The sequence below is a fragment of the Halobacillus dabanensis genome (assembly GCF_900114165.1).
In the GTDB taxonomy this organism is placed as follows: Bacteria; Bacillota; Bacilli; order Bacillales; family Halobacillaceae; genus Halobacillus; species Halobacillus dabanensis.
Genome location: NZ_FOSB01000001.1, coordinates 1 through 230,686 on the forward strand (window position 1 = coordinate 1; position 230,686 = coordinate 230,686).

Here is a 230,686-nt window from a genome sequence, read left to right on the forward strand (position 1 = left end):
CCTGTTCCCATGCCGAACACAGCAGTTAAGCTCTTCAGCGCCGATGGTAGTCGGGTTTACCCCCGTGAGAGTAGGACGCCGCCACGTCAATCGTTAACCCTTCAGGGATTGTTCCTGAAGGGTTTTTCTATGATTATTTATTCTGGCGTATGATGTGGTAAAATGTAGGGGATACATATCAAAAAAGTTTCTTTATTTCCTTATTCAAAAGGGGATGAATGGGGTCATTCTAAGCGATTGATTCTGTCGTAAATAGGTATGGAAAAATATTGGGAAACAGATTTAATAGCGTATTAAAATGAAGGGTGGTTCTATGACTAAATTAGAAAGAAAGAGAAATACATTTTGGAATTGGAAATATGCAATAATGTTTTTATTAATCCCAATTGGCTTTTATTTAGCTTCATTGAAAGAAGAAATAACTCCGTTGCAACATATCTTTTTTGTAATAATCATTATATGGTTAGCTATCGTTGGGATTTTCGGGGTGACAAACCCTTATGAACGATTGAAAGTGTATGGATTTTTATATCTTTCTAGCAGTTTAGTATTCGTGTATATGGCTCTTGCATTAATATGGTAAATAGTTGAGTTTGATAGTTGTCTCCGGTATACTAAAAGGGAGAATACATGTTCGGAGTGTTTGCTATTCACCTTGTAAGATGGAGTTATTCACGTAGAAAAATGGTCAGAGGTTATTTTGATAAGTTTCCTAACTCAATTGTTTATTTCCGAAGGATACGGTGGTTCTATATCGTTTATATGGTTGATTGGAACGACGAGGATCCAGTTGTTTCTCAAGATGATCTAGAAACAATGCAACAGATGATAAATAAAGAACTCGGAAAAGAAAAAGAATACAAACAAAGAAAGTCGAGAAAGGGATGAACCTTTCTCGACTTTCTGTTCTTCCAGGAAAGTTTAGTTATTCCACGTTAATTGATCGATTCCCATGCGGCATGCATACCAGCAACTCTGCCAGTAACCATTGCTGAAGTGATATTGTATCCACCAGTATATCCATGAATATCTAAAATTTCTCCGCAAAAATATAATCTTTCCATCAACTTAGATTGCATGGTATTTGGTACTATTTCTTTGATTGAAACTCCGCCACCTGTCACAAAAGCTTTTTCGATTGGTTGTGAGTCATAGATGTTCACTTGGAATTTTTTAAGTAAATGGGTAAAGTTTCTTAATTGCTCATTGGAGATGTTAGCAGATTTTTCATCTCGGGAGATATCAACTTCTTCTAAAACAAAGTCGAGTAGACGCTCGGGAACCATTCCTTTAACCACATTTCGGAACGTCTTTTTAGACTGATCCTTTATTTCTTTTTGCAGTTTTTCAAATAAAACAGCTTCTTTTTCATCGGGTAAGGCGTCAATTTCTATAGTAACAGGACGGTGCCCTTTCATAAATTCTTTCACTACGTATTGCGAGCATCTCAAAATAGCAGGGCCGGATAACCCGAAGTGTGTAAACAACATATCCATACGATGGGTCACAATATTGCGCCCTTTAGGATTTAACACGGAAACATTTACGTCCCGTAAAGAAAGTCCTTGCAATGTTTTATTTTTAATAAATGAATCTTTTGATAGGAGGGGAACTTCTGTTGGGAAAAGCTCAGTAATCGTATGTCCAGCTTTTTTTGCCCAGGAATACCCATCCCCCGTCGATCCTGTATGTGGGACAGCCTTCCCTCCCACAGCAAGAATCAGCGAACGAGTCGGAATCTTTTCTTTTGATTTTAAAATGACTTGGTGATGATCTTCCCCATATTGGATTGCCTCCACAGGCGTTTCTGTGCGTATCTCGACGCCCAATTCACTCATCCGGTTTAAAAGCGCCTGAACTACGTCTTTCGCTTTGTTGCTGACAGGAAACATACGTCCATGGTCTTCTTCTTTCAGTTCTACGCCTAGATTTTCGAAAAAATCGATGATGTCATAATTGTTGAATACTGAAAAGGGACTGTAAAGGAATTTTCCATTACCTGGTATGTGTTTGATTACTTCTTCTTCTGGCAAGCGGTTGGTCACATTACAACGTCCCCCGCCAGATATGGCTAGTTTTGTGCCTAGTTTCTTTCCTTTGTCAATTAGAAGAGTCTTTCCTCCTTGCTCGGCTGCAGCTATGGCAGCCATAAGTCCAGACGGACCTCCACCAATGACAGTTACTTGGTAAGTCATGATTGTCTTCCTTTCTAGTCATTCGTTCCTTGTTCTTCCTTTATCTATGATAAAATAGATGAGGTCGATTCTACAATAAAATTGAAGGTGAAAAGCAAATTATGTCAAAGATTCTTAAAGGTACGATGTTATTGACAGCAGGAACATTTTTATCAAAATTCCTGGGAATGATTTATACGGTTCCGTTTGAAAATATGGTAGGTACAGAAGGGACAGACTTGTTTTCTATTGCTTATGTTCCCTATAGCATCCTTTTAAGCTTATCAAGTATGGGTGTACCTGTGGCGGTTTCAAAGTTCGTTTCGAAATATAATTCGCTGGGTGATTATGAAACCGGACGCAGGATGCTAAAAGCAGGGATGACTTTAATGTCCATCAGTGGCGTTATAGCATTCTTGATATTGTTTTTTTCAGCTGAACAGGTAGCTGCCTGGACGATTGGTGCAGGATCTGATCGGTTGGGACGTGCGACAATGGTCATCCAAATGGTCAGCTTTGCTTTACTGGTAATTCCTCCTATGAGTATAACGAGAGGTTTTTTCCAAGGACATGAATCGATGGCGCCAACGGCCGTATCACAAGTTGTCGAGCAGATTGTCCGTATCGCATTTTTGCTTACATCCGTATTTATTATTGTCCAACTTTTAGGAGGGCCAACCCCTAGAGCAGTAGGTTTTGCTACATTTGCGGCATTTATTGGTGGCCTAGCTTCTTGTATTGTTCTCTACATTTACTGGAGAAAACGCAAACCATTTTTGGACAGACAGTTACAAGAACAAGAATATACCTATGGTTTAACAAATAAAGACATGTTCAAAGAACTGTTTGCGTATGCAGGTCCCTTTATTTTAGTTGGAATTGCGACACCCCTTTATCAGCTTGTGGACCAATTCACTTTAGAAAAAGCCATCAAAGCTTCAGGTTTAGAGTATAACAATGCTTTTTCAATCATTAACTTTTTAAGCCATAAGCTTATCATGATTCCTGTAACATTAGGGCTTGGCCTCTCATTAGCTTTGTTACCAGCCATTACACAGGCATTTACAAAAAATGAATTAAAAAGGTTGAATTATCAAATCAATCAAGCATTGCAAATTGTAGCTCTATTGATTATCCCGGCGGTTGTCGGATTGTCTGTGGTGGCGTATGAAGCATATGCAACATTTTATGGTGTGGAAGAAATAGCTTATCGTGGAGATCTTTTACGTTGGTACGCGCCTGTTGGGTTGTTCCTTGCTTTATATACCGTGACTTCATCAATCCTGCAAGGAATCAACAAACAAAATTTCGCTGTCATCAGCTTAGGTTCCGGTATTTTAATAAAAGTTTGTCTAAACTGGTGGTTGATCCAACTATTTGGTGCAAAAGGAGCAATTATAGCTACAGGCTTAGGGGTAGCAACTGCAGTTACCCTGAACTTCTGGCGGATCTTCACTTCTATTAAAATTGTGTACAAACCATTGCTCAAAAAAACCTTGCTCGTATTAATACTTACGGTTATGATGGCCCTTGCTGTCTTTTTGATAAAATGGATACTAGGCTTTATGCTGGACCCGCAGGAAAACCGACTTCATGCCCTAATCGTTTTATTTTTCAGTATAGGAATTGGTGGTATGGTTTATTTATACCTTGCTTACCAAACGACTTTATTGGAACGTGTTTTAGGTGGGCGCGTGAAATTCTTAGATAAGTTTATGAAACGAGGATAAGGAGGGACGAGTCATTGCGTATTGATAAATTATTAGCCAATATGGGATATGGAACTAGAAAAGAAGTGAAAACTCTTTTGAAGGGTGGAAATGTCCGAATTAATGGTAATCCCGAAAAGAGTGCAAAGACCCATGTGAATCCAGAAGAAGATCAAGTAACAGTGATGGGAGAGGAAGTAGAGTATAAGAAATATATTTACTTGATGATGAATAAACCCGGAGATCTGATTTCTGCAACAGAAGATGCCAATGATATGACTGTCATTGATATATTACAGCCTGAAGATCAAGTTTTTGACCCTTTTCCCGTCGGTCGTCTTGATAAAGATACAGAAGGTCTGCTATTGATTACTAATGACGGTCAACTTAATCATCGCTTAACCTCACCAAATAAAGGGGTGGGCAAAACATATTTTGCAGAAATCGATGGGAAAGTGGTAGAGGATGACGTGAAAGAATTCGCTTCCGGTGTAACTCTTGACGATGGATATAAAACGAAGCCAGGAGAGCTTATCATTCTTAAATCTGATGATGTATCAGAAATAGAATTGACTATATCAGAAGGGAAGTTCCATCAAGTAAAGCGTATGTTTGAAGCGGTAGGTAAATCTGTGACATATCTGAAGCGAATAAAGGTCGGAACTCTTGAACTGGATGAAGATCTTGAGCTCGGAGAGTATAGAGAACTGACAGATGATGAAATAGGCTACTTGAGAGGAATAACAAACCTTGAATCGGAGTAGATAAACCAATTATTTCAGAAACAAAGGCAAGGAAAGTCCGGATAAACACGAAACGCTTAAGCACAACAAACGATCCCCGAGTGAGTGGCTTCCTTGCGTGATGTGACAAAATTGGCTTATCAGGTAGACTATTACGCTATATCTTTCAATAAAAACACCCGGAACTTGTTCCGGGTGTCCTCTATATTCCTTGTCATATAAATTAGGATATTTTGACTTTCTTTTCAGTGATCGTCCACTTGCCACGGTGCGGGCTCGAAACAAGCCCGTTGTATTCCAAAATGCTTAAATCCCTTTGCATAGTACGATCAGTGATACCGAATTCATCTGCTAACTCATTAGTCGTAACTGTTCCCCTGTCTCTGATATAGAGGTAAACAGCCTTGATGCGATTGAGCATACGGGATGATGGATGATTCAAAAAACCACTCCTTAATCGTCATTATATGGAACTTGTGTGCTTGTGAATCTCTGAAGTTGGTTTCATTCTACAATATTCATACGTAAGGTGCTACTATAATCATTTCAATTTACAGATTATTCACCTAATTTACAAAATATTAATGACAGGAGGTAAATCAATGATTTTTTTCAGAAAACTATTTTTACAAATGGTGAAAGTGAATAATGCTGTCCTTTTCATAACCAGTGCGTTATTGATTATTCTATCCACTATTTTAATCGTACTAGTGGAAAAAGATACGTTTCCGACTTTATTTGATGGATTCTGGTGGGTAATGACTACCGTGACAACAGTGGGATATGGTGATTTTTATCCTGTTTCGGTCGCCGGCCGTTCCATAGCCATAGTATTATATGTTTTAGGAATCGGACTTATTGGTGTGGTCATAGGAAAAATTATTGATGGCTTGGCCGTATTTCGTAAAAAACGGTTGGAGGGTGATATTGTGTATAAGGAAAACGGACATTTCATTATTATTGGATGGTCTCAGAAATCCCACTTCGCAATTAAAGAAATATTAGAAACAAATAAAGAATGTGAAATTGTCATTATCGATCAAATGAAAGAAGCACCTATGTTGTCTGAGAACATTCATTACATAAGAGGAGACGCTTCCGATGTGGAGACATTAGAAAAGTCTAATATTTCGCAAGCACGAGCGGTGCTCATATTTGCAAACGACCGATTGGAAAGTGAACAAATGATCGATGGTCAGACGTTGCTGATAGCGTCTTCCATTGAAACAGTCGCGCCAAATGTGCATACGATTGCTGAAGTGATGGAAGAAAAACATATTAAGAACTTTAAACATGCACAAATTGATGAATTCATTGTATCTAACGAGACTATTTCTTCATTAGCTGTTCGTTCTGCTTTTCGGAAAGGGGTGTCTGGTATATACAGCCAGTTACTTAAGCGGTCAGTGGGAGAAGATTTATTTTATATCCCGACTAGACCAGACTGGAAGACCTATCGTGATGCCTTCCAGTCTCTACTTGATGAAGGAGCCACTTTAATAGCGGACCGAAATGATCTTGCCATCAACCGTAAACTTAGTGAACCTATAGATGATGATAGTGAACTTTATGCTGTTTGTGATCGAGATACGTATGAGAAGATCGTCAATAAAGGAGAATGAAGATGGATTTTATGTCATTAAGCCGAATTTACGAGGGAGAATTTTTGGATAAAGTGAGTCAATTGTTAAGGATTCCTAGTGTTTATGAGGAAGATGCAACATTTCCTTATGGAAAGCCGGTGGGAGAGGCATTGGAGAAAATGTTGGACATAGCCCATCAAGATGGATTTCATATTAAAAACGTCGATGGACATGGCGGGCATATCGAGTTCGGTCATGGAAATGATTTGATAGGAATCCTGGGCCATTTGGATGTTGTTCCGGCTGGGTCTGGTTGGTCGATGCCGCCCTTTGAACCAACTGTCAGGGATGGGAAATTGTATGCAAGAGGGGCTCAGGATGATAAAGGGCCGGTCATGGCTGCCTATATTGCAATGAAACTCTTGAAAGATCAAGGCTTCAAACCAAAGAAAAAAATAAGGTTAATTCTAGGAACAGATGAAGAACGAGATTGGAAAGGAATAGAATATTATTTTAAACATGAACAGATGCCGTCTGTCGGTTTCACACCTGATGCATCTTTCCCGGTCATCCACGCGGAAAAAGGTTTGTTGGACAGCTATATCACCTACCCTTCTCCACAAGGGACTGGAGAGGTTGATATCCTGGAAGTCCGGGGCGGTGACCGGTTGAATATGGTTCCAGACCAGGCAGTAGCTCGCGTGAAAACAGAAAGAAATATAACAAGTAACTTCGAAAAATATAGCAAAGACTTTGGGGTAGATGGCTCCATAGAACAACAAGGGAGCGAATATACGATTACCGTAAAGGGGAAAGCTGTACACGCTAGTAAACCTGAAGGAGGAATAAATGCAATCACAATCCTTCTTGGCTTCTTACAAGAGCTGCCGCTGGCCGAGAGTCCAAAGATATTTACAAGGGAAATTTATAAAGCATTCGATACGACGGATGGAGAAGGTTTAGGTGTTAAACAATCAGATGAAGCATCAGGATCTCTTACATGTAATTTAGGTTTTATAGAGTGGAAAGATGATACATGTAAAATAGGTTTTAACCTCCGATACCCTGTGACAGGGGAATATGACTCGATCCTTCAGGTGCTAAGGTCTTTTGCAAAGAGAAAAGAAGGGAAATTAAAAGTATATGATCATCTTCCTGCAATTCATCTAGAGAAAAATCACCCATTTGTATCTACCTTACTCTCCGTATATAACCGTGTCACCGGGAAAGAGTCTTCTGCTCAATCAATGGGAGGAGCAACCTATGCAAGGTCCCTGGATGCAGGGGTGGCTTTCGGAGCCCTATTTCCTGATAGTCCTGATACTGCACATCAAAGTGACGAGCATGTAAGGATTTCAGATATGGTCAAAGCTATTGAAATTTACGCAGAAAGTATTTATGAGCTTACAAAGTAAAGGAAGAGGAATTTATCTAGTGTTCCAATTTCCGGGTCTTTGTTGCTAGCGAATAATTATTTCGGTACATTCATTTTGGCAATGGGAGGCACACTCTCTGGTATAGGGAGTTTATTTCTGGCAGCTAGCTCTTAAGAAATGGTTATTCGACTGGTGGATATGAATTAGGCAGTGAGTGTTTCACCATCCATCCTAGAAGAAATGAGCATGGACATGGGTGACGCACCTTTCATTTTGGGGGACTTCCTCTAATGATTCTTATCGGAACCATAATCGTGATTTTTGTAAGAAGATGGGGGCAACCTGAATTAAAGGAGAGTATCGTATGAACAGTCATTATTTTATTGGAGTTAAGATTAGTGAAGAAATCAAGCAAGAATTGGTTAAGTGGCAGACGATTTTGAAAGAGCATATGGATTATAAAATCTGGGTCCATGAGGAAGACTTTCATATTACATTAAAATTCCTGGGTGGTTGTTCCGATGATATCATTGACGAATACATTGCACGCTTAAGGAAAGGAAATTGGCCTGATCCATTTCCTTTAACCATTGGTCCGGCAGGTACGTTCGGAAATAAGAAACAACCCCGTGTTTTCCATGCAGGGGTTGAACGCAAGGCTTCGTTATTAGAAATGAAAAATGATATTGAGGATGTCGGAGAAAAGCTAGGGTTTAAAAAAAGAAGAAAGGAAATTCCATCCCCATGTGACAATCGCAAAAAAACAAGCAGGAGGAAATTCTCCACTTTTACATTCATCAGAGACCTCTTTGTTTAATAAGCAGTACGAGATGACCGCGGGAGAATTCTCAATCTTTAGAATCCACCCACAGGAGACACCTAAATATGAGTCTGTTTCTGTTTTTAATATAGGGGAAAAGGAGTAAGTATGGCTCAACTGATTAAATTGAAAGATTATATATCAAGATATGAAGTGAATATTTTTCAATATCCAACCCAATATATACGTTTGAAAAATGATAATTGGAAAAAGATGGGAAATCGTTTTGAAAAAGGCATGATGGAAGACCAAGAAGAGTTTCATTCACAAGAAATTCGAACGGCGGAAGAAGACACTGGATGGAGAAAGTTTTTTAAGAGGAAAAAAGAGGAATTAGAACATAAGCCTGAAAAACAAGAGGATCTCGTGCCCGTCCCCACATCCATCGGAGAATTGAAGCAGTATTATTTGGATGGTTTATTACCTTTTCAGATGAAATGGGCGACGACTACGTTAAAAGAAAAATCATTTATCGATAATGTATACCAAGAAGACCCTTACTTGAAATACTTCCTTCAGCGTTTTCCAGATACGTATCTGCTGATGTATGAACCAGTGGCCCTTATGAAAAAAGCAGAGGTCGAAATTGATCATCTTCTCATCGGGCCATTCGGTATTGATATAATCACTTCTCTCTCTCACCCGAGTGGAACAATCCTTTATCCGACCACCGAACATAGTTGGCACATTGAGGGGGGAGATGGGCAACAAAAAATAAGGAACCCGATGCTATCCCTTCGAAGAACAGAGACGTTTATCAAGAGTATCCTTTCTGAGTATCAATTAGATTTTCCGTATCGTAAAGTGATTCTTGCTCCAGACCTTGAATTTGGACCAGGGCAAGAGCCATACCAAACGGCATTCATAGGAAAGCATAGGTATCAACAATGGTTCAATGAAAAAAGGAATACTAAATCACCACTAAAACATGATCAACTGAAAGTAGCAGAAGCTTTATTAAAACATTGTAGAACGGTCGCTGTCAGAAGACCTGAATGGGATATGGAAGAGGACTTCATGGAAAAATGAGCTCCTTTTCTGGATACGGTTTCGGCTTCCCGATGAAATATCCCTGGCCATAATCGACACCTAACTTCCTTAGCCAGTCCCACTCTTCTTTTGTTTCAATACCTTCGGCAAGTACTTGAATACCAATTTGGCCGGCCCGCTCCATCACTTGATATAAAAATGTTTGATTTTTTATGTTTTTATGACACCCCTCTACATAGGAGCGATCGATTTTTAAATAGTCCGGTTGGAGCAAACTCAACATATCTAATGTACTGTATCCGGTTCCGACATCGTCTAGAGCGACCTTCATTCCAGAAGATTTATATGTATCCAGGATAGATCTTAAATGAGCGACATCGGTAATCTTCTCTGTTTCGACGACTTCAAAGACTAAATCAGAAGGATCGAGGTCGAATTCTTTAACTACTTGGAAAGTGTGCTTCAAACAGAACTCTGGTACGTAAATCGTCGATGGTAAAAAATTAATAAATATTTTCTGACCTTCAAGTAAATGTTCAGACTTTGCTTTAACGGCGGTTTTTCTTGCTTTTTGATCGAGCATAGATTGCAGCCCTGAGCGATTAGCATAAGAAAACAGCTCCCCTGGAGAAACTGACAGATTATTCGACCGAAGTAATGATTCGTAACCGTGGATCTGATTATTTTTCATATCTACAATTGGTTGTAGATGGGCATCAAAACTACCTTCGTGGATAAGTTCTGCCATTTCGGGATGGCAAAGTCTTTCATAAAGATGCTGTATAGAAATTGGAAAGGAACGGGAAGTTTCTGTGTTGATGATATGCGACCAATATCTTGGTGTAGCACCTTCAAAAAGGATGGGAAGGGAAGACTTTAATTCCTCTTTACTTTTGTATTCGTACACCTGAACATCACTACTTTTATGATTTAGCGGTAACGGTAGAATCATTCCTTCTTCTTTAGTATCTTTAGGATTAAAGACGATTGCACCACTTTCAGGGATATATACAGATGTTCCACAATATTGACAATCTTTAGCCAAGACATATTCCCCCTTTTTAACTAGTAGTATAATAGAATAATGGTATAAATGATAATGATATGAATTTAGATCTAGGAGAATTGTCTTATGTATATTGTGATTGTCAATCCTGAAGCTGGTAATGGAAAAGCACAGGTCCTATTCCGTAAAATCCAAAAAGATCCATTATATAATAAAGCTAATTGCCGATCCTTTTTCACTGAAGGAGAAGGGCATGCAGAAAAGCTTGCCCGCCAAGTTGTTGAAATCCATAAAGAGACAATTACTGCAGTCGTCGTAATTGGTGGGGATGGCACTCTTCATGAAGTGGTGAATGGAATAATAAACTATCCGAGGATTCCCATCTCCCTCATTCCTGCAGGCTCAGGAAATGATTTTGCACGTGGAATACGCTTGAAAGAACGAGGCATCAAGCTTTTTCAAAAATATATTAAAAGACCAGAGCAATTCTCTGTCCGGTTAGGTCGATATTTACCCCGTCAGCAATCGAAAAACCGACAACGAGCTTTCCTGAATAGCATTGGATTCGGTCTTGATGGACTAGTAGTAGAAACAGCTAATAATCAAAAAAACAGATACTGGGCTCGGAAGTTACGTATCTCTAAACTGACATACTCCTTAGCACTATTTCGTACAATCCGAAGGGCGAGACCATTTCAATTTGAACTTATCCTTGATGGGAAACTCTATCCTGTGCAGGAAGCGATGATGGTGACCATAACCAATCATCCATATTACGGTGGTGGGATGAAAATAGCACCAAAAGCAAATATAAAAAACCCCGCTTTTTACATTATGCTTGTCGAACCAATAAAAAAGAAAAAGCTGTTGGCTTTGTTTTTCAGTGTTTTTCTTGGTCAGCATATTCGCATGAAAGAGGTCCGGCAAGTGAAAGCGAGCCGTGTGTCCATCCGTTCATTTGAACGGATACCATATCAAGTCGATGGCCAAAGTGGAAAGTGTTACGATTGTAAAATTGAAAAAGCGGGAATATCGACAACATTCTACGTGGATTGATAGATATCTCTTGAAAGTTGACAGATCAATGGGTTAATCTAAAATAAGGTGACTGTAGAATCGAGCTCGGGAAAGTTTTGGATCATTACCAAAGTACGATATAATTGAACGACAAACAAAGACGTGATTGAATCACAAGAGGATTTGAGGAATTGAAGGTGAATTGGTTGGAACATATACTTGGTAGTAATTGGACGATAACACCAGCAGGCGGTTCGACAGGAGAAGCGTACTATGCTCATACCGAAGGAAAGCGTTTATTCTTGAAGCGTAATTCTTCCCCTTTTCTAGCTGTCTTATCTGCTGAAGGTATTGTACCCAAGCTTGTTTGGACCAAACGGCTGGAAAATGGAGATGTAATAACAGCCCAGGAGTGGTTAGAGGGAAGAGAGCTTAAGCCCGAAGAGATGAAACACAGGCGTGTTGCAGGGCTTCTAAGCAAGATTCACCATTCCACAGAACTTTTAGATATGCTGATGCGACTCGGCAAACATCCTTTGACCCCTGATGATGTTTTGGGAGACATCATAGAAAACCAAAAAATCTTGGACCAAGTAGATCCCCGGATAGAAATTCATCAATCCATCAAGTTTCTTGAGAAGCGTGTCGATCAAGTCCAACATGATGTTCATGTGGTTTGTCATTGTGACACTAATCATAATAATTGGTTGCTATCTTCAAAAGACCATCTCTATTTAATTGATTGGGATAACGCTATGGTTGCGGATCCGGCTCTTGATTTAGGTATGCTTTTATATAATTATATTCCTGAAGATCACTGGGAAACATGGTTGAAGGAATATGGAATCTCCCCAGATTATCACATGTTTGACCGAATGAGATGGTATTCTATTTCTCAGGCTTTATCCTTCATCCAATGGCATCAGATGAGAGGCGAATATGATGAAGCGTCGATACGTACGGAGAAGTTGAAAAAAATCATGCAGAAGCATGAAATAATATAGAAAAAAGAAGTTGGGTGCTCCCAACTTCTTTTTTTATGCACATTTCCGAACTGTCTTTAAATGTCTATTATTCAACTATCTGGCAGTATTCCGGAAGACTCGGTTTCGAGACTCTAGTGGGAGGTTAGGGGCTACGGGAAAAGGTTCGCTTTCCGTGGGGCGGGCGGTTAGCCTCCTCGAGCTATGCGGGGTCTCACCTGTCCCGCAGCTCCCACAGGAGTCTCACCGTTTCCCTCCGCCCCTCAGCCGTATAATGTGACTCGAAATCATTCTGCATGGTATCCACCGTTGCATATGAAAATTCCATGAAAATACCTGTTGTAGAGCCTTCCCATCCCCCATTCGTACTTTCCCAGATGTCTCGAAACTGAGTCTTACAGAATAGGGAGCTTTACTGGAAGAGATGAGGAAATAAAAAAACCGCTGATTAGGCAGCGGTTTTTTCTGTAGCAGGAGTATATTTAAGTTTCTTTTCTTTAACTTCTGCGCTCATCATTTCAGTCATTTTTTCAAAAGGATATATAAAAAGTGCGTAACCTGCGAATAGTACGGAGAAAAAGGCTAATACAGTCAGCTCGATCATTTTAGTCATAAGATTCATAATTTTAATCATCACTCCTGTTTTATTTGTTTTTCCACGATTTCTATACTAAAGCAGTAAGCGCTTACAACCCAACCCCATAATTGTAGAATAATTCCACTCTTCTTCGCATGTTTCATGGTGAAGAGCGTATAGCTCACTCATTATCCTATATAAGGGAGATACATCGTTTATGCCTCCTTTACCGTCCAAATAGAAAAAATTTTATATTTTTGTGGCTTCGTGGTAACATTTTAACGATAAGAAGGAGGAATTCCACATATGCGTTTGAGAAATAAACCATGGGCAGACGATTTCCTAAGAGAGCAGGATGGTATCGTTGTCCAGTATCCGTTTGAAATGAAAGGGAAATGGAAGGAGCTGTTCCGAAACACAGAACAGCCACTTCATCTAGAGATAGGCTCAGGTAAAGGTCAGTTTATTGCGGGTATGGGCCGTCAGCACCCGGAAGTCAACTTTATTGGACTGGAATTTGTAAAAAGTGTCATTGTCGGTGCTGTAAAAAAAGTAATAGAAGCAGATACAGAAAATGTACGAATGGTCAATGAAAACGCTAAAGACTTGAGAGAGTTATTCGAGGATGACGAAGTAGATCATATTTACTTGAACTTTTCGGATCCTTGGCCTAAGAATAAACATGAAAAGCGACGGTTGACGTACCGAACTTTTCTTGAACAATATGAAGCGGTGTTGAAGTCCGGAGGACAGGTGACATTGAAGACAGATAACAAAGGGCTATTTGAATATTCCCTAGTGAGTTTTTCTAATTATGGTATGGTTTTGGAAGACGTTTCTGTAGATCTTCACGCAGACGAAGACCCATTGAACGTAACGACAGAATACGAAGAGAAATTTTCTGCAAAGGGTCAGCCTATTTATCGATGTACGGCACGGTTCTCCCCTTGACAACGCTTACATCAGCTCTAGTTTATATGGTAAACTAGAGCTATCTTTGTATAAAAGGGGATGTTTCCGTGGAACAGATGAAGGTCGGACGTGCTACATTGACGTGGTTAGATGGTGGAGTTACACATATGGACGGAGGCGCAATGTTCGGTGTGGTCCCAAAACCGCTTTGGAGCAAAAAATATCCTGTGAACGATCGAAACCAGATAGAATTAAGGACAGACCCTATTTTAGTTGAGGTGGACGGGAAACGGATGTTGATTGATTCTGGGATCGGTAATGATAAATTGAGTGATAAACAGAAACGGAATTTTGGGGTTTTAGAAGAGTCATCGATTACCCGTTGTTTGAGGGACTTGAATCTTACAGCAGAAGATATCGATGCTTTGCTGATGACTCATCTTCATTTCGATCATGCGTCAGGGTTAACTCGGTGGGAAGACGATGAACTTGTACCTTCCTTTCCGAATGCGGTTATTTATACGAGTGAAAAAGAATGGAGCGAGATGCGCCATCCAAATATCCGTTCTAAGAATACGTACTGGGAATCTAATTGGAAGGCTGTTGAAGGGCTTGTACATACCTATGAAGAAAGTCTTGAAATAGTCCCAGGGCTTAAAATGATTCATACAAGTGGGCATAGTGATGGACACTCGATAATTGTTTTTGAAGATGGAGAAGCGGATTGTTTTATTCATATGGCAGATCTAATGCCGACTCATGCTCACCAAAATGTTCTGTGGGCGCTAGCTTACGATGATTATCCAGTCACATCGGTACATGAAAAGCAGAATTGGATGGATTATGGATATTTCAGAAAAGCATGGTATGTATTTTATCATGACGCTATTTTCAGGGCGTTAAGGTTTGATGAAAATGGTGAAGTTATCGGTCAATTGAAACAAAAGAAACACTCGTACACATAATAAAAAGTACCCTCGAATATTCGAGGGTACTTTTTGATTGGTTACTGAATGATAAGATTCAGTAACTTGTGTGAATTATGGCGATCAAAAACCGCGAGCATTGCTCCTAGCCACTCGCATCATACGCTATCCGTCACAGGAGAGTCCTTCTCCAGCCGTTTTGTTTATGATTTTCGTGTCTTTTCAGTGTGCCCTGGTCTTTGCGCTAAATTATGCAGTTGTTTCAGCTACATCTACAATTGTGCCAGTTTCGGTATCGATGTAGAATTCAAATTGAGATGTTTCACCGTCCTGGTTTTTAGAAATGCCTCCACGGTATACATCATAATTAATTCCATTCTTGTTGAGTTCTTCAGGTTTCATGTAAATCCATGAGCCACTGATCGGCCCTTGCTTTTTAAAAGCTTCTTTGGCAATCTTCAAAGCTTTTTCAGGAGTAACTCCCTGACCATTGCTTAACTGTTCTTTGACAACATAGCCTGCCAATGCTCCTACACCAGCGGCTAGTGCGACTTTTTTCCAGTTCATTACCAATCACCTCACAACTAATTTCTAATCTTCAGTATACTAAATGTTCCCCTTAAAAGGAAATCAAAACATATTAACATGACTGATTTGTAGAAACGTTTTCAAAATTCCGTTAAACTATATGGAAGAAGGATAAAAAGGAGATGTACATATGAATCAAGAGACGAAGCACCTTTTCAAAACTTTGACTGAACTCCCAGGCGCGCCTGGTAACGAACATCTAGTGCGTCAGTTTATGAGAGAAGAATTAGAAAAGTATGCAGATGAAGTCATTCAGGACCGTCTTGGTGGGGTTTTCGGTATCAAGAATGGAAAAGGCCCGAGGGTCATGGTAGCAGGACATATGGATGAAGTCGGATTTATGGTTACTCAAGTTACGGAAAATGGAATGCTCCGCTTTCAAACACTTGGTGGATGGTGGAACCAAGTTATGCTGGCTCAACGTGTGCAGATAATGACAGAAAACGGCCCTGTAGTCGGAGTTATTGGTTCCATTCCACCTCATAATTTGACGCCTGAACAGAGAAAGAAGCCGATGGAAATCAAAAATATGCTTATAGATATCGGCGCTGACGATAGGGAAGATGCAAAGAGTATTGGAATTAAGCCGGGACAACCTATTGTTCCGATTTGTCCGTTCACGCCAATGGCTAATGAAAAAAAAGTATTAGCTAAAGCTTGGGATAACCGTTATGGATGTGGACTTTCCATTGAGTTATTAAAAGAACTGCAAGGAGAGCAACTCCCTAATAAACTTTATTCGGGGGCTACCGTCCAGGAAGAAGTAGGGTTAAGGGGGGCACAAGTGGCAGCAAACATGATTGACCCTGATATCTTTTATGCCCTGGATGCTTCTCCAGCTAACGATATGAGTGGCGACAATAAAGAGTTTGGCCAACTAGGAAAAGGAGCTCTTTTACGTATCCTTGACCGTTCGATGGTCACCCACCGTGGTATAAGGGAATTTATTTTAGATACAGCAGAAACGCATGATATCCCATATCAATATTTCGTATCTCAGGGAGGTACGGATGCAGGTAGGGTTCATATGTCTAATGATGGAGTACCATCTGCTGTGGTGGGTGTTTGCTCCCGTTACATTCATACTTCCTCTTCCATTATTCATGTGGACGATTATGCAGCCGCCAAAGAATTACTTGTTAAACTAGTAAAATCTACAGATGAAAATGCTGTGGAGCAAATCAGAAAAAATGTTTAATTTTACCAAAGTCACGCAAGCTGATGCCAGCAAGCGTGACTTTGTGCTAGAATGGTTAGACATCATCCTTGTGGGTGATTCATATGTAGTATTAGAAATTGAATGATAGAAATATTGGTAATATAAGGATGAGAAGGAGAAAGGTGCACGCTATGCTGAAAATATACGTGGGATCCCAAAACCCTACAAAAGTTGAATCCGTAAAACATGTATTTCCTGATATGGAAGTGGTCGGAATGGAAGTAGAATCCAAAGTTGCTGCCCAGCCTTTTTCTGATGAGGAAACATTAGAGGGGGCTATTAACCGTGCCAGAGAATGTGCTTCGCAAAGTAAAGCCCATATAGGAGTAGGGTTAGAGGGCGGAGTAATGGAAATTGGAGATGAGCTTTACCTATGCAATTGGGGTGCTCTTGTAGATAAGAAAGAAAATGTTTACACGGCCAGTGGAGCCCGAATCCTTCTACCAGATGAAGTTAAAAGCGGTCTTGAAAAGGGGAAAGAGCTCGGGGACGTCATGGATGTTTATGCAGATAAACATGAAGTAAGAAAGAATGAGGGTGCCATAGGAATATTCACTAATGGCCTTGTTCAACGCGAAGAGATGTTCACCCATGTAGTGAAATTACTTAAGGGCCAATGGGAATATGACCAATAATAAAGGGTTGCGTTTAATATTAGATTAGACGCAACCCTTTTTAATAGGAAAATAATTTTTAATTTTTAAAAGGCAACCAAGTAAAGTATAGACAAATCACTCTCCTGCTCCGATCCAGTCTCGACAAGTTCCCCCATTCTGCATGAGGAATAATCTCACTCACTGGTAGTGACTGGTAGTTGTTGCACATGGATATCGTGTCTATTAAGTGCTAGGTTACGCCTTCATTCAATTATTGATATAAATAGCTGAGAACATCGAGAGCTTGTTCTATCGTTTCTACTGTCACATCCGCCTGGTTCGATAGTTCTTTTAATGGGTGGACAAGGGACTCTGGCCTTATAAGGATTAAGGGCTTCCCCCCCCTGGATAGCAGCTCCGGCATCCAAGGCAGTATTCCACTGTTTATACGATTCACCGAAGAAGGCAATGACAGCATCCGATTTTTGTAGAAGGACTCGGGTTCTGAAATTGTTTATGCTTGACGCTGCATCATCACGGTACATTTTGTTTGGTTGTTCACCAAGGATCTTTTCACCTATGTCATCAGAAAGTTCGTGGTTTTCTTGAGGACTGACGAAGTGGAGCGGTAGATTTTTCTCATCTGCTTTTTTCCTTACTTCATGACGCCAATCGTCGTGAATTTGACCTGCTAAATAGACGGTTAATTCCATTCTATAAACCTCCTAAAGTTCCCTTTGCTATCAGTATGAAAGATTAAAAAATGGAAGTCCAGCAAAGTATCTTGAACCAGACTTTCCTCAAACTAAATATCCCCTTCTTCCATAAAAGCTCTCTATTCTGTGAGACTCAGTTTCGAGACTTTAGGGGCTAAGGGAAAAGGTTCGACCAGTTGCTATAACACGCTTTATTATCTTAAGATAGGGGTAATGTAGAAGACGTTCCTTCTTAGACGCGAGTGTCTGGACTATGGAGCTAGACGTGTTGCTTCCCAATCCCCATCTTCATTCGACAACGGATTCCAGCGATCTAATTCAAGTCTTCAAGAAAGCCATATTATGAATAACTTTCTTATAATATTAAATTGATTAGGAAGAGAGTTCCTCTTCCCTATTTTGGGTACTTTTCTTCTCATCCATTTCCATGACTTCATGTGGATCTAATTGGTGATGAGCATTTTTAAATTCTTCATCAAGTCCGTTATTTGGTTGACGGTCTTCTTTTTCTGTTTCTACGATAGCTTCTTGTATATGGAACTGACTAATTTCAGCTGAAAGCTCCTGGGATAACCCTTGAAGATCTGTTGCGGAATGATGGACTTTTTCAATGGAAGATAATTGATTTTCACTAGAGGCTGCTACTTCCTCTGCTGTAGCCACGGCTTCTTCGGATATGACACTAACACTTTGGAGTCTTTCTTTTACTTCATCATTAACCTTGTCGACATCTTTCACCGCTTTATTTACCTCATCAATTTGTATATTCATAGATTTAACATAAGATGAAATTCTGTCAAACGCGTCTTTTGTATGGTTGACGGCTGTGTTCTGGGAGTTTTGGTATTGCTGGAACTTCTCAGCTTCATCTGAAAGGGAAGTCATTTGTTCAGACATGACTGAAACCATCTTTTGGATACTACCTGCCTCTTGTTTGGAACGCTCGGCCAATTTTCTTACTTCATCTGCTACGACCGCAAACCCTTTACCTGCTTCTCCAGCACGTGCTGATTCGATGGCTGCATTCAATGCTAGTAAATTCGTGCTATCAGCGATGTCTTCAATAGTTGCTACCACTTTATTTACTTCTCCTGACTTATTCGATGCTATTTGAACTTCTTTTGTCATATGAGAAGCAAGTCTAATGAATGAGTTTGAGGTATGTTCTAACTCGGTTACGGTTCTGAGACCGAGTTCTCCTTCTGATTTAGCTTCTGTCAATTTTGTTTCAATTTTATCTGTAGCATTTTTCGTATTAGCTATGGCAGCAGAGACCTCATCTATAAAGTGATTGGTTTCATCAATTTTTTGTGCTTGGTCTTGCGATCCAGCTGCAACTTGGTTGATCGCTTCATTAACTTCCTGTGCTTGATCTGACGTCTGGTCTGAAATCATCGCTAATTGTTCGGAAGATGTATTCAATACACTGGTAGCTTCAAGAACTTTACTTACCGATTGTTCCATGCGTTCAGCCATATGATTAAATTGTAATCCGACCTCTGCCATTTCATCTTTGGAGTTCAAATCTACACGGTGAGAAAGATTGCCATCACCGATTATCGTGGCACTTTCTTTAAGACTTTGGATGGATTTTCTTATAGAACGGATTAAGAAGAAACCTGTGAGAAAGGTAATAATTAATATGATAGCTCCGATAGCAATAATTAATGTGGTCATCCATTGTTGCTGCTCTTGTTGCTCTTGGGCCATTTTTTGATTTATTTCCTCGGCTGTAGTCATTACCTGGTCAACTTGTGCGTTTACATCATTTGCAATACTTTCGAAAGAAGAGCGGATGTTATTCGCTTGTGTAAATGTGTTATTCATAGAATTAACGGATTGCTCATATTTCAATAAACTAGAATTCAACGTGGAAGTTTGTTCTTCTGTCAATTCCATGGATGTAGTGATATTTTTGAACTCTTGTGAGCTTGTTTTAAACGAAGAAAGATTTTGTTCTGTAGGATTACTAATGTAATTACGCTCGTTTATTTTCATAGAAAGCAATGCATTCTTCAATTCTTCATTATTGGTTTCATCGAGAACCCCATTTAACTCTCCGTAAGCCGTTTGTATGGAATGGTGAAGTCCTTCATCCTCCGAATAACCAACTAGTTTGAACATATTCACTAAAGGACCGAGCTCTTCTGAGTAAAGATTCGCTTTTTTTTGAATGGCTGTGAATTGTTCACTGATTGCTGGGTAACCTTCGTATTTCTCTGCATAACTTCCCGTGCTTTTTTCTACAAGGGAAATAGCATTTTCTGTGGCTTCCCCTTGTTCTGCACTCGGCTCATTGAAAAATTCTTGTTGCTCGATAAGTGTTGCAGTCATTAAATTTTTGATTTCTTCACTGTCAGCAAGCGATTGTTGTATTTCTTCTGTACGTTCTGACATGGAAGTTTGCTCCTGGAAAAAATATGTAGAAAAACCAATGACTACAAGTAACCCAATTAATGAAACAATAAGTATAAAGCGGACACGACCTCTAATCGACTTCATTCGACTCCTCCTTTTAAAAATTCGCAAATTTCTATATATACTGATTTATTATAGATCTTTTTATCTAGTAAAACAATAGGGGTTATGTATAGCTGTATGGGCAATTGGACCTAAAATGAATTTCTAGATGTATTTACACCTGTTTAAAATAGGTGTATTATTGTGTTTGTTTAGTATGGGAGGTTGAGAGATGCGAGATTTTTTAAAGAGAAAAGGGGTACAACTCTCCTTTCAGGCGTACTTTGTAACAGCGTTGAGTTCTATGGCTCTTGGTATTTTTTCATCATTAATTATAGGTTTGATTATTAAGACGATTGGAGAACAAACCAATATTTTGGTTCTATCAGAATCTTTCATTGAAATGGGTTCCATAGCGATGGACACTAAAATATGGGGAGGAGCGATTGGTGCTGCAATTGCTTATGGATTAAAGGCTCCTCCACTCGTCATTTTTGCTTCCCTCTTCAGTGGCGCTGCTGGTGCAGAACTTGGAGGTCCAGCTGGTAGTTATATAGCCGCATTGGTAGCTACAGAATTTGGAAAAATCGTAAGTAAAGAAACAAAGATTGATATTATTCTAACGCCCTTTGCTACGATTTTAGTCGGGTATGCGATAGGGGCAATAATAGGTGCTCCCCTAGGGCGATTTATGACAGCCATCGGTGAGGTGATCAACTGGGCCACACAACAACAACCTTTCATAATGGGGATACTCGTTGCTGTACTGATGGGAATAGCGTTGACAGCGCCTATTTCCAGCCTTGCAATAGCCCTTATGCTGTCCCTCGAAGGGTTAGCAGCAGGGGCGGCTACAATAGGTTGTGCGGCCCAAATGGTCGGATTTGCTACAATTAGCTATAGAGATAATGGATTCGGAGGAGCGTTAGCACAAGGAATAGGCACTTCGATGTTACAAATCGCTAATGTGGTTAAAAAACCGATTATTATTCTTCCCCCTACGATGGCAGGGGCAGTTCTTGCCCCTATAGCTACCATGTGGTTAAAAGTAGAGAACAATGCAGCTGGTGCAGGGATGGGGACCAGTGGGTTCGTTGGTCAAATAATGACATTTGAATCGATGGGTTTTTCTTGGAGCGTGCTTTTCCTTATCGTAAGTTTCCATTTTATCGGACCAGCTTTGATTAGCTTCTTTATTTATAGTTGGTTTAGAAAAAAGGGTTGGATTCAACCGGGAGACATGACTATTGAATACGATTGAACCTATGCTAGAATGATTTGGGAGGTGTCGTAAGTGATTAATTTAGAGTCAGATCTACAGATGAAAAATCTTATTGCTCAAGAGTCCGTTATATTTTTATTTTCAGCTGATTGGTGTCCTGATTGCCGTGTCATCGAACCTTTCCTTCCAGAGTTGGAAGAAAAGTATGACGGGTGGACATTCGTTTATGTCGATCGTGATAAATTCATTCATATTTGCGCTGAAAATGATGTGTTTGGCATACCAAGTTTCCTTGCATTCAAAAATGGAGAGGAAATTGGAAGGTTCGTGAGTAAAAATAGGAAGACACAAGAGCAAATTGAAGAGTTTATTACTAGTTTGAATCAGTAAAAACGACAAGCTGTGCCTAAGTGCACAGCTTGTTTGCTTTTTCTGGCATAGAGAAGTGTGTATAATAGAATACGATGTGGTTTGAAGAAACGAAAGCAGATAACGAGTTCTTTCTTCCATGAATAAAGGAGGAAATAATATGAAAATGACAAGTATTAAATTAAAGCGAAAATTAGAGGAACGACTCAAGAACGATCAGTGGAAAACAACGTTCAATAGAGATAAAGATACGTTCAGAATTGAATGGATTGAATCTGGGAAAGGCATCACCATTACTTTACCTAATGTAATAGCCAAGTATGAGGCCAGAGGAGAAGAAGCACTCGATGAACTTGAGGATCATGTGCAAGAAGCTCTTAGGGTGATGAATGAATCCCACCAGCTTACAGGTAAAGAGCAGCAAATCTATCCTGTGATTCGAGCAGCGTCATTCCCTACAGAAACAGAACAAGGCAAAAAGCTTATTTATGCAGAGCACACAGCTGAAACTCGAATTTATTACGCTCTAGATTTAGGGAAATCTTATCAGTTGATTGACCAACAAATGCTTGAAAAAGAAGGATGGACTTTGGACAGAATCAAAGAAGTAGCTGGATTCAATGTGCGTTCTCTTCCAGTAGAGATGAAAAAAGACACCGTATATGGCAATGATTTTTATTTCCATTCAGCGAGAGATGGGTATGATGCTAGCCGTATCCTGAATGAAGTGCTGTTGGAGAAGCTTAAAGCGGAATGTAAGGGAGAGCTCGCGATCAGTATTCCTCATCAGGATGTAATCATCTTTGCGGACGTCCAAAATTCAGAAGGGTATGATATATTAGCACAGATGGCTATGAAGTTCTTTGCCGAGGGGACGGTTCCTGTAACCTCTTTATCTTTCTTATATGAAGAAAAACAATTAGAACCGATTTTCATTTTAGCCCAAAAGAAACCAAGAAAAGATCGAAAGGAAGAGTAGGATATGCATGTATTTTATAATCGTCAAGGAATCGGTGATGTACTAATCATTCCGATCAAAGAAGGAGATCGCGACACTTTTAAACAAGAGGCCTATGGTGATGTGGTTAAAATCACAGATCGCAATGACGGTTCATTACTGGGGTACAATATATTTAATGCTTCTAATTATTTCAATATTGATGGACAAGGGAAGTTGCCTCTCACGGAAGAGATGCTTTCTCCTATCAAAGATTTATTTACCAGAAATCAATTGAATGACGTGCTCGATTTTGATTTAAGCCCTAAGTTTGTGGTTGGCTACGTTAAGGAAAAAGGCCCCCATGAGAATGCTGATAAATTAAGCGTATGCCAAGTAGACGTAGGAGATGAAACTCTTCAAATCGTATGTGGTGCTCCAAATGTTGACCAGGGGCAAAAAGTAGTGGTAGCGAAAGTCGGTGCCGTTATGCCCAGTGGGATGAAGATCAAGGACGCCAAGTTACGGGGAGTTCCTTCTTCGGGAATGATTTGCTCTGCTAAAGAACTCGATTTACCAGACGCGCCAAAAGAAAAAGGAATTTTGGTGCTTGAGGATCATTACGAAATTGGCCAATCGTTCGATATTTAATTGAATATATTTTAAAGGTTCTCCAGAAAAAAGGCCTTTCGACAAGTAAATAAAAATGATTAAGCAAAGTAGCCCAGCTGCTTTGCTTTTTTGATTCGAAAGTCATTTTTAAAGGTATTGTAAACCAATACTTACTAGAAACCTGTTAAAATAGGAGTAATCATGGATATGATTCAAAATTTGAAAGAGAGTGAACGCAATGTGGAAAGACTTAAAAGATAAAATGAAGCGCTGGTTTGATTCTGAAGAGAAAACGGATCATCAACCGGTACATACAAAAGAAGAACGCCACGAAATAAACGCTAAGACAAAAATGACGTACCGCTATCCAAAACAAGGAGAGTTTCGTTTCCCTGTTATACCGGACCAACCAGACCAAGCGGATCAGACGACTACCACATATCAACGAACTCGGAAAAGAAATCAGGCGACAGAAGAAAGCCAGACTCAAGAAAGAGTGTCGCAATGGGAAAGGCGACCGAGGAAGAAAGAAACATCGGAGCAACTTCCAGAAACCTCTTCGATTCCTTTTACGCCCACGGATGTACCTTCACCAATTTACGGTTATCAAGCGAGGCAATTGACTAAAGGATTGCAGAAACTTGAATATGCGGTAGAGGAGCAAAAAACAAAGCCTGACTTTTTCACCGATTCTATGGAAGAAAAGCAATGGGAAGAATTAAGAAAACGTATGAGAGCTCGTGTTGATGGTGTCGATGATAGACCACCAAAAACAAATTCTAGTGTTAAGGAGCTAGCTGATTCTGAAATTTCCAAAGAAGAAGAGCGGCGAGAAGAAGCGGCGACCACTGAAGAAGCATCTCTAATAGGTGAGCCATCTTTGGATAGGGAGAGACCATCAGAGGAAAAGAACGCCGTTTATTTAGATGAGCAAGAAGAAGTACGGCATATGGAGGATGAGCATCAGCAGGAAATTAGCGATGAGGATATGAATGGTGATAAATCTGAGGAAGAGCCTTATCAAAATCATCAAGCATCATTTACAGATGTCACTAACCTATCATTTGCTGAACAAGAAAATGAGAAAAAAGAGGTCCAGGAGACCGTAGAAGAAGTGGTCAATGAGGAGATGAACTTACCAGAGGAGGGGAGTGATGGTCAATCACTCCCTACTCCGCCCCCATTCGTTGAGGAAGAATTGATTGAGAAAGAAAACAATGTGGAAAACAATCAAGCAGATGAAGAAAATGATTTACGAGAAGACCCTGACACGGCAGGGGAGCAAATGTATCAACAAGAGCAAGTGGAAAACCCTAATAAGGAAGAGCCTTACAGAAAAGAGCAATCCACTCAAGAAGGAAAACTTCCAGATCGAAAGGAACAAACACTAGATCGAAAGGAACAAACAATAGAAACGAAAGATAAGAAGAGGACAGTCCCTTTTAATGTTTTGATGACTCCAAGGGATAAAAGAACACGGGATCAAAAAAAGAAGAACGCGCACGTAAAAGAAAAGCCCATGTCAGAGAAAGAGAAAAAAACAGACTCAAATACAGACTCTAATCTGACTAAATCGGAAGCAAGGGTTGAATATCAAACCCCTTTACATTTACTGGAAGATCCTATTCGCCCAAATTCAGACGATGATAGTTGGATTACAGAACAAATGGAACTTTTGGAAACGACACTACGACACTTCCACGTACGTGCCAAAGTTGTGAATGCAATGAAGGGTCCTTCGGTTACGAGGTTCGAGGTTCAGCCAGAGCCCGGTGTGAAGGTAAGTAAGATTACGAATCTCTCAGATGATATTAAATTGAGTATGGCAGCTAAAGATATTCGGATTGAAGCACCTATTCCTGGTAAGCAGGCGGTTGGTATTGAAATCCCTAATCGACAATCCCAGCTGGTTGGATTACAGGAGATTTTTGAATCTGATGCTTTTCAAAAAGATGAGTCTCCTTTATCTGTAGGTTTAGGTCTGGATATCGGTGGAGAATCGATTGTCACCAATTTGAAAAAAATGCCTCACGGCTTGATAGCCGGAGCTACTGGTTCTGGGAAAAGTGTTTGTATCAACACGATTTTAGTAAGCTTACTGTATAAAGCACACCATGAAGATGTTAAATTTCTTTTAATTGACCCTAAAATGGTCGAACTAGCACCATACAACGAACTTCCTCACCTGGTATCACCCGTTATTACTGATGTGAAAGCGGCTACTACAGCATTGAAATGGGCTGTCAAAGAAATGGAAGAGCGTTACGAGAAGTTCGTTGAAGAAGGCGTAAGAGACGTGGAGAGGTACAATGATAAAATGATCAAACAAAATCGGGCCGCTGAAAAACTTCCTTATTTGGTCATTGTCATCGATGAACTTGCTGACTTGATGATGGTATCTCCGCAAGATGTAGAAGATGCGATTTGTAGGATTGCTCAAAAAGCAAGGGCTTGTGGAATTCATCTTCTATTAGCTACACAACGTCCTTCTGTTGACGTCATCACTGGTTTGATTAAAGCCAACATTCCAACGAGGATTGCATTCAGTGTATCTTCACAAGTAGATTCAAGAACGATCATTGATTCCGGAGGAGCAGAGAAACTTCTAGGGAAGGGAGATATGCTATTCGTGGAGAATGGTTCAGGACAACCTGTCCGCATTCAAGGAGCTTTCTTATCAGATGATGAGATTGAACGTGTAACGAACTATGTAAAAAAGATAGCCCCGCCTCAATACTTGTTTCATCAAGAAGAGCTGCTTAAGCAGGTATCAACAGAAGAGGAAACAGATGATTTGTTTGATGAAGCGGTAGACTTCGTGATTAACCAGAACGGAGCAAGTGCTTCCCTTATCCAACGACGATTCAAAGTAGGTTATAACCGGGCGGCTCGTTTAGTCGACCAGATGGAATCCTATGGAATTATTTCTGAACAAAAAGGAAGTAAACCCAGGGACGTCCTGCTGACCAAGCAGCAAATTGATGAAATGAGGGATTGATTCGACTCCATATTTGTCGTAAGGCTTGTACAAAAGTCCTCAGTTTTATATGATTGTTTATGAATGAAATTAATTTACAACGACCTCTATGTTTAAGGAGTTAAGCCATGAAGGAAATAGCATTAAAATTGAATGGTGATATCAAACGATTGACAAATAAAACGTTCAAATTTGATGAACGGGTAGCAGAGGGTTGGTTTTCAGCCGTCTACTTTTTAAAAACGCGTGATATTGTTAAGAATCATTTACCGGAAAATATAGTGACAATGCAATTTTTCCAAAAAGAAAATGCTGTGCTATGCGGAACAGACGAAGTAATAGCTTTAGTTCATACTTTTGCTGATCACCCAGAGGAATTGGAGATTCATTCTTTGAAAGATGGGGATAAGATCAGCCCCTATGAAACCGTGTTAACAATCAAAGGGCCATATCAGTATTTTGGTTTTCTGGAAGGAATCATTGATGGGATTCTCGCTCGAAGAACTTCGGTTGCAACGAACGTGTATAATGTTGTAAAAGCAGCTCGTACCTCTGGGAAACAGAAACCCATTATTTTTATGGGCGATCGTGATGATCATTTCACCCAACAATCTGGTGATGGTTATTCAGCGTTCATCGGAGGGTCAACAGCACAAGCGACTCACGCCATGAATGAATGGTGGGGGAAAGAAGGGATGGGGACGATGCCCCATGCCTTAATTCAAATGTTCAAAGGTGATGTTGTAGCCGCTACCAAGGCCTATCATGAACAGTTTCCAAATGACCAATTAATGGCTTTAGTTGACTATAATAATGATGTTATTACCGATTCTTTAAAAGTTGCTCGTGAGTTTGGTGAGGAATTAAAAGGGGTAAGGCTAGATACTTCCCGGAATTTAGTCGATAAGTATTTTCTAAGAAATCAGCACTTGATGGGTACATTCGATCCCAGAGGGGTCAATCCTGAGTTGATTTTTGCTCTTCGCCGCGCATTGGATCAAGAAGGCTTCAAGCAAGTAAAGATTGTCGTTAGTGGAGGTTTCACGAAAGAGAGGATCCGCGCTTTTGAGGAGAAAAAAGTACCAGTCGATATGTATGGTGTCGGAGGAAGTTTATTGAAAATCAATATTGGGTTTACTGGAGATAACGTCTTGATTGATGGTGAACCGGAAGCAAAAGAAGGAAGAAGATACAAACACAACCCGCGCTTAGAGTATGTAGAGTATACGCAGGCGGAAGGATAATTTGAAAAAGGCACGGACGTCGTTTCGTTGGTGCCTTTTCAATGGACTATACTTCTTTTTTTGCGTAAAATTCCGTGATATGATTAGGAAATGCGAACACTAGCTTGGCTCGTCCTTGAAGTTTATATCGCATATCCATGAATATTACATATACTATACTTAAAGTGACCCACTTTATTTTGGAGGTTCTTGTTTATGACAACTTACCATTTCATTGGTATCAAAGGAACAGGAATGAGTTCGCTTGCCCAGATTCTTCATGATTCTGGTGAGAAAGTTCAAGGATCAGATGTTGATAAACGTTTTTTTACCCAAGATGTTTTAGAAGCTAAAAATATAAAAATTTTGCCTTTTTCCAAGGAAAACATTACAGAAGGTTTGACGATTATCGCAGGAAATGCTTTCAGTGATGACCATGAGGAAATCAAAGAAGCTAAAGAGAAGGGACTTCCCTATTATCGTTATCATGAATTTCTTGGCGAATGGTTGCAAAAATACACAAGTATTGCAGTCACAGGTGCTCATGGTAAGACCTCGACTACAGGATTGTTAGCACATGTTCTTTCAGAAAATTATCCAACATCATACTTAATAGGTGATGGCACAGGTAAAGGACATGAGGAAAGTCAATACTTTGCTTTTGAAGCTTGTGAGTACCGTCGCCATTTTCTTTCTTATGAACCTGATTATGCGATTATGACCAATATCGACTTTGATCATCCTGATTACTTTAGTAGCATTGATGACGTCTTTCAGGCATTTCAACAAATGGCGAAGCAAGTTAAAAAAGGGATTATCGCCTGTGGGGATGACGAACATTTACAGCATATTCAAGCAAATGTCCCTGTCTTATATTATGGGCTGTCTGATACGAATGATTTTCAGGCACAAAACATACAAGAAACAAACGAAGGAACTACCTTTGATGTGTTCGTCCGTAATAATTATTATGATTCGTTCATGATTCCTCAATTCGGAAACCATACGGTATTGAACGCTTTAAGTGTTATTGCTCTTTGCCACTATGAAAATATGCAACCGGAAGAGATTAAGAAGCTTTCCACATTCAAAGGTGTCAAACGCAGGTTCACGGAAAAACATTGGAAAGATCAAGTTTTAGTCGATGATTATGCCCATCATCCAATTGAGATCACTGCAACAATTGATACCGCACGTAAGAAGTATAGCGACCGGCCGGTTATAGCAATTTTCCAGCCTCATACATTTACGAGAACTAAAACGTTCCTGCATGAATTCGCTGAGAGTTTGAAAGAGGCAGATGAGGTTTACCTTTGTGACATTTTCGGTTCAGCACGAGAAAATGAAGGGAAATTAACAATTGACCACCTTCAAGAATTAATCCCTGATTCAAAGGTATTGCAACTGGAGGATACACAACAACTGGATTCTCATGAGAATGGTGTTCTTTTATTTATGGGAGCAGGAGATATCCAAAAGTTTCAGGAGGCATATGAAAAACATAGCCTTTAAAGGAAACATGCGGCTTTTATAATGGGAAGCCGCATGTTTTATTATTTGGCTACAGAAATTAGTCAGATGAAAAAGGGTTTTAAGGATTGAATGGCGAATAAGTCCATTTATAGTAACCTTCATGTTTAGAAAGGGATAAATTAGGGTATAAACTAAACTGTGTTGATTACATACGAAGGAGTGTGCAGGGGGAATGATTATTATTCTGTACATTGCTGCATTAATCGCAGCAGTGGCTTTTGCTGTTCTCGTCATTTTCTTGGCTAGAACACTGACGGCTGTACGCCGTACTATGAACAATGTTGCTGACACACTTGAAGGTGTTGAAAAGCAGATGGAAGGAATCACATTAGAAACAACGGAACTCTTGAATAAAACAAATAAACTTGCCGAAGATGTCGGTCAAAAATCAGAGAAGCTTAACACTCTAGTTGATGGAGTGAAAGGCATTGGCGACACTGTTCAAGAGTTCAATCAATCCATCCGTTCCGTATCAAGAGGATTGACTCAATCAGCTAATGATAATACTGATACGGCGGCACAAGCCATGAAGTGGGGCCAAGTGGCCATCAATTTATGGAAAAGGGCTAAAAAAGAAGATATTAAATCTTAAGGAGGAATTTTTTTATGAGTCAACAAACCAATGGACAAAACAATGGAAATGGAAAAGATTTCGTATTAGGTTCCTTGATCGGTGGCCTGGTCGGGGCAGCTGTAGCTTTATTGTTCGCTCCAAAATCTGGACGAGAGCTACGAGAGAACATCAACACAAGCTCAAGCGAATGGAGAGAGCGTGCTGGTGAATGGAAAGACGTGGCTTATGAAAAGAGTGGAGAGTGGAAGAATCGTGCTGTTGAATCCTCCTCTCAACTTTCTAAGAATGTTTCAGAGAAGTCACAAGAGCTTAGTGGAAGAGTGAAGGATAAAGTGAAGAACTTCCGCACAAGTGATGAGGATGAAGCTGAAAAGGCTGCACAAGAGGTAGCAGAAGCTATTGAAGAGGCTGCCCAGGAGCTTGAAAAGCAACAGGATTCAACGACATCATCTAATCTATAATTATTGAAGATGGAGGTTGTTCTCAGCCTCCATCTTTTTGTTCTTGTCTTTAACTTGTCAGGGGTGACCAAGGCGCTTGTGCTTTTATTATATTCCAGCTCCAGCGCCTCCCCCCTCGAGGTCTTAAGTCAATCCTCACTGTGACAAAGGGCGTCACGACGAGTCTTGTCTTAAGCTTGTCGGGGGTGACCAAGGCGCATGCGCTTTTATTATTATCCAGCTCCAGCGCCTCCCCCCTCGAGGTCTTAAGTCAATTCTCTCTGTGACAAAGGGCGTCACGACGAGTCTTGTCTTAAGCTTGTCGGGGGTGACCAAGGCGCATGCGCTTTTTTATTATCCAGCTACAGCCCCCCAGCCACTCGCGACATAAGCATTCCATCTTACGAAAGGGAGGATCACCTTTCGCCAGCCGTTTTGCATATGTGAGTCGTGTCTCCCAGGGGGCTGGCATTTTTATTATTAGGAGGGTCTGTTTTGAAACCAGAACTAATTAAAACGGAAGAAGAGTTTATTCAAATAATAGAGACACATAAAGAATTCTTTTTGTTAAAACATAGTTTGACATGCCCGATAAGTGCATCAGCTTTACAACAATATAATCATTTCGTGGAGCAAACAGAACTTCCTTGTTTCGTTCTCAATGTTCAGGAGGCAAGAGGTGTATCCAACCAAATTGCAGAACAAACAGGTATCCGTCATGAATCACCACAAGTAATACAATTTGTAGAGGGAGAGGCCATTTGGCATGACAGCCATAGTGCGATTACAGCTGATCGTTTGAAAAGTTTGTGAAAGGCAATCGGGACTTGCTCACTTGGGCAAGTCTCTTTAACTATCCGGAAAGAAATAATCGTAGCTAACGGAGGGATTATTATATCCCACTTCTTCTTTAAGAGGGGAGAATTTTTAAAAATTTCATGAAATCCTTTTCTAGGGGTGACAACATTCGAAATATTAGCTATAATTGTCCCTAATTATCTATATAATTTTATCTAATTCATCAAAATTCTTTGCAGGGGGACGAATAAATGAGTAATCAAAAGCTTGACCAGTTGCGTAGCCAATTAGATGATGTTAATTTACAGCTTTTAAGTTTAATCAATGAACGCGGTGATCTGGTAAAGGAAATTGGACAAATCAAAGAACAACAAGGGATGAATCGTTTTGATCCTGTACGAGAAAGAGCGATGTTAGACCAGTTGTCTCAACATAATGACGGACCATTTGAGGACTCTACAGTCGTTCACTTATTCAAAGAAATTTTCAAAGCAGCTCTGGAGCTCCAAGAAGACGATCATAGAAAAGCTCTGCTTGTATCCAGAAAGAAAAAACCTCAAGATACAGTGGTTGAAATCAAAGGAGAAAGAGTCGGTGAGGGGAAACCTTCGTTTGTTATGGGGCCATGTTCCGTTGAAAGTTACGAACAGGTTTCTACTGTTGCAAAAGCAGTAAAAGATCAGGGAATCAAGCTTCTTCGCGGAGGCGCGTTCAAACCAAGAACTTCCCCCTATGATTTCCAAGGATTAGGGATTGAAGGACTGAAAATGCTTAGACAAGCTGCAGATGAACAAGACCTTGCTGTAGTAAGTGAAATTGTTAACCCTGCGGATTTAGAAGAGGCATTGGAATACCTTGATGTCATCCAAATTGGCGCACGTAACATGCAGAACTTTGAACTTCTAAAAGCAGTCGGTTCTGTTAATAAACCTGTATTATTGAAACGTGGGATGTCTGCTACTATAGCTGAGTTCATTAATGCAGCAGAATATATTATCTCCAGAGGTAATGAGAACATCATCCTTTGTGAACGTGGTATTCGCACATATGAAAAAGCGACAAGAAACACATTAGATATCTCAGCTGTTCCTATCCTTAAGCAAGAAACTCACTTGCCGGTCATGGTGGATGTTACTCACTCTACAGGACGACGTGATTTGCTATTACCAGCTGCAAAAGCGGCACTCGCCATTGGGGCAGACGGCGTTATGGCCGAAGTGCATCCAGACCCTGCTGTTGCATTATCAGACTCTGCTCAGCAAATGGATATTCCGACTTTCCATTCATTCATGGAGGAACTAAATAAATAAAGCATTGGAAGTTAGGTTAGTTTTCTAGCCTAACTTTTTTTTTGAGGTTATGCTATCTTTCCTATAAGCCAAAAAGAATTGCTTCACCTTTTTGGTTTAGGTATGTTGTTGGAAGTTTGCCCTTTTCCCCTAAAGGAAAGTTACAATAGGGAGATCCTGTATATTCTACTCGCACTCTAATGTGACATTATTTATTTCTGGTTTCTTTGAATAAAGTCTCGAAGTGGTTTTAGCGTAGAAAATTAAATTGTCAGGAGAAAAAAAGAATGGTTTTATATAAATGTGATTATTGAGGAAAACTATGTTTATCCTTTTGCAGGGAAAGAGCTTTCCGTTATAATGGTTAGGGTGTAACGAAAAAATAGAAATAGGACGATTTATTGCGCAGGAGAGCGATGTATCGTATGATTATTCTATTGAAATAAATTGTGCGATTGATTCGATGAAGGAGGATATAAAATGAATGTAACAATATATGATGTGGCTAGAGAAGCCAATGTGTCAATGGCTACGGTTTCACGTGTGGTCAATGGCAACCCGAACGTTAAACCAGCTACACGTAAAAAGGTGCACGATGCTATTGAACGATTGGGATATCGCCCAAATGCAGTCGCTCGCGGATTGGCCAGTAAAAAAACCACCACAGTAGGAGTCATCATCCCTGATATCTCCAGTATTTTCTTTGCTGAACTGGCTCGGGGAATTGAAGATATTGCTACTATGTATAATTACAATATTATTTTAAGTAACTCAGATCAGAATAAAGATAAAGAACTTCACTTGATTAATGCCATGCTAGGAAAACAGGTGGATGGTTTGATTTTCATGGGAGGTAATATCACGGAAGATCACATTCGTGAATTTAAGACTTCTTCTGTACCGATAGCTCTGGCAGCTACTGTAGATGAAACAAAAGAAACGCCTTCAGTGAATATCAATTATGAAGAAGCTGCGTATGATGCAACCAAATTGCTCTTAGAGAATAATCAAAACCTTGCATTTGTGTCAGGTCCGGAAGACACTATCATTAACACAGAGAAGCTTAACGGGTATAAAAGAGCGATGGAAGAACAAGGGAAAGATTCTCCAGAGCAATGGATTGTCACAGGAGATTACTCCTATGATTCAGGCTTAGAAGCTCTTGATCAGATTCTAGAAATGGAAGAACAGCCGACAGCTATTTTCGTTTCTTCTGATGAAATGGCCTTAGGAGTCATCCATGGTGCCCAGGACCGAGGAATTCGCGTTCCAGAAGACCTGGAAGTATTCGGTTTTGACAATACTCGCCTTGCTACAATGGTCCGCCCTACCCTATCCACTGTCGTACAACCGATGTATGATATTGGAGCTGTTGCCATGCGTCTATTAACTAAGTTCATGAACAAAGAGGAAGTGGAAGAGCCAAACGTGATTCTCCCCCACAGAATTATTGAAAGAAACTCAACTCAGCAAAAATAGTACCGATATATGTACTATAAGGTACTTGTAAGAAACTGAGGAGAGAGTAGAATGACCAAAAAAGATTTATTGACCCCTATCGGAATAACCATAGGTTTTGCCATGGTCATGTTTGGTATTATGGCAAATGCAGGGTTTGGAGGCTTTACGTCCTTCATTCAGGTTTCTTCGATTTTCATTGTTCTCGGAGGCCTTGTTGCAGCTTTATTAGTCAACTTTAATTTTAGTGAGGTAAAGCTGACATTTCGGGTTACAAAAGAAGCATTCAAGACAAATGATTTGAATTTGAGTGAATTGATTGCTCTTTTTGTTAAACTTTCAGAAAGGGCTAGAAGAGAAGGGCTCTTAGCTCTAGAAGCGGAACTTGATGAAGTAGAGGACCCTTTTATCAAAAAGGGAATACTTCTAGCAGTGGATGGAATTGAACCTGAGGTTATCAATGACATAATGAAAGCGGAAATCGTTGCTATAGAAGAACGGCATCAGAGGGGACGAGCCATCATTGAAAAGGCGGGAGAGTACGCACCTGCCTGGGGAATGATTGGTACTCTTATCGGCCTCGTGCTCATGCTTCAAAGTTTATCCAATCCGGAGACCTTAGGCCCTCAAATGGCAGTAGCATTATTGACAACTTTCTACGGTACTTTATTAGCAAACCTGGTTTTTATCCCAATGGCAGGAAAACTTGAGAATAAGACCTATCATGAAATTTTTATTAAACAAGTGATTATAGAAGGTGTCATTGGTGTTCAATCTGGTCAAAACCCTAGAATTCTAGAAGAAAAACTAGGGGCTTTCTTGTCAGACAATGATAAGATGGCCGATGAGGAAGAGCAGGAGGATTCATTAGGAGAAGCGGCTAATGAAGCTTAGACCTAGGAAAAAAAGTCAAAAAGGTGCTCCTAAATGGATGACTACCTATGCCGATATGATTACATTGGTACTGGTGTTTTTTATCCTATTATTTTCTATGTCCCAAATTAATCTCGTTAAATTCGAAGCAATTGCAGAATCATTTCGAAATCGGATGATTTTTGATTTTTATCCTTCTGCCGTTGAAAGTGATTATCCAACAGAGCAAACTAAGATCCAGGAAAATGGGGAGAAGAATAATGAGTTTGAAACACCCACAGATAATCCGGACAATATTGCTACGAATGAAGAGCTGAAGGAAAAAGAAGAAGATCTTGAAAAGCTTAAAGAGGAAATTGATAATTACTTAGAGGAAAACGAACTGAGTGATATTATTTCTGCAACTCAATCGGACCGAGGGGTTGTCCTGGTGCTTGAAGAGCAATTGTTATTTGAGACGAGTCGCGCAGAAATTTTAGACGGTGCGAAGCCTTTCTTATCTAAAGTTGGGACATTGCTAGAAAATATTCCGAACTTTGTTAAGGTAGAAGGACATACAGATAACAGGCAAATCTCTACATATCGATATCCTTCAAATTGGGAATTATCAGGTGCAAGGGCCAGTAGTGTTATCCGCTATTTGACCGATAATACCGATGGTTTGGATCCAAAACGATTTACGGCTGTCGCCTATGGGGAAACAAGGCCTGTCGCTCCTAACGACTCGGAAGAAAATTGGAGTAAGAATCGGAGAGTTGAGATTGTTATATTAGACCCAGAGTATGAAGGGACTCCATCATAAAAGCCACTACGCTATGTAGTGGCTTTTTAATTTCTAAAAGTATGGGGAACATTTATCATATTCATTTTTTGAAGTAGGTAAACATGACGAGCAAAAGAATTGTAAGTGTTACAGAGAATTAAACTTTTTCTGATTATAAATCAATTGCAAAGACTTATCCAAAAGTTTCTTATTTTTTTCTGTGATCTCTGCTCTGCGTGGAATAGGTTTGCAGGCATTTGCTGGGTCATGCCAAGTGGTCGATAATGGAACAGGTGAGTTCTTTTGCCATTTTTGGATCCATTCTACAGGCAAATCCCCTTTAAATGGTATATTTTCGTTCATAATTTTCCATATTTGAGCCCACGCTCGAGGAACGACTCGCCATATGTCGTAACCTCCGCCGCCTAAGGCGATCCACTTGCCATCACAATATTGGTGAGCTAGCTCATGGGCCAACTTAGGTATTTCCTCATAAATTTTCATTGTTGAACACAAATGTGTAAGTGGATCTAGAAAATGAGCGTCTGCCCCGTTTTGTGTAATGATGACATCCGGGCGAAAGAAATCTACAATCTCTCTGAAAGCGGATTCATAAACCTCTAAAAAAGAATCATCTTCCGTAAAAGCATCAATAGGTAAGTTGAAGGAGTATCCATATCCTTCTTTTAAACCACGCTCATTTACATTACCTGTGCCTGGGAACAAGTATCTACCTGTTTCATGTATAGAGAATGTGCATACATTGGGGTCGTCATAAAATGCCCATTGTACCCCATCTCCATGGTGAGCGTCTGTGTCGACATAAAGTACTTTGTAATCATACTTCTTCCTGATGTATTTAATACCGACAGCTCCATCATTGTATATGCAGAAACCAGAGGCTTTCCTTTCAAAGCCATGATGAAGTCCGCCTCCAATGTTTAATGCATGCTTGACTCGTCCTTCTAATACCGAATCAATTGCAGATAGAGTACCGCCTACTAACAGCTGAGAAGCCTCGTGCATCCCTTGGAACATTGGCGTATCCTCTGTTCCAATACCATACTCAAGCCCTTGCTCCTCGCTCAATTCACCTTTCCCGGCTTTTTTTACAGCGTTAATATAGGAAATGCTATGTGCCAATGACAATTCTTCTTCTGTAGCTAAACGAGGAGAAATGAGTTCTTTGTCTGATAGCTTTCCTGTCGCCTCAAGTAATTCCTTTGTCATTACAACCCTCATTTGGTTGAAAGGGTGGTCTTCCCGGAATCGATAATTTGTAAAATCATTGGAATACACAAAACCTGAATGGCAATTCATGATAGTATCCCTGGCATCTTTGGCCATAATACTTCATAGCCTTCTGATTTTAAATCTTCGATGGTTGGAATCGGGTTCATGGTTTGAATGCGTACAACAATGACTTTATATTTTGGATCCGGCTTATAGGGGTAGATGAGCACAGAGCTTATATTGACTTTTCTTTTACCAAATACTTGGGTGACTTGAGGGAGAATACCAGGGCGGTTGATAACTTTCACTTCTATTTGAGAGCTTTGGACATGTGTTCCTGTGAGCTGTATTAATGTATACAACATGTCTTTTTCCGTAATGATACCTACTAATTTTTCGTCTCTTGTAACAGGGACACATGCAAATTCTTGCTCATAAAAAATGGAGGCAACTTCCTCAACAAAATCCAAGGGATGAACCGTAGTTACAGGGGTTGTCATGATGGATTTAATAGGATTCTTCAGTTCCTTTCGCTCTGTATCTTTTTCAAATACAGATGGGCTTGCATCTCTGACATCACGATCGGAAACTATGCCGATCACCTGGTTGCTATCATTAATAATAGGAATGTGGCGAATATGATGCTCCTGAAGGAGTTTAAGTGCTGTTTCGATTGTATCTACAGGAGAGAGTGTGATGACTCTTTCTTTCATAATCTCTTCCACTAACATATCAACTACCTCCTTGTTTGACGGTATTGGTACCTTGTCAAAAACCTCAGTTTATCAAACTGTTCAACAGATAATTCTGAAACATTCTTTCCTATTTTCACCATAAGGCAATTGGCAGGGTGAGAGATAATTTCAGGATCGTCAGTGGGGGAGGGGGTCAGCCCACCTGCTGCCATCATTTTTTCCATGACTTTACGGTAATCCCATATGTTTAAGCCCGTTCCTTTTAAATCCCAGTGCCAATAGTATTCGGTAGAAATGATGATATAGTTTTCCATATATTCATCCATCATTGATACTTGTAATAGTTGGGATCCGATCCGGTATCCGCGAAACTTTGGGATTACTTCAATTGCTCCTAGTTCAATCAATTCCTCCATATTTCCCTCAGACCAACGCTCTAAGGGATCTGGGTGAAGGTATGTAACATACCCTACAATTTCGTCATTGTTTCTGGCAACGATGATTCGTCCTTCTTCGAAATCTGCAATCCCTTTTATCGCTTCGAACTGTTTCTCTGGAGGGCGGAAAGCTGTCAACCCTTCATTGAAAGTGTATTTAGACAGATCATCTGAAGATAATGGGCCTTCGACGATGACCGGTCCATGTTCCGTGTCGAAAGCTTCAAAGTGATAAGTTTTTTCATGATTCATTCAGTCACCACCTCATATAGATTAGTAGAATTATTAAATTATTTTCTTTCATTATACATGAAATGAGTAGTAATTTTGTAATTCACACATATAATAAGAAAAAATCCGATCGGATGAACCGATCGGATTTAGTAAGGATAGGCTATTATTCCATTTCATAGTCCTATTCGTTTCCGTTACCAGAGTCATTACCGGAATTATCACTTTCTGAATTGTCATTACCGGAGTCGTTTTCAGAATCTGAGTCACCGTTATCCGAGTCTCCACTTCCATCCCCGGCATTGTCAGACTCAGTACCGGATTCTCCATCATCAGCTTCTTCTTCTGATTCATTATTGCTTTCAGATCCAGATTCGCCCTCGTTCGATTCTTCATTGCTGTCATTTTGATTGGAATTACTATTGGAAGAACCATTTCCTGTAGTGGATTCTCCACTGGAACTACCATCAGAATTACTTTCATCCGTTGGTTCAGGATCAGGCGCACCAGGATTACCTACAGTTGTAGTGTTGGATAAACCAGATGACTCTCCAAAGTAATCGACTGCTCGGACGGCATAAACTCCTTCAGATCCAGAGAAACTATAGGAATTACCAGAAGTACTCCCAATAAGGGAGAATGTCCCCCCCGGTGTAGCTGCACGATAAATTCGGTAGCCAACAACGTCACTGCTCGGAGATGACGACCAGGATATGGACGAGCTGCCTGCTGATGCAGAGCTTGGTGCAGCTGGTGCTTGACCATCGTTGTCTATGGACGAAGCTGTCGAGCCAATGGAACTTGTAGAAGGAAGCGCTACATTTGACCAGGCAGAGGAACTTGGCAATAATTCTCTTAACACTTCGCGACTTGTATATCCGTTTTCTTCAAGAAACTCAGGACTAAGTGTCACTCCACCACCATCAATGATAAATTCACCTGGTGTATTAGGTCCGGCTTCGACAAGCTGATCCTTCACTCTTACAAAATCACCATTGATTAAGCTATCATCTACCTTAGTCGGAGCATAATCTGCATCATAAATATCACTCTTGGCAAGTCCTACAGAGGAACATAAATCTGATGCCAGAAGACCGGAGGTTGCACAATAAGAGCGTGTAACCAATCCGCCAGGACTTTCAAAATCTTTTTCTGGAACCATCAGTCCAGGGCGGATGTCAGACACAGCGTTGACCACATCAGCCCAAAGGCCTTGAGTTCGTTGGTTATAGTTCAAGTGCTGCATATTTCCTTCTGCGAAACCAGTCCACATTCCGACGGTCACATTAGGGTTTGTTGCTACAAACCAGGAGTCTTTTGTAGATTGGGAAGTACCAGTTTTACCTGCCCAATCCACGCCACGATTATAAAGTAACCCGCGGACTCTCTGACCTGTACCATATTCAAGGACATCACGCATGACATCGATGGTCAGGTAAGCAGCTTGTGGGCTGAATACTTCTGTTTCCTCAGCCTCGTGTTCGAAGACGACTTCCCCATCTTTTGTTTCGATTTTTTCAATCATATAAGCGTCCACGAATTTACCCATATTGCCGAAAGTAGCATAGGCGTTTATATTATTTTCAACTTTAACCCCGTATTTCAGCCCCCCTAATGCCATCGATTCACTAGAGTAATCTTGTTTGACAAGGTCTTCTCCCATACCCATCTTCTCTAGATAGTTTTTTACTGGATTTTGGTCGAAAATTTCGTGATATTGTTTAACTGCAGGAACATTATATGAGTTTGCCAATGCATACCTTGCTGATACAAATCCACGGTGATTCCTTGAGAAGTTACGGACTTCTTTACCACCGCTGTTGTAGTAATAAGGGACATCTGCAATAACGGAGCCTGGTTGAGCAGCCCCCAAATCGAAGCTTGGTCCATAAACAAGAAGTGGTTTCATCGTACTTCCATTAGAACGACGTGCTTGAGTGGCATGGTTCATATTTTCTTCTTCAAAATCATAACCACCGATAAACCCATAAATTTTTCCTGTGGAGTTTTCAATGATCATACTACCCAGCTGGAGAGGGGTGTCTACTTTTACTTCCTCCCCTTCATTGTTAATGACTGTCTTTTGTCCCCAAGGCCAGTTGTTCTCCGTATACGAATCTCTCACTTTTTGCATAGCATCATAGACTTCTTGATCCAGTGTGGTATGAATTTTATATCCGCCGGAAGATAGTTCACGCTCAGCCAATGTCTGGTATTCATCATCAAGCGTATCATCTTCAGCGAGGTCTTCTTCTGTGTGACCATTTTGTTCCATCAGATATTCCTTGATGCGTTCTTTAGCCCTACTTTTCACTTCTTGATTGATGGCAGGGTAAGTGCTCAAGGCAGTAGCTTTTGGTTCGGCCAGTGTTTCTTCATTTATTTCGAAACTCATCGCTTCATCATACTCTGACTGTGTAATATATTCGGCCTCTAGCATCCGTTCGAGAACTTCGTGCATACGATCAATCCCAGGCTCCAAATTCTCCGCTTCTTTAATCGATCCATCATTATAAAAAGGGGTATAGGCAAACGGGGATTGTGGCATACCTGCAATATAAGCAGATTGTGCTAAGTTTAATTCACTAGCATCTATTCCGAATATGCCCTGTGCAGCAGTTTGAACACCTGCCACATTCTGTCCATTGGCATTTCTTCCGAATGGAACAATATTCAGATAAGCTTCTAATATATCATCTTTATCTAGAAAGCGTTCGACTCTTAAAGCGAGGAGCATTTCTTTTGCTTTTCGCTCAAAAGAAACTTCATTCGTCAAAATCTGGTTTTTGACAATCTGTTGCGTTAATGTACTACCTCCAGTTTTGACTGATGAATTCATCACTTCTTGCATTACTGCACGCATGACAGCTTTCGGAACAACACCCTTATGTTCGCCGAAGTATTCATCTTCTGTCGCAATAACCGCATTTTTTACGTGGCCGCTCACATTAGACAGTTGAACTTCTTCCCGATAGATGTCCGATTGGATGTCGCCGATTTCGGTCTCTTCGTCATTGAAATACATGGTTGAAGTCTCCGCATAGTTATAAATGGTCTCTTTCATTTCTTCTTTACTTCTGACTTCTTCATCTTTGACAAGAGAAGCGAAATAGCCGGCTCCGACCCCGCCAGCAAAAAATAGCCCGACGACCCCAATGATTATAAAAAATAAGATGACGTTCCAGACGACATCATAAGTAATCCGACTATTCTTCTGTATATTTTCGTTTCGCCATAATGATCGGAAGTCCAGCTTATTTCTACCTTTCTTTTGGTTATTAGACATGATAATACCTCCTAAAAAATCCATACACATTATAACACACCGGCTAAAAATAGGACATGCTTCCACACGATGAATTTGTTGCTTTTTTTCGGTGGGTATGATAAATATAGTACATAGTTGAATATGCGTGCGTTGAAGGACTGGAGTAGAAATCAAATCCCTGTTGCAGAGAGCTGGCGGTGGTGAAAGCTAGTACATATTTGATTTCGAATTACGACCTGGAGCATTCTTCTGGTATGAATCAGAAGACGGTGAAATCCGATATCTATAGAAGTGGCACATTCATTGTGCAACAAGGGTGGTACCGCGAAAAGACCTCGTCCCTTTTACCAGGGGATGGGGTCTTTTGTTTTTATAGAAAATTCCTCTCCACGTCCCGAACAACCATACCATAGCCCAACCAATATAGTAGAAACAGAAATATAGGAGTGATCAAATGGATATAATAAAAGACTTACAAGAACGCGGGCTCATTAATCAAATGACAGATGAAGAAGGTTTGAAAAAGCACCTGGCGAATGAACAGGTAACTCTTTACTGTGGTTTTGACCCGACAGCAGACAGTTTGCATATCGGTCATTTACTTCCCGTATTGATGTTGAAAAGATTTCAGATCGCTGGCCACCGCCCAATCGCGCTAGTTGGTGGTGGAACAGGAATGATTGGTGACCCGAGTGGTCGTTCAACAGAACGACAATTGAACAGTGCAGACGTGGTAAAAGGGTACAGTGAACGTATTAAAGAACAGCTTGCAAAAATCCTTAACTTTGATGAAGGAGAAAATGCAGCTGTTGCCCGAAATAATCATGAATGGCTCTCCCAAATGACCATCATCGATTTCCTGCGAGATACAGGGAAACACTTTGGGATAAATTACATGCTGGCAAAAGACTCTGTCGAATCAAGAATAGAACAAGGGATCAGTTTTACAGAATTCACTTACATGATCCTTCAATCTCTTGATTTCCAAAAATTATATGAAAAAGAGAATTGCACTTTGCAGATAGGCGGAAGTGATCAGTGGGGGAATATTACTGCTGGTCTAGAATTGCTTAGACGCTCTGCTGCAGGTGAATCAGAAGTGGAAGCTTACGGGCTGACAGTTCCGTTAATTACGAAGGCCGATGGTTCTAAATTCGGTAAAACTGCAGGAGGAGCTATTTGGCTTGATCCAGAAAAGACATCCCCTTACGAGTTTTACCAGTTTTGGATCAATGCCGATGACCGTGATGTCATCCGATTTATGAAATATTTCACATTCTTGAGTCTGGATGAAATCGCAGAATTAGAGAAAGAAGTGGAGACACAACCGGAGAAACGTGTGGCCCAGCGCCGTCTAGCTGAAGAAATGACGAAAATAGTTCACGATGAACAAGCTTTAAAGCAGGCAGAGCGCATTTCTGCCGCATTGTTCAGTGGAGATATTAAGGCTTTGTCTGGTACGGAAATAGAACAAGGGTTCAAAGATGTACCGACATATCATTCAGAAGCAAAAGAACCTCAATTATTGGACTTGCTTGTAGAAGCTGGCATTTCTTCCTCTAAGAGACAAGCTAGAGAAGATATTGGGAATGGAGCTGTTTATATTAATGGTGAACGAAACCAGGATGTGAAACACACTATTAATGAAGCGGACCGTATAGAAGATCAATTTACAATTATCCGTCGTGGTAAAAAGAAATATTTCCTTATTCGTTTTCAATAGGGATGAAAACTAGCATCTTTTAAAAGGTGCTAGTTTTTTTATTATTTGTTCATAAAAAAACCCGCCGAAAAGTCGACGGGTTTTTGAAATCTGTTATTAACGGGAGTAGAATTCAACGATAAGAGCTTCATTGATTTCAGATGGAAGCTCAGAACGCTCAGGGAAACGAGTGTACGTACCTTCACGCTTGTCTTCGTCGAAAGTAAGGTATTCAGGTACGAAGTTGTTCACTTCGATAGCCTCTTCTACGACGTTAAGTTTTTGAGATTTTTCACGAAGGCTGATCACTTGACCAGGTGCTACGCGGTAAGATGGGATGTCTACGCGTCCACCATCTACGGTTACGTGACCGTGTGTAACTAGCTGACGAGCCTGGTTGCGCGTACGAGCTAGACCTAGACGGTAAACTAGGTTATCCAAACGGGATTCAAGAAGGATCATGAAGTTTTCACCGTGGATCCCTTTCATGTTACCCGCTTCTTCAAACAAACGACGGAATTGACGCTCAGTCAAACCGTACATGAAACGAAGCTTTTGCTTCTCTTGTAGTTGAAGACCGAATTCGGATAGTTTTTTACGTTGGTTTGGACCATGTTGTCCAGGTGCGTAAGGGCGCTTTTCTAGCTCCTTACCAGTTCCGCTTAAAGAAATACCATAACGACGTGATTTTTTCCAGGTTGGACCTGTATATCGTGCCATAGGAATTTCCTCCTTTTTATTTTATTTTGCATAAAATAAAAACAGTGTGTCCCTTTGTTCACTGCTCATTATGTTTTCATGCACCTTCGCCCCAGCAGCAGAGAGTTACGCGATGCACCTCATCTTAGAGGAACAAAATGATAACAATGACGGTTCACATAGGCTGCCATTTATTTTACACAAAGACCATTATAATTTTATTCCTCCAGTAAGTCAAGGTGTTTCTTGTCTTTCTCTGAAACTTAATATATTTATATTTCTATGGAATTCATAGAGAGGTATAACCTCTACTATAAGGTATTTATTTAACAATCGTACAAAGCTCTTAATAAAGCCAAGGGGAATGAAAACTCCCGCCCCAAGTTTTGGAGCGGGAGTTTTACTCTTCTTTAAATATAATGTTGGATAATTTCCACAAATTCTGCCAGCTTTTCTTCGTCCATTTTGTCAAATCTGCCTTTTGATGGGCTGTCGATATCCAGCACACCGTATATTTCTCCATCTTTGAAGATAGGTACTACAATCTCAGATTGACTAGCAGCATCACAAGCGATATGTCCGGGGAACTTATGGACATCCTCTATTCGCTGGACACTTCTCTCCGACACAGCTGTGCCGCACACACCTTTTCCTGATGGTATTCTTACACATGCCGGTAAACCTTGAAATGGTCCTAGAATAAGCTGGTTTTCTTTCCAGAGATAAAAGCCGACCCAGTTAACATCGTCTAGGAATTGGTTCAGTAAAGAGGATGCATTCGATAAATTAGCGATGACATCTGGTTCATCTTCAATGAGGGCTTTCAATTGTTTATTCAACAAATCATAATTTTCTGTTTTAGTACCCGTATAAGAAGCGGATTGGAACATAGGAATACCTCCAAGTTTTAGAGTTTTTCGGCAAAAGTAAGTTTTATGTCGTTATTTGGTGGACGATTGGCAGCAGGAAATACAACAATAATAGCGAATCTCCCTTATGAGGGGGAAAAAATATGAATCGACCGAATCCAACGCGTGATAAAGTGTTAGATGTAGCCTGCCGCCTTTTCTACAGTCAAGGATTTAATGGAACATCTGTAAGAGACATTGCTAATGCAGCGGGTGTTAATGTCTCTCTAATCCATTATTACTTTAAAAGTAAGCAAGGTCTTTTTGAATCGCTAGCTATCAGCTATTTTGAACCTTATTTGGAAATGTTGGAAAGCGAGCTGCCCTCGGATGGTGAAAACCATTTTGATACTTTAGTGAGAAAAATTCTACATTATAAACAATCGAATTATCAACTATCTTGCTTGCTGAATAGAGAATTATCTTTAAACACTATATTTGCCAGAGAAATGCTAGTTACTTACTTGGCAAAGGAAAACCATTTATTCGCGCGTATCCTTTTTCATAAAAAATCTCATGTAGATATTACCTTCAAGGAAAAACTTTGTTTGTTGCAATTTAAAGGACTGTTAAATGCTCCTTTTATGATGCCACATGAATTTAAAGATCCTTTCATTACAGATGCATCCCTCAACCATTTCGTAGACACATATAGTCGCCTGATGCATGATCACACATCGGTGCAATTGCTTGCCGCTAAGGTTTGAGAAGGGTCTTTTCGATTTCTTCCAAGCCTTGTCCCAAAGCAGAAGCGGCATGAGCATCCGAACCATAGATGAGTGGAATACCCATTTCATAGGCTTGTCTCGCCAAACCAAGGGGAGGATAGGCCTCTTTGCAATGGCTTTTTTTGATGCCTGCACCGTTATAGTCCAAGGTGTAATCATTTTCTTTAACGACTTCGAGAAACTCTATGGCATAGGCAGTCCAATGATCTGGATAAGGAAAAAGGTTTTGAAATTTTTTCACGAGGGTCATATGCCCAATACGGATGGGTTTGTATTTCCCCAAATCACTGTGTATCGATTTGATTAACGTCTTGTAATATGCCTCGTAAAGCTTTTGAGTTCCACCCAAATCCCTTAAGGCTGCTTCATACATGTCCGGACTATAGTCAATGCAATACCACCCATTGTCTCCTTTCTGAAAATGAACAGAGAGAATACTATCATCCAACGAGGGTCCGTAAGTATCCAGGAAGCTTTTTGTCTCTTTTTCATACCCTTCTATAAAATCGATTTCAAACCCTTTTAAAATTTCGATGTCATGCTTGTAAATCTCTTTTAATTTTTCTATTTCTTTCAAATAGGTCTCCACTTCAGATAAAGCCATCCCACTGTCCTTTTGTGGTACTGGGTCAGAAAAAGATGGTGGGAGAGGAGCGTGTTCTGTGAATGTCATACTTTGGTATCCTAATTGGATTCCTTGCTCAATATACTCCTTTAGAGAGTCTGTAGTCCCGTGAGGGCAATAAGGAGAGTGAATATGACCGTCTCTCATTTTGCCGGTCTCCTTTCTGATTGAATTTTTTGTCAATATGATAATAAATTTGAAATATTTTAGCCAAAAGGATGATTTACATGGTATCATTATAAACAACTAAATCATAATTCGGAACGTAATACATCCGTATGACACGTTTAATGTAAGGAGGCTATTTATGAAGTTCGTCATAGGGGCTATTTTACTACTCATCGCATTGTTCATCATCGGGCTTATTTGGCGGAAAAAGGTCTATGATGAAGTGGATCGCCTGGAAGGTTGGAAAATGGATATCATGAACCGGCACGTTACGGAAGAGTTATCCAAAGTGAAAAGCTTAAATCTTTCAGGGGAGACTCAAGAGAAGTTCGAAGCGTGGAGGGAGCGTTGGGATCGAATTCTAACGAAAGACTTACCAGAACTTGAAGAGGATCTATTCGATGCGGAAGAAGCAGCCGATCGTTACCGCATAAAGCGAGTCAAAGCCGTCTTAGCAAACACAGAAAAGAAATTGGTAGCTATCGAAGATGAGATTAAAAAGATGTTTCAAGAATTGGAAGATCTTTTGGACTCAGAGAAGCAAAGCCGTATTGAAATTGAGACGTTGGAACCAGAACTGAAGGACTTGACCAAAACTTTGATTCAAAACCGTCATCAGTATGGTAATGCTGTTCGGTTCTTTGAGCAACGAGTGGAAGGTTTAAAGGAGAGGCTTGTTGAATTTGAGCAATTGACAGAACAGGGGGATTATATAGAGGCGAATGCCCTTGTTCATACGATTCGTGAAGAGACTTCACAGCTTACAGAGGATGTAAACAATTTCCCTGAACGGTATAAACAAGTTAGATCTGATTTGCCTGACCAGTTACGAGAGCTGAAAAATGGTGTCGAGGAAATGAAAGCAGAGGGTTATAGAATCGCCCATTTTGATTTTTTACCTGAGATACATACTTACGAGCGATCTCTCGGTGAAATGGTCAAACAACTAGATACGGGTGATCAAACTGGAGTTAATGAAACTATTGAGGAAATAAAGACACGAATTCAAGAAATGTATCAACTTCTTGAAAGTGAAGCAGTTGCACACCACTATGTAGAGAAGCAATTAGCGCCTTTGAAACACCAATTGGATGAGTTGGAATTTGTCCTGGCTGATACTGAACAGGAATTGCATGAAATACAACAGACTTATCAAGTAGAAGAAGGAGATTTGGAGTCACATCATAGATTAAAGAATTGGTTTAATCAAATGAGAAAACGCGTGACAAGTATCGACTTTAAGCGGGAAGATGGAGAGACTTCCTACGCTGGAATCCGTGAAGATTTGGAAGACGTCCAAAAGCAGTTAAAAGAATTGCAGGAGAAACATGAATATTTCCAGGAGCGTGTCCAGAATCTTAGAAAAGATGAACGGGAAGCAAAACAAAAGTTGACAAATATGGATGGTCTCCTGATGGATACCCACCGACGCCTGAAAAGGAGTAACATCCCTGGCATACCAACAACTGTTTATGAAGATATGAAAGAAGCGAGTAGCAAAATCGATGAAGTTTTTCAAACTCTTGAAAAACAGCCGTTGGATATGGGAATCGTTAATGAAAAGCTCGATGATGCGATTATAATGACTGAAAAATTGAGCGAAGATGCAGAAAAAGTTATGGAGGAAGCACAATTAGCTGAGCGGGTCATTCAGTATGGAAATCGCTATCGAAGTAAATATCCAATCCTTGCAGCCAAGCTATTAGAGGCAGAAGATCAATTCAGGACTTACCATTATGAGGAAGCACTCAAACTTGCTACTGATGCACTAAGAGAAGTGGATCCAAACGCTCTTTCTAAAATTGATCAGGAAGAAGAAGTTCTCGTTTAGGGAGTGTTTGTTATGAAACGACGTATATTATTTGGTTTAATTGCAGGCGCTGCCCTTGTTTGGACAAGTGTACTGATTACTTTTCTCGCCCTTCCTACTGAGGGGGATTTCCCTGTTGAACACCATGCTCTCTCTATCGGAGAAACGGTCGGTGAGAAACAAATGACCTCTCAAATGGCTAGTGCTTTTCTAGACAAGCAGCCTGCCCCTATTGGTGAACCTCCTACTATTTTAGGAGGCGTGAAAATCACTAAGACCTGGGAGGAAGATGTGAAAGAAGATGGTAAGCTCAGCATAGATACTATTCTTGAAACATTAGAACTTCCTAGTAAAGTAGACAATGGTTGACCCAAGCACTCACGTAATCCCGTGGGTGTTTTTTATGGATTTAAAAAATCATCTAGCTTAAATTATGGGAAATAGTCCCCTGAATTGTTTCCCTTTCCTATACCGCCTGACCTTAGTGATACATGGATGTTTCTTTTATTAAAGTGTTATGATAAAATAATGGACTGCAATTTGAAAAAAGGAGTCAAAGCTCATGATCTATTTAGATAATAGTGCCACAACCCATCCCCGTCCTGAAGTGTTGGACAGCTTTCAGAAAGTCGCTGCCCGATATTTCGCAAATCCTTCTTCTGTCCATAGCTTTGGTAGTGATGCTGAAAGGTTGCTGAATCGCTCACGAAAGCAGGCTGCTGAATTGCTACATGTGGAGCCACACGAAGTTATTTTTACTTCTGGTGGAACAGAAGGCAATAATATGGCAGTCAAAGGTATTGCTTTCCAACACCAGTCACGAGGGAAACATTTAATTACTACAACTGTTGAACACCCTTCGGTCATAGAAGCATTCCGGGCGTTGGAAACACTGGGCTTTGAAGTCACTTATATAAATGTCGATCGGAACGGGGAAGTTAATCCTGGAGATATTGAGAGGGCCTTGAGAGATGACACTATTCTTGTCAGTGTTATGAGTGTAAATAACGAATTAGGAACAATCCAGCCTATTAGAGAAATCGGTCGTATTTTAAGGAACTATCCAAAAGTGTTTTTTCATGTGGATCATGTACAAGGGATAGGGAAAATCGACTTTTCGATTAAAGAATGGAACATCGATCTTTGTACCATTTCAGGACACAAAATACACGGTTTGAAAGGGACAGGAGCTATGATTGTCCAGAAGCATGTGTCCTTGTTTCCACTTTTGCATGGTGGAAGCCAAGAGTCGGAAGTTAGGGCTGGTACAGAAAACCTTCCTGGAACAGTAGCTTTTGTAAAGGCACTTCGACTTTTGTATGAAAATCGGAATAAGAAAAATGAACATTTGACGAAGATGAGAAGTCAGTTATGGAAGGGGATTGGAAAGCATGAAGCTTGCATACTCAACTCTCCATCCGATGGGGCTCCTCATATAATCAATTTTTCCATACCGGGCTTTAAACCTGAAGTAGTGATCCATGCTTTAGGGGACAAGGATATTTTTATATCCACAAAGTCGGCTTGTTCCTCCAAGCAACCGGATGTTAGTTCCGTACTAAAGGCTTGTAACTTGGATTATGAAAGAACCACTTCCGCCTTAAGGGTAAGCCTTTCTACTGAGAACAATAGCGATGAGATAAGTGTGTTTCTTGAAGTATTAGACAAAACGATTGAAAATTTAAAAGCAACGATGAGGTGAGCATGAATGGATTTTGATCGAATTATGATTCGCTATGGTGAAATGGCTTTGAAAGGGAAGAATAGAAGGTCTTTCGAGCAGAAGCTGCAAAGTAACATAGCCATTAAGTTGAAGAGTTTCCCGGACACAACGATACAAAAGACTCAAGGGCGCATGTATGTCTTATTAAATGGGGAAGACCCCCACGAAGTAATGAAGGAATGTCAGGAAGTTTTCGGGATTCACAGTCTAAGCTTTGCTGTAAAAGTTGAGAAAGAAGAAGAACAGATGAAAGAAGCAGCGCTACTAGCTTTCCGTGATGCTAGAGGGGCTGGGTCTTTTAAGATTTCTTCGAAGCGTACGGACAAGTCGTTCCCGATCCCTTCGCAAGAGATCAACCCATTGCTTGGCGGTTTTATTTTAAGAAACACAGAGGGAGTGAAGGTGGATGTCCACCAACCTGATGTAGAGATTAAAGTAGAAGTGCGTCATGAAGGGTGTTACGTGACGGCCCAAGATTACCGGGGGGCAGGAGGACTTCCTGTAGGCACAACAGGGAAAAGCATGCTGATGCTCTCAGGCGGAATTGATAGCCCTGTAGCTGGCTATTTGACAATGAAACGTGGAGTAGAAATCGAAGCAATTCACTTCCATTCCCCGCCATATACAAGTGAGCGCGCGAAACAAAAAGTCCTCGATCTCGCTAAAGAACTTGCAAAATACGGAACGAGAATTAAAGTACATGTTATACCGTTCACAGCAGTTCAACAAAAGATTTATCGTGAGATGCCTGAAGGTTACAGTATGACAATCATGAGGCGTATGATGATGAGAATTAGTGAACGTGTTGCTGCTAATAATGAGGTGCTTTCGATTACGACTGGTGAGAGTTTAGGACAAGTAGCTAGTCAGACAATGGAGAGTATGAACACGATTAATGAAGTGACTAATTATCCGGTAATTCGTCCACTAGTGGCTATGGATAAAATAGAGATTATCGATATCTCTAGAAGGATAGGAACATATGACATTTCAATTCGACCGTTTGAAGATTGCTGTACAGTGTTCGTTCCGAAAGCTCCTAAAACAAAACCAACTCGTAAAAATGCCAACTATTATGAATCGAACGTGGACTTTACGGAAGATATAGAAAAAGCTATAGAAGACTCTTATGTTATTGAAGCGACTGCTGAGCATAGCACGGATCATACGGAAGAAGAGTTTGAAGATCTTTTATAACTTGAACCCGCCTTGTAAAAAAGGCGGGGTTTTTTAAGTGCTTCAATTTTCTTTTCAACCGATATATGGTATAGATAGAACTATGATATAGAAGGGGAGTGCAGTTATGAAACTCTGGTACGGTGGTAAGATTTATACCATGGAAAAGGAAGGCGAATGGGTGGAAGCGATTGTTACTTCTGACGGAAGGATTACAGCGGTTGGAGACACTCAACAATTGTACGCCACTTATAAAGAAGACATAGATGAAGAATATGACTTGAAAGGGGCAGTGATGTATCCGGGCTTTACAGATAGTCATCTCCATATCATTGGTCATGGCGAACGATTGATGAGACTCGACTTATCATTTATGAAGTCAGCGGAAGAGGTGAAACAAGCTTTACAATTGCACGCAGAGCAGTTGCCACCAGGAGAATGGATTATCGGAGACGGGTGGAACGAAAATCAATGGGAAGATAAGAGGATAATACATAAAGAGGAGTTAGATGATATTTCTTCGGAGCATCCGATGATGTTGACACGCATTTGTCGCCATGCTTTACTAGCTAACTCGCATGCAATGGACCTTGCAGGGGTAAATACTGATACTCCTGATCCACAAGGGGGAGTGATCGTAAGAGATGAGAAGCGTGAAGCTACTGGTTACTTTCATGATCAAGCCCAAGAGTTGATTAAAAAAGCTATGCCAGAAGTAACATCAGACTATTTACGAAAGGCAACGGATCTAGCTGTCAAAGACATGCATTCGTATGGATTAGTCGGCGGGCATAGTGAAGACTTAAACTACTATGGTGGATTCAAAAAAACGTATCAGTCATTCCTTGATGTGATAGACGGACAACAAACAAAATTCCGTGCCCATCTCTTGATCCATCACGGGGTGATAGAACAAGTGGATCAAGAGGTGTTAGGTTTTAAACAAGGTACAGATTTTGTTGAATTAGGGGCATTGAAAATATTTTCAGATGGAGCTTTAGGTGGAAGAACAGCATTGCTGAAAGATCCTTACGCTGATGATCCAGAGAATCATGGAGTAGCCATTCATACAGAAGAAGGTTTAGATCAGTTGTTGAAAGAAGCTAGAAAACGAAATATGCCTGTGGCGGTTCACGCTATAGGAGATGGAGCTGTCGAAGCAGTTGCAAATGCTATAGCATCCAATCCACTTCATAACGATGAACGAGACAGGATTATCCATGCTCAAATTTTAAGTCCAGACTTGATCCAGAAGTTACAAAAATTGAATATTGTTCTTGATATACAACCAACGTTCGTTGCTTCCGACTTTCCTTGGGTCATCGAACGATTGGGGAACTTGCGATTGAAAAATTCATATTCCTGGAAGACCTTGTTAGATGCAGGGATAAAGTGTGCAGGAGGATCTGATGCACCAATAGAGGAAATAAATCCTTTACTTGGGATTCGGGCAGCTGTAGACAGACGGGCTAACTATGACAATGAAGTCTATCAGGCGGAAGAAAAGCTTTCTGTTTTTGAAGCCATCTCTCTTTATACAAAGGGTAGTGCTCAAGCTATTAATAAAGAGGATGAACAAGGAATGATTCAAGAAGGTTATTTAGCAGACTTCACTGTCTTAGACAGAGATTTATTTGCTTTGAAGTCGCATGAGTTGGCCGATGCAACGGTTACAATGACCGTTGTGGATGAGGATATCGTATATCAACGATCCTAGGAATTAACGCTGTACCAATAAGATAAAAGCCTAAAAACCCCGAAGCGAAAGTCCATACGCTTCGGGGTTTTCTATAAGGGTGTTCAATCATATGAAAAGGTATTGGGAAATTCAATTAAAAGTTTAGAGGAATGTTCTTTTTACGCGATCCCAGTACGTATTGTTTTTAAGTTTAACCGTTTTGACGACACTTTCACTAAGTTTGATGGTAACATCATGGATGTTTCGTATAGAGAAGGCTTCATTATCCATTCCGATAAGAGGGTAATCGTTTCCATCTTGACGGACGTTGAGTTTCAGTGTCCTCTCTCCGCTCAATATAAAAGAAGAACCTAAGGTACGGTAACGATTATTATTCAAAGAAGCGAGTTCACTAATTTGGAAACAAGGTAATTTTGGATCTACAACTGCTCCGTTTATAGATTTATTGTAAGCGGTACTCCCCGTAGGGGTTGCAATGATTAAACCATCGCCTCGGAATGTTTCAAAATGAAGTTCATCAATATAAACATCAATGACAATTGATTTGATTAAAGTGGAACGAACGCTACATTCGTTTAAGCACGAAAATGTCGATTCATTATTGATCGTTGTTTCAATTACAGGGAATCTGCGTACTTCCACTTCTGAGTTTTTCATTGCATCGATCATTTCGTCATGATCATCGATATCGAAGTCACAATATAATCCTGCTTCATTTTCACTTCTTATCCCTACATAGAGGCAATCCTGACGAAAACCTGTTTTGCGGACAGCTTGAAGGAATGTGCCATCTCCTCCCACAGCAATGATAATATTGGCATCGCTGGAATTATCGACAATATGAAAATCATTTTCTCTAGCTAGTTGGAAGAGAGACTCTAATTTATCATTTAGGTCTGTTGTTGGTTGGTAGAAAAAGTATAGGTTTCTTCGTTGATCACTCATGTAACATCCTCCTCATAGGTATAGCTTGTAGTACATTTTATCATTTCAATATTGAAACCGCACCCAATTTTCAAATAAATCGGGAAAGTTTATCATTGTTGAATTGCGAACAGGATTTCGATATGGTTGATATAGATAAATGTTATAGGAACGTTAAAGATGGCGCATGATGTTGATAGAACAACTGCGTCAATTTCTTTGGACTTCAAATGAAGGAGAATGATTATGAAGCAGGAACAAGTGGAGAGACTATTTCAATGGGTCGATGACACGGCTACGCTCATTTCAGAAGAGGTGAACATCACTTATCTTGAAGCGATTGCGGAAACGATGGATGTACTCTTTAATGGGAAACCATTTGATGATATGAGTGATTCGTTACAGACATATTTGACGAATGAGCTCCTGAAAGTGAATAAAGAGGAATTTGAAAAAGAAGAAATACGGAAAGCTGTGCAACTTGCGATTTTGAAAGGGATGAAAGGAGCAACTCAACAACAGCACTTGATCACCCCTGATTCGGTCGCCATGTTCATGGGCTACTTAGCTTCAAAACTTTTTGAAGGAACAGAAGAATTAAAAATGTTTGATCCCGCATCAGGAAGTGGTAACTTGATCACTTCAGTCATGAATCAATTGGACATGTCCTTGACGTCTTATGCCAGTGAAGTGGATCCGACTTTAATACAACTTGCCGTAGCAAACGCCAACTTGCAGAAAAATAAAATCGAATTTTTCCACCAGGATAGTTTAGCCCCATTTTTAATGGAACCTGTCGATTTTGTATTAGCTGACCTTCCAGTGGGATACTATCCTGACGACGTGCAAGCGGCAAGGTATGAGTTAAAAGCAGAAGAAGGACTTTCATATGCTCATCACCTATTTATTGAACAGGGGCTGAAATATACAAAAGACGGTGGATACTTGATGTTTATCGTCCCTAACTTCCTTTTTGATAGCGATCAATCCAAAGCGTTGAACGCCTACCTGCGTGAACACGCCCATATTGTTGGCATGCTTCAACTTTCAGATTCTATGTTCAAGGATGAAAAACATGGGAAGAGTATCTTAATCCTTCAAAAGAAAGGTGCAGAAACGAAGGCACCGAAGCAAGCATTGCTTGCTAAATTGCCTTCCTTCAAAAACCCGAACGGGATGGCTGATATCCTAGCTCAGATGAATGATTGGTTCGACGAATATAAAAGAACGCAATTGTGAGAAAATAACGAATATAAGAAGTAAACGTTATCATGGTCCAACTACCTTGAAATCAATTTGGACGGGTGATTAAATAGTAATGGTAGAAAATTACGAACCTAAATTTAAGGGGATGAGCAACATTGAGTAATAAAATTCTTGCTATTAATGCAGGTAGTTCATCACTGAAATTCCAACTGATTGAAATGCCTGAAGAAACAGTTATCACTAAAGGGTTAGTTGAGCGTATTGGTCTTAATGATGCTGTATTTACAATCGAAGTGAACGATGATAAAGATGAAACAGTAACAGATATTCCTGATCATGGAGAAGCAGTTAGGCTGCTTCTTAATAAATTAACGGAGAACGGAATTATCGAATCTCTTGATGAAATCAATGGTGTCGGACACCGTGTCGTCCACGGTGGCGAGCGTTTCAGTGAATCTGTTTTGATTACTGATGAAGTGATTCAAGAAATCGAGGAAGTTTCCGACCTTGCTCCCTTGCATAACCCGGCTAACTTAACAGGTATCAATGCTTTCCGTGAAGTGCTTCCGAACGTCCCGCACGTAGCGGTTTTTGACACAGCGTTCCACCAATCTATGCCGGAACAGTCTTATCTTTACAGTTTGCCTTATGAGTATTATGAAGAATATGGCATCCGTAAATACGGTTTCCATGGTACCTCTCATAAATATGTCTCTGAGCGTGCAGCTGAGATGCTGGGACGACCTGTAGAGGAACTTCGTCTCCTATCATGTCACCTTGGAAACGGTGCGAGTATTGCTGCCATCGAAGGTGGGAAATCAATCGATACTTCGATGGGCTTCACCCCACTTGCTGGTGTGACGATGGGAACTCGCTCCGGTAATATCGACCCTGCCTTGATTCCGTTTATTATGGAAAAAACAGGTAAGACGGCTAACGAAGTGATGAATGTATTGAACAAAGAGAGTGGTATGCTGGCGCTTTCCGGTTTCTCTAGTGACTTGAGAGATATCGAACAGCGGGCAGAAGAAGGAGATGAGCGTGCCGAACTTGCTCTGGAAGTATTTGCCGCTCGAATCCACAAGTATATCGGTTCCTATGCTGCACGAATGCACGGCATTGATGGCATCATTTTCACTGCTGGTGTTGGTGAAAACAGTATAACTATGCGTGAACGTGTTTTGAAAGGCCTGGAATTCATGGGTGTCTATTGGGATCCAGCTCTTAATAAAGTTCGTGGAAAAGAAACATTCGTCAACTATCCGCATTCCCCTGTTAAAGTAATGGTCATTCCTACCAATGAAGAGGTTATGATCGCAAGGGATACAATTGAAAAAGGACTATAATACCCAAAAGCAATCGCAACTCAAAATGAGGTGTGATTGCTTTTTTTTTGGCTTTAAGTCTACAATAAATGGTAAGGAACAAAGACGAGGGGGGAGCACTTTGTCACACCAACGGATAGAGTCAGAATTGAAAAATTGGTTAGAACAGTATCTGAAGTATCAGCCGAATGACTTTGAAATGGTTTATGATCACTGGATTCAACAAAGTTTTCTTCAGATGGAACCTCGAGTGAAAAAGGCATTTTTTTCAAAACTAGACACATGGTTTTTTCATACACATGCATTTTTGCAAGGAACCTCTTATCAATACGAAGCAAGAGAGCGAATTTTAACGGTAGGAAGAATTTTCTCCAGTCGAATTGAGCGAATGGAAGATATGAAAAAAGAGTTGACCGTCGAGCAGTTGACCTATATAGCAGAACAACAAATGGCGAGAGGAAGAATTTATTCATTTGCACAAGGAGGTTTGACAGGAGCGGGGGGATGGCTTTTTCTAGGTATTGATTATCCTCTGATGATGTTGATGAATATTAGGGCTATTCAACTGATTGGTCTCACATTCGGACATGAAATGAACCATCCTTATGAAATGATGATCTCCCTCAAGGTTTTCCATGCCGCAACTTTACCCAAACGTCTAAAAGCAGCAGCTTGGAGGGAACTGGTAGAGGAAGTAAAGGATAAAGAACACCCATACATTTTTGCTGGGGATGATCAATTAACAGATGAGGGTTGGCTTGAACAACCGATGAAACAAGGTTTCAAGTCTTTGTTCATCTTAATGTTCCGAAAGAAACTCGTTCAGGGGCTCCCATTCATCAGTATTGCAATTGGAGCATATTCTAATTATCATCTCACTAAACAAGTGACAGAATTTGCGATGAAGTTTTATCAGTATCGTCATCTTATGGAGAAAAAAGGGGAATAATAATCGAGTAGGTTATTCAAATACAAAAAGAGTATGACAGGTTAAAGTGTCATACTCTTTTACTTATTTTAGAATTAACAGATCAAGAGGGGAACACTTGATTGAAAGGTACCTTTTATTTAGTCCTGACTTTCACCTTCCGAGTCAGGTCTTACGACGAGGACGTCACAAGAGGCGTAGCGGGTAATGTGTTCGGATACACTACCGATAAAAAAACGTTCCATTGCATTCAGGCCGGTGGCACCACAAATAATCAAGTCGGCTTTGTATTTAGGAGCGACATCTTTAGCAATTTTCACTTTTGGTGAACCATATTCAATATCTACGACAACATTGGTGACACCGGCTTTTTCAGCTTTTTCTTGATAATTGTTCAAAAGGTCTGTTGCATACTGCTCAGCGCGTATAGCAAGTGAGCGATCATAAGCCTCTACTGTCGCAAAAGCTCTCGTATCTACGACGTGGGCTAAAATCAATTTTGCATCGTTTCGATTTGCGATATCAATGGCTTTATTAAAAGCAACTTCAGCGGTGCTCGACCCATCAACAGCGACAACGATATCTTTATATTCAAAAGTCATGCAGGATGCCTCCTTTCACTTGTTACTTTTATTATATCATGTCATTTCTTTGGTTAGACACATCTTTCCATACATAATAAAGGGAATTTTGTGAATTTTAATAATGAGGTGAGGATATGAAGAATCCAAAAAATCCACTTGAGAAAGAAAAGGAAATGGAACAGCGAATGAACCAATCTTTGAATGAAAGCTACCAGTCCGGTAGCCAGAAGAAAAATAGAAGGTAATAAAAGCCCCCGACAGGAACGCCTGTTGGGGTTAATTGTGCCATAGGGTCTATTTTCCAAAAGAACAGTACAAAGCAACAATGGATAGAATATAATCAACCGTTGGAAGGATTCTGCTATCCTGTATAGAAATTTTCCTTTATACATACTGGGACAGGATCGTACCTACATCTTCTGAAGTCTCTACTTTTAAGCATCCTCAGTGAAGTCCTCTGATTGTTTGTAGTAAAGTATATATATAAAATGGAGTTTTTAACGGTTGAAAGAAGTGAATTGGTAAGATGGACTTGGCTTTTTGGACCGCACCAAAACTTATGGTGGCCAGTTTTACCATTAATAAAGGAAGCTTCTCCTCAGGGAGTATACATAAATCCAGAACTTAGCGGAATAACAAAGCTTTATAAAAAGGAGGAATGAGTATTGAGACATGCCATCATAACAGCAGGAACCAAAGGTTTGGGGAAAAAAGTTACGGAACACCTGTTGAGAAAAGATTACTCTGTCACTGTGACCTATAAGAGTGATGAGAAGAGAGCTTTTTCATTATTAGAAGAGTTTCCGGAATATAAAACTAATATCCAATTGGTTCAAGCGGATGTGACAGTGAAAGAGGATATGGAAAGGCTTGTGGAAACATGTATTCAACGCTTTGGTCGTGTCGACTTTCTAATTAACAATGCAGGGCCTTACATTTTTGAGAGGAAGAAATTGATCGACTATACAGAAAAAGAATGGAGTGACATGATCCGTGGTAACTTGGATGCCGTATTTTATTTGTTGAAATTGACGATTCCTTTAATGAGAAAGCAGGGATTTGGGAGAATTATCAATTATGGCTTCCAAGGTGCTCAGTCTGCATCAGGATGGATTTATCGCTCAGCATTTGCTGCAGCTAAGGTTGGTCTTGTTTCATTGACAAAAACCATTGCCTATGAAGAAGCAGAACATGGTATTACTTCTAATATGATTTGCCCGGGAAATATTGTGGGAGAATGGAAAGAAGCATCTATTCATGAGAGTAGGGGAATAGTAGATGAAGAAACCCCTATTGGTAGACCGGGAACGGGAGAGGATATAGCAAGAACCATCGTTTTTCTATGTGAAGAGAATTCCGATATGATTACAGGAACCATTTATGAAGTGACCGGAGGTTTAGATGTAATTCATAGGCACAGATAGATAATTGAAATTCTTAAGTTATTGGAAAGACTATGGCTTTTTGACTGAATTTGTTACAATGAAAAGGCTTTCATAATATTTTGCTCACCATTGAGATATCAGGATATAGTGCTTGGTGAATTCTATAAGAATTATGGAATGGGAGGTTGGCTCATCGTGAAAATCGGAGTACCAAAAGAAATAAAAAACAATGAAAATCGTATTGCCATGACGCCTGCAGGAGTAGTTAGTTTGACGAATGCTGGACACGAGGTGTTCGTAGAAACCAACGCAGGACTAGGTTCTAGTTTTACAAATGAACAATATAAAGAAGCGGGTGCTACCATTGTCCAATCGGCAGCAGAAGCCTGGAGTCAGGAGATGGTTATGAAAGTGAAAGAACCCCTGCCTGAAGAGTATGGCTACTTTTATGAAGGACTCATATTATTTACTTATTTACATCTGGCACCAGAACCTGAATTGACAAAAGCTTTAGTTGATAAAAAAGTTATTTCCATCGCTTATGAGACGGTTCAATTACCGAACGGCTCATTGCCTTTACTGACACCTATGAGTGAGGTAGCAGGAAGAATGGCTTCTCAAATCGGTGCTCAGTTCCTTGAGAAATCAAGAGGTGGAAAAGGTATCCTTCTGGGAGGAATTCCAGGAGTGCGCCGCGGCCGTGTAACTGTCATAGGTGGTGGCGTAGTGGGCACAAACGCCGCTAAGATTGCGATGGGTCTTGGTGCTGATGTGACTATTATCGATGTTAATCCAGAGCGGTTACGCCAGCTTGATGATATTTTCGGTTCAGACATCAATACGCTAATGTCAAATCCTTTGAACCTTCAGGAAGCACTGGAAGAATCCGATCTTGTCATTGGTGCTGTGCTCATCCCAGGTGCGAAAGCTCCGAATTTAGTGACAGAAGATATGGTCAAATCCATGAAGGAGGGTTCTGTGATTGTTGACGTAGCAATCGATCAAGGTGGAATTTTTGAGACAACAGATCGTATTACAACGCATGATGACCCTACCTATGAAAAACATGGGGTTTTGCACTATGCGGTAGCGAATATGCCTGGAGCGGTTCCAAGAACATCGACCATTGGCTTAACGAACGTAACAGTTCCTTATGCGTTACAATTGGCGAATAAAGGATATTTGAAAGCTTGTCAGGATAATGAAGCTCTTTATAAAGGAATCAATACTCTCGAAGGATATGTGACTTATAAAGCAGTGGCGGAAGCGCAAGGTTTACAATATGCTGATGCTAAAGAAGTGCTTAACAAGTAAAAGAACACCACAAACGAAGGCTCAATGCCTTCGTTTTTTCTTGGAAGATGTTCAAGATAAGCGAAGGAAGCCTCACTAGCCACTGGGCACTGGAGCTGGAGAGCTCATATAGCTTATGAACTCCATTTGAATATAGCCTCCATCAGGTGTGAAACCGCGAAAGGATAGGCTTGCCGTCTTCCCTGCGGAAAGCGACTCATCCCCCACCTCCTAATTCGAAATAAAAGTCTTGGAAGCAAGTCTTCAAGAATACTGCCATGTTGTTGAATAACTTTCTTTATGAAAAAGCAGCAGAAATGTTGTGGATACCTATTATTTATGAATGGCGAGGGAAAAATGTTAAGATAGGGATGGAAGCTGAGAAGTTTGAGAAAAATGTTATAGACCCGTAAAAAATTTAAATGAAAAATGAAACCTTTGGGTTCGGTCAGACGTACATACAGGTACACAGGGTCAAAGTTGAAGGAGAGGTGAAGATTTGGGATTCTTTTCTAGATTGTTTTCTAAGAATGATAAACAGACAACAGAAGTAAAAGAACGCACACCCCTGAATATCCAAGTCGGTGACATTGTTACATTCGATCTTGTGGATTACGAAGTTGTAGGTAAAATCACTTATCGTGATGGTGGTTATGAATGGTTTTCCTACCAGCTGTTAGAAGGTGATAAAACAAAGTGGTTAGCGGCTGAGATGGATGACGAACTGGAATTGGGCATTTATGAAACAGTTAAAATGTCAGTTAGTATGCCTTTTCCTAATAAACTTGAATACGAAGGGCAAACCTTTTATAAGGATGAAGAAGGGGAAGCTCGTGTGACTGGCGAAGGGAGAAGTAAGAACATCAATGGACGTACTTCCCGCTATGCGGAGTATATTTCAGAAGACGAGGAGACATACCTTAGCATGGAGTCTTGGGGAAGTGAAGTGGAAGTCAGTGTCGGTCATGACATTGAATCTTATGAAATTAAAATAATTGCAGGTTCAAAATAACGAGGAGGCCAATACATGTTCAAATTTTTCAAACGTGTAAAAACTGTAGTAGGTTCAGAATTGAATTCCATGTTGGACAAAGCAGAAGATCCGGTGAAAATGTTGGATCAATTTATGCGGGATATGGAAAATGATATCCGTGAAGCAGAAAGTGCTGTTGCAAAACAAATTGCTAACGAAAAGATGTTGAAGCGTAAGTATGATGATTCACAAGCGCTGGTCGATAAGCGGATGCAGCAAGCGGAAAAAGCTATTGAAGCAGGTAATGAAGATTTAGCTCGCCGTGCTTTAGAAGATAAGAAAAATCATCAAGATCAAGCTGAGCAATTGAAAGCTTCCTGGGAGCGGGCACAGCAGGATGCTGACAACCTCCGGCAAAAGCTTGATGAAATGAAAAAAGAATATCAGGAAATGAAACTGAAAAAAGATTCCTTGAAAGCTCGTGCGGAATCCGCTAAAACTCGCACGAAGATGAACCGTACGATGTCTAGTATCGGTGGAGACGAATCACGCCAAGGGTTTGAACGAATGGAAGAGAAAGTCATGCACTACGAAGCGGAAGCGGACACAAGTGAAGACATGTCTTCAGAAAGCCGCTCTCTGGATGATGAGTTTGAAGAGCTCGATAACAAAGACAGTGTGGACAGTGAATTAGAAGCATTGAAAAAGAAAATGAATAAAGAGTAACTATTGGTTATTAGCTCGTGCCTAGCCTATGGTTAGGCACGTCTATTTTTTGTGGAAGGAGGATGTGTTTTGAAAGATTATGCTGGTATCATAGTCGTTGGAATCATCGCCTTTTTCTTGTTATTTAATGTATTTGGCGGGGATGATGAACGAGGGATGTCCGGGTCATTTACAGAAGATACATATGGTGAACTGCCTTCTGAGCCCAGTCGTTCCGAAATATTGAACACGATCGAGAGTTCTGACGCACAAGATATCGAATCTTTGATTCAGGAAAGTTTCCCTCTTCTTGATACAGTGAGGTCTGACCAGGGGATATCCAAGATTTATATCACGAGAGAATTGTCCCTAACAGAAGTCACAGACTCCCTTTCAGAATCGATCAAACCTGAAGAGATAAGTGAAAGGCAGGAAAATAAGCAAGTCCTCATTTATCCAGACGACTTTGTTATCGTCCAAGAGAGTACAGAAGAGCCAGGCGTAATTACGATAGAGCTCGCTACAGATGAATTTGTAAGAAATAACTATTCACCTGGATTCTTCAATGGATTGTTCGCAGGTTATTTGTTGAATCAAATGCTGGGATCTAACGATTGGTATGATCGAAGGAGGTCCAGATGTCAACAGTCAGGTAACTGCTATGGGGGCTACGGAATGTATGGAAACTACAATTCAGGAGGTACAAGTTCAATGAGAGGATCTACCAACCGCGGTGGAGGACCTGGGACAGGAAAATAAAGGAGGTATAATGATATGGAACCATTTTTAGCTACTTTAGGTTATTTCGTTTTGGCGGTCATCATTGTAGTGATCGGATTGGCTATTTTTGAATGGTTGACGAGACAGTATAAAGATTGGGATGAAGTGAAACGAGGGAATCAAGCGATAGCAATGTCGATCGCTGGTAAAATCATCGGCATTTGTATTGTTCTTTCCTTTGCTATTTATCATAGCTTTACCGTTTGGGATACCTTAATTTGGGGGGCTTATGGTGTAGTCCTTCAAATGATTGCTTATCTTCTATTTGAATTATTCACTCGTAAATTCTCTGTAGAAACACAGTTGAAGGAAAACAACACAGCTGTTGGGATCATTACGATGGGTGTATCAATAGGCTTAGCGTTTGTCATTGGTGCGTCGATTACTTAAGGGCGTTGGGATGTCATTCAAAAGCCACTATGTCAGTCATAGTGGCTTTTTCAATACATATTAAAGTGGAGTGAAAGATGTGGAAACAAATCTAAGAAAAAGTCATTTCATCTATTGGGCATCAGGTATTGTTTCCATTTGCGGTATCATATTTGAAGTGCTATTCGGTGCTTTGGGCTCCTACATTTTAGGTGATGGTGTGAAACAGTACACGTTGACCATCAGTCTATTTCTTACAGGAATGGGAATAGGGGCAAGCTTAAGTGAGCGAGTGATGAAAAAACTGATCGTTACCTTTATATGGATCGAATATATGGTCGCTTTGATCGGAGGGTTTTCGAGTTTTACCATGTTCGGGATGACAGCCTTTGCTCCATCCGGTACGGACGCTCTTTTTCTTTATCTTGTTACCTTTACAATTGGTGCTTTGACAGGTTTAGAGTTACCGATACTTATCAGAAAAGCCAATGAAATCGGTGTGGAGTTAAGTCGAAGTACTGCACGAGTGTTATTTTCAGACTATGCTGGTGGATTGATCGGAGGCTTATTGTTCGCTTTCTATTTGAGGCCGCAAATGGGGATGGTAAAGAGTGCATTCTTTGTCGCATGTATTAATCTGGGGGTAGCGGTTACAGTTTTATACTTATTCCGCTCCGAAATCAAAACCTTTTCTCTTCACCTATCATGTGGGATTGTCATTGCTGTACTCCTTATCGGTGGTTTGTTTTTTGGCGAAGAGATGGCCTTCTCCTTCGAGCAAAAACTGTATAAAGACCCCATTATCCATATGGAAGAGAGTGCTTACCAAAAAATTGTGTTGACGAAAGAACAAGGGGATACGCGTTTATTTTTGAACGGTTCTTTACAGTTCAGTGCTACAGATGAATACCGATACCATGAAACACTTGTCCATCCTCCTGTTGCCTATGCAGAAAAGGCTGAAAATGTATTAGTTCTTGGTGGTGGTGATGGAATTGCTGTCAAGGAGCTACTAGAGTATGAGGAGATCCAAAAGATCACCCTGGTGGATTTAGATCCTGCAGTTACAGAGCTTGCGAGGAACAATTACCATCTCTTGCAGTTAAATGAGGATTCATTAGAAAATTCTAGAGTGACGGTGTTGAATCAGGATGCTTTTAAATTTCTTGAAAGCTCGGAGGAGTTCTATGACGTCATTATAGTAGATTTACCTGATCCAAATAATGAAAGCTTGAATAAATTGTACACGAAAGAATTTTATTCGTTATTAAGAAATCACCTCTCACCAGATGGAGCAGCAATGGTTCAAGCAACAAGCCCTCTATTTGCAACAGAAGTGTACTGGACGATTGATGAGACTATCGCATCTACAGGCATGTACACCGAAAATTTCCATGTGGATGTTCCAAGTTTTGGAAATTGGGGATTCGTAATGGCGAGCCGCAAACCTATAGATGTAAAAGAAATACAACTTTCTGCTGAAACAAAATTTCTGACAGAAGAAGTTCTTTCCTCTATGAGTGTGTTTGGAAAAGATGAAGATAGGGAAATCCTCAACAATGAAGGTCAGGTCTTATCATTAGAACCGAATACATTAATTGATCCTCATTTGATACAAAAATATGAAAAGGCTTGGCAAAACTATTGAAGAGAAAATCTAATCACGAGGAGTGTTATGATGAAAGTTTCTTACCATGGCCATGCAGTAGTGAAAGTGGAAACGAATGGAAAGACAATTCTTTTCGATCCGTTTATTTCTGAAAATGGCAACACTGACTTAGTAGCTGATCAAGTGGAGGCAGATGTCATTTTATTGACTCACGGTCATAATGATCACGTCGGGGATACTATGGAGATTGCTAAGAAGAATGACGCTCAAGTAATTGCACCATTCGAGTTGGCGACATACTTGGGTAATAAAGGTTTAGATACTCATCCAATGCACATTGGCGGCGGCCATGATTTCGATTTCGGTCACGTTAAGTTCACTCAGGCTTTTCACGGGTCTGCTTATACCGAAGAGGATGGTACAATCGTTTATACTGGAATGCCTACAGGGATCTTATTGACTATTGATGGAAAAACGATTTTTCACGCAGGAGATACTGGTCTTTTCTCAGACATGAAGTTAATTGGAGAAAGAAATGACATTGACCTCGCTTTCTTGCCGATCGGTGATAATTTTACAATGGGGCCAGATGATGCTCTTGTCGCAGCAGAATGGATTCAAGCGAAACAGGTAGTTCCTGTCCATTACAACACCTTTGATTTAATAAAACAGGATGGAGAAGCGTTCGCCTCTGATGTAACACCTGGAAAGGGGATTGCACTAAATCCAGGAGAATCCATCGAACTGTAATTTGTACAAGAAAACTCTAAATTCTATAATGTAGAAATGCAGCATATTGTTCTCTTTCTAGCTTCAGTTCTTTCCCCTCCTGGAAGGTGCTGAAGCTTTTTATCGTCTTGGGATATAAAGTTTATTAAATCTGGAACACCTTTTTCAGTGGAATTCATTCCACTCCATAGTTCCTGATACATGGAGAATAAGCTTCCCTTTTTGTAGGACCGAAATGAGTTTGCATGCGATTTTTTTCCTTCATTTAAGATGAAATTGCGTAGGAACTGTATCAACTGTATAATAACAATTAGAAGGGTAATGATTAGTACAGTTAGAAAGATTGGTGGGCATATGGCAACGAAGCATGAACAGATACTTGAACATATCGAATCGCTTTCGGTGGGAAGTAAAATATCCGTCCGGCGAATCGCCAAGGCATTGAATGTCAGTGAAGGAACGGCCTACCGAGCGATTAAGGAAGCTGAAAACCAAGATTTAGTTAGTACAATGGAACGTGTTGGAACCATTAGAATTGAAAAAAAGAAAAAAGAGAATATTGAAAAACTGACATTTGCTGAAATAGTTAATGTAGTGGACGGGCAAGTGCTTGGTGGTCGTGAAGGTTTGTATAAGACACTGAGTAAATTTGTTATCGGTGCAATGAAGCTTGAAGCAATGATGCGTTATACCGCTGCAGGCTCTTTACTAATTGTCGGAAACCGAACAAATGCTCATGAACTTGCTGTTAAAGAGGGAGCTGCTGTCTTAATTACTGGGGGTTTCGACACAAGTGAAACTGTCAAAAAATTAGCAGACGAGAAAAAATTGCCAGTTATATCTACTAGTTATGATACTTTTACTGTAGCTACCATGATCAACCGTGCTATTTATGACCAATTGATAAAAAAAGAAATTGTGCTTGTGGATGATATCTATACGCCTTATGAGGATTCAAAGTTTATCCATGCAACAGATCTGGTTACCCATTGGCATGAAGCGAATAATGAGACGGGCCATAGTCGTTACCCTGTCATTGATCATCAGGATAGAGTAGTAGGAATTGTAACTTCCAGAGATGTGATTGGGAAAGATAAAGATATGAGAATTGATAAGGTGATGACTCGGAATCCAATGACTGTCCACGCTAAAACGTCACTAGCGAATGCAGCACATGTCATGGTATGGGAAGGGATAGAACTGATGCCTGTTGTCGACCCATCTCATAAATTGAGAGGCATCATTTCCAGGCAGGATGTGTTGAAGGCTTTACAACAAATTCAACGTCAACCTCAAGTAGGTGAAACGATTGATGATTTGGCAACAAGTCGTATGGAGGTCGTAGAGGCGGAAAATGATGTTACTGTTTGGAAGACTACAGTGACACCGCAAATGACAAACCAGTTAGGAACAATGTCTTATGGGGTGTTTACTTCTTTAATAACTGAAGCGTCAAGTCGGTTACTTAGAAAATACAAAAAAGGTGATCTGGTTGTCGAGAATATTTCTGTTTACTTTATCAAACCCGTGCAGATTGAGAGCGAAATAGAAGTACGGCCTCAAATTTTGGAGGTGGGACGTAAGTTCGCTAAAGTGGATATTGAAGTCCATTATGCTAAATCAATTGTGGGTAAAGCGTTGCTTATGGCTCAACTAATTGACCGATAAAAAAAGCCGCTGAATTCACAGCGACTTTTCCTCGGGACTATGCATGAGTACCCTAAGGGAATTATTTAACTACATTGTGGAGTTGCTCATGGTCTTATGCTCTTCCTGTAAAAAAAACAATGGCTTTTCACTTTACTGATGTTTTTGAGGTAAGGTACCTTGAGACTTACTTCAAACCAGTCAAGATTGTGGGCGAGTCTGATGCTTTTGATATTCAGCTCGGTAATGTTGGCTCGCTTTCCATCCTAAGTGAGCTTGAAAAACGCCAATGAGTACAAATACTATTCCTACAAATAAAGAAAGTTTTGTTTGGTAGAATACATATTGATTGATACCAAAAAAGAAGATGAAACTGCCGAGAAATATCTTTGATTTACTATTTAAATAGTCTTGAGTAAGGGGATCACCAGAACGAAAAATCATCACTTTATAATAGATATAAAGTACTAGAGATACTAATATAAGCACTGGAAATATTATCATGAAAAATCGACTCCTGAAATTGAATTTTCTTTAATTGTAGCTTGTTTTGATTGAAAAGGCTACCTGTGTATATAATTCTATGGTTAAATGACAAGGAAAGTTAAGTAGAGGAGGTCTGCTATAATGACTAAACGAAAGATAGTAGAAGCGATAGAGAGGTACGATACGATTATCATCCATAGGCACGTCCGACCTGACCCAGATGCTTATGGATCTCAAGCAGGACTGGCTGAAATCATTCGAGCTACTTTTCCGAAGAAACAAGTATTTCTGACAGGTGAGGGCGACCCTTCACTGGAATTTCTCGTGAAGATGGATGAAGTACCTGATGAAGTGTTCCAGAGAGCATTAAATATTGTTTGCGACACAGCGAACCAGGATCGAATTGATGATCAGAGGTATGATAAAGGAGATGCATTGGTAAAGATTGACCATCACCCTGAGGTGGATACATATGGGGATATCCAATGGGTAGATACTTCTGCAAGTTCCACTTCAGAAATGATTTACCAGCTATACGAAGAGTACAAAAGTGAAGGCTTTAAATTGAATAATGCCGCAGCACGGCTTCTCTATGCTGGTATTGTAGGGGATACAGGTCGTTTTCTTTTTCCGAGTACGACAAGAAAGACGCTGGCTTATGCAGCCGAGTTAGTCAGTTATGATTTCGATCGGCCATTCTTGTATAATGAAATGTACAAGACACCCATTCATGTCGCTAAATTAAAAGGCTTTGTGTTACAAAATTTTACCGTAAACGAAGAAGGGTGTTCGACGATCCGTCTTGACAAAACTACCTTGGAGAAATATCAAGTAACCCCTGCAGAAACCAGTAAGTTTGTTGGTTTATTAGGCGATATTGATGGGGTTATAGCCTGGGCGTTTTTTATAGAAGAAGAAGATACCATTCGTGTCCGTCTACGTTCCAAAGGTCCTGTTATCAATAGCATAGCCGCTAACCATAATGGCGGAGGCCACCCGATGGCATCTGGCGCAACCGCCTATACGTGGGAAGAAACTGAAGAGATTGCAAAAGAGTTGAAAGCTGTATGTGCAGAATACAAAGCGGAGCAGGCCTGATTAAGCCTGCTCTGTCCATGTTTAACGCACTAATTTTATTTCAAGGTGCATAGTAATCACCTCGGAAACAATCATGCGAGTAATTTTTAATTCATAAGTGAAATCATCGACCACATAATTTTTATTTTCTATTGCTGATATAATCAAATCCACCTGGTCTTTAACAACATCAATTTCCTTTCCGGGTATGGATTTCACCTGGTCTTTCACTAATGTGGTAAGCTGGTGCTGGGTCAAAAGGTCGATTTCCAGTTTTTTAGCATTGGTATAAGCTATCTCAATGTCTTTAATACTCAGAGGCTTTTCCCCTGTACCTTGTTCCTGATTATTGAGGAGTGCCTCATATTTTGATTCCCATTCATTTATCTTGGCTGTCATTTCAATATGTTCTTCGGTGTATTTTTGCTGCAATTGTCCATGGATGAATAAAAAGAAAGCATAACCGAGAATGGCTCCGAGTATAATGCCCGCAAACAATCGTCTCCATTCTTTATTTTTGTGATAAGCTGGAAAATGCATCAGGTCACCTCATCACCTAATAGCCATACAAAAAGCAGAAGTGCGGCTTTGACGCCACCCATTGCAGCTACTATAATCATCACTTGCTTAAAAATGTCAAATGTAGAACCATCGAATATTCCTTTCTCAAAATTACTGATAGCATCGAATGTTCCACCAATCGCAGCAACTATGGCCCAAATCCTCAACCCCTTAGCGATACGGAACATGGAAGTGAGCGCGGCTTCTCCAGTCAGAAAACTTCCGATGCTTCCTATAATCGTTCCTCCGACAATAACCCCAAAAGCGATAAAGAAGCATTGGATCATAGATATGACTAAACGGTCTTCCATCTTGTCCCTCTTTTCGCTAATAAAAAATAGTCTCTTACCTTAACAATTATTCTCTTTCTCTTCCAAATATGCAGAAGGCTTTCATCCTAAGCGTAGACTAGCTATAATTTATGTGAAAGAAGGTGTGCGAAAATGACTTTTACCCACTTGAACGTTCAAAGTGGCTACAGCTTGATGAATAGTACGATAAAAATTCCTTCACTGGTAGAAACGGCTAAGCAATCTGGTTTTAAGGCTATCGCTCTTACTGATGAAGGATCTTTGAGTGGTACAATTTTGTTCTATCAAGAATGCAAGAGAAGTGGAATAAAACCGATTATCGGCTTGAAGACAACAATCGTTGATCGCTCCCTGCCCTTTCCTGTGATATTGATTGCCAAGTCCAATGTGGGGTATGAAAACCTTATTAAAATCAGTACGTTCACTCAGAAAAATGGGGAGAACATGACACTGGAAATGATGAAAGAACACAAAGAAGGTTTAATTTTTATTCTACTGACCTCTTCCTCACCATGGGCGGATTCGATTGCTAACCGGATGTTCGATAAAATAGAAGATACTCGTAAGCGTTGGCTAGAAGCTCTGGGAGAAGAGGATTTTTATTTAAGTATTCAGGATCAAGACCTTCATTCAGAACGGCAATTACATACGCCCATGAAGGATTGGGTTCAACACAATAAAATGAAAGTTGTAGCAGTGGGGGATGTTCGCTATCTTCATAGAGAAGATGAAGTGGCCTATCAATGTTTAAGAGCGATTGATGAGGGGACGCGCTATCATTCTGAGCGTAATAAGGGGCACTATTATTTAAAGACTATGAAAGAAATGGAGAGCTTCTTTAGTGAATGGTGGCCAGAAGTTCTTACGGCAACAGAAACAATTGTTGATGCTTGTCATGTCGAGATGAAACTGGATCGCCAGTTATTGCCATCGTATCCGACTCCCAACCATGAAAAGCCCGATGGATACCTGAGAGAATTGTGCGAAGCTTCCCTTTATAGGAAATATAGGCAGGAAGAAAGAAATAAGGCTTCGGAAAGACTTGAACATGAACTTTCTGTAATTACCCGTATGGGATTTAGTGATTACTTTCTTATTGTATGGGATTTTATCAGTTATGCAAGGGGCAAGGGGATACATGCAGGACCTGGACGTGGTTCTGCAGCAGGTTCTATTGTTGCCTTTTTGTTGGACATTACTCAAGTCGACCCTCTGGAATATGACTTGTTGTTTGAGCGGTTTCTAAACCCTGAAAGAATCAATATGCCGGATATTGATATTGATTTCCCTGATCATCGGAGAGATGAAGTAATCGCTTATGTAGTTGAAAAGTATGGAAGCGATCATGTAGCGCAAATATGTACTTTCGGTACATTTGCTGCCAGAAGTGTTTTGAGAGAGTTATTCAAGGTCCTTGGCATTGAAGATAGTGATGCCTCCTTCATTCTTAATCAAGTCCCCAAAGTGACGACATCATCGTTGGTTAATATTGTGAAGCAGTCAACGGAACTAAAAGATTATGTTCGCAATTCTGAACGATTGAAGATGTTATTTAGAGTGGCTGCAAAACTAGAGGGACTGCCAAGGCATGTGTCTACACATGCGGCGGGGGTCGTTTTAAGTGAGGAGCCCCTTATTCAATACACAGCTCTTATGAAAGGACAAGGAGAGGTCCCTTTAACCCAATTAGCGATGGGGGATTTGGAAAAGGTGGGACTTTTGAAGATAGACTTTCTCGGTCTAAGAAATCTATCGTTTATTGAAAGAATGGAAAGCAAAGTAAAACGTTATCGTGACGAGGAGTTTTCCGTTAATCAAATTCCATTGAACGATCCACTCACTTTCGAGCTTTTAAAGAGAGGAAAGACGAATGGGGTTTTTCAATTAGAATCCCAAGGGATGAAAAGTGTACTTATGCGGCTTAAACCAAATCACTTTGAAGACGTTGTGGCGGTTAATGCTCTTTACCGTCCAGGACCTATGGAATATATTCCGACATATATTGAAAGGAAAAACGGCGGGAAGGACGTTCCTTTTCCACATCCTGATTTAAAACCGATATTAGCTCCTACGTTTGGTGTGTTAGTATATCAAGAACAAATCATGCAAGTTGCCCAACTTGTTGCGGGGTATTCTTTAGGAGAGGCCGATATCTTACGAAGAGCTGTCAGTAAGAAACAAGCGGATGTGTTAGAAAATGAACGGATGAAATTCATTACCGGATGTGAAAAAAGAGGATATGAAGAGAGTGTAGCTCATCAATTATTTGATTGGATCGTAAAATTTTCCAATTATGGATTCAATAGAAGTCATGCTGTCGCTTACAGTCTTATATCTTATCAATTAGCTTATATGAAGGCACATTTCCCTTCATATTTCATAGCTGAATTAATGAACGCACATCTTGGAGATCGTGAGAAACTGACCGTATACATTCGTGAAGCCAGGGATATGGAGGTTGAGGTAAGAGCTCCTTCCATAAACCGAAGCCAAAGCTTGACTCAAGATGAGAACGGGGAAATAAGACTTGGACTGACAGCGGTTAAAGGAGTAGGATATCAAGCAGCACAAGCGATCATCCAGGAAAGAATGAATGGTGCTTTTCGAAATTTGAATGACTTTTGTTTGCGGGTGGATGGGAAAATAGTATCTAGGAAAGTAATAGAGTCTTTAGTTCTTGCTGGTTGTTTTGATGCTTTACATCAAAACAGGGCAAGTGTATTAGCTAGTATCGATCAGGCTTTGGAACAAGGAGAGCTATTTAAAGAATTTCAAGATCAGCCTGGCTTTTTCGGAAGTGAATTGGAAATGGAAATGGTACATGTCGATCCTTTCCCTCCTTTGAAACGTTTGTTGATGGAAAAAGAAGTTCTCGGGACTTATCTATCTCAACACCCTCTCGGCCAGCAACGAAGAAGTTTACGAGAAAAAGGGATCATCCCCCTTCAACAAGCGAATGGGTTGGATTCAAAAAGAAAGGTTAAGGTTGCTTCATCGATCGAAAACCTTCGGGAAATTCGTACGAAACGAGGAGATCCAATGGCTTTTGTTACACTCAGTGATGAGACCTCTGAAATGGACGCTGTCCTTTTTCCGGAGACATATCGTGATGTAAAGGTTTGGCTTAAGGAGCAAATGCTCGTTTTGTTAGAAGGAAGACTGGAGGAACGGAGCAATAGAAAACAATTGATCATTGATCGAGTAGCTGCTTTTAATCCGGAAAATTTAAAGGCGTCGCCTGAGCAACGTCTTTTTATAAAAGTGACGGAAAAGAATGAGTATCAATCGATAGAGAAGTTGAAAGAAGTGGCAGAATATTTCCCAGGTAATACACCAGTCTTCATTTTTCGATCAGAGGATAGAGTTACATACCGATTAGATGAAAGTTACTGTCTGACGGTGTCGAGAGAGTCTTTAAATAATTTGAATGACTTTTTTGGGGAAACATCTGTAGCATTAAGGTCGGTAAATAAGGAAACAGGAGATTGAAAAACTTAGACCGTAGTTTTGAAATTCTTTACACTCTATATTCATCTGTTATAATTAAGAGGTTAATGGTGGTCAGACCACCTTTGTCGGTTTATATCACAGTTTAAAGGAGAGAGTCGTTGTGTCAAACTTGCGAGATGAAGCGCTGCATGTACACCGTGTGAATAAAGGGAAGTTGGAAACCCATTCTAAGGTACCTGTCCGTAATGCCAAAGATTTGAGTCTAGCTTATTCGCCAGGGGTGGCGGAGCCTTGTAAAGAAATCTATGATCATAAAGAAACGGTTTATGATTATACGATGAAAGGAAATATGGTAGCTGTCGTTAGCGATGGCTCAGCAGTTCTTGGTCTAGGGAATATTGGACCGGAAGCCTCTTTACCTGTCATGGAAGGGAAAGCTGCTTTATTCAAAAGCTTTGCTGGGGTAGATGCATTCCCTATCTGTTTGAATACTAGAGATGTTGACCAGATTGTCCAGACAGTCAAGTTAATGGAACCAACGTTTGGAGGAGTAAACCTCGAAGATATTGCAGCCCCAAATTGTTTCATCATTGAAGACCGTTTGAAAAAGGAAACCAATATTCCTATTTTCCATGATGACCAACATGGTACAGCAATCGTAACCGTAGCCGGCCTTATGAATGCCCTGAAGATTACGGGCAAATCTTTCTCTGAAATTAAAGTCGTTGCAAATGGTGCCGGAGCCGCAGGAATCGCAATCATTAAGTTACTTTATCATTTCGGCGTCCGTGACATAATCATGTGTGATTCTAAAGGCGCGATTTACGAAGGGCGCGAATTTGGTATGAATGATGTGAAAGATGAAATAGCTAAAATAACCAATAAAGACCGTACCGAAGGAAAATTGGAAGAAGTTATGGAAGGAGCCGACGTATTTATCGGGGTATCTGTCGGTGGGTTACTCTCTAAAGAGACAGTTTCTCGCATGAACGACGACTCTATCATTTTCGCCATGGCGAACCCTGAGCCGGAAATCATGCCTGAGGATGCGAAAGAAGCAGGAGCCCGTGTTATTGGAACAGGTCGTTCTGACTTTCCTAACCAGGTGAACAATGTGTTAGCATTTCCGGGCATTTTCCGTGGTGCTTTGGATGTACGCGCAACAAGAATAAATGAGAAAATGAAGATTGCAGCAGCAGAAGCGATCGCTTCCTTAGTGAGTGATGACGAGCTGAGTGAAGATTACGTAATCCCTGCACCATTCGATCCACGTGTTGCCCCTGCCGTAGCAGCTAGTGTTGCAAAAGCAGCTATGGAATCCGGAGTAGCTCGTCACCATGTGGATCCTGAGGAAGTTGCAGAGAAAACAAGACAACTGACTTTGATTGATGAAGGTTGATATAAAACAGGAGAAAAACGTTAATTTTTCTCCTGTTACATAAATAGTACATGGAGCCGTTATGAAAAGAGGTGTCCGTCTGACGTGTCCCAAGAACATCAAGGCAAAGTCTACGAAGGAGTCCTTCATCAACTGAAATCATATATTGAAGAAAACCAATTGAAACCGGGGGATAAGTTACCTTCTGAAAGAGAATTGAGTGAACAGCTCCACGTAGGGAGGTCCTCTATAAGAGAGGCTTTTCGAGCTATGGAACTCTTGGGTCTGATTGAGACACGAAGGGGAGAAGGTACGTACATGAGAGCTTATCGGCCTTACCATATGGTAGAGTTGCTCTCGAATTTCCTTCTCAATGAAACAAGGACAAAAGCAGAACTACTGACGGCTAAACAAATGATCGAGAAAGAAGTTCTGTTATTGTTAAAGGAAAAACTTTCTAAAACAGATATTGTAAATGTTAAAAAGCTTATCTCAGAACATACAGCAGAAGAACGCCATCAAACTGTATTCGAGTATTTTTTCCATCTTTGTGATCAACCTTTACTCTTATCGATGTGGCAATTCATCTCCGGATTCACGCAGACCGTCCATGATGTAACGTATGCGGATGATTGGTATAAGGAAATGATAGATACGATGGAACATGGAGATGTGCTCGATGTTTTTCAATTATTCCGTTGAACATATCTTTGTCGAAACCTATTCGACATAATGAGTGATATTACGTGATGGATTTTTTGTATATTGTATAAGAAAGGAAGCTTTGTCCCAAAGGAGGAATCACCTTGCTAAGAGACTTTTTCAGCAAGAAAAAAAGATACGCATCCATTCCTAGCCAGGAAGCGAAGCAGGATGTACCTGAAGGTTTGATGCAAAAATGCCCAAACTGCCAGAAAATCTTCTACAGAAAAGAATTGAATCGAAATATGAATGTCTGCCCTCATTGTGATCATCATCACCGTCTCAGCGCGTATGAACGCATCCAACACTTATTTGATGAGGAATCCTTCATTGAGTGGGACAAGCATATGATTTCTAATAACCCTTTACGTTTTCCAGAATATGAGGAAAAGTTGGAAAAGGACCGTATCAAATCCGACCTGAACGAAGCGGTTGTTACAGGGAAAGCGAAGATGAATGGCCTGGAGACTGCCATTGCCGTTATGGACTCTCGTTTTCGTATGGGGAGCATGGGATCTGTAGTTGGAGAAAAAATTACGAATGCCATTGAAAACGCAAGGAAAGAAGGCGTTCCATTTATCATATTCACAGCCTCGGGTGGGGCAAGAATGCAAGAAGGTGTCCTAAGCCTCATGCAAATGGGGAAAACTTCGGTAGCCTTACAGCGTTTGCACGCAGATGGAGGTCTATTTATTTCTGTTATGACTCACCCGACTACGGGAGGAGTATCGGCCAGTTTTGCATCTCTTGGAGATTATAACTTCGCTGAACCAGGTGCCTTGATCGGTTTCGCAGGCAGAAGAATCATTGAACAGACGATACGTGAGAAGTTACCAGATGATTTTCAGACGGCAGAATTCTTATTAGAGCATGGACAATTAGATCGTGTGGTCCACCGTCATGAAATGAAAAAAACGTTAACTACAATCCTTGATCTTCATTCTATAGGGGGTGACAGAGCGTGAAGCACGTGCTTGAATTTGAGAAGCCTGTCATTGAGCTGAGAGAAAAAATTGTAGACTTAAAGAAGTTGACAGAAAATAGTGAGATGGATTTGAGCGATGAAATTGACACCCTTGAGAAAAGGTTGGAGAAACTCGAAACGGATGTTTATGACCGCATGGCTCCATGGGATCGCGTCCAAATGGCTCGTCACCCGGAGCGACCGACAACCCTGGATTATATTGAGTATTTATTTACAGATTTCTTAGAAATGCATGGGGATCGGAGCTTTGGAGATGATGCAGCTATCGTATCAGGTATTGCGAAGTTCAAAGATCAACCTGTTACTGTTATTGGTCACCAACGTGGGAAAGACACAAAAGAAAATATACGACGTAATTTCGGCATGCCACACCCGGAGGGGTACCGTAAAGCTCTACGTCTAATGAAGCAAGCAGAGAAATTCCGCCGCCCTATTATTACTTTCATTGATACTAAAGGGGCATACCCTGGGAAAGCCGCAGAGGAAAGAGGGCAAAGTGAAGCCATTGCCAGAAACTTGATGGAAATGGCAGGATTGACTGTCCCAATTATCTGTATTGTAATTGGAGAAGGAGGAAGTGGAGGCGCATTGGGCCTTGGAGTAGGAGATCGAATCTTCATGCTTGAAAACTCAACATACTCCGTCATTTCTCCCGAAGGGGCATCATCTATATTGTGGAAAGATGCTGGGCTTGCTCAGGAAGCAGCCGAGTCCATGAAAATCACTTCCTATGATTTGAAAAAGCTTAACGTCATTGATGAAGTAATACCTGAAATAAGAGGTGGGGCTCATCGTGATATCGAAGGTCAAGCGAAGGAAATCGAAAAGGTGATTATTGATACTCTTTCAGCTCTCGAATCCCTCAGTGAAGAAGAGTTATTAGAACAGCGGTTCTTAAAATATAAAAATATTGGCGATTACACTTATCTTGATTTATAATAGGATGGTTGAAAATCATATGTCCGAATTAGAAAGGTCGCACAAGGGTGCGGCTTTTCGCTTCTTAAACGGATAGTAACGATATCATTTATGGATTGAATGTTGATGTTCACATTAATTGTATAGACTAGGGGATAGGCTATACTATGCTTTTAAAATGGACTGAGGTTTCAATTCATCTTTGGTTGGTTACAACATAACTAGAAATCATTTTGAGGTGATGGTAATGAAAAAAATCGGTGTACTTACTAGTGGGGGCGACGCTCCGGGTATGAACGCAGCAATACGGGCAGTCGTTCGTAAAGCCATTTATCATGGTTTAGAAGTGTACGGGATTAAGTATGGATATCAAGGGCTAATTGATGGAGATATCGAGAAGATGGAGCTCGGTTCTGTAGGGGATATTATTCAACGTGGGGGAACGAAACTTTATTCTGCTCGCTGTGAAGAATTCAAAACCGAAGAAGGCCAGCTTAAAGGGATAGAACAAATGAAAAAACATGGTATCGAGGGCTTGATAGCTATCGGCGGTGATGGTACCTTTATGGGGGCTAAAAAACTTACGGAAAAAGGGTATCCATGTATCGGAGTACCAGGGACCATTGATAATGACATTCCTGGAACTGATTTCACTATCGGTTTTGATACAGCCCTTAACACGATCATTGATGCGATCGATAAGATACGTGATACGGCGACATCTCATGAACGAACATTTATTATTGAGGTCATGGGGCGCGATGCGGGTGATCTTGCTTTATGGGCAGGCCTTGCGGATGGGGCAGAAAGTATCATGATTCCCGAAGCAAATGATGATTTTGATGATATTATTGAGAGATTGAGAAGAGGCCATGACCGAGGTAAGAAACATAGCATTATAATTGTAGCAGAAGGCGTCGGTAGTGGTGTGGAGCTTGGTCATAAAATTGATGAAGCTGCAAGTTTAGAATCCCGGGTAACTGTACTTGGACATACTCAGCGCGGAGGTTCTCCTAGTGCTTCCGATCGTGTATTGGCAAGTCGTCTGGGTGCTTACGCTGTAGATTTGCTTTTAGATGGACAAGCGGGACGCATGGTGGGCATACAGGAAAATAAAATGGTGGATCATGATATTGTTGAAATATTGAATACAAAGCATTCAGTCGACATGGATATGTATCGCCTTTCCAAAGAACTATCGATTTAAGAGTAAGAGGCATTTGAGGAGGAAATAAAATGTTTAGAAAAACAAAAATCGTAAGTACGATCGGACCTGCATCAGAGTCTGTAGAGAAATTAACTGAGCTTATAGAAGCAGGTATGAATGTAGCTCGCCTGAACTTCTCCCACGGAGATTTCGAAGAGCACGGAGCAAGAATGAAAAATATCCGTGAAGCTTCCAAGACTACTGGGAAAACTGTGGCAATACTTTTAGATACTAAGGGTCCAGAAATTCGCACAGGTACACTTAAAGAAGGAGAAGTTTACTTGGAGAAAGGTTCAACAGCATATGTCTCTATGAACGATATCGAAGGGGATGCTGAACGTTTCTCAGTTACTTATCCTGGTTTAATTAATGATGTCCATCCTGGGTCTAAAATTTTGTTGGATGATGGTCTTGTTGAACTTCTAGTAGAAGAAATCGACAAAGATAATAATGAACTTAAGACAACTGTTTTGAACAATGGCCCGTTGAAAAACAAAAAAGGGGTAAACGTACCTAATGTCAGCGTTAATCTTCCTGGGATAACAGAAAAAGATGCGAAAGATATTGAATTTGGAATCGAACAGGGTGTTGACTTCATTGCAGCCTCTTTCGTTCGTCGTGCATCTGATGTCCTTGAAATTAAAGAGCTTTTGGATAAGCATAATGCCAATCACATTCAAATCATTCCTAAGATTGAGAACCAGGAAGGCGTCGATAATATCGATGATATCTTGGAAGTCAGTGATGGTTTGATGGTTGCTCGTGGCGATCTTGGGGTGGAAATTCCGGCAGAGGATGTTCCACTAGTTCAAAAACGCTTGATTCGTAAATGTAATGAAGCTGGTAAGCCAGTAATTACAGCAACTCAAATGCTTGACTCTATGCAACGTAATCCACGCCCGACCCGGGCGGAAGCATCTGACGTTGCTAACGCAATTTTTGATGGTACAGATGCCATTATGCTTTCAGGGGAGACCGCAGCAGGAGATTATCCAGTGGAAGCAGTACAGACAATGCATAACATCGCAAGCAAAACGGAAACTGGTTTGAACCATCTTTCTCTATTGCAAGAACGCTCGAAGCACAGTGACATGACAATCACTGATGCCATTAGTCAGTCTGTTACTCACACAGCTATTAACTTGAATGCTGCTGCAATCGTTACGCCTACAGAAAGTGGCCATACAGCACGTATGATTTCCAAGTATCGTCCAAAAGCACCGATTGTAGCTATTACTTCTGATGAAGAAGTTAATCGAAAGCTTTCTCTTGTATGGGGGGTATATGCTGTTATGGGACCACGTGCATACTCAACAGATGATATGCTTGATGTAGCAGTGGAGCGTAGCCTTGCTTCCGGTCTTGCTATTCGTGGTGACCGTGTCGTCATTACTGGAGGAGTGCCAGTGGGTGAAAGTGGCACAACAAACTTAATGAAAGTTCACGTAATCGGTGATGTGCTTGTGAAAGGGCAAGGAGTAGGACAGAAGAGCGCTTATGGTCGCGCCATTGTTGCGAAAAATGCTCAAGACGCAATTGACCGTGTGGAAGAAGGGGACATTATCGTAACACAAGGCACTGATCGTGATATGATGCCAGCCATTGAGAAAGCAGCAGGTATTATTACACTGGAAGGTGGATTGACATCCCACGCAGCAGTTGTCGGGTTAAGCCTGGGGATTCCTGTAATTGTCGGTGTCAATGATGCTCTAGACTTAATTAATGATGGGGCAGATATTACGATTGACAGCTCCCGTGGGGATATTTACGAAGGTCATGCAAGCGTCCTGTAATTAAAATTAAAAACAGTAAACAGGAAAAAGGTGGAGAGGTTATCCTTCTCTACCTTTTCTTTTTATTTATAGGAATGGAAAAGGTATAATAAAGGAAATGGGAAGAAGGGAAGATGCTATGTTTCGTTGGTTGTTGCTTTTCATTTTAATTGTTCCGGCATTGGAAATTGGCGTCCTTATTTGGACAGGGAATTGGATAGGTCCCATATGGGTTATTTTGTTAATTATATTGACAGGGGTTTTAGGAGCATGGTTAGCTAAAAAACAAGGATTGGAAACTATAAGAAACTTTCAGCAATCCGTCCAATATGGGCAAATGCCGCAGGACACTCTTTTAGATGGAGCGTGTATTCTAGTTGGTGGTGCTGTATTATTGACCCCTGGGTTCATTACAGATGCTATCGGTTTTTTGTTATTAATCCCAGCAACGAGATTGCCGATTAAACGGTTTTTGAGAAGTGCCATCCAGAAGGCTATGCAAAAAGGGACCATTACCATATACAGAAAGTAACTAAAACCTCCACTTCATCTTGAGTGGAGGTTTTAGTTGCCTTTAATATAGATCCATACCTCCCTTCCTACCCCACTTTTATGGATAGTTTGAACAATCATCAAGATGATCGGGCTAATTAGCATGCCGAACCCTCCGAACAGTTGAAATCCAAGAAATAAACTGATCAGCAATAAAATGGGGGGGACACCAAAATGGGTAGCTAATAATTTAGGTTCTAATGCTTGTCTTGTGACCATGACGACCATATATAGGATAGAAAGACAGATGGTCATTGCAAAATCCCCACTAAAGAATTGGTAGAGAATCCAGGGGAGAAATACTATTCCTGTCCCTACATAAGGGATGAAATCGACAAAGGCTGTTAAGAGTGTTATCGTCAATACATGGGACGCACCGATAAAGTAAAGTCCTGTTGCAATGATTATTGCAGAAATCATTACGAGTGTACATTGAGCTTTTATAATCCCTTTTATTGTACGATAGAGTTCAGACCGAAAAACACTCACCCTGTCACTCACAAAAACAGGTATGATTTTTGGCACAAATCTATGATACGCTCCCAATCTTTACATATGAAAAATGTGGCAAGCAATGTTATGAATAATGTCGTAAAAGAGGAAGGGAGTTGAGTGAGGACCCCTCCAAGACCTTCAAACAAAGCTTGGAGTATATCCATACCTGTCTGATTTATTTTTTCTTGCGCCAGTTTCAAATACACATTCAATGATTGTTGTTGATCTATACTTAAGTGAGTGTTTAAAGTCTCTATCCTATCTAGTAGAGGTTGCAGGATCTTCATAAATTCATTCGTAATGTGAGATGTTAATAGGGAGAATTGATGTGGTACACCTGAAGCTAGATATTGAACTCCTTTAATCAACTCTGCAATGAGAAGGGTCGCAAAAGCTCCAGCAAGGCTGCAGAAAAGAAGAAGAACCAAAAGAATAGCAAGTGTCTTGGGTAAGTGAAGGTGGTTGTCCAATAATCGGATGAATGGTTGAAAGACGACCGATAACAAAAGAGCGATAACAAAAGGATATAGATACATCCAGGAAAATAGAATAGTCGCCAAAGTTCCAATAAAGACAAAAAGAACGAGTAAACTGCGTATAATCATTTGTAAAATTTGGTTGTGCATATGCCAAACGTCCTTTCTGGAGCGACTTCTGAACCTCTTTCCCACCAGGCTTGAATCTACGTGAGAAGCACCTGGGAGCGCAAAGACTATCATTGAATATTCGATAAAATCCCTCAAAATTAAACGTTTTCAATTCACATTCTCTTCAGAATACTTTATAATTGTAAACGGGGTTGTTCTCCTGAAAGGATAACAAGCGAATAGTAAAGCGTTTTCTTGCTGTTTATCGGCGAGCATATGTAGAATATTTCTGAAAGGGAGAGATTGTATGTCATCATCAACTAAAGGTCTTGAAGGAATTACAGCAACAGATTCATCCATCAGTTCAATCATTGACGACAAGCTGACATATGTCGGTTATGACATCGATGATTTAGCCAATAATTCAAGCTTTGAAGAGGTTGTCTATCTTCTTTGGAATCAAAAATTGCCTAATCAAGAAGAATTGGAAGCTTTTAAAACAGAGCTGATATCCAATATGGATATTCCTGCTGAGATAGTAGATCATTTGAAGTCTTATGATCTATCGACTGTACACCCGATGGCTGCTTTAAGAACGGCTGTATCCATGCTGGGACTTTTCGATACAGAGGCAGATGTCATGGAAGAAGAAGCGAATAAGCGTAAAGCTCTTCGACTGCAAGCAAAAATCCCTACCGTAGTTACGGCCTTTGCTCGTATCCGTAAAGGGGAAGAGCCTGTTTCACCTAAAAAAGATTTGAGCTTTGCTGGAAACTTCCTTTATATGCTTAAAGGGAAAGATCCAGAAAATTTGGAAGTTGAAGCTTTTAATAAGGCGCTCGTACTTCATGCCGACCATGAATTAAACGCTTCTACGTTCACTGCTCGTGTTTGTGTTGCTACACTTTCCGATGTTTATTCAGGTGTTACAGCAGCGATTGGAGCCTTAAAAGGTCCTCTTCACGGCGGAGCAAATGAGCGTGTCATGAAAATGTTAACCGAAATCGGCAGTGTTGAGAACGCAGTTCCAGCAATCGAGAAAAAGTTGGAAAATAAAGAAAAAATCATGGGTATGGGACACCGTGTTTACCGTTCCGGAGACCCTCGTGCTAAGCACTTGAAAGAAATGTCCCGCGAATTAACAAAGCTTACTGGTCACTCTAAATACTATGAAATGTCCATTAAGATTGAAGATTATATCAAGGAGAACAAAGGTCTGCCTGCAAATGTGGACTTTTATTCAGCTTCTGTTTATCATAGCCTTGGAATCGATCACGATATTTTCACACCGATTTTCGCGGTATCTCGTGTCTCAGGCTGGTTAGCACACATTCTTGAACAATACTCCAACAATCGTCTGATTCGCCCACGTGCAGAATATGTGGGACCTAAAGGACAAAGCTACACACCAATCGAAGAAAGATAAGAGTAACCGTTATGCCGGTATTACTCCCTTTTTATTCAACCTATTTTAACGTATGATGAAAGAGGATGATCCATCCATATTTCATATAAAATATTAGGAGGGTTTATTTTGACACAATCACAGAAAATCACAGTAGAACAAAACGGATCATTAAATGTACCAGAACGTCCAGTTATTCCTTACATCGAAGGGGACGGAATCGGCCCTGATATTTGGGCAGCAGCAAGCCGTGTAATCGAAGCAGCGGTAGCCAAAGCATATAATAATGAAAAATCCATTGAATGGAAAGAAGTTTTAGCTGGTCAAAAAGCTTATGATGAAACAGGAGAATGGCTTCCGGAAGCGACTCTTGAAACAATCAGAGATTACAAGATTGCTATTAAAGGACCATTAACGACCCCTATTGGGGGAGGGATTCGCTCCTTGAACGTTGCTTTACGTCAAGAGTTGGACTTATTTACTTGTCTGCGTCCTGTGCGTTACTTCGAAGGTGTTCCATCCCCTGTTAAACGTCCAGAAGATACAGACATGGCGATTTTCCGTGAAAATACAGAGGATATCTACGCTGGAATCGAATGGCAAAAAGGAACTCCAGAAGTGAAGAAAGTCATCGACTTCCTGCAAAATGAAATGGGTGTACATAACATTCGTTTCCCTGAAACTTCCGGTATCGGTATCAAACCTGTATCTGAAGAGGGTACAAAGCGTCTTGTCCGTGCGGCAATCGATTATGCTTTGAATGAAGGTCGCAAAAACGTAACGCTTGTACACAAAGGGAATATCATGAAATTTACGGAAGGGTCTTTCAAATCATGGGGATATGAAGTCGCTGAAGAAGAATACGGCGATAAAGTGTTCACATGGGCAGAATATGACCGTATCGTAGAAAAAGAAGGTAAGGACGCTGCCAACAAAGCACAAGATGCAGCAGAAGCTGAAGGTAAGATCATTGTTAAAGATGCAATTGCAGACATCTTCTTGCAACAGATTCTTACACGTCCAAAAGAGTTCGATGTGGTAGCAACAATGAACTTGAACGGTGACTACATTTCTGACGCTCTTGCAGCTCAGGTTGGTGGAATCGGTATCGCTCCAGGAGCGAACATCAACTTTGAAACAGGACATGCTATTTTCGAAGCGACGCATGGTACAGCTCCGAAGTATGCAGGTCTTGATAAAGTAAACCCATCTTCTGTCATTCTTTCAGGTGTCCTGATGCTTGAACACTTGGGATGGAGAGAAGCAGCAGACTTAATCACGAAGTCTATGGATAAGACAATCGGCAGCAAGGTCGTCACTTATGACTTCGCGCGTATGATGGATGGTGCTACAGAAGTGAAATGTTCTGAATTCGGCGATGAACTTATTAAAAACATGGGCTAATCTAAAAGAGAGGGGATCATTATGGCTATCCGTAGAAACAAAATATCAGTAATTGGTGCTGGTTTCACTGGTGCTACGACTGCACTAATGCTCGCACAAAAAGAGCTTGGAGATGTTGTCTTAGTCGATATTCCTGACATGGAAGATCCAACCAAAGGTAAAGCCTTAGATATGTTAGAAGCAAGCCCTGTCCAAGGGTTCGATGCTAAAGTTACAGGTACTTCCGATTATTCGGATACAAAAGACTCTGACTTAGTCATCATCACTGCAGGTATAGCACGTAAACCTGGTATGAGTCGTGATGATCTCGTCAATACCAACTCTAAAATTATGAAGAGTGTAACGAAAGAAATCGTTAAAAACTCTCCGGATTGTTTTATAGTTGTTTTAACAAACCCTGTTGACGCCATGACATATTCAGTATTCCAAGAAGCTGGATTACCGAAAAACCGTGTCATCGGACAATCCGGTGTCCTGGATACCGCCCGCTTCCGCACTTTCGTTGCGGAAGAGTTGAATGTTTCCATCAAGGATATTACTGGCTTTGTTCTTGGTGGACATGGAGATGATATGGTTCCAATGATTCGCTATTCATTCGCTGGTGGAATTCCTCTTGAAAAATTGATTTCCAAAGAGCGATTAGATGCGATTGTAGAGCGTACCCGTAAAGGTGGCGGAGAAATTGTTGGTCTTCTTGGGAATGGAAGTGCATACTACGCACCAGCCGCTTCTCTTGTGCAAATGGCAGAAGCAATTCTGAAAGACCAGCGTCGTATTCTACCAGCTATCGCTTACCTTGAAGGGGAATATGGCTATGACGGTATTTATCTTGGTGTGCCTACAATTCTTGGTGGTAATGGTATAGAAGAAGTGATTGAGCTTGAACTGACGGAAGAAGAAAAACAACAGCTCGATCAATCGGCTGATTCTGTTAAAAATGTGTTAAATGTTCTAAAATAAAAAGAAGGGATTCGGGGAACACCCTCGAATCCTTTTTTTTACCTTCCGGGAAAACGTTTACAAGGAGTGAACATATGTTAGGAAAGAAGAGAAAACTAGGGAAGAAAATCAGTGATGTAAAAGTGGGGGAAGAGTTTTCTACATCGTTCACAGTAGAAGATCGTGATCTGTTGATGTATTTGGGATTGACAGATGATGCAAACCCTTTATACATTCAGCATGATTATGCATCTCAAACTCCTTTCAAAAGGCCAGTAACTCCTACAGTTATGGTGTTTGGAATGGTTACTTCTATTGTATCTATGCACTTACCGGGGCCCGGCAGTCATGTGATTCAACAGAATTTGGATTATCCAAAACCAGTGTTTCATTATGCTGAAGTAAAATTTGACTTAAAGGTTAGAGAAGTAGATAAAGAAAATCATCATGTACATCTCGATGTTCATGGTTATGATGAAGAAGGGGATGTTGTGGTAAAAGGTTCACTTGTTGTCCAACCCCCATACGAACCTGATTCCATGAATGCCCGATCATTAGAGAATTTTTACTAAAGGCCTATAACATAGGTCTTTTTTTACTTCAATAAAGCTCCCTATTCTTGAAGACTCAGTTTCGAGACTTTAGGGGGAGTATTAGGGTCTACGGGAAAAGGTTCGCTTTCCGTGGGGCGGGCGGTGAGCCTCATCGAGCTAAAGCTCTGCGGGGTCTCACCTGTCCCGCAGATCCCACGGAGTCTCACCGTTTCCCTCCGCCCCTTTCCATGATAAGTATCTCGAAACCATCTTCAAGTAAAGGAAGCAGCATGATGTAATTGAAAATGCGGTAATCACAAGCTTGAAGTGCTATTCTCCCTCTACTTATGGCAGGGTTATTGTTAGGCGATTTCGAGTAACTCTTACGGCAAGGGGAGGTGAGGGATGAGGAGACTCCTGCGGGAAAGGATAGACTGGCGAGACCCCGCAGGTCATGAAGTGACCGAGGAGGCTTGCCGTCTTCCCCGCGGAAAGCGACTTATCCCCCACCGACCCTTATTCGCAATAAAAGTCTCGAAACCGAGTCTTCCGGAATACTGCCAGATTGTTGAACAAGGGGAAGAAAAGGATGAAAGTTTGGTGTGGGGTTTATATTAAGATTAAGTAAAGATTATAAAGATTCGTATTCAAAATGTTATCTTCATTGTATGATGAACCTAACTAGTAGGTAGAGGTGATGACAATGGAACAGAAAATTTTGATTGTTGATGACGAAGAATCAATTGTAACATTACTCAAATATAATATAGACCAGGCAGGGTATGAAACAGATGTCGCCTACAATGGTACGGATGCTCTAGAAAAAGCCTCTAACACATCGTTTGACTTGATCGTATTAGATGTCATGCTCCCCGGAATGGATGGGATGGAAGTGTGTAAGAAGTTGAGACAGTTGCAGATAAACACACCAATTTTAATGCTTACAGCTAAGGATGATGAATTTGATAAAGTATTGGGGCTGGAATTGGGCGCTGATGATTACTTGACGAAGCCGTTCAGTCCGCGAGAAGTGGTGGCAAGAATTAAAGCAATTTTAAGACGATTGGTTCGTGAGCCTGTCGGAGGGGAGAAAAATTTCATTCAAGTCGCTGACCTTTCGATTTATCCTGAGCAGTATGAAGCTACAATTAAAGGGGAACCGCTAACCTTCACACCAAAAGAGTTTGAGCTACTGTTATATTTGGCCCAAAATTTAGGCCGTGTATTATCGAGGGATCAGTTGTTAAGCGCTGTTTGGAACTATGACTTTGCGGGGGATACTCGTATAGTTGACGTTCATGTTAGTCATTTGCGTGAAAAAATAGAACCAGAAACGAAGAAGCCTGTTTACATTAAAACGATCCGCGGGCTTGGATATAAAATGGAGGAACCAAAGTAAATGTCCTCCAATACTAAACCGTTGATGACGTACACTGTCCTAATAGTCATCGTCATGTTAGGACTTGGGATCATTCTTGCTCAACTGACTCGCGGTTACTTTATCAATATTTTTGAGCAGCGCATAGAGTTGGAAAGCCAGTATTTTGTAACCTTTTTGGAAAGATTCAAAGAAGATAGGGATATTAGCAAGGAAGAACTATACAACTTTAGTGAACAGCTTAATACGGGAATGGTATTTATATCTGCTTCCGGTGAGAGAGTCATAGATACAGTTGAAGCTATTCCGGTCATTGATGAGAAAGAAGTGCAGGAAGTGATTTCCAGAGTTACTAACGGCCCAGAATCATATGGAGAAGGGCAAATGATCGATAACATCTTTTATTATTCAGTTAATGAAGAAGTTATCGATATTGATGGGAGCCTTATTTTAATTTCTCCTGTAAATGCTTTGACTAATATCACTAAAAATATTTGGCTGCTGATCGGGTTTACACTCTTACTCGGACTTATTATCATCTTTGTTATCGGATATAATATTTTTTCAAAATATATCCGTCCGATTCGCTCAGCAACAAATGTGGCAACGGAATTGGCACGAGGGAATTATAAAGCCAGGACGTATGAAGGGCATTTTGGAGAAGCCGGTCAACTGAGTCAATCGATTAACATTCTGGCTCGGAATTTACAAGAGATGACTAGTTCAAAAGGTATGCAAGAGAATCAACTAGAAGCTGTCATCAACAATATGGGAAACGGACTTGTTCTAATTGATGAGAGAGGGTATATCGTGTTATTGAATCGGGCTTTTTTTGAAACGTTCGGTGGTCAACAAAAAGACTATATCGGCTATCTGTATCATGACGTCATTCCATATACGGCTATCCATGAAACCGTCCAAAAGATTTATATGTTTGAAGAAACAGTAAGTGAAAATTTCGTATTGCCGGTGAACATTAATCAGAAGCATTTAGAAGTTACAGGAGCGCCTATTTTCAGTGAAGAGAAGAGATGGAAAGGAGTCGTTCTCGTTTTTCACGACATTACTGAGCTCAAGCACTTGGAGCAGATGAGGAAGGATTTTGTAGCAAACGTTTCGCACGAGTTGAAGACTCCAATCACTTCGATTCGAGGCTTTTCTGAAACTCTATTGGATGGTGCGATGAAAGATGAAAAAATGCTTGAACAATTTTTACATATCATTTTAAGAGAAAGTGGGCGTTTACAATCTTTAATTCAGGATCTTCTGGAACTTTCTAAGGTAGAGAGGGAAGACTTCAACATGAATGTAGAAGAAATAGATGTCCAGCGACTTTTAAATGATTTATTGCCGATCGTTAAACAACACGCTGATAAAAAACAGGTCCAATTGTCAGCGTTTATCGAAGGTGTGACAATAATTCAGGGAGACTCCAGCCGCTTAAAACAAGTGTTTATGAACCTTCTTACAAATGCGATTAATTACTCGGAAGAAAACGGGAAAGTGGGGATACATTTCCAGGAGTCTAAAGATTATGTAACAGTCAGTATTACGGATAATGGAGTGGGTATTCCTGAGGAAGAAGTGCCCCGGATTTTTGAGCGTTTCTATCGAGTAGATAAGGCTAGAAGTAGGAATTCTGGGGGGACAGGTTTAGGCTTAGCTATCGTCAAACACATAGTAGAAGCTCATCATGGTACGGTTAGAGTCGAGAGTGTTATAGATAAGGGAACGAGCTTCCATGTTGAAATCCCCAAGAAGTTTACAGAAAATTAATATATCTTTAAAATCAATATAACAGTTCTTAGATAAAATATCGTTGAAACCCTTTCATCCAAGGTGTTTTCTCTTTTAGGCAGAAGCTTCCCTCGCTTCTGCCTTTTTTTATTAGGAAATACAGTATCTTATATTGCTCACCCCATCCCATCCTCAGGTTATAAGCATTAGTTCTTGCAGAAGGGGTACTTCCTCCAATCGTTTTTTTGTCCTTTTTGACCTTTAAAAATTCCCCAAGTTTTTGTTAAAGGAAATTATATAACAAGACAGATTCCCCTTTCTGATCATCTCATTTTTATCGAATTCACTATCTACAAAGTCTCTTAAAGGAATCTTTAAATCAGCTGTGGAATATTGAAACTTTTTTGTAACATGAACGTAATAATAGTATTCAAAAGATAAAGGGGAAGTCGATATGAGTCTTAGCCAATTATACAAATGGATTGGGCTTGTGGTTGTGGGTGCTCTGTTGATCGTGGCATTGATTACCACATGGTACACCGTCGATGAGTCCGAACAGGCGGTTGTCTTAACGTTCGGAAAAGCGGAAGAGGGTATCACTGATCCAGGTCTGCACTTCAAGATGCCTTGGCCGGTCCAGGAAGTGGAAAAAATGTCCAAAGAAACATTCAGCCTGGATTTTGGTTTTAATGATAATGGAGACGAAACAGATAAAGTAACCATGATTACAGGGGACGATATGATTCTTCAAGCAGATCTTGTAGTCCAGTGGAAAATCACCGAACCAGCAGCCTACTTGTTCGCTTCTGAAGATCCAGAGCAAGTTCTTTTCAATGCTACTTCTTCCTCTTTGAGAGGCGTGATTGGTAGTAGTGAAATTGACGAAGCTTTAACTTCAGGAAAAGCAGAAATCGAAAATGAGGTAAGGGAGAATTTGGTTCAGTTAATTGACAGTTATGAAATCGGCCTATCGATTATAGATGTTCGACTCCAAGAGGTAGATCTTCCTAATCAAGAAGTTCGGCAAGCATTCACAAAGGTTACGGATGCTCGTGAACAAAAACAAAGTAAGGTTAATGAAGCAGAAAAATATGCTAACCAGAAGCGTGAAGAAGCACTTGGAGAGAAAGATGCAATCATGCAGCGTGCAGAAGGAGCCAAAGTCGAAAGAGTCCAAAATGCAACGGGGGCTGTATCCAGTTTTACCGCACTGTTAGAAGAGTATCAGGGTAATGAAGCAATCACCCGTGAGCGTTTAGTTATGGAGACCTTAGAGCAAGTACTTCCTCAAGCAAATGTCTACATTATGAATGATGATGGAAATACGATGAAATACTTACCTCTCAACCAGGGAAATATCCAACAAAATGTTGTTCCTCCATCGGAGAATGACGGTGAGGAGAGTGAAGAATCATGAATGATAGCATACACAAAGAAAATGAAAAGCAGCAAAAAGATTTAAAAAAGTATATAAAAGCCGGGGTGGTCCTGGTCATTTCTATCAGTATTGTTTTACTAGCATTAAGCTCTATGGTCATTGCGAAGGAGGGGGAATACAAAGTTGTCCGTCAATTTGGTGATGTTGTACGGATACACGAAAATCCAGGATTAAAGTTCAAGGTGCCGTTAATCCAGGAGGTTTCCACTTTGTCTAAGAAGAAAATGGTATACGATGTGGATGAAAAAGAAATTACTACACTTGATAAGAAACGTATGATCATAGATAATTATGCGATTTGGAGTATATCTGATCCCGAAAAAATGATTTCTAATGCAAGAACGGAGATCAATGCAGAAGCCAGAATGGGAGAGTTTATTTTTTCTATCGTTCGCTCTGAATTAGGGAAAATGAACTTTTCCGAAATCATAAATGAGGAGGAAAGTTCCAGGGGTGTATTGAATGAAGAGATTACCACTAAAGTTAACCAATACTTAGAAAGAGATAACTATGGTGTCGTAGTGGACGATGTGCGAATTAAGCGATCTGATTTACCTGAAGCCAATGAAGAAGCAGTCTTCAATCAAATGATTACAGATCGCGAAAAGATAGCCCAACAGTATTTGTCAGAAGGGGAAGCAGATAAAAGCAGAATCAGAGCACAGGTCGACAGGGAAGTTCAGGAAATGTTATCAACAGCACGAGCGGATGCTGAGAAAATTCGTTCGGAAGGGGAGCAAGAAGCTGCAAAGATTTATAATGATGCATTTTCTCAAGATCCAGAGTTCTACCAGCTTTATCGAACACTTGAATCTTATAAGGAAACGATCGATGGGGAAACCACCATCATTTTGCCACAGGATTCACCATATGCTGAATTGTTATTAGGTTATTTCGAATAATAGAGAATGCGCGCCTTTTTCCTCTCTACTGCAATCATGGTAGAATGATGAAAAAGGCGTTTTGTATATCGTATTGGATCCGATACTAGTTAGATTTTACAGCGATTCATATTTTTCAGATCGCTATTTCATAAGAGGAGTGAGCCTATGGCTGAAAAGGTAGTATTGATTGATGGGAATAGTATTGCATACCGGGCGTTTTTTGCATTACCGTTATTGAACAATGATAAAGGTGTTTACACAAACGCGGTTTACGGTTTTACTACGATGTTGTTGAAAATTTTAGAAGAAGATCGACCAGATCATCTTTTAGTCGCTTTTGATGCGGGTAAAACAACGTTTCGCCATAAAACCTATGAGGATTATAAAGGTGGTCGTCAAAAGACACCTTCGGAACTGTCAGAGCAATTTCCTGTTCTTAAAGAGTTATTAGATGCATTTGAAGTTAACTATTATCAATTAGAGAATTATGAGGCTGACGATATAATCGGGACATTAGCGACACAAGCAGGGCAAAAGGGATTGGATGTCAAGGTGATTTCTGGGGATAAAGATCTTCTACAGTTAGTCAATGACCAGGTGACGGTCAGCTTGACGAAAAAAGGAATCACGAATGTCGATACATATACTCCTGATTTCTTATTGGAAAAAATGGAAGTTCGCCCCGATCAAATTATTGACTTGAAAGCATTGATGGGTGATAGCTCCGACAACATCCCTGGAGTACCGGGGGTAGGGGAGAAAACAGCTGTCAAATTACTGAAGCAGTTTGATACATTGGACAACCTGTATGAGAATCTTGGAGAAGTTAGTGGAAAGAAATTAAAAGAGAAGCTTGAAATAAATGAAGAAGATGCTCGTATGAGTAAACAGCTCGTAACTATTGAACGAGAAGCCCCTATTGAAATCGATGTAAAGGACATTTCTTATCAAGGGTATCAAACGCAAAAGGTCAGTCAGTTTTTTAAAGAGCTTGGATTCCAATCTCTTCTTTCCCGTGTCCAGGATGGAGGCGAAGGAACCGAAACGGAAGAAGTGTTGCCAGAGATTGAAGTAGAAGTAGTCGATGAGGTGACAGCCGATATGTTCACTGGAAAAGAGGCTGTTGTAATCGAGATGCTTTATGAAAATTATCACACTGCTCCGATAGAAGGAATAGCGATCGTAAATAGTAATAAGAAATTTGTTCTGTCCATGGATAATGCCAAAGAGTCGAAAGTGTTCAAGGCATGGGTGGAGGATGAGAAGAAGGAGAAGTGGGTTTTTGATGCGAAACGCACCTCAGTAGCACTTATGCGATATGGAATGGATGTGAAAGGAATTTCTTTCGATCTGTTGCTTGCTTCCTATTTGCTAAATCCCTCTGAAAATAATCATGACATTCCAGCTATCGGCCATCGTATGGGAGAGACAGCGGTGAAATATGATGAAGAAGTGTATGGCAAGGGTGCCAAAATGAAACGCCCAGAAGAAGATGTTGATTTTCATGCTCATATTGGCAGAAAAGCGGCTGCTTTATACAACATGAAGGAAGAAATGGAAAAACAATTAAGAGAGAATGAACAATATAATTTGTACAAGGAACTTGAAATGCCATTAGCTCTCATTCTGGCACGTATGGAACACAGGGGCGTCCGGGTAGATGTAGAGCGCCTTCAAGGGATGGGAGAAGAATTAGAAGAACGTCTGAACAAAGTAGAGCAGGAGATTTATGAATTAGCCGGAGAAAAGTTCAATTTGAACTCTCCTAAACAGCTTGGTCCTATCTTATTTGAAAAATTAGAACTACCTGTAATCAAAAAAACGAAGACAGGCTATTCAACTTCTGCTGATATATTGGAACAACTTAAGGATCAACATGAAATCATCCCGAAAATCCTTTTGAATCGACAGCTGAGGAAATTGAAATCCACTTATATTGAAGGTCTATTGAAAGTAGTCCACGATGAGACAGGTAAAATTCATACTCGTTTCAATCAGGCATTGACACAAACAGGGCGATTAAGCTCTACGGATCCTAACTTGCAAAATATCCCGATCCGTTTGGAGGAAGGGCGGAAAATCAGGCAGGCATTCGTTCCGTCTACAGAGGGGTGGATCATGTTTGCCAGTGACTATTCTCAGATTGAACTACGTGTACTTGCACATATCGCACAGGACGAAAAGCTTATGCAAGCATTCAAAGATGGCGAGGATATCCATACTCAAACGGCGAGTGAAGTATTTGGTGTCACCAGAGATGAAGTAACAAGTGAGATGCGGAGACAAGCGAAAGCTGTTAACTTCGGAATCGTTTATGGAATAAGTGATTATGGGCTATCCCAAAGCCTTGGTATAACAAGAAAAGAAGCGCAGGCGTTTATTGATAAGTATTTTGAAAGCTATCCTGGCGTGAAAGCTTATATGGATGAAACCGTGCGGGAAGCCAAAGATACAGGATATGTAAAAACTTTTATGAACCGCAGACGATACCTTCCGGATATCAAGAGTCGCAACTTTAATAAGCGCAGCTTTGCTGAAAGAACGGCGATGAATACACCTATTCAGGGAAGTGCAGCAGATATAATCAAAAAAGCAATGATTGATTTAGAAGATCGCCTGCAACAAGAAAATTTACAAGCAAGGGTTTTACTACAAGTGCACGATGAACTGATAATAGAAGCACCAAAGGAAGAGATTCGTACACTTGAAGAAATCGTCGCATCCGTCATGGAAAATACCGTTGAATTGGACGTTCCGCTTAAAGTGGACTCCTCCTACGGAGATACATGGTACGATGCAAAGTAAGAGGAGAATGATCACATGCCAGAATTACCTGAAGTTGAAACCGTTAGGAAAACACTTAAACATCTTACCGTAGGAAAAGAAATTGAGAGAGTCTCGGTTTACTGGGGGAATATTATTAAGCGACCTCAAGATCCCCAGGGGTTCGGCCAGATGCTGATTGGTCAAACAATTGAAGATATCAGCCGTAAAGGGAAATTCCTTATTTTTCACTTGAATGACATAACTCTAGTCTCTCACTTGCGTATGGAGGGTAAGTTTGGAGTTTATGATAAGTCCATAGAAACACCGAAACATACCCATGTCGTTTTTCACTTCACTGATGCAACGGAGCTCCGTTATAACGATGTCCGTAAATTCGGAACCATGCATGTTTTTCCTAAAGGCACGGAAATGAAAAATAAGCCTTTAAATCAATTGGGCCCTGACCCTTTTGATGAGGCATTCACTTTGGATTATTTTTACAAAAAGCTTTCAAAAACATCAAGGAACATGAAATCCGTGTTACTGGATCAGTCTATAGTGGCTGGTCTTGGTAATATTTATGTGGATGAGGCTTTATTCAGAGCAGGTATTCACCCTGAGCGTATCGCCAACACACTTACAAAAGCAGAAGTGGAAAAGGTTCGGGAAGCAAGTATCGCCGTTATCTTGGAAGCTATTGAACAAGGTGGCACAACGATACGCTCCTACTTGAATAGCCAAGGAGAAATCGGGATGTTCCAGCAAAAACTCCGGGTATACGGTAAACAAGACAGCGAGTGTATACAATGCGGCTCCCTGATCACCAAATCGAAGGTCGGTGGTCGAGGGACCCATATATGCCCGTTATGCCAACCGTTACACACTCCTGGGTAAATCCCCATATACTATCCCACAGCTTAAGACATAAAGGTGTGGAAATGTATGGGGATTGGTATGTTTATTTTCTTATTTGTTACCGCAGTAAGCATCGATAGTTTTGGAATCGGCTGTGTTTTAGGATTGAAAAAAGTTGGCCTAACCATGAAAGGAGTACTCTTGATTGCCGGTTTGTCTGGCATTATGTTTCTTCTTTCCTCCTTTTTCGGTCACTTACTCGTCCAATTTGTGGCAGCTGATGCTGCGGAACGAGTGGGAGCGCTTGCGCTAATAGGAATAGGGATATATTTTTTATGGCAATTTTTTAAAAAAGAAAAAGTATCAGAGCGAGAGCCTTGGCTGAATCCGACGAAGGTGTTGAATGATCCAGTTGCCGCCGATGTGGATCGGTCAGGAGGAATACAAGGGAAAGAAGTGTGGTTGTTAGGAGCAGCTCTATCTCTTGATACGATTGGGGCGGGAATCAGTGGAGCATTGATTGGAATTCCCACGTTTTTTACGGCGGTCATGATTGCAGCTTCGACTTTCATCATGCTTGCCTGTGGAATCCTTAGTGGTAAGAAACTAAGTGATAAGGCCGAGAGCCTATCCATATTACCTGGAGTTTTATTGATCATCATTGGTTTAATTAAGTTATCATAAAGGGGGGAGTAAGGATGACCTTAGTCATTGGACTCACAGGAAGTATAGCAAGTGGAAAAAGTACAGTTGCCAAAATGTTCAGGGAAATGGAGATTCCCGTCATTGACGCAGACCAAATCTCAAAGGATGTTGTAGAGCCAGGGCAAGCGGCCTACGAAGAAATCGTCCACCATTTCGGTGAAACTATATTGCAGGAAGACGGAAGAATAGACAGAAAGAAATTAGGCCAAATCATTTTTGCTGATGAAGAACAAAGAAACCAATTGAACAGCATCGTGCACCCGAGGGTAAGACAAGAGATGATTAATCGCCGAGAATACTATAAACAAAAACAATATGCTGCGGTTGTTCTTGATATCCCATTACTCTATGAAAGCAACCTGACTGATTATGTTGAAAAAACATTGGTTGTCTATGTTGATGAAAACACCCAACTAGAAAGGTTAATGGAAAGAGATCAGTCAGGGGAGGAAGATGCTAAAGATCGCATTCAATCACAAATGCCTCTCAATAAGAAAGCGGGTTTGGCAGATGCGGTCATTAATAATAATGGGTCTATAGAAGAAAGTTATCGACAATTAAAAGACATACTTCACGATTGGAATATCGTATAATAACACGTCTGGGCAGACGTGTTATTTTTTTATGAGAAGTTAACATTTCTTCTGTAAAATCGTTTACAATATGTTATACTATTTCTGAAAATGAGTCATAAAGTATATCACATATATAGGGGGCTGGAACATGAGGAAGACAAAGATCGCCATTAATGGTTTGGGTAGGATTGGTCGCATGGTTTTCAGAAAGGCTGTTATTGATGAAGCAATGGATTTGGTTGCTGTCAATGCGAGTTATCCAGCTGAAACGATTGCACATATGTTGAAATATGATAGTGTCCACGGTCGTTTCGACGGGGAGATCAAGGTAGTTGGAAACGATTTAACCGTAAATGGTAAGAAAGTCAAACTTTGTTCAACGCGTAACCCTTTAGAACTTCCGTGGAATGAGTTGGATGTAGACATAGTCATAGAAGCGACGGGGAAATTCAAAACTAAGGAAGATGCGGGCCTCCATATCGAAGCAGGAGCGAAAAAAGTCATTATAACAGCTCCCGGTAAAGAAGTGGATAAAACCATTGTGATGGGTGTCAATGAAGAAACATACTCTCCAGGAAGCCATGATGTAATTTCGAATGCTTCCTGTACTACAAACTGCTTGGCTCCTGTCGTCAAAGTATTAGAAGACGAATTCGGGATTGAAAATGGCTTGATGACAACGGTTCACTCATTTACTAATGATCAGAAGAACCTAGATAACCCTCATAAAGATTTGCGCAGAGCACGTGGATGTACCCAGTCCATTATTCCGACTTCAACTGGAGCGGCAAAGGCACTTGGAGAAGTGATTCCTACACTGAAAGGAAAACTGAACGGAATGGCATTGAGGGTTCCGACGCCTAATGTTTCTCTCGTCGACCTGGTTGTCGATTTAAAAAAAGAAGTTACAGCTGAAGAAGTGAACGAAGTATTTTCATTGATGGCACAGGGAAAAATGAAAGGGATACTAGAATACAGCGATGAACCTCTGGTTTCCATTGACTACACAACTTCTTCATCATCCGCCATCATAGATGGTTTATCAACTCAAGTAATTGATGACCGTAAAGTGAAAGTACTTGCCTGGTACGATAACGAGTGGGGATATTCTTGTCGTGTAGTGGATTTAGCGAAGTATGTAGGGGATTTGATGAAACAGCAAAAGACAGCCCGGGTCTCCTGATATAAAGGCATCCATTGTATTTCATACTAGGATGGAATATTAAATAATCTCTCTAATTGCGGGGGAAAATATATCTTGCAAATTGGGGATAAACCATATATACTTTCTTTTGAACTTCTGAATTTCACATATATTCATGTCTACTCAAAGGGTTAGGACCTCTCAGGACTAACTTTCCCCCGTGGTAGTTCATGGCTGTTATTTCAGAAGAGAAGAAGTGAATGTACAAAGGGGGATCCTAGATATGGATACAATGGGAAGACATGTACTTGCAGAATTATGGAATTGTAATGAAGAAAAATTGAACGATATGACGTATATAGAACAAGTCTTTGTAGATGCTGCCCTTAGAGCGGGTGCCGAAGTAAGGGAAGTTGCTTTTCATAAATTTGCTCCCCATGGAGTAAGTGGAGTTGTAATTATTTCTGAATCACATTTGACGATCCACAGTTTTCCTGAACATGGATATGCCAGTATAGATGTGTACACATGTGGAGATCGTATTGATCCTAATGTTGCTGCTCAGTATATTGTAGATGCTCTGGAAGCAGGGAAAAATGAAACGGTAGAAGTACCAAGAGGTATGGGCCCTGTAGGAGTACAGGAGTCTCGTGCTTTATAATGGATCATCGAGCCATGCAGGTCTTTCCTGCGTGGCTTTCTTTGTGAATCAGGGAAGAATAAAAAAGTTGGGGGTTCTTGTTGGAAATATTAGCTGCAGCGCCTGGCGTCCTAGGCAATCGGCAATCCGCTTCTTTTCTATATATCGTTTCTTATTTTTATAAGTCGTGTTAAAATATAGGGAGATTATGTCGAATGGAATTGAAGGGGTTAGGTAAGTGAAAGCATTTATTTCCAGGTATTTCAGTAATCATTCCGAAACGAGTGAACAGCATAAGGATTCAGCACTTGTTACACACTATTATAAAGCAAAGCACGATGATCTTTTCCGCGCAGTGGAAGAACTTTTTTCTGCACCTTCTGAAATCATCGCTAGTTCTAAAGAGCGTGGAGAGCTAACGGTTAAATACAAAGGAAAGCGACGCGCATTCGTGGTGGTGACAATAATTATGGTACGTCCATTTCGGACAGCCGTCGATTTTTCAGTCACGACAGATTCAGGCGGACCTGTGGATTTGGGTTACAGTCGGAATTTGATTGCACACTTTTATGAAAAACTGGACAGCCAGTTCACTACTACCGATCCGTCCTAATGAGAGGTCGAAACGAAGACGATGTGGAGTTGATCTAACGTGAAGTGTCCGAATTGCCACTATAAAAGTACGAAAGTTCTTGATTCCAGACCGATTGAAGAAGGACAAACAATTAGAAGACGCCGTGAGTGTGAACAATGCCAGTTCCGATTCACCACCTTTGAACGGATTGAAGAAGTTCCTTTGATCGTTGTGAAGAAGGAAGGAACAAGAGAAGAGTTCAGTCGTGAAAAGTTAATGCGCGGGTTGATCAGAGCATGTGAAAAACGTCCGGTTGCGGTTGAAGAGTTAGAACGTGTGACGATGGATATTGAAAAAGAGTTGAGAAATCGCGGAGTGTCCGAAGTGATGAGTGAAGATATTGGAGAAATGGTCATGGAGCGTTTATCTGATATTGACGAAGTCGCTTATGTACGTTTCGCTTCCGTTTATAGGCAGTTCAAGGACATCAATGTTTTCATTGATGAATTGAAAGAATTAATTAAACATGAAGATGATAAATGAGCCTGGACCGGCTCATTTTCTTTTTCATAGCTCATTTTTAAAATTTTTTAGGAAAGAGGAGGTGTAGACGATGAATAACTCTATCGGTAAACTTCTACCTGTGGATGGCTTCAGAATTCTACGACGTGGAGAATTGCCTCGAAGTTTTCATCGTTCTTTATCCCATCTTTATCAGCCGATTGTCGGAAGACTAGCCATTTCTCTCTACTATGTCCTAATATCGGAATCTGACATGATGGGAGAAGATCAAATACAAACTCATCATACGTTGATGTCTTATTTGTCTGCTCCTTTGGACAAGATATATGAAGCAAGAGCAAAACTAGAAGCAATCGGCCTTTTAAGAACATTTCGTTCTACCAATGAGGATCAGCAATCCGAATACCTTTATTCAGTTTATCCTCCATTTTCTCCAGAGGACTTTTTTCTCGACGATATGCTGTCATTGCTCTTGAGCCATGAACTTGGTGCGGAGAAATACGAGCGCTTAAAAGCACGGTTGTTAAAGTCTGAACTGCCTCTTGAAGAGTTTACAGAGGTTACGGCAACTTTCGATGAGGTCTTTCATAACAAAATGGTGGAATCTGTTCAAAGAGAAACGGAATTCCTGGCCAAACAAAAGAAACAAAGCGAATCACGAGGACCCATTACTTCTGCAGAGCGGGTCGATTTCGAGTGGTTATATCATGCCCTGAAAAAACGGATGTACCCTCCTGAACAAATACTGAATGGGCGGAACAAGAAGTTGATTGTTCAGTTGGCCACATTATATGACTTGACGAATATTGAGCTTGAGAAAGCTGTTACATGGGCGATTGATGAGAACCATTATTTAGTTGAAGAGGAATTGAAAGCTGCTTGTCATGATTTCATGAAAGGTCAGGACAATAATGGGGATGGGAAGTCTGTTATAGATAGCAGGGATAAAATAAAGGTGCAACCTTCTTCAGATGCAGGTAGTAAAGAGGACCAATTTATCCAAATGTTAGAGGAAATATCTCCGCGTGAACTTTTAGAGGACGTATCAAGCGGGAATCGTGCCTCAGAACAAGATTTGAAAATGATTCGTGATGTGATGACAGAACAAGGTATAGCCCCAGGCGTCATGAACGTTCTTGTCCACTATGTTCTTCTGAAAACAGATATGAAATTATCAAAAGCGTATTTGGAAAAAATAGCAAGTCACTGGGCTCGTAAAAATGTTAAAACGGTAAGGCAAGCGATGAACCTTGCTAAAGCTGAGCATCAAAAATATCAGCAGTGGGGAAAACAGAAGTTCCAGAAAAAGAAAGGGCAAAAAGATGAAGTCATACCTGTTTGGTTTAATAAACAGAATGAGGGTGAACAAGAACAGACTTCTTCTTCACCAGTGAACACGGACGAAATTGCAGAGCGGATTAAGAAACTTACGAATAAAGGAAATTAAGGGTGGTGAAAACCATGGAACCCATTCAAAAGTCATTAAAAAAATGGATGCGAGATAATAAACAGTTTCAACAGCGGATGAACCACATGAAAGAAGAGGTCATGCAATCTGGTGAAGTAAAAAAACTGATGCAGGAACATGAGTCATTAAATGAAGAAGCGATAGAGAAACAATTGATAAAGCTATATGAATATCGCACGCAATCAAAAAATTGTGAGAAATGTCCAACGAGAGAGGAATGTATCAACATTCTCCCCGGTTATGTCCCCCGACTAGAAGTAGAAGGGGCGGATGTTAAGCTTGTTTATGACAAGTGCAGACGTCAACGGAAACATGAACAACAGGAAGAGCAAAAGTCTCTTGTCAGGAGTTTACATATGCCGCGGGAAATTCTGGAGGCTTCCCTAGAGAGGATGGATCTTCAAGATCCGGAAAGAGGGAGTGCCGTAGAGAGAACTGTCCAATATATTGAGGGCTTAAATGACGAATTGCCAAGTAAAGGTCTTTATTTTCACGGACCATTTGGCGTAGGTAAAACATACTTTTTAGGTGCAATTGCCAATGAACTGAGTGCAAAGAATATTCCCTCCATGCTCATTTATATGCCTGAGTTTGTCCGTGAAATAAAAGCTTCCATAAAAGACGATTCCATGAGTGAAAAAATCGAAGCATTTAAGGAAACTCCTGTACTCATGCTTGACGATATTGGAGCTGAATCACAGTCTGCCTGGTTTAGAGATGAGGTGCTTGGAAGTATATTACATTATCGTATGATGGAAAGGTTACCTGTATTTTTCACTTCAAACTATACTCTAAATGAATTAGAAAAAGTGTTGATGACGAGTAATAGGGGTGAGGTAGAACAGGTGAAAGCTAAGCGAATTACAGAACGTATCCGCCAATTAAGCGAAGGAGTTCTTGTTAATGGAAAAAACAGGCGCGGGTGATTCTTACAAATACGTAAGGACACTAGCATGAATCCCTCTCTTCTCACATAAATATAACAAGGAATAGACAACTTTATGTCCAAGATAATGATTATCCGGTCCTTGGTTTATCTGCGATCCCCATTAGGGCGGTCCAGATATTGAGTATAGAAACTGATTGAAGTCGGGATGAGGGGGAATTTTCGGTGTTTTCCATACATTTTTCTAATCGTTCAGAAGCGGTTATTTTTTATAATGCGATCGTTTCAGAACAAGAACTTTGGATCTTCAAAGAATACCCTAGCCATTATGAAGTGAAACTGATGAATGACTCTTTAAGCGGTACCGCCTATGTAGAATCTGTTCGTGCCTTTTTACAAGTAATTCGCAAAAGAAAAATGCTCGGTTGGATGGAAGGAATTCTCAAACACAGATTTTACTATGATGACAGCCAGGAAATACAGCGAATCTTAGAAATTGGACGAGAGTTTGAAGATAAGCCTCCAAATGGCCTCCACCTTCCTCCCATCCATTATTATCTCCGGGCATTTATCCAGGACTACCTGTCGACCCGGTGGTTCGTAGAATTTGATGAATTCAGTGCTGCCTGTCTTCAATCCATACATGAGTGTCTTATTAAATATACGGGTAAAATTATAGATGAATACAAGCAAGAAGAGTCTTATCAACTTTTATTGGATTCGTGGCGTCATAGAGTTCACCATAAGGATACAGGAGTACAGCTTCTCCACCTTTTGGACGAGGATGGTTTAATCTATTACCATGATGAGGGGAACCCCATCAGCGAGTCGGAAACCAAATTGTATATGAAGCAGTATCCTGATGAATGTATTGCTGATTTGCCTATTGAGTGGTCTGTTACGCCAGCGCTTGCACATGCCCCTGATGAACTTATTATTTATTCAGATGAAACTGACCATTCTAACCTGGAGTTACTCATGAGCATATTTGAAGAAAAAGCTTCATGGCGGCCCAAATCACAATTTCCTTTCAAAATGGGTTGATTTCCTTTTCCTAAATGGATATAATAACGTACATATTAAATCAACGGCTTGGAAAAGGACATGAACATAAAGTGGCGCAAGATCAGAGAGAGGAGTCATCGGCTGGAAACTCCTTGTTGACGGCTTTATTGTTTACCACCTTGGAGCCCTGTCTGTGAACCTCTACTTAGTAATAGGCAGCGTATGATCCGCGTTAAGGAGAAAGAGCCGCAATCTTTGCGGGAATTTGGGTGGAACCACGAGTGACAACGCTCGTCCCTTAGCATATTTGCTGAGGGGCGGGCGTTTTTTATATTTATTTAGAAAAGGAGTGTTAGACATGTCGAATGCGATTCAAATCAAATTTCCAGATGGTAACATAAAGGAGTTTGAACGAGGCACGACTGGTGAAGAAGTCGCTCAATCGATATCTCCAGGCTTGAAAAAACAAGCATTGGCAATCAAATTAGATGGAGAACCTTACGATATTAGAAGACCGATCGAGCAAGATGGGGCGATAGAAATTCTCACATACAAAAACCCTGAAGGTCTAGAGGTGGTTCGCCACTCGACAGCCCACTTGATGGCTCAGGCTATCAAACGCTTGTACGGAAACGTAAAACTAGGGGTAGGTCCTGTCATTGAAAACGGCTTCTATTATGATATCGACATGGAAGAATCACTCACACCAGAAGATCTTCCGAAGATTGAAAAAGAAATGCAGCGAATTGTAGATGAGAATTTGGAAATCAAACGTGTGGAGCTATCACGCGAAGAAGCAATCGAGAAGTATAAAGAAATCGGTGATGATCTTAAGCTTGAGTTGATCGAAGCGATTCCTGAAGGAGAGCAAGTAACAATTTATGAGCAGGGAGAATTCTTTGATCTATGCCGTGGGGTTCATGTCCCTCAAACAAGTAAAATCAAAGTCTTTAAACTGTTGAGCATTTCCGGCGCATACTGGCGTGGAGATAGTGACAATCAAATGTTGCAGCGCATTTACGGGACGGCATTTGAGAAACAATCACATCTGGATGAATATCTGAAAATGCTTGAAGAAGCAAAGGAACGTGACCACCGTAAACTAGGAAAAGAGCTGGATATTTTCACAGTCAATCAAAAAGTTGGCCAAGGCTTGCCGATGTGGTTGCCGAAGGGCGCAACGATTCGCCGTACAATTGAGCGTTACATCGTGGATACGGAAGAAAGACTAGGTTATGACCATGTCTATACACCAGTACTTGGAAGTGTAGATTTGTATAAGACAAGCGGCCACTGGGATCATTACCAGGACGACATGTTCCCGACAATGGAAATGGATAATGAAGATCTCGTTCTTCGTCCAATGAACTGTCCTCATCATATGATGATTTACAAGGACCAATTCCATAGTTATCGTAACCTTCCCGTCCGTATCGCTGAACTTGGTATGATGCACCGTTATGAAATGTCCGGCGCTCTTGCAGGATTGCAACGTGTACGCGCAATGACTTTGAATGATGCGCACATTTTTGCCCGTCCAGATCAATTGAAGGACGAATTCAAGCGTGTCGTTCGTCTTGTGCAAGAAGTATATCGTGACTTCGGCATTAATGATTATTACTTCCGTCTTTCCTATAGAGACCCTGAAGATAAAGAGAAGTATGTAGATAATGATGCTATGTGGGATAAAGCACAGGCTATGCTTAAAGAAACAATGGAAGATATGGAACTTGAATATGTAGAGGCAGAAGGGGAAGCCGCTTTCTACGGTCCGAAACTTGATGTTCAGGTGAAGACAGCCCTTGGTAAAGATGAAACTTTGTCTACAGTACAATTAGACTTTCACTTGCCTGAACGTTTTGATCTCACATACGTAGGAGAAGATGGAGCTGATCACCGCCCAGTCGTTATTCACCGTGGGGTCGTTTCTACAATGGAACGTTTTGTCGCCTTCTTGATTGAAGAATATAAAGGAGTCTTCCCGACTTGGTTAGCCCCTGTCCAGGCAAAAATCATCCCAGTTTCTGCAGAGGCACACCTGGACCACGCCAAAAAAGTGGAAGATGAATTACGCGAAGCGGGTGTCCGTGTAGAAGTAGATGAAAGAAATGAGAAGATCGGTTACAAGATCCGTGAAGCTCAAATGCAAAAGATTCCGTTCCAGCTTGTGGTCGGTGATAAGGAAATAGAAGATAACGCCGTAAACGTACGCCGTTATGGAGAACAGAATTCTGACACAAAACCGTTGGAGACATTCAAGCAGGAAATCCGCAATGAAATTGATCAAAAGCTTCTAAGAAAGTAATAGAAAAGTCCGCAAGCCTTCCCTAAGGTTTGCGGGCTTTTTCACGATTTGGTTTATTGCACAATATGGCAGTATTCCGGAAGACTCGGTTTCGAGACTTTTATTGCGAATAAGGGGAGGTGGGGGATAAGTCGCTTTCCGCGGGGAAGACGGCAAGCCTCCTCGGTCACTTCATAGCTCGAGGAGGCTCACCGACCGCCCCACGGAAAGCGAACCTTTTCCCGTAGACCCTAAACTCCCCCTAAAGTCTCGAAACTGAGTCTTCAAGAATAGGTTTGTGGAAGGAGGAAAAAGGTGGGTTTGCTTGAAAAAACCTTGATTTTTATGAGAACATCCCTTATTCTAATTTAAGTAGTCATGTCGACGGATTCCAATGTTGACATGCTTCATAAGGCATGCTATTATAATTTAGGTAACTGAATGAACGGATCTAGAGACAAGTAGGAGCACCCGCTTCTCACCTGATCGACGCTATAAGCAGTTGGCAGGTCACTAATTCCTTTGATTTTTTAGGAGACGTGTGGGTGCATTATGTACCGACACTTTTTTTATTTTATTAGGAAATCTTGTCGATGACAGATCTCATATAAGTTTTCTAAAATATGTTGGAGGTGGCTCGATATTAGCAAGGATAACATGAACGTTAATGAAAAAATCCGTGCCCGTGAAGTTCGTCTAATCGACGTAAATGGTGAGCAACTTGGAGTTAAATCACGTAACGAAGCATTAGATATTGCAGCGAATGCGAATCTTGATCTTGTTATGGTGGCACCAAATGCGAAGCCTCCGGTTTGCCGAGTGATGGACTATGGTAAATATCGTTTCGAGCAGCAGAAGAAAGAAAAAGAAGCTCGTAAGAAACAAACGGTCATCAAAGTCAAGGAAGTACGTCTCAGCCCAGGGATCGAAGACCATGACTTTAATACAAAGCTTCGTAATGCACGTAAGTTCTTGTCAAAAGGTGACAAAGTGAAAGCATCTGTCCGTTTCCGCGGTCGTGCAATCACACACAAAGAACTTGGACAAAAAGTACTTGAACGCATGGCGGAAGAGTGTAAAGATGTTGCCCAAGTCGAGACCAAGCCTAAAATGGAAGGTCGTAGTATGTTCTTAATGCTTGCTCCTCTTAACGAGAAGTAAGTAACTGTACCAAGTAAAAGGAGGAAATTCACATGCCAAAAATGAAAACCCATAAAGGTTCTCAAAAACGCTTCAAAAAGACTGGAACAGGTAAAGTGAAACGTTCTCACGCATTCACTAGCCACTTGTTCGCGAACAAATCTACAAAACAAAAGCGTAAATTGCGTAAAGATGCACTAGTTTCTGCTGGAGACTACCGCCGCATCAAGCATATGCTTCCAAAAGACTAATAAAGAAAGACATAAATAGGAGGGATTACCATGCCACGAGTTAAAGGTGGAACAGTGACACGTAAACGTCGTAACCGTGTCCTTAAACTAGCAAAAGGTTATTATGGTTCAAAGCACGCACTATTCAAAACTGCAAAACAACAAGTAATGAAATCAGGTCAGTATGCATACCGTGACCGTCGTCAGAAAAAACGCGACTTCCGTAAGCTATGGATCGCTCGTATTAACGCAGCAGCGCGTTTGAACGACATTTCTTACAGCCGTCTTATGCACGGTTTGAAGCTTGCAGGTATTGAAGTTAACCGTAAAATGCTAGCAGATCTTGCTGTTAACGATGAGCAAGGTTTTGCAAGCTTGGCTGAACAAGCTAAATCTGCACTTAAGTAATAATTGCACAAACGTTAAAGAGTCATTTCCGTTCGGTAGGAAATGGCTCTTTTTATATCTCTAGCCGATTATTAAACAATATGGCAGTATTCTGGAAGACTCGATTTTGAGAATTTTATTGCGAATAAGGGTCGGTGGGGGATAAGTCGCTTTCCGCGCGGAAGACGGCAAGCCTCCTCGGTCACTTCATGACCTGCTGGGTCTCGCCAGTCTATCCTTTCCCGCAGGAGTCTTCTCATCCCCCAACTACCCTTGCCGGAGGAGTTACTCGAAATCGCCCAACAATAACCCTGCCATAAGTAGAGGAAGAATAGCACTTCAAGCCTGTAGTTACCGCACTTTTACTTACATTATGCTCCCTTTACTTGAAAGGTGGTTTCAAGAAACCTATTGGAAAGGGGCGGAGGGAAACGGTGAGACTCCTATTTTGAGAGCGGAAGTGCCTTGATCAGTGGCGTATGGACTGGACTCGAAACTGAGTCTTCAAGAATAAGGAGCGCTGGTGGAATAGTTTATTATGTAGGTAATATAGGAGGGGATGAAGTGGATATCGTTATTATAATGGCGGGGTATGCTTTAGTAATCAACCTGTCCCTTTTCATCATGATGGGATTGGATAAGCGAAGATCAAAAAAAGGATCCTGGCGCATTCAGGAAAAGAAACTTTGGTTATTTGCCGCTTTAGGTGGAGCGTTTGGAGGATGGATAGGGATGAACGTATTCAGGCATAAAACGAAACATACTTCCTTCAGATACGGACTATCATCGTTGACCCTGCTGTACATAGCTGTTTTAGGGTATCTGTTGACCCAGTTCTATCTTTAGCGGTGCTGTCATATTATGTAGACAGGGAGGGGGATGGTATGGGCGAGACAGCGAATGCGATCCTAGCATGGTTAGAACATCAAGAAGCCTGGGCACCGCTCTTATTCATAGGTATTCATTTATTAAGACCTTTTTTATTTTTACCTGTTATGCTTGTTTGTATTACCGGTGGAGTACTATTTGGACCAATTGCCGGGAGTGCCTATTCAATTATTGGTACGATGCTTTCAAGTTTACTTTTTTACCGTACGATCCGTCTAGTTCCATCAGGATTAAAAAAACTGAAATTTTTAAAGGAAAAATGGTTGAAGAAACACTCTAATTTGACGGTCAAGCAAGTCGCTATTCTTCGGCTTGTACCATTTATTCATTTTCACTTGCTTTCTTATTGTCTGTTAGAAATCAGTGCGGATTTTAAGGAATATACCAAATCATCGTTGTTCGCTAATCTACCGCTTGCTGTTATATATACGTCTGTTGGCCAATGGATTACATTGCTTTCTATTCCGATGATGATTTTGTTTTCAGGGGCATTGATTGGTTTTAGCTTCATGGTCCGAAAAAAATATGAAGTATTTTTATGGCGTGATTTTTTTCAAACAAATCCATAAGGGGCAGGTGCCATGTAGACACGAAGTGCATAAGCGGAACGCCTTGCGAAAGGTGACTTTCCCTTTCACAGGACGCTGCTTATGACGCCAGTGGATGGTCGCTGGAGCGGTATCCCGAATTCTGTGCATTTTATCTATAATGATTAAAAGTTATAATTTTTTTAACCAAGAGAGCCTCACTCTCATAAATGGCGAGAGTGGGGCTCTTTTAGTCGTTCTCATTCTTCAGTGGCTGAATGATCAAGCGGTTAATGGGATATTTCCATTCAATAGATGCATGTGGATAGCGGATAAGAATTTCTTTTTCCATAAAATATATATCTTCACGATCTAGCCCCTGGAGTTTTTCTGGGTTATGGGCGCTAACACTAATATTGACGACTTCAAATGCATCTTCCGTAGTACCTAAGTATTTCTCTCCCTCAAAAACATGCCCTTTTAGGGTCATAAGGAAATTTTCTTTCGTATTTTCTCTGTTATCATGGAAATAAAACTGTTTCTTGTCCCTCGCAAGCTCAAGTTTGCGTCGAGGGTTCACAATAAATTTATAGGCTGTATAAATGATAAAAGCGATGGCGATCAATAATAGTAAACGAAATAAAAGGATGATCATTCTATCGTCTCCCTGTATATAGGTTCATAGCTTTCATACGTATGAACGTATCTTTACGTTTCAAAAAATGATACATTAATTTGGGAAATTTTAAAATAAAGGAGTTTATACGTATGGATTGGAAATCTTTATATAACATGCAAAGGAAATTAGACCTTTACATAGAAAATCAACACAACTTGGAAAAAGGTGAAAAAATAGAAGAAAAGGTTTTAGCCCTCCTTGTAGAAGTGGGTGAGCTGGCAAATGAAACTCGTTGTTTTAAGTTTTGGAGTATGAAAAGGGCAAGTGAAAAATCAGTCATATTAGAAGAATACGTGGATGGTGTTCATTTTCTTCTTTCCATAGGACTTGATCTGGGTTACACATACACTTCAACTTCTATTGATGCTTTTGATTCCCAAACGGCTGCTTTTTTAAACGTCTATGATACGGTTCATATATTAAGGATGGAGAAGGGGGAAGAAGCATATCGGGAAGCTTTCCATGCTTATTTGCAGCTTGGATTGACTCTTGGTATTACGGAATGGGAACTGGTGGAGGCATATAAAAGAAAGAATGCTATCAACTATGAACGACAAGATCAAGGGTACTGATTGAAAGAATAAACGCAATTTTTTGTGAAAACGCTTGAAAAGGTTTATAATATTACTGGATAGAAAAGGAGGATACATAACATATGGCTAAAAAAGATGAAACATTACAAATGTTGAAAGATTTGACGGATGCTAAAGGCGTTCCAGGGAATGAGAGGGAAGCACGTGATGTCATGAAGCAATACATCACTCCCTTTGCAGATGAGGTTTTTACAGATAACCTTGGTAGCCTGATCGCCAAAAAAGTCGGAAATAAAAAAGGGCCTAGTGTCATGGTGGCAGGCCATCTTGATGAAGTAGGTTTTATGGTTACAAGAATTGATGACCATGGGTACATTTACTTCCAAACTGTAGGTGGATGGTGGAGTCAAGTTATGCTCGCTCAACGAGTGACTATCATGACCCGTAATGGCGACCTTACTGGCGTCATCGGTTCAAAACCTCCTCATATCCTGCCTCCAGAGCAACGCAAAAAAGCCGTTGATATTAAGGATATGTTTATCGATATTGGTGCATCCAGCCGTGAAGAAGCAATGGAATTCGGCGTTAAGCCAGGGGATTCTGTCGTTCCTTATTTTGAATTCACACAGATGAAAAATGAAAAAATGCTGCTTGCGAAAGCTTGGGATAACCGAATCGGTTGTGCGATTGCCATCGAAGTATTGAAACAGTTAAAAGGCGAAAAGCACCCGAATATCGTTTATGGGGTAGGTACGGTCCAGGAGGAAGTCGGTTTACGCGGAGCACGCACTGCAGCTAATTTAATCAACCCGGATATTGCTTTTGGAGTGGATGTCGGCATTGCAGGAGACACTCCTGGGGTTTCGGATAAAGATGCTTCAAGTAAAATGGGAGAAGGCCCTCAGATCATTCTTTATGATGCTTCCATGGTTTCCCACAAAGGTCTCCGTGATTTCGTTACAGATACGGCAGATGCCAATGAAATTCCATACCAGTTTGATTCACTAGCTGGTGGCGGAACGGACTCAGGTGCCATCCATTTGAGTCATGACGGTGTTCCTGCCTTGTCCATTACAATTGCGACTCGTTACATCCATTCTCATGCTGCAATGCTACATCGTGACGATTTTGAAAATGCGGTGCGTTTAATTGTAGAAGTGATTAAAGGATTGGATGCAGACAAAGTTCAGCAAATCACTTTTAATTAAATTATTTGGATTAGGAAAAGTGCTAAACAGAAAGCCAACCTGTCAGAGGTTGGCTTTCTGTTATTATTGTTGTTTTAAACCTTGCTCTAATGTATCGAGAATTTCTTGTCTTTCTTGTTCATCGGATTCTTTCCATAACATTTCAAAAAAGACGCCTAAACCAGGAAGCATTTTTTCTTCGCCTTTTTGCAATGCATCGTCAATGGTTGCTTCAAGTTGCTCAGCATTGTGGCCACTGACATTGGAGAGTATCGCTGCTCTTAAGTTCAAATTCATCAGTAATCATCCTCCTTTTCGTATAGGTTCGCAAATTATTCTTGATTAGTTTGACCAACCGTGCTTCCGCTATGTATGATGAATGAGAAATAAACGCGTAAATGAGGGACAATTATGCTGACTTCCTTACAAAATACGAAAGTGAAGGAATGGAAGAAATTACATAAGCGTAAATATAGAAATCAAACAGGGCTTTTTTTAGTAGAAGGGTTTCATCTTGTGGAAGAAGTAATCAAAAGCGATTGGGAAATTGAAGAACTAATCGTTAGGGAAGGGACTAATTATTCTGTAGGTGGGGAAGTCCCTGTGACGAAAGTTAGTCCCGCTGTGTTTGCTGCTATAGCAGAAACTGAGACTCCGCAGGGGATTGCTGCAGTCGTTCATCAAAAAGAATGGAAGTTCCAATCAGGGGCTTTGACATTAATGATGGATGCTGTACAAGATCCTGGGAATGTCGGGACATTAATCCGAACAGCGGATGCGGCAGGTTTTGACCAGGTCGTATTAGGATCAGGAACGGTCGACGTTTTTAATGATAAAGTCATTCGGGCGACGCAAGGGTCTATTTTTCATATACCGTTTACCTCAGGAGATTTAAATGACTTTATCGAACCGCTTAAAGAAAACGGCGCAGAGATTTGGGCATCTGCATTACAAGATGCAGAGCCTTTCCAACAGCTTCCTTCCCCTGATAGGGCGGCTCTGATCGTCGGAAATGAAGGGAAAGGGATTCATGAGGAGCTGTTAAATCAGGCTGACCAGCGAGTGTATATTCCCATATACGGCCAGGCGGAGTCATTGAATGTTGGAATCGCTGGAGCCGTTCTGATGTATCATTTGAAGGGCTGAGGTTGCATAGATAGGCTTCTTTGACTATAATGTATTCAGTTGAAATAATTTTATCTTGAAAAGCGTAGAAAGAGCCTAGTAGATAAATGGGAATCGATACAGGGAAGAAGCACCATGGACTGGAAGTGCTTCTATCGTGACATTTGTTGAAGTTTCACTCTGGAGCTGACCGTATTAGCGGTCCGGGGTTAAATCCGTTATTATATCTAAGTGGGCACACGTGTGTGTCAACAAGGGTGGTACCGCGAAACGACCATTACAAGTCTCGTCCCTTTTTTAGGGAGGAGGCTTTTTTATTTTCATTTTGAAGGAGGAGAAAAGCATGAAAGAACGTTTAGAGCAACTCAAGCAAGAAGCTTTAAATAAAGTCGAAAACGCAGAATCTGTGCAAAATTTAAAAGATGTGAGAGTTGAATACTTAGGTAAAAAGGGGCCGATCACGGAAGTCCTGCGCGGGATGGGCAAATTGTCCAAAGAAGAACGTCCGGTCATCGGTCAACTTGCTAATGATGTACGGGAGAGTATTGCAGAAGCGATTGAAACTAAGCAAAGCCGTTTGGAAGACGCTGCGATGGAGAAGCAATTGGAGGAAGAAAGTATTGATGTCACATTGCCAGGTCGACCGGTACAAATCGGGGGCCCGCACTTGTTGACAAGCATTGTGGAAGAAATCGAAGATCTGTTCATCGGTATGGGATTCGAAATCAAGGAAGGTCCTGAGGTAGAGACAGACTATTACAATTTCGAAGCCTTGAATCTTCCGAAAGGACACCCAGCACGTGACATGCAGGATTCTTTTTATATTACGGAAGAACTGTTGATGCGTACCCATACATCACCAGTACAAGCACGTACAATGGGAGCTAGAAACGGTGGGGAGCCTGTCAAGATGATTTGCCCAGGTAAAGTATATCGCCGTGATACGGATGACGCTACCCACTCTCACCAATTCACGCAAATTGAAGGACTTTTAGTGGATAAAAATGTCCGTATGAGTGATCTGAAAGGTGTATTGAACGCTTTTGCTAAGCAGATGTTCGGTGCTGAGCGTGAGATACGTCTACGTCCAAGCTTCTTCCCTTTTACTGAGCCTTCAGTAGAGATGGACATTTCTTGTAAAGTATGTGGAGGGGAAGGTTGCTCTGTTTGTAAAGGAACTGGTTGGATTGAAATTCTTGGTGGTGGGATGGTCCACCCTAACGTGTTGGAAATGGCAGGTTATGATCCGAAAGAGTATTCGGGCTTTGCCTTTGGAATGGGGCCGGAACGAATTGCGATGCTCAAGTATGGAGTGGATGACATTCGCCATTTTTACACGAACGATATTCGATTCTTAGAACAGTATCATAAGGCATAAGGGAGGAATGGAGAAATGCTCGTATCTTTAAATTGGTTACAGGAATATATCGATGTCAGTTATTATTCACCAGAAGAGCTGGCGGAAATCATAACAAAAACAGGAATAGAAGTAGAGAGTGTTGAACCGGTTGCAGAAGATATTGAAGGTGTCGTTGTTGGATATGTCCAATCCTGCGAACAACACCCGAATGCTGATAAATTAAATTTATGTCAAGTGGATGTAGGACAAGAAACACTGCAGATCGTTTGTGGTGCTCCTAATGTGGCTGAAGGCCAAAAAGTGGCGGTAGCTACTCCGGGAGCGGTTTTGCCAGGGAATTTCAAAATTAAGAAAACGAAACTTCGTGGAGAAGAATCAAATGGAATGATCTGTTCATTGCAGGAGTTAGGTGTTGACGAAAAAGATGTACCGAAAGAATTTGCTGACGGTATTTTCGTCTTCCCAGAAGAGGTTGAGGTGGGTTCTAATGCGATTTCTCTTCTAAATCTGGATGACTTAATCATTGAGCTAGGCCTTACACCGAACCGATCAGATGCCCTAAGCATGGCAGGTGTAGCGTATGAAGTAGCTGCAGCCATCGATGGTTCATATGAGTTGGCAGAAGAAAAAGTGAAGACATCAAACGAGGAAGCAACTGATTACATTTCTGTTGTTGTAGAGGATACGAAAGCGAACCCTTATTACGGAGCATTCGTCATCAAAGACATCCAGGTCGGACCTTCTCCTTTGTGGATGAGAAACCGTTTGACAGCTGCCGGAATTCGACCGATTAATAATGTGGTCGATATTACGAACTACGTTTTGATGGAATATGGCCAGCCTCTTCATGCTTTCGACTATGACCGTTTCGGATCGAATTCCATTGTGACCCGTCGTGCAAAAGATGGAGAAGTAATGGAAACATTGGACGGTCAGGAGCGCACACTTTCAAGTGATCATCTTGTTATTACGAATGGTGATAAAGCTCATGCTATTGCCGGGGTCATGGGGGGAGCTGAGTCTGAAGTTCAAGATGATACGACAACAATAATTTTAGAAGCAGCATACTTCCATCCATCTGTCGTCCGTGAAGCATCTAAACATCATGGATTGCGCAGTGAATCTAGTACCCGTTTTGAAAAAGGTGTCGACCCTAACCGTGTGGAACGTGCTGGTTACCGTGCGTGTGAACTACTTGAGAGATATGCGGGCGGTACGGTCTTACATGGAGTAGTAACTCATGATGAGCTGGATAGATCCGAAAAAACAGTAACAGTCCATACAAGCACGATCAATGATCGTTTAGGTACAGAGATCACTAATGAACAAATGGCAGATATATTCCGCCGCCTGCAATTCAGTTATGAGCAAAACGGTGAAACATTCCTTGTTTCGATTCCGACACGTCGGGGAGACATTACTATCTTTGAAGATATGCTTGAAGAAGTTGCACGTATTTATGGATACGATAACCTTCCGTACACTCTTCCAGCAGGAGCATCCCAAGCTGGCGGATTGACAATGGAGCAGCAACTGAAACGGGAAGTGAAAGCATACTTCGAGGGAGCAGGATTACATGAGACCATCACCTATTCGCTTACACATAAAGAGAAGGCCACGATGCTTGTCAGCCCCGAGGTAGAGAAGCAAGCTGAAAGCCCAGTAGGTCTTGCTATGCCAATGAGTGAAGACCATGGTTATCTACGATTAAGCATGCTTCCTGAACTTTTAGAGTCATTATCCTATAATGTGGCGCGAAAACAAGAAAACCTATTCTATTATGAAGTAGGGACAGTATTCATCAGTGAAGAGGAACAAGTGACGAAGCAACCGGAAGAGGTATTGCGGGCATCAGGGGCTCTAACAGGTGAATGGGTAGCTCACCCTTGGCAGCAAGAGAAGAAATCTGTTGATTTCTTTGTAGCTAAAGGCATATTAGAAGGGTTGAGCAAGCAATTGAACCTTCCGTTTACATTTGAAAAAGCAAAGCTTGAGGATATGCACCCGGGACGTACAGCTACAGTTTCTGTGAACGGACAAACGGTCGGGTTCATCGGTCAAGTTCATCCGAAATTACAAAAACAGCTCGGATTGAAGGAAACCTTTGTATTTGATATTAATTTGGAAGTACTATTCAATGAGTATCAAAAGGAAGAGGCATTCCAGGCCATCCCTCGTCACCCATCCGTTTCTCGTGATATTGCGCTTGTCGTAGATGAAGATGTGACAGCAGGAGCAATTGAAGCTACTGTTGCTGCAGCGGGTGATCCACTAGTTAAAGAAGTGAGAGTTTTCGATTTGTATCAAGGGGAGCATTTGGAAGAAGGGAAAAAATCTCTCGCTTTCCGTCTGCTTTACCTGGATCCGCTTCGTACATTGAAGGATGAAGAAGTGGAGGAAGCACACAATCGGATTCTTGAATCAGTCAAAGAGGAGCATAATGCTGAATTACGTGGCTAATAAATGGTTGATATGTAGGAAAAGAGCTCAGAGGAAGGTTCCTCTGAGCTTTTCTTTTAGTGTTTTTTTGTTTATCTTACTAATTTCTTTGCTTTTTCCGTATTGGCAAAATGAACTTTTGCTAATTCCTCAAGTTTTTCTTCTCCGTACGCTTTAATGATTTCTGCTGCTGCTTTATCGACTTTTGCGGATGCTCCTTTTGGAATTGGAAGACCGGTGTCGAATTCCAATTGATTCATCGCTTTTACAAAAGCAGAGCGGGCTATAATCGATCCAGTCGCAACGGCGATTGAATAACTTTCTGCTTTTGTCATAAAGTAAACATGTTCTTGGAGCGTTTGCTTTTCGCTCCTTAAATGCTTCTGATACACCTGTGGTTCAGAAAATTGATCGATTAAAATGCCATCTGGTTTTTCAGGGTGAATCTTTTCAAGCAAACGATTCAAAGCCTGGTGATGCAGAATGGTTTTCATTTTTCCTTGACTCCAGCCTTTTCTTTGCCATTGATTGTATTTTTTGTTTGGTAACCGCAATAGGCTATATGGTATTTTCATTGCCACGATATCTTTTGCGAGTTCTGTAATCTGGGCATCTGAAAGATTTTTAGAATCTTTCACTCCAATTGCTTTCAACGTAGGGATTTGTTCCTTTGTGACATAAGCGGCCGCTACAGTAATCGGTCCGAAATAGTCTCCGGTTCCTGCTTCATCTGAACCGATGTGTGAGCTTGTGAAGAGGGTATCATCAGGATGAAATTCATGTCGCTTATTGCTGCTCTTTTTTCGGCTTGTAGAGGAGGATGAATCAGAAGCCGTTCCCCATTTATCTGCTTCTGATTCCGGTTTTTGCCCTTGGAAAAGTACTTTCCCTGATTTATAGGCAGTAATGGTACAGCTATTGGTTTTTGCAGCAAACAGGGCACTCGCTGGAGGGTTCGCCTTTTGTTGGCCTGCATAATATTTCTTCATTTTTTCTAATGTAATAGTAGGTAATTTCAATACGACTTGAGGCATAGTGGATTCCTTTCTGTCTTAAAAATGATAGGAACAGTATAGCAAAATGGGGGACAAAAGAGAACATTTACGAAAAACATCCATATCGGTTTCCTATTTGTCAACCTTCGTGTTAATATAAAGTTTAGGATTGAGAGAAACTAGGGGGTATGAATGTGTCGCAGTCAGACCAAGAGAAAAAAGAATTACAGTGGAGATCAATAAACGATCTTACACTATAGTTGGTCATGAAGAGCCCCATCATATCCGTATGGTATCTAGTCTAGTGGACCAGAAAATGCGTGAGATCCATGAGGCGAATCCTAGTCTGGATACGGCAAAGCTCGCTGTTTTGACCGCTGTGAATACAATGAATGAATATATGAAATTGAAAGAAGAATGTACAGAATTGATGAATTATATTGAAAAGAAAGAGAAAGAGGACGGCAGGGAATCATGATTGATTTATTGTTATTGTTTATTTTGTTTATAGGTGTAATGACGGGGCTAAAAAGAGGATTTATTCTCCAATTGTTCCATTTAATCGGTTTTATAGTAGCTTTTGTGGTAGCTGTCATCTATTATGATGATTTATCACCTAAACTTACATTATGGGTACCATACCCTGAATTGCCTTCAGAGTCATCCTGGGCTATATTCTTAGAGAATTTGCCATTGGAACAAGCTTTTTATAATGCTATAGCTTTTGCCATCATATTCTTTGGAGCAAAGATCATTCTACATATTATTGCGTCGATGTTAGATTTTGTTTCAGAACTTCCGGTTCTAAATTCGTTAAATACGATCCTGGGTGGGGTTCTTGGCTTCATTGAAAACTATGTCATCTTATTCGTAGTGCTGTACATAGCGGCCCTTGCCCCTCTTGCTGGGGTGCAGAGTGCCTTAGATGGATCGATTTTAGCACAGCTGATCATTGAGCATACACCAGTGTTTTCAGAACAATTGAAAACGCTGTGGATCGAGCATGTAGCTGGCTGATTAGAACGTTTAGATAGGGTGCAGATGGGAGCCGCTATGATATTGATCATGGCGGCTCTTTTTCATCTTCTTGACTTTGTAGAAAAATCTTTTGAGAATGGTGAGTCTCTTTTATTGTGGAAAATCTACTCATCTCCCCATATCTAAATCAACTGATGGTATAGAAAGTAAACGTATAAAAGGAGAAGATAAACAAATGGCTGTTGATAAAAAGCAAGTAATCAAACTTCTAGAGAAAATCGCAACCTATTTAGAATTAAAAGGAGAGAATCCTTTTAAAATATCCGCTTATCGTAAAGCAGCACAAGCATTAGAGAGAGATGACCGTTCTCTAAGTGAAAAGGAGGACTTTACGAAAATGAAGGGCATTGGAAAAGGAACTGCTACGGTCATCGAAGAGTATTTGGAGAATGAAGAGTCAGACACTTTGAAACAACTGCAAGCAGAAGTTCCGGCAGGACTCGTTCCTTTATTAGACTTACCGGGACTTGGAGGGAAGAAGTTGGCAAAACTCTACCAACAGTTAGGGGTAACAGATGCAGAAACTTTAAAGGAAGCCCTGGAAGCTGGAAAAGTCGAAGCGCTTGAAGGGTTCGGTAAAAAATCTGCTGAAAAAATGTTGAAGGCGATCGAGGAAGCAGATTCCCGACCTGAACGCTTGCCGATTGCCCTTATGCTGCCTTTAGCGGAGAAAATTGAATCTTTTCTGGAAAATGCAGATACGTTCCATCGTTTTTCAAGAGCAGGCAGCTTGAGGAGAATGCGGGAAACAATTAAGGATTTAGATTTTATCATAGCTTCTGAAAACCCACCGGCAACTAGAGATGAACTGCTAGCTTATCCCGATATCAAAGAAGTCATTGCTTCTGGGGAAACGAAAGTGTCAGTGGTGGTAAATGAAGGTTACGATATTGGCATTGACTTCCGGATTGTTGGGCCTACGGAATTCGCTACGACTTTACACCACTTTACAGGCTCTAAAGATCATAACGTAGCAATGAGACAACTGGCGAAGCAACAACATGAAAAGATTAGTGAATATGGAATAGAAAATATAGAGAGTGGGGAAGTCAAAACTTTCGACTCAGAAGAAGACTTCTTTAAACACTTCGGTCTCCATTTCATCCCCCCTGAAGTACGTGAAAACTATGGAGAAGTTGATAAGTTCAAAGAGCCGATTGAACTTGTAGAGCTTAATGATATTCGAGGAGACCTTCATATGCACTCAACATGGAGTGACGGGGCCCAGTCTATTAAGGAAATGGCCGAGAGAGCAAAAGCGAAAGGCTATGAATATATAGCTATTACGGACCACTCAAAGTATTTGCGGGTAGCGAATGGCTTAAATGAAAAACGCTTAAGAATGCAAAGAGAAGAAATAGAAAAATTAAATGAAACTATGGAAGATTTCCATATCTTTGCTGGAATAGAAATGGATATCCTACCTGATGGTAGTCTGGATTTTGAAGATGCTTTCTTAAAGGAGATGGATTTTGTGATCGCTTCTATCCACTCCAGTTTTCAACAATCACAGGACCAGATCATGGAAAGATTGAACAATGCACTTGAAAACCCTCACGTAGATATGATCGCCCATCCAACTGGACGATTAATTGGACGTCGCAAAGGCTACGATGTCGATTTGGAAAAATTGATTCAAGGTGCTAAACGAACGGGAACTATTCTAGAACTCAACGCTAATCCCAACCGTTTGGACCTTAACTGGGAATGGTTGATGAAAGCACAAGAAGAGGGAGTTAATATAGCGATCAACACAGACGCTCATAGCTATCCTATGCTTGATCATATGAACATTGGAGTAGGTTCAGGACGCAAAGGTTGGTTGAGAAAAGACACAGTAGTCAACACGTGGACAAAACAACAGTTGATGGAACAGTTGAAAATCCACAAGGAGTAATAAAGGAGACGGTATCACATGAATCAACGCATCCTTCATGTATTAGAGTTTAAAAAAATTATAGAACAATTGAATGAGCAAGCAGCTTCTTCTTTAGGTAAAGAAAAGACATCTGCCCTCCATCCTTCTTCTGACTTAGAGGAAATCAGGCAGTTGCAAAGAGAGACAGATGAAGCTGGACAAGTATTAAGGTTGAAAGGTCATGTGCCACTTGGTGGAATATTCGATATCAAACCGAGCCTGAAAAGAACAACGATCGGTGGCATGCTAAGTGCACTAGAATGTTTGGATGTAGCTAATACCATTTACGGAGGTAGGCAGTTAAAACGTTTTATTGAAGATATGGAAGAGCCAGAAAAGCCTATTCTTCGTGAAATGGTGTCAACGATCGCTCCGATGAAAGAATTGGAGGACGAAATTAGGAACTGTATCGATGAACATGGGGGAGTAATGGACGGAGCTTCTGAGAAATTACGGTCCATTCGTTCTAAAATCAGGACAAATGAAAGCCGTGTTCGCGAAAAAATGGAATCATTCACGAAATCAAAAACTAAAATGCTTTCTGATGCTATTGTTACAATCAGGAATGAGCGCTATGTTCTCCCGGTGAAACAAGAGTACCGTGGGTCAATCGGGGGGATTGTGCACGATCAATCTGCATCAGGAGCGACACTTTTTATAGAACCCCAGACAGTTGTTGATTTGAACAATCAATTGCAAGAAGCCAGGGTTCAGGAAAAGAATGAAATTGAAAAAATCCTTAAAGAATTATCGGGATCTATTGCTGAAAATTTTGAAGTATTATACAAGAATGTTAATGTGCTGGGCGATATCGATTTCATGTTTGCAAGAGCGAAACTTGGTAAGCAGATGAAAGCAGCGATGCCTGAAATGAATGATGAAGGCCGAATAAAAATGCAACAAGCACGACATCCCTTGATTCCTCAGGAAGAAGTAGTTCCGAATGATATAGAAATCGGAGAGGACTATACGTCGATTGTCATTACAGGGCCGAATACAGGAGGAAAAACAGTCACTTTGAAGCTGGTTGGTCTTTGTACATTGATGGCTCAGTCAGGATTGCAGATTCCTGCCCTTGATGGCTGTGAATTGGCTGTCTTTGATGAAGTTTATGCAGATATCGGAGATGAGCAATCCATCGAACAAAGCTTATCCACTTTCTCTTCTCACATGACAAACATCGTCGAAATTTTGAAGAAGGTGGATCATAAATCACTAGTCCTCTTTGATGAACTTGGGGCAGGAACAGATCCGCAAGAGGGAGCAGCCCTGGCCATGTCGATTCTTGACGAAGTGGTGAAAAGGAACGCGCGGGTCATTGCAACGACCCATTATCCTGAATTAAAAGCCTATGGATATAATCGGCCTGAGGTAATCAATGCATCCGTAGAATTTGATATCCAAACATTAAAACCAACCTACCGCTTATTAATTGGGGTCCCGGGACGAAGTAATGCGTTTGAAATATCACGCAGGCTCGGGTTAGATGAATCAGTGATTGAATCTGCTAAAGGGCATGTCGGTGTAGATTCTCAAAGTGTCGAAAATATGATTGCCTCACTTGAAGAATCAAAACGGGAAGCCGAACAAGATTATGAAGAAGCGGAGAGGTTATTAGCTGAGGCAGAGGACCTTCGGAATGAGTTAGAACAGAAGTGGAATCAATTTGAAGAGAAAAGAGAAAAGCTTTATGAAAAAGCGGAGCAAAAAGCTGAAAAAGCGATTCGTCAAGCTAGAGAAGAAGCAGAAGCTATTGTCGGTGAAATCCGGAGTATGAAATCCCAAGCCCAGATGAAGGAACATGAATGGATAGAAGCACGAAAGATGTTTGAGGAAGCACAACCGGAGCTAGCCAAGAAGAAACCGAAAGCACCAGTACCTAAAAAAGAAACAACAGAATTGAATGCTGGGGACGAAGTCAAGCTGCTGACATTAAACCAACAAGGTACGATTGTTGAACAAACTGGTAAGAATGAATACCAGGTTCAAGTTGGTGTTATGAAGGTAAAAGCGAAACGCAAAGAGTTGGAATTTGTCAAAGCCAAACAACCATATAAAGAAAAACCTATGGCAACAGTTAAAGGTAAGAACTTCCATGTAAAAACAGAACTCGACCTTCGTGGAGAAAGGTATGAGGATGCATTAAATCGCTTGGAGAAATATATTGATGATGCGCTTCTGGCTGGTTACCCTCGTGTTTCAATCATCCATGGTAAAGGTACCGGTGCATTGAGGACTGGGGTCCAAAACTTTGCCAAGAACCATAGGAGTATTTCTAGTCACCGAGCTGGAGGAATGAATGAAGGCGGAAGTGGAGTGACCGTCTTAGAGCTAAGGTAAAAAGTAGAAAAGGGAGCGGAGGTATGGAGAACTTTTGGGAATATACGTTAGTGGAAACTGCAGCACGTTATAGCGTCGTTGTTCTTTGCCTTGTCGTCTTCATGGCGGTTTTCGAAATTGTCACTTCCTATAATAATTGGAAAGAAATAAAAAAAGGAAATATCGCTGTGGCGATGGCTACAGGAGGAAAGTTATTCGGAATCGCAAATATTTTCCGCTTTTCGATTGAACATAACGACACATTGACCCAGACAATGGGATGGGGATTGTATGGTTTTGCACTTCTATTATGTGGGTATTTCATCTTTGAATTTTTGACTCCTTCCTTTAAGATCGATGAAGAAATAGCGAACGATAACAGGGCGGTAGGTTTTATTTCTTTAGTTATTTCAGTCGGTCTTTCTTATGTAATAGGCGCGAATATAATTTAAGGGAGAGAGAGCAGTGGAAACCCTAGCGAAAATCTTAATGATTGTTGCCGCCGTTTTTCTTATCGTCGGCATCATGTTTTTTATTATTTGATAAAAAGGCTCTTCCAAATCATTGGAAGGGCCCTTTTCATAAGGGGAAAGTTTATAGCTCCCCTTTTTCATAAAAAAACAACAACCAGCCCTAACTCCTAATATAGCATACGAATCCCTGGATTATCTCGAAACTGAATCTTCAAGATAAGGGAAGATTAATGGTGTTTTACTTGTACATCAAAGCGCAATATTCTTAAAATTATAAATAATAATTCAAATATCATACTTTAGTCGTTATAATAGTAGGGAAGACTATTTTAGGGAGGCCTGTACAAATGACTGATTTTCAACGTCCATGGCATCAGCTCTACCCACCTGAAGTCCCAACAACCATAGATTATGAAGAACGCCCACTTCAAGATTACTTGCGTTCAAGTGCTGAACTCTACGGAGAAAAGAAAGCGCTTTATTTTATGGGGAAAGAATTAAGTTACAAGGTTGTTTATGAGCAAGCTGAAGCATTAGCAAGTTATTTACAAGAACTCGGTTTAGAAAAAGGGGATCGTGTCTCCATCATGCTGCCTAACTGTCCTCAATCAGTTATTTCATATTATGGTGTGTTGATGGCAGGTGGGATTGTTGTCCAAACGAACCCACTTTATATGGAAAGGGAACTCCAATACCAGTTGAATGATTCTGGGGCAAAGATGATTATATGTCTGGATGTTCTATATCCAAAAGCAGCAAATGTTAAACCTGATACCCCTCTTGAGCATATCATCGTGACAGGAATCAAAGATTACCTTCCTTTTCCTAAAAATAAAATCTACCCTTTCATTCAGAAAAGACAATATCAGCTGCTCGTCAAACCGGAACAATCCACAGATACCCACCTTTGGTCTCATATGCTGAAAAAAGCAAGCGGCAATGTTGCTCCTGTGGATATCGATCCCAAAGAAGATTTAGCATTGTTACAATACACCGGTGGAACAACGGGATTTCCAAAAGGGGTTATGCTAACACACTTCAATCTGGTTGTGAACACACAAATGTCTAAAAAATGGTTATATAAATGCAAAGACGGGGAAGAAACCGTGCTTGCCATTTTGCCATTTTTCCATGTCTATGGAATGACCTCTGTTATGAATCTATCCGTAATGATGGGAAATAAAATGATCCTCATGCCTAAATTTGAGCCAGAAGATGTATTGAAAGTCATCGAAAAGAAACGGCCAACCTTGTTCCCCGGAGCCCCTACCATCTATATTGCACTATTGAATCATCCGAATTTGAAGAAGTATGACCTCTCTTCCATCGAGGCATGTATTAGTGGAAGTGCACCATTACCTGTAGAAGTACAAGAGAGATTTGAGGAAGTGACTGGAGGAAAGCTTGTTGAAGGTTATGGACTAACCGAAACCTCACCTGTCACTCATTCCAATTTTGTATGGGGAAATCGAGTCAGTGGTAGTATAGGGGTTCCATGGCCGGATACTGATGCAAAGATTTTTAAAATGAATGGAGATGAAGAGGCAGAGAATGGGGAGATTGGGGAAATAGTCGTCAAAGGTCCACAAGTAATGCAGGGATATTGGAATAAACCTGAGGAAACAGCTCTAGTATTAAGTGAAGATGGTTGGTTCCGTACTGGGGACATGGGCTATATGGATGATGCAGGTTTTTTCTATATTGTCGATCGTAAAAAAGATATGATCATCGCGGGTGGTTATAATATTTATCCACGTGAGGTGGAAGAAGTCCTATACGAGCATTCAGAGATCCAAGAGGCTGTCATCGTGGGAGTGCCAGATCCTTATCGGGGAGAAACAGTGAAAGCATTCATTGTTAAAAAGCAGGGCAGTGATATAACGGAAGAAGAGTTGAATGAATACTGCCGGAAAAATATGGCGGCTTATAAAGTTCCTCGATTGTATGAATTCCGTGCGGAGTTACCCAAAACAGCTGTCGGTAAGATTTTGAGGAGGATACTGATTGAGGAAGAAAAATCAAAGTACGAAGAATCAGAAAGCATCCAATAATCTTGAAAAATAAAGTTGACAGAATATTTTCTTGATTGTAGAATAATAGGTGAATGATGATTCATTCATTTTCAGTATGAGTTAGCAAGGAGATATACTATGAAGAAAAACAAACCGAAATTCAAGCAAATCATCGATGCAGCTGTCGAAGTCATAGCTGAAAATGGATACCACTCCTCACAGGTTTCAAAGATTGCCAAGAAAGCTGGAGTAGCTGATGGAACCATTTACCTATATTTTAAAAATAAGGAAGATATTCTCGTTTCTCTATTCCAAGAGAAAATGGGGCAGTTCATAGAAAAAATCGAGCAAGAAACAACCTCTAAACAGTCAGCTGAGCAAAAACTTCTTACCCTTATTCAAACTCATTTTGAGCAGTTGGCTGCTGATCATCATCTTGCGATCGTGACCCAATTAGAATTGCGTCAATCAAATAAAGAGTTGCGTCAGAAGATCAACAATGTTTTGAAACGCTATCTCAATGTGATTGATCAGATCGTCGAAGAAGGTGTAGAAGAGGAGTTGTTCCGTGATGGTCTGGATCGCCGCCTCGTACGTCAGATGATTTTTGGTATGATGGATGAGACGGTGACAAACTGGGTCATGAAAGAGCAGCGTTATAACATAGTAGACCAGGCGAAAGAAGTCCATAGCTTGATCATTCATGGATTAGCCCGTACCGATCAGTGAAAGGAGAAATCATTTTGTCGACATTAACTTTAGAAACGAAAGACAATGTGGCTGAAATTACGATTCAAAGCCCACCTGCTAATGCATTATCTAGTACGATTTTACAGGACCTGTCCAATGAATTGGATAAGATTGAAAATGATTCTTCGGTTAAAGCCATCCTCTTGAAAGGAGAGGGGAAGTTCTTTTCGGCCGGGGCAGATATTAAAGAATTCACCTCCTTACAAGGAGCAGAAGATTATCAAGGTCTCGCTGCAAAAGGACAGCAATTATTCAATAGAATTGAGAATTTCCACGTCCCGGTTATTGCGGTGATTCACGGTGCCGCTCTTGGGGGAGGTTTAGAACTTGCCATGTCCTGTCACATACGGTATGTAGCAGATGGAGCTAAATTAGGGCTTCCTGAACTTAATCTCGGTATCATACCTGGATTTGCCGGGACTCAACGATTGCCGAGACATGTGGGATCTGCCAGAGCATATGAAATGATTTTGTCTGGAACTCCAATTACAGGGGAAGAAGCGGTCCGAATCGGGCTCGCAAACCAAAGCTTCCCAGAGGAAGAACTCTTCACGAAAGCAGAACAACTCGCAAAAGCGATTGCGAAGAAAAGCGGGCCAACGATCAACCATGTTATGAAGTTGATCCCATATGCTCATACGTCACAGTTTGAAGCAGGTACCAATGCGGAGGCTGAAGCTTTTGGTGACGTATTTGGCAATGAGGATGCTAAAGAAGGCATCCAGGCTTTTATTGATAAAAGAAAACCAGAATTTAAAGATCAATAGACCAGGAGGTATATACAAATGAACATTTATGTTTTATTGAAAAGAACATTTGACACAGAGGAGAAAATCTCAGTGGCTAACGGGGCAATATCAGATGATGGAGCGGAATACATCATCAACCCTTATGACGAATATGCTGTGGAAGAAGCTATCAATATCCGTGATGAGCACGGAGGAGAAGTGACTGTGGTAACTATCGGGGAAGAGGATGCAGAGAAGCAGCTCCGAACAGCGCTTGCAATGGGAGCAGATAAAGCTGTATTAATTAATACAGAGGATGACCTTGAAGAAGGGGATCAATTTACAACTGTGAAAATCTTAGAAGCGTTTTTCGAAGATAAAGAAGTCGATATTATTCTTGGGGGTAATGTAGCTATCGATGAAGCTAGTGGGCAGGTCGGCCCCCGGTTAGCAGAACGACTTGATATGCCGTGTGTAACGACAATTACTGATATAAAAATTGATGGGACAACAGTCAGCATCGAGAGAGATGTAGAAGGTGATGTAGAAAAAGTTGAGACCTCACTTCCGCTATTAGTGACATGTCAACAGGGTCTTAATGAGCCGAGATATCCTTCCCTACCAGGAATTATGAAAGCGAAGAAGAAGCCGCTCGATGAACTGGAAATCGATGATCTGGATCTTGATGAAGATGAGGTAGAACCAAAAACGAAGACTACTGAAGTTTTCCTTCCACCTGAAAAAGAAGCAGGAAAAGTGCTAGAAGGGGAAGTTGACGAACAGGTGAAAGAGCTTGTTTCATTATTGAAAACGGAAGCTAAAGTACTGTAAATAGATAAGGGGAAAGGAGAAATCGTTATGAGTAAAAAAGTATTGGTAATCGGAGAGTCTAGGGAAGGGGCCCTGCGTAACGTTACATTTGAGGCGATAGCAGCTGCAAATATTGTAAGTGACGGAGGAGAAGTCGTCGGTGTATTATGTGGTGATGGTGATTTGAGTCAGATGGGGCAGGAGATGGTCTATCACGGTGCTGCTCGTGTTATCACTATTTCAAACCCGGAATTGAAAACGTATACATCGGATGGTTATAGTCAGGCAGTATATCAGGTGATCCAGGATGAGTCACCTGAAGGGATTATCATGGGGCACACGGCGATCGGAAAAGACTTGACTCCTAAACTAGCAAGTAAGTTAGAATCTGGTTTGATATCAGACGCTACAGAGTTAGTCGTGGATGGCGGAAATGTTGTATTTACTAGACCGATCTATTCCGGGAAAGCATTCGAGAAAAAAGAAATTACAGACGGTTTAGTCTTTGCTACTATTCGTCCAAATAACATCCCGGCTTTGAACAGGGATGATTCCTTAGCAGGTTCTGTGTCAGAAAAAGAAGTGGAAATTTCAAATATCCGAACGATTATCAAAGATGTTCTCCGCAAGTCCTCCGATGGGGTTGACCTTTCTGAAGCTAAAGTGATTGTTGCAGGAGGGCGAGGGGTTAAAAGCTCAGAAGGATTCGAACCATTGGAAAAGCTTGCAGAAGTTCTTGGAGGAACGGTCGGTGCTTCTCGCGGAGCTTGTGATGCTGGTTATTGTGACTATTCCTTGCAAATCGGTCAAACTGGTAAAGTCGTCACACCGGACTTATATATAGCTTGTGGAATTTCCGGAGCCATCCAGCACCTTGCTGGAATGTCCAATTCTAAAATTATTGTAGCTATTAACAAAGACCCAGAAGCGAATATCTTTAATGTAGCAGATTATGGAATTGTCGGAGACCTATTCGACGTTGTTCCTAAATTAATTGAACAAATCAAAGAAATAAAAGTCAACGCGTAGTTAAAAGGCCGAAGCCAAATATTTGGCTTCGGCCTTATTACATGTTTAAATAAGGTATAAACAAATTGTTAGTCACTAAAAATAGATAGTGATATACTCTTAACAGACTAAAAGGTCGAGGAGGAATTATAGAATGGCAATTGTAAAAGCAACTGATCAAAACTTTACAGAAGAAACTAATCAAGGTCTTGTCCTAGCTGACTTTTGGGCACCATGGTGTGGTCCTTGTAAGATGATTGCTCCTGTATTGGAAGAACTAGATGCAGAAATGAGTGATCAAGTTAAAATCGTCAAGTTGGACGTAGATGAAAACCAAGAGACAGCAGGGAAATTCGGTGTTATGAGTATTCCGACATTGCTGCTTTTCAAAGACGGTCAAGTAGTAGACCAAGTCATTGGTTTCCAACCAAAAGAAGCTTTAGCTGAACTAATCTCCAAACATTCCTAATTTGGTCTGTTCAGTATTAGCCGCGTTGCCTTGCAGCGCGGCTTTTATCATCTTTTAAAGTGTTAAATATGTTAAATCCACCCTAAGGAGGAACAACAAAATTTGGCTCTAAACTTTAATTTGAAGATATCGAGATCTTAAGCAACTTCTTGCGTCTACACATATCCACTCGAGGCGTTGCTTAAGTTTATCGTGTTGTGTCTGCTATCTAATCTGTTGTTGTGGTACTTTCAATAAATAAACTTCTCAAGTGATGGAGTGAATCCAAATGAATTCGACAATCAAAGAGAAACTGGCAGTACTGCCGGATCAACCAGGCTGTTACTTGATGAAAGACAAAAATGGAACAGTCATATATGTAGGGAAATCTAAAGTATTGAAAAATCGGGTCCGCTCTTATTTTACAGGAGCCCATGATGGTAAAACTCAGCGACTTGTCCGTGAAATCCTGGACTTTGAATATATAGTAACAACCTCAGAAATTGAAGCATTAATTCTCGAAATGAATTTGATAAAAAAATATGACCCTAAATACAATGTATTACTAAAAGACGATAAAACATACCCATATTTGAAAGTGACGGCGGAACGTCACCCGAGATTAATCGTGACAAGGAATGTGAAAAAGGATAAAGGGAAATATTTCGGGCCATATCCTAACGTCATTGCTGCAAGGGAAACGAAAAAACTTTTGGACCGCTTGTATCCATTGCGGAAATGTAACACAATGCCTGATCGAGTTTGTCTTTATTATCATATGCATCAATGTCTAGGGCCTTGTGAGTATACAGTTTCCAAAGAAACGAATGAAGAAATTGTCCAAAACATTACCTCATTCCTTAACGGTGGCCACACGGAGATAAAAAAAGATTTAAAAAAACGCATGCTAGAAGCTTCCGAAGAACTGGATTTTGAACGCGCTAAGGAACTGAGAGATCAAATCGAACATATTGAATCCGTAATGGAACAACAGAAGATGACAATGAACGATCAGGTCGACCGGGATGTTTTCGGTTATTCTTATGATAAAGGATGGATGTGTGTCCAGGTTTTCTTTGTTCGCCAAGGGAAATTGATTGAACGTGATGTCGCACTATTTCCATTCTTTGATGATCCAGAAGAGACATTCATTAGTTATATTGGTCGTTTTTATCTGCACCAGAATCATCCGTATCCTAAACAAGTGCTCGTCCCGGTAGCTACAGATGTCAATGTTCTCGAAGGAGCTTTAGATACGAAAGTTATGATTCCAATGAGGGGGAGAAAGAAAGAACTGGTCGAACTTGCTATGAAGAATGCGAAAATATCTTTAGAAGAGAAATTCGCTCTGATTGAAAGGGATGAAGAACGGACGATTAAGGCAGTAGAATCTCTAGGAAATCATCTTCATATTGAGACACCTCATCGTATAGAGGCATTTGATAACTCGAATATTCAAGGAGCGGACCCCGTTTCTGCGATGGTCGTCTTCATTGATGGTAAACCTGATAAAAAGGAGTACCGAAAATATAAGGTACGGGATGTGGAAGGGCCGGATGATTACGAGACGATGAGAGAAGTGGTCCGACGAAGGTACAAACGTGTCTTGAAGGAAGATTTACCACTTCCGGATTTGATTGTGGTCGACGGAGGGAAAGGTCAAATGACAGCTGCTCTGGATGTACTCGAAAATGAGCTGGGAATCGATGTCCCTCTATGTGGGCTGGCCAAAGATGATAAACACAAAACCAGCGAATTATTATACGGAGACCCACCTGGCCCCGTGGATTTTGACCGACAATCGCAAGAGTTTTACCTTGTGCAAAGGATTCAAGATGAGGTTCACCGGTTTGCCATTTCCTTTCACCGTCAGCTAAGAGGAAAAGGGGCAATTCAATCAGAACTCGATAGTATACCAGGGGTAGGAGAGAAAAGGCGGCGGCTATTGCTCCGGCATTTTAAGTCAGTAGCTGAAATTAAGAATGCCTCTATTGGTGATATTACACGATTAGGTGTACCAGAGCCTGTTGCGAATACAATATTAATTCATTTGAATCAAAATCAAGAAGAACCAGCTGAAGAATGACAGCTGGTTCTTTCATTACCATATATTTTTTCAACCTTTTAGGGCTTTGATTTCCACAAGATTTTCTTTCTTATTTTTCTCTTCAAAACACTCATATGTATTTTCGGTAAGATTATGGATTATTTCAGCTAAAAAACCACATTCAAGTCGAAAGTCTATCTCAAATAATTTCTGGTTCAATCGCTTCTCTATTATATGGCCGGTCAATATAAAGTTCATCTCTTTCTTTTTTTCTTTTACTAAAGTGAGGTCTCCCCATCCCATATACTGAAAAAACTCATACAGCTCTTCAAAAGAGTGGATTTCTGTCTGTCTCGCCATGTTTTTCCCCATATAATAAAGGAGATAAGGAGCATCCTTCCCCAAAAAATCGGGAAGGGTGTAATAACGCATCAGGTCAAACCCGGCTCCTGCCCCTACAAGCGATGAAATGTTGCTAGTTGTTAACTTAGTAGATTCTTTCAAAACGCTCAGTCCTTTCTATCCCTTATTATCACTCGAATTGGGGATTGGTGCAATAATAATTGTTCCTTTTTAGAGAAAGGAAATAAATGTGTATTTTTGAGCATTTTATAAACTTGCTTTCTTGACGCTCCTGCGGGATAGAAGTACAATAAATATGTCACAAATTGTACATTGGTCAGACGATTTAGGAAAGAGGGGCTTTTCCTATTATTTTTACGCTTTATTAAAGCGCTTAACTGTCTGAAAAATGTTCATATTCAAACTGTTAACATCTTGAGGGGGGTAAATATGGCGGGAACACGAGGATACGTCAATCGAAGACTGCATTCACTTTTGGGAGTAATTCCAATCGGGATCTTCTTGATCCAGCACTTGACCGTTAACTTCTTTGCAACACGTGGTCCAGAAGCATTTAACGCAGCAGCTCATTTTATGGAGAGCTTGCCATATCGTTATGTACTGGAGACTTTCATTATTTTTTTACCACTGTTGTTTCATGCCATCTATGGAGTGTATATTGCATTCACAGCTAAAAGTAACCTATCGAACTTCGGCTACTTCAGGAATTGGATGTTTATTTTCCAACGGATTACTGGAATCATTACACTCATATTTATTGCTTGGCATGTATGGGAAACGAGGATTGCCATTGGCTTCGGCTGGGCTGAGTTGAACTATCAGCTAATGGAAGGCATCCTTACTGAACCTTTCTTTTTCTGGTTCTACATAGTAGGGGTCATTTCGACTACGTTCCACTTTTCTAATGGTTTATGGTCGTTCTTTGTCAGCTGGGGTATCACAGTTTCACCTCGCTCACAAAAGATCATGACTTATGCAAGTATCATTATCTTCCTGGCGATTTCTTATGTCGGTGTCCGTACGCTGATCCAATTCGCATACGGTATATAATCTTTTTTAATCATTGTAAGTTCAATACGTAGATTTTTTAGTATTCAAGGGAGTGAGCTTCAATCATGACAAATCGGAATATTGTTGTTGTCGGCGGTGGTTTAGCCGGTCTTATGGCAACAATTAAAGCAGCAGAACAAGGGGTTCACGTGGATCTTCTTTCCATTGTTCCTGTTAAGCGTTCTCACTCTGTATGTGCTCAAGGTGGAATTAACGGGGCAGTCAATACAAAAGGGGAAGGCGATTCTCCATGGGAACATTTTGATGATACAGTATATGGAGGAGATTTCTTAGCAAACCAGCCCCCTGTTAAGGCGATGTGTGAAGCAGCGCCGGGAATTATCCACCTACTCGATCGTATGGGGGTCATGTTCAACCGGACTCCGGAAGGTTTGCTTGACTTCCGACGCTTTGGTGGAACTCAGCACCACCGCACGGCTTTCGCTGGTGCAACTACTGGTCAGCAATTGCTTTATGCTTTGGACGAGCAGGTTCGTCGTCATGAAGTAAATGGTTTGGTAACTAAATATGAAAACTGGGAGTTTTTATCTGCGATCGTCGATGACAAAGGCGTCGGACGGGGAATCGTGGGCCAAAATCTAAGTGACCATGAAATCAAAGCATTTCCTGCAGATGCGGTAATTATGGCTACGGGTGGTCCTGGTATCATTTTTGGTAAATCAACGAACTCTGTCATTAATACAGGTTCTGCAGCTGGTGCTCTTTATCAACAAGGGGTCGATTATGCAAATGGTGAATTCATTCAGATTCACCCTACAGCGATCCCAGGAGATGATAAGCTGCGCTTAATGAGTGAGTCTGCTCGTGGTGAAGGTGGCCGAGTATGGACATACAAAGATGGGGAGCCGTGGTACTTCCTAGAAGAAAAATATCCTGCATATGGAAACCTGGTACCACGTGATATCGCTACTCGTGAAATCTTTGATGTATGTGTCAATCAAAAACTAGGAATTAACGGCGAGAACATGGTTTATCTGGACTTATCTCATAAAGACCCTAAAGAGTTGGATGTTAAACTTGGTGGAATCATTGAAATTTACGAGAAATTCGTTGGGGATGATCCTAAAAAAGTACCAATGAAGATTTTCCCAGCCGTACACTACTCAATGGGTGGTATGTGGGTTGATTATGATCAGATGACCAATATCCCTGGAATTTTTGCTGCAGGCGAATGTGATTATACCCAACATGGTGGGAATAGGCTTGGAGCGAACTCTCTCTTATCTTCTATTTATGGCGGTATGGTCGCTGGTCCGAATGCAGTCAAGTATACAGAAGGTTTGGAAACAATTTCAGATGACATGACTTCTGCTCTGTTCGATGAAAAAGTGAAAGAAGAGCAAGCCAAATTTGAAGAGATCCTTAACATGGATGGCGAAGAAAACGCTTATCAAATTCATAAAGAACTAGGTGAATGGATGACGGATAATGTTACAGTTGTCCGTGAAAATGAGAAACTTCTAAAAACGGATGAGAAGATCTTAGAATTGATGGATCGTTATAAAAACATTAATATCAATGATACTTCTCGTTGGAGCAACCAGGGAGCCATGTTCACACGTCAACTTTGGAACATGCTTCAATTGGCTCGTGTCATTACGCAGGGGGCGTATAACCGGAATGAAAGTCGCGGTGCTCACTATAAACCTGAATTCCCTGAACGTAATGATGAAGAATGGTTGAAGACGACGGTTGCTAGTTATGATAAAGAAAATAACAAACCTGTCTTCCGTTATGACGAAGTCGATACATCCTTAATCGAGCCTCGTAAACGTGACTACTCGAAAAGTAAATAAAAGGAGGTAACGATCATGAGCGAAAACAAAACGATCACGATGATCATTACACGTCAAGATCACCCCGATGAGTCATCTTATGAAGAGAAATTTGAGATACCGTATCGTGAAAATATGAACGTCATCTCTGCGCTTATGGAAATTCGTCGTAACCCTGTTAATGCAGATGGGGAACCGACGACTCCTGTTTATTGGGATATGGGTTGTTTGGAGGAGGTTTGCGGTGCATGTTCTATGGTTATCAATGGGACCCCGCGTCAATCCTGTACAGCTCTTGTAGACCAACTGGAACAGCCAATACGGTTGGAGCCTATGACGACTTTCCCTGTAAACCGTGACCTTGCCGTGGATCGTAGCCGTATGTTCGATTCCTTGAAGAAAGTAAAAGGTTGGATTCCAATCGATGGTACGCACGATCTCGGACCAGGGCCTAAAATGCCTGAAAGTAAAAGGCAATGGGCATATGAATTATCTAAATGTATGACATGTGGGGTATGTTTGGAAGCTTGTCCGAATGTGAACAGCAAGTCTGATTTCATCGGTCCAGCTGCACTATCACAAGTAAGGCTTTTCAACTCTCACCCAACAGGAGAAATGAATAAGAGTGAACGTCTGCAAACCATTATGGATGCAGAAGGCCTCATGGGCTGTGGAAACGCACAAAACTGTGTGCAAGCTTGTCCAAAGGGAATTCCGTTGACGACATCCATTGCAGCATTGAATCGTGATACAGCAGTCGAATCTTTCAAAAGCTTTTTCGGCAGTGATCAGCGAGTTTAATAGGATAACAAAAGAAGTCTCCGCATTAAGTGGAGACTTCTTTTGTTGTAGCAAATAAAATATTTACGTTTTAATTTCTCTTTAACAACATATCGTGCATTACATTTGGAGCTTGCGTAAGGCATTCAAAGAGATTATCCAGCTGGTCATCTAATCTTCTATAGGGGTTGTCGCTTTTATAACGCATAGTATAATAGACTTGATTGAATTTGGACGAAGGTGGATGTAATGATGTTAAATATCAAATGGTCCCAATGGGTGATCTTATCTTTCTTCATCCTTTCTGCTTGTTACATGATCATTTTCTCTGTCATCCAGCCCTATCTGGGTATTGATGTAAAAGAAAACCACGGGGAATGGATTATCACAGACATACAGAAGGGAAGTTGGGGAGATCGAAATAATGTTCCTTCCGGTGCAGTAATTGAAACTGTGGATGGTAAGAATCCGAGCGAGCATAGGTCTGTGTCTATGTTTAACGAAATAGAAGGAGCGGATTCATTTTTGGTTGAATATAACGGTCGTGAAAAATTCTATGAAGATATAGAACATTCAAGTCCATTGCACTGGTTGTTATATATCGTACTCCCCGTAATCTTTTTTATCGCTATATTGGGGATTACTTTTCTTGTGCATAACCGCGTGCCGAAAAGGTATTCAGCAAATCAATTAATATTATTCTTCTTAGCGATCGCTACTGGCTATTTGAGCAATAGTGGTGCAGTTCGTGATGATTTGTATAGTTTATTCTTGAATAAAAGTTTATTCTTAATCGCTCCTGTAATACTCATTCATTTTTTATATAAATATTTCCAAGAGTTAGATATTTATTGGTTCTCAAAGAGAATTTACTACTGGCTATATACTCTGGTCCTTGTTGTTTCCTCTTTAGAAAGCTTTTTTCTGGTGGTGAAAAAATACCCTGCCTACTTTGTCCCTGTGCCACACCTATTGTTGCTGTTTTTATATATAATCTCCTTTTTTATTATATATCGTGGGTTATATTTCCATAGAGGCTCCTCTGTAGGCCCGATTTTTATGTACATGGCCGTAGGTATGACAATTGCTTTTTTTCCTTACATTTGGTTGTACTTGATTCCATCTCTGGCTTTTGGTGTGAAAGTCATCTCTTTAGAGGTCGGTGCCATGTTTCTGGTGGCACTTCCGATTACGTTTATGTATTTAGTGTCACGTGAGCAGTTGATTGACATTGACTTTGTGATTGATAGAGTACGATATTATATTATTTTATCTCTCATTCCAAGTATCGCTCTAGTATTCATCATAGGGTGGTTGGTGGAGGATGCTTTGTCCTTAATCAGCTACATTCAAGTATATCTTGTTCTACACGCATCTTTGGTTCTTTTCTTGTCTTTAAAAGAAGTACTTGATTTCCGTTTGCAGCGGTTTTTATTTTCGGCCCGCTACAGTTATCAAGAAAGCATGCATAGAATGGCGCAGGATATGAAGGAACAGTCCAATGCTGTTGATTTAATGAAGGTGATGAGGGATGAAGTGCGCAATGTATTGAACGTAAGAGAAATTTATATTTATTCTAAACATAATAAACAAAACATGTATTGTGTTTATGATCAAATACCTACTGAAATTATTGATCATTTTGAAGAACATTTGAACAGCCACCAATATGATGTCGGGTCTATTATAGAGACAGAAAAAGGCTTCGGGGTCATCGTTGGCTATTCGCTAGAAAAGTTAACTATGATATGGTGCAGAGGAAAGAAAGATTATACAACACTTAACCGGGATGAAAAAACGTATTTACAAACGATTTCCCATAATGCAAATATCGCTATTCAAAATATGAATACAATTGAAGATCTGCTCAAAGAATTACGTCAATTAAGGAGCGATCAGACACAGAAATATCCGACATGGCTCTCTAGACTTTTGTTTACCATTGCAGAAAATCAAAGGAAACAGCTTTCTATTGATTTACACGATACGGTGTTACAGGAACAACTGTATTTGTATCGGAAAATGGATGACTTGATCAGTCATAGGAATGATCTCACAGAGAGTTTTCGTGCAGAGTTATTGATGTATAAAGAATCATTGCTTGATAGTATTCATTTGATACGGGAGACTTGTAATGAATTACGTCCAGCATTTATTGAAGAGATGGGGCTTGTACAATCATTAAAGAACTTAATCCAGCAGTATCAGCTTCGTTCGAATTTTACTGTTTATTTTTCAAATGAACGATTTGATGCGGAGTTGGACCAGGAGAGAATTCTTGCCATCTTTCGAGTGGTTCAGGAATTATTAACGAATGCGATGAAGCATTCAGGGGCTAAAATCGTTAAACTCTCGCTTTCTAATGGTGGGGATCAGGTGATGTTGCTTTACTCGGACAATGGAAAAGGGATGGACTATTCGGTGCAGCGCGACCTCTTTTCCCACATTGGTTTATCTGGAATAGAGCAGCGAGTGAATGGCTTGAATGGTCATTTAGAAATTGAAACAGAGCCCGGCGCTGGATTCAAAACGATCATTACTTTCCCAATTACATCGAAAAAGGAGATTCATGTATGATGAATGTGTTAATTGTCGATGACCACCCAGCAGTAGGAGCTGGAACGAAATCGATGCTGGAACAAGAAGGGGATATGCTTGTTGATGTGACGAATGAAAATGAAAACGTAGAAACACTACTGAAAGAAAAAGAATACGATATTTTGTTATTGGACTTATATATGCCTGGAATAAATGGAATTGAGCTTGCTAAAAAGGTGAGGAAATCATACCCTGATTTAAAGCTGCTTATTTATACAGGGTTTGATCTGAATACCCATTTTAATATGCTTGTTGAAGCTGATATCAATGGCTTTGTTAGTAAAACGGCAACAAGTGAGCAATTAGTTACAGCGATCCGTTGTGCGTTGCGTGATGAAGTGGTGATTCCTATCCATTTATTCAAGCAGTTGAGGCGCTCGGAGGCTAGCGTCAGTGAATCAGCGGAGGCGAAAGAAGCCAATGGATTGTCTTTGAATGAAAAGGAACAGTCCATTTTAAAAGAGGTAGCTTCGGGGTTTACGAATAGGGAAATTGCCCAGACTTTACACATGAGTCAAAGAAGTGTGGAATACACACTGACAGGTATATTCAATAAACTTAATGTCCGTTCACGAACAGAAGCTCTATTCAAAGCCCAGGAACTCGAGCTTGTGTCTAAATCATGAAACGATGGCACAGGGAAGAGTTTCTGGTCATACGATACAGTGACTAAATAATTCCCCTCATTAAAGCTCAGAGACAACAAGGAGGGGTACGCTTGTGAAGGAGGACGGCTATCAGCCAACACAAATTCTTACCAAGCGGGAGCGAGAAGTTTTCGAGCTTCTGGTGCAGGATAAGACAACTAGGGAGATCGCAAAAGAGCTCTTCATTTCAGAGAAAACTGTGCGCAATCACATCTCAAACGCAATGCAAAAGCTAGGGGTGAAAGGACGCTCTCAGGCAGTTGTAGAATTGCTCAGAATGGGAGAATTAAAGTTGTAATCTCCATAGAACAGCATAACCATTGCTTTGAGGTGGAGGGGGTCCTTTCAGGTAAGGTCATCATCAGTGGTGCAATACCTGAAAGGGTTTTTCTTATAAATTGCACATTTACCTTGAATTTTCATAACTAAACCGCGAGAATGAGATTTACAAAGTTATTTTCGTTAGGAGTGCTGAATGTGAATGAATCACAACAGACGTCCATGATGGCAGATGTAGAAAAAGAATTACGTTACATATCTGGAATCATCAAACAAAGAGGACGAGTCATATTGAATCACTATCCGATTACAGCTCCTCAATTCGTTGCCTTGCAATGGCTGCTTGAGAAAGGAGATATGACGATCGGGGAGTTATCTACTTATATTCATCTTGCTTGCAGTACGACGACTGATCTTGTTGATCGAATGGAAAAGAATGAGTTAGTGGAACGTGTGCGAGATCCGAAAGATCGACGCGTTGTACGCATTCATGTTCTGGAAAAAGGCGAGCGTATAATCCATGAAGTGATCGAGAAGCGGCAAAACTATGTAGAAGAGGTTTTGAAAGATGTACCGACAGAAGATGTGGAAACGCTGAATCGTCTCTTGCATATTCTTCATGAAAAAATGAGAGAGACCGACCAAGACCACAACAACTAAGGCGTAAAAGAGGGATGCAATATGAAACAGCCGATTGGAGTTATAGATTCCGGAGTGGGTGGGTTGACAGTAGCTAGGGAACTCATGCGTCAGCTTCCGAAAGAAACATTCATCTATTTAGGAGATACAAAAAGATGTCCGTACGGCCCAAGAAGTGAAGAAGAAGTCCGTGCCTTTACTTGGCAGATGGTCAACTATTTGTTAAAGAAAGATATTAAAATGTTAGTCATTGCTTGCAATACGGCTACTGCTTACACCCTTGAAGAATTACAGGAAACGCTGCACATACCTGTAATTGGGGTGATTGAGCCCGGTGCTCGTGCTGCTATAAAATTCAGTCAAAATAGACGCATAGGGGTAATCGGAACAGAGGGTACAATTGAAAGTGAAGCATATCCCAATGCCCTCGTGTCCATCGACCAAAAAATCCGCGTCAACAGTCTAGCTTGTCCACCTTTCGTCCCCATGGTTGAAGAAGGGACTTTATCCGGACCACAGGCTGAAAAAATCGTAGCCGAAACATTGAAGCCGTTAAAAGATATGAATCATATAGACACATTGATCCTTGGTTGTACACACTATCCCATAATTAAAGATTTGATCCAGCAGGAAATGGGAACACATATTCAAGTTATCAGTTCGGGAGAGGAAACAGCCAGAGAGGCAAGCTTAATCCTAGCCTACCATAAAGCGTTGGAAGTTGATGAAGCTCAACCTCAACACGAATTTTACACTACTGGTGATATAGAGAAATTCCGTTTAGTTGCTAACAACTGGTTTGATGAACCAGTAAGAGTCTTGAAATTTGTAGAATTAGAACATGTCCCAAGCTCTGCCTATTAATAAGGTAGAGCTTTTTTGATCATAAACACACAAAAGGATGGGGAAAATCCCCAGTACAATAACGACAGTTGGCTGTCTTTTCATATACTCCCTCATAAGCTACCTGGTTTTAGGAAGAGTCTCCCACCATCCTTCACCAATTTGCGTAGCTTAATATCTGACCAAAGGCCTTATGCTGTAAGTTTATGAATAATAAAAAAAGTACCGGGCATTCGAATCATCCATATGATAGAACCTTTCTCCTCCAAGCCCTTTATATTTTCTGCACAAATATTTAGCAAAAGGTACATGAAACTAAGCGTTACAGCTATTAAGAATTTCTTTTAAATATAGCCGGAAAATTCTCTGGTCTAATCCATCATGGGGCTCGTATATATGGTAGTACAATCTATCTCAGGAGGGAAAACTATGAAGAAATACGGCTACAAACCCTTTATTCTCATGGCTTTATTGCTGTTGAGTACAGGTTTGCTTACAGGCTGCCTTTTTGAAGGAGAACAGTCATTAGAAAAAATGGATACACCAGAAGAGGCGGTTACGTCAACGCCAGATCCAAGTAGTGATGAACCTCAACCTGAAGGAGATGGGGAAGAAGCAGAAAAAGGAACTGATGCTGAAAATGCAGAGGGTGAAGCTACTTCCGCTACCGTCTCTCGTGAGTTATATCTAATGGATGCAAATGGAATGGTCGCTCCACAAACATTAGAACTTCCGGCTTCAGAAGAGGTAGCCACACAGGCACTTGAATATATGGTGAAGGATGGACCTGTGACAAACCTTCTGCCAAATGGGTTTGAGGCTGTATTACCTGCAGGTACAGAAATTTTAGGATTGAACGCTCAAGAAGATGGTACTCTTGTTGTTGATGTATCGGAAGAATTCAAAAATTATGAAGCAAAAGATGAAGAGAAAATTTTACAAGCAATGACCTATACACTCACACAGTTTGATAATGTGAAGCGGATCAAGCTATGGATCAATGGGCACGAACAAGCCGTTATGCCTGTTGACGGGACCCCGATCTCTAAAGGGGTCTCCCGTTCTGACGGGATTAACCACCATGTTGGTGTTCAAACCGACATTATGAATAGTGAAGCAGTCACAGTATATTTTCCAGCACAGAACGGAGAGCAAGTGTATCATGTACCCGTTACGACTAGGGTAGAAAAAGGCAGCGATGAGTATGCCTCCATGGTCCAAGCGTTACTTGAAGGACCAGAAGTAGGAAGTGCCTTAATGAATCCCTTCCACGAGGGAGCAGAAATGATCAATTCTAAACTGAAAAATGGAGTGTTATCTGTTTCTTTCAATGAAAATATATTAACAGGTGCGGACGAGCCTTCCTTATCTGATGCAGCTTTAGCTAGTCTTGTGATGAGTTTGACCGACCTTACTGACGTTGAGTCTGTCGAGGTCCATGTGGATGGAACGGAACAAGTAATGAATGAAGCAGGACAACCGCTCGCTGAACCTGTTTCGAGACAAGATATAAATGGTGCGGAAGGTTTATAAAATCAAACATCTCTAAAAAAGCGTTTCAAAAGTTCAACTTTTGAGGCGCTTTTGCCTTTTAGCTAAAACTACCGACCAGATGTATTTTGTGTTAAGATGGGCAAGGATAAAGGTGTAGGAAAAAGGAGGTCGTTTTCGATGAGGAATGATCATCGTGAAGTTAACGAACTAAGAACAGTGACTATTGAAACAGACTATGTAAAGCATCCAGAGGGGTCTGTATTGATCAGCTTTGGAGATACAAAAGTGATTTGTAATGCCAGTGTAGAGGATCGTGTACCTCCTTTTTTACGTGGGCAAGGGAAAGGCTGGATTACTGCAGAATACGCGATGTTACCAAGAGCTACAGAACAAAGGAATATCCGTGAATCTTCAAAAGGCAAGGTTTCCGGACGCACGATGGAGATCCAGCGATTGATTGGACGGTCGCTAAGAGCGGTTGTTGATCTGGATAAGATCGGTGAACGTACGGTTTGGGTCGATTGTGATGTCATTCAAGCGGATGGAGGAACTCGGACAGCATCGATTACAGGGGCATTTGTAGCTGTTGTCATCGCGCTTGGGAAATTGGTTAAGAAAAAAACGATCAAAGAGCTTCCCATATCAGACTTCTTAACAGCGATTTCTGTAGGCGTTTTACCAGATGGCAACGAAATCCTTGATCTGTGTTATGAAGAAGATAGTAAAGCACAAGTAGATATGAACGTCATTATGACTGGAAAAGGTGAATTTGTGGAATTGCAAGGTACTGGGGAAGAAGCAACATTTTCCATGCAACAACTTCAAAAGATGCTTGCCCTTGCTGAAGAAGGTGTGAGTAACCTGATCAAGCTCCAAGGAGAAGCCATTGGAGAATGGGCAGATGTTATAAGAACTAAAGCAGAGGCAGCTAAATAACTATGAAAGAGTTAATTGTAGCTACAAAGAACCAGGGAAAAGTAAGTGAATTTCGTCAAATGTTTTCAAAATATAATATATCTGTAAAATCCTTATTGGATATCGACCGAATCATTGACATAGAAGAAACAGGAACTACTTTTGAAGCTAATGCAATCATTAAAGCAGAAGCTATGGTTGAATTATTAGGTTTACCAGTCGTTGCCGATGACTCTGGTTTAGAAGTGGATGCACTCGATGGGGAACCGGGAGTTTATTCTGCTCGTTATGCAGGAATGGAAAAGGACGACCAAAAAAATACGGCGAAACTCTTAAGAGAATTAGAAGGTAAAACAGATAAGGAAAGGACAGCAAGGTTTGTTTGTGCTGTCGCTGTAGCTCGCCCTGGAGTAGAAACCTTCGTCAAAAGAGGAACGTGTGAAGGAAAGATAGCTACCGAACCACAAGGGACAAATGGTTTTGGCTATGACCCAGTATTTATCCCAAGAGGTTCCACCCGTACATTGGCTGAGCATTCTTCTGACGAGAAAAATGCAATCAGTCACCGTCACCATGCCATTGAGCAAATTGAAGATTGGCTTAAAACTCTATCCTAGCGAGGTGAAAGAGTATGCCTAAGGTTTTGATTATAAGTGATACACACGGACAGAAAGAAGAAGTATCTACAATTAAAGAAAGACACAGGGATGTAGATGCTATGATCCATTGTGGGGATTCAGAGCTCTCCTACGACTCCAAAGAGCTTGAAGGCTTTTATTACGCAAAAGGAAATTGCGATTTTGAACGAGAAATGGAAGAAGAGCAAACGGTCACAGTGGGAGATCTAACTTTTCTCGTAGTCCACGGACATTTACATCAAGTAAAAGCAACACTGATGCCACTTTCCTACCGGGCAGAAGAAGTAGGAGCACAAATCGCTTGTTTTGGTCATTCTCACGTCGCAGCCGCAGAAAAAGTAGGGGATACATTATTCATCAATCCAGGAAGCGCTAGACTTCCAAGAGACAGAAAAGAACCGACATATGCTATACTTGAATGGGAAAGTTCTACTGAAGTACATTTGCAATATTATCGGGTAGACGGAGAGCCGATGCCTGATTTAAGCCTGACAACAGAACTTGCAGCGAAGAATTAAAATTCTTTGCTGCATTCTGTTGACAAAAGGCTAGATCCTTATTATAATTATTCTTGTCCGCTTCACAAGAAGGCAAAGAAATCAATCTTGTAAGTGTAGTTTAGTGGTATCAGCCACAAGCGAAACTTTTACCGGGTAAGCAGCGAGTTGTAACGCCTGATAAACTTCCATGAATTGTCTAGAGAGGAAGTGGCATGAACGGATCAGTACCAAACATAGCTAATGAATAATAACCTATGCGGGTGTAGTTTAGTGGTAAAACCTCAGCCTTCCAAGCTGATGATGAGGGTTCGATTCCCTTCACCCGCTCCATACATAACTAATGTAAATATTTGTCTCGGTAGCTCAGCTGGATAGAGCATGAACGAGTATGCTCCGAAGCGAAACTACAACGTACCGATTTCAAAACATCCTGAATCCACCCCGGAAATCGGGACGACAGCCCACGAAAGTGTGCATACAAAACTAAATTATTATATCATGTCCCAGTAGCTCAGCTGGATAGAGCAACAGCCTTCTAAGCTGTGGGTCGGGAGTTCGAATCTCTCCTGGGACGCTAACTGTTAACGCCTTTTATCAAATAAGATAAAAGGCGTTTTTTGTTTTTCTAAGAACTTCCAAAAAGTCTTTCGTAGTACCTTTCTATTTCAACAGCCCATAAAATATGGTTATTTGAATTCCGAAAACTACTTTCATGAAAGAACCATTGGTGTTTGTTTTCTTCAGGGTTAGGGAAATAAAATGGAGGATTAATTATGAGGAGAATTATACAGGGAGGGATAGTATTGTTTTTTGATAAATGGAATGATATTTTTAGGATAGTCGTAATGGCATTAATCATCTATCCTGCTCTTATTTTTATTCTTAGAATTTCAGGTAAGCGTACTTTATCGAAGATGAACATGTTTGATTTAGTGGTGACTGTAGCGCTAGGCTCTACTGTGGCTACCATTTTGTTGTCTTCAGCAGTTTCCCTATGGGAAGGCATTACGGCCCTTTTCTTACTCGTATTCTTGCAATATGCAGTCGCTTGGCTGCAAGTTAGGTCAAACAAATTTACAGCGATTGTTAAAGGAGAGCCGCAGCTGCTTTTTTTTAATGGTACTTACTTAGAAAGTGCCTTGAAAGCCGAACGGGTAAAAGCTGATGAAGTAAGACAGGCAGTACGTACTAGCGGAAGTGATTCAATGGAAGATATCGAGGCAGTCGTTCTTGAAACAGATGGTTCGATATCCGTTATGAAAAAAAGCGATCAAAAAAGGGAAAAGACAGCGATAGATAATGTTAATGGCATGGACAATTTTAAATAAAAAGGAACTTTGTTGCATGAAGGACATGGGACGCTAACTAAAGAAGAACGCTAAAATCCTCTAAGGCAAGGATTTTAGCGTTTTTTTGTGGGGAATAGAATTTAGAATGTTACTCACTAAAACTTTTTGGGCAAAAATGGGGCAGGGTTTTATTAACATCCTGTAGTAAACCAGGCTTTGTGTTTTATGAAATTAAAGAAATCTTTTTCTAATATCAGGTGAAGGTAATAAGCAGTGGTCGTTCACCCCGAACCACTTATGACGGTTTTTCGCAATAACATTATAAAGTGAATCTCTAAGCGGTTTTGGAATGACGACCAGAGTATAGGCAAGCTTCCATAATCCTGATAATCTTTTGCTAATTCTTAAAGCTGCTGTAGATTGAATATAGGCAGAGTTTCCTTCAATTAAGACGATACTTTCCACATCGTTTCTAATGTTGCGTTTCTTTAATAAAGCGCTTCCGGTATCACTTTGCTGGGATGCAAATTTAAATTCCCCTTTGGGATCTCGTTCAATAATAAACTGTACACTTTGGTTACAAAAATTACATTCACCGTCGAAGAGAATAATCCGTTCCATCTTCATCACCTCTCACCCTAGTTTAACATAGGACGAAGGATTAGCCGCTCGATTTTTGTTGTCTAAGGTAATAAGGAGATGATCGTTAGGAGAGTCAAATGAAGTGAACGCTTCATAAGCTACTCTTATAAAGGAGTGATTCGCTTGTTAGCCTTCACATATATCCTTATTGGTGTATTTTTTAGCTTCCACCAAATAGAACCTATAACACAAAGCAGGGAGGAACAGTCTGTTTTCATGTTCTACTTATTAGGGTGGATTATTTTGTGGCCTCTATTCCTGATGAACAAATTGTTAAAAGGTAAATAACAGCATCAGTACATGGAATTAACTGTTATAGCTATCTCTTTTCGATCACATAATAGGAGTGGCTACTTAGCCAAGTGATTTGAGGAGTGATCAGGATGGAGAAGAAAAATGTACAGTGGTTACCCGTAGTTGCTTCTATTGGTATCGGAGCTGCCACATACAGTATGATGACTGGTCAAGCAGGACAGCTTCAAAGCGTAATTCCGAATTTAGCTAAAATGTCGGGACAACGACAAAGCAATCCAACCTCTAATCAGTAAAAGAAACAGGGTACGCGCCGATTGCGTACCCTGTTTCTTAGCTAGGAAGTGATTTTATCCTGTTAGTTAAAAAGTCTTCCTATTGATGTTTCACTTAATCTTGCCTACAAAGCAAGGCGCACAGAACTTTTGTTCTTTATCTAAAAAACGCCACTCAAAGGGAGTAACGTCTGATGTCATTCGTGTATGTTATACGGCCGCAGCAGGTATTTCGATTGATCGTTTATCGATTTCTTGTGTGATTAAGTGAACAAATTCATCATCCAATTGTAGTTTGACGGATTCCATATAAGTTTCAAGTAATGTTTGATCATCCAGCAATGACAAAACGATACATCTCCTTACTGTTTAATTCGGTGAAATTTTATTCACATTCACTAATTTTAGCAGAGATTAAATTTTCCTCATGAGTCTAAAGTCCTGTTTTGCGCTAAGATTATACAAGATAAGAAATTTTCTTAAAATAACTTTGCATTAATCGTTTTATTATGTAAATAAGTGTCGTCGTGTATCAAAGGAAGGCATTATTTGTTTTGGCCAGTATTAGATGAGAGCATTTCTTTGTGTTTAAGATGAATATACTTTAGTATATCCTAATAAGCTAAATAACTAGAGGTTTGAAATAGTTCCTTTTAGGTAACAATGAAGAAGTATTAACACTAGGAAGGGTGTCTTATGGAAAATAAAAACGGGAACTTAGTTATGTTCCCAAAATGGAAAATAACATTGGAGAGGGTAGGATTAGAAGCTTTAAAGGAAAAAAGATACAAAGATGCTTCTGATGCTTTTCAGCCCCTTGTAGATTATGGTGTCGCAAATTCTGATGTCATCACAGGCTTGCTAATGAGTTGGATTGAACTTGGTTTGTATGATGAAGCTGAAGAATTATGTAAACAACAGATGAAAGAAGATTTTGAACAATATTACCATTATTTACATATTTATATTACGATTCTTTTTCAAAGTGATCAATATCAGGAAATTGTGGACCTCTTAGATGAAGTGTTTGAATCGGAAGATATTCCCCACCAAAGCAGGACCCAACTATGGCAAATGTACGAGGTAAGTCGTAAATTACTAGAGGATCGTAAAAAAGAAGAAGGAACTAAGTGTTATGATGAGTTTTCTGAAGCCCTAAACTCAAACGATATACATAAGCAGTGGCAAACTTTAGAACAATTAAAGAAACTATCTCCTCATCCTTTTGTAGGTGAATTTGAAAATGTATTGACGAAAGAAGAAGTTCATCCAATAATCAAAACTTCTATAATTAAATGGTTCCGTGATGGGGGAGTGGACCATGAGGTGGTCCTTAAGAAGTTTGGGCTAGAAAGCACGGTCGTACCTTCACAACTGACGCAATTTCATTCGGATTATATCATTCAGCAAATTCAAATGCGTTTGGGACAGGTGGAACAGAGTAATCCAACGATGTATGAAATAATCGATCGCCTCCTTTACCACTATTGTTATGTGCGTTATCCGCTTCTACCAAATGAAGAAGAAGTTCCGTTGCTTGTCGAAGCACTTAAACAATTAGGTCATGAATATTTACAACTGCCCTATTCTTCAGAGATGGAATTATCTCAGGTAGAGAAATATAAGTCAGAAGTCGAATTATGCGAGCAACATTATATGTTTGTGGTAGGGGATTGAAAAACATGGTCTGCATGAGGGTCACTCCTTGAAAGGATGCAGGATTATGTTATAATGTAGTGGTTGCAAACGAGATTCGTATGTAAAAAGAGTCATAGAATCAATCGTCGTCTGCGGACGAAAATGAATGAATAGATGTTGGAGGGAATTTTTTATGTCAGCAAAATGGGAAAAGCAAGAAGGCAACCAGGGTACTTTGACAGTAGAAGTACCGGCGAGTGAGTTCGACAACGCACTTGACCAAGCCTTTAAAAAAGTAGTTAAGCAGGTGCAAGTACCTGGATTCCGTAAAGGTAAAGTACCGCGTAAACTTTTCGAACAGCGTTTCGGTGTGGAATCATTGTATCAAGATGCGCTTGATATCATTCTTCCACAAGCTTACACAGAAGCTGTTGATGAAGCAGGAATCGAGCCTGTTGATCGTCCAGAAGTAGATGTGAAGCAAATTGAAAAAGGTCAAGATCTTATCTTCACTGCTGAAGTTACAGTTAAGCCAGAAGTTACACTTGGCGAATACAAAGGCTTAGAAGTAGAAGAGCAAAGCACAGAAGTAACAGAAGAAGATGTGCAAAATGAATTGACACAAATGCAAGAGCGTCAAGCTGAGCTTGTTGTCAAAGAAGATGCTGCTGTGGAAAATGGCGACACAGTTGTTATGGATTTTGAAGGCTTTGTTGATGGCGAAGCTTTTGAAGGTGGACAAGCAGACAACTATACGCTAGAAATTGGTTCTGGTTCCTTTATCCCTGGATTCGAAGAGCAGCTGGTAGGTAAGAAAGCAGGAGAAGAAACAGATGTAGAAGTTACTTTCCCTGAAGAATACCATGCAGAAGACCTTGCTGGTAAAGAAGCTACTTTTAAAGTTAAAATCCATGAAGTGAAAGGAAAAGAACTTCCTGAACTTGATGATGAGTTTGCAAAAGATGTCGACGAAGACGTCGAGTCTCTTGAAGAACTTAAAACTAAAACACGTGAGCGTCTGGAAGAACAGAAGAAGACAGATGCTGAGAACAGCAAGCGTGACACACTTGTGACGAAAGCTTCTGAAAATGCAGAGGTAGAAATCCCTGATGCAATGGTAGATACTGAACTTGACCGTATGGTACAAGAATTCGAGCAACGCCTTCAAATGCAAGGGATGACGAAAGACATGTACTTCCAGTTCACTGGTCAAGATGAAGACGCTCTTCGTGAGCAAATGAAAGAAGATGCTGCGAAGCGAGTGAAAACAAACTTGACTCTTGAAGCAATTTCTGAAGCTGAAAATGTAGAAGTTACTGATGAAGATGTTAATGCAGAGCTAGAAAAAATGGCTTCTATGTATCAGACAGATGTTGCACAACTAACACAAATGCTTGGTGGCAACACGGATATGATCAAAGAAGATCTTAAAGTTCGTAAAGCGATTGATGTTCTAGTTGCAAATAGTAAAGCTGAATAATAAACTAAGAAGACAAGGTGCTTGAAGGTGCCTTGTCTTCTCATATATTTCTACAGGGTAAAGTATAGAGCATAGGAATAATGGGGAGGATAATTGATACTTCTCTTTATTATTACATATAATAGTAAGGACGCTTGATTGTTTGACTTATGGGTATATGAATTACATAATGAGGTTGGTGCAATAGAAGTATGGCACACCTCTAATAGGTATTACTTTTTTGTTTGGAGTTAATTTGGTATGATGGGCAAAAGAAGCGGAAACGTTGGCGTCGTATCATGAAACTTCAGTCGCAACGATTGCGTCATTTTAATAAGGGGTGAAACGTATGTTTAAATTTAACGATGAAAAAGGACAATTGAAATGTTCTTTCTGCGGTAAAAGTCAGGAACAAGTACGTAAACTTGTCGCAGGACCTGGCGTATATATATGTGATGAATGTATTGAACTTTGCACGGAGATCGTTGAAGAAGAGTTGGGTAATGAGGAAGAAGTCGAATTCAAAGAGGTTCCGAAGCCTCAAGAAATCCGTGAAATTCTCAACGATTACGTTATCGGCCAAGATCAGGCAAAGAAGAACTTATCTGTCGCGGTTTACAACCACTATAAGCGTATCAATGCAGGCGTGAAGAATGACGAAGTAGAACTTGCTAAAAGTAACATCTTGATGCTTGGACCTACAGGTAGCGGTAAGACACTACTTGCCCAGACATTGGCACGCATACTGAATGTACCATTTGCCATTGCGGATGCTACTTCACTTACAGAAGCGGGTTACGTTGGTGAAGATGTGGAGAATATCCTTCTCAAATTAATTCAAGCGGCAGACTATGATGTGGAGAAGGCAGAAAAAGGAATTATCTATATCGACGAGATCGATAAGGTTGCACGTAAATCAGAGAACCCTTCCATTACACGTGATGTATCCGGAGAAGGTGTACAACAAGCATTGTTGAAAATCCTTGAAGGAACACAAGCAAGTGTACCTCCACAAGGGGGACGGAAGCATCCTCATCAAGAATTCATCCAGATCGATACAACGAATGTATTGTTTATCGTTGGGGGAGCTTTTGATGGAATAGACCAGATTATAAAGCGTCGTCTTGGTAGAAAAGTTATCGGGTTCGGCTCTGAACAAGCGGCTGATGAGTCAGAGAAGAAAGAATTGCTTACAAAAGTTCTACCTGAAGATTTGCTGAGCTATGGGTTGATTCCAGAATTCATCGGTCGTCTTCCAGTCATCGGAAGTTTAGAGCAACTGGATGAAGACGCTCTCGTTGAGATTCTTACTAAACCGAAGAATGCTTTAGTGAAGCAATACCAAAAGTTATTCCAAATCGACCATGTTGAATTGGAAATGGAAGAAGATGCACTTCGTGAAATCGCCCGTCTTGCTATCGAGCGTAAGACAGGGGCACGTGGGCTTCGATCCATCATTGAAGGTATCATGCTCGATGTGATGTATGAGCTGCCTTCTCGTGATGATATTGAGAAATGTATCATTACGAAGGAAACCGTCACAGCTGAAAACGGTCGTCCGAAATTAGTTCTTACAGATGGCACTGTTGAAGATGAGAATAAACAATCTCCTAAAGAGAGTGCGTAATCCTTAATCAATATTCAAGAAGCCGTGCTACGAGATCGTGTAGCGCGGCTTCTGTTATATACTGATTGATTATCGAATGAATGAGGGATTGATGTCTTGATTTCATACATAAGCATGAAAGGACGTTATATGCTCATAATAGGATTATCTTAGGTATGATCTCCCCCCTTGACAGGATATGTGTTAAGGGATATCGGTGTTGGTATCATTTGGTGCCGTTTCGTTTACTTTCCAAGTACATTTATATATGATGAAACTACGTATTTGCATTAATCGGAGGTGCAAGGAATGACAGACAAACAGAGAAAAAGGATACCTCTCCTTCCACTTAGAGGATTGCTTGTATATCCATCTATGGTGTTACACCTGGATGTTGGCCGCGAGAAATCGGTACAAGCATTAGAGCAGTCCATGATGGATGATAATGAAATTTTCCTGGTATCACAAAAAGAAGTGAATATTGATGAACCTTCGCAAGATGACCTTTATACAATTGGGACAGTAGCTAGAGTAAAACAGATGGTGAAACTTCCAAATGGGACGAACCGTGTTCTTGTTGAGGGATTATTTAGAGCGAGTATAGAAAATTTATCAGATGATGAAGAGTTTTATCATGCAGACATTTTTAAAATTGAAGATGAGCATGAAGGGGAGAATGAGGAAGAAGCCCTTATGCGTACTTTAATGGATCAATTTGAGAAATTCGTAAAGGTGTCGAAAAAGGTCAGTCAAGAAACGTACAACACTGTTTCCGATATTGATGAACCAAGTCACATGGCGGATATGGTCGCCTCCCATCTGCCGATCAAATTAAAAGAAAAGCAAATGGTTTTGGAAACTTCGAACGTCAAGGACCGCCTTCAAAAACTGGTAGACATGATCGGGAATGAGCGGGAAGTTCTCGAAATTGAACAGAAAATCGGGAAAAGAGTTAAGAAATCGATGGAGAAAACTCAAAAAGAGTATTATTTACGTGAACAAATGAAGGCTATCCAAAACGAACTTGGCGATAAAGATGGGAAATCAGGCGAAGTCGCTCAGCTCAAAGAAAAAATAGAAAAGGCAAATATGCCAGAACGGGTAGAAGAAGTGGCATATAAAGAATTGGGTAGATATGAAAAAGTTCCCCAAAGCTCTGCGGAGAGCTCTGTCATTCGTAATTACATTGAATGGCTGGTTTCCTTACCATGGCAGGAAGAAACAGAAGATAATCTAGATGTTAATCGGGCAGAAAAGGTGCTCGATGAAGATCATTATGGGCTGGAAAAGGTTAAAGAACGGGTGCTTGAATATCTTGCTGTTCAAAAATTGACACAAACGATCAAAGGACCTATTTTGTGTTTAGCAGGACCTCCAGGGGTAGGAAAAACTTCTTTGGCTAAGTCCATCGCACGTTCCATAAATAGAAAATTTGTTCGGATCTCTCTTGGAGGAATAAGAGATGAAGCCGAGATACGCGGACACCGCCGGACATATATCGGAGCAATGCCTGGGCGAATTATTCAAGGAATGAAGCGGGCTGAAACGATAAACCCTGTGTTTTTACTTGATGAAATCGATAAGATGGCAAGTGATTTTAGAGGGGATCCTTCATCTGCTATGCTTGAAGTCCTGGACCCTGAACAAAATGCAACGTTCAGTGACCATTTCATTGAAGAAAATTATGATTTGTCTAAAGTCATGTTCGTTGCTACCGCAAATAACATTTCAAACATTCCAGGTCCATTACGAGACCGCATGGAAATCATTACGATAGCTGGATATACAGAAGTTGAAAAAGTACACATCGCAAAAGAACATCTATTACCGAAGCAGGTCAAAGAGAACGGTTTGAAAAAAGGTCAACTACAACTGCGTGATGATGCTTTACTTAAATTGATACGTAGATATACAAGAGAAGCAGGAGTACGAGGGCTAGAAAGGGAATTGGCAAGTTTATGTCGGAAAGCTGCTAAAATAATCGTTTCTGGTGAAAAACAGCGGGTAGTCGTAACAGAGAAGCAACTAGAAGATCTTCTTGGGCGCCCGAAATTCCGTTATGGACGGGCAGAACTGGAAAACCAGATTGGTACAGCAACAGGTCTTGCATATACGACTGCAGGTGGAGATACTTTATCAATTGAAGTGTCGATTTACCCTGGAAAAGGGAACTTAACACTTACTGGTAAACTCGGTGATGTTATGAAGGAGTCTGCCCAGGCAGCGTTTAGTTATATCCGTTCAAGGGCCAAAGAACTTAAAATTGATTCTGATTTCGTGGAAAAGAATGACATTCATATCCACGTTCCAGAAGGGGCAACGCCAAAGGATGGACCTTCCGCAGGGATTACGATGGCTACAGCACTTGTTTCAGCACTAACAGGAAGAGCGGTTCGTAAAGAGGTCGGAATGACAGGTGAAATCACCCTGAGAGGTCGCGTTTTACCTATCGGCGGTTTGAAAGAGAAGTCTCTAAGTGCCCATAGAGCAGGACTAACGAAAATCATCATTCCTGATCAGAATGAAAAAGATCTAGAAGACATTCCAGAGAGCATTAAGGAAGGACTTACTTTTGTTCCTGTTAAACATCTGGATGAAGTTTTAGAACAAGCATTAACGGAGGAAATACATGAAGGTTAATTCTGCAGACATCGTCATTAGTGCGGCGAGTAAAAAGCAATACCCAAAAGAACCCATCCCTGAAATAGCACTAGCGGGAAGGTCAAATGTCGGAAAATCCTCTTTTATCAATCGCATGATTCAGAGGAAAAATTTGGCAAGAACTTCTTCCAAACCTGGGAAAACGCAAACTTTGAACTTTTATATCATTAATGAAAAATTTCATTTTGTTGATGTTCCAGGCTATGGTTATGCCAAAGTCTCGAAAAAAGAGCGGGCTAAATGGGGAGAAATGATGGGAGAATATTTTGCTGAGCGCGAACAATTGAGAGCGACAGCATTAATAATAGACGTCCGGCATAAACCTACAGAAGATGATCAAATGATGTATGATTACTTGAAGCATTTTGAATTACCGGTCATGGTCATTGCGACAAAGCTGGATAAAATCAAAAAAGGTCAGCGGAAAAAACAATTGAAAATGATTTATGATGTTTTAGAAATGGAAGAAGAAGATACACTTATTCCATTTTCCGCTGAAACAGGTGAAGGTAAGGATGTCGCATGGCGGACGATGCTCTCTCATCTGAAATTATAGAAAGTCCCACCACTTCTTTTTGAGAAGTGGTTTTTTAGTTGGGATATTCAATTTTGATAACTATGATGTCTCTAGATGCAACATCTTCATTTTTGTACAGGTTCTCGCCTCAATACCAGATCTGTCTTGCGAAAGGGGAGATCACTTTTTTCTGTATGTTTGCTTTTGTGTTATATAACGCGTCTCCTTTAAAAACTATGTAACCTTTCTGCGAAAAAACATTACTGAGTCTTGTTTCAGGTGCCAGCCAGGTGATTGTACTAGTGCACTCAATTACGTATAACCATACATATTACTCCTATTTCTTAGCATTTCTATGCATTTTTAAGTATGTAATAGGATTATATCGGAACAGTCTACTTTTTAGCACTTTTTACAGATATATAAAGAGCCTTCATTTTTGGGAATTGTTAGAATAATCGATATAATTTAAAGTGTCGTTAATATTACAGAGAAATGACAAATTGATGAAGGGAAGGTTTTTGTGGTTATGAAAAAGTTTTTACTTATGATTACCCTGAGCATCCTAATGATTTCTGCTCTGGCCGCTTGCGGCACTAGTGGAGATGAGGAAGAAACATCGGGAAATACGAATGATAGTGATACAGAAGAGTCCGGAGAACAAGTGGAATATGACCTAGTTGAGGATGGTAAATTTACTTTTGCTGCTTCTGGGGAATTCCGTCCGTTCAGTATGACCGAAGCAAGTGGTGAAATGAGTGGTTTTGATATTGATGTAGCGAATGCAATCGCCGAAGAGTTGGGCTTAGAGCCAAATCCTCAGAAACAAAAATTCGCTAGTATTGTAGAAGGTGTCAAGACTGGTCGATTTGATGCAGCAGTAGCGAGTCATACCATTACGGAGGAACGTCAACAAGAGGTGGATTTCTCTACTCCTTATTATTACTCTGGAGCCCAGATTTTCACTCGTCCAGATAGTGATGTGGAAACACTTGAAGACTTAGAGGGGATGGAAATTGCGATTTCCAAAGGTTCTACTTACAGTAAATATGCAGAAGAAGTAACAGACAATATTGTCACCTATGACAGTGATGTTGTGGCATTACAGTCGCTAGCTAAAAACCGCCATGATGCTGTTATCACTGATTTCCTGACAGGTAAAGAAGCTTCTGCAGAAGGACTTGAAATTGAAGCGAAAGAAATGATTGAACGCAGTGAACAAGCAGTCGCTGTTTCTAAAGAAAATGAGGCACTACTTGAAGAAATTAATGCAGCTCTAGAAACACTTCGTGAAGATGGAACACTTGCGGAAATCAGTGAAGAATACTTTGGAGAAGATATTACTACTCTTCCCGAGTAAGTCGATCAACTGATGCAGATAAAAGGTCGAAGTTAAAAAGAGTGCGCAGAGAGCGTACTCTTTTTTGACATTATAGAGGAGTTGAGTAAATTGTATTTGAATTTCGTTAATTTTTGGGGGTCGCTCATTGAAAGTCGCGGTATCTTTTTTGAAGCGGCGCAAATGACGTTAGCTCTTACAGCTATTTCTATTTTAATTGCTATATTCATAGGGCTTATGTTTGCTTTTATGAAAATATCGAAAATCAAGCCATTAGAGTGGCTGGCTAATATTTATATTTATGTCGTAAGGGGAACACCTCTGATTGTGCAAATTTTCGTCTTTTATTATGGATTAACAGAGATTTGGATGATCAGTGGATTCTGGTCCGTCGCATTAGGTCTTGCATTTCATAACGGAGCATATATAGCAGAAATATTCCGTGGATCGATCCAGTCGATTGGTAAAGGCCAAACAGAGGCTGGGCGTTCGCTCGGTATGAGTAACATATTGACGATGCGCCGTATCATTTTACCGCAAGCATTCAGACGTGCATTGCCTCCGTTAGGGAATCAGTTTATCATTGGTTTGAAAGATTCATCCCTGGCAGCCTTTATCGGTGTCTCAGAAATTTTCGCTGTAGCAACGACACAGGGGTCCAATACATTCGACTATATGACATGGTTGCTCGTAAGTGCTGTTTGGTATTTAATTCTCGTATTCTTGCTGACTCTAGCAGTAAGTGCGATTGAGAAGAAAATGGCTGTTAGTGATTAACGGAGGAGGATACACAATTGTCAGAACAAATGATTCAAGTAAATAAATTAAATAAATATTTCGGGGACTTGCATGTCCTGAAAGATATTGATTTTCATGTGGAAGAAAGTGAGGTTGTAGTACTGATCGGAGCCAGTGGTTCGGGTAAAAGTACAATGTTGCGTTGTTTGAACTTTTTAGAGATGAAAAATAGTGGAGAACTATATATAAAAGGGGAGCAAATAGATCCTAAAAAAGATAACCTGAATCAAGTACGCCAACAGGTTGGTATGGTATTCCAACACTTCAATCTTTTCCCTCACAAGACGGTATTAGGGAATGTAATTGAAGCGCCCTTGCAAGTTAAGAAGGTATCCAAGGCTCAAGCGAAAAAGGAAGGGAAAGAATTATTAGAGAAAGTAGGTCTCGGGGATAAAGCTGATGATTATCCAGCAAGGCTTTCCGGCGGACAGAAACAAAGGGTAGCCATTGCTCGGGCTCTTGCCATGAAGCCGGAAATTATGCTTTTTGATGAACCTACATCTGCATTGGATCCAGAACTAGTCGGTGAAGTATTACAAACAATGAAAGATCTTGCGAAAGAAGGGATGACGATGGTTGTCGTCACACACGAAATGGGGTTTGCCAGAGAAGTTGCAGATCGTGTAGTTTATATGCACGATGGAAAAATCGTCGAGACAGGTGCGCCCAAAGATATTTTTGAAAATCCAAAAGAAGAACGTACACAAGCGTTTTTAAGCTCCATATTGTAAGCGTTCCTTCAACAAAATGGCAGTATTCTGGAAGAATCGATTTCGAGACTTTTGATGTGAATAAGGGGAGGAGGGGGATAAGTCGCTTTCCGCGGGGAAGACGGCAAGCCTCCTCGGTCACTTGAAGTGATCTTTGGTGTCTCGCCAGTCTATCCTTTCCCGTTCTTACACCTGCATGATCCCACATTCCAATGGATTACATAAGCCATACGTGTGCTATCCAGCTCTAGTGCCTAGCGGCTAATGAGACTTCCCTCGCTTCTGTACGATAAGTCAACATCGAATCACTACGCTCTTCGTGTTTCCTTTATCTCCTCCAGCTCAGTCCAGTCCATACGCCGCTGATCGAGGCACTTCCGCTTTAAAAAATAGGAGTCTCCTCATCCCCCACCTACCATGCCGTAAAAGTTATTCTAAATCGCACAACAATAACCCTGCCATAAGTAGAGGGAGAATAGCACTTCAAGCCTGTGATTACCGCACTTTCACTTACATTATGCTCTCTTTATTTGAGGGTGGTTTCGAGAAACCTATTATGGAAAGGGGCGGAGCGAACCTTTTCCCGTAGCCGCTTTAGTGTAATAGGTGGACAATGTTAATAAATAAAGAAACGCGACTGGTTGGTTGCGTTTCTTTATTTTTTCTTTAATAAATAAATCCCAAAACCTATCAAGGCTATAGGCCAAAAACGTTCGATCATTAAGAAGACTTCCTGTAACCATTGAAACCATATGGGGCTTGTAGGAGCAAATAATACGAACAGACCGATACTGAGAAAAACAAGAGCAGGGATCAACCCTTTCTTATTTTTTTGATAGTGGAGCAGAAAAGCGATCCCTATAATGAGAAGGTACGTTCCCCAATGGTCTATCCAGAATGAAGTATGCTGGGTGGCTATAAAATGAAGACCGATACCGGTAATCAAAGCACCTGTGAATAGGTTGGAGTAATCTTTAGTCATATAACTATGTGAAAGAAAGGCAACTCCGATGATGAAAACTAGAGCTGACCATGAGTAGAAAGGACTTAATTGGGGTACATTGAGGTGATGGATAAAAAAGTAAGCACCAACACCAATCAATATAAAACCGATTAAAGACTGCTGTTTATTCATATACTTCACACCTTATTATAATAAAATATATTACACGATCGTTGACAAGGATTGTAGCATGTGTCTTCCGATCTTCCAAAATAAACGAACGGGAAGAGAACTTTGTATTATCGTGCCGGATTGTTGCGCTGTCCGTCATGTTTTGGTATATTACAGACGGGTTATAATTTAAAATGGTTCTAAATAAATAGTTATAATTTTCTTTTTAACGTAATCTTATCCTATCATAACAGGTTCAAAATCTGTTCATAATTTACATGAAATATTGTCGTTTTTTTGTGCTATACTAATGGATATGAGAAGTTCTGAACGTTTTAATGGGGGTAGATGAAATGCACATTTTAGCTGTCGGTCTTAATTACAGAACAGCCCCTGTGGAAATCCGGGAGAAGCTTACATTTTCAGAGCAGCAGCTTGAGGAAGCAATGCAACAGCTTAATGCCCGAAAAAGCGTGCTAGAAAATGTGATTATTTCTACATGCAACCGCACGGAAATCTATGCCGTTGTGGATCAAATCCATACAGGCCGCTACTATATTAAACAATTTTTATCTGACTGGTTTGAAGTAGAAAAAGAAGAGTTTTCTCCTTTTCTTTCCATCTACGAAACAGATGGGGCAATGGAACACTTGTTACGTGTCACTTCTGGGCTGGATTCTATGGTTCTTGGGGAGACCCAAATTCTTGGCCAAATAAAACAAGTCTTTATGCGTGCTCAAGAAGCTGGTACGACTGGTACGATATTTAATCAGTTATTCAAACAAGCTGTTACTATGGCGAAAAAAGCGCATAAAGAAACGGAAATAGGTGAAAACGCTGTATCTGTCAGTTATGCTGCTGTTGAACTTGCTCGTAAGATTTTCGGCGATCTTGTTCATAAACATATTGTCATCTTAGGTGCAGGAAAAATGGGAGAATTAGCTGCGAAGAATCTTCATGGTTCCGGTGTTAAAAAAGTTTCCGTTGTCAACAGAACCCTGGAAAAAGCTCAAACTGTTGCTAATCAGTTTAATGGCTATGCGAAGACGATGGACGAGCTGGAAGATGTTTTAGCAGATGCTGATATAGTCATCAGTTCGACTGGGGCTACAGAGTACGTAATAACTAGGGAAAAAATGGAGCCTATTCATCGGAAACGAAAAGGGAAGCCATTATTTTTTGTTGATATTGCAGTACCAAGAGATTTGGATCCTGCGATGGAAACGTTGGATAGTGTATTCCTGTATGATATCGATGACTTGCAAGGAATCGTTGATGCTAACCTTGCCCTGCGTAAACAAGCAGCGGAAGAAATTGAAGTGATGATTGAAGCGGAAATCGTTGAATTTAAACAATGGTTGCAAACGATTGGTGTAGTCCCGGTAATTTCTGCGTTACGTTCAAAAGCATTGAACATTCAAGCAGAAACGATGAAAAGCATAGAACGGAAGATGCCGGAACTAAGCGATCGTGAACGTAAAGTACTGAATAAACACACAAAGAGTATTATCAACCAGATGTTGAAAGAACCGATTTCTCAAGCAAAAGAGCTTGCCGCCCAGCCGGATTCTGATGAGACTTTGAAGTTGTTCACTCAGATTTTCGGCATTGAGGAGCAAGTTGATAAAGAGGTAAAAGCACAAGAAAAAAAGAACGGAATGAAGGTGGAGCGCAGTTCAGAGGTAAGTGAACCGATCAAAAAGGTCATTAGCTCTGTGGCCCATCCATAAGGTGGGAAGTTAAATGCTTGAATTCAAGTGGGTATATGAACTTATCCTATTCCTTTATGGTCTTAGTTTAATTGGATACTTCATTGACTTTGTACAAAATAACCGGAAGGCGAATGTTCTCGCTTTCTGGTTACTTAGTATGGTTTGGATTTTACAGACCTTTTTCTTACTCTCCCAAATGTTCTTTAAAGAAAATTTCCCCATTATGACCGTTTATGATGGTTTATACTTTTACGCGTGGATTTTAGTTACGTTCTCATTGATTATAAATAGACTTTTTAAAGTAGATTTTCTTGTGTTTTTCACAAATGTGGTCGGTTTTTTGATCATGATCATTCATATTTCTACAAGAGCGCAGAACGTGTTGGAAAAACAGGGGATTGCGCTGGTCAATGAACTCCTTGTGATTCATGTCAGTTTAGCAATCATATCTTACGGTTTTTTTACAGTATCTTTTATTTTTTCAATTATGTACTTGTTACAGTACCGATTGTTGAAAAAGAAAAAGTGGAATACAAAACTTTTTCGCCTTGGAGACTTGACGAAACTCGATCACTTCTCTTATGTCGCCATCATTTTGGGTGTTCCATTATTATTGATCGCAATTATCCTGGGAGTCGTCTGGGGATATGTGTCTACTGCCCCTTTTTATTGGTATGACTCTAAGACGCTTGGTTCTATGCTAGTCCTGACAGTGTATATCATTTATTTGGTTCTGCGTGTCATTAAGGGCTATCAGGGGCGAAGCATTTCCATCTTCAATTCAGCTGCTTTTTTATTTTTATTAATCAATTTCTTTCTATTCGGGTCTTTATCTAACTTTCATTTCTAATAACGAGGAGGAAACAGAGTGAGAAAAATCGTTATCGGTTCACGAAAAAGTAACTTGGCAATTACTCAGACAGAATGGGTGATCGACCAGCTGAAACAAATCGATCCATCTTATGACTTTGAAATTAAGCGTATCTCTACTAAAGGGGATCAAATTCTTGATGTGACCCTTTCCAAAGTGGGTGGTAAAGGGTTATTCATCAAAGAAATCGAACAAGCGATGTACGATGGAGAAATTGACATGGCTGTCCACAGTATGAAAGACATGCCGGCAGTAGTCGCGGAAGGCTTAACTGTTGCAGCCATACCTATCCGTGAAGACCACAGAGATGCGTTCGTCTCCAATGGAAATGTCGCTCTAAAAGACCTTCCGGAAGGAGCAATAGTAGGGACGAGTAGCTTAAGACGCGGATCCCAAATCAAATCGGTAAGACCAGACCTTGAAATCAAATGGATTCGGGGAAATATCGATACACGCCTTAAGAAGTTGAAAGAAGAGGATTATGATGCCATCGTCCTTGCAGCAGCTGGCCTGAAGCGAATGGGATGGGACGATGATGTGGTTACCGAATATTTAGAACCTGATGTTTGTGTTCCTGCCGTCGGACAAGGGGCTCTTGCCATCCAATGCCGTGAGAATGACTCAGAACTTCGGGACTTTCTATTAAAACTTAATCATGAGTACACAGAAACAACAGTGGCTGCGGAACGTAAATTCCTTCATGATTTGAATGGCGGTTGTCAAGTTCCTATTGGAGGATATGCCTATCGTAAAGGCGATGAGATCATTTTAACAGCGCTTGTTGGAACACCTGATGGTAAAACAATTTTACATGAAACAGTAAGTGGGAAAGACCCAGTAGAAGTTGGGAAAGAGGCAGCGGATCGCTTGAAAGCTCAAGGAGCACAAGAAATTGTGGACCGTGCCATAGAGGAGTATGACCAGTAATGAAACCATTGCAAGGGAAGCATATTCTCGTAACGAGAGGAAAATCCCAAGCACATCCATTCATAGAGAAGATTGAAGAGGGAGGTGGAGTTTCCTATCATACTCCCCTTCTTGATTTCCAATTGAATGATTCAGAATCTCATCAAGAGATTATTCATCAACTTCACGACTATTCTTGGGTATTTCTCACAAGTTCCAATGGCGTGAAGTTTTTTTTCGAATTATTGAGGAAACACAATGTATTTCTTCCTCAAAAGCTTCAGTTTGCAATTATTGGCACAAAAACAAATCACGCACTCAAAAGTTACGGATATCAAGCTGATTTTATACCTTCCCGTTTCCAGGCTACTAAGATGGTGGATGAGTTTTTTGCCGTATATCCTCGACCAGGCAACATTCTTTACATAAGAGGCAATCGATCGCGTGATGTTTTACCTGCTGCTTTTCGGGCCAAGGGTGTATTTTTTCAATCCATGACTGTATATGATACCCTACTAGTGAAGGATCAGAGAGAAGAGATATTAAGTTGGTTAAAATCGGAGGAATTAGATGCTTTAACGTTTACAAGTCCATCTACAGTTTCAGCTTTTGCCAACATAGTTCAAGGAGCGGAAATCAATGGTAAAGACCTTCCCTGTTTTTGTATCGGCCCAACTACAGCGGAAACAGCAAGAAGGTATGGATTTCGGCACATTTTCGTTCCAAAGCAATATACAATCAATGAAATAATGAATCAACTGAACCATTATTTTTCTAATGAAAGGAAAGATAAGATGAGTGATTTAACATTTAAACGTCATCGTCGTCTTCGTCGGACAGAATCTATGAGGGCGTTAGTCAGAGAAACGCATCTGCGTACAGAGGATCTAATTTTTCCGATCTTTGTGGTGGAAGGAGAAGGGGTGAAAAATCCTGTCGCTTCCATGCCAGGTGTTCATCAAGTATCATTGGATTATTTGACTGAAGAGATGGAAGAGCTAGTTCAACTGAATATTCGTTCTGTCATTGTTTTTGGTGTTCCTGCTGAAAAGGATGAAGTCGGTAGTCAGGCTTATCATGAAGACGGCATTGTCCAAAAAGCTATCCGCCAAATTAAAGAAGAGGTACCTTCTTTAACGGTCATAGCAGATACATGTCTCTGTCAATACACCGATCATGGCCATTGCGGTGTGGTTCGTGATGGGGATATAGCTAATGATGAATCTCTTACCTATATTACTCAAACAGCCGTTTCACAAGCAGAGGCAGGAGCAGATATCATTGCTCCATCTAATATGATGGATGGCTTTGTCGCCTCTATCCGTCATGGTCTGGACGAAGCAGGGTACAGTCATATTCCTGTCATGTCTTATGCTGTGAAATATGCTTCTTCCTTTTACGGACCATTCCGAGATGCTGCTCATAGCTCCCCGCAATTTGGAGACCGCCGTGCCTATCAAATGGATCCCTCGAATCGTTTAGAAGCAATTAGAGAAGCAGAATCGGATGTCCAAGAAGGCGCAGACTTTCTTATTGTCAAACCAGCTTTATCATACTTAGATATCATGCGAGAAGTTAAAGACCGTTTCAACCTCCCGCTTGTCGCTTACAATGTGAGTGGAGAATATTCAATGATTAAAGCAGCTGCCCAAAATGGTTGGGTCAATGAACAGGAAATTGTCCTGGAGAAATTGACATCAATGAAACGTGCTGGTGCAGACCTCATTATCACTTATTTCGCAAAAGATGCTGCGAAATGGTTGAAAGAAGATTAATTCGATTACTTAAGGGGTGGAAGCAATGAAAAAATTCGATCGTTCAAAACAGGCATATAATGAAGCGGTGAACTTGATGCCAGGTGGAGTCAATTCACCTGTGCGGGCTTTTAAATCGGTGCAGATGGACCCGATCTTCATGGAAAAAGGGGCTGGGTCGAAGCTTTATGACATTGATGGCAATGAATATATTGATTACGTGTTGAGTTTTGGTCCACTGATCCTGGGTCATGCAGATGAAAGAGTGACGGAATCATTATATAAGGCTACAGCTCAGGGGACTAGCTTCGGAGCTCCTACGGAAATGGAAAATAAGTTGGCACATTTAGTTAAAGAACGGGTTCCTTCTATTGAAATGCTCCGTATGGTCAACTCAGGTACAGAAGCGACAATGAGTGCACTTCGTGTTGCGAGAGGTTACACAGGGCGCGATAAAATCCTGAAGTTTGAAGGCAATTATCATGGTCATGGAGATTCCCTATTGATTAAAGCTGGTTCGGGGGTAGCCACATTGGGGCTTCCCGATTCTCCTGGTGTACCGGAATCGATTGCCCAGAATACGATCACCGTTCCATATAATGATTTAGAGAGTGCACGTTATGTGTTCGAACAATTTGGAGAAGATTTGGCAGCAGTTATTATTGAACCTGTCTCAGGTAATATGGGGGTGGTCCCACCTGAAAAAGACTTTCTGCAAGAGCTTAGAAGTATGACAGAGGAAAATGGAACTGTGCTCATTTTTGATGAAGTGATGACAGGCTTCCGTGTCGGATATCATAGTGCTCAAGGTCATTTCGGTGTGACACCGGACATGACTTGTTTAGGAAAAGTGATCGGCGGTGGTTTACCTGTTGGTGCATACGGTGGAAAACGTGAAATTATGGAACGCGTCGCACCTGTTGGAGATATTTATCAGGCAGGAACTCTTTCCGGTAACCCACTAGCAATGACAGCAGGATATGAAACGATTGCTGCCATGACGGAAGAAGCTTATGAGTCTATTAATAAAAAAGTAGACCGATTGATCGAAGGCTATCAGGACGCAGCTGAGAAGCATGGCATACCTTTGACCGTAAACAGAGCCGGTTCAATGGTTGGGTTCTTCTTTACGAATGAACCGGTCACAAATTTCGAAACAGCCAACAAGTCGGATCTTGAACTTTTCACTCGTTATTTCCAGGGGATGGTACAGGAAGGTATTTACTTGCCGCCATCTCAATTTGAGGGGCTCTTCTTATCTGTGAAGCACACGGATGAAGATATCGAAAAGACGATTCGGGCAGCTGGCAAAGTGTTTGCAAATATAAAATAAATGAAAAAAAGACGCAGGGGTTTGGGCCTATGCGTCTTTCTTTTGGATCTCTTCATGTATATAACGGTAACTCTCGCATAAGGTGATAATAGAGAATAGTGTTTATTACCTTATAGGAGGGACCGAATTTTGAATAATAAACAAAATGTATTTTCATTTTATCTAGATGAATCCATATGGTTCAAGGAAGGACAGGGCGTGAGAGAGTTGCTAGGCATCTCCTTGGAGCCTGAAATCAGTATTGAGGAACTCGGGGATGAGGTTCGTCTTAAAGGAACGGTGGACCTTGCAGGAGAATATATCCCTACAGGAAGTGACGATGTACAGGATGAAAGTCCTTTAGCACCGTCGGTTCGGATTATGGATCAAGTGGAATCGGCGGAAGAAGGGGTGCATGTATTTTCCCACGCTTTCCCAGTAGAAATAACTGTTCCTCTAGAAAGGGTATCAAATTTAGAAGATGTATTAATAGATATAGAGAGCTTTGATTACGAGCTCCCAGCTAATCGGCAGCTCCGCTTGCATGCCCAAGTGACGATTAATGGTGTGGAAGAGAAGAAGAATGAAGCTCAGAATGAAAAAGATTTTGATGAACCAGCGACAGTTGGACCACTAAATTTACAGGAACCGACCCAGGAGGATCCACCAGTCTTCCCTGAAAGAGAAGCGCCGATCTTTAAGATACATGAAGATGAGGGGCTGGAAGATGAAGGGCAAAGTGCCGATAATCCTGATGAAGATGGCCGTTGGTTTTATAAAAAGTCCCAAAGCCTTCCAGAGTTCTTCGGCAATAAAACAGAAACGATTCAACAAGCTCCTCCTGAAGAACCCTCGTATGACAGTACCTCAGAGTGGGGTGAAGTAAGTTTGGATGAAATGGAAGAGTCGTCATCCGATAAGGAAAGTGCTCAAGCTCCAGGGGGTATGGATGGAATCAAACAGATTTTCAAACATCTGTTCCCGAATAGGGAAGACAGTTACACTCAAATGAAAATGTACATTGCCCAGGAAGAAGAGACTCTGTCATCCATTGCAGAAAAATACGATGTGTCTCTCAAGCAGTTAGAGCGGGTCAATGATTCTACAGATGATGTCTCTCCTGGACAAATCGTTTATATACCTAATTAAATCCACTTATATTTGAAAGCAAGGAAAATGCCTAAGACGATACCCAGAAGGAAAATGTCGAAAGTGGTCGGGAAGAAAATTGTCCTTAGTGCTTGAAATATAACAATAGGTAACATGGACTTTTCAATTACGAACAGCCAATTTCTACACCATGGGGGTAGTCGATAACGATATAATCTGCTCATATCAGCACCTCTTTTCTAAATGTTTTTCCAATAACAGCTCCCTATAGTTGAAGACACAGTTTCGAACATTTTTGGGTGCGAATGGGGGATGGGAACTACTCGCTTTCCGCGGGAAGACGGCAAGCCTCCTCGAGCTAAAGTTCTACGAGGGTCTCGCAGCTTCCCATCCCCCATTGCCTTTATAAGCAGTTCGAAACTCCCTGCGATCTGACAATGCATTCAGTACCATGGGGTTAGCAGTTTTTCAAAATCAACTATGATCTCCAACTGAAATTTAGACTACAATGGGTAAGAACTTGGCACACCGTCCTCCCACGAAAGTGTTCATATGTGGAAATGCCCTGATAGCCACACTTGGCATAAGCAGAACATCAACGGAATGTGTTTTTTATTTCTTTGAGGTTCTGCTTATGACGCTGTCTGGGCAATGGAAATGGACGAGCCGTTTCCTATAGCCCCTAAATCTCCATGAAAATTCGGAATCGAATCTTCTGATATATACTTTTGAAGAGCTTCTGAGGTTGTTGATCAGGGGCTTTTGCACATTTTTTCAGAGATAGTTGACTAAATGCGTCTTTTCTATATACAATATGTAATATAGTCTATATACGTGAAATGCTTAGATAGGGAAGAGTACATGAACAATTCCTTCAGAGAGGAAGACAGATGCTGAGAGTTTTCCAGGAACCCTGTTGATGGAAGGTCGCCCTTGATGCAGCTTCTTTGAAAATACAGTAGGAGAAGCCGGTTAAAAGCCGTTATTTTATTTGAGTGTACAGGAAGAGTTTCCTGTAAATTAAGGTGGTACCACGGAAATGAATCCCTTTCGTCCTTTATTGGATGGAAGGGATTTTTTATTTAGATAAAGAGTATAAAGGAGGAAGATCAATATGGATCAACAAGATCTTTCCATGCCGACGAAATATGATCCGGCAGCAGTTGAAAAGGATCGGTATCAATATTGGGTAGATGGTAAGTTTTTTGAAGCAACAGGAGATGAAGAGAAGGAACCTTATACAATCGTTATTCCACCCCCGAACGTAACAGGTAAGCTGCACCTTGGCCATGCTTGGGATACGACGTTGCAGGATATCCTTTCCCGTGTGAAGCGGATGCAAGGTTATGATGTTCTTTGGTTGCCTGGAATGGATCATGCTGGGATTGCTACGCAGGCGAAAGTAGATGCTAAACTTCGGGAACAAGGAATATCCCGTCATGATTTAGGCCGTGAGAAATTCCTGGAAAAATCATGGGAGTGGAAGCATGAATATGCGAAGTTCATTCGGGCTCAATGGGAGAAGTTGGGACTCGGGTTGGATTACTCCCGTGAACGTTTCACTTTGGATGAAGGGCTTTCAGACGCAGTAAAAGAAGTGTTCGTCACCCTTTATGAAAAAGGCCTGGTTTACCGTGGGGAATACATCATTAACTGGGATCCAGCTACTAAAACCGCTCTTTCTGATATCGAAGTAGAATACAAGGATGTCCAGGGAGCGTTTTATCACATGCGCTATCCGCTCAAAGATGAAGATGGAGCAATCGAAATTGCTACAACTCGTCCAGAAACGATGCTTGGCGACACAGCTGTAGCCGTCCATCCGGAAGATGAACGTTACAAGCACCTCATTGGTAAAAAGGCCATCCTTCCTATTGTAGGCAGGGAGATCGAGATCGTTGCGGATGATTATGTGGATATGGAATTTGGTTCCGGCGCAGTAAAAATCACACCTGCCCATGACCCGAACGACTTTGAAATCGGAAACCGTCACAGTCTCGAGCGCATACTCGTTATGAACGAAGACGGAACGATGAACGAAAATGCTGGCAAATATAAAGGCATGGACCGTTTTGAGTGCCGTAAACAACTTGTTAAAGACCTCCAGGAAGAAGGAATTCTTTTTGAGATTGAAGAACATATGCATTCGGTTGGTCACTCTGAACGTAGTGGAGCGGTCGTAGAACCTTATTTGTCCACACAGTGGTTCGTCGATATGAAGCCACTGGCTGATGCATCTGTTGAATTGCAAAAAGGCGAAAATCAAGTACAATTCGTTCCTGACCGTTTTGAAAAGCCGTACTTGCACTGGATGGAAAATACACGTGATTGGTGTATTTCACGCCAGCTTTGGTGGGGGCACCGAATTCCGGCCTGGTACCATAAAGAATCCGGGGAAGTTTATGTAGGGAAAGAAGCACCAGAAGATCCTGAAAACTGGAACCAGGATGAAGATGTACTGGACACATGGTTTTCTTCGGCATTATGGCCTTTCTCAACGATGGGGTGGCCCGATGAGCAAAGTGAAGATTACCAGCGTTATTTCCCAACGGACGTACTCGTCACAGGGTATGATATCATCGGTTTCTGGGTCAGTCGTATGATCTTCCAATCGCTTGAATTCACAGGTAACCGTCCATTCAAAGATGTACTGATTCATGGTCTGGTTCGTGATGCAGATGGTCGGAAAATGAGTAAATCCCTGGGTAACGGTGTCGACCCAATGGATGTCATTGAGAAGTATGGAGCGGATTCGTTACGTTATTTCTTGTCGACTGGATCTTCCCCTGGGCAAGACTTGCGTTTCCATTGGGAGAAAGTAGAATCTACATGGAATTTTGCCAACAAGATTTGGAATGCCTCTCGTTTTGCCCTGATGAATATGGGAGACTTGAAGTATGAAGATATTGACATTACAGGTGAAAAATCAGTAGCGGACCAGTGGATTTTGACAAGGTTGAACCAAACCATTGAACAAGTGACGACAAATATTGATAAATACGAGTTCGGAGAAGCTGGTCGTCACCTTTACAATTTCATTTGGGATGATTTATGCGACTGGTATATTGAAATGGCGAAGCTTCCATTATACGGAGAAGACGAAGCCCGAATCCATACCACACGTTCTATCCTTGCTTACACTTTGGACCAAACGATGCGTATGTTGCATCCGTTCATGCCATTCATTACCGAGGAAATTTGGCAGCACCTGCCACATGAAGGTGAGTCGATCACTCAAGCTTCATGGCCGAAAGTCCGCGAAGATTTCCATAATGAACAGGCCGTATCGGAAATGGAGCGACTTGTATCCATCATCCGTTCAGTGAGGAATATCCGTGCTGAAGTGGACACCCCAATGTCTAAAGAAATACAGTTACTGATACAGGCAAAAGATGAATCGATTGTTCAAGAACTTGAGAAGAACCGTGATTATCTAGAAAGGTTCTGTAATCCGAGTGAATTGACAATAGGGACCGATCTTCAAGCACCAGAAAAAGCGATGTCAGCTGTCATTACTGGAGCTGAATTGTACCTTCCGTTAGCAGGGCTGATTAATATTGAGGATGAAATCAAACGTCTTGGAAATGAATGGAATAAATGGGATCAGGAAGTTGCAAGAGTTCAGAAGAAACTAGCGAATGAAGGTTTCGTCAGTAAAGCACCTGAACATGTCGTCGAAGAAGAACGTAAAAAAGAGACTGATTACCTAGATAAACGGTCTAAAGTAGAAGCGCGTATTAAGGAACTAAAAGAATAAGAGAGCGAGGAGGGTATTCTTAGGAGTACTCTCCTCTTTTTGAAAAGAGGGAATAGTAGTGATGAAATACGAGGAAGCAATAGAGTGGATCCATAGCAGGGAAAAGTTTAAGGTCAAGCCTGGACTGAAACGGATGACTTGGATGATGGAGCGATTAAATCATCCTGAGCAAACATTAAACGCTGTTCATATTGCCGGAACGAATGGAAAGGGGTCGACAGTTTCCTTTTTAAGACACATTTTACAGGAACAAAAATTTACAGTAGGGACGTTCACCTCTCCCTACATCGAGAGGTTCAATGAAAGAATCAGTGTGAATGGAACTCCTATTCCTGATCATTCTCTGGCTTTTTTAGTTGAAATAATTAAGCCGCTTGCTGAAGAATTAGCTCAAACTCCTCTGGGAGAGCCGACTGAATTCGAAATCATTACAGCGATGGCGATGCTTCATTTTTCCGAGTTACAGCTTGACTATGTCCTGATAGAGACAGGGTTAGGAGGGAAGTATGATTCCACAAATATTCTTGCCCCTCTTGTTTCTGTTATAACAAACATCGGACATGATCATATGAATATTCTTGGGAACACAGTGGAGGAAATAGCGGAAGAAAAAGCAGGGATTATTAAACCCGAAGTTCCGATTATCACGGCAGTAAAGCAAACGGAAGCTCTTGAAGTCATTGCACATCGAGCTAAAGAATGTGAGTCTGCTTTGTATTGTTTAGGTGAAGCCTTTCATGTGGAACACCTTAAAAGCACAGAGATAGGAGAATCGTTTATTTTCTCTAATCAAAACTACACGTCTCCTGAGCTTTTAAGTCGGATGAAAGGGCAGCACCAGGTGGAGAACGTTGCCCTGGCTATTCAGACTGCAGAACAATTGAGAGCAATAGGAGCGAATGTAAGAAGGGAAAAGTATATCGATGGGATCAGGAGAACGTTTTGGCCGGCAAGGTTTGAGAAAGTACGCAATAACCCATTAACTATTATTGATGGAGCCCATAATGAGGAAGGAACCCAGGCTCTGGTGAATACCTTGAAACGGCATTATGATGGTAGGAATATTATCCTTGTGTATGCCGCGCTAGAAGATAAGCCAGTGAGTAAGATGATAAACCTCCTATCCGAAGTGATCAAGACAGCTTATATGACTACATTTGACTTTCCAAGAGCGTTAAGTGCAAAAGAGCTTGCTGATTACTCTTCTATAACGGTCACAAAAGTTGTTGAAGATGAACAGGAGGCTATAAAACAGGCTTCCTTAAATGTAGGCAAAGATGATGTATTACTAATAACAGGTTCTCTTTACTTCATTTCTAAAATAAGGAAATTTTTTGAATCTGAAGAATTATTGTGGTAATATGTTAATGTTCTGAATATTCATATGGTACAATAGTCTGTAATGTGAGTGGGTCTTTAGGTGGGGGGGTGGCAGGATGACTAAGAGTAAGAAAGTAATCGTATGGCTGACGTGGGGAGCGGTTTGGCCTACCAGTTTGTACTTGTTATATGTTTGGTTGACCCCTACATTAGGGGGGGGACAGGACTGAAATCATAGCCTTCATCATCCTCGCTGCAATTGTAGCTCTTTTTCCACTACAAGTCGGGGATAATCCTGTATTCTTCACCCAGGGAATCGCTTTTGCGGTATTTTTGTATTATGGATTATTTATAGAAATCATCGTAAGCCAAGCAGCAATCTTTGTGCTTATGGCTAAGATGAGAATAGGGAAAACCGATTTACACCGATTACCTATCAATCTTATTATGTTCCTTATGATCTCCGTCGGTTCGGCAAGTATCTATTATGCCTTGGGTGGTACCCATGGTGAAACTGCTGTAGATAGCATAACCGATGTAATACCGATCGTTTCCTATGTCCTATTTCAAATTTTATTTAACCAATTCTCTATCAAGCTTATTTCCAGATTTCTTTATAAGAAAGAAGCGAAGTGGCTTGATTCCGGTTTTTTCTGGGACTTATTAACCGCCAGTCTGGTTCTGCCAATCGGGCTTATTCTATACATAGTCTTTGCGGAATACGGTTTGAGTGCCATCTTTTTTGTAGGGATTCCATTTGTATTTATTTCAGGTATGTTGATGCTTTATCATAATAGCAAACTGATCAATGATTATTTGAAGAAGACGAGTATTATTGGACATGAATTAACCGGGAAGCTCGGAGTAAAAGAAGTGCTGGATATTTTCGTCCAACGGCTAAGTGAACTTCTTCCTGTCGATTACATATACGTGTATGATGTATGTTCTGCTAATCGTATGAAGTTGATTAGATTCTTTGATCGGTCGAATGAAATCGATTTTCCAAATATACAACTTTCGAAGGGTCAAAGCATCAGCGGGAATACATGGAGTAAAGGAGGAAGTGTGTTTTATAAAAAGAAAGCAGACTGGTCGCATTTAGAAAATCGTTATACACCAGGCCGAGGAGAAAGTGTATTATCGGTTCCTATTGAAAGAAATAATGATATTGTAGGGATTGTTACTATTTTTTCCAATAGAAAGCACGCTTTTTTCCAATTCCAATTTATGATCTTGAATATTCTTGGTAACTACTTAGGGGTAGCGATCGATAATGCCCGTCACTACGAAAAGACAAAAGAAGAAAGTGAGCGTTGTGGCCTTACTGGTTTATATAATTACAGATATTTCGAAGATCATCTGGAGAACGTTTTCGATTCGTGGCAAAAAGAACAGAGAGTAGAGCCAATTTCACTGATTCTATTAGATATCGATCACTTTAAACAGGTGAACGATACATACGGACATGAAAGTGGGAATGAAGTTCTTGCATCGTTAGCAGAACGCCTTCAGGAAGTTGTAGGAACTCAGGGAACATTGGCACGTTATGGTGGAGAAGAATTTGTCCTCCTCTTACCGGGATCTGATGAAACGGAAGCGATTGAGGTTGCTTATTCCATCCGTACAAGCCTTATCCAGCGACCATTTATTTCTTATGAACATATGAATAATACACCTGAACCTATCCCGATCTCTGTCACAGCAAGTATCGGTGTAGCCACTTATCCTGACCATTGTGAAGAAGCACTTGATTTAATACGTCAGGCGGATAGGGCGATGTATTTGGGAGCGAAGCAAAGAGGAAGGGATAAAGTCGCCAGTTATAATGAAATAATTCAAACTGTCCAATGAAAAGTATTGGACAGCTTTTGTTTTTTGTAAGTAATTTACCGAATTATGACAGGACAAAGACCTATATTTACGTTATAATTTTTATATTGTATACATGACATAACTAGGTACGATTGACAAAGGTTTTAATTGTAAGGGAATTGTAAAGGGGGCTTGAGTGTTACAAGAGTAAAACTTTTGATTAGTTGTTAAATAGGGAGATGGCAATGAATGTTTTCGATGTACTTGAATTGTAACACTCATACAATTCAAAAGAATTAGAGGCTTGAATTCGCCCATTTGAAAGTTATTATTTTCCTTCCCAGTAGATTCATGGAGTTTTCTTTCCCACCAATAACCTCATTAAGGACCCCGAAAAAGTAGTCATAATAATCCTCAAGGAGAGAAACATGTACTTAATTATCCCACTTTATATTTTTGTCACCGGCATAATATTAGGTTCATTTTTTAATGTTGTCGGTCTACGCTTACCTAAAAGAGTTTCCTTCACTACCTCACGTTCTTCATGTCCCCACTGTTCCATCTCCCTTCAAGCAAGAGATCTTATTCCGCTCTTTTCTTATGTCATTTCTAAAGGTAAATGTAGGAATTGTCAGCATCCTATTTCGATTACTTATCCTCTGGTGGAGGTAAGTACGGGGTTTTTTTTCTTGCTTGCTTACATCCATTTTGGTCCATCGTTATCTTTCGCAGGGGCTTGTTTATTGATATCTCTTTCTGTCATTGTGACAGTTAGCGACTTGGCATACATGATCATACCCAACCCCTTACTCCTCTTCTTTACCATCTGCTTTACCATATATCGCATCCTCGAGCCGCTACACCCCTGGTTCGACTCTATCTTAGGCGCATTAGCTGGATTAGGAATAATCCTGGCAATAATCTTAATAAGTAAAGGTGGGATGGGGGCAGGAGACATGAAGTTATTAGGGGTCTTAGGGATCCTATTAGGTTTCAAGCTCACTTTGTTGACCTTGTTCTTAGCTACTTTAATTGGCACGGTCGTTAGTCTTACTTTAATTGCCCTCGAAATTATTGGAAGGAAAGACCCGTTTCCTTTCGGTCCATTTATTGTGCTGGCAGCGATGGTTAGTTATTTGTATGGTTCCAAGTTCTTGGAGCTATATTTTACTACCTTTTTCATGTAGGAGAAAGTAAGAAATCATGTTTTGTTTCATAACCTGTTCTGTTTCAGACTCCAGAAAATAAACTAAGTATTCATGGATTTTATATAGTAATTATCATAATGTAGATTATGAAAAGGAAGAGCGATAAAATTAAAAAGAAACCAAAGTCAATTGTAAGCTGAAATTGTCGAAGTAGTACTGACAAATTTCAGCGATGTTTTTAAATCTCCTGTGATAGGGTTGGGACAAACCTTGCAGGAGTGATCAAACTATGGATTCCAAGAACAAGATATCAATCTCATTCCGGGACCAGGACCACCAGAACACAAAACATGAAGTTGTTCGAACACAAAAGGAGCAAGCAGCAGCGGTGGAAAAGCATAAAGAAGATGAGCAATCGACGACCCCTGTGTATAAGTTGCCTCATAAAAAGAAAAGGGTGTCTAATGCTCCTGTCCGGCCTTTAATTACCACTGCGTTAACCGCGTTATTCGTCAGTTTAGGGATTGGGTTTTTATTGTTGCGAATGTTCGTTTCCCTAACAGACCAGACTGCTACAGGAAATGAAACCGTCCCTGTTACAGGTTCATCCGAAACGAATACAGAATCAGCGGTGGAGGGTTCAAATGAGGAAGGGTCGACCACTCAATTGCCCGATGGCACACCTCAGACATTTGATTCGTATATCGTCCAAGCAGGAGCTTTCTCTACGGAGGGTAAAGCAAAAGAGTGGCAAAGTAGGTTGACGGCACAACTGATTCCTTCTGTCATTTGGAAGCGCGATGGTCAGTACTTTTTATTTGTCGGTAGTGCTGCTAGTAAGCAGGAAGCAGAAATGATTTCAGATCGTTTAGCAGAAGAAAGTATTGACACGTATGTAAAGCCATTCTCTGTGAAGACGCAAAAGGAAATTCCATCAGGGCTTAAAACGCCAATCGAAACTCATGCAATGGGAGATTTGTCAGAAGGTAAAAGGCAAGAGGTGATGGAAGAAGTCGGTGCTGATACATCTCTTGGCCAGGCTTTGAGCGAATGGGAATCCCAGGATGATACAAATATTAACTGGTTACGTGTCACACAATCGTTAGAGTAGAGCAAGCCTCATAACAAAGTTGTTGATCAGGTTACGCGTTGGAAGAGTATTCCTTTAATTTGTGAATCCTTCAAAAAAACCAGCATATCTTTACAATGGAGAAATTGATAATGGATAAAATAGAAAAAAGGAGTATCCTATAATGGATACTCCTTTTTCTCATTATGGAAGGTGTAAATATCGGATTTTGCCGAATCCTTTAATAACGAGAAATAGAGTAATATATAAACAGCCCCATGGGAAGAAAGGATGTAGGAAGGATGAAACAATTGATTTTAGGGTCCCAGTCCCCGAGAAGAAAAGAATTGTTGGACTTAGCAGGTTACACCTTTGAAGTGAGGCCGTCTTCTGCAGAAGAGATCATTGAAGAGGGCATGTCTCCGGAAGGAGCAGTCCTGCATCTTTCTCGTTTGAAAGCAGAAGCAGTCACTATTACGGCAGATGAAGTTTTGCTTACGTCAGATACGGTAGTCGTTTTGGACGGCAAGATCCTCGGGAAGCCGGAAGATGTTCCGGAAGCGAAAGACTATTTGAGTAGATTGAGTGGACAGGTTCATCAAGTGTATACGGGTGTATGTATCCGCACCGAAGAAGAGTCCCAGACGTTTTATGTCACGACTGATGTACATTTTTATCCCCTCAAAGAGAAAGAAATTGAAACTTATATTCAAACAGGAGAGGTTTGGGATAAGGCTGGGGCATATGGGATTCAAGGGAGAGGTGCCCTTTTTGTAGAGAAAATTCATGGCGATTATTATAGTGTGGTAGGTTTGCCTATTTCGAGATTGTCCAGGGAACTGAGTCAATGGGGCATTTATTCTGATTAGCCCGCCTTCGCATGGGGACTTGTGAGGAAAGGGTGCGAAAATTTGTCACACACAAGTATTATGATCAAAGATGTCCCAAGACAGGACAGGCCAAGGGAGCGAATGATTGACTTAGGAGCGTCCCATTTATCTAATCAGGAATTACTTGCAATTCTCCTTGGAAGTGGTACAAAGAAGGAATCTGTGATGGAGTTGTCTAATCGGCTTCTTGTTCATTTTGAGGGCATAATGTTGCTGAAAGATGCGACCATTGAAGAATTGACGGCTATCAGAGGTATAGGAGTTGCTAAGGCAGTCCTTCTTCTATCTGCGATTGAAATGGGAAAAAGGATGCAGAAAATGAAGCCTGTGGAAAGATATATGATCAGAAGTCCAGAAGATGGGGCGGATTTTGTCATGGAAGAGATGCGTGACTTAAAACAAGAGCACTTCATCTGTCTATTTCTGAATACTAAGAATCAAGTCCTTCATCGGCAAACGATTTTTATTGGGAGCTTGAATGCTTCGATTGTCCATCCTCGGGAGGTTTATAAAGAAGCTGTGAAACGATCGGCTGCCTCCATCATTTGTGCCCACAACCACCCCTCAGGAGACCCCACACCATCACAGGAAGATATCCAAGTAACACGCAGGCTTAAAGAATGTGGGAAGATGATCGGGATTGAATTACTGGATCATTTAGTGATCGGTGATCGAAAATTTATTAGCTTGAAAGAAAAGGGTTATCTTTAATATTCCTGAAAACTCACCACACGCTTAGGGTGAAAGCGCATTTGTCTTCTGTGTAAAAATATAACAAAGTTTACTCCGGAAATTTTGAAACTCTAATTCTTAGGGTGTTTTCGTGCAAATTACGTATTTGAACGGAGGCACCTTTTTCCTTTTACAAATGATAAGTGTAGAAATTCTCGTATCAGTTAATTGTGTTATATGGGTGTGGCTGAATGATAGTAATAAGTTTATATGGACTTATTTAGTTTTTTCATACTTGGGAAACCGACGGTATTGGATTTAACAGGTGGGTAAGTAGAACAAGGGGGCTGTTTGTGGAGTATTGTAAGTACTCTTTTATTAGTGAAATTGGTCGAATGTGTAAAAAGTTGAACATATGATTTTGTAACACTATCTATTTTTGATGATTTTTCGTATAATTGAATAGATGAAAAAGAAAAGCGCCATTTATGGGAAACCTTATAAATAGGCGCTTCTTCTAATCAAGAAATTATATGGACGGCTATCCCCGCCTCAAAAGCGGGTTCTTAGAAAGGAAGATATTATTGGGGATTTTTGGATTCTCTCAAGATTTAGGAATTGATTTAGGTACTGCGAATACACTTGTGTTTATGAAAAATAAAGGGGTTATCGTAAGAGAGCCTTCGGTTGTTGCAAAAAATAGCCAAACAGGTGAAATTGAAGCGGTAGGAAACGATGCCCGGAACATGATTGGTCGTACACCGGGATACATAAATGTCATCCGACCGATGAAAGATGGCGTGATCGCTGATTATGATACGACCGCGCAAATGATGAAGTATTATATAAAAAAAGCATTGAAAACACGATCTTCTTTCGCGAGCAAACCAAATGTCATGGTTTGTGTTCCTTCTGGAATTACCATGGTCGAAGAGCGTGCGGTTATTGATGCTACGAAACAAGCGGGTGCTAAGGAAGCCTATCCAATAGCAGAACCATTCGCCGCTGCCATTGGTGCTGGTCTTCCAGTTTGGGAGCCGACTGGGAGTATGGTGGTTGATATCGGTGGAGGGACGACCGAAGTTGCGATTATTTCTCTCGGAGGAATTGTAACAAGTCAATCGATTCGAATTGCTGGAGATGAAATGGATGATAGCATCATTCAACATGTACGGAAGAAGTACAATCTAATGATTGGAGAACGTACAGCAGAAGAAGTGAAAATGGAATTAGGTGGGGCAGGAGAAGTCACAGAAGTGGACGAAATGGATATTAGAGGCCGTGACTTATTAAGCGGCTTACCGAAAACCATTACCATTCAGAGTGATGAAATCGTCAAAGCCATGAAAGATACGATTGATTCTATTATCGAAACGGTCAAAAACACGCTAGAAAAAACCCCTCCAGAGCTTGCCGCTGACATTATGGAACGCGGAATTGTACTTACCGGAGGCGGCGCACTACTTAGAAACATTGATACAGTCATCAGTGACGAAACCAACATGCCAGTATTTATTGCCGATAACCCTCTTGATTGTGTAGCGATAGGAACAGGGAAGTCGTTGGAGTACATCCATCATTTCCGATCGCAACCGAATGTAGCAAGTCGAGCTAAAATGGAGTAAATGAAACGTTATGCCTTCATTATTCCGTAGAAAAAGACTGGTGATTGTATTAATAGGTTTTATTGTGCTTGTAGCACTGATTGGCTTTTCGATTCGGGACCGTGATTCGTTAAGCACTCCAGAGAAATTTTTGCAAGATGCTGTCGGCTGGATGCAGACAGTCTTCCATAAGCCAGTTAGTCTTGTGGATGGTACGATTGAAAACATTCATGATATGTTTGATGTTTATGAACAAAACAAAGTGTTGAAAGCACGATTGTCTGAATATAAAGGGGTCATTCAAGAAAATCAGAGACTCACGAAGGAAAATAATGAATTACGTGATACTCTTGATAAGACAGAGGGGTTGAGCGATTATTCACCTACTCAGGCGACTGTCATTGCCAGAAGTTCCGATCGTTGGTTTGAACAGATGACAATCAATAAAGGGGAGGAACATGGAATAGAGAAGGATATGGCGGTCATGACGAGCGAAGGTTTGATAGGGAAAATAAAATCCGTCGGTGCCTTCCATTCCACCGTCCAACTTCTAAGTGGCTTTGACCGTTCGAACAAAATTTCTGCTTGGGTCGTCAGAGAAGATGAAAATGAAGACGAGGTCTTTGGGTTGATTGAAGGCTATGATGATGAAACAGGGCAACTTCTTCTTGAAGGAATCAAGTTGGACGAAGAACTTAAGGAGGGGGACACTGTCATCTCTTCTGGTCTGGGAGGAGTCTTCCCCAGCAACTTGAGGATCGGTACAGTAGAAGATGTAGTCAATGACCAATTCGGTCTTACTAAAACAGCTTATATTGAGCCGTTTGCCGACCTTTTTGACATCAATCATGTAATGGTCGTCGACAGGTCCGTAGAAACGATCGACACAGAGAACGAACCAGAGGAAGATGGATCATGAGCAGGTACAAGATTGCACTTATCTGCCTTTTTTTGCTCATCATGCAAGGAATGGCGATGAGTATGCTTCCTGCCAGCCTTGTCTATTCGGATTTACTTATGACCCCTCATTGGGTTTTAATTTTCCTAATGATTATTGCGGTATTTTATGACAAAGATGAGACTTATAACGCGGTTTGGTATGGACTTGCGTTCGGCTTGTTGGTTGATGTAATTTATACAGGCGTTTTAGGTGTGTATATGATTACCTATACACTTGTCATTTACGTGATTCATGGATTGAATAAACTCGTTCACGCGAATTTCCTTGCAGCGTCTTTGTTGGCAATTGTAGGTGTGACACTTGCTGATACCATGCTTTATGTCATCTATTCGTTCGTCCAGATTACATCAATGACGTGGGGCGATTATGGTTTATTGCGATTATTACCTACACTTGCGGCAAATATGATTTTCTTTATCCTTTTATATCCATTGGTGAAAGAGCGAGTTCACGATTGGTCTGAGCAAGTAAGTAATGTTTAATTAGTTGGAAATGTCTAAGGTTCGGGGTGAAAGCCTATGACGGCGAATGGTCAGAAGGTAATGATTAAAGGAACTAGAGATGGGCTTACTTTGCATTTGGATGACCAATGCTCGTTTGAATCCATCCTCAAAGAATTACAAGAACAACTATCTATGAATGGCTTGACTGAAGAACACCCGATGATTCGTGTGACGATTCAGCTTGGCAATCGTTATTTAAATGAGGAACAAAAGGAGAAGCTTTCTGCCGTTGTCAGAGAAAAACAAAAACTAGTTGTCGAACAGATTGAATCTGACGTACTGACGAAAGAAGAAGCTCTTGAATGGAAAGAGAATACGGAAATAACACCTGTGGCAAAAACAGTCCGTTCAGGCCAACGGATTGAAATAAAAGGGGATTTGCTTTTAATCGGAGATGTAAACCCTGGGGGGCAAATCCATGCCACCGGTAACATTTTTGTTATGGGCAGTTTAAGAGGGATCGCTCACGCCGGGACTGGCGGGAACACCCAGACGGTAATTGCAGCGTCTTATATGCAACCCAGTCAATTAAGAATCGCTGATCAATTGAGCCGATCACCGGACTATGAATCAGAAGGCGTCTATATGGAATGCGGATTTATAGATGATTCGCATGGAAAGATCCGCATCGACCGACTTCAAGAAGTAGTGAAGAAAAGACCGGATCTTGTCAGTTTTGAAAGGAGAATGATCAATGGGTGAAGCGATAGTAATTACCTCCGGAAAGGGAGGGGTTGGAAAGACGACAACTACTGCCAATCTGGGGACCGCTTTGGCCTTGCAGAAGAAGAAAGTTTGTCTTGTTGATACTGATATCGGTCTCAGAAACCTGGATGTGGTGATGGGGCTTGAAAACCGCATCATATATGATATCGTCGACGTAGTTAACGAGCGTTGCAAGACGAAGCAAGCTTTAATTACGGATAAGCGTTTCGACTGTCTTCATTTATTACCGGCAGCCCAAACTTCTGATAAATCAGAGGTTACCCCAGAAGGTATCAAAGGAATTGTCGATGAATTAAAACAAGATTATGATTACGTTGTTATCGACTGTCCGGCTGGTATAGAGCAAGGGTATAAAAATGCCGTAGCGGGTGCAGATAAAGCGATAGTCGTGACAACCCCGGAAAAATCAAGCGTGCGTGATGCTGATCGTATCATTGGTCTACTGGAACAAGAAGAGATGGAATCTCCGAAGCTTGTCATTAATCGTATTAGAAATCATATGATGAAAAATGGTGACATGTTAGATGTTGATGAAATTGTTAATGTGTTGTCGATCGATTTGTTAGGGATTGTGATTGATGATGATGCTGTTATCAAAGCATCTAACAGTGGTGAGCCTGTCGCGATGAAACCGAACTCGAAAGCCTCTCTTGCTTATCGTAATATAGCTAGAAGGATTCTAGGCGAAACGGTCCCGCTTATGAATTTGAATGAAGAACGTGGAATGTTGGCCAAAGTGAAGCGGTTCTTCGGAATGCGCACATAATATAAAGCTTTCTAACCTGTCATGACTCATGACAGGTTTTTTAGTAGTTCTATAGAAAGAACCCTGTATAATGGACAATCCGAATGTTCCTCATACCCGTCATTATAGCGAAATTCCATCTCCTTGAAATAATTAAAAGATCAAGCGCAATTATTTTTAATATTAATAATCAGACCTCTCGTCCCATAGAATGATAGAAAAAGACGTCAAGAGAGGGGTTTGTTTGTGAAAAAGAATATTCGTGACGTTCGAAGAAATATAGCCGATCGAAAAAAGAAAAAAATGCATGGACAGGGTTCTAGTCCTCCTAAAGTAATTTCTCCACCGCAAGATGAAGAAATGCATGGTTATCCTCCTTTAGTTACAGGGTTTGGAAATAAAAGCGGGTCTGATCTTAAACAAGAAAGTGGTACAAGTCATTTTGGATTGCAGATTTTCTTTGCCGCGTTATTATTTGCTATGGTTGCTCTTGGTAAAAATACGGACATGCCGATCATTCAGGGCCCTGCTGATTGGACGGCGACGAAAATGCAAGAGGATTTTCCTTTTGCCACAGTCACTGCCTGGTATAGTGATCGTTTTGGTGACCCCTTACAAGTCATCCAGCCAAAAGAAGAGGTGGGACAAGAACCCCTGGCTATGCCTGTCAATGGCACAGTAACCACATCATTCCAGAACGATGGTAAAGGGATAATTTTAACAACAGAAAATGGTTCGGAAGTCAATTCTGTGCGTGAAGGAACTGTTATTTTTGCTGGGAATGACCCTGAATCAGGGAAAACCGTAATTTTGCAACATGAGGATGGAAGTAAAACAACGTATGGTTATTTGTCTTCTATAGATGTTTACCTTTATGAAAACGTTCCATCACAAGCCAGTTTAGGGACAGTAAAAGCAGAAGAGGGGAATAATGCTGAATTTTTCTTCGCAATCGAAAAAGACAATACATTCTTAGATCCTGTACAGGTCATCAAAGTGAATGAAGGACCTTAAAATCCATAAGGCGGTTCATATACACCCCCTCTTTTTTCTGCTTGCTCTTTCTGCTTTTTTGACAGGTGCAATTTATGAATTCATTGTCCTGTTTTCTATCGTTTTCATTCATGAAATGGGTCACTTTCTTATGGCTTGCTTTCATGGTTGGCGAGTGAAGCGAATGGAAATCTGGCTCTTCGGCGGCGCTGTAGTGAGTGAAGAACATAACACTAGACCCTTCCATGAACAGGTGCTGGTAATATTGGCAGGTCCTTTGCAACATATATGGATCTATGGGTTGCTGATTGTACTTGAAACGATTGTGGGATCACATTCGTTGCTCTCTACAGCATTTTTGTATAATGGTATTATTCTCGGTTTCAACATGTTACCGATTTGGCCGCTCGATGGTGGCAAGCTTTTATTTTACTTGTCTAATTGTTGGCTGTCTTTTAAAAAAAGTCTATTATTGACACTCTTTCTATCGATTATGTTTATGATCCTGGCTGGATGTTGGTTGTTTTTAGATGAACGCTGGACACTTGCTACGATTTTGCTGACAGCATTCTTGCTCATTGAGAATGCTCTGGAGTGGAAGCGCCGTCCTTATACTCAAATGCGATACTTACTTTATTGTGCTTATCAAAATCGAGAAGGACTGAAGACAAAGTATATAAATATCAATCAAGATACAATGGTTCGCGATGTGTTGGGAAATGTCCGCTCGAACCGTCATCATAAGTATGTATTGAAACAAGCGTCTCCATTATATATAGTAGATGAACAAGAATGTCTGAAGGCCTTCTTTGAAAAAAAAGATGCCCATCTGAAGATGAAGGACATTCCTGAAATTGCTATATAATGAGGGATTAGATGAGAAAGCTCGTCATACAAACAAAACCTTTAGAGAAAACAGGAGTAGTCATAGAGAATGAGGAGATTTGTGAATATGTATTTGACAGGCCCGGAGTCCGCACACTTACGGGGTCTATTTTTTATGGGGAAGTGACCAGAATCGATAAAGGTTTGGGAGCAGCATTTGTCGATATTGGGAAAGAGCGTCCTGCTTTTTTGCGGAAAGAGGAGATTCCGTGGTGTGACGGAAAGATTGATTCTACTTTAGTCATTGGGGAAAAAATGGCGATTCAGATAACAAAGGAACCGATCGGGAATAAGGGAGCACAAGCGACGGCTGACATAACATTACCAGGTCTCTATATTGTTTATCAGCCTTATGCGAAAGGGAATATCGCGCTTTCGAAGAAACTGGGGAAAGAAAAACGTGGTCAGCTTGAAGGTTTGTTGAAATCCGAGCTTTCTGAATCGGAAGGTGCTATCGTAAGAACTGCTGCTGGCACTGAGGACAAGCAAGTAATAACGGAGGAAGTCCGAGTCTTGAAAGCACAGTGGGAAGACATAGAAAAAAGTAAACCAAAAAAGCCCCAACTTTTATGGGAAGAACAACTCATCCCCGACAAGTTGATTCGTAAGTTCCCTGTCACCTCCATAGAAGGAATTATGGTCGATGATCCTACGGTCTCAAGAAATTTAAGGGAAAAGTATCCTTCGTTATCCCCCCGTATTCAGTGGGAGAAAAACGTTTCAAGTCATTTACCTGTATCGATTTCCGTGCTGCAAGAGAAATTGACAAAATCTGTGGTAGAAATGGACAATGGTGTCCAATTAGTGATTGAAAACACAGAAGCAATGACTGTTATTGATGTTAATAGTCATCAGGTCAAAGGAAAAAGCTTTTCTAATTCTCAAGCTTTCGAAGTCAATCTTCTTGCAGCAAGAGAAATCCAAAAACAGATCCGTTTGAGGAATCTATCAGGGATTATTATTATCGATTTTATCTCTATGAAGAGCCGCGAGAAAGAAAAACGCCTTCTGGCAGAAATGAAACATCTTGTGAAGAATGATCCCATAAGAACAGATGTACTTGGAATGACTTCCTTAGGTTTGATGGAGATGACAAGAAAACGAGAATGGCAAGGCTTTGCAGCTTCATTAATCGAAGTCAAAGAGATTGGATTCACAGCTGAAACGAATCTTTACAGGCTAGAGCGGGATCTTTTAGAGAAAAGAAATTCTGAAGCGGTTTTAATCGCCGTTCATCCAGATTTATTAGAAACGAAAAAACGATTGCTTTCCGATTCGATTTCTAGTAAAATTCCACAGGAGCTGTTTGTTAGGATGGATACTGATATCCATGGCTATCAAATAGAGCTTGAAGGGTCTTTGGACATGATCCGGGAAGCTATTCAGCGTCGCGGATATCATGTTGACAACTTGTTTTGATCTGTGGTAACATTATTTTGTTATTCTAGTAGCACTCCGTTGCTACAACCGCACAGAACAGGTTTTTAAACCGATTTTCCGGTACCTGAATGGCGAGTCTGAGTTTAATGAGGAGGTGCAAGTATGTACGCAATTATTGAAACTGGTGGTAAGCAAGTAAAAGTAGAACAAGGCCAGGAGATCTACGTTGAAAAAATGGACGTAGAAGCTGGTGAATCTGTCACTTTTGACAAAGTTCTTTTCGTAGGTGGAGATGAAACGAAAGTGGGCGCTCCTTACGTTGATGGTGCTTCTGTAACAGCTAAAGTTGAAAAACAAGGTCTTCAGAAGAAATTGACTGTCTTCAAATACAAGCCTAAAAAGAACTACAAGCGCAAACAAGGTCATCGTCAGCCATACACGAAACTTGTCGTTGATGCAATCAACGCGTAAGGTTCGTCACTGATGATACATGTATCGATGTTTCGCTCACAAGGAGATATTACAGGCTTTGAAATATCCGGACATGCGGAGAGTGGCCCTTATGGTCATGATCTAGTGTGTGCAGCTGTTTCGGCTGTTTCATTCGGGGCTGTCAACGCCATTGTGAACCTTTGTGGATTTGAACCTGATGTCGAGCAAGGTGGCGAAGGTGGATATTTGAAAATCATTCTTCCAGGCGGATTGAATGAACTCATTCATTCGAAAGCCCAAACCTTACTAGAAGGCATGCTGGTGTCCTTAGAAACGATTGAACAAGATTACGGACAATATATTAACATATCCCAACGATAAGGAGGTGAAGACTCATGCTGCGTCTTGATTTGCAGTTTTTCGCCCAGAAGAAGGGTGTAGGTAGTACAAAAAACGGTCGTGATTCCGAGTCTAAACGTCTTGGAGCTAAACGTGCAGACGGACAACAAGTAACTGGTGGTTCTATTCTTTACCGTCAACGCGGTACTAAGATTTATCCAGGTGCGAACGTTGGACGTGGAGGCGATGACACATTGTTCGCAAAAGTGGACGGTGTCGTTAAATTCGAACGTTACGGACGTGACCGTAAAAAAGTCAGCGTTTATCCTGTAGCACAGGAAGCGTAATTCAATAAGCCTTTAGCAAAAAGCCGCGCTTTTCATTTAGCAAAAGCGCGGCTTTTCTATATGATTCATCCAAATTTAGGTGTTACTTGTAAGCTTTAGATACCAACAGAAGGTGCGTGGTTTTCACTATCCCAACAATATCTAAGTAGGTGGGTATTTTCCAATGATTTGGTATAGTGGTAGGAGCCAGTTCGGTTTTAGGACTTTTTAAAGAATAAGTTTTTTGTTTCCTTGAATCTTTGCTATAATTTTTATTATTATAGTTGAACGGGGGAGCTGAAATGATGGAAGAAAAAGATATCATTGCGCTACTCAGGCATAAGCGTCATGACTGGATGAATCAAATTCAATTAATCCAAGGTTACGCTTCACTTGGAAAACAGGATCGGTTACTCTCGCAAATCGAAGAGGTGAAGGAAGAAGCGGAAGAAGAGCGCAAGTTATTAAATAGCGATGCCTTACTTTTCCCTCTCTGGTTATTAGCTTTCAATTGGGTACATAAAGCATATCGGCTTCGATACTTTATTAGAAATGAAGTTGATTTATCCCGTCATGATCAGAAGTTGACTGCTTATGGTAAACGGATGATTGAAATCCTGGATGAACATATAGGTAACGAAGATTTATATGAGGGTATACTTACTATATACGTAGGTGGACAGGATACACTAGGTTTGAGCTGGGAGTGGGAAGGTTTATTCCACGATCCCGGTCTTTTGAAAGAGAAATTGAATGAAGAAGGTTTCATAGCAACGATTTTTGAAAGCAAAGAACTTTCTATCGAGATGACGATAGAATGAAGAGGTGAATAGACATGTTTGTCGATCAGGTTAAAGTATTTGTCAAAGGCGGAGATGGCGGGAACGGTCTTGTTGCATACCGTCGAGAAAAATATGTTCCAATGGGCGGACCAGCTGGCGGAGACGGTGGAAATGGCGGTAATGTAATTTTTGAAGTGGATGAAGGACTCAATACATTGATGGATTTTCGTTATCAACACCACTTTAAAGCTGCTAGAGGGGAAAATGGAATGAACCAGAAGCAGCATGGTAAAAATGCTGAAGCATTGGTTGTGAGTGTACCTCCAGGAACCACTGTCAAAGAAGCAGATACGGATAAAGTGATCGCTGATTTAACAGAACATAAACAACGTGCTGTCATTGCAAAAGGAGGCCGTGGGGGACGAGGGAATGCCCGTTTTGCCAACCCGAGAAACCCAGCTCCTGAAATTGCAGAAAATGGAGAACCGGGTGAAGAACTTAATATTGTTGTCGAACTGAAGTTGTTAGCAGATGTAGGATTGGTCGGTTTTCCAAGTGTTGGTAAGTCAACCTTTTTATCGGTCGTGACTGCAGCTAAACCTAAGATAGCGGATTATCACTTTACAACATTATCCCCGAACTTAGGTGTCGTAGAAACTCAGGATCAGCGTAGTTTTGTTATGGCAGATTTGCCAGGACTAATTGAAGGGGCCCATGAAGGTGTAGGTCTTGGACATCAGTTCTTGCGACACGTCGAGCGAACCAGGGTATTGTTACATGTTATTGATATGTCAGCAATGGAAGGACGAGACCCCTATGAAGATTATGTAACCATCAATAATGAATTGTCCTCTTACGATCAACGTTTAGAAAATCGTCCACAAATTGTTGTAGCGAACAAGATGGACATGCCTGAAGCAGAAGAGCATCTGGAACTGTTCAAAGAGCAGCTCGGGGATGAAGAAGTAGAGATTTATCCGATTTCTACAGTTACAAGGGCTGGTTTGGATGAATTGTTATATGCTGTTGCAGATAAACTGGATCAAATTCCGAAACAAGAAGAGCAAGTGGAAGAAGTAGATGAACGGGTTATCTATAAGTATGAGAAAGAAGAAGCACCATTCAAAGTGACACGTGCCGATGATGGAGCATATGTCTTATATGGAGAGAAGATTGAATCTTTATTCAAGAGAACCGACTTTTCAAGAGACCAATCCATTAATAGGTTTGCAAGGCAGATGCGTACCATGGGTGTTGACGAAGCACTTAGAAAACGCGGAGCTAAAGATGGCGATACCGTACGTTTGCTTGATTATGAATTTGAATTTGTTGATTAACGAGGGGAGGATTCTTCATGGCGGATTATAATGAAAAGTTTTATTTAGTCCGTAGCGACATTCTCCCAGAAGCAATGATGAAGACGATTGAAGCAAAAGAATTATTGGAGCGTGGGAAAGTAGAGTCGATTTTTGAAGCCGTTCAGCAAGTCGGTCTCTCTAGGAGCGCTTTTTATAAATATAGAGATGCGGTTTTTCCATTTCAGGCGATGGTTAAAGAACAGATGATTACTTTATTTTTTCATCTGGAAGATCGTAAAGGAACGTTATCTAATTTGTTAATGACTGTCGCAAATTCAGGATGTAATGTTTTAACGATTCATCAGACGATACCATTACAGGGGAAAGCGAATGTTACACTCTCTTTAAATACTTCCGGAATGGAAGGAAGTATTGAAAAATTGTTACAGCAATTACACAAACTTGATTTTGTGGATCGCGTTGAAATACTTAGTACGGGAGCATAATTGGAGGGGAAACGATGTCGGAACAGAAGATTGGATATTTGGGACCTAAAGGTACGTTTACCAAAATGGCGGTGGATGCTTTATTCGATGGAGGAAACTATATTAGCTATGAAAGCATACCGGCATGCCTGGATGCTGTGGAGGCTGGGGAAATCAGCACGGCTGTTGTGCCGATCGAGAATGCAATAGAAGGCTCCGTTCATTTAACGATAGACTATCTTGTGCATCAGGTGAAACAGTCGATCATAGCGGAACTGACGGTCCCCATTAAACAACATTTGTTGGTCCACCCAGATGAGCAAGGTGAAAAAATACACAAAATTTATTCGCATAGTCATGCTATAGCTCAATGTCATCAATACTTGCATAAGCGGTATCCTGAAGCGGAATTGGAATATACTGCTTCTACTGGCAAGGCTGCTGAGATTGTCGCTGATGTGGGCCGCGGTTATGCAGCTATCGGGAATCATTTAGCAGCTGAGGAAAATGGATTGAAAATTTTGGATACTGATATTCATGATTATGACAATAACCATACTCGTTTTGCTGTAGTACAAAAACAACCTCAGACATTAAAGGTAAAAGATCACCCAGTAACAAAGCATAAAACGACGGTGATGGTAACCTTGCCGAAGGACTATGTAGGAGCTTTGCATCAAGTCCTCGCAGCTTTCGCCTGGAGGAAAATGAACTTATCAAAAATTGAATCGAGACCGATGAAAACAGGTCTCGGCAACTATTTCTTCTTAATAGATGTCGATCAACCATACGACCAGGTTCTTTTTCCTGGCGTGCAGGCAGAACTTGAAGCCTTAGGGTGTCAATTAAAAGTACTCGGAACTTATCCAAGTTATCAGATCGACATCCCTACACCTGTTCAAAAGGTGTGATCCTCTCAACCCCTTGAGGCCCGATAATTATTGGGCTTCAGGGGGTTGTTTATATTTTTTTGAGAATTATTATAGGCTTTTTCATCAATCTTTCGGCTTGTGTTGCATAGAGTGTTATGAAGCTATTATTGCCTTATTGTTTTTTAGAATTACAGGAAGGGAGTTGCAGATGTGAGAATTCACATTGTACAAAAAGGGGATACACTCTGGAAGATTGCCAAGAAATATGGGGTCGACTTTGAACAGTTAAAATCCATGAATACCCAGCTTTCCAATCCTGATATGATTATGCCGGGTATGAAAATCAAAGTCCCTCAAGGAACGAAGCAAGTGAAGAAAGAGGCGCCGAAGAAGCCGGCTCCGAAGAAAGAAATGCCAAAACAGCCGGCTCCAAAGAAAGAAATGCCTTCTCAACCACCTTATAAGGATACTTCACCGAAGCCGATTCCATCTATAAAGGAAGATGAGAAAAAGCCAGCACCTAAAGGTGTGATGGAAAAACCGATGCAGCCGATGCAACCAATCAATATGAAGATGCCTATTTCCATGCCGAATATCGATCAACACATGCAGAATTACTATACAACATTTCACCTGCCACAAATGCCGATGCCACAAACTAAAGAAGAATACACGGAAGATTCACCAAAAGAAGAAGTAAAAGATACGAAGACACCGCCAATGCCGAAACAACCTGATAATCAATGGATGCCAGAGCAACACTACAATGAGCCAATGCCACAGCAACAATACAACCAACCAATGCAACAACAACCTTATAGCCAACCGATGCAACCCCAACTTGTTCACACCGACTTTTATTGTTGTCCGCCCCATCCGGTCATGATGCCGATACAGCCTCAGCCTCTTATGCCAATGTATCATCCAATGCATATGATGGGTGATGATGAATCCGACGATGAGATGGTCCAAGGTGCTCAATCTGGCGGTGATTGCGGCTGCGGTGGAGGTGGTGGTGTTCAAAGCCCGCAACCTTATGGTCCTATGATGGGACCTATGGGAGGCTACCCTCCTCATGGCCACCCTCAGTCTTGGCAGCAAACTCCTTATGGAGGGATGCAACATCCGATGGGCTATGGGCCACCACAACCTCAGCAAGGGTGGGGACAGCAGCCTCAGCAAGGGTGGGGACAGCAGCCTCAGCAAGGATGGGGACAGCAGCCTCAGCAAGGATGGGGACAGCAGCCTCAGCAAGGATGGGGACAGCAGCCTCAGCAAGGATGGGGACAACCGAATCCACAGCAGATGGGACCATGGAACCCACAACAAATGGGCCAAGGATATCAAGAACAGCCTTGGAGGGACGATGATGTAGATGAAAGTTGAACAACGAAAGGGCGATTCATACACGGATCGCCTTTTTCATTGGCTGCAAATAGAGGAACGTCTACCGATAAAATATGAACGGACAATCAAACCAAAAGTATACAAAGTTCTTTATGATGGAGAGCCTTTCATATTAAAGGGTTATCGAAGGATGCATGTCATTCAGCAACAGATCGAATTTTTTGAACACTGGAACTATGCCTATAAAATCGCAGCCCGCCCCTTTCCCCTTGCACCTGGGATCTATACGAAAAGTAAACTGGGATGTGATTGGGCGCTTTTCGAAAGGATTAATGGCAGGCATGCAGATTTCGACCGTGATAGAGACCGGAAACGAGCGGTGCGCATCCTTCATCACTTTCACCGTACTACTAAAGGTATAGCCGTGTTGTCTATTCCTAAAGATCCTTTGTATGTTAAATGGGAAAGGAGACTGGAACAGTTTGAAGCGACAAAGGATATTTTTACAGATTTCAAAAAACAGGATTTGTATAGGGAACTTAAGTCCTGTATGAGTAAACGGTTAGAGGAATTTACTGACCATCCATGGGGAGTGGTGGAGGAAAAAGCATGGGAAAACCAGGAGTGGCTACATGGGGATGTAGCCCACCATAATTTTATCATCAATGATGAAAAACAAATCAAGTTGATTGATTTTGACCTTCTCCATACGGGTCCTCGTTTATATGATCACATTCAACTTGCTCAACGATTTCTTCCATACATTGAATGGAGAAGGTCGCTGTTATTGAAGTATTTTCCACATGTTGAGGATCGTGACATTTGGTGGAAAGGGGTTCTGGTTCCTGCAGACCTTTTACGTGAATGGTTATATGGTTACAGGCAAAGTATGAGAGAGGAAGCGACTATGGATCGCCATTTAGGCAAATTAGAAAAAGCCTGGGGGAGCCGGAAGAAGTTTGTCCGATATGCTGAACATATGCTATGATTAGGTATCATATGTGTGAAAGGATGAACAATCCGGTGGAACAAAAAGTAAAAGAACTCGTGTCGTGGTTACAAAAACAAGTGAAGGAGGCAAATGTAAAGGGATTACTAGTTGGTGTCAGTGGTGGTATCGATTCCGCTGTTGTAGCGAATTTGATTAAACGTGCTTTCCCTGATAATTCCCTTGGGGTGATCATGCCTTGTAAAAGTCAATCTGATGATCAGACTCATGCTCAAAGCGTTGTTGAAGCCTGTGAGCTTTCCGTCATGACAGTTGATTTGACTGAGACTCACAACATAATGTTTTCAAATATTAAACAGCAGTTAGAACATACTGAATCTTTTAATGAGGAAAAAGAAAAACTCGCAGATGCTAATTTGCGTGCTCGTTTGAGAATGAGTACGCTTTACACAGTAGCTACGAACCATAATTACCTTGTGGTTGGTACTGATAATGCAGCTGAGTGGTACACCGGATATTTCACTAAGTTCGGCGATGGAGGTGTGGACCTTGTACCTCTAGTCCATTTAACTAAAGGTGAAGTCAAGGAGATGGCTGAATACTTGGGTGTCCCAAATGAAGTTATCCATAAACAGCCTAGCGCAGGGCTTTGGGAAGGGCAAACGGATGAAAATGAAATGGGCACAAGTTACGCGAATATCGACCGTCATCTCAAGGGAGAAGAAATCCCTGAAGAAGACCGGAAAATCATTGAAGAGATGCACAAGCGATCAGCTCATAAACGCCAGCTTCCACCAGCACCCCCGAAATAACAATGGCGAATATTGACAGACTAAAACATTCTTCTGGAACCCATAGTAAGGGTAAAAGGAGAATGTTTTTATGTGGAGAATATTAAGTGTTGCCTTTCTTGTCAGTCTGACATTGTTAGGGTGCCAAGCGGAAGATTCAAAAGAACTGCAAGAGGAAAAATCATCCTACGAACCTCTCGGGTATGAAGAGGATGGTGGAATAGATCGTCGTGGAAAAATACCGACCGGAAAAGACAGCTACTTTAAACGAACTGCAGAAGAAGAATTCCGAAAATCCCAGTATAACCAGACGAACCGTTCTCATGATAATGACTTCAATAACGAAGATGCCATGGCAGTTGTGGAGAAAGTTCATGAATTAGACGAAGTAACTATGGCCCAGGCGTTTTCGACCGATGATCATATGTATGTAGCCATTATGGTAAATCCGTATGATCGACGAGATCAGTCTATAACCGAAAAGGTGGAGGGAAAAGTAAGGGAGATGACAGATAAGAAGATCACGATCTACACCAACAATAATGATTGGGATCATAGGAAAAATTTAAACTCCAGGCTGAAAGCTTCTGAAGCTCCGGATCGTTTGAAAGAACGAATTCGACACTTCTTCAATCAGGAATGAAGCACTCACTTTTAAGAGTTCTTATGATTGTGATATATTAATTGAAGAAAAGATTTGCTTGGGAGAGGAGAATGTCCAATGGCTGGCCATTCAAAATGGAGTAATATTAAGCATCGTAAAGGCGCACAAGATGCTAAACGGGGAAAACTGTTTATGAAACTGGCCCGCGAAATATTCATGGCTGCAAAACAAGGCGGAGGTGATCAGGAAACGAACCCCGCTTTACGTCTAGCTGTAGATAAAGCAAGGTCCAATAATATGCCGAAAGATAACATCGATCGGGCTATCAAAAAAGCGACAGGTGATCTTGAAGGCGTTAATTATGAAGAGTACACATATGAAGGATACGGTCCTGGTGGAGTTGCTGTCATGGTAAAGGTGCTGACAGATAATAAAAACCGTACAGCAGCAGACGTTCGTCATGCTTTTAATAAGAATGATGGTAACCTCGGGGAGAATGGTTGTGTGTCCTTTATGTTTAATCGGTCTGGTTACCTTGTCATCGACCGATCCACTACAGATGCGGACGAAGAAGAAGTTATGCTCGAAGTCATCGAAGCTGGTGCAGAAGAAATGGAAACAACAGAAGGGCAGTTTGAAATATATACCGATCCGGAATCTTTCTCTGAAGTGAAAGATGCTCTTCAGTCTAACGGATACGAATTTACTACAAGTGAAGTCACTATGATTCCTGAGACTTATACAGAGCTCGGTGAAGATGGTGTGGAGAAAATGCTGAAGCTCATTGATATGCTTGAAGATAACGACGACGTGCAGGAAGTTTATCACAACCTTGACGCAGATGAAGAGATTCTTGAAAAATTATCATCATAATAATTCCCTTTTGCTATGATAATAACTTCTGTTTCTGGACACACTAGAAACAGAAGTTATTTTAGTTAGGGGGAACCTGTCATGAAGCGATGGGCATTGATTGTTGGGTTAGCGATCGGATTTGCCGTGATCAGCTATACGATCATTGATCAAACTCCACCGAAAACTGTCAAAGATAATACACCACAGCGAACAATCCAAGTCAAAGAAGAAAATGCAGTGAAAACACTAGTGAAACCTGAACCATTGAAACTGACGGTAATATTAAAGGAGCATTATATAGATGGGGTAATGGAAACGACCAGAAAAGAAGAAACAATCTGGTCAATGATGGATTTTTGGGCTTCCTATGAGGACTGGACGCTTGAAGACCAGCAGTTGGACAGAGTCGTGTTTGAAAGAAAAGTGGAAGATATCTCCCCATTGACAAAACAACAAGGGTATTTCGGGTTGACAAACGATGGGGAGTTGGCTGTATTCCAAGGAGTACCAAATGAAGGTAAAGTAATGGAGTCTTTTAAACCAGTTCCTATTAAGCCGCTAGAGTCGAAGCGAGAGAGCGAACTTAAGGATGGAATCAAAATTAAAAATTACCGTCATTTTGAACAAGTTGTCCGCCAATATTCAGAACAGGGGGAAGTATAATAAATTAGTAAACAGCCGCAAAATTGTGTGGCTGTTTCTTCAATTTACGGGGTCTGGCTTTCTTTTGGCAATGGGCGAACATGTGCTTGTATGTTACAATGAAAGTGATAGAAATAAAGGTAGAGAGGGATACTGAAAATGATTAGTTACGTGAAGGGACGAGTGACGACGCTTGATGAAGGGTCGGTTACTATAGAGATAAATGGTATGGGGTATGAAGTTCTATGTGCCAATCCATTTCATTTTCAAGATAACATGAACCAGGAAGTAAAGATACATACATATCATTACATAAGAGAAGACAATCAAACCTTGTATGGTTTCAAGAAAAAAGAAGACAAACAATTATTCGCCCAATTGTTAAATGTATCAGGTATCGGTCCTAAGGGGGCATTGGCAATTTTAGGTACGGTAAGTGTTCCGGAGTTCGTTTCAGCGATAGAGCAAGAGGATGATAAATATTTGACCAAGTTTCCAGGGGTCGGGAAAAAGACCGCCCGCCAAATGATCCTTGATTTGAAAGGAAAGCTTGTCGTGTGGTTACCAGATGAGGAAAATGAGAACACACTTTTCTATCAGGAAGACCTCTCTTCAAAAGAGAAAAAAGCACTTCTGGAAGATGCGCTTGAAGCCTTGAAAGCATTGGGGTATACGGAAAAAGAAGTGAAACTTGTACGTACGGAGCTTGAAAAAGCCAAGCATGGTAGTGTTGATGATTATGTCCGTCAAGGCTTACAGCTGCTCATGAAATCATAAACATGACTTTATGACAAATTGTTAAATAGCTCCCAAACTTCTGCCGGGTTGCAAATCTTCAACTCCAAACAAATTACTAAAAATAAAGGAATACATCGGAATTTTCCTTTTTGTGTAAAGATGGATGTAGGGAAAAACAAAAACATTTGAATTATAGAAGGAGGGATATTTGTGGAAGATCGAATGATATCAGGAGAACAACAAGATGCGGATCAGGAAATTGAGCTTAGCTTAAGACCGGAAAAGCTTAACCAGTATATAGGTCAGGATCAAGTGAAAAATAATTTAAGAATCTTCATAGAAGCGGCGAAAATGCGGAATGAACCGCTTGATCATGCCTTATTATATGGACCTCCGGGATTAGGAAAAACAACGCTCGCTTCTATTATAGCTAATGAAATGGGCGTACAATTCCGCACTACTGCTGGTCCTGCTATTGAAAGAGCAGGTGATTTAGCAGCTATTTTGTCTTCGCTTGAGCCGGGAGATGTGCTCTTCATTGATGAAATTCATCGTTTACCACGGTCAGTAGAAGAGGTGTTGTATCCCGCAATGGAAGATTTTTGCCTGGACATTGTTGTTGGGACAGGACCTAGTGCCCGTTCTGTTCGGTTGGATTTGCCCCCATTCACCCTTGTGGGTGCTACAACCAGAGCTGGCCTGCTTTCTGCTCCATTAAGAGATCGATTTGGAGTGCACAGCCGCTTAGAATATTATGATACAAAAGCTCTTTGCTCCATTGTCCAGAGGACTGCGGAAATTTTCTCTGTGGATATTGATTATCATGCAGCGGTTGAAGTAGCACGTCGCTCACGCGGGACGCCCAGGATTGCCAACCGTCTTCTCAAGCGTGTTCGGGATATAGCTCAAGTGAAAGGGGAAACGGTAATCAGTAAGGAGACTACTCAAGAAGCTCTAGAGATGCTTCAGGTTGATGCAGAAGGGCTTGATTTTATCGATCATAAACTTCTCAAAGGAATCATGGACAGTTTTCAGGGAGGGCCTGTCGGGCTGGATACAATTGCTGCAACCATTGGCGAGGAATCCCAAACAATTGAAGATGTCTATGAGCCTTTTCTTTTACAAATCGGTTATATCCAGAGGACTCCAAGAGGGCGTGTAGTTACACCCAAAGCTTATGCTCATTTTAATAGGGAGGTGCCTGGCTCTTGACGGGGTTCGGGAAAATCTTTATTGTAATAGGGATTGTGTTCATTGTTATCGGTTTGCTATGGAGTATCTTTGGCAAATTGCCGGGAGATATTAACTTTAAGAAGGGGAATGTTACCTTTTATTTCCCGATTATGACTTCAATTATTGCTAGCATCATCTTATCATTGATTTTTTATTTGATAAGAAAGTTCTAGCTAAAAACAAAGACGTTATTTACTATATAACATGGAAAGAATAGGGGATAGACATGGATATAAAGCAGTATGATTTTGAGCTGCCGGAAGAATTGATTGCTCAGGTACCACTTGAGGATCGTACCGCGTCACGCTTGATGGTCTGTGACCGTAATAAGGAAACGATTGAACATCGTCACTTTTCCCAAATAACAGACTATTTAGAGGAAGGCGATTGCCTTGTTTTGAATGACACAAAGGTTTTGCCTGCTCGTTTGTATGGCGCTAAGGAAGATACCGGTGGGAAAGTGGAAGTTCTCTTACTTCATCAAACGGAAAGCGATGAATGGGAAGTGCTTGTAAAGCCTGCGAAAAAAGTCAAACTTGGTACGAAGATCGTTTTTGGTGATGGACAGCTTATAGCTGAATGTACGGACCTTCAAGAGCACGGAGGAAGAAAAGTCAAATTCAGTTATGAAGGAATCTTTCTCGAAGTCCTCGAGTCCCTTGGTGAAATGCCATTGCCGCCATACATCAAGGAACAGCTTCCTGACAGAGAACGATACCAAACTGTTTATGCTAAGGAAGAGGGGTCGGCAGCTGCTCCTACCGCAGGGCTGCACTTCACCCGGGAATTGTTACAGGAACTTGAAAACTTGGGCGTAGAAATCGCCTATTTGACTCTGCATGTGGGACTGGGTACTTTCCGTCCAGTTAGTGTGGAACAAGTAGAAGATCATGATATGCATGCAGAGTTCTACCAACTGAACAAAGAAACAGCAGACAAATTGAATGCGGTAAGGGCAAGCGGTGGAAGAATTATTTCTGTTGGTACCACTTCAACAAGAACGTTAGAAACCATCATCCGGGATTATGGAACCTTTAAAGAAGCAAAAGGATGGACAGATATCTTTATTTATCCACCGCAAAAGTTAAAGGCGATCGATGGGTTGATTACTAATTTCCACTTGCCAAAATCCACGCTGATCATGCTAGTCAGTGCTTTTGCAGGGCGAGATTTTATACTTGAGGCTTACAATCGGGCCGTTGAAGAAAAGTATCGTTTCTTCAGTTTTGGAGACGCGATGTTTATCAAATGATCCATTAGATCAAGAGTAAGAAAGGGTAGAAAAAATGGCAATCACATATGAATTGATAAAAACATGTAAACAGACTGGCGCCCGGCTGGGGAAAGTTCACACCCCCCACGGGTCCTTCGAGACACCTATGTTTATGCCTGTCGGTACGCTAGCGACAGTAAAAACCATGAGCCCAGAAGAATTAGAACAGATGGGGGCACAAATCATCCTTTCCAATACTTACCACTTATGGTTGCGCCCTGGCGAGGACATTATCCAGGAAGCTGGAGGTCTGCATAATTTTATGAACTGGAATGGTTCCATATTGACAGACTCAGGCGGCTTTCAGGTTTTCAGCCTCAGTGATTTGAGGAAAATCGAAGAGGAAGGGGTTCATTTCCGCAATCATATCAGTGGAGAGAAGTTGTTCCTTTCACCTGAAAAGGCGATGCACATTCAAAATGCTTTAGGTCCTGATATTATGATGGCCTTTGACGAATGCCCACCATATCCTGCAGAACATAAATATATGAAAGACTCAGTGGAACGTACAAGCCGTTGGGCGGAGCGTTGTCTAGAAGCGCATCAACGCCCGCATGATCAGGGGTTATTTGGAATTATTCAGGGAGGAGAGTATGAAGATCTCCGCCGTCAAAGTGCTCAAGATCTTACTTCCATGGACTTCCCAGGATATGCTATCGGAGGCCTGTCTGTCGGTGAACCGAAGGATGTTATGAATCGCGTACTTGAGTTCACAACTCCTCTTATGCCCGATCAAAAACCTCGCTATCTAATGGGAGTCGGTTCACCAGACTCATTGATCGATGGGAGCATCCGTGGAGTGGACATGTTTGACTGTGTACTGCCAACACGAATTGCTAGAAATGGTACACTCATGACTTCTGAGGGAAGATTAGTCGTACGTAATGCGAAATTTGCTCGTGATTTTCGTCCGATTGATGAAAATTGTGATTGCCATACGTGTCGTAATTACAGCCGTGCGTATATCCGCCATCTGGTTAAAGCAAATGAAACATTCGGGTTCAGACTTACGACTTATCATAATCTTTATTTTCTGTTAAACTTAATGAGGCAAGTGCGTGAAGCCATTAGAGAAGATCGACTCGGTGACTTTAGAGATGAATTCTTTGAACAGTATGGTTTCAACAAACCAAACGCAAAGAACTTTTAGAAAGGGGGGGGAATAAATGGATACATTAGTAGGTCTTTTGCCAATAATTCTAATGTTTGTCATTTTCTATTTCCTATTGATTCGACCGCAACAAAAGAAACAGAAACAGGTTCAACAAATGCAGTCGGATTTGCAAAAAGGTGATAGAATCATAACTATCGGAGGAATGCACGGTACAATTCATGCTATAGATGAAGGTACACTTGTGATTTCTGTACAAGATGGTACACAAATGAAATTCGATCGTTCATCCGTTCGAGAAAAATTGAACTAATCCAAACTCAATCCCGCTACATTTCTTGTAGCGGGATTTTAAGTTCTATGCTGTTTTTCATTACCTTTTTCAACTGTTTCACCTTTTTGCTGTTTTTCTTGGTAAATTCACACCGATCATCCCACCAAGCCAGGCAGCAAGAACTAATCCCCCGAAGTAACTCAACTGTGGTAACGTTACCCAAGAATTTTCAAAAATGATTTGGAACAGTACCATAGCGCTTACGAAAATCAGTCCTGTCATTCCTCCAGATAACCAACCTTTTTGTTCCCCTTTATAAGCGGCAAGCATCCCTCCGAAGGCAAGAATACTAATCCCTGCAACCAGTGCGAATTGATTCAGCGTTTGATATTCCATTCCTGTAAACCTGAGAAGGATTGCTAAAACACCAGCAGAAACAATCATTAAAATGAAAATAGAACCAATCCCGTAACCTAGAACCCCTTGTAACAACTTTTTCATCTCATCCCCCCTAAATTAGCTTGTCATTAAAAATATATGCATGAATTCTATATAGATAGAAGTAGATATTTTCCTATGGTCTTGAATAGATATAAGTAAAGTCCGTCTAAAAGGGGAAGATCTATGTCAACTGTACTTGCATTACTCATATTCGTGGCTAGCTATGTATTGATCATGACAGAAAAATTGAATAGAGCGCTCGTAGCGATTGCAGGTGGCGTACTTTTACTAATGACGAAAGTCTATGAATGGGAACAAGCTTTTGGGTTTATCGATTGGGAAACAGTGGCGCTCTTATTTTCAATGATGGTTCTGGTCTCGATTACGAAGAAGACAGGGATCTTCACTTTTATGGCTATCCGTTTAGCTCAATTAGTACAGGGTCGCCCTGTCCCACTGCTTGTCGTTACAGCGCTTTTTACTGCGATCGGCTCTGCCTTCTTGGACAATGTCACAACAGTGCTTTTGTTCGTTCCTGTATTACTTTCTCTAGTCGATCGTTTGAACCTTCCGGCTTTTCCTTATCTGCTCACGACAATTTTCAGCTCGAACATCGGGGGGACGGCGACGCTAATTGGAGATCCCCCCAACATCATGATCGGACAGGCAGTTGATCACTTCAGTTTTGTATCTTTTCTTTATCACTTAGGTCCAGTAGTGATAATCATATTCGTCATCGTAATAGGAAGTGTCATTCTTTTATTTCGCAAAGGTTTAACTTATGACGAAAGACTTGCGAAAGAATTAATGGAGATGGATGCGAAAGAACATTTAAAAGTATCGAGGCTTCTAATTCAATCCATTTCTGTCATGTTACTCACAATTGTCGGTTTCATCATGCATCCTTTTATTCATATGGATATTACGACGATTGCCGTAAGCGGCGCATTGTTACTATTATTCCTATCTGAAAAAGAATTGGAAGTGGAACATGTTTTTCAAGAAGTTGAATGGGTCACGTTGTTTTTCTTCATGGGATTATTTATGCTTGTAGGCGGTTTAGAAACAGTAGGGGTTATAGATGAGCTGGCAAGAGGTATGGTGTGGCTTTCTGGTGGTGATATGCCGGTTACTTCTATGGTGATGTTATGGAGTGCAGGAATCCTATCCGGTGTTGTGGATAATATTCCTTTTGTAGCAGCAATGATTCCTGTAGTACAAGAACTGCAAGGATATGGGATGATGAATGTAGATCCTGTATGGTGGGCACTTGCCTTAGGTGCTTGTCTTGGAGGTAATGGAACCTTAGTGGGAGCTTCCGCTAATGTTGTTGTAGCAGGACTTGCTGCCAGCCATAATAAACCTATTCCATTTTTAAAGTTTTCTTTATATGGCATCCCGGTGTTAATTTTATCCTTGCTCATTTCATCTATTTATGTTTGGTTCCGCTACTTACTTCCTTTCCTTTCATAATTTATAAAAAATAGGTGATGTTAACTAGAGGGTAACCTTTAGAAAGGACGTGGGTTTGCGTGCTTGTTCTAAGTATCATTTTTCGAACCCTCTTCACCTATTTTATAATACTTCTTGTTTTCCGTTTTATGGGAAAAAGGGAAATCGGTGAATTGAGCGTAATGGATTTAGTTGTGTTTATCATGCTTGCAGAAATTGCTGTATTTCTTATTGAACAACCAGATAAAGCCTTATGGAAAGCTATTGTTCCTATGTTTGTTTTACTTACGGTTCAAATTGTCAGTGCACTGGTTTCATTGAAGAATCAGCGGTTTCGAAACTGGTTCGATGGCAAACCTTCTGTAATTATAAAACATGGGAAAGTCGACGAACATGAAATGAGGAAGCAACGGTATAATTTCAACGATTTATTGTTACAGCTTCGTGAAAATGGCATTCAACAAGTAGGTGACGTTGCTTATGCAATCTTAGAACCTTCAGGGAAACTTTCTGTTTTTGAAAAGAAAGATGATGGGAGTTCAGATTACGCGGTTGTTTTGATTGCGGATGGAGAGGTGCAGTATAGCGGGCTTCGTACTATTCGAAAGAATAAGCAATGGCTGATAAATGAGGTTCGCAAACATGGGTTTGAATCCTTTGATGAAGTATCTTTATGCACGATAAACGATCAAGGTGAAGTACAAATAGATGAAAATGATGAATCAAAGTAAAGCTCCCTATTCTGGAAGACTCAGTTTCGAGATGTTTCCGGGGTTCGTTGCCTTGTTGGGCGTCAGGGGTGTGGGGAAGCTACTCGCTTTCCTGTGGGGGAGCGCCGAACTTCCTCGGACTGCGTCCTGCGGGATCTCGCCTATCTCCTTCTCCCACGGGAGTCTCCCAGCTTCCCCACCACCCCATCCATTTTCAAAAAAGTCTCTAAACCGAGTCTTCAGGAATACTGCTATTTCTTGAATAACCTTGAGTTAGAATAATCATTATAACTTTAAAAAAACAAAGAAAAATAACCGCGGTTGGCGGTTATTTTTTTTGGAATAGTCGCTTCCATGGAATGAGCTTCCATTCTTCTTTGGTTAACAGGCGGAAGGAGAATAATAGGATGAAATATAAAATGGTAAGAACAATACCCATCGTTAATAGTTGAGAGAGCGGTTTACTATCAAGCAACCAGCTATGTTTCCATTGAAATCCGACGACTCCGATAATCCCAATGACTGCTGTAAACTTGAAAAACATTTGAAAAGGAAAGGTTATGACTTTATATTTCATCAGGACGCTTAAATGTAAGAGGGTCACAACAACCACCCCAACAACGATCGCTATAGCTACGCCATGAATTCCGAATTCTGGTCTTGAACTTAACGCAACCAAAACGATGAATTTAATGACTGCTCCTATTAATGTATTCCACATAGCAGGTTTAGCAAGATCCAACGCTTGTAAAGTAGCCTGCAGTGGGGTCTGGATATAATGAAGCAAAAAGAATGGCGCCATGAACTGTAGCATAAAGGAAGCCTGGCTCGTCCCATATACAGTCATTAAAATTACTGCAGGGAAAATCATGAAGACAATGGTGATGAGTCCACCAGATGCAATAGAAAGCCGGATGGATTGCATGATTCTGTATCGTATGGTTTCATTACTTCCTTTTGCTGCTGCTTCGCTAATGGAAGGAACAAGCGCAATGGCCAGTGCGTGTGTAAGGAAAGTCGGTAAAAACAATAGTGGTAAGACATATCCTGTAAGTTCCCCATATTGCTTCGTCGACTCTACAGCTGCTATACCGGCGAGGGCTAAACTTTGAGCGACAAGAATAGGCTCAAAAAAATACGTCAGTGAACCGATGAAGCGACTTCCTGTGGTTGGTAGAGCAATGGTCATGAGTTCGTTTAACGTTTTTTTTCCATCATTAAGGTGTTTTTTCCAAGATTTCCGTATCCGGAAGCTTTTATGGACATTGAACTGTCGTGTCATGTACAACAGGGAAATGAATTCACCGAGGACAGCGGATGCCATAGCTCCGGCAGCTGCGAACTCAACCCCATAAGGATAAAACATTTTAGTCAGTACGATGACAGACCCTATCCGGACAACTTGTTCAATGACTTGAGACAATGCTTGAGGCTTCATATTCTGTCGGCCTTGAAAATAACCTCGAATAACGGAGGATACAGCGATGATCGGGATGATCGGTGTAACGGCTAGAAGAGGGTAAAGAGCCCTGGAATCGGTCAGGAAATAGTTGGCTACAATCGGAGCAAGTAAGAAAAGTCCGAGTGTGAATATGATACTCAATGTTCCTGTAACCGCGAGGGACACAATTAGGATTTTTTTGATTTTACTTTCGTTCCCGGTTGCTTCTGCTTCAGAAACACGTTTCGATATAGCTACGGGGAGTCCGAACTGCGTAATCGTAATTGCTAGAATCAGAGTGGGCAAAGCCATCATATAGAGGCCGACGCCCTCAGGCCCCATCACCCTTGCAACGACAATTCGGTTGATGAACCCTAATAAACGAGTAATCAGACCAGCAGCCACGAGAATAAGGGCACCTTGAAGGAAAGTTTGTTTTGACATGTAATCGATCCGCCTTCTCAAAGAAATAAAATTCCGCTACAATGGAGTATATGCGTAGAGATGGACAAGGCATGACAACCGATTATGGAAAGTTGATAATAGGGAAGATATAACTCATGAGAAGTGTTAATCTGAATAGCGAGGAGTAAAGGTATGGAACAAATGAAACCAACCACAAGCTGGAAAGAAGAAATTACCGTCGTTTTACGTAGTAAAGTGGAAGAATTCCATCTACTAGGATATCGTAAAGCAAACAATCAAGAAGTTTGGGATTGTTTAGTAAAGAAAGTGTGGAAAGGAGATCCGGAAAAGAGGCTGCATCAAATTGTCCAGGATATTCTTCATTTGTCGAGTCATACATATACGAGCTATTTGACAACCGAAGCCTATCAAAATGATGATTTGCTTGCTTCCATTGAAGCCCTGAAAGGTCCTTCGGAATATTAAACGGGCTGCATGGCCGTGTTTATGAAGGGTAAGGATGTCTCATTTGTTGCGAAAGTTTTAAAAAGTAGTAGAATAGGTACGGGGATAAACAAATTTTGTCTAATAGAATTTATACATACTAGCCGATGGCTCATCGCATGTGTTCATACATAAAGGAGGAACAGAAAAGTATGGTGAAACGAGGGCGGATCGTCGCCTTTTTTATCGTGGTCTTATTATTAGCCGCTACGATTGGGACGACCATTACAGGTGTTACAAAAGATATTAAGTTAGGATTGGATTTGCAAGGTGGTTTTGAAATCTTATATGATGTCGAGCCACTGGATGAGGATCAGGAGGTTAATGAACAGGTACTTGAAGCCACGGCGCGTTCATTGACAGAACGTGTCGATACACTTGGAATAAGTGAGACAAACATCACTATTGAAGATGGAGGCCGTATTCGTGTACAGCTTGCCGGTGTTGAAGACCAGCAAACGGCAAGGGAACTGCTGTCTACGACAGCTGAACTTTCTTTCCGCGGGACAGATGGCGAGTTGTATATGGACGGTTCCGATTTAGTTGAAGGAAGTGCACAACAATCATACCACCCGGAAACAAATGAACCGGTGGTTACGTTGAAAGTTAAGAGTGCTTCTAAATTTTATGATGTCTCAGAGGAAATTTATAATACTCCGAACGACCCAGACACGCCTTACCCAGATGACTTACTAGTGATTTGGCTGGATTATAATGAAGATACATCGTTTGCTGAAGAATGGGGTACGGAAGATCCTGCCTATATTTCGGCTCCAGGGTTCTCCGATGGTCCGGTACGCAGTAATTCTGTAATGATATCAGGCGATTTTACGGTTGAATCTGCTAAGCAGCTGGCTGATATTTTGAATGCTGGCTCCTTGCCAGTGAATCTTGAAGAGACTTACTCAACATCTGTAGGTGCTCAATTCGGTGAACAGGCGATGAACAAAACGATTTTTGCCGGATTCCTTGGTATTGCAGCAATCTTCTTGTTCATGATTGCATACTATAGATTTCCTGGTGTAATTGCTACCGTTACCCTTACCGCCTATGTCTATTTGATTCTCGTCGTATTCGAATTGATGAACGGTGTGCTTACCTTGCCAGGTATTGCTGCTTTGATTTTGGGAGTCGGTATGGCTGTTGACGCCAATATCATCACATATGAACGAATCAAAGAAGAATTGAAGTCTGGAAAATCTCTGCTATCTGCTTATAAGGCAGGTAATAAACGTTCGCTTGCCACTATATTGGATGCGAACATTACAACATTAATTGCAGCTACTGTTTTGTTTATTTTTGGAACAAGTTCTGTCAAAGGTTTTGCAACAATGTTAATTGTAAGTATTTTGGTCAGCTTTATTACTGCTGTATACGGTACCCGTCTTTTCATGGGGTTATGGGTGAAGAGCCGCTTCCTAAATAAACGGCCTAAATGGTTTGGTGTGAAACCTGAGGATATCCATGACATTGCAGATGGAGACCAGGTAGAAGCAACATTCTTGAAACGTAAGTTCGATTTTGTTGGTCTCCGAAAACGTTTCTTCTCTATTTCTATCGTACTGGTTATTGCTGGTATACTGGCACTGGCATTCTTCCGCTTGAATCTTGGTATAGACTTCACAAGTGGTTCGCGAGTTTCGATTCTTTCTGATGGGAATATCACTGCAGACCAAGTGGAAGAAACGATGGAACAAGAATTCAATGTTTCACCTAAGCAGGTCATCATTAGTGGAGATGATAATGAAATTGCTGTCGCCCGCTTTGATGATGAGCTCAGTAAAGATAAAATAGGTGAAATACAAAACTACTATGAAGAAGAGTTTGAGAATACTCCAAATGTGAGCACAGTTTCACCAATTGTTGGACAGGAGTTAGCAAAGAATGCGGCATTAGCTGTTCTTTACGCATCCATCGGTATCATTATTTACGTAACGATCAGGTTTGAGATTTTCTTTGCATTGACAGCTATCATTGCTTTATTGCATGATGCCTTTTTCATCATTGCCTTCTTCAGTTTGACCAGGCTTGAATTCGACATTACAATTATCGCCGCGATATTAACGATTGTCGGATACTCCGTCAACGATACCATTGTTACATTCGATCGAATTAGAGAGAATTTGAAGATGAAGAAGAAAGTTAAATCTTTCAAAGAGCTCGCTAAGGTTGTTAATGATAGCTTAATGCAAACACTTGCACGAAGTTTCAACACAGTTATAACCGTTATCTTTGCGGCGGCTATGCTATTGTTCTTCGGCGCATCATCTATCACCAACTTCTCTTTTGCTCTTTTAATTGGTCTTATAGCAGGTACGTATTCGTCCTTGTTCATCGCCTCTCAACTATGGTTAGTATGGCGTGGACGAAACATCAAAGACAATCCGATTAACTATGTGAAAAAGAAAAAAACAGACGGCCCACAGGTATAAATAAGTGTGAAAACGCCTTGGTCAGCCCCGACAAGCATAAGACGGCTAACGTAGTGGAGTATCCTTTCTCCATGGAGTTATCCGTCTTATGACCTCGAGGGTCTAGGCGTTAAAACGCTTCTAAAATAAAAACTTCCTCATTACGAGGGAGTTTTTTTGATTATTCTCCTAATATGCAGGGTATATCAATAATTAAGGGATCATTTTGCACGTAACTTTTTTGACCAGTCAATACCAAAGGAGTGATTAACAATGAAAGGTCAAACTTACCTTATTTTAGCTTTTATATTCGCACTACTGATAGCTGTATTTGCAGTAATTAACGTAGACCCTGTACAAGTGAACTACCTATTCGGCTCTGGAGAAGCTCCGCTGATTCTTGTTATTCTGATATCTGTTTTGTTAGGCGGCTTAACTACTGCTTCTGTTGGAGCACTACGTTATTTTAAATTAAAAAGAGAAAACCGCTCGTTACGAAAAAATAATAATTCCCCTGAAACAGGTACACCTGCTGAATCGTCCGAACAGGAGGATGGAATTCAAGAATCAAGAGAACATGAAGATTCCTCTTCAAAAGTCACATAATGGAGTTTGCTCCCCCTGGTCCGCTCTTGTATAATAGATGGGTCAGGGGTGAACTTTATGATACAAAGTAAGATGAAATGGAATTTTACATATAGTGATCCACAGAAGAGTGGAGAAGGTCTGCCGGGTGTGACACCGTTAACGAAGCAGCTTTTGGAAAAAAGAGGGATATTTGATTCCGAATCTGCTGAACAGTTCTTGAACCCTTCCGTCGACCAGTTGCATGATCCTATGCTTATGGAGGGAATGGAGCAGGCTATCGCTCGTGTGAAGAGGGCCATTAATGCTGAAGAGCCGATCCTGGTTTTTGGCGATTATGATGCTGATGGTGTAAGCTCCACATCCGTGATGGTAGAGGCATTAAAAAAAGCAGGGGCAATCTGTGACTTTTATATCCCAAACCGGTTTACAGAAGGGTATGGACCGAACAAAGAGGCCTTTCAATTTGCTTTCGACTCGGGTTATACGGTGATTATTACAGTAGATACAGGGATTGCAGCAATGGAAGAAGCAGACTTTGCTAAAGAACTCGGGATAGATTTGATTATTACCGACCACCATGAAGTCCAGGAAGTGCTACCGGATGCCCATAGCATCATTCATCCGAAGACTTCTGCTGATTACCCTTTCCAGGAACTTGCAGGTGTGGGGGTCGCATTCAAATTCGCTCAGGCATTGCTTGGTCGGTTCTCTGAAGAGTTTCTGGATCTTGTTGTAATTGGAACTATCGCTGACCTTGTCCCTTTGAAAGGTGAAAACCGCATACTAGCCTCCATCGGGCTACAAGCCATTTCTCAGTCTAAACGGCCTGGAATTCTAGCTCTTAGGAAAGTATGTAGCCTGGAGGGAGATATGAATGAAGAAACGATCGGATTCACAATCGGTCCTCGTCTGAACGCGGTCGGTCGTTTACAGGATGCATCTCCAGCTGTTGATTTGCTTTTATCTGAAGACATGGAAGAAGCTGAGCAAATAGCGACGTTCATCAACCAATTGAACCAAGAACGACAAAAGATTGTGGCATCAATCGCTAAAGAAGCAGAAGAGATGGTTTCTAGTACAGAGGGAGAAGCTGAGAATGTCATCGTCGTAGCTAAAGAAGGTTGGAATCCTGGAGTGCTTGGGATTGTGGCTTCTAAACTTGTTCGGCAATTTGATCGCCCAGCGATAGTGTTGGCGATCGATTCAGAAAAAGGTGAGGCGAAAGGATCAGCCCGGAGTATCGATGCCTTTGATTTGTTTACCAATTGTATGGAGGTCCGGGACCGTTTCATTCACTTCGGTGGACATGCCCAAGCAGCTGGTATGACACTTGCTATAGAGCAAATCGAAGGGTTGAGGGAGGACTTGATTCAGTTAGCAGAAGAGAAACTTTCAGATGATGATTATCAACAAGTGCTTGATATAGAAACAACTGTTGAGCTTGAAGACATCTCTTTAAAGCAGATTGAAGAAGTCAATCAATTACGCCCATTCGGTATGGGGAACCCAAAACCCTTGTTTCATCTGAAACATACCCCGAAAGAAGTACGGTTGATTGGTAGTAAGAAAAATCACTTGAAGTTTCAATTTCAGAGTAACAAATCTCGCATTGATGGCATTGCATTCGGAATGGGGGAACTTTACCCGCAAATTGCTCCGCATGCATCCCTTGATATTGTGGGTGAACTCGGCGTGAATGAATGGAATGGCCGGAAAAATTTACAAGTCATGGTCAAAGATATCAGTGTGAAAGAATGGCAACTCTTTGATTATAGAGGGTCTAAACATTTAGAAAAGAATATCCTTGTTCCTCCGAAAGAAAATTATATAGCCATAAGTTTCCAGGGCCGGACTGAAGCCCCTTGCAATGTTCCTGTTTATCAGGCAGGTGAGTTCTTGCAGGATACCACTGTTGATGGTTTGTTATTGATTGACTTGCCTGATCATATGTCTGTGTTGACTGATCTATTATCCAGGGTCGAAGCACGGAAGGTTTTCGCTTGTTATCATCTTCAGGAGAGTACATTTTTGAAAACATGGCCATCACGAGACCACTTCAAGTGGTTTTATGGTATGCTATTGAAGCGCGGAAGTTTCAACCTTCATAAAGAGGCTGATCTGTTAGCCAACAGAAAAGGTTGGGACCGTTCTATGGTGGAATTTATTTCAGAGGTGTTTTTTGAACTCGACTTTGTTAAAATGGAAGATGGGATTATTACGGTTGAATCCGAACCTTCCCAGAAAGATTTGCAGGAATCTTCGTTATACCGCGAACGGGAAGAGCAACTTCAAATGGAACAAACGCTATACTATTCCACATATAAAGAATTGAAGAAATGGTTCGACCAATATTTGAACCAACGTTTTAAGCACGTCAAGGAGGAAGTAGTAAATGGATTATAAAGAACATATTGCGATCGTTGAAGATTGGCCTAAAGAAGGAGTGCAGTTCAAAGATATCACTCCACTTATGGATAACGGTCCAGCATTTAAAGCAGCGGTTGACGAAATTGTTGAATATGCTAAAGAAAAGAATATTGATATTGTCGTAGGTCCTGAAGCCCGCGGATTCATCGTTGGGTGCCCAGTTTCCTACGCATTGGAGATTGGTTTTGCCCCTGTCCGTAAAGAAGGAAAATTGCCACGCGAAACAATTAAAGTGGATTATGGCCTAGAGTACGGTAAAGATGTCTTGACCATTCATAAAGACGCAATCAAACCAGGTCAACGTGTTCTTATCATTGATGATTTACTAGCTACTGGTGGTACAATAGAAGCTACCATCGATCTTGTTGAGCAATTAGGTGGAAAAGTTGCTGGTTGTGCATTTTTGATAGAGCTCACATACTTGGATGGACGTAGTAAATTGGACGGTTACGATGTCCTTACATTAATGCAATACTAATGCGAAAGAGTGCCCTTATTAGGGGCGCTCTTTGTTTTACAAGTGACATAGGTACTTTTTCCTTTACAAGAAGAGTGCTTTTTTTGATAATGATAACCAAATATATTAGAAAGCTTTAAAGAAACTAGGGTGATTGAATGGCGAAAGATACGGTTCTAACCGCTGAAGAAGTCATAGAACAAGCAAGTCAGTATTTGAACGAGTCAGATCTGGCCTTTATTCGTCGTGCTTACGAGTTTGCTGAACAAGCTCATAGCAACCAGTTCCGTAAATCAGGTGAACCTTATATCATCCATCCGATTCAAGTGGCGGGAATCCTCGTGAACTTAGAGATGGACCCTGAAACGATTGCTGGTGGATTCCTCCATGATGTCGTAGAGGACACGGACGTATCGGTAGATGAGATTGAGAAGGCTTTCAATGAAGAAGTGTCCATGTTGGTTGATGGTGTGACAAAGTTAGGGAAGATCAAATATAAGTCCAAAGAAGCTCAACAAGCAGAGAACCATCGGAAAATGTTTGTGGCTATGGCTAAAGATATGCGTGTGATTTTGATTAAATTGGCGGATCGACTGCATAATATGCGGACATTGAAGCATCTGCCTGCAGAAAAACAGCGAAGAATTTCTAATGAAACACTAGAGATATTTGCACCGCTTGCTCATCGTTTGGGTATTTCCACAATTAAATGGGAGTTAGAAGATACGGCACTAAGATATTTGAATCCACAACAATATTATAGAATTGTCCATCTTATGAAACAGAAGCGGAATGAGCGGGAGCATTATATTGAAGAAGTCATTGATGAAATCCGTGGTCAGTTGAGCGAAGTCAATATTGATGCGGATCTGAATGGTAGACCGAAACACTTGTATAGCATTTATCGCAAAATGGTTTTGCAAAACAAGCAATTCAATGAAATCTATGACTTGTTAGCCGTTAGAATTACAGTGAGCAGTATCAAAGATTGTTATGCTGTTTTGGGAATCATCCATACATGTTGGAAACCAATGCCTGGTCGTTTCAAAGACTATATTGCAATGCCTAAACCGAACCTTTATCAGTCCTTGCATACGACAGTAATCGGTCCGAAAGGTGATCCGTTAGAGGTGCAAATACGTACGCATGAGATGCATGAAATTGCAGAATACGGTATTGCAGCTCATTGGGCATATAAAGAAGGGAAGCAAACAACATCTGAACAATCATTTGAAGAGAAGTTGACATGGTTCAGGGAAATTCTGGAGTGGCAGAGTGAAACTCATGATGCTGAAGAATTTATGGAATCTCTGAAAGTGGATTTATTCTCTGACATGGTCTATGTATTTACACCTAAAGGGGATGTCATAGAGTTACCTTCAGGTTCCGTACCTGTGGACTTTGCTTACCGGATTCATACTGAAGTAGGCAACCAGACCATTGGGGCAAAAGTGAATGGGAAGATGGAGCCGCTTGATTATGTATTGAAAACTGGGGATATTGTCGATATTATGACATCCAAGCATGCATATGGTCCTTCGAAGGATTGGATTAAACTTGCCCAGACTTCTCAAGCAAAGAATAAAATTAAGCAGTTCTTTAAAAAACAACAAAAAGATGAAAACATCTCCAAAGGGAAAGAACTTGTGGAACGTGAAATCCGTAACTTTGGGATTCAGCCGAAGGATGTATATACTACCGATAACTTGAACCGGGTTTCCGAGAAGTTCAACTTCGCTAATGAAGAAGATATGTTTGCTGCAGTAGGTTATCAAGGAATAACAGCAGCTCAAATTGCAACTCGCTTAACAGAAAAAATTCGAAAGCAGAGACAACAAGAGCAAGATCTTGAGCAGACATTAGCTGATGTCAGTACAACAGAAATCAAAACACCAACGAAGAGTGGCAAAAAAGACTCGGGCGTGCGTGTGGAAGGTGTAGACAACCTGCTTGTCCGTCTTTCTAAGTGCTGTAATCCAGTGCCGGGTGATGAGATAGTCGGGTATATCACGAAAGGGCGCGGGGTTTCTGTGCATAGAGCAGATTGTCCGAATGTGCATACAGAAGAAGCACAAACGCGTTTATTGCCCGTCCAATGGGAAACATCAGTTACTGATTCTAAGCAGTACCATGTAGACCTGGAAATTTGGGGATATGATCGCAGAGGATTACTGAATGAAGTGTTACAGGCAGTCAATGAAACGAAAACTAATATTACTGCTGTTTCAGGTAAATCTGATCGAAATAAAATGGCGACAATAAATATTACCATTTTGATTCAGAACACGAATCATTTAAGGAAAATTGTCGAACGTATTAAACAAATCCAGGAGGTATACACGGTTCGTCGTGTTATGCAATAGTCGTTTAAAGGGGTAATTAAGGATGAAAGCAGTTGTCCAACGAGCAGTGGATGCTTCTGTAACTGTCGAAGGGGATACAGTAGGAAACATCGATCAAGGTCTGGTTGTATTACTAGGTGTTACACATGAAGATACGGAGGAAGATGCTCGCTATTTAGCGAAGAAAATTCCTTATTTGCGCATCTTTGAGGATGGAGATGGAAAAATGAATCATTCTCTTGCTGATTTTGGTGGGAAGCTGCTATCGATTTCGCAGTTCACACTCTATGGAGATTGCCGCAAAGGGCGTCGACCAAATTTTATGGAAGCAGCTAAGCCTGATGTTGCAAAGGAACTATATGAAATGTTTAATACTATGGTTGGCCAAGAAGGGGTTTCAGTGGAAACGGGGCGATTTGGAGCTATGATGAATGTTCAGCTTACGAATGCCGGTCCAGTCACATTGATCCTCGATAGTAAAGAACGATGATAAAAACTGCCGGTGTAATGAACACACACCGGCAGTTTTTTGTTATATTCAACGTGCTTTCATAATGTTTAGTTGAAATAATCAATCAAACCATCAGTAATCCCTTGACTAACTCTCTGTTGGTAAGATGAGGTGAGAAGGGTTTGTTCTTCTCTGGCATCTGATATAAACCCCAACTCCAGAAGAACAGCGGGTTTATTGTTTTCTCGGATTACGTGGAAATTTCCCTTTTTGGTACCACGATCTTTCAATCCAGTATGGTTGACCATAGAATTGTGGATCGATGTCGCTAAGGTTTTATCTTTGGAATGATAGTAGTAACTGTTGAGTCCATTCGCCACGATGTTGGATGGTGCACTGTTGTAATGTAGACTGACGAATGCATCTGCATTAGAACGTTTAGATTGGTAGGAACGTATAGACAAAGATATATATGTATCATCTTTCCTTGTCATTAAAACTTTTGCGCCTTTATTCTCTAATTCTTTTTTTAGAAGAAAGGCTGTATCCAGCGTGAGGGATTTTTCATAGCTGCCACTTCTGCCGACTGCGCCAGGGTCCCTCCCCCCATGTCCTGCATCAATCAAAATCGTTTTCCCGTTTAGGGTATGATTTGATGGAGATGTGGCTGGGGAGGACTCTTCATTAAATTCCTTAACAATCCAACTTGCCAGATAAGCTTCTTTGTCTTTGTAAGAAATTTTGTACCACTGGCCTTGTTTATCAATAACGTCAAAACGATCGCCTTTATGGCCTCGTCCTAAGATTTTATGATTTGTTGATGGACCGTTTCTTAAATTAGTGCTATTGTAAATTAATGATACGTAGGTTTCTTGCTTATTTTTATTATGGCTATCACTTGGAGTGGACGAAGAGGATTGGTTGTTTTCCACTTCATTAACGAGCCAACCAGCTATCCAGCCATATTTACCTTGGCCAAGGTTAATTTCATACCAGCTGCCTTTTTTAGCTATGTAATCATAGATTTGGCCTTTGCGGACTTGGTTGATGATCTCCCCTTTAGTAGAGTTTTGGCTTCTAACATTCAAAACACTTGTACCTACTTTGATTTTCCCCTGAGCAGAAGTCTTCTTCTCTTCTTTATTTTCCAAAATCGGAGATTGAGACTCATTCTTAGAGAGGTAGTCGCCATGAACCCATCCTTTGACCTTTCCTTTTTCTATACGTAGCCATCTCCCTTTTCTTTCTTGTGATTTTACCTGATCGTCTTTCATGAGATAACCTCTTACTTTTCCATCAAGCCCTGGAGCAGAACGAATCCGCAAATAGTCATACTTAGAATAATGGGATGATGAAACAACATTTCTGTCCTTTTTAACTTTTGTCAACCATTTAGCTACCCAGCCATCCGTGCTGTTCCGTTGAATTTTCAGCCAGTCACCTTTTTCCTCCAATATCGTATAGGTTTCATTGGTGTTCACTTTCCCTATCCGATCATAGGTAGTCCCCGGCCCTGTACGGACATTCAGGTTGTCGACCTGGATGATGGCCTCTTCGGCGGCTACGAGGTTTGTTTGGTATGTAGCAAAAGTTCCTAAAATTAAGATGAATAAAAGTAATCCTTTCTTCAAAAATATTCCACCTCCTAATAGTTCTCCTTTCATTATTCGACAAAGAGGAGTTATGTCCTTCAGTGGGGGAATGATTTTTCATAAATTATTTGGATGAAGCAGCTTGACATAATGACAGAGAAGGTTATATGATAATAATCAATTCTAATTTGAATCGAACAAAACCATTGAGGGAAAAAGTAGCTAGTATCCATGCGAACAGAGAATGAATGCCGTTGGCTGAAAGCATTCAATCGTAATGTACTGGTGAAAGACATTTCTTAGGTTCTTCATCGAAAACAAGTAGGTGAAGACGTACACAGGCGTTAACTGTTTTGAGTGGGAGCATCGCTCCAATCAGGGTGGCAACGCGGGTTTAGTCCCGTCCCTTTTCCAATATTGGAAAAGGGACGGGATTTTTTTGTGGGAAAAAATGGTTTATTACGCAAGGAGGAACTATAAATGAATATCAATGCTCCACGTGGTACACAGGACATTTTACCGGGTACCTCAGAAAAATGGCAGTATGTTGAAAAGCAATTAGCGGACTTGTGTCGTCGTTATCATTATAAAGAAATCAGAACCCCTATTTTTGAACACACGGAACTTTTTCAGCGTGGTGTTGGGGATAGCACAGATATCGTTCAAAAAGAGATGTACACTTTCGAAGATCGCGGAGGGAGAAGTGTGACGCTAAGACCAGAAGGTACAGCATCCGTTGTCCGTTCTTATGTACAAAACAAAGTTTATGGTTTGCCGAATCAGCCAACCAAATATTATTACATGGGACCAATGTTCCGTTATGAACGTCCACAACAAGGAAGAATGCGTCAATTTGTCCAGTTCGGTATTGAAGCCCTTGGCAGTGATGACCCAGCAATTGATGCAGAGGTACTCTCATTGGCTCTGAATTCTTATAAGGAACTTGGATTACAGTCGGTGAAACTAGTTTTGAATAGCCTAGGGGACCAGGAAAGTCGGGAAGCTCACAGGCAGGCGTTAATTAAACACTTCGATCCGCATAGAGAAGAATTGTGTTCAGATTGCCAAATACGGTTGGATCAGAACCCACTTCGCGTACTTGATTGTAAAAAAGATCGAGACCACCCGGCAATGGAAGCAGCACCTTCTATTCTAGAGTACCTGAATGATTACTCAAAAGATTACTTTGAACGCGTCAAACAGTACTTAGATGTAATGGGAATTGATTATGAAATTGATCCCAATCTTGTAAGGGGTTTAGACTATTATAATCATACAGCTTTTGAAATTATGAGCGAGGCTGAAGGCTTTGGGGCGATCACAACGTTAAGTGGAGGAGGTCGCTATACAGGCTTGGTGAAAGAGGTAGGGGGTCCTGAAACTTCTGGAATCGGGTTTGCAATGAGTATTGAACGCTTGTTAATGGCGCTGGAGGCAGAAGGAGTAGTCCTCCCTGTAGATGAAGGCTTGGAATGTTTCATTGTTGCGCTTGGAGAGCAAGCAGAAAGGGCTGTTATCAAGCTTACAGATGAGTTAAGACGAGCGGGAATTCAAGTGGATAAAGACTACCTTGGTAAAAAGATGAAAGCTCAATTTAAAGCAGCTGACCGCCTTGGAAGTAAGTATGTACTTGTCTTAGGAGAACAAGAATTAGAAAATGGTGTAATCAACGTGAAAGATATGACCACGGGTGATCAAAAAGAAGTTGCATTGGACTCGGTTATCGATTATATGAAGGAAGAATTGACAGGAGGGGAATAATATGGAACGGATTAAATGTGGATCACTACGAAAAGACAATATAGAACAGGAAGTAACGTTAAAAGGCTGGGTACAAAAACGCCGTGATCTAGGAGGGCTCATTTTTATTGATCTAAGAGACCGATCAGGTGTAGTTCAAGTTGTTTTCAACCCTGAAACATCAGGGGAAGCCTTAAAGACAGCTGAAAATGTAAGAAGTGAATATGTACTAGAGGTTAAAGGGCATGTGGTCGCTCGTGATGGACAAACAGTCAACCCGAACTTAGGAACAGGAGAAATCGAAGTAGCAGCCGAAGATGTCACTATTTTAAATAAGGCAAAAACAACGCCTTTCATGATAGAAGAGCAATCAGAAGTATCAGAGGATCTTCGACTCAAGTATCGTTACTTGGATTTAAGAAGGAAAGAGATGCAAGAGACCTTCAAATTGCGACACAAAACTACACAGTCGATCCGGAACTTCTTGAATGAGGAAGAATTTCTTGACATGGAAACACCTATGCTTACGAAAAGTACTCCAGAAGGGGCGCGTGATTATTTAGTACCGAGTCGTGTGCATGAAGGTGAATTTTACGCCTTGCCGCAATCTCCGCAGCTATTTAAACAACTATTGATGATTTCTGGTTTTGAAAAGTATTATCAAATCGCCCGTTGTTTCCGTGATGAAGATTTGCGTGCTGATCGTCAACCAGAATTCACACAGGTGGATATCGAGACATCCTTTATGTCCAAAGAAGAAATCATGGCAATGACAGAGCGTATGATGAAACGCGTTATGAAAGAAGTGAAAGGGCAAGACATTGAAACACCATTCCTTCGTATGCCTTATTATGAAGCGATGGAGAGGTTTGGGTCTGATAAACCGGATACCCGTTTCGGTTTAGAGCTTGTCAACATTTCGGAAGATGTGAAGGGTTCCGGTTTCAAGGTATTCAGTAATGCCGTTTCGTCCGGCGGTCAAGTAAGTGCCATAAATGTAGAAGGCAAGGCGGATGACTTTTCGCGTAAAGATATTGATAAGCTGACAGAAGATGTGAAAATTTACGGAGCAAAAGGTTTAGCATGGTTGAAAGTGAAGGAGGGGACTTTAAACGGTCCGATTTCTAAATTCTTTTCCGAAGACGAAGCTGTGAACTTGATGCGTAGATTAAGAGCAAAAGATGGAGATCTTCTATTATTTGTTGCTGATAAAACTTCTGTCGTTCAAGATAGTCTAGGTGCTTTACGTCAAAAACTCGCACGTAGTCTTGATCTTATCGATCATTCTAAGTTTAACTTCCTATGGGTGACAGACTGGCCATTGTTTGAATATGATGAGGAAGAAGGTCGTTATCATGCTGCTCACCATCCATTCACAATGCCTGCAGGTGGGAATCTTGAAGAGTTGAAGAAGAACCCTAAAGATGTTCAAGCCGAAGCTTATGACATCGTCTTGAATGGATATGAACTAGGCGGAGGATCGTTGCGTATTTATCAGAAAGAAATGCAACAGGAAATGTTTGAAGTGCTTGGATTCAGTCAGGAAGAAGCGAATGATCAATTTGGATTTCTCCTTGAAGCTCTTGACTATGGTACTCCCCCGCATGGAGGAATAGCCTTCGGACTAGACCGTTTAGTCATGCTTCTTGCAGGACGTACGAATTTGCGTGACACAATATTATTCCCTAAAACGGCTTCTGCTCAGGATCCCATGACAAATGCTCCGGGGGATGTGAGTGAAGCTCAATTGGATGAACTTCATCTTCAGTTGAAGTTAACTAGTAAGTCTGACTCAGATGAGTAAATCTTATGTTTAATTGTTGATTAGCTTTTATATATATGCTAAGATTACATTACAAAATAAAGAAACCAATCCTGATGTGTACGTTGTTCGAATGTACGTTTTGACCGAACATTTTTGAAACGGGAGCCTGGTGTTTCCATACGGAATGCACGCCTCATAACCATCATTGATGGGAGGACGCAAGAAGTGTGGAACAGGGCACCCACCTGCCGAGAGCGGGTTCAAAACTCATGATACGACGGCACAATTGGGATTGGTTTTTTTTATTCAAAAATGAGTGTACATAACAAAAGAAGGAGTTTCCATGAGTGGGAAACTCCTTCTTTTGTTATGTTTTGTTTCTACATTCAGATATTGTCATAAGAATGTCAGAGGTAAGCAGGGCGCCTGCGCTTTTCTATTGGTCCAGCTCCAGCGCCTCCCCCCTCAAGGTCTTAAGTCCATCCTCTCTGTGACATAGAACGTCACGACGATGGTGTGCTTAAGCTAGTCGGGGGTGAACAAGGCGACTGCGCCTTTCTATTGTCCAGTTTCAGCTCCCATACACTCGCGACATAAGCAATCCGTCTTGCGGAAGGGGAGACCGCCTTCCTCCACCCGTTTTGCTTATGCGTTTCGTGTCTCCCAGGGCGCCTGCGCTTTTCTATCTTACCTGGCGACGTTTTCTAGGTTGCCGTTTTTCTCCATGCGGAATTGTGGTTTGTAGGCATGTTCGGAATCATCAAACATGACCATTTTCCTGGCTCTGTCCATAATTTGAATCATAGCTTGGTAATCTTCCGTCATAGATTCGAGTTGACTTGTTAATTGGTTATTGTGTTCCATTAATTCTTTATTCTGACTTTCTAGTTCATTTAAGCGATTCTGCATAGAGCCTGTAGAGGAGGACTCTTTTTGAAGGCCTTTCAAATAATGAATGACATCTTCTAATTGAATTTCTGCAGATTTGCTTTGATGATGAGGATGCATTGCTGTTTCTGTCACTGGTTCTGGCAGTGAAAATTCCTCCTCTCCCCGTTGGTATGCTACAGGGGTATGAGGTTTCTGGTAGGTCGGCTGTTGTTTCGCTTCTTTGCGTTTTTTCTCTTTTCGTTGTTTTTTAGCTAATTCAACGGCTTGTTCATATTTTTGGCGTACTTCTGCATTCCACCTGAATCCACATGCTGCAGAAGTACGGTTAAGAATGTCACCGACTTCATCAAAAGCATTCAGTTGGGTACTACCTTCGCGGATGTGCCGTAACACCGTTTCCGCTAATAATAAATCATCTTCATGAGACCATGCATCTTGTCTTACTTTAGGCATATTCACCACTCCTAATCTTTATCCATTAAGCTGATAGTTTGTCAGATTTAGTAGTAGTGTAGCCAACTAGGAGAGGAAATATACTCACGTAGACTTTTGTTTATTGATTTTGCTATACACTTGCTCGAGAGCCTGTTCGAATTTACCAGTCCGTTTTGGCTCATAGTATTCTTTGGATTTAATGGAGTCAGGCAAGTACTGTTGGTTCACCCAGGCATTTTCATAGTTGTGAGGGTATTTGTAGTCTATCCCACGGCCAAGAGCTTCCGCACCTTTATAATGGGCATCTTTTAAATGAGCTGGGATATCTCCGCTTTTTCCCTTTCGTATATCAGATAATGCAGCATCTAATGCTTTATATGCACTGTTGGATTTTGGTGAAAGCGCGAGTTCTGTTACTGCTACAGCTAGCGGGATACGAGCTTCTGGAAACCCGAGTCGTTCAGCAGCTTCTACCGCAGTAAGGGCTCTCGGCCCTGCTTGAGGGTTAGCAAGCCCGATGTCTTCATATGCAATTACTACTAATCTTCTAGCAATACTATCTAAATCACCTGCTTCAATTAAACGTCCTAAATAATGAAGAGACGCATTTACATCGCTGCCCCGGATGGATTTTTGAAAGGCTGAAAGGACATCGTAATGGGCATCCCCGTCTTTGTCGTGAGTAAAACTTTTCTTTTGCATACACTCTTCCGCAACCTCCAAAGTGATATGGATGGTACTGCTTGAATCGGAAGGAGTTGAAAAAGCAGCTAACTCTAAACCGTTCAAAGCTGCTCGTAAATCCCCATTTGAAGATTGGGCGAAGTGATCGAGAGCATCTTCAGTAACTTGTATATCCAGGTGCCCGATTCCTTTTTCTTTATCATGAATAGCTCGGTATATAGCATCTTTGATGTTTTCTGCAGTAAGCCTAAATAGTTCGAATAGGTGGCAACGGCTGCGAATCGCTGGATTGATGGAATGGTAAGGGTTGCTGGTCGTACACCCAATCAAGGTCAATCGATTGCTTTCAAGGTGGGGTAATAGAAAGTCTTGTTTCGCTTTATCCAAACGATGGACTTCATCAAGAATCAAAACTAGTTGACCGTGCATTTTCGCTTCTTCCACGGCGATTTCCATATCCTTTTTTTATCTGTAACAGCGTTCAGCGTTTTATGTGGAATTTTCAGGCTTTTAGCAAGAGCTGTCGCCATCGATGTTTTTCCTGTACCAGGAGGGCCAAATAGAATCATGGAGGCCAAGCGTTCAGCCTTTATCATCCGGTTTAATGTTTTTCCCTCTGCAACAAGGTGGGTCTGACCGATGATTTCTTCTATGTTAGATGGTCGCATGCGGTATGCGAGTGGTTGTTGACTCATAGTTTCATTCTCCTTTTACAGGTTATAAATGTAAGCGTAGAATGATTCTTGGGAAAATGCAAGGGACTTGCCATTCATGCTATAATACGGTTTGGTATAATAGAGAGAGGAGGATGACGATGGGGAATATGTTGATGAAAAAGCGCGAAGGGATCCTTCGTTGGAGCTTTTTCTGTATCGGTCTAGTCATCCTGGGACTTGGAATATCGATGACCATGCAAGTGAAGAGTTTTGGAATCGGCCCATGGGATGTTTTCCATTATGGATTATTTCTGCAGCTAGGTTTGACAGTTGGCACATGGTCGATTATTGCAGGGTTATTGATTGTATTGATTAGTTCCGTCATTCTAAAGAAATGGCCGCAAATAGGCACGATTTTGAATATGGTGTTTATCGGCATATTTATTGACTTTTTTAACTGGTTGTTACCAGAACCTGAAACATTGCTTATGCAATTATTCATTTTTATTATAGGAACATTTGTTATTGCGCTTGGAATTGGCATTTATGTTGCTCCAGAAATCGGAGCTGGACCACGTGACAGTCTAATGTTATTGATCACAGACGTTATGGGGTGGAAAGTGTCGACAGTTAGAAATGGAATAGAGATGATCGTAGCTGTATTAGGATTCGCATTGGGAGGCCCAATAGGATTAGGTACTGTATTCATTGCTTTATTTTTGGGTACATTCGTTGGATACACGCTTCCTCAAGCGAAAAATTGGCTACAGTTTTTAATAATGAAGGGTGACATGTATGAAAATATCTACCAAAGGCCGTTACGGGCTAACCATCATGATTGAACTTGCGAGAAAATATGGAGACGGACCGATTTCCTTAAAACAAATTGCTCGGGATAACGAATTGTCTGAGCACTATCTTGAACAGTTAATTGCTCCCTTAAGGAATGCCAGCCTTGTTAAAAGTGTGCGTGGGGCTTATGGGGGCTATATGTTGACCAAAGCACCGCATGATATTACTGCTGGTGATGTTATCCGAGTACTGGAAGGACCTATCACACCTGTGGAAGGAATAGAAGATGAAGAACCGGCAAAACAAGCGTTGTGGAAAAGAGTTCGAGATGCTGTCAAAGATGTCCTGGATACAACCACGCTCGAGGATTTAAAAGATCATGTCGATGACCAAACGCAAGATGCTTATATGTTCTATATTTAAATCATTGGGGGTGTAAAGATGAAATCAATCTATCTGGACCATGCAGCCACCTCGCCCGTTCATCAGAAAGTGGTGGAAGATATGATGCCTGTTTATAAAGATGTGTTTGGGAATCCTTCTAGCGTGCATCAGTTTGGTAGAAAAGCACGCCGTATCCTGGATGAAGGGCGGCGAAGGATTGCCACGGGCCTTGGGGCCAATGAAAAAGAAATCGTGTTTACGAGTGGAGGTACAGAAGCCGATAACCTGGCTATTATTGGTACAGCCCGTGCGAACGAAAAGAAAGGTAAGCATATCATTACCACTTCTATTGAGCATCATGCTACATTACATGCAGTTGAATACTTGGAATCTCAGGGTTTTGAGGTCACTTATTTACCTGTAGATGAGAATGGCCTTGTAAAAGTAGCAGATGTTAAAGAAGCCTTACGAGAAGATACGATCCTTGTATCAATTATGATGGTCAATAATGAGATTGGATCCGTACAACCCATTAGTGGGATAGCCGAACTTCTTCAAGATCATCAAGCCTATTTTCATTCTGACATTGTACAGGCATATGGATTGGTGAATATCGACGTTTCCACCCTTGGTGTAGATCTTATGGCTGTATCTGGTCACAAGATCAATGGTCCGAAAGGGATCGGCTTTTTGTATGTCCGCGAAGGAACTGTACTCGAATCGTTGCAATATGGCGGGGAACAGGAAAGGAAAAGACGGGCAGGTACAGAGAACATTCCAGGGGTTAAAGGTTTGCAGACTGCGGTTGAGATAATCGAGTCTGAGCGCATGAATTATAAAGAAACCTACCTTCATTATAAGCAACTGTTTTTGAAGACTTTGAAAGAGGAAGAGGTTGTTTTTGAGGTGAATGGATTAGGTGAGGAAACGGTCGAGTCGATTGTGAATATTAGCTTCCCGGGCTTGAATGTGGAAACTCTCCTGACGAATTTTGACCTGTCAGGTATTGCTGCATCGAGTGGCAGTGCCTGTACTGCAGGCTCTGTAGAACCATCCCATGTGTTGACAGCTATGTATGGGACAGGGCATCCGAAAACCACGAATTCTATCCGATTCAGTTTCGGCCTTGCAAATAATGAAGAAGATATAATAGAAGCAGCAAGAAGAGTCAGTCAGATTATTAAGCGGTTGACTTGAACAAAGGAAGGTGAAATATAATGAAAGAACCCAAAGATACACGTGTAGTTATCGGGATGAGTGGTGGTGTAGATTCATCCGTCGCCGCCCTTCTTCTTAAAGAACAGGGCTATGATGTTGTGGGTATTTTTATGAAAAATTGGGATGATACAGATGAGAATGGCGTCTGTACAGCAACTGAAGATTATGAAGATGTCATTCGTGTATGTAATCAATTGGATATTCCATATTACGCGGTGAATTTCGAAAAGCAATACTGGGATAAAGTATTCACTTACTTTCTCGATGAATATAAAAAAGGAAGAACACCGAACCCTGATGTGATGTGTAATAAAGAAATCAAGTTCAAAGCTTTCATGGATTATGCGATGTCCCTTGGAGCCGACTACCTGGCCACTGGGCATTATGCACAAGTACGCGAAAATGATGGAACATATGAAATGCTTAGAGGTGTCGATCACAACAAAGACCAGACATACTTCTTGAACCAATTGTCACAAGAAGTTCTTTCAAAGGTTATGTTTCCTCTTGGTCATTTGGAGAAGAAGGAAGTACGTGCTATTGCGGAAGAACATGGCCTTGCTACAGCGAAGAAAAAAGATTCAACGGGAATTTGCTTTATTGGAGAGCGGAATTTTAAGGAATTTTTAAGCGAATACTTGCCTGCACAACCTGGTAATATGGAGACACTGGATGGTGAAGTTAAAGGGAAGCATGATGGTTTGATGTATTATACCCTTGGCCAGCGCCAGGGTCTCGGAATTGGCGGCGCAGGAGATCCTTGGTTTGTTGTCGGAAAAAATGTCGAAGATAATGTCCTTTATGTCGGTCAAGGTTTCCATCATGATGCGCTTTACTCAGAAGGATTGATTGCATCAGAAGCAAATTGGACAAAAGGGGAGGCTCCTGTAGAGTCCTTCGATTGTACTGCGAAATTCCGTTATCGTCAGGAAGATAGCGGGGTAACGGTTCATCCAATGGAAGATGGACGTTTTCAAGTCGTGTTCCATGAACAAGAAAGGGCGATCACACCAGGACAAGCGGTCGTATTTTATGACGGTGAAGTTTGTCTTGGTGGAGCGACGATTGACATTGTACTAAAAGAGAACGAAGCCGTCACGTACGTCGGATAGTCAAAAAAGTCATGTCCGCTAACAAAGGACATGACTTTTTTGTGAGTGGTTTTCTTTAACTTGCTTCCAGATTGTAATGTTAAAAGTGCTCTGGGAAATGAGGCGGTTCTGTTTCCAGAGCATTAACCCTTTTTTTGAAGGAATAATATAAAATCGAAAATGAAATGAGTAGAAATAGAGAGGGAGGTTCACATGGATAAATTAAAACAAGGTATTGAGCAAATGCAAAACCATAATTATGAAGAAGCAGCAAAACTCTTCACAGAAGCGATTGATGAAGAACCTAAAAACCCGGTAGGTTATATCAACTTCGGAAACCTGTTAACACATATGAACGACTATGAGCGTGCGGAACGTTTTTTCACAAGAGCCCTCGAAATTGATGAAGAAGCTGGTACTGCATACTACGGGTTAGGAAACGTTTATTATGAACAAGAAAAATATACAAAGGCTCAAGAGCAATTTCTTCTTGCTATTAAAAAAGGTCTGGATGAGGCAGATGTCCACTTCATGCTAGGGATGACGTTCATTCATCAAGAGTACGTTAAACTGGCACTTCCGTATTTACTTAGAGCGTCAGAGTTGAGCCCGAAAGATGTTGACATTCAATTCCAGTACGGCCTATGCCTTGCCCAAAATGGCCAGATTGAACAGGCTGAACAGGTGATGAACCATGTGCTACAATTAGAGGAACAACATAGCGATGCGCATTATAATCTTGGAGTAGTAGCTTTGCATAAAGAAAATGCGAAGAAAGCTTTGGACCATTTTACTAAGGCGTTGGAAGTTAATCCGGAACATATGTTAGCGGCTCATGCTAAAGGGCAAGTGGAACAAGCCTTAAACGAGTAAAAGGAGAACGGTGGTCATGACTCAACAATCGCTCTTTAATGAAACAATGGAAGAACGCCCTTATGTCAAAGGTGAATTAGGTCGGATGATTTTTCATAATGAAGCAGAACACTTTTCGATTGCTTCTATTAAAGTGAAAGATACAAATGAAGAGTTCAATGAAAAGGACTTAGTCATCAAAGGGCATTTCTCGCCGCTCGAGGAGGGGGAGACCTATATTTTTCATGGGGAGTTCAAAAACCATAAAAAATTCGGGTTGCAATATGAGGTGGAGATGTACAACCGAGTTTTGCCGGAAACGAAAGACGGAATCGTTCTATACCTTTCTAGTGACCTTTTTCATGGGATTGGCAAAAAGACGGCAGAGCGTATCGTCGATGAACTTGGGGAACAGACAATTTCTCGAATACTAGAAAATCCTGAGGTGCTCGATGGTATCCCTAAACTCCCGAAGGAAAAAGCGGAACAACTCTATCAAGCGTTGAAGGAACATCAAGGCTTTGAACATGTCATGATCCATCTGTCTCAATATGGATTCGGTTTGAAATTAGCTCAAAAGATTTATCAAGCTTTTCAGGATCAAACCCTTTCTATCATTGAGGAAGACCCCTATCAACTTGTCTTTCATGTAGAAGGTTTTGGGTTTCATAGGGCCGATGAAATGGCAAGAATGCAAAACCTTTCCCATGATCACCCGACACGAATACGAGCGGCTTGTTTGTATATGTTGCAAAAAAGTATGAGTTCCGGACATGTCTATTTACCGACAGAAGAGTGCTTGGTTCAAGTGGAACAACTATTAAACAATGGGGTGGACCCTGCCATCACTTTTGAGAAGCTTTCGGAACAGATCATTCATCTCGGGGAAGAGCGATTTGTTTATATAGAAGATGACAGAGTTTACCTTCCATCCCTTTACTTTGCAGAAAACGGATTTTGCAGTCATATAGACCGAATTCTGGAGCAGGATATTGACGTGGAGCATACACAGGCAGATTTAATGAAAATCATAGGGGATATGGAAGAAGAAGAGGCGATAAGTTACGGGGAGGATCAATTCAACGCTATTGAAAAAGCCTTGCACTCGAAACTTATGATTTTGACAGGTGGCCCGGGGACAGGTAAGACGACGGTCATCAAAGGGATTATTCATACGTATGCCGAGTTGAATGAGGTATCGATCGATCCTGATGACTATGATAGCGACAAACCATTTCCCTTCATTTTAGCTGCTCCAACAGGCAGGGCTGCGAAAAGAATGACCGAATCTACTGGCATGCCTGCAAGTACGATTCACCGACTGCTTGGCTGGGATGGTCATAACTCTTTCGAACGGAATCAAAACAATCCTCTAGATGGTAAAGTGTTAATTGTTGATGAATTTTCGATGGTTGATATATGGCTTGCTAACCAATTGTTCAGAGCCATCCCTGACGATATGCAAGTACTCCTTGTAGGCGATGAGGATCAACTTCCTTCCGTAGGTCCGGGACAGGTTCTCGCTGATCTATTAGCTTCACAACAATTACCCTCTGTTAAATTGACAGAAGTTTACCGTCAGAAAGAAGGCTCAAAGATTATCCAGCTTGCTCATGAGATTAAAAATGATGCATGTACGGCAAACTCTCTGGGTAAGGATCATGATTTCAGTTTCATAGCCGCTAGAGAACACCAACTCAGTGAGTTGGTAACGAACATCGTTCAAAAGGCCATGGAAAAAGGAAATGATTTAAGGGATATTCAGGTGCTGGCGCCTATGTATCGAACGGATGTAGGCATCCATAAACTGAATGAAAGTATCCAACAAACGATCAACCCCAAACATAGACAAAAGCGTGATTTAAAGTTTTACGAAGTAACATACAGAAAAGGCGATAAAGTCATTCAACTCGTTAATCAGCCGGAGGACGGCGTATATAATGGAGATATAGGTGAGATTGTTGCCATTTTTCGTGCAGAAGAGAATGTGGATGGGGTAGAGCAAGTCGTCGTTGATTTTGACGGTAAAGAAGTCGTCTATCCAAAAAAGGATTTGAATAGCATTATGCATGCTTATTGCACATCCATTCATAAGTCACAAGGAAGTGAATTTTCTATCGTAATCTTGCCTGTTGTGCGCAGTTATCGAAGGATGTTGAGAAAAAATTTACTTTATACCGCCATAACAAGATCCAAACAGTCACTCATCATATGCGGAGATCGAGAAGCTTTCCTTGACGGTGTGAGTGCTACCGATACAAATACAAGATACACACGTTTAAAAGAAAAGCTGAAAGAAGACACACCCTCTGAAGTGGACACAGAAGAAGAGGAAGACCAATTGTCCCCATACGATTTTATGTAGGAGGTAATGTTTTGGCACATTCAATTGGGATGTCTGGTAGTACAATCATGTCCAATCGTGATCGTCTTCCAGAACTATTCGACAAAAGACTGCCCCATGTGGAAATAGGAGAGTTTGAAGACAGGGATTCCTATCTCTGCTTTTTGAATTTAGCTGCAGAAAATAAGGTGAGTTTTGGGATTCATGTCCCACATTTCAGAGAGAACAGCAAATATGATCTTATTGAAAAAGTAAAAATGCAACCATCTCTTGCAAGGAAATTATTTATAGGTGAAGTACAAGAAGCGGCTGAAGCAGGGGCTTCCTATGTTCTTGTTCATTTTCCATACTTTAAAGGGGAAGCGAAGACTCCGCATAGACAAATAGAGGAGGGGCTTCAGTTTTTACATAACTTGCAAGAGACTTATGGTGTGCCTATCATATGTGAACCGAAACTCGGCCAGAACCAGTCTTCAGCTGGGATTCAGTATTTGTATGAATTTCCTATGAATGTATGGGATAAATATGGTCTCGGCATTTGTATCGATCTTGGTGATTATATGATTGCAGCGGAAAACAATTGGAGAGTATATATGGAACCGCTTCTCCCATTTACAAAAGTCGTGCATATGCACAATGTCCGGTTTACAGAATCAGGGTATATTTGGACGCCCATCCACCCTGATTTTGAAGAACAAGGAACAGCTTATGACATGGGTCTCTGCATAGAATTACTGGCAAAAGGAAGGGACAAATACTTTATACATGAGTACACACCACACACCAAACCTACTAAAGAGCTCATAGATGAAGGAATGAAGTGGGTAAATGAACAAGTCATGTAATGTATGAATCTCATTTTCAAGGACATACTATTTGGTAAAAAAAGGAGTATGTCTGATGAGATGTCCGAACTGTAACTACAAAAATCTTGGTAAAATCGGTAATGAACAATACTACTGCTGGAACTGTTGCCTTGAGTTAACGATAGAAGATGGAAAAATGAATATCAATCAAATAGAGGAAGATGGTAGTTTGAGTTCACTGAATGATATATTCTATCAGCAAGGATCATGATCTTAAATGAATGATCGCTCCTCTAAATGGTTGCGAAGATTCACCATCTTTTTTATCATCTTACTTTCCCTTTTATTATTAGCATGGTTATTCCCATATTATGATCATGTCTTGGTTATTGCGGGCAAAGTAATCCTGCCGTTTCTGCTCGCCCTTGTTCTCTCTCTATTATTGCATCCACTTGTCCATGCGCTGGAAGAGGTCGGGCTTTCAAGAATCTGGAGTTTATTAATCATTTTCGTTCTTGTGTTTTCTTTGTGCGGCTTAGGGATATATAAAGGAATTCCAAGGTTACTCGATCAATTAAAGTTATTGGATGACCATTTACCGCACATAGTCGAGTCTTATCAAAGCTGGATGAAAAAGTTATATGCGCAAACGGAAAGACTCCCAGACGGCCTTCATCATAAAATGGACGACAGATTCGCTCAATTTGAAGATTGGATCAGTGCCAAAGTGATGGCGATGTTCGCAGGGCTCACAGGATTATTCAATATGATCATTCTGCTCGCTGTAGTACCTGTCATGACCTTTTATTTTCTTAAAGATTATAAAAGTATCGGGAATACTGCCTTGAGTCTCATGCCGAAAACGTGGCATGAAGAAGCGAGACGCCTTGTTAAAGAGTTGAACCGTTCATTAGGAGGGTATATTAGAGGACAGCTGATAATTAGCCTTTTTGTAGGTGTTCTAGCCACATTGGGGTTCTGGGTTATTGATCTCCCTTATCCTCTGGTTCTGGGCTTAATTGCAGGACTGACGAATATTATACCTTATTTCGGGCCACTGCTGGGTGCGGTGCCGGCGGTGGTGGTTGCTTTATCTGTGAATGTGAACACACTAATTTTCACACTGATTGCTATATTAATCATACAGTTAGTGGAAGGAAACCTTCTGTCCCCTTATATAATGGGAAGAAGTATTCACATTCACCCTCTGTTCATCATATTCGCTCTACTTGTCGGAGGAGAAGTTGCTGGTATACCTGGTTTAATTCTTGCAGTTCCCGTGTTGACCTGTTTGAAAGTAATTATCTCAGAAATTCGAACAGGAAGGCTTAATATTGACAGATGATGGACAGTTATCTATAATTACGCATAGCAAAGACTTTTAGGACGAAGAAACATGATGAAGGAAACGAGTAAGCAATTCATTCATGGTCAGAGAGATGTGTTCGTGGCTGAAAAGCACATCCCATGTAAATTGCTGAACGCTATTCTGGAGTGCGGTTAATTACCGCCGGGGTTATGCCACGTTAGAGGCATTCGAGCTGATAGACATTGATGTCTATAACCAGGGTGGTACCGCGGAATCGAACTCCCGTCCCTGCCGATTTAACAGGCAGCGACGGGAGTTTTTTCTTTTTATAGGAAGCCGTTGAAAATGCCTCTCATACTCCTTCGTCCAGTCGTGGTCTCTAACATCAGATATAACAAGGAGGTTTTTTAAATGAAATCATTAACATCTGCAGATGTGCGCCAAATGTTTCTCGATTTTTTCAAAGAAAAGGGGCATAGTGTGGAACCTAGTGCATCTCTAGTCCCACAGGAGGACCCTACTCTATTATGGATTAACAGTGGTGTAGCAACACTAAAAAAATACTTTGATGGACGCGTCATTCCAGAAAATCCACGAATCGTCAACGCTCAAAAATCAATTCGGACAAATGATATCGAAAACGTAGGTTTTACCGCTCGCCACCACACGTTCTTCGAGATGTTAGGGAACTTTTCTATCGGAGATTATTTCAAAGAAGAAGCGATGGAATGGGCTTGGGAGTTCTTAACGAGTGATGAATGGATTGGCTTTGATCCCGAAAGACTATCTGTAACGGTGCACCCTGAAGATGATGAAGCGTTCCAAATTTGGAAAGATAAAATCGGACTTAATGAAGAACGTATTATTCGTATCGAAGAAAATTTCTGGGATATTGGGGAAGGACCAAGTGGACCGAATACAGAAATTTTCTATGATCGTGGAGAGAAATTCGGAAACGATCCGAAAGATCCTGAATTATATCCTGGCGGGGAGAATGAACGCTATTTGGAAATATGGAACCTCGTATTCTCTCAGTTTAACCATAACCCGGATGATACGTATACTCCGCTTCCTAAGAAAAACATCGATACAGGGATGGGCTTAGAACGAATCGTCTGTGTCATTCAAGAAACGGAAACCAACTTTGAAACAGATTTATTCAAACCAATCATTGAAGCAACAGAAAAGCTTTCAGGAAAGAGTTATGGGGAAACTTTGGAGAATGACTCTTCCTTTAAAGTAATCGCAGACCATATGAGAACTGTTACTTTTGCTGTCAGTGATGGGGCACTGCCTTCTAATGAAGGACGTGGCTATGTACTAAGACGTTTGTTACGCAGAGCTATCCGTTTTGCCAAACAAATTGGTATCGACGAACCATTCATGTATAAACTAGTTCCTGAAGTCTCTAAGATCATGGACGAGTTTTATCCGGAAGTGAAGAGAAAAGAAGAATTTATTCAAAATGTCATCCAAACAGAAGAAGAGCGCTTCCATGAAACATTGAATGATGGACTGCAAATCCTTTCTACCATCATAAAGCAAGAAACGGAAAAAGGTAGCAATGTTTTCCCAGGTACAGAAGTTTTCCGCCTATACGATACGTACGGATTCCCAAAAGAATTAACCGAAGAATATGTAGCGGAAGCAGGTTTCACGATTGATGAGGAAGGCTTCAAAAATGAAATGGAAAAACAACGGGAACGTGCCCGTAGTGCCCGTCAGAAAACGGATTCCATGCAAGTACAAGATGGAGTGCTCGGGGATGTTTATGTAGAAAGTGTGTTTGTTGGTTATGATCAGCTAACAGTGGAAACAGAAATAGTCGAGATGATTAAAGGGAAAGAATTCAGTGGTTTTGCAGAAGAAGGAGACACGATCTACCTCTTCTTAAAGGAAACACCGTATTATGCGGAAAGTGGTGGACAGGTGGCTGACCGAGGTGTTATTGAATCAGAAACTGCTACATTAGAGGTTACTAATGTTCAAAAAGCACCGAATGGTCAACATATGCATGAAGTGATCGTAAAACAAGGCTCCATCGAAAAAGGAGCATCCGTCCAAGCGAAAGTCGATAAAGGTGGACGCTCCTTTATCGTGAAAAACCATACAGCAACACACCTACTTCATCAAGCATTAAAAGATGTAATTGGAGATCACGTTAATCAAGCAGGTTCATTAGTAGCACCAGATCGATTGCGATTTGACTTCTCCCATTTTGGATCTGTTACGAGTGAAGAGTTAGAACGCATTGAATCGATCGTTAATGAAAAAGTATGGCAATCAATTCCAGTGACTATCGAACATAGCTCCATTGAAGAAGCAAAAGAAAAAGGTGCTATGGCTTTATTCGGTGAAAAGTATGGAGACACTGTAAGAGTCGTACAAGTCGGTGATTATAGTCTCGAGCTTTGTGGAGGGTGTCATGTGCTGAACACTGCTGAAATCGGATTATTTAAAATTGTATCGGAAACAGGCATAGGCGCAGGAACAAGAAGGATCGAGGCTGTAACAGCTAAAGATGCTTATCTATATATGAATAGCAAAGAAACATTGCTTAAGAAGGCCGGTGAATTGTTGAAGACGAAACCGGAACAAGTCCCTGAGCGTATTGAAATTCTTCATAAAGAAATGAAAGATCTTCAAAAAGAAAACGAATCTCTTAATGCGAAGGTTTCAAATATGGCAGCTTCTAATATCCTGGACGATATTGAGGAAGTTAACGGCGTAAAAGTCCTGGCGAAACAAGTTGAGGTGAAGGATATGAATGCACTAAGGACGATGGTGGATGATTTAAAACAGAAATTAGAATCCGGCATTATCCTGTTAGCAGCTCCAAATGGAGAGAAGGTACAGCTAATTGCAGGAGTTTCGAAAGATCTAGTAGAAGAAGGATATCATGCAGGGAATTTAATAAAAGAAGCAGCTACTCGTTGTGGTGGCGGAGGAGGAGGCCGTCCTGACATGGCTCAGGCCGGTGGTAAAGACGCTTCCAAAATTCCCGATGCACTACAATACGCGAAAGAATATGCGAGCCGAAACTCCTGATTTTTCCTAGCGGCTGATTAGGTATATAATGGAGTAAATACTAATAAAGTGCGAGGTGACTGTAATGAGTTCAATGGATAAAACGATGAGGTTCAACTTCTCAGAGGAGCCATTCGATCAAGATGTCCAATCCGTATTGCTATCTGTATACGGAGCATTACAAGAGAAAGGGTACAATCCGATTAACCAAATTGTCGGATATTTGCTTTCAGGTGACCCTGCGTATATTCCTCGTCATCAGGATGCCAGAAACTTGATTCGGAAAATTGAACGGGATGAACTGATTGAAGAACTGGTCAAATTTTACATCAAAGAGAATAAAGAGGGCATTGAATGAAAAAAATAGGTTTAGACGTCGGCGAAAAAACGATAGGCATTGCAATTTCTGATGCCTTTGGCTGGACTGCTCAAGGGTTGACGACACTGCGCTGGGACGAGCAG

At 40.9% G+C, this 230,686-nt stretch carries 215 protein-coding genes, 2 tRNA genes, 1 rRNA gene, 1 other RNA gene, 5 pseudogenes and 7 other annotated features (1 of these 231 cut by a window edge); of the genes and pseudogenes, 190 read left to right on the plus strand and 34 right to left on the minus strand.

Annotated features, from left to right (window positions below; genetic code table 11):
- The 3 genes from rrf to BMZ58_RS00015 all read left to right on the plus strand — a co-directional run.
- A 5S ribosomal RNA gene (gene rrf, locus BMZ58_RS00005) occupies positions 1 to 87 on the plus strand; the annotation flags it as partial.
- Between the two features lie 280 nt (positions 88 to 367).
- On the plus strand, positions 368 to 583 hold the full coding sequence (locus BMZ58_RS00010) for a hypothetical protein (RefSeq protein ID WP_167359997.1): 216 nt from the start codon (positions 368 to 370) through the stop codon (positions 581 to 583).
- Positions 584 to 630: 47 nt separating this feature from the next.
- Positions 631 to 888, plus strand: a complete 258-nt coding sequence (locus BMZ58_RS00015; protein WP_244151459.1) for a hypothetical protein — start codon at positions 631 to 633, stop codon at positions 886 to 888.
- Between the two features lie 47 nt (positions 889 to 935).
- Here BMZ58_RS00015 and BMZ58_RS00020 read toward each other — a convergent pair whose 3' ends face one another.
- Complete coding sequence (locus tag BMZ58_RS00020; RefSeq protein ID WP_075034520.1) at positions 936 to 2,195, minus strand: BaiN/RdsA family NAD(P)/FAD-dependent oxidoreductase; 1,260 nt, start codon at positions 2,193 to 2,195, stop codon at positions 936 to 938.
- A 101-nt stretch (positions 2,196 to 2,296) separates the two neighbouring features.
- On the opposite strand from BMZ58_RS00020, the gene BMZ58_RS00025 reads away from it, so the two are divergent.
- Together BMZ58_RS00025 and BMZ58_RS00030 are read left to right on the plus strand one after the other, a co-directional pair.
- Positions 2,297 to 3,904 (plus strand): putative polysaccharide biosynthesis protein, encoded by a 1,608-nt coding sequence (locus BMZ58_RS00025; RefSeq protein WP_075034521.1) that lies wholly within the window; start codon positions 2,297 to 2,299, stop codon positions 3,902 to 3,904.
- Positions 3,905 to 3,918: 14 nt separating this feature from the next.
- A complete protein-coding gene (locus BMZ58_RS00030; RefSeq protein WP_075034522.1) occupies positions 3,919 to 4,647 on the plus strand; it encodes a pseudouridine synthase in 729 nt (242 codons plus the stop codon).
- Positions 4,648 to 4,849: 202 nt separating this feature from the next.
- On the opposite strand, the gene BMZ58_RS00035 is transcribed toward BMZ58_RS00030, so the two are convergent.
- The gene (locus BMZ58_RS00035) at positions 4,850 to 5,068 is read right to left on the minus strand and encodes a DeoR family transcriptional regulator (protein ID WP_075034523.1); all 219 of its coding nucleotides are present in this window, start codon (positions 5,066 to 5,068) and stop codon (positions 4,850 to 4,852) included.
- 160 nt (positions 5,069 to 5,228) lie between these two features.
- On the opposite strand from BMZ58_RS00035, the gene BMZ58_RS00040 reads away from it, so the two are divergent.
- The 4 genes from BMZ58_RS00040 (at position 5,229) to BMZ58_RS00055 (ending at position 9,434) form a co-directional block, all read left to right on the plus strand.
- Entirely contained in the window at positions 5,229 to 6,248 is a 1,020-nt protein-coding gene (locus tag BMZ58_RS00040; RefSeq protein ID WP_075034524.1) for a potassium channel family protein, read from the plus strand.
- Between the two features lie 2 nt (positions 6,249 to 6,250).
- Entirely contained in the window at positions 6,251 to 7,624 is a 1,374-nt protein-coding gene (pepV, locus tag BMZ58_RS00045) for a dipeptidase PepV (protein ID WP_083412457.1), read from the plus strand.
- Positions 7,625 to 7,949: 325 nt separating this feature from the next.
- Positions 7,950 to 8,402 (plus strand): RNA 2',3'-cyclic phosphodiesterase, encoded by a 453-nt coding sequence (thpR, locus tag BMZ58_RS00050; protein WP_075034526.1) that lies wholly within the window; start codon positions 7,950 to 7,952, stop codon positions 8,400 to 8,402.
- Between the two features lie 111 nt (positions 8,403 to 8,513).
- Positions 8,514 to 9,434: a nuclease-related domain-containing protein gene (locus tag BMZ58_RS00055; RefSeq protein WP_075034527.1), complete on the plus strand. Its 921-nt coding sequence runs from the start codon at positions 8,514 to 8,516 to the stop codon at positions 9,432 to 9,434.
- Here the strand turns inward: BMZ58_RS00055 and BMZ58_RS00060 are convergent.
- A complete protein-coding gene (locus BMZ58_RS00060; protein WP_075034528.1) occupies positions 9,421 to 10,440 on the minus strand; it encodes an EAL domain-containing protein in 1,020 nt (339 codons plus the stop codon). The two genes, BMZ58_RS00055 and BMZ58_RS00060, sit on opposite strands and share 14 nt — an antisense overlap.
- An 87-nt stretch (positions 10,441 to 10,527) precedes the next feature.
- Here BMZ58_RS00060 and BMZ58_RS00065 point away from each other — a divergent pair, with 87 nt between their 5' ends.
- Both BMZ58_RS00065 and BMZ58_RS00070 read left to right on the plus strand, forming a co-directional pair.
- Entirely contained in the window at positions 10,528 to 11,457 is a 930-nt protein-coding gene (locus BMZ58_RS00065; protein ID WP_075034529.1) for a diacylglycerol/lipid kinase family protein, read from the plus strand.
- A 158-nt stretch (positions 11,458 to 11,615) separates the two neighbouring features.
- Entirely contained in the window at positions 11,616 to 12,422 is an 807-nt protein-coding gene (locus BMZ58_RS00070) for a phosphotransferase family protein (protein WP_425268639.1), read from the plus strand.
- A gap of 427 nt (positions 12,423 to 12,849) precedes the next feature.
- Here BMZ58_RS00070 and BMZ58_RS20890 read toward each other — a convergent pair whose 3' ends face one another.
- Entirely contained in the window at positions 12,850 to 13,014 is a 165-nt protein-coding gene (locus BMZ58_RS20890; RefSeq protein WP_167359996.1) for a hypothetical protein, read from the minus strand.
- 270 nt (positions 13,015 to 13,284) lie between these two features.
- On the opposite strand from BMZ58_RS20890, the gene trmB reads away from it, so the two are divergent.
- Together trmB and BMZ58_RS00085 are read left to right on the plus strand one after the other, a co-directional pair.
- Complete coding sequence (gene trmB, locus BMZ58_RS00080) at positions 13,285 to 13,929, plus strand: tRNA (guanosine(46)-N7)-methyltransferase TrmB (protein ID WP_075034531.1); 645 nt, start codon at positions 13,285 to 13,287, stop codon at positions 13,927 to 13,929.
- A gap of 68 nt (positions 13,930 to 13,997) precedes the next feature.
- Entirely contained in the window at positions 13,998 to 14,855 is an 858-nt protein-coding gene (locus BMZ58_RS00085; protein ID WP_075034532.1) for a YtnP family quorum-quenching lactonase, read from the plus strand.
- Between the two features lie 210 nt (positions 14,856 to 15,065).
- Here BMZ58_RS00085 and BMZ58_RS00090 read toward each other — a convergent pair whose 3' ends face one another.
- Positions 15,066 to 15,383 (minus strand): PepSY domain-containing protein, encoded by a 318-nt coding sequence (locus tag BMZ58_RS00090; RefSeq protein WP_075034533.1) that lies wholly within the window; start codon positions 15,381 to 15,383, stop codon positions 15,066 to 15,068.
- A gap of 151 nt (positions 15,384 to 15,534) precedes the next feature.
- Between BMZ58_RS00090 and BMZ58_RS00095 the strand changes: the two genes are divergently transcribed.
- Positions 15,535 to 16,602, plus strand: a complete 1,068-nt coding sequence (locus BMZ58_RS00095) for a M42 family metallopeptidase (RefSeq protein ID WP_075034534.1) — start codon at positions 15,535 to 15,537, stop codon at positions 16,600 to 16,602.
- A gap of 155 nt (positions 16,603 to 16,757) precedes the next feature.
- Entirely contained in the window at positions 16,758 to 17,258 is a 501-nt protein-coding gene (locus BMZ58_RS00100) for a DUF84 family protein (RefSeq protein WP_075035069.1), read from the plus strand.
- Positions 17,259 to 17,490: 232 nt separating this feature from the next.
- Here BMZ58_RS00100 and BMZ58_RS00105 read toward each other — a convergent pair.
- Together BMZ58_RS00105 and BMZ58_RS00110 are read right to left on the minus strand one after the other, a co-directional pair.
- Positions 17,491 to 17,932 (minus strand): annotated as a pseudogene (locus tag BMZ58_RS00105) (YtoQ family protein).
- A gap of 375 nt (positions 17,933 to 18,307) precedes the next feature.
- Positions 18,308 to 20,437, minus strand: coding sequence for a methyl-accepting chemotaxis protein (locus tag BMZ58_RS00110; RefSeq protein WP_075034535.1), 2,130 nt, complete (start codon positions 20,435 to 20,437; stop codon positions 18,308 to 18,310).
- Positions 20,438 to 20,627: 190 nt separating this feature from the next.
- On the opposite strand from BMZ58_RS00110, the gene BMZ58_RS00115 reads away from it, so the two are divergent.
- The 14 genes from BMZ58_RS00115 to motS all read left to right on the plus strand — a co-directional run bounded on the left by BMZ58_RS00115 (position 20,628) and on the right by motS (position 35,502).
- Positions 20,628 to 21,656, plus strand: a complete 1,029-nt coding sequence (locus BMZ58_RS00115) for a PTS sugar transporter subunit IIC (protein ID WP_075034536.1) — start codon at positions 20,628 to 20,630, stop codon at positions 21,654 to 21,656.
- Positions 21,657 to 21,689: 33 nt separating this feature from the next.
- Complete coding sequence (locus BMZ58_RS00120; RefSeq protein WP_244151461.1) at positions 21,690 to 22,007, plus strand: thioredoxin family protein; 318 nt, start codon at positions 21,690 to 21,692, stop codon at positions 22,005 to 22,007.
- A gap of 139 nt (positions 22,008 to 22,146) precedes the next feature.
- Positions 22,147 to 22,965, plus strand: coding sequence for a DUF1444 domain-containing protein (locus BMZ58_RS00125; RefSeq protein WP_075034537.1), 819 nt, complete (start codon positions 22,147 to 22,149; stop codon positions 22,963 to 22,965).
- Positions 22,966 to 22,968: 3 nt separating this feature from the next.
- Positions 22,969 to 23,574, plus strand: coding sequence for a YtpR family tRNA-binding protein (ytpR, locus tag BMZ58_RS00130; RefSeq protein WP_075034538.1), 606 nt, complete (start codon positions 22,969 to 22,971; stop codon positions 23,572 to 23,574).
- A gap of 223 nt (positions 23,575 to 23,797) precedes the next feature.
- The gene (locus BMZ58_RS00135; protein WP_244151462.1) at positions 23,798 to 26,533 is read left to right on the plus strand and encodes a DNA translocase FtsK; all 2,736 of its coding nucleotides are present in this window, start codon (positions 23,798 to 23,800) and stop codon (positions 26,531 to 26,533) included.
- Positions 26,534 to 26,640: 107 nt separating this feature from the next.
- On the plus strand, positions 26,641 to 27,756 hold the full coding sequence (locus BMZ58_RS00140) for a nicotinate phosphoribosyltransferase (RefSeq protein WP_075034540.1): 1,116 nt from the start codon (positions 26,641 to 26,643) through the stop codon (positions 27,754 to 27,756).
- 195 nt (positions 27,757 to 27,951) lie between these two features.
- Entirely contained in the window at positions 27,952 to 29,247 is a 1,296-nt protein-coding gene (gene murC / locus BMZ58_RS00145) for a UDP-N-acetylmuramate--L-alanine ligase (RefSeq protein ID WP_075034541.1), read from the plus strand.
- Positions 29,248 to 29,440: 193 nt separating this feature from the next.
- The gene (locus tag BMZ58_RS00150) at positions 29,441 to 29,860 is read left to right on the plus strand and encodes a DUF948 domain-containing protein (protein WP_075034542.1); all 420 of its coding nucleotides are present in this window, start codon (positions 29,441 to 29,443) and stop codon (positions 29,858 to 29,860) included.
- 14 nt (positions 29,861 to 29,874) lie between these two features.
- Positions 29,875 to 30,303 (plus strand): YtxH domain-containing protein, encoded by a 429-nt coding sequence (locus tag BMZ58_RS00155; RefSeq protein ID WP_075034543.1) that lies wholly within the window; start codon positions 29,875 to 29,877, stop codon positions 30,301 to 30,303.
- 474 nt (positions 30,304 to 30,777) lie between these two features.
- On the plus strand, positions 30,778 to 31,095 hold the full coding sequence (gene ytxJ / locus BMZ58_RS00160) for a bacillithiol system redox-active protein YtxJ (RefSeq protein WP_075034544.1): 318 nt from the start codon (positions 30,778 to 30,780) through the stop codon (positions 31,093 to 31,095).
- A gap of 236 nt (positions 31,096 to 31,331) precedes the next feature.
- Positions 31,332 to 32,390 carry a bifunctional 3-deoxy-7-phosphoheptulonate synthase/chorismate mutase gene (locus tag BMZ58_RS00165; protein WP_075034545.1) on the plus strand — a complete coding sequence of 353 codons (1,059 nt, stop codon included), beginning with the start codon at positions 31,332 to 31,334 and terminating at the stop codon, positions 32,388 to 32,390.
- A 459-nt stretch (positions 32,391 to 32,849) separates the two neighbouring features.
- On the plus strand, positions 32,850 to 33,848 hold the full coding sequence (gene ccpA, locus BMZ58_RS00170; protein WP_075034546.1) for a catabolite control protein A: 999 nt from the start codon (positions 32,850 to 32,852) through the stop codon (positions 33,846 to 33,848).
- Positions 33,849 to 33,899: 51 nt separating this feature from the next.
- Entirely contained in the window at positions 33,900 to 34,721 is an 822-nt protein-coding gene (gene motP / locus BMZ58_RS00175) for a flagellar motor protein MotP (RefSeq protein WP_075034547.1), read from the plus strand.
- The gene (gene motS, locus BMZ58_RS00180; RefSeq protein ID WP_075034548.1) at positions 34,711 to 35,502 is read left to right on the plus strand and encodes a flagellar motor protein MotS; all 792 of its coding nucleotides are present in this window, start codon (positions 34,711 to 34,713) and stop codon (positions 35,500 to 35,502) included. The genes motP and motS overlap by 11 nt, the downstream gene beginning before the upstream one ends.
- A 108-nt stretch (positions 35,503 to 35,610) precedes the next feature.
- Here the strand turns inward: motS and BMZ58_RS00185 are convergent, their stop codons facing one another.
- From BMZ58_RS00185 to BMZ58_RS00200, 4 genes are all read right to left on the minus strand, one after another.
- A complete protein-coding gene (locus tag BMZ58_RS00185) occupies positions 35,611 to 36,783 on the minus strand; it encodes an acetoin utilization protein AcuC (protein WP_075035071.1) in 1,173 nt (390 codons plus the stop codon).
- Positions 36,780 to 37,427, minus strand: a complete 648-nt coding sequence (locus tag BMZ58_RS00190) for an acetoin utilization AcuB family protein (RefSeq protein WP_075034549.1) — start codon at positions 37,425 to 37,427, stop codon at positions 36,780 to 36,782. The genes BMZ58_RS00185 and BMZ58_RS00190 overlap by 4 nt, the downstream gene beginning before the upstream one ends.
- 5 nt (positions 37,428 to 37,432) lie before the next feature.
- Positions 37,433 to 38,080 (minus strand): GNAT family N-acetyltransferase, encoded by a 648-nt coding sequence (locus tag BMZ58_RS00195; RefSeq protein WP_075034550.1) that lies wholly within the window; start codon positions 38,078 to 38,080, stop codon positions 37,433 to 37,435.
- 163 nt (positions 38,081 to 38,243) lie between these two features.
- Positions 38,244 to 41,345, minus strand: a complete 3,102-nt coding sequence (locus tag BMZ58_RS00200) for a transglycosylase domain-containing protein (RefSeq protein ID WP_075034551.1) — start codon at positions 41,343 to 41,345, stop codon at positions 38,244 to 38,246.
- A 123-nt stretch (positions 41,346 to 41,468) separates the two neighbouring features.
- Positions 41,469 to 41,673 (plus strand) — a binding site (T-box leader).
- Between the two features lie 108 nt (positions 41,674 to 41,781).
- Here BMZ58_RS00200 and tyrS point away from each other — a divergent pair.
- Positions 41,782 to 43,050, plus strand: a complete 1,269-nt coding sequence (tyrS, locus tag BMZ58_RS00205) for a tyrosine--tRNA ligase (protein ID WP_075034552.1) — start codon at positions 41,782 to 41,784, stop codon at positions 43,048 to 43,050.
- 96 nt (positions 43,051 to 43,146) lie between these two features.
- Here the strand turns inward: tyrS and rpsD are convergent, their stop codons facing one another.
- Together rpsD and BMZ58_RS00215 are read right to left on the minus strand one after the other, a co-directional pair.
- A complete protein-coding gene (gene rpsD / locus BMZ58_RS00210) occupies positions 43,147 to 43,749 on the minus strand; it encodes a 30S ribosomal protein S4 (protein ID WP_075034553.1) in 603 nt (200 codons plus the stop codon).
- A 389-nt stretch (positions 43,750 to 44,138) separates the two neighbouring features.
- Positions 44,139 to 44,618 (minus strand): GAF domain-containing protein, encoded by a 480-nt coding sequence (locus BMZ58_RS00215; RefSeq protein ID WP_075034554.1) that lies wholly within the window; start codon positions 44,616 to 44,618, stop codon positions 44,139 to 44,141.
- Between the two features lie 122 nt (positions 44,619 to 44,740).
- Here BMZ58_RS00215 and refZ point away from each other — a divergent pair, with 122 nt between their 5' ends.
- Positions 44,741 to 45,343 carry a forespore capture DNA-binding protein RefZ gene (gene refZ, locus BMZ58_RS00220; protein ID WP_075034555.1) on the plus strand — a complete coding sequence of 201 codons (603 nt, stop codon included), beginning with the start codon at positions 44,741 to 44,743 and terminating at the stop codon, positions 45,341 to 45,343.
- Here refZ and hisJ read toward each other — a convergent pair.
- The gene (gene hisJ, locus BMZ58_RS00225) at positions 45,333 to 46,136 is read right to left on the minus strand and encodes a histidinol-phosphatase HisJ (RefSeq protein ID WP_075034556.1); all 804 of its coding nucleotides are present in this window, start codon (positions 46,134 to 46,136) and stop codon (positions 45,333 to 45,335) included. The genes refZ and hisJ overlap by 11 nt on opposite strands.
- 160 nt (positions 46,137 to 46,296) lie before the next feature.
- Between hisJ and ezrA the strand changes: the two genes are divergently transcribed.
- From ezrA to BMZ58_RS00250, 5 genes are all read left to right on the plus strand, one after another.
- Positions 46,297 to 47,988: a septation ring formation regulator EzrA gene (gene ezrA, locus BMZ58_RS00230; protein WP_075034557.1), complete on the plus strand. Its 1,692-nt coding sequence runs from the start codon at positions 46,297 to 46,299 to the stop codon at positions 47,986 to 47,988.
- A 12-nt stretch (positions 47,989 to 48,000) separates the two neighbouring features.
- Positions 48,001 to 48,336 carry a hypothetical protein gene (locus BMZ58_RS00235; protein ID WP_075034558.1) on the plus strand — a complete coding sequence of 112 codons (336 nt, stop codon included), beginning with the start codon at positions 48,001 to 48,003 and terminating at the stop codon, positions 48,334 to 48,336.
- A gap of 193 nt (positions 48,337 to 48,529) precedes the next feature.
- Positions 48,530 to 49,669 carry a cysteine desulfurase family protein gene (locus tag BMZ58_RS00240; protein WP_075034559.1) on the plus strand — a complete coding sequence of 380 codons (1,140 nt, stop codon included), beginning with the start codon at positions 48,530 to 48,532 and terminating at the stop codon, positions 49,667 to 49,669.
- 6 nt (positions 49,670 to 49,675) lie between these two features.
- Positions 49,676 to 50,887, plus strand: a complete 1,212-nt coding sequence (thiI, locus tag BMZ58_RS00245; RefSeq protein ID WP_075034560.1) for a tRNA uracil 4-sulfurtransferase ThiI — start codon at positions 49,676 to 49,678, stop codon at positions 50,885 to 50,887.
- 106 nt (positions 50,888 to 50,993) lie between these two features.
- Positions 50,994 to 52,583: an amidohydrolase gene (locus BMZ58_RS00250; protein ID WP_075034561.1), complete on the plus strand. Its 1,590-nt coding sequence runs from the start codon at positions 50,994 to 50,996 to the stop codon at positions 52,581 to 52,583.
- A 123-nt stretch (positions 52,584 to 52,706) separates the two neighbouring features.
- On the opposite strand, the gene BMZ58_RS00255 is transcribed toward BMZ58_RS00250, so the two are convergent.
- Complete coding sequence (locus BMZ58_RS00255; RefSeq protein WP_075034562.1) at positions 52,707 to 53,510, minus strand: NAD kinase; 804 nt, start codon at positions 53,508 to 53,510, stop codon at positions 52,707 to 52,709.
- A 225-nt stretch (positions 53,511 to 53,735) separates the two neighbouring features.
- On the opposite strand from BMZ58_RS00255, the gene BMZ58_RS00260 reads away from it, so the two are divergent.
- The 3 genes from BMZ58_RS00260 to BMZ58_RS00270 all read left to right on the plus strand — a co-directional run bounded on the left by BMZ58_RS00260 (position 53,736) and on the right by BMZ58_RS00270 (position 56,969).
- Entirely contained in the window at positions 53,736 to 54,728 is a 993-nt protein-coding gene (locus BMZ58_RS00260) for a class I SAM-dependent methyltransferase (RefSeq protein ID WP_075034563.1), read from the plus strand.
- A gap of 122 nt (positions 54,729 to 54,850) precedes the next feature.
- Complete coding sequence (locus tag BMZ58_RS00265; protein WP_075034564.1) at positions 54,851 to 56,041, plus strand: acetate kinase; 1,191 nt, start codon at positions 54,851 to 54,853, stop codon at positions 56,039 to 56,041.
- A gap of 100 nt (positions 56,042 to 56,141) precedes the next feature.
- A complete protein-coding gene (locus BMZ58_RS00270; protein ID WP_075034565.1) occupies positions 56,142 to 56,969 on the plus strand; it encodes an EcsC family protein in 828 nt (275 codons plus the stop codon).
- 119 nt (positions 56,970 to 57,088) lie between these two features.
- On the opposite strand, the gene BMZ58_RS00275 is transcribed toward BMZ58_RS00270, so the two are convergent.
- Complete coding sequence (locus BMZ58_RS00275; RefSeq protein WP_075034566.1) at positions 57,089 to 57,550, minus strand: universal stress protein; 462 nt, start codon at positions 57,548 to 57,550, stop codon at positions 57,089 to 57,091.
- Between the two features lie 647 nt (positions 57,551 to 58,197).
- Here BMZ58_RS00275 and BMZ58_RS00280 point away from each other — a divergent pair.
- The 10 genes from BMZ58_RS00280 (at position 58,198) to BMZ58_RS00320 (ending at position 67,043) form a co-directional block, all read left to right on the plus strand.
- Entirely contained in the window at positions 58,198 to 58,956 is a 759-nt protein-coding gene (locus BMZ58_RS00280) for an SDR family oxidoreductase (RefSeq protein WP_075034567.1), read from the plus strand.
- A gap of 156 nt (positions 58,957 to 59,112) precedes the next feature.
- A complete protein-coding gene (ald, locus tag BMZ58_RS00285) occupies positions 59,113 to 60,231 on the plus strand; it encodes an alanine dehydrogenase (protein ID WP_075034568.1) in 1,119 nt (372 codons plus the stop codon).
- A gap of 257 nt (positions 60,232 to 60,488) precedes the next feature.
- Positions 60,489 to 60,623 (plus strand): hypothetical protein, encoded by a 135-nt coding sequence (locus BMZ58_RS21540; protein WP_279626108.1) that lies wholly within the window; start codon positions 60,489 to 60,491, stop codon positions 60,621 to 60,623.
- An 86-nt stretch (positions 60,624 to 60,709) separates the two neighbouring features.
- On the plus strand, positions 60,710 to 61,222 hold the full coding sequence (locus BMZ58_RS00290) for a DUF4178 domain-containing protein (protein WP_075034569.1): 513 nt from the start codon (positions 60,710 to 60,712) through the stop codon (positions 61,220 to 61,222).
- A 15-nt stretch (positions 61,223 to 61,237) separates the two neighbouring features.
- Positions 61,238 to 61,909 (plus strand): PspA/IM30 family protein, encoded by a 672-nt coding sequence (locus BMZ58_RS00295; RefSeq protein ID WP_075034570.1) that lies wholly within the window; start codon positions 61,238 to 61,240, stop codon positions 61,907 to 61,909.
- A gap of 69 nt (positions 61,910 to 61,978) precedes the next feature.
- Positions 61,979 to 62,647: a DUF4247 domain-containing protein gene (locus BMZ58_RS00300; RefSeq protein WP_075034571.1), complete on the plus strand. Its 669-nt coding sequence runs from the start codon at positions 61,979 to 61,981 to the stop codon at positions 62,645 to 62,647.
- Positions 62,648 to 62,662: 15 nt separating this feature from the next.
- Positions 62,663 to 63,058: a DUF350 domain-containing protein gene (locus tag BMZ58_RS00305; protein ID WP_075034572.1), complete on the plus strand. Its 396-nt coding sequence runs from the start codon at positions 62,663 to 62,665 to the stop codon at positions 63,056 to 63,058.
- Between the two features lie 79 nt (positions 63,059 to 63,137).
- Positions 63,138 to 64,685, plus strand: coding sequence for a polyamine aminopropyltransferase (locus BMZ58_RS00310; RefSeq protein WP_075034573.1), 1,548 nt, complete (start codon positions 63,138 to 63,140; stop codon positions 64,683 to 64,685).
- A gap of 30 nt (positions 64,686 to 64,715) precedes the next feature.
- Positions 64,716 to 65,396 carry a metal-dependent hydrolase gene (locus BMZ58_RS00315; protein ID WP_075034574.1) on the plus strand — a complete coding sequence of 227 codons (681 nt, stop codon included), beginning with the start codon at positions 64,716 to 64,718 and terminating at the stop codon, positions 65,394 to 65,396.
- A 333-nt stretch (positions 65,397 to 65,729) separates the two neighbouring features.
- Positions 65,730 to 67,043 carry a DRTGG domain-containing protein gene (locus BMZ58_RS00320; protein ID WP_075034575.1) on the plus strand — a complete coding sequence of 438 codons (1,314 nt, stop codon included), beginning with the start codon at positions 65,730 to 65,732 and terminating at the stop codon, positions 67,041 to 67,043.
- A gap of 180 nt (positions 67,044 to 67,223) precedes the next feature.
- On the opposite strand, the gene BMZ58_RS00325 is transcribed toward BMZ58_RS00320, so the two are convergent.
- Positions 67,224 to 67,526 (minus strand): YtpI family protein, encoded by a 303-nt coding sequence (locus BMZ58_RS00325; protein ID WP_075034576.1) that lies wholly within the window; start codon positions 67,524 to 67,526, stop codon positions 67,224 to 67,226.
- Positions 67,527 to 67,649: 123 nt separating this feature from the next.
- Here BMZ58_RS00325 and BMZ58_RS00330 point away from each other — a divergent pair, with 123 nt between their 5' ends.
- Positions 67,650 to 68,606: a DHH family phosphoesterase gene (locus BMZ58_RS00330; RefSeq protein WP_075034577.1), complete on the plus strand. Its 957-nt coding sequence runs from the start codon at positions 67,650 to 67,652 to the stop codon at positions 68,604 to 68,606.
- Positions 68,607 to 68,627: 21 nt separating this feature from the next.
- Here the strand turns inward: BMZ58_RS00330 and ytrI are convergent, their stop codons facing one another.
- Both ytrI and ytrH read right to left on the minus strand, forming a co-directional pair.
- Complete coding sequence (gene ytrI, locus BMZ58_RS00335; RefSeq protein ID WP_075034578.1) at positions 68,628 to 69,125, minus strand: sporulation membrane protein YtrI; 498 nt, start codon at positions 69,123 to 69,125, stop codon at positions 68,628 to 68,630.
- A complete protein-coding gene (gene ytrH / locus BMZ58_RS00340) occupies positions 69,125 to 69,457 on the minus strand; it encodes a sporulation membrane protein YtrH (protein ID WP_075034579.1) in 333 nt (110 codons plus the stop codon). Before ytrH ends, ytrI begins: the two co-directional genes overlap by 1 nt.
- A 132-nt stretch (positions 69,458 to 69,589) precedes the next feature.
- On the opposite strand from ytrH, the gene dnaE reads away from it, so the two are divergent.
- The 8 genes from dnaE to BMZ58_RS00380 all read left to right on the plus strand — a co-directional run bounded on the left by dnaE (position 69,590) and on the right by BMZ58_RS00380 (position 80,401).
- On the plus strand, positions 69,590 to 72,946 hold the full coding sequence (gene dnaE / locus BMZ58_RS00345; protein WP_075034580.1) for a DNA polymerase III subunit alpha: 3,357 nt from the start codon (positions 69,590 to 69,592) through the stop codon (positions 72,944 to 72,946).
- Positions 72,947 to 73,067: 121 nt separating this feature from the next.
- Complete coding sequence (ystJ, locus tag BMZ58_RS00350) at positions 73,068 to 74,306, plus strand: NADP-dependent malic enzyme (RefSeq protein WP_075034581.1); 1,239 nt, start codon at positions 73,068 to 73,070, stop codon at positions 74,304 to 74,306.
- Positions 74,307 to 74,390: 84 nt separating this feature from the next.
- The gene (locus BMZ58_RS00355) at positions 74,391 to 74,987 is read left to right on the plus strand and encodes a FadR/GntR family transcriptional regulator (RefSeq protein ID WP_075034582.1); all 597 of its coding nucleotides are present in this window, start codon (positions 74,391 to 74,393) and stop codon (positions 74,985 to 74,987) included.
- 104 nt (positions 74,988 to 75,091) lie between these two features.
- Positions 75,092 to 75,952: an acetyl-CoA carboxylase, carboxyltransferase subunit beta gene (accD, locus tag BMZ58_RS00360; RefSeq protein ID WP_075034583.1), complete on the plus strand. Its 861-nt coding sequence runs from the start codon at positions 75,092 to 75,094 to the stop codon at positions 75,950 to 75,952.
- The gene (locus BMZ58_RS00365) at positions 75,949 to 76,911 is read left to right on the plus strand and encodes an acetyl-CoA carboxylase carboxyltransferase subunit alpha (protein WP_075034584.1); all 963 of its coding nucleotides are present in this window, start codon (positions 75,949 to 75,951) and stop codon (positions 76,909 to 76,911) included. Before accD ends, BMZ58_RS00365 begins: the two co-directional genes overlap by 4 nt.
- Positions 76,912 to 77,137: 226 nt before the next feature.
- Complete coding sequence (gene pfkA, locus BMZ58_RS00370) at positions 77,138 to 78,097, plus strand: 6-phosphofructokinase (protein WP_075034585.1); 960 nt, start codon at positions 77,138 to 77,140, stop codon at positions 78,095 to 78,097.
- Between the two features lie 29 nt (positions 78,098 to 78,126).
- Positions 78,127 to 79,890: a pyruvate kinase gene (gene pyk, locus BMZ58_RS00375; protein ID WP_075034586.1), complete on the plus strand. Its 1,764-nt coding sequence runs from the start codon at positions 78,127 to 78,129 to the stop codon at positions 79,888 to 79,890.
- A 118-nt stretch (positions 79,891 to 80,008) separates the two neighbouring features.
- Positions 80,009 to 80,401 (plus strand): FxsA family protein, encoded by a 393-nt coding sequence (locus BMZ58_RS00380; RefSeq protein WP_075034587.1) that lies wholly within the window; start codon positions 80,009 to 80,011, stop codon positions 80,399 to 80,401.
- A gap of 32 nt (positions 80,402 to 80,433) precedes the next feature.
- Here the strand turns inward: BMZ58_RS00380 and BMZ58_RS21545 are convergent, their stop codons facing one another.
- On the minus strand, positions 80,434 to 80,946 hold the full coding sequence (locus tag BMZ58_RS21545) for an AI-2E family transporter (RefSeq protein ID WP_075034588.1): 513 nt from the start codon (positions 80,944 to 80,946) through the stop codon (positions 80,434 to 80,436).
- Positions 80,919 to 81,542, minus strand: a complete 624-nt coding sequence (locus tag BMZ58_RS21550; protein ID WP_075034589.1) for an AI-2E family transporter — start codon at positions 81,540 to 81,542, stop codon at positions 80,919 to 80,921. Before BMZ58_RS21550 ends, BMZ58_RS21545 begins: the two co-directional genes overlap by 28 nt.
- 268 nt (positions 81,543 to 81,810) lie before the next feature.
- Between BMZ58_RS21550 and citZ the strand changes: the two genes are divergently transcribed.
- From citZ to BMZ58_RS00520, 25 genes are all read left to right on the plus strand, one after another.
- Positions 81,811 to 82,929, plus strand: a complete 1,119-nt coding sequence (gene citZ, locus BMZ58_RS00395) for a citrate synthase (protein WP_075034590.1) — start codon at positions 81,811 to 81,813, stop codon at positions 82,927 to 82,929.
- Positions 82,930 to 83,037: 108 nt separating this feature from the next.
- Positions 83,038 to 84,312: an NADP-dependent isocitrate dehydrogenase gene (gene icd, locus BMZ58_RS00400; RefSeq protein ID WP_075034591.1), complete on the plus strand. Its 1,275-nt coding sequence runs from the start codon at positions 83,038 to 83,040 to the stop codon at positions 84,310 to 84,312.
- Between the two features lie 21 nt (positions 84,313 to 84,333).
- Positions 84,334 to 85,272, plus strand: a complete 939-nt coding sequence (mdh, locus tag BMZ58_RS00405) for a malate dehydrogenase (RefSeq protein WP_075034592.1) — start codon at positions 84,334 to 84,336, stop codon at positions 85,270 to 85,272.
- 74 nt (positions 85,273 to 85,346) lie between these two features.
- A complete protein-coding gene (locus BMZ58_RS00410) occupies positions 85,347 to 85,823 on the plus strand; it encodes a MaoC/PaaZ C-terminal domain-containing protein (RefSeq protein ID WP_075034593.1) in 477 nt (158 codons plus the stop codon).
- A 664-nt stretch (positions 85,824 to 86,487) separates the two neighbouring features.
- A complete protein-coding gene (locus BMZ58_RS00420; protein WP_075034595.1) occupies positions 86,488 to 87,183 on the plus strand; it encodes a response regulator transcription factor in 696 nt (231 codons plus the stop codon).
- Positions 87,184 to 88,938, plus strand: a complete 1,755-nt coding sequence (gene pnpS / locus BMZ58_RS00425; RefSeq protein WP_075034596.1) for a two-component system histidine kinase PnpS — start codon at positions 87,184 to 87,186, stop codon at positions 88,936 to 88,938.
- A 415-nt stretch (positions 88,939 to 89,353) separates the two neighbouring features.
- Entirely contained in the window at positions 89,354 to 90,316 is a 963-nt protein-coding gene (hflK, locus tag BMZ58_RS00430) for an FtsH protease activity modulator HflK (protein ID WP_075034597.1), read from the plus strand.
- Positions 90,313 to 91,239 (plus strand): protease modulator HflC, encoded by a 927-nt coding sequence (gene hflC, locus BMZ58_RS00435; RefSeq protein ID WP_075034598.1) that lies wholly within the window; start codon positions 90,313 to 90,315, stop codon positions 91,237 to 91,239. The genes hflK and hflC overlap by 4 nt, the downstream gene beginning before the upstream one ends.
- Before the next feature lie 147 nt (positions 91,240 to 91,386).
- Positions 91,387 to 94,026: a DNA polymerase I gene (polA, locus tag BMZ58_RS00440; RefSeq protein WP_075034599.1), complete on the plus strand. Its 2,640-nt coding sequence runs from the start codon at positions 91,387 to 91,389 to the stop codon at positions 94,024 to 94,026.
- A gap of 15 nt (positions 94,027 to 94,041) precedes the next feature.
- The gene (mutM, locus tag BMZ58_RS00445; RefSeq protein ID WP_075034600.1) at positions 94,042 to 94,881 is read left to right on the plus strand and encodes a DNA-formamidopyrimidine glycosylase; all 840 of its coding nucleotides are present in this window, start codon (positions 94,042 to 94,044) and stop codon (positions 94,879 to 94,881) included.
- A 48-nt stretch (positions 94,882 to 94,929) separates the two neighbouring features.
- The gene (locus BMZ58_RS00450) at positions 94,930 to 95,526 is read left to right on the plus strand and encodes a manganese efflux pump (protein ID WP_075034601.1); all 597 of its coding nucleotides are present in this window, start codon (positions 94,930 to 94,932) and stop codon (positions 95,524 to 95,526) included.
- 14 nt (positions 95,527 to 95,540) lie between these two features.
- Positions 95,541 to 96,140, plus strand: coding sequence for a dephospho-CoA kinase (gene coaE, locus BMZ58_RS00455; protein WP_075034602.1), 600 nt, complete (start codon positions 95,541 to 95,543; stop codon positions 96,138 to 96,140).
- Positions 96,141 to 96,270: 130 nt separating this feature from the next.
- On the plus strand, positions 96,271 to 97,305 hold the full coding sequence (locus tag BMZ58_RS00460; RefSeq protein ID WP_075034603.1) for a glyceraldehyde-3-phosphate dehydrogenase: 1,035 nt from the start codon (positions 96,271 to 96,273) through the stop codon (positions 97,303 to 97,305).
- A 244-nt stretch (positions 97,306 to 97,549) separates the two neighbouring features.
- Entirely contained in the window at positions 97,550 to 97,927 is a 378-nt protein-coding gene (gene speD, locus BMZ58_RS00465) for an adenosylmethionine decarboxylase (RefSeq protein ID WP_075034604.1), read from the plus strand.
- Positions 97,928 to 98,144: 217 nt separating this feature from the next.
- Positions 98,145 to 98,519, plus strand: coding sequence for a cytosolic protein (locus BMZ58_RS00470; protein WP_075034605.1), 375 nt, complete (start codon positions 98,145 to 98,147; stop codon positions 98,517 to 98,519).
- A gap of 39 nt (positions 98,520 to 98,558) precedes the next feature.
- Positions 98,559 to 99,023, plus strand: coding sequence for a transcriptional regulator NrdR (gene nrdR / locus BMZ58_RS00475; protein WP_075034606.1), 465 nt, complete (start codon positions 98,559 to 98,561; stop codon positions 99,021 to 99,023).
- A gap of 70 nt (positions 99,024 to 99,093) precedes the next feature.
- A complete protein-coding gene (locus BMZ58_RS00480) occupies positions 99,094 to 100,449 on the plus strand; it encodes a replication initiation and membrane attachment family protein (RefSeq protein WP_075034607.1) in 1,356 nt (451 codons plus the stop codon).
- A 14-nt stretch (positions 100,450 to 100,463) separates the two neighbouring features.
- Positions 100,464 to 101,396: a primosomal protein DnaI gene (gene dnaI, locus BMZ58_RS00485; protein WP_075034608.1), complete on the plus strand. Its 933-nt coding sequence runs from the start codon at positions 100,464 to 100,466 to the stop codon at positions 101,394 to 101,396.
- Between the two features lie 185 nt (positions 101,397 to 101,581).
- Positions 101,582 to 102,400, plus strand: coding sequence for a sporulation protein YtxC (gene ytxC, locus BMZ58_RS00490; RefSeq protein ID WP_075034609.1), 819 nt, complete (start codon positions 101,582 to 101,584; stop codon positions 102,398 to 102,400).
- A gap of 319 nt (positions 102,401 to 102,719) precedes the next feature.
- Positions 102,720 to 104,666, plus strand: coding sequence for a threonine--tRNA ligase (gene thrS / locus BMZ58_RS00495; protein ID WP_075034610.1), 1,947 nt, complete (start codon positions 102,720 to 102,722; stop codon positions 104,664 to 104,666).
- Between the two features lie 432 nt (positions 104,667 to 105,098).
- Positions 105,099 to 105,221 (plus strand) — a sequence feature (ribosomal protein L20 leader region).
- A gap of 81 nt (positions 105,222 to 105,302) precedes the next feature.
- The gene (gene infC / locus BMZ58_RS00500; protein ID WP_075034611.1) at positions 105,303 to 105,806 is read left to right on the plus strand and encodes a translation initiation factor IF-3; all 504 of its coding nucleotides are present in this window, start codon (positions 105,303 to 105,305) and stop codon (positions 105,804 to 105,806) included.
- 32 nt (positions 105,807 to 105,838) lie between these two features.
- Positions 105,839 to 106,036, plus strand: a complete 198-nt coding sequence (rpmI, locus tag BMZ58_RS00505; protein ID WP_035509568.1) for a 50S ribosomal protein L35 — start codon at positions 105,839 to 105,841, stop codon at positions 106,034 to 106,036.
- A 30-nt stretch (positions 106,037 to 106,066) separates the two neighbouring features.
- Entirely contained in the window at positions 106,067 to 106,423 is a 357-nt protein-coding gene (gene rplT, locus BMZ58_RS00510; RefSeq protein ID WP_035547063.1) for a 50S ribosomal protein L20, read from the plus strand.
- 543 nt (positions 106,424 to 106,966) lie between these two features.
- Complete coding sequence (locus BMZ58_RS00515; protein ID WP_425268627.1) at positions 106,967 to 107,248, plus strand: DUF1294 domain-containing protein; 282 nt, start codon at positions 106,967 to 106,969, stop codon at positions 107,246 to 107,248.
- 38 nt (positions 107,249 to 107,286) lie between these two features.
- A complete protein-coding gene (locus BMZ58_RS00520; protein WP_075034612.1) occupies positions 107,287 to 107,859 on the plus strand; it encodes a TVP38/TMEM64 family protein in 573 nt (190 codons plus the stop codon).
- A gap of 208 nt (positions 107,860 to 108,067) precedes the next feature.
- On the opposite strand, the gene BMZ58_RS00525 is transcribed toward BMZ58_RS00520, so the two are convergent.
- Positions 108,068 to 108,472 carry a sigma-w pathway protein ysdB gene (locus tag BMZ58_RS00525; protein ID WP_075034613.1) on the minus strand — a complete coding sequence of 135 codons (405 nt, stop codon included), beginning with the start codon at positions 108,470 to 108,472 and terminating at the stop codon, positions 108,068 to 108,070.
- Positions 108,473 to 108,585: 113 nt separating this feature from the next.
- On the opposite strand from BMZ58_RS00525, the gene BMZ58_RS00530 reads away from it, so the two are divergent.
- Together BMZ58_RS00530 and BMZ58_RS00535 are read left to right on the plus strand one after the other, a co-directional pair.
- Complete coding sequence (locus BMZ58_RS00530) at positions 108,586 to 109,068, plus strand: dUTP diphosphatase (RefSeq protein ID WP_075034614.1); 483 nt, start codon at positions 108,586 to 108,588, stop codon at positions 109,066 to 109,068.
- 83 nt (positions 109,069 to 109,151) lie between these two features.
- Positions 109,152 to 110,237, plus strand: a complete 1,086-nt coding sequence (locus tag BMZ58_RS00535; RefSeq protein WP_075034615.1) for a M42 family metallopeptidase — start codon at positions 109,152 to 109,154, stop codon at positions 110,235 to 110,237.
- Positions 110,238 to 110,300: 63 nt separating this feature from the next.
- Here BMZ58_RS00535 and sspI read toward each other — a convergent pair whose 3' ends face one another.
- Entirely contained in the window at positions 110,301 to 110,513 is a 213-nt protein-coding gene (gene sspI, locus BMZ58_RS00540; RefSeq protein WP_075034616.1) for a small acid-soluble spore protein SspI, read from the minus strand.
- A gap of 114 nt (positions 110,514 to 110,627) precedes the next feature.
- On the opposite strand from sspI, the gene BMZ58_RS00545 reads away from it, so the two are divergent.
- From BMZ58_RS00545 to pheT, 3 genes are all read left to right on the plus strand, one after another.
- Positions 110,628 to 111,362: a TrmH family RNA methyltransferase gene (locus BMZ58_RS00545; protein ID WP_075034617.1), complete on the plus strand. Its 735-nt coding sequence runs from the start codon at positions 110,628 to 110,630 to the stop codon at positions 111,360 to 111,362.
- Positions 111,363 to 111,418: 56 nt separating this feature from the next.
- Positions 111,419 to 111,638, plus strand: a binding site (T-box leader).
- Positions 111,639 to 111,684: 46 nt separating this feature from the next.
- Positions 111,685 to 112,719 (plus strand): phenylalanine--tRNA ligase subunit alpha, encoded by a 1,035-nt coding sequence (pheS, locus tag BMZ58_RS00550; RefSeq protein WP_075034618.1) that lies wholly within the window; start codon positions 111,685 to 111,687, stop codon positions 112,717 to 112,719.
- A gap of 15 nt (positions 112,720 to 112,734) precedes the next feature.
- Positions 112,735 to 115,161, plus strand: coding sequence for a phenylalanine--tRNA ligase subunit beta (pheT, locus tag BMZ58_RS00555; protein ID WP_075034619.1), 2,427 nt, complete (start codon positions 112,735 to 112,737; stop codon positions 115,159 to 115,161).
- A 71-nt stretch (positions 115,162 to 115,232) separates the two neighbouring features.
- Here the strand turns inward: pheT and rnhC are convergent, their stop codons facing one another.
- Positions 115,233 to 116,174, minus strand: a complete 942-nt coding sequence (rnhC, locus tag BMZ58_RS00560; RefSeq protein ID WP_075034620.1) for a ribonuclease HIII — start codon at positions 116,172 to 116,174, stop codon at positions 115,233 to 115,235.
- Between the two features lie 130 nt (positions 116,175 to 116,304).
- Here rnhC and zapA point away from each other — a divergent pair, with 130 nt between their 5' ends.
- The 12 genes and pseudogenes from zapA (at position 116,305) to uvrC (ending at position 129,725) form a co-directional block, all read left to right on the plus strand.
- Complete coding sequence (zapA, locus tag BMZ58_RS00565; protein ID WP_075034621.1) at positions 116,305 to 116,613, plus strand: cell division protein ZapA; 309 nt, start codon at positions 116,305 to 116,307, stop codon at positions 116,611 to 116,613.
- Positions 116,610 to 117,152, plus strand: coding sequence for a CvpA family protein (locus tag BMZ58_RS00570; RefSeq protein ID WP_075034622.1), 543 nt, complete (start codon positions 116,610 to 116,612; stop codon positions 117,150 to 117,152). Before zapA ends, BMZ58_RS00570 begins: the two co-directional genes overlap by 4 nt.
- A 196-nt stretch (positions 117,153 to 117,348) precedes the next feature.
- Positions 117,349 to 119,070, plus strand: a complete 1,722-nt coding sequence (gene polX, locus BMZ58_RS00575) for a DNA polymerase/3'-5' exonuclease PolX (RefSeq protein WP_075034623.1) — start codon at positions 117,349 to 117,351, stop codon at positions 119,068 to 119,070.
- A gap of 18 nt (positions 119,071 to 119,088) precedes the next feature.
- On the plus strand, positions 119,089 to 121,431 hold the full coding sequence (locus BMZ58_RS00580) for an endonuclease MutS2 (protein ID WP_075034624.1): 2,343 nt from the start codon (positions 119,089 to 119,091) through the stop codon (positions 121,429 to 121,431).
- Between the two features lie 23 nt (positions 121,432 to 121,454).
- Entirely contained in the window at positions 121,455 to 121,862 is a 408-nt protein-coding gene (locus BMZ58_RS00585) for a DUF350 domain-containing protein (RefSeq protein WP_075034625.1), read from the plus strand.
- Between the two features lie 368 nt (positions 121,863 to 122,230).
- Entirely contained in the window at positions 122,231 to 123,934 is a 1,704-nt protein-coding gene (locus tag BMZ58_RS00590) for a long-chain-fatty-acid--CoA ligase (RefSeq protein WP_075034626.1), read from the plus strand.
- Between the two features lie 99 nt (positions 123,935 to 124,033).
- On the plus strand, positions 124,034 to 124,624 hold the full coding sequence (locus BMZ58_RS00595; protein ID WP_075034627.1) for a TetR/AcrR family transcriptional regulator: 591 nt from the start codon (positions 124,034 to 124,036) through the stop codon (positions 124,622 to 124,624).
- 14 nt (positions 124,625 to 124,638) lie between these two features.
- On the plus strand, positions 124,639 to 125,412 hold the full coding sequence (locus BMZ58_RS00600; protein WP_075034628.1) for an enoyl-CoA hydratase: 774 nt from the start codon (positions 124,639 to 124,641) through the stop codon (positions 125,410 to 125,412).
- 18 nt (positions 125,413 to 125,430) lie between these two features.
- Entirely contained in the window at positions 125,431 to 126,204 is a 774-nt protein-coding gene (locus BMZ58_RS00605) for an electron transfer flavoprotein subunit beta/FixA family protein (protein ID WP_075034629.1), read from the plus strand.
- Positions 126,205 to 126,231: 27 nt separating this feature from the next.
- Positions 126,232 to 127,212, plus strand: coding sequence for an electron transfer flavoprotein subunit alpha/FixB family protein (locus tag BMZ58_RS00610; protein ID WP_075034630.1), 981 nt, complete (start codon positions 126,232 to 126,234; stop codon positions 127,210 to 127,212).
- A gap of 121 nt (positions 127,213 to 127,333) precedes the next feature.
- A pseudogene (gene trxA, locus BMZ58_RS00615) lies at positions 127,334 to 127,660 on the plus strand (thioredoxin); the annotation flags it as partial.
- 268 nt (positions 127,661 to 127,928) lie between these two features.
- On the plus strand, positions 127,929 to 129,725 hold the full coding sequence (uvrC, locus tag BMZ58_RS00620) for an excinuclease ABC subunit UvrC (RefSeq protein ID WP_075034632.1): 1,797 nt from the start codon (positions 127,929 to 127,931) through the stop codon (positions 129,723 to 129,725).
- Positions 129,726 to 129,755: 30 nt separating this feature from the next.
- On the opposite strand, the gene BMZ58_RS00625 is transcribed toward uvrC, so the two are convergent.
- Positions 129,756 to 130,190, minus strand: a complete 435-nt coding sequence (locus BMZ58_RS00625; protein WP_075034633.1) for a YslB family protein — start codon at positions 130,188 to 130,190, stop codon at positions 129,756 to 129,758.
- A 288-nt stretch (positions 130,191 to 130,478) separates the two neighbouring features.
- Between BMZ58_RS00625 and BMZ58_RS00630 the strand changes: the two genes are divergently transcribed.
- From BMZ58_RS00630 to BMZ58_RS00700, 16 genes are all read left to right on the plus strand, one after another.
- On the plus strand, positions 130,479 to 131,099 hold the full coding sequence (locus BMZ58_RS00630) for a succinate dehydrogenase cytochrome b558 subunit (RefSeq protein ID WP_075034634.1): 621 nt from the start codon (positions 130,479 to 130,481) through the stop codon (positions 131,097 to 131,099).
- A 65-nt stretch (positions 131,100 to 131,164) separates the two neighbouring features.
- The gene (gene sdhA, locus BMZ58_RS00635; RefSeq protein ID WP_075034635.1) at positions 131,165 to 132,916 is read left to right on the plus strand and encodes a succinate dehydrogenase flavoprotein subunit; all 1,752 of its coding nucleotides are present in this window, start codon (positions 131,165 to 131,167) and stop codon (positions 132,914 to 132,916) included.
- Positions 132,917 to 132,931: 15 nt separating this feature from the next.
- Positions 132,932 to 133,696, plus strand: coding sequence for a succinate dehydrogenase iron-sulfur subunit (gene sdhB, locus BMZ58_RS00640; protein ID WP_075034636.1), 765 nt, complete (start codon positions 132,932 to 132,934; stop codon positions 133,694 to 133,696).
- 231 nt (positions 133,697 to 133,927) lie between these two features.
- Positions 133,928 to 136,252: an ATP-binding protein gene (locus BMZ58_RS00645; RefSeq protein WP_075034637.1), complete on the plus strand. Its 2,325-nt coding sequence runs from the start codon at positions 133,928 to 133,930 to the stop codon at positions 136,250 to 136,252.
- The gene (locus BMZ58_RS00650) at positions 136,249 to 136,899 is read left to right on the plus strand and encodes a response regulator transcription factor (RefSeq protein ID WP_075034638.1); all 651 of its coding nucleotides are present in this window, start codon (positions 136,249 to 136,251) and stop codon (positions 136,897 to 136,899) included. The genes BMZ58_RS00645 and BMZ58_RS00650 overlap by 4 nt, the downstream gene beginning before the upstream one ends.
- Before the next feature lie 94 nt (positions 136,900 to 136,993).
- Positions 136,994 to 137,218 (plus strand): helix-turn-helix domain-containing protein, encoded by a 225-nt coding sequence (locus tag BMZ58_RS00655; RefSeq protein ID WP_075034639.1) that lies wholly within the window; start codon positions 136,994 to 136,996, stop codon positions 137,216 to 137,218.
- A gap of 203 nt (positions 137,219 to 137,421) precedes the next feature.
- Positions 137,422 to 137,859: a MarR family winged helix-turn-helix transcriptional regulator gene (locus tag BMZ58_RS00660; protein ID WP_075035073.1), complete on the plus strand. Its 438-nt coding sequence runs from the start codon at positions 137,422 to 137,424 to the stop codon at positions 137,857 to 137,859.
- Between the two features lie 21 nt (positions 137,860 to 137,880).
- Positions 137,881 to 138,702, plus strand: a complete 822-nt coding sequence (gene racE, locus BMZ58_RS00665; RefSeq protein ID WP_075034640.1) for a glutamate racemase — start codon at positions 137,881 to 137,883, stop codon at positions 138,700 to 138,702.
- 408 nt (positions 138,703 to 139,110) lie between these two features.
- Complete coding sequence (locus BMZ58_RS00670) at positions 139,111 to 140,214, plus strand: GerMN domain-containing protein (protein ID WP_075034641.1); 1,104 nt, start codon at positions 139,111 to 139,113, stop codon at positions 140,212 to 140,214.
- 138 nt (positions 140,215 to 140,352) lie between these two features.
- Positions 140,353 to 141,111, plus strand: a complete 759-nt coding sequence (rph, locus tag BMZ58_RS00675; protein ID WP_075034642.1) for a ribonuclease PH — start codon at positions 140,353 to 140,355, stop codon at positions 141,109 to 141,111.
- 2 nt (positions 141,112 to 141,113) lie between these two features.
- Positions 141,114 to 141,707: an XTP/dITP diphosphatase gene (locus tag BMZ58_RS00680; protein ID WP_075034643.1), complete on the plus strand. Its 594-nt coding sequence runs from the start codon at positions 141,114 to 141,116 to the stop codon at positions 141,705 to 141,707.
- A gap of 14 nt (positions 141,708 to 141,721) precedes the next feature.
- Positions 141,722 to 142,246, plus strand: coding sequence for a metallophosphoesterase (locus BMZ58_RS00685; protein ID WP_075034644.1), 525 nt, complete (start codon positions 141,722 to 141,724; stop codon positions 142,244 to 142,246).
- Positions 142,247 to 142,484: 238 nt separating this feature from the next.
- Positions 142,485 to 142,558 (plus strand) — tRNA-Gly (locus BMZ58_RS00690).
- Between the two features lie 48 nt (positions 142,559 to 142,606).
- Positions 142,607 to 142,738 (plus strand): hypothetical protein, encoded by a 132-nt coding sequence (locus BMZ58_RS21555; protein ID WP_279626109.1) that lies wholly within the window; start codon positions 142,607 to 142,609, stop codon positions 142,736 to 142,738.
- Positions 142,729 to 142,802, plus strand: a tRNA-Arg gene (locus BMZ58_RS00695). Before BMZ58_RS21555 ends, BMZ58_RS00695 begins: the two co-directional genes overlap by 10 nt.
- Positions 142,803 to 143,031: 229 nt before the next feature.
- Positions 143,032 to 143,556, plus strand: coding sequence for a DUF421 domain-containing protein (locus BMZ58_RS00700; RefSeq protein WP_083412493.1), 525 nt, complete (start codon positions 143,032 to 143,034; stop codon positions 143,554 to 143,556).
- A gap of 192 nt (positions 143,557 to 143,748) precedes the next feature.
- On the opposite strand, the gene BMZ58_RS00705 is transcribed toward BMZ58_RS00700, so the two are convergent.
- On the minus strand, positions 143,749 to 144,138 hold the full coding sequence (locus tag BMZ58_RS00705; RefSeq protein WP_075034646.1) for a thiol-disulfide oxidoreductase DCC family protein: 390 nt from the start codon (positions 144,136 to 144,138) through the stop codon (positions 143,749 to 143,751).
- A gap of 404 nt (positions 144,139 to 144,542) precedes the next feature.
- Here BMZ58_RS00705 and BMZ58_RS20895 point away from each other — a divergent pair, with 404 nt between their 5' ends.
- Positions 144,543 to 144,707 (plus strand): hypothetical protein, encoded by a 165-nt coding sequence (locus BMZ58_RS20895; RefSeq protein WP_167359999.1) that lies wholly within the window; start codon positions 144,543 to 144,545, stop codon positions 144,705 to 144,707.
- Positions 144,708 to 144,896: 189 nt separating this feature from the next.
- Here BMZ58_RS20895 and sda read toward each other — a convergent pair whose 3' ends face one another.
- Positions 144,897 to 145,034 carry a sporulation histidine kinase inhibitor Sda gene (sda, locus tag BMZ58_RS00710; protein WP_244151463.1) on the minus strand — a complete coding sequence of 46 codons (138 nt, stop codon included), beginning with the start codon at positions 145,032 to 145,034 and terminating at the stop codon, positions 144,897 to 144,899.
- Positions 145,035 to 145,382: 348 nt separating this feature from the next.
- Here sda and BMZ58_RS00715 point away from each other — a divergent pair, with 348 nt between their 5' ends.
- The 8 genes from BMZ58_RS00715 (at position 145,383) to BMZ58_RS00750 (ending at position 155,435) form a co-directional block, all read left to right on the plus strand.
- Positions 145,383 to 146,363: a tetratricopeptide repeat protein gene (locus BMZ58_RS00715; RefSeq protein ID WP_075034648.1), complete on the plus strand. Its 981-nt coding sequence runs from the start codon at positions 145,383 to 145,385 to the stop codon at positions 146,361 to 146,363.
- A 154-nt stretch (positions 146,364 to 146,517) separates the two neighbouring features.
- The gene (tig, locus tag BMZ58_RS00720; RefSeq protein ID WP_075034649.1) at positions 146,518 to 147,804 is read left to right on the plus strand and encodes a trigger factor; all 1,287 of its coding nucleotides are present in this window, start codon (positions 146,518 to 146,520) and stop codon (positions 147,802 to 147,804) included.
- Positions 147,805 to 148,132: 328 nt separating this feature from the next.
- Positions 148,133 to 149,410: an ATP-dependent protease ATP-binding subunit ClpX gene (clpX, locus tag BMZ58_RS00725; protein ID WP_075034650.1), complete on the plus strand. Its 1,278-nt coding sequence runs from the start codon at positions 148,133 to 148,135 to the stop codon at positions 149,408 to 149,410.
- 288 nt (positions 149,411 to 149,698) lie between these two features.
- Positions 149,699 to 152,029 carry an endopeptidase La gene (gene lon / locus BMZ58_RS00730; protein WP_075034651.1) on the plus strand — a complete coding sequence of 777 codons (2,331 nt, stop codon included), beginning with the start codon at positions 149,699 to 149,701 and terminating at the stop codon, positions 152,027 to 152,029.
- Positions 152,019 to 152,606, plus strand: coding sequence for a ribosome biogenesis GTP-binding protein YihA/YsxC (yihA, locus tag BMZ58_RS00735; protein ID WP_075034652.1), 588 nt, complete (start codon positions 152,019 to 152,021; stop codon positions 152,604 to 152,606). Before lon ends, yihA begins: the two co-directional genes overlap by 11 nt.
- Before the next feature lie 490 nt (positions 152,607 to 153,096).
- Positions 153,097 to 153,927 (plus strand): transporter substrate-binding domain-containing protein, encoded by an 831-nt coding sequence (locus BMZ58_RS00740; RefSeq protein ID WP_075035074.1) that lies wholly within the window; start codon positions 153,097 to 153,099, stop codon positions 153,925 to 153,927.
- A 90-nt stretch (positions 153,928 to 154,017) separates the two neighbouring features.
- Positions 154,018 to 154,683, plus strand: coding sequence for an amino acid ABC transporter permease (locus BMZ58_RS00745; RefSeq protein WP_075034653.1), 666 nt, complete (start codon positions 154,018 to 154,020; stop codon positions 154,681 to 154,683).
- 29 nt (positions 154,684 to 154,712) lie between these two features.
- A complete protein-coding gene (locus BMZ58_RS00750; protein ID WP_075035075.1) occupies positions 154,713 to 155,435 on the plus strand; it encodes an amino acid ABC transporter ATP-binding protein in 723 nt (240 codons plus the stop codon).
- Between the two features lie 634 nt (positions 155,436 to 156,069).
- Here the strand turns inward: BMZ58_RS00750 and BMZ58_RS00755 are convergent.
- Positions 156,070 to 156,549, minus strand: a complete 480-nt coding sequence (locus BMZ58_RS00755) for a hypothetical protein (protein ID WP_075034654.1) — start codon at positions 156,547 to 156,549, stop codon at positions 156,070 to 156,072.
- Positions 156,550 to 156,881: 332 nt separating this feature from the next.
- Between BMZ58_RS00755 and hemA the strand changes: the two genes are divergently transcribed.
- The 7 genes and pseudogenes from hemA to spoVID all read left to right on the plus strand — a co-directional run bounded on the left by hemA (position 156,882) and on the right by spoVID (position 164,232).
- Positions 156,882 to 158,258, plus strand: a complete 1,377-nt coding sequence (gene hemA, locus BMZ58_RS00760) for a glutamyl-tRNA reductase (protein ID WP_075034655.1) — start codon at positions 156,882 to 156,884, stop codon at positions 158,256 to 158,258.
- 13 nt (positions 158,259 to 158,271) lie between these two features.
- On the plus strand, positions 158,272 to 159,090 hold the full coding sequence (locus tag BMZ58_RS00765) for a cytochrome c biogenesis protein (protein WP_075034656.1): 819 nt from the start codon (positions 158,272 to 158,274) through the stop codon (positions 159,088 to 159,090).
- Positions 159,091 to 159,108: 18 nt separating this feature from the next.
- On the plus strand, positions 159,109 to 160,038 hold the full coding sequence (hemC, locus tag BMZ58_RS00770) for a hydroxymethylbilane synthase (RefSeq protein WP_075034657.1): 930 nt from the start codon (positions 159,109 to 159,111) through the stop codon (positions 160,036 to 160,038).
- A pseudogene (locus tag BMZ58_RS21380) lies at positions 160,038 to 160,754 on the plus strand (uroporphyrinogen-III synthase); the annotation flags it as partial. The gene hemC and the pseudogene BMZ58_RS21380, both read left to right, overlap by 1 nt.
- Before the next feature lie 57 nt (positions 160,755 to 160,811).
- Positions 160,812 to 161,792, plus strand: a complete 981-nt coding sequence (gene hemB, locus BMZ58_RS21385) for a porphobilinogen synthase (RefSeq protein WP_075035076.1) — start codon at positions 160,812 to 160,814, stop codon at positions 161,790 to 161,792.
- Positions 161,793 to 161,817: 25 nt separating this feature from the next.
- Positions 161,818 to 163,104, plus strand: coding sequence for a glutamate-1-semialdehyde 2,1-aminomutase (gene hemL / locus BMZ58_RS00785; RefSeq protein ID WP_075034658.1), 1,287 nt, complete (start codon positions 161,818 to 161,820; stop codon positions 163,102 to 163,104).
- 129 nt (positions 163,105 to 163,233) lie between these two features.
- Positions 163,234 to 164,232, plus strand: coding sequence for a stage VI sporulation protein D (spoVID, locus tag BMZ58_RS00790; protein ID WP_075034659.1), 999 nt, complete (start codon positions 163,234 to 163,236; stop codon positions 164,230 to 164,232).
- Here spoVID and BMZ58_RS00795 read toward each other — a convergent pair.
- Positions 164,229 to 164,417, minus strand: a complete 189-nt coding sequence (locus tag BMZ58_RS00795) for a hypothetical protein (protein WP_075034660.1) — start codon at positions 164,415 to 164,417, stop codon at positions 164,229 to 164,231. The genes spoVID and BMZ58_RS00795 overlap by 4 nt on opposite strands.
- 611 nt (positions 164,418 to 165,028) lie before the next feature.
- Positions 165,029 to 165,254, plus strand: a binding site (T-box leader).
- 53 nt (positions 165,255 to 165,307) lie between these two features.
- Here BMZ58_RS00795 and BMZ58_RS00800 point away from each other — a divergent pair.
- The 34 genes and pseudogenes from BMZ58_RS00800 to yajC all read left to right on the plus strand — a co-directional run bounded on the left by BMZ58_RS00800 (position 165,308) and on the right by yajC (position 197,048).
- Positions 165,308 to 167,950, plus strand: coding sequence for a valine--tRNA ligase (locus BMZ58_RS00800; protein WP_075034661.1), 2,643 nt, complete (start codon positions 165,308 to 165,310; stop codon positions 167,948 to 167,950).
- 61 nt (positions 167,951 to 168,011) lie between these two features.
- A complete protein-coding gene (locus BMZ58_RS00805) occupies positions 168,012 to 169,310 on the plus strand; it encodes a bifunctional folylpolyglutamate synthase/dihydrofolate synthase (RefSeq protein WP_075035077.1) in 1,299 nt (432 codons plus the stop codon).
- 350 nt (positions 169,311 to 169,660) lie between these two features.
- Entirely contained in the window at positions 169,661 to 171,121 is a 1,461-nt protein-coding gene (locus BMZ58_RS00810) for a sensor domain-containing diguanylate cyclase (RefSeq protein ID WP_139207267.1), read from the plus strand.
- 389 nt (positions 171,122 to 171,510) lie between these two features.
- Positions 171,511 to 172,269, plus strand: a complete 759-nt coding sequence (locus tag BMZ58_RS00815) for a prepilin peptidase (protein WP_075034662.1) — start codon at positions 171,511 to 171,513, stop codon at positions 172,267 to 172,269.
- Between the two features lie 250 nt (positions 172,270 to 172,519).
- Positions 172,520 to 173,341, plus strand: a complete 822-nt coding sequence (locus BMZ58_RS00820) for an SPOR domain-containing protein (protein ID WP_075034663.1) — start codon at positions 172,520 to 172,522, stop codon at positions 173,339 to 173,341.
- A 260-nt stretch (positions 173,342 to 173,601) separates the two neighbouring features.
- Positions 173,602 to 174,168 (plus strand): Maf family protein, encoded by a 567-nt coding sequence (locus BMZ58_RS00825; protein WP_075034664.1) that lies wholly within the window; start codon positions 173,602 to 173,604, stop codon positions 174,166 to 174,168.
- Positions 174,169 to 174,228: 60 nt separating this feature from the next.
- A complete protein-coding gene (radC, locus tag BMZ58_RS00830; RefSeq protein ID WP_075035078.1) occupies positions 174,229 to 174,900 on the plus strand; it encodes a RadC family protein in 672 nt (223 codons plus the stop codon).
- A 545-nt stretch (positions 174,901 to 175,445) separates the two neighbouring features.
- The gene (locus tag BMZ58_RS00835; protein ID WP_075034665.1) at positions 175,446 to 176,486 is read left to right on the plus strand and encodes a rod shape-determining protein; all 1,041 of its coding nucleotides are present in this window, start codon (positions 175,446 to 175,448) and stop codon (positions 176,484 to 176,486) included.
- Positions 176,487 to 176,496: 10 nt separating this feature from the next.
- Positions 176,497 to 177,384: a rod shape-determining protein MreC gene (gene mreC / locus BMZ58_RS00840; RefSeq protein ID WP_075034666.1), complete on the plus strand. Its 888-nt coding sequence runs from the start codon at positions 176,497 to 176,499 to the stop codon at positions 177,382 to 177,384.
- Positions 177,381 to 177,908: a rod shape-determining protein MreD gene (gene mreD / locus BMZ58_RS00845; protein WP_083412464.1), complete on the plus strand. Its 528-nt coding sequence runs from the start codon at positions 177,381 to 177,383 to the stop codon at positions 177,906 to 177,908. Before mreC ends, mreD begins: the two co-directional genes overlap by 4 nt.
- Positions 177,909 to 177,944: 36 nt before the next feature.
- Positions 177,945 to 178,631 (plus strand): septum site-determining protein MinC, encoded by a 687-nt coding sequence (minC, locus tag BMZ58_RS00850; protein ID WP_075034668.1) that lies wholly within the window; start codon positions 177,945 to 177,947, stop codon positions 178,629 to 178,631.
- Positions 178,624 to 179,421, plus strand: a complete 798-nt coding sequence (minD, locus tag BMZ58_RS00855) for a septum site-determining protein MinD (protein ID WP_075034669.1) — start codon at positions 178,624 to 178,626, stop codon at positions 179,419 to 179,421. Before minC ends, minD begins: the two co-directional genes overlap by 8 nt.
- Before the next feature lie 225 nt (positions 179,422 to 179,646).
- Entirely contained in the window at positions 179,647 to 180,414 is a 768-nt protein-coding gene (locus BMZ58_RS00860) for a M23 family metallopeptidase (RefSeq protein ID WP_075034670.1), read from the plus strand.
- On the plus strand, positions 180,401 to 181,258 hold the full coding sequence (locus BMZ58_RS00865) for a site-2 protease family protein (RefSeq protein ID WP_075034671.1): 858 nt from the start codon (positions 180,401 to 180,403) through the stop codon (positions 181,256 to 181,258). The genes BMZ58_RS00860 and BMZ58_RS00865 overlap by 14 nt, the downstream gene beginning before the upstream one ends.
- An 11-nt stretch (positions 181,259 to 181,269) precedes the next feature.
- The gene (locus BMZ58_RS00870) at positions 181,270 to 182,697 is read left to right on the plus strand and encodes a ribonuclease E/G (protein ID WP_075034672.1); all 1,428 of its coding nucleotides are present in this window, start codon (positions 181,270 to 181,272) and stop codon (positions 182,695 to 182,697) included.
- Between the two features lie 36 nt (positions 182,698 to 182,733).
- Positions 182,734 to 182,807 (plus strand) — a sequence feature (ribosomal protein L21 leader region).
- A gap of 13 nt (positions 182,808 to 182,820) precedes the next feature.
- The gene (gene rplU, locus BMZ58_RS00875; RefSeq protein ID WP_075034673.1) at positions 182,821 to 183,129 is read left to right on the plus strand and encodes a 50S ribosomal protein L21; all 309 of its coding nucleotides are present in this window, start codon (positions 182,821 to 182,823) and stop codon (positions 183,127 to 183,129) included.
- 12 nt (positions 183,130 to 183,141) lie between these two features.
- Positions 183,142 to 183,471, plus strand: a complete 330-nt coding sequence (locus BMZ58_RS00880) for a ribosomal-processing cysteine protease Prp (RefSeq protein ID WP_075034674.1) — start codon at positions 183,142 to 183,144, stop codon at positions 183,469 to 183,471.
- 14 nt (positions 183,472 to 183,485) lie between these two features.
- A complete protein-coding gene (rpmA, locus tag BMZ58_RS00885; protein ID WP_075034675.1) occupies positions 183,486 to 183,776 on the plus strand; it encodes a 50S ribosomal protein L27 in 291 nt (96 codons plus the stop codon).
- Between the two features lie 284 nt (positions 183,777 to 184,060).
- Positions 184,061 to 184,576, plus strand: a complete 516-nt coding sequence (locus BMZ58_RS00890; RefSeq protein WP_075035079.1) for a Spo0B domain-containing protein — start codon at positions 184,061 to 184,063, stop codon at positions 184,574 to 184,576.
- Between the two features lie 14 nt (positions 184,577 to 184,590).
- Positions 184,591 to 185,874, plus strand: a complete 1,284-nt coding sequence (gene obgE / locus BMZ58_RS00895; protein ID WP_075034676.1) for a GTPase ObgE — start codon at positions 184,591 to 184,593, stop codon at positions 185,872 to 185,874.
- A 17-nt stretch (positions 185,875 to 185,891) separates the two neighbouring features.
- The gene (locus BMZ58_RS00900; RefSeq protein WP_075034677.1) at positions 185,892 to 186,341 is read left to right on the plus strand and encodes an ACT domain-containing protein; all 450 of its coding nucleotides are present in this window, start codon (positions 185,892 to 185,894) and stop codon (positions 186,339 to 186,341) included.
- 14 nt (positions 186,342 to 186,355) lie between these two features.
- The gene (gene pheA, locus BMZ58_RS00905; protein ID WP_075034678.1) at positions 186,356 to 187,231 is read left to right on the plus strand and encodes a prephenate dehydratase; all 876 of its coding nucleotides are present in this window, start codon (positions 186,356 to 186,358) and stop codon (positions 187,229 to 187,231) included.
- A gap of 171 nt (positions 187,232 to 187,402) precedes the next feature.
- A pseudogene (gene safA, locus BMZ58_RS21720) lies at positions 187,403 to 187,550 on the plus strand (SafA/ExsA family spore coat assembly protein); the annotation flags it as partial.
- A 1,017-nt stretch (positions 187,551 to 188,567) separates the two neighbouring features.
- On the plus strand, positions 188,568 to 189,527 hold the full coding sequence (locus BMZ58_RS00915) for an aminoglycoside phosphotransferase family protein (protein ID WP_075034680.1): 960 nt from the start codon (positions 188,568 to 188,570) through the stop codon (positions 189,525 to 189,527).
- 35 nt (positions 189,528 to 189,562) lie between these two features.
- Entirely contained in the window at positions 189,563 to 190,300 is a 738-nt protein-coding gene (gene nadE / locus BMZ58_RS00920; protein ID WP_075034681.1) for an NAD(+) synthase, read from the plus strand.
- Positions 190,301 to 190,370: 70 nt separating this feature from the next.
- Positions 190,371 to 190,922, plus strand: a complete 552-nt coding sequence (locus BMZ58_RS00925) for a YhcN/YlaJ family sporulation lipoprotein (protein ID WP_075034682.1) — start codon at positions 190,371 to 190,373, stop codon at positions 190,920 to 190,922.
- Positions 190,923 to 191,000: 78 nt separating this feature from the next.
- The gene (locus BMZ58_RS00930; protein WP_075034683.1) at positions 191,001 to 191,756 is read left to right on the plus strand and encodes a YebC/PmpR family DNA-binding transcriptional regulator; all 756 of its coding nucleotides are present in this window, start codon (positions 191,001 to 191,003) and stop codon (positions 191,754 to 191,756) included.
- Between the two features lie 81 nt (positions 191,757 to 191,837).
- Complete coding sequence (locus BMZ58_RS00935) at positions 191,838 to 192,401, plus strand: BofC C-terminal domain-containing protein (RefSeq protein WP_075034684.1); 564 nt, start codon at positions 191,838 to 191,840, stop codon at positions 192,399 to 192,401.
- Between the two features lie 138 nt (positions 192,402 to 192,539).
- Positions 192,540 to 193,157, plus strand: a complete 618-nt coding sequence (gene ruvA / locus BMZ58_RS00940) for a Holliday junction branch migration protein RuvA (RefSeq protein ID WP_075034685.1) — start codon at positions 192,540 to 192,542, stop codon at positions 193,155 to 193,157.
- Between the two features lie 171 nt (positions 193,158 to 193,328).
- The gene (gene ruvB / locus BMZ58_RS00945) at positions 193,329 to 194,330 is read left to right on the plus strand and encodes a Holliday junction branch migration DNA helicase RuvB (RefSeq protein WP_075034686.1); all 1,002 of its coding nucleotides are present in this window, start codon (positions 193,329 to 193,331) and stop codon (positions 194,328 to 194,330) included.
- A complete protein-coding gene (locus tag BMZ58_RS00950; protein WP_075034687.1) occupies positions 194,327 to 194,524 on the plus strand; it encodes a DUF2905 domain-containing protein in 198 nt (65 codons plus the stop codon). Before ruvB ends, BMZ58_RS00950 begins: the two co-directional genes overlap by 4 nt.
- 53 nt (positions 194,525 to 194,577) lie before the next feature.
- Positions 194,578 to 195,603 (plus strand): tRNA preQ1(34) S-adenosylmethionine ribosyltransferase-isomerase QueA, encoded by a 1,026-nt coding sequence (queA, locus tag BMZ58_RS00955; protein ID WP_075034688.1) that lies wholly within the window; start codon positions 194,578 to 194,580, stop codon positions 195,601 to 195,603.
- 34 nt (positions 195,604 to 195,637) lie between these two features.
- Positions 195,638 to 196,774: a tRNA guanosine(34) transglycosylase Tgt gene (tgt, locus tag BMZ58_RS00960; protein WP_075034689.1), complete on the plus strand. Its 1,137-nt coding sequence runs from the start codon at positions 195,638 to 195,640 to the stop codon at positions 196,772 to 196,774.
- A 16-nt stretch (positions 196,775 to 196,790) separates the two neighbouring features.
- A complete protein-coding gene (gene yajC / locus BMZ58_RS00965; protein WP_075034690.1) occupies positions 196,791 to 197,048 on the plus strand; it encodes a preprotein translocase subunit YajC in 258 nt (85 codons plus the stop codon).
- A 78-nt stretch (positions 197,049 to 197,126) separates the two neighbouring features.
- On the opposite strand, the gene BMZ58_RS00970 is transcribed toward yajC, so the two are convergent.
- On the minus strand, positions 197,127 to 197,510 hold the full coding sequence (locus BMZ58_RS00970) for a TIGR04086 family membrane protein (RefSeq protein WP_075034691.1): 384 nt from the start codon (positions 197,508 to 197,510) through the stop codon (positions 197,127 to 197,129).
- A gap of 123 nt (positions 197,511 to 197,633) precedes the next feature.
- On the opposite strand from BMZ58_RS00970, the gene BMZ58_RS00975 reads away from it, so the two are divergent.
- The gene (locus BMZ58_RS00975; RefSeq protein ID WP_075034692.1) at positions 197,634 to 198,923 is read left to right on the plus strand and encodes an ArsB/NhaD family transporter; all 1,290 of its coding nucleotides are present in this window, start codon (positions 197,634 to 197,636) and stop codon (positions 198,921 to 198,923) included.
- Between the two features lie 59 nt (positions 198,924 to 198,982).
- The gene (locus BMZ58_RS00980; RefSeq protein ID WP_075034693.1) at positions 198,983 to 199,633 is read left to right on the plus strand and encodes a DUF421 domain-containing protein; all 651 of its coding nucleotides are present in this window, start codon (positions 198,983 to 198,985) and stop codon (positions 199,631 to 199,633) included.
- Between the two features lie 307 nt (positions 199,634 to 199,940).
- On the opposite strand, the gene spoVB is transcribed toward BMZ58_RS00980, so the two are convergent.
- Complete coding sequence (gene spoVB, locus BMZ58_RS00985) at positions 199,941 to 201,497, minus strand: stage V sporulation protein B (RefSeq protein WP_075034694.1); 1,557 nt, start codon at positions 201,495 to 201,497, stop codon at positions 199,941 to 199,943.
- A gap of 153 nt (positions 201,498 to 201,650) precedes the next feature.
- Here spoVB and BMZ58_RS00990 point away from each other — a divergent pair, with 153 nt between their 5' ends.
- From BMZ58_RS00990 to dtd, 7 genes are all read left to right on the plus strand, one after another.
- A complete protein-coding gene (locus tag BMZ58_RS00990; RefSeq protein ID WP_075034695.1) occupies positions 201,651 to 201,944 on the plus strand; it encodes a post-transcriptional regulator in 294 nt (97 codons plus the stop codon).
- 170 nt (positions 201,945 to 202,114) lie between these two features.
- A complete protein-coding gene (secDF, locus tag BMZ58_RS00995) occupies positions 202,115 to 204,394 on the plus strand; it encodes a protein translocase subunit SecDF (RefSeq protein ID WP_075034696.1) in 2,280 nt (759 codons plus the stop codon).
- A gap of 252 nt (positions 204,395 to 204,646) precedes the next feature.
- Complete coding sequence (locus BMZ58_RS01000) at positions 204,647 to 204,979, plus strand: LapA family protein (protein ID WP_075034697.1); 333 nt, start codon at positions 204,647 to 204,649, stop codon at positions 204,977 to 204,979.
- A 72-nt stretch (positions 204,980 to 205,051) separates the two neighbouring features.
- Positions 205,052 to 207,364 carry a single-stranded-DNA-specific exonuclease RecJ gene (recJ, locus tag BMZ58_RS01005; RefSeq protein WP_341864762.1) on the plus strand — a complete coding sequence of 771 codons (2,313 nt, stop codon included), beginning with the start codon at positions 205,052 to 205,054 and terminating at the stop codon, positions 207,362 to 207,364.
- Positions 207,354 to 207,866, plus strand: a complete 513-nt coding sequence (locus BMZ58_RS01010; RefSeq protein WP_075034699.1) for an adenine phosphoribosyltransferase — start codon at positions 207,354 to 207,356, stop codon at positions 207,864 to 207,866. The genes recJ and BMZ58_RS01010 overlap by 11 nt, the downstream gene beginning before the upstream one ends.
- A 137-nt stretch (positions 207,867 to 208,003) precedes the next feature.
- Positions 208,004 to 210,208, plus strand: coding sequence for a RelA/SpoT family protein (locus tag BMZ58_RS01015; protein WP_075034700.1), 2,205 nt, complete (start codon positions 208,004 to 208,006; stop codon positions 210,206 to 210,208).
- Positions 210,209 to 210,230: 22 nt separating this feature from the next.
- Entirely contained in the window at positions 210,231 to 210,677 is a 447-nt protein-coding gene (gene dtd, locus BMZ58_RS01020) for a D-aminoacyl-tRNA deacylase (protein WP_075034701.1), read from the plus strand.
- A 68-nt stretch (positions 210,678 to 210,745) separates the two neighbouring features.
- Here dtd and BMZ58_RS01025 read toward each other — a convergent pair whose 3' ends face one another.
- Positions 210,746 to 212,269: an N-acetylmuramoyl-L-alanine amidase family protein gene (locus BMZ58_RS01025; protein WP_075034702.1), complete on the minus strand. Its 1,524-nt coding sequence runs from the start codon at positions 212,267 to 212,269 to the stop codon at positions 210,746 to 210,748.
- A gap of 158 nt (positions 212,270 to 212,427) precedes the next feature.
- Positions 212,428 to 212,641, plus strand: a binding site (T-box leader).
- A gap of 69 nt (positions 212,642 to 212,710) precedes the next feature.
- Here BMZ58_RS01025 and hisS point away from each other — a divergent pair.
- The 3 genes from hisS (at position 212,711) to ssrS (ending at position 216,032) form a co-directional block, all read left to right on the plus strand.
- Positions 212,711 to 213,991 carry a histidine--tRNA ligase gene (gene hisS / locus BMZ58_RS01030; protein WP_075034703.1) on the plus strand — a complete coding sequence of 427 codons (1,281 nt, stop codon included), beginning with the start codon at positions 212,711 to 212,713 and terminating at the stop codon, positions 213,989 to 213,991.
- A gap of 1 nt (position 213,992) precedes the next feature.
- On the plus strand, positions 213,993 to 215,774 hold the full coding sequence (aspS, locus tag BMZ58_RS01035) for an aspartate--tRNA ligase (protein WP_075034704.1): 1,782 nt from the start codon (positions 213,993 to 213,995) through the stop codon (positions 215,772 to 215,774).
- Positions 215,775 to 215,839: 65 nt separating this feature from the next.
- A non-coding RNA gene (gene ssrS / locus BMZ58_RS01040) (6S RNA) lies at positions 215,840 to 216,032 on the plus strand.
- A gap of 390 nt (positions 216,033 to 216,422) precedes the next feature.
- Here ssrS and BMZ58_RS01045 read toward each other — a convergent pair.
- Both BMZ58_RS01045 and BMZ58_RS01050 read right to left on the minus strand, forming a co-directional pair.
- Positions 216,423 to 217,079, minus strand: coding sequence for an RsfA family transcriptional regulator (locus BMZ58_RS01045; RefSeq protein WP_075034705.1), 657 nt, complete (start codon positions 217,077 to 217,079; stop codon positions 216,423 to 216,425).
- Between the two features lie 84 nt (positions 217,080 to 217,163).
- Positions 217,164 to 218,440, minus strand: a pseudogene (locus tag BMZ58_RS01050) (replication-associated recombination protein A).
- Between the two features lie 119 nt (positions 218,441 to 218,559).
- On the opposite strand from BMZ58_RS01050, the gene BMZ58_RS01055 reads away from it, so the two are divergent.
- The 12 genes from BMZ58_RS01055 to ruvX form a co-directional block, all read left to right on the plus strand.
- A complete protein-coding gene (locus BMZ58_RS01055) occupies positions 218,560 to 219,243 on the plus strand; it encodes a YczE/YyaS/YitT family protein (protein ID WP_075034706.1) in 684 nt (227 codons plus the stop codon).
- Positions 219,197 to 219,616, plus strand: coding sequence for a cysteine metabolism transcriptional regulator CymR (cymR, locus tag BMZ58_RS01060; RefSeq protein WP_075034707.1), 420 nt, complete (start codon positions 219,197 to 219,199; stop codon positions 219,614 to 219,616). The genes BMZ58_RS01055 and cymR overlap by 47 nt, the downstream gene beginning before the upstream one ends.
- 18 nt (positions 219,617 to 219,634) lie before the next feature.
- The gene (locus tag BMZ58_RS01065) at positions 219,635 to 220,774 is read left to right on the plus strand and encodes a cysteine desulfurase family protein (protein ID WP_075034708.1); all 1,140 of its coding nucleotides are present in this window, start codon (positions 219,635 to 219,637) and stop codon (positions 220,772 to 220,774) included.
- Positions 220,775 to 220,794: 20 nt separating this feature from the next.
- Positions 220,795 to 221,907 carry a tRNA 2-thiouridine(34) synthase MnmA gene (mnmA, locus tag BMZ58_RS01070; RefSeq protein ID WP_075034709.1) on the plus strand — a complete coding sequence of 371 codons (1,113 nt, stop codon included), beginning with the start codon at positions 220,795 to 220,797 and terminating at the stop codon, positions 221,905 to 221,907.
- Between the two features lie 192 nt (positions 221,908 to 222,099).
- Positions 222,100 to 222,759 (plus strand): tetratricopeptide repeat protein, encoded by a 660-nt coding sequence (locus BMZ58_RS01075; protein WP_075034710.1) that lies wholly within the window; start codon positions 222,100 to 222,102, stop codon positions 222,757 to 222,759.
- 16 nt (positions 222,760 to 222,775) lie between these two features.
- The gene (gene recD2, locus BMZ58_RS01080; protein ID WP_075034711.1) at positions 222,776 to 225,103 is read left to right on the plus strand and encodes an SF1B family DNA helicase RecD2; all 2,328 of its coding nucleotides are present in this window, start codon (positions 222,776 to 222,778) and stop codon (positions 225,101 to 225,103) included.
- A gap of 11 nt (positions 225,104 to 225,114) precedes the next feature.
- Entirely contained in the window at positions 225,115 to 225,927 is an 813-nt protein-coding gene (locus tag BMZ58_RS01085; RefSeq protein WP_075034712.1) for a TIM barrel protein, read from the plus strand.
- A gap of 55 nt (positions 225,928 to 225,982) precedes the next feature.
- Positions 225,983 to 226,159 carry a hypothetical protein gene (locus BMZ58_RS20910; protein WP_167360000.1) on the plus strand — a complete coding sequence of 59 codons (177 nt, stop codon included), beginning with the start codon at positions 225,983 to 225,985 and terminating at the stop codon, positions 226,157 to 226,159.
- 6 nt (positions 226,160 to 226,165) lie between these two features.
- Positions 226,166 to 227,233 carry an AI-2E family transporter gene (locus tag BMZ58_RS01090; protein ID WP_075034713.1) on the plus strand — a complete coding sequence of 356 codons (1,068 nt, stop codon included), beginning with the start codon at positions 226,166 to 226,168 and terminating at the stop codon, positions 227,231 to 227,233.
- A gap of 45 nt (positions 227,234 to 227,278) precedes the next feature.
- Positions 227,279 to 227,490: a binding site (T-box leader), on the plus strand.
- A 118-nt stretch (positions 227,491 to 227,608) separates the two neighbouring features.
- Positions 227,609 to 230,245: an alanine--tRNA ligase gene (gene alaS / locus BMZ58_RS01095; protein WP_075034714.1), complete on the plus strand. Its 2,637-nt coding sequence runs from the start codon at positions 227,609 to 227,611 to the stop codon at positions 230,243 to 230,245.
- 64 nt (positions 230,246 to 230,309) lie between these two features.
- Positions 230,310 to 230,582: an IreB family regulatory phosphoprotein gene (locus BMZ58_RS01100; RefSeq protein WP_075034715.1), complete on the plus strand. Its 273-nt coding sequence runs from the start codon at positions 230,310 to 230,312 to the stop codon at positions 230,580 to 230,582.
- Positions 230,579 to 230,686: the 5' portion of a Holliday junction resolvase RuvX gene (gene ruvX / locus BMZ58_RS01105; RefSeq protein ID WP_075034716.1), read on the plus strand. It continues 309 nt past the right edge of the window; the window shows 108 of its 417 coding nt (coding positions 1-108); the start codon lies at positions 230,579 to 230,581; its stop codon lies off the right edge, out of view. Before BMZ58_RS01100 ends, ruvX begins: the two co-directional genes overlap by 4 nt.

Excerpts from the sequence above, each read along its gene's own strand:
- yihA (WP_075034652.1), top strand. The coding sequence starts at position 152,019 with ATGAAGGTTAATTCTGCAGACATCGTCATTAGTGCGGCGAGTAAAAAG.
- rph (WP_075034642.1), top strand. The coding sequence starts at position 140,353 with ATGAGGAATGATCATCGTGAAGTTAACGAACTAAGAACAGTGACTATT.
- mreC (WP_075034666.1), top strand. The coding sequence starts at position 176,497 with ATGCCTTCATTATTCCGTAGAAAAAGACTGGTGATTGTATTAATAGGT.
- queA (WP_075034688.1), top strand. The coding sequence starts at position 194,578 with ATGGATATAAAGCAGTATGATTTTGAGCTGCCGGAAGAATTGATTGCT.
- BMZ58_RS00275 (WP_075034566.1), bottom strand. The coding sequence starts at position 57,550 with ATGACTTTTGAATATAAAGATATCGTTGTCGCTGTTGATGGGTCGAGC.
- refZ (WP_075034555.1), top strand. The coding sequence starts at position 44,741 with ATGAATCGACCGAATCCAACGCGTGATAAAGTGTTAGATGTAGCCTGC.
- motS (WP_075034548.1), top strand. The coding sequence starts at position 34,711 with ATGAAGCTTAGACCTAGGAAAAAAAGTCAAAAAGGTGCTCCTAAATGG.
- motP (WP_075034547.1), top strand. The coding sequence starts at position 33,900 with ATGACCAAAAAAGATTTATTGACCCCTATCGGAATAACCATAGGTTTT.
- speD (WP_075034604.1), top strand. The coding sequence starts at position 97,550 with ATGGATACAATGGGAAGACATGTACTTGCAGAATTATGGAATTGTAAT.
- thiI (WP_075034560.1), top strand. The coding sequence starts at position 49,676 with ATGGATTTTGATCGAATTATGATTCGCTATGGTGAAATGGCTTTGAAA.
- BMZ58_RS00820 (WP_075034663.1), top strand. The coding sequence starts at position 172,520 with ATGGATTCCAAGAACAAGATATCAATCTCATTCCGGGACCAGGACCAC.
- murC (WP_075034541.1), top strand. The coding sequence starts at position 27,952 with ATGACAACTTACCATTTCATTGGTATCAAAGGAACAGGAATGAGTTCG.
- yajC (WP_075034690.1), top strand. The coding sequence starts at position 196,791 with ATGGATACATTAGTAGGTCTTTTGCCAATAATTCTAATGTTTGTCATT.
- BMZ58_RS00025 (WP_075034521.1), top strand. The coding sequence starts at position 2,297 with ATGTCAAAGATTCTTAAAGGTACGATGTTATTGACAGCAGGAACATTT.
- BMZ58_RS00260 (WP_075034563.1), top strand. The coding sequence starts at position 53,736 with ATGAAGCAGGAACAAGTGGAGAGACTATTTCAATGGGTCGATGACACG.
- pheA (WP_075034678.1), top strand. The coding sequence starts at position 186,356 with ATGTCGGAACAGAAGATTGGATATTTGGGACCTAAAGGTACGTTTACC.
- pnpS (WP_075034596.1), top strand. The coding sequence starts at position 87,184 with ATGTCCTCCAATACTAAACCGTTGATGACGTACACTGTCCTAATAGTC.
- rpmI (WP_035509568.1), top strand. The coding sequence starts at position 105,839 with ATGCCAAAAATGAAAACCCATAAAGGTTCTCAAAAACGCTTCAAAAAG.
- BMZ58_RS00065 (WP_075034529.1), top strand. The coding sequence starts at position 10,528 with ATGTATATTGTGATTGTCAATCCTGAAGCTGGTAATGGAAAAGCACAG.
- secDF (WP_075034696.1), top strand. The coding sequence starts at position 202,115 with ATGGTGAAACGAGGGCGGATCGTCGCCTTTTTTATCGTGGTCTTATTA.
- BMZ58_RS00250 (WP_075034561.1), top strand. The coding sequence starts at position 50,994 with ATGAAACTCTGGTACGGTGGTAAGATTTATACCATGGAAAAGGAAGGC.
- BMZ58_RS20895 (WP_167359999.1), top strand. The coding sequence starts at position 144,543 with ATGGAGAAGAAAAATGTACAGTGGTTACCCGTAGTTGCTTCTATTGGT.
- BMZ58_RS00570 (WP_075034622.1), top strand. The coding sequence starts at position 116,610 with ATGATTGATTTATTGTTATTGTTTATTTTGTTTATAGGTGTAATGACG.
- BMZ58_RS00815 (WP_075034662.1), top strand. The coding sequence starts at position 171,511 with ATGTACTTAATTATCCCACTTTATATTTTTGTCACCGGCATAATATTA.
- BMZ58_RS01075 (WP_075034710.1), top strand. The coding sequence starts at position 222,100 with ATGGATAAATTAAAACAAGGTATTGAGCAAATGCAAAACCATAATTAT.
- hflC (WP_075034598.1), top strand. The coding sequence starts at position 90,313 with ATGAATGATAGCATACACAAAGAAAATGAAAAGCAGCAAAAAGATTTA.
- BMZ58_RS00750 (WP_075035075.1), top strand. The coding sequence starts at position 154,713 with ATGATTCAAGTAAATAAATTAAATAAATATTTCGGGGACTTGCATGTC.
- clpX (WP_075034650.1), top strand. The coding sequence starts at position 148,133 with ATGTTTAAATTTAACGATGAAAAAGGACAATTGAAATGTTCTTTCTGC.
- BMZ58_RS01045 (WP_075034705.1), bottom strand. The coding sequence starts at position 217,079 with ATGCCTAAAGTAAGACAAGATGCATGGTCTCATGAAGATGATTTATTA.
- BMZ58_RS00870 (WP_075034672.1), top strand. The coding sequence starts at position 181,270 with ATGAGAAAGCTCGTCATACAAACAAAACCTTTAGAGAAAACAGGAGTA.
- BMZ58_RS00095 (WP_075034534.1), top strand. The coding sequence starts at position 15,535 with ATGAATCAAGAGACGAAGCACCTTTTCAAAACTTTGACTGAACTCCCA.
- rplU (WP_075034673.1), top strand. The coding sequence starts at position 182,821 with ATGTACGCAATTATTGAAACTGGTGGTAAGCAAGTAAAAGTAGAACAA.
- ezrA (WP_075034557.1), top strand. The coding sequence starts at position 46,297 with ATGAAGTTCGTCATAGGGGCTATTTTACTACTCATCGCATTGTTCATC.
- BMZ58_RS00865 (WP_075034671.1), top strand. The coding sequence starts at position 180,401 with ATGAAGGACCTTAAAATCCATAAGGCGGTTCATATACACCCCCTCTTT.
- BMZ58_RS00685 (WP_075034644.1), top strand. The coding sequence starts at position 141,722 with ATGCCTAAGGTTTTGATTATAAGTGATACACACGGACAGAAAGAAGAA.
- hisS (WP_075034703.1), top strand. The coding sequence starts at position 212,711 with ATGAATATCAATGCTCCACGTGGTACACAGGACATTTTACCGGGTACC.
- BMZ58_RS00295 (WP_075034570.1), top strand. The coding sequence starts at position 61,238 with ATGTTCAAATTTTTCAAACGTGTAAAAACTGTAGTAGGTTCAGAATTG.
- pyk (WP_075034586.1), top strand. The coding sequence starts at position 78,127 with ATGTTTAGAAAAACAAAAATCGTAAGTACGATCGGACCTGCATCAGAG.
- ruvA (WP_075034685.1), top strand. The coding sequence starts at position 192,540 with ATGATTAGTTACGTGAAGGGACGAGTGACGACGCTTGATGAAGGGTCG.
- BMZ58_RS00215 (WP_075034554.1), bottom strand. The coding sequence starts at position 44,618 with ATGTTCCAATCCGCTTCTTATACGGGTACTAAAACAGAAAATTATGAT.
- BMZ58_RS00935 (WP_075034684.1), top strand. The coding sequence starts at position 191,838 with ATGAAGCGATGGGCATTGATTGTTGGGTTAGCGATCGGATTTGCCGTG.
- aspS (WP_075034704.1), top strand. The coding sequence starts at position 213,993 with ATGGAACGGATTAAATGTGGATCACTACGAAAAGACAATATAGAACAG.
- dtd (WP_075034701.1), top strand. The coding sequence starts at position 210,231 with ATGAAAGCAGTTGTCCAACGAGCAGTGGATGCTTCTGTAACTGTCGAA.
- BMZ58_RS00380 (WP_075034587.1), top strand. The coding sequence starts at position 80,009 with ATGTTTCGTTGGTTGTTGCTTTTCATTTTAATTGTTCCGGCATTGGAA.
- recJ (WP_341864762.1), top strand. The coding sequence starts at position 205,052 with ATGAAATGGAATTTTACATATAGTGATCCACAGAAGAGTGGAGAAGGT.
- BMZ58_RS01065 (WP_075034708.1), top strand. The coding sequence starts at position 219,635 with ATGAAATCAATCTATCTGGACCATGCAGCCACCTCGCCCGTTCATCAG.
- rnhC (WP_075034620.1), bottom strand. The coding sequence starts at position 116,174 with ATGCCTCAAGTCGTATTGAAATTACCTACTATTACATTAGAAAAAATG.
- BMZ58_RS00930 (WP_075034683.1), top strand. The coding sequence starts at position 191,001 with ATGGCTGGCCATTCAAAATGGAGTAATATTAAGCATCGTAAAGGCGCA.
- BMZ58_RS00135 (WP_244151462.1), top strand. The coding sequence starts at position 23,798 with ATGAAGCGCTGGTTTGATTCTGAAGAGAAAACGGATCATCAACCGGTA.
- BMZ58_RS00110 (WP_075034535.1), bottom strand. The coding sequence starts at position 20,437 with ATGAAGTCGATTAGAGGTCGTGTCCGCTTTATACTTATTGTTTCATTA.
- BMZ58_RS00800 (WP_075034661.1), top strand. The coding sequence starts at position 165,308 with ATGGATCAACAAGATCTTTCCATGCCGACGAAATATGATCCGGCAGCA.
- pheT (WP_075034619.1), top strand. The coding sequence starts at position 112,735 with ATGCTCGTATCTTTAAATTGGTTACAGGAATATATCGATGTCAGTTAT.
- thrS (WP_075034610.1), top strand. The coding sequence starts at position 102,720 with ATGTCGAATGCGATTCAAATCAAATTTCCAGATGGTAACATAAAGGAG.
- BMZ58_RS00645 (WP_075034637.1), top strand. The coding sequence starts at position 133,928 with ATGTTAAATATCAAATGGTCCCAATGGGTGATCTTATCTTTCTTCATC.
- BMZ58_RS00925 (WP_075034682.1), top strand. The coding sequence starts at position 190,371 with ATGTGGAGAATATTAAGTGTTGCCTTTCTTGTCAGTCTGACATTGTTA.
- BMZ58_RS00680 (WP_075034643.1), top strand. The coding sequence starts at position 141,114 with ATGAAAGAGTTAATTGTAGCTACAAAGAACCAGGGAAAAGTAAGTGAA.
- BMZ58_RS00010 (WP_167359997.1), top strand. The coding sequence starts at position 368 with ATGTTTTTATTAATCCCAATTGGCTTTTATTTAGCTTCATTGAAAGAA.
- pfkA (WP_075034585.1), top strand. The coding sequence starts at position 77,138 with ATGAAAAAAATCGGTGTACTTACTAGTGGGGGCGACGCTCCGGGTATG.
- hflK (WP_075034597.1), top strand. The coding sequence starts at position 89,354 with ATGAGTCTTAGCCAATTATACAAATGGATTGGGCTTGTGGTTGTGGGT.
- obgE (WP_075034676.1), top strand. The coding sequence starts at position 184,591 with ATGTTTGTCGATCAGGTTAAAGTATTTGTCAAAGGCGGAGATGGCGGG.
- BMZ58_RS01055 (WP_075034706.1), top strand. The coding sequence starts at position 218,560 with ATGGGGAATATGTTGATGAAAAAGCGCGAAGGGATCCTTCGTTGGAGC.
- uvrC (WP_075034632.1), top strand. The coding sequence starts at position 127,929 with ATGAATTCGACAATCAAAGAGAAACTGGCAGTACTGCCGGATCAACCA.
- BMZ58_RS00765 (WP_075034656.1), top strand. The coding sequence starts at position 158,272 with ATGCTTGAATTCAAGTGGGTATATGAACTTATCCTATTCCTTTATGGT.
- thpR (WP_075034526.1), top strand. The coding sequence starts at position 7,950 with ATGAACAGTCATTATTTTATTGGAGTTAAGATTAGTGAAGAAATCAAG.
- BMZ58_RS00970 (WP_075034691.1), bottom strand. The coding sequence starts at position 197,510 with ATGAAAAAGTTGTTACAAGGGGTTCTAGGTTACGGGATTGGTTCTATT.
- alaS (WP_075034714.1), top strand. The coding sequence starts at position 227,609 with ATGAAATCATTAACATCTGCAGATGTGCGCCAAATGTTTCTCGATTTT.
- ytpR (WP_075034538.1), top strand. The coding sequence starts at position 22,969 with ATGCATGTATTTTATAATCGTCAAGGAATCGGTGATGTACTAATCATT.
- minC (WP_075034668.1), top strand. The coding sequence starts at position 177,945 with ATGACGGCGAATGGTCAGAAGGTAATGATTAAAGGAACTAGAGATGGG.
- hemB (WP_075035076.1), top strand. The coding sequence starts at position 160,812 with ATGAGTGATTTAACATTTAAACGTCATCGTCGTCTTCGTCGGACAGAA.
- BMZ58_RS01015 (WP_075034700.1), top strand. The coding sequence starts at position 208,004 with ATGGCGAAAGATACGGTTCTAACCGCTGAAGAAGTCATAGAACAAGCA.
- BMZ58_RS00715 (WP_075034648.1), top strand. The coding sequence starts at position 145,383 with ATGGAAAATAAAAACGGGAACTTAGTTATGTTCCCAAAATGGAAAATA.
- dnaI (WP_075034608.1), top strand. The coding sequence starts at position 100,464 with ATGGAACCCATTCAAAAGTCATTAAAAAAATGGATGCGAGATAATAAA.
- BMZ58_RS00890 (WP_075035079.1), top strand. The coding sequence starts at position 184,061 with ATGGAAGAAAAAGATATCATTGCGCTACTCAGGCATAAGCGTCATGAC.
- lon (WP_075034651.1), top strand. The coding sequence starts at position 149,699 with ATGACAGACAAACAGAGAAAAAGGATACCTCTCCTTCCACTTAGAGGA.
- BMZ58_RS00915 (WP_075034680.1), top strand. The coding sequence starts at position 188,568 with ATGAAAGTTGAACAACGAAAGGGCGATTCATACACGGATCGCCTTTTT.
- mnmA (WP_075034709.1), top strand. The coding sequence starts at position 220,795 with ATGAAAGAACCCAAAGATACACGTGTAGTTATCGGGATGAGTGGTGGT.
- spoVB (WP_075034694.1), bottom strand. The coding sequence starts at position 201,497 with ATGTCAAAACAAACTTTCCTTCAAGGTGCCCTTATTCTCGTGGCTGCT.
- BMZ58_RS00235 (WP_075034558.1), top strand. The coding sequence starts at position 48,001 with ATGAAACGACGTATATTATTTGGTTTAATTGCAGGCGCTGCCCTTGTT.
- BMZ58_RS00480 (WP_075034607.1), top strand. The coding sequence starts at position 99,094 with ATGAATAACTCTATCGGTAAACTTCTACCTGTGGATGGCTTCAGAATT.
- BMZ58_RS20890 (WP_167359996.1), bottom strand. The coding sequence starts at position 13,014 with ATGACTAAAATGATCGAGCTGACTGTATTAGCCTTTTTCTCCGTACTA.
- BMZ58_RS00755 (WP_075034654.1), bottom strand. The coding sequence starts at position 156,549 with ATGAATAAACAGCAGTCTTTAATCGGTTTTATATTGATTGGTGTTGGT.
- dnaE (WP_075034580.1), top strand. The coding sequence starts at position 69,590 with ATGACTTTTACCCACTTGAACGTTCAAAGTGGCTACAGCTTGATGAAT.
- sdhB (WP_075034636.1), top strand. The coding sequence starts at position 132,932 with ATGAGCGAAAACAAAACGATCACGATGATCATTACACGTCAAGATCAC.
- BMZ58_RS00325 (WP_075034576.1), bottom strand. The coding sequence starts at position 67,526 with ATGATAATATTTCCAGTGCTTATATTAGTATCTCTAGTACTTTATATC.
- BMZ58_RS01090 (WP_075034713.1), top strand. The coding sequence starts at position 226,166 with ATGAATGATCGCTCCTCTAAATGGTTGCGAAGATTCACCATCTTTTTT.
- BMZ58_RS01010 (WP_075034699.1), top strand. The coding sequence starts at position 207,354 with ATGGATTATAAAGAACATATTGCGATCGTTGAAGATTGGCCTAAAGAA.
- minD (WP_075034669.1), top strand. The coding sequence starts at position 178,624 with ATGGGTGAAGCGATAGTAATTACCTCCGGAAAGGGAGGGGTTGGAAAG.
- polA (WP_075034599.1), top strand. The coding sequence starts at position 91,387 with ATGGCTGAAAAGGTAGTATTGATTGATGGGAATAGTATTGCATACCGG.
- hemA (WP_075034655.1), top strand. The coding sequence starts at position 156,882 with ATGCACATTTTAGCTGTCGGTCTTAATTACAGAACAGCCCCTGTGGAA.
- BMZ58_RS00185 (WP_075035071.1), bottom strand. The coding sequence starts at position 36,783 with ATGAATTGCCATTCAGGTTTTGTGTATTCCAATGATTTTACAAATTAT.
- BMZ58_RS00630 (WP_075034634.1), top strand. The coding sequence starts at position 130,479 with ATGGCGGGAACACGAGGATACGTCAATCGAAGACTGCATTCACTTTTG.
- mdh (WP_075034592.1), top strand. The coding sequence starts at position 84,334 with ATGGCTATCCGTAGAAACAAAATATCAGTAATTGGTGCTGGTTTCACT.
- BMZ58_RS00155 (WP_075034543.1), top strand. The coding sequence starts at position 29,875 with ATGAGTCAACAAACCAATGGACAAAACAATGGAAATGGAAAAGATTTC.
- tgt (WP_075034689.1), top strand. The coding sequence starts at position 195,638 with ATGGCAATCACATATGAATTGATAAAAACATGTAAACAGACTGGCGCC.
- BMZ58_RS00605 (WP_075034629.1), top strand. The coding sequence starts at position 125,431 with ATGAACATTTATGTTTTATTGAAAAGAACATTTGACACAGAGGAGAAA.
- BMZ58_RS00330 (WP_075034577.1), top strand. The coding sequence starts at position 67,650 with ATGACTAAACGAAAGATAGTAGAAGCGATAGAGAGGTACGATACGATT.
- BMZ58_RS01100 (WP_075034715.1), top strand. The coding sequence starts at position 230,310 with ATGAGTTCAATGGATAAAACGATGAGGTTCAACTTCTCAGAGGAGCCA.
- BMZ58_RS00255 (WP_075034562.1), bottom strand. The coding sequence starts at position 53,510 with ATGAGTGATCAACGAAGAAACCTATACTTTTTCTACCAACCAACAACA.
- BMZ58_RS00090 (WP_075034533.1), bottom strand. The coding sequence starts at position 15,383 with ATGAACTGGAAAAAAGTCGCACTAGCCGCTGGTGTAGGAGCATTGGCA.
- BMZ58_RS00900 (WP_075034677.1), top strand. The coding sequence starts at position 185,892 with ATGGCGGATTATAATGAAAAGTTTTATTTAGTCCGTAGCGACATTCTC.
- ytrI (WP_075034578.1), bottom strand. The coding sequence starts at position 69,125 with ATGCATTTTCCAGCTTATCACAAAAATAAAGAATGGAGACGATTGTTT.
- BMZ58_RS00450 (WP_075034601.1), top strand. The coding sequence starts at position 94,930 with ATGGGGATTGGTATGTTTATTTTCTTATTTGTTACCGCAGTAAGCATC.
- BMZ58_RS00705 (WP_075034646.1), bottom strand. The coding sequence starts at position 144,138 with ATGGAACGGATTATTCTCTTCGACGGTGAATGTAATTTTTGTAACCAA.
- BMZ58_RS21540 (WP_279626108.1), top strand. The coding sequence starts at position 60,489 with ATGTTGTTGAATAACTTTCTTTATGAAAAAGCAGCAGAAATGTTGTGG.
- BMZ58_RS21555 (WP_279626109.1), top strand. The coding sequence starts at position 142,607 with ATGAACGAGTATGCTCCGAAGCGAAACTACAACGTACCGATTTCAAAA.
- pepV (WP_083412457.1), top strand. The coding sequence starts at position 6,251 with ATGGATTTTATGTCATTAAGCCGAATTTACGAGGGAGAATTTTTGGAT.
- BMZ58_RS00580 (WP_075034624.1), top strand. The coding sequence starts at position 119,089 with ATGAATCAACGCATCCTTCATGTATTAGAGTTTAAAAAAATTATAGAA.
- BMZ58_RS21550 (WP_075034589.1), bottom strand. The coding sequence starts at position 81,542 with ATGCACAACCAAATTTTACAAATGATTATACGCAGTTTACTCGTTCTT.
- BMZ58_RS00115 (WP_075034536.1), top strand. The coding sequence starts at position 20,628 with ATGCGAGATTTTTTAAAGAGAAAAGGGGTACAACTCTCCTTTCAGGCG.
- BMZ58_RS00240 (WP_075034559.1), top strand. The coding sequence starts at position 48,530 with ATGATCTATTTAGATAATAGTGCCACAACCCATCCCCGTCCTGAAGTG.
- BMZ58_RS00410 (WP_075034593.1), top strand. The coding sequence starts at position 85,347 with ATGTTAGGAAAGAAGAGAAAACTAGGGAAGAAAATCAGTGATGTAAAA.
- ytrH (WP_075034579.1), bottom strand. The coding sequence starts at position 69,457 with ATGGAAGACCGTTTAGTCATATCTATGATCCAATGCTTCTTTATCGCT.
- tig (WP_075034649.1), top strand. The coding sequence starts at position 146,518 with ATGTCAGCAAAATGGGAAAAGCAAGAAGGCAACCAGGGTACTTTGACA.
- BMZ58_RS00670 (WP_075034641.1), top strand. The coding sequence starts at position 139,111 with ATGAAGAAATACGGCTACAAACCCTTTATTCTCATGGCTTTATTGCTG.
- BMZ58_RS00535 (WP_075034615.1), top strand. The coding sequence starts at position 109,152 with ATGGCTAAAAAAGATGAAACATTACAAATGTTGAAAGATTTGACGGAT.
- pheS (WP_075034618.1), top strand. The coding sequence starts at position 111,685 with ATGAAAGAACGTTTAGAGCAACTCAAGCAAGAAGCTTTAAATAAAGTC.
- BMZ58_RS00125 (WP_075034537.1), top strand. The coding sequence starts at position 22,147 with ATGAAAATGACAAGTATTAAATTAAAGCGAAAATTAGAGGAACGACTC.
- BMZ58_RS00585 (WP_075034625.1), top strand. The coding sequence starts at position 121,455 with ATGGAGAACTTTTGGGAATATACGTTAGTGGAAACTGCAGCACGTTAT.
- BMZ58_RS00460 (WP_075034603.1), top strand. The coding sequence starts at position 96,271 with ATGAGGAAGACAAAGATCGCCATTAATGGTTTGGGTAGGATTGGTCGC.
- tyrS (WP_075034552.1), top strand. The coding sequence starts at position 41,782 with ATGGATATAATAAAAGACTTACAAGAACGCGGGCTCATTAATCAAATG.
- rpsD (WP_075034553.1), bottom strand. The coding sequence starts at position 43,749 with ATGGCACGATATACAGGTCCAACCTGGAAAAAATCACGTCGTTATGGT.
- hisJ (WP_075034556.1), bottom strand. The coding sequence starts at position 46,136 with ATGAGAGACGGTCATATTCACTCTCCTTATTGCCCTCACGGGACTACA.
- rpmA (WP_075034675.1), top strand. The coding sequence starts at position 183,486 with ATGCTGCGTCTTGATTTGCAGTTTTTCGCCCAGAAGAAGGGTGTAGGT.
- BMZ58_RS00660 (WP_075035073.1), top strand. The coding sequence starts at position 137,422 with ATGATGGCAGATGTAGAAAAAGAATTACGTTACATATCTGGAATCATC.
- trmB (WP_075034531.1), top strand. The coding sequence starts at position 13,285 with ATGCGTTTGAGAAATAAACCATGGGCAGACGATTTCCTAAGAGAGCAG.
- BMZ58_RS00650 (WP_075034638.1), top strand. The coding sequence starts at position 136,249 with ATGATGAATGTGTTAATTGTCGATGACCACCCAGCAGTAGGAGCTGGA.
- BMZ58_RS00795 (WP_075034660.1), bottom strand. The coding sequence starts at position 164,417 with ATGAGCAGATTATATCGTTATCGACTACCCCCATGGTGTAGAAATTGG.
- BMZ58_RS01000 (WP_075034697.1), top strand. The coding sequence starts at position 204,647 with ATGAAAGGTCAAACTTACCTTATTTTAGCTTTTATATTCGCACTACTG.
- BMZ58_RS20910 (WP_167360000.1), top strand. The coding sequence starts at position 225,983 with ATGAGATGTCCGAACTGTAACTACAAAAATCTTGGTAAAATCGGTAAT.
- BMZ58_RS00590 (WP_075034626.1), top strand. The coding sequence starts at position 122,231 with ATGACTGATTTTCAACGTCCATGGCATCAGCTCTACCCACCTGAAGTC.
- rplT (WP_035547063.1), top strand. The coding sequence starts at position 106,067 with ATGCCACGAGTTAAAGGTGGAACAGTGACACGTAAACGTCGTAACCGT.
- sspI (WP_075034616.1), bottom strand. The coding sequence starts at position 110,513 with ATGAATTTGAACTTAAGAGCAGCGATACTCTCCAATGTCAGTGGCCAC.
- BMZ58_RS00530 (WP_075034614.1), top strand. The coding sequence starts at position 108,586 with ATGGATTGGAAATCTTTATATAACATGCAAAGGAAATTAGACCTTTAC.
- BMZ58_RS00140 (WP_075034540.1), top strand. The coding sequence starts at position 26,641 with ATGAAGGAAATAGCATTAAAATTGAATGGTGATATCAAACGATTGACA.
- BMZ58_RS00975 (WP_075034692.1), top strand. The coding sequence starts at position 197,634 with ATGTCAACTGTACTTGCATTACTCATATTCGTGGCTAGCTATGTATTG.
- racE (WP_075034640.1), top strand. The coding sequence starts at position 137,881 with ATGAAACAGCCGATTGGAGTTATAGATTCCGGAGTGGGTGGGTTGACA.
- sdhA (WP_075034635.1), top strand. The coding sequence starts at position 131,165 with ATGACAAATCGGAATATTGTTGTTGTCGGCGGTGGTTTAGCCGGTCTT.
- mutM (WP_075034600.1), top strand. The coding sequence starts at position 94,042 with ATGCCAGAATTACCTGAAGTTGAAACCGTTAGGAAAACACTTAAACAT.
- BMZ58_RS00320 (WP_075034575.1), top strand. The coding sequence starts at position 65,730 with ATGGCAACGAAGCATGAACAGATACTTGAACATATCGAATCGCTTTCG.
- BMZ58_RS00165 (WP_075034545.1), top strand. The coding sequence starts at position 31,332 with ATGAGTAATCAAAAGCTTGACCAGTTGCGTAGCCAATTAGATGATGTT.
- BMZ58_RS00150 (WP_075034542.1), top strand. The coding sequence starts at position 29,441 with ATGATTATTATTCTGTACATTGCTGCATTAATCGCAGCAGTGGCTTTT.
- mreD (WP_083412464.1), top strand. The coding sequence starts at position 177,381 with ATGAGCAGGTACAAGATTGCACTTATCTGCCTTTTTTTGCTCATCATG.
- BMZ58_RS00420 (WP_075034595.1), top strand. The coding sequence starts at position 86,488 with ATGGAACAGAAAATTTTGATTGTTGATGACGAAGAATCAATTGTAACA.
- BMZ58_RS00525 (WP_075034613.1), bottom strand. The coding sequence starts at position 108,472 with ATGATCATCCTTTTATTTCGTTTACTATTATTGATCGCCATCGCTTTT.
- recD2 (WP_075034711.1), top strand. The coding sequence starts at position 222,776 with ATGACTCAACAATCGCTCTTTAATGAAACAATGGAAGAACGCCCTTAT.
- BMZ58_RS00825 (WP_075034664.1), top strand. The coding sequence starts at position 173,602 with ATGAAACAATTGATTTTAGGGTCCCAGTCCCCGAGAAGAAAAGAATTG.
- BMZ58_RS00610 (WP_075034630.1), top strand. The coding sequence starts at position 126,232 with ATGAGTAAAAAAGTATTGGTAATCGGAGAGTCTAGGGAAGGGGCCCTG.
- BMZ58_RS00520 (WP_075034612.1), top strand. The coding sequence starts at position 107,287 with ATGGGCGAGACAGCGAATGCGATCCTAGCATGGTTAGAACATCAAGAA.
- BMZ58_RS00810 (WP_139207267.1), top strand. The coding sequence starts at position 169,661 with ATGGCTAAGATGAGAATAGGGAAAACCGATTTACACCGATTACCTATC.
- BMZ58_RS00020 (WP_075034520.1), bottom strand. The coding sequence starts at position 2,195 with ATGACTTACCAAGTAACTGTCATTGGTGGAGGTCCGTCTGGACTTATG.
- ccpA (WP_075034546.1), top strand. The coding sequence starts at position 32,850 with ATGAATGTAACAATATATGATGTGGCTAGAGAAGCCAATGTGTCAATG.
- radC (WP_075035078.1), top strand. The coding sequence starts at position 174,229 with ATGATCAAAGATGTCCCAAGACAGGACAGGCCAAGGGAGCGAATGATT.
- BMZ58_RS00805 (WP_075035077.1), top strand. The coding sequence starts at position 168,012 with ATGAAATACGAGGAAGCAATAGAGTGGATCCATAGCAGGGAAAAGTTT.
- citZ (WP_075034590.1), top strand. The coding sequence starts at position 81,811 with ATGTCATCATCAACTAAAGGTCTTGAAGGAATTACAGCAACAGATTCA.
- BMZ58_RS00305 (WP_075034572.1), top strand. The coding sequence starts at position 62,663 with ATGGAACCATTTTTAGCTACTTTAGGTTATTTCGTTTTGGCGGTCATC.
- BMZ58_RS00195 (WP_075034550.1), bottom strand. The coding sequence starts at position 38,080 with ATGAATCATGAAAAAACTTATCACTTTGAAGCTTTCGACACGGAACAT.
- BMZ58_RS00200 (WP_075034551.1), bottom strand. The coding sequence starts at position 41,345 with ATGTCTAATAACCAAAAGAAAGGTAGAAATAAGCTGGACTTCCGATCA.
- BMZ58_RS00190 (WP_075034549.1), bottom strand. The coding sequence starts at position 37,427 with ATGTTAGTGGAAGAGATTATGAAAGAAAGAGTCATCACACTCTCTCCT.
- BMZ58_RS00880 (WP_075034674.1), top strand. The coding sequence starts at position 183,142 with ATGATACATGTATCGATGTTTCGCTCACAAGGAGATATTACAGGCTTT.
- BMZ58_RS00545 (WP_075034617.1), top strand. The coding sequence starts at position 110,628 with ATGCTGACTTCCTTACAAAATACGAAAGTGAAGGAATGGAAGAAATTA.
- BMZ58_RS00595 (WP_075034627.1), top strand. The coding sequence starts at position 124,034 with ATGAAGAAAAACAAACCGAAATTCAAGCAAATCATCGATGCAGCTGTC.
- infC (WP_075034611.1), top strand. The coding sequence starts at position 105,303 with ATGAACGTTAATGAAAAAATCCGTGCCCGTGAAGTTCGTCTAATCGAC.
- hemL (WP_075034658.1), top strand. The coding sequence starts at position 161,818 with ATGAAAAAATTCGATCGTTCAAAACAGGCATATAATGAAGCGGTGAAC.
- cymR (WP_075034707.1), top strand. The coding sequence starts at position 219,197 with ATGAAAATATCTACCAAAGGCCGTTACGGGCTAACCATCATGATTGAA.
- BMZ58_RS00315 (WP_075034574.1), top strand. The coding sequence starts at position 64,716 with ATGAAAGTTTCTTACCATGGCCATGCAGTAGTGAAAGTGGAAACGAAT.
- BMZ58_RS00055 (WP_075034527.1), top strand. The coding sequence starts at position 8,514 with ATGGCTCAACTGATTAAATTGAAAGATTATATATCAAGATATGAAGTG.
- polX (WP_075034623.1), top strand. The coding sequence starts at position 117,349 with ATGGCTGTTGATAAAAAGCAAGTAATCAAACTTCTAGAGAAAATCGCA.
- BMZ58_RS00015 (WP_244151459.1), top strand. The coding sequence starts at position 631 with ATGTTCGGAGTGTTTGCTATTCACCTTGTAAGATGGAGTTATTCACGT.
- BMZ58_RS00990 (WP_075034695.1), top strand. The coding sequence starts at position 201,651 with ATGGAACAAATGAAACCAACCACAAGCTGGAAAGAAGAAATTACCGTC.
- BMZ58_RS00740 (WP_075035074.1), top strand. The coding sequence starts at position 153,097 with ATGAAAAAGTTTTTACTTATGATTACCCTGAGCATCCTAATGATTTCT.
- coaE (WP_075034602.1), top strand. The coding sequence starts at position 95,541 with ATGACCTTAGTCATTGGACTCACAGGAAGTATAGCAAGTGGAAAAAGT.
- BMZ58_RS00040 (WP_075034524.1), top strand. The coding sequence starts at position 5,229 with ATGATTTTTTTCAGAAAACTATTTTTACAAATGGTGAAAGTGAATAAT.